Origin of the sequence: Serratia sp. H402Y, from assembly GCF_051172415.1 — a bacterium.
Taxonomy (GTDB): domain Bacteria; phylum Pseudomonadota; class Gammaproteobacteria; order Enterobacterales; family Enterobacteriaceae; genus Serratia; species Serratia ureilytica.
Window position 1 is genome coordinate 2,474,402 of sequence record NZ_JBPIYZ010000001.1, and the last position, 230,686, is coordinate 2,705,087.

Sequence of the window (230,686 nt, forward strand, 5' to 3'; positions counted from 1 at the left end):
GCCGTTTGATCTACCGCGATCGGCTGTCGCTGCTGCAAAAACTGGCGGTGGCGTGCGCCGTGGCGGGGGTGGGCAATGAGCTGTATCAGGCGGGCGGCGTATCGTGGCCGACGCTGGTGGTAGCGCTGGGGTATCCGCTCTACTTTATTTTGCGGCGGCGTTTCGGCACCGACAATCTCGGCGGCCTGTGGTGCGAGCTGACGCTGATGCTGCCGGCGGCGGCCTGGTTCGCCTTCGGCGACGGCGGCGCGGCGGCGCTGCAGATCAATGCCGAGCTGTATTGGCGCATTCCGCTGCTCGGCGTCATCAGCGCCGTGGCGCTGGTGTGTTACATCCTCGCCAGCCGCATGCTGCCGTTCAGCCTGTTCGGCCTGCTGAGCTATGTGGAACCGGTGCTGCTGGTGCTTGTCGCGCTGCTGCTCGGCGAGAGCATCAGCCAAAGCGAATGGCCAACCTATCTGGCGATCTGGCTGGCGGTGCTGCTGCTGGCGGCGGAGGGCGCGCGGCACCTGCTGCGCCGCCAGCGGGTCTGACTCAGGCGGCCAGCGTGGCGCCGCCGTCGATCACGATGTCCTGCATGGTGATGTGGCTGGCCAAATCCGAGGCCAGGAACAGCACCGCGTTGGCGATCTCGTCCGGACGCGCGATTTTACCCAGCGGGATCCCCAGCTTGAACATCTCGGGGAAGCCGGCGATGGTGCGTTGCTGCGCATCGTCGGTCTGCCACATGCCGCGCTGCATCGGCGTGTCGGTCGAGCCCGGCGACACCAGATTGCACCGCACGCCGAACGGCGCCATCTCCAACCCCACGCAGTGGTTCAGGCTGGTCAGCGCCGCCTTGGAGGCGCAGTAGGCCGCCATCTGCGCGCGCGGCACGTGCGCGGCGTTGGAGCCGATGCTGACGATCGCCCCGCTGCGCTGCGCCTTGAAGTGCGGCAGCACGGCGCGGAACAGGTAAAACGCCCCCGAGGCGTTGACGTTGATGCACTGGTGCCAGTCATCCACGCTCAGATCTTCGGTATTGCCCATGCGCAGAATGCCGGCGGCGTTGACCAACACGTCCAGTCGCGGGTTCTCCGCCAGCTGTTGGCGGCACACCGCCTCCACCTGCTCCGGCCGGCTGATGTCCAACGTCACGCAGGGGTAAGGCAGATCCGGATTGGCGAATTCTCGGTCAAACCCCACCACCTCGGCGCCCTGAGTTAAAAAGTGGCGGGCGATCTGCTCGCCGATGCCGCGCGCCGCGCCGGTCACCCACACGCGTTTGCCGGTGAAATCCATCTGAATGCTCATGCACGCACCGCCATCCGGGCGCACCGCCGGGTCATGTTGTTGTTCATCGTTGTCTCCTGCGAAAGGCTATGACGCGGCGCGGACTGCGCCGCAAAGAGGCCTACAGCGCGCCGCTGTTCAGGCCGAAAGCGTTGAGCATGGTGCCCAGTTTGGCGGTGGTTTCCATCCACTCGGACTGCGGCGTCGAGGCGGCGACGATGCCCGCGCCGGCGAACAGCCGCACCCGGTTGCCGCGCAGCAGCCCGCTGCGGATGACGATCGCCCACTCGCCGTCGCCGTTGGCGTCGCACCAGCCGACAATGCCGCTGAACAAGCCGCGATCGTGCGGTTCCAGAGCGGCGATCAGCTGGCGGGCGCTTTCGGTCGGGAAGCCGCACAGCGCCGGCGTCGGATGCAGCAGGCAGGCCAGCTGCATCACGTTGAGATCCGGATTCAGCAACTCGCCGCGAATGCGGGTGGACAGGTGCCACATGGTGCCGGTGCTGAGCAGCGACGGGCCGCTGGGCACGCTCAGGGTAGCGCACAGCGGCGTCAGATGCCGACGAATATCGTCGATCACCAGCTTGTGTTCGTATTTGTCTTTGGTCGAGCGCATCAGGCGCTCGCTGCCGAGGCGATCCTGCTGCGGATCGTCCTGCCGGCGCGCCGAGCCCGCCAGCGGATTGGTGTGGATCTCGCCGCCCTGCTTGCGGATCAGCAGTTCAGGGCTGGCGCCGATCAACACGCTGCCATCGGCCAGCGGCAGGGAGAAGTGGTAACCGGTCGGGTTCTGCACCATCAGGTTATTGAGGATCCGGTGGCCGGCCACCGGCTGCTCCAGTTCGATATCGAGGATGCGCGACAGCACCGCCTTGTCCAGCTTGCCTTGTTTAAAGCGGCTGACTGCTTCCGCGACCGCGTGTTTGAATCGCGGTTCGTCCGGAATACTGGTGCAGGCGACCAGGCGATGCGGCTGTTGCAGCATCGGGCGCGCGGCGCGGATAAAGCTGTCGTTGGCGACGAATCGGCTTTCTTCAGGTATATACAGGCAGGAAGGCCGGCGCGTGTCGAACGGAATGGCGCCCACCACCACCGGGGCCGCCTGGCCGGCGGCTTTGGCGCGCGCCAGCGCCTGGCGAATATGTTGCGCCAGCGCGCTGCCTTCCTGCTCGCCGCCGAACGCCGGCGTCTCGATACGCTCAAACACGCCGTGGGCGGAGAGGGAACGGAATTCTGACCGGTACAAAAAGGTCGATTGTTCGGCGTACTCAAACCCGGAGAAGGTTTGGTTTTCTGTCGTCAGTGTCGCCACAAGACCACTCCTTTGTTGCGCCTCACCAATGATAATGTTTATGCGAATAATTATCATTAGCTGTAAAGGGTGGGTAAATTACACCGGATCCCCACCGTCGGTCAATCTCCGATGAATGAATCTTTCCGCACGCCGCGGCAAATTCGCGTTACGCCACAACAAGAAATAACACACTGTTATTATTGTGTTTTAGCAAAAAATAAAAGTCGTGACATCGTCACCTTCGCGCCAAAACCGCCCGGCGAAACGCCGTCCGGCGCAGCAATGCGGCGTCAACGTGGTGAGCAGCGCCAATTCGAACGTCTGCCGCTGCGCATCCACCGCCACCATCCGCGCATCAAGAAAATCGAAATATCGGCGCACCTGCGGGTACAGCGCTTTGAACAGGCTCTCTTTGGCGGAAAACGTCAGCGTCAGCAGCTCGTTGAACGGCAGCGTTTCGCCCAGCAACGTCTCGCGCTCCGCCGGTGAAACGATCGCGCTCCACAGCTCCTCCGCTCGCGCCACGGACAGCAGCGTCTCCACATCCAGCCCAACGCCGCCCAGCCCGCGCTCAGGGTGTACGGCGCACAGCGCGGTATGCGAATTATGGCTCAGCGCCCCGGCGATGCCCGGCGGCCACTGCGGCGCGCGATCTTCGCCGCGCGCCAGGGTGAAGTCGGCGAAACCGAGCGGCGCCAGCAGCTGCCGCGCCAGAACACGCCCGGCCAGATACTCCGCACGGCGTTTCGGCACCGCGCGCGCCAGGTGGTCCGGCAGCGCAAAGCCCGCCTCGGGAAAACCGTCGTCGCGATACTCCGCCAGCGCAAACTGGCAGCGCGCCACCTGGCCCGGATAGCCGTCCGGCGTGAAAAATTCGATATTGCGGATAAAAGTGGGCAACGGCGGTATCCATGATAAGCAGGCAGGCTGATGATGTTAGCCCCCGAAACGGCCTGCAACAATGACCCTGGGCAAAATAAATGGCGTTAAGTCCCGCGCGGAGGCGCGTTGGGCGAAGTGGGAAAAGGCCTCTCCCCCGCATTCGGGAGAGAGGCCGGGCATTACAAGATGCCTTTCATGGTCTTCTCGAAATCGCTCCAGGCGCAGAAGCCGTCTTTATCGATCGGGCAGCCTTTCAGCGCCAGCGTCACGCGCTGCGGCGGGGTTTGCAGCGTCAGCGGCGTCGCCTTGCGCAGCTGTTCGGTGGACTGATAGACGTACTCGATCTTCAGCAATTCACGGTCGTTCTGCGCGTCGCGCCAGCGCTGGAATACCAGTTTGCCGCCGATCGGCGTTTTCTCGTACTGCTGCGGCAGCTGATACGGCTGGAACTGCATGGCCGACAGCAGCGAGGCGATATTGGAGTCGTGGCCCACCAGCACCGTCAGCTTCGGCGCGTCCGGTTTTCGCTCGCCCAGCAGCGCGTTGTTGATGTAGGTCAGCAGCGGCTTGGCGACGTTCTGCGCCACCACCGGCGAGGTGAACAGCGAATCCTGATAGCCGTCTTTCAACTGCGCCAGCTGCTGCCACTGGTGCGGCGTGGCGATTTTGCCCCAGGCCACCTCTTTCATCGGGAAACCTTCGTAGTACTGCAGCATAAAGGCGTCCACCAGCGAGTTGCCCACCCGCAGCGGGCCGGAGACGCCCGGCTCTTTGCCCGGCACCGCGCTCATCACGCTGGCTTCTTTGGTCAGGTCGCAGTGTTTGTCGGTCTTGCAGGCGGCGGAATCCTTGTAGTCGATGATCTTCGCCAGCTGCTGATAAGAGGCGTCCAGCTTCAGCGAGCCCAGCGCGGCGTTCATCGCCGTCAGCGCCTGCTGGTTGAAGGCTTCGCTGGTGTCGGTGATGATCGGGTTGAAGGTCGGATCCATCTCGCCCATCTTGTCCTGATGGTGCACGCTGACGTCACAGCCCGGGAACGCGCCATTGCTGAAGAACTGCGCGGTGGCCACCGTGCGCTGCAGGCTGTTGGCGTAGACGTACACGCTGCCGGCGGTCGGGCAGCCCTCTTGCGGCAACAGGCCGGTCTGCTTCAGCCAGGCGTTGAAATAGTGCCCCATATACACTTCCAGCACCCCGCCCTTGGTGGTCAGCTGGCCGCCCGGCGTTTCCCAGGCCGGCCAGGCCTTCGGCGTGGACTGCGCCAGCACGCTGCCGTTGTTGGCCAGCGGCGCGCGCAGGTTATGGCGGCTCATCACCAGCACCTGTTCCAGTTGATAACCGCCGGCGTCCGCCAGCGCGTTCCCGGTGAATAACAAAGGCAGGCACAGCAATAACGTTTTTTTTCTCATCCGCAGAGGCTCCCGGAAAATGATTATTTTTAAGGTGTTAGCGTTTGCCTGCGTATGATGGCGGGGTTAGTGTGACAAGTGTGTGACAGGGTTCACGGGAAAAGATCGTACCAGCGGCCACCGGGCGGCGGCCGCTGTGCGTCAACTCAGTACCACAGGCTCATGATTGGCCAGCCGATCAGCAGCAGCGCGGCGATGTACACCACGCCGAGAATGCCGCCCAGGCGCCAGTAGTCTTTCGACTTCACATAGCCGCAGCCGTAGATGATCACCCCCGGCCCGGTGGCGTACGGCGTCAGCACGCCCATGATGCCGATCGACAGCACCAACAGCATCGACAGCTGCTCCATCGGCACGCCCGGCAACCCTTTGCCGACCGCCAGGATCACCGGCAGCATGGTGGCGGTGTGCGCCGACAGGCTGGCGAACAGGTAGTGGGCGAAGTAGAACACCAGCACCAGCGCCACTACCGTCATGTTCGGCGAGAAGCCGTCCAGGTGGGTGCTCATGGTCTGGGCGAACCAATCGATAAAGCCGGAGCGCGTCAGGCCGTTGGCCATCACCACCAGCGTCGCCAGGTTAACCAGCGTATTCCAGGCGCTGGAGTATTTGGTAATGTCTTTCCACGACACCACGTGCAGCGCCAGCATCAGCGACACCGCCAACAGGCACACCGCGGTGGCGTCCAGCACCTTGCCGCCGAACACCCACAGGCACAGGCTGAGCAGCACCAGGCCGATCAGGGTGTACTCCTTGCGCGTCAGCTTGCCCATTTCCCCCAGCGCGGTATTCGCCCAGGCGGCCACTTCGCTGCTGTGGGTCACGCCCGGCTTGTAGAGGTAGTAGGAGATCAGCGGCGCGATGATCAGCAGCAGCAGGCCGACCGGCAGGAACGCCAGGAACCACTGCATCCAGCTGATGTGCACCCCGGCTATCTTGCCGACGAACTCGATGCCCAGCACGTTCGGCGCGGCGCCGGTGACGAACATCGAGGAGCTGATGCTGGTGCCGACCACCATCATCCACATCAGGTAGCCGCCGATGCGGCGCGAAGAGGGATCGTTAGGGAAGGAATCGAACAGCGGCGGCAGGTTTTTCACCACCGGGAACACCGTGCCGCCGGTGCGCGCGGTGTTGGACGGCGTGAACGGCGCCAGCAGGATATCGATGATCACCACCGCATAGCCCAGCGTCAGCGTGCGCTTGCCCATGAATTTCACCAGGAACAGCGCGATGCGCCGCCCCAGCCCGGTGGCCTCGTAGCCCAGCGCGAAGATAAAGGCGCCGAACACCAGCCAGACGGTGGTGCTGGAGAAGCCTGCCAGCCCCCATTTCAGCGCCTCTTTACCGGCCTTGAAGCCCGGCTCCGCCAGTTCCTGCGCGCCGAACAGCACCCAGTTGGCGCTCAGCACGCTGACGGTCACCGCGATAAAGCTGATGGCGGTGGCCGGGATCGGCTCCAGAATCATGCCGACGATCATCGCCACAAAGATGGCGAAATAGTGCCACGCCTGCGGCGGCATGCCGTCGGGCACCGGTATCAATAACAGGATCGCGAGCACCGCCAGCGGCGCTATCGCTTTCCAGATCTTTTCCTGGGTTTGGGACATAGGGACTCTCCTGAAGGCTTGGTTATTATTCTTGGGCACCCAGCTGCGCCAGCAGCCAGGTCACTATCAACAAGTCGGCGCTGCCGCCGGGGCTGAGGTTGCGGGCAATGCAATCGGCATCGAAGCGCCGCAGGCGCGCCAGGCCCGCCTCCCCCGCCGAGCCGCCCTGCGCCAGCAGCAAGGCCGCCCGGCGCCGCAGCCAGCGCAGCCCGCGCAGGCCGCCGCGCGAGGCGACGTTGGTGTCATCGTTGTGGGCCATCAGCCACAGCAGGCTGTCCAGCAGCGCCCGCTGTTCGTCGCCGCCGGCGGCCAGCCGTTGCCGATACAGCGGCAGCGCGCCGTCAAGCACCAACCGAAAACCGGATTCCGCCTCGCCGCGCGCGCCGCTGAGGCCATACGCAGCGAACAAGCGCTGGCCGGCGGTCTGCCCGGCGTTGTTGCATCGCAGCTCGCTGTCCACCAGCCCTCGGCACATCGCCGCCACTTCGGCGCATAACGATGCGGCGCTGATGGCCCGGCCCTGCTGCTGCAGGCGGCCGAAGGCGGCGCACAGCAACCCGAGTGAGAACACGCTGCCCTTATGGGTGTTAATGCCGCCGGTGGCGCGAAACATCTGGTTTTCACAGGCCAGGCCGAGCGGCCGCAGCCGCGCCAGCTGCCGCTCCGCCGGCCGGCAGGCGTCTTCGCGGCCGCGCTGGATAAAACGCGGCAGCCACACGCCGATGGCGCGGGCGCTGCGGTAGAAATGCCCAAGATCCATGTCGCGATGGGCGCCGGTGTTATGGCGATCCACCAGCCCCGGTTTGGGCGTGAGGTTGACCTCCACCAACAGCGCGCGAAAGGCGGCGCGGGCGAAGTCGCAGGCCGGCTCGGCTCGGCGGGCGGGTGGATTAATCGGCAGAGATCGCATCGTTGAACATCCTTTCCATTTCTTGCAGCAGCTGCTCGCTGCCATGCCGCCGCTGGCGGGCGCAGATCTTGGCCGGTTGGCCGCACAGCAGGCAGCGCCGCGCCGGCAGGCCGATGTCGCGGCGCGACAGGATTCGTCCCTGCGCATCCAGCACGTCGATATCCCACAGCCGGCCGATCGGGCGGCTCACCTCCAGCTGCATGGCGCAATCTTTTACCCGTTGGGCGTCGGCGCGCAGCGCCACAAACCCTTCGCAGCCGGTGGCGAGCGCCAGCGCCTCGGCCTGCGGGCTCGGCCAGCCCTGTTCGGCGCACAGCCGCAGCAGCGCCGCCCACCCGAGGTTGAAAATGCCGCGCGTCAACGCGCTGTCCTTCACCGGGCCGGGCACCACCAGCGTCAGCACCAGCAGCGTGCACTCGTGCTGCGCCAGCCACGCCTGCTGGCGCGCCTGACGGCATTCGCGGCTGGTGAGCAGCTCCGGCAGGCTGACCGCACGTTCGGCGGCCAGTTGAGGATCGACGGCGGCCATCGTTTACTCCGCCACCTGATGCACCACGTCGATCACCGAGCCGTCGCGGTAGCGCACCACCGCCACCACCTTGTCGGTAAACGCGATCGGCTGCGGTTCGCCGGTCAGCTGCAGCGCGCGGGCGCGCAGCCAGTCGATGCTCACCACCTCAAGCCCGGCCTCCCGCAGGCGCTGCGCCAGCTCCGGCCGCGCCGGGTTGACGGCGATGCCGTGGTCGGTCACCAGAATGTCGATGCTGGAGCCCGGCGTGACGCAGGTGGTCACCTGCTCCACCAGCGTCGGGATGCGCCCGCGCACCAACGGCGCGACGATGATCGCCAGCCGCGCTGCGGCGGCGGTGTCGCAGTGGCCGCCGGACGCGCCGCGCAGCACGCCGTCGGAGCCGGTCAGCACGTTAACGTTGAAGCCGGTGTCGATTTCCAGCGCGCTCAGCACCACCACGTCGAGCCGATCGACCGACGCGCCCTTGGAGCTGAAGTTGGCGTACTGATTGGCGCTGATTTCGATATGGCGCGGGTTGCGCGCCAGCGAGGTCGCCGCCGCCCGATCGAAGCTCTGCACGTCCAGCAGCTTGCCGATCAACCCTTTCTCGTGCAGATCCACCATGGTCGAGGTGATGCCGCCGAGGGCGAACGCGGCGCGAATGCCGCGGGCGCGCATCTTGTCCTCCAGGAAACGGGTCACCGCCAGCGAGGCGCCGCCGGTGCCGGTTTGCAGCGAGAACCCTTCGGTGAAGTAGCCGGAACCGGCGATCACCTCGGCGGCGCGGCGGGCGATCAACAGCTCGCGCGGGTTCGAGGTCATGCGCGTGGCGTCGGCGCCGATCTTGTCGGCGTCGCCCACCCGCTCCAACTGCACGATCAGATCCACCCGATCCTGCGCCAGGCTGGCGGGATGATGCGGATACGGCACCAGCTGCTCGGTCAGCAACACCACGGTGCCCGCCGCCTCGGCGTCCACCCGCGCATAGCCGAGCGAGCCGCAGCAGGCTTCACCGCTGTAGCCGTTGGCGTTGCCGAACTCATCGCAGGCCGGCACGCCGAGGAAGGCCACGTCTATCTTCAGCTCGCCGGATTCGATCAGATTGACCCGGCCGCCGTGCGAGTGAATTTGCACCGGCTCCGCCAGCAGCCCGCGCGATACGGCGTCCGCCAGCGGGCCGCGCAGCCCGGAGGTGTAAATGCGGCTCACCACGCCGTGGCGGATATGCTCAACCAACGGCGCATGGCAGTCGGTCAGCGAGCTGGAGGCCAGCGTCAGGTTGCGGAACCCCATCGCCGCCAGCGTCTCCATCACCTGATTGAGCGCCAGATCGCCGCCGCGAAACGCATGGTGGAAGGAGATGGTCATGCCGTCCTGCAGCCCGCTGCGGCGCACCGCTTCCTGCAAGGAGTCGCACAGCTTGAGATCGCGCGGTTTACGCGCCTGCAGATTGGCTTTGGACACGTCCTGATAGCCCGGCAGATCCGCCGGGTTGGCGAAGGTCATCAATCGTTGTTGGCGGTTCATCATGCTTCCTCCCCGTGCTGCGCCGGTTCTTCCCGTAAGCCGGACAGCGCGGCGCGCTCCAGCACCAGCCGGGCGCGTTCAATCACCGGGCTGTCGACCATTTTTCCGTTGAGCGACACCACGCCGCGCCCTTCCCGCTCCGCCGCTTCGGCGGCGTCCACCACCCGCTGCGCGTGCGCCACCTCTTTGGCGGTCGGCGCGTACAGGTTGTGCAGCAGCTCAATCTGGCGCGGGTTGATCAGCGATTTGCCGTCGAAGCCGAGCTGTTTGATCAGCGCCGCTTCCTGCAGGAAGCCGGCCTCGTTGTTGGCGTCGGAGTAGACGGTGTCGAACGCCTGAATGCCGGCGGCGCGCGCCGCCTGCAGCAGCGAGCAGCGGGCGAATAGCAGCTCGATGCCCTCCGGCGAGCGTTCGGTGCGCAGGTTGCGCACGTAGTCTTCCGCCCCCAGCGCGATGCCGATAAGACGCGGCGAAGCGTGCGCGATCGCCACCGCGTTGGTGATGCCCTGCGCCGATTCGATCGCCGCCAGCAGCCCGGTGCTGCCGACCGGCCGGCCGCAGGCCGCCTCGATGGCGGCGATCTCGCGCTCCATGTCGACAACGTCCTGCGCGCTGTCGGTCTTCGGCAGGCGCACGATGTCCGCGCCGCCGCGCACCACCGCCTGCAAGTCCGCCAGGCCGTAGGCGGAATCGAGCGCATTGACGCGCACGATGGTTTCCACCTCCTGGTACAGCGGATGCTGCAGCGCGTGGTACACCAGCCGGCGCGCCGCGTCTTTTTCACGCAGGATCACCGAGTCTTCCAGATCGAACATCAGCGCATCGGCCTGATAGATAAAGGCGTTGCTGACCATCGCCGCGTTAGCGCCGGGAACGAACAGCATGCTGCGGCGCAGCCGGGTTTTATTCAGCGTTTTCATCTTTCGCCTCCCACGGCAGTTGGCCGCTCTCGCAGGCGCGCATCAGCGCGGTTTCCAGCCGGGCGCGCAGCACGCAGTCCAGCGCTCCTTTGTCGTCGACGATCACCTGCACCGGCTCCACCTCATAACGCTGCAGCACCTCCAGCAGGGTGCGGCGGATCGCCGCGCCGAACTGTTTTTCCACGCTGCTGGCGATCAACAGATCGTGCTGCGGCCCCTCGGCGGGCGCGATGCGCACCATGACATCGCTGGATTCCAGCGTGCCGGCCATTGCTTCTCGGATAATTTTCATCATTCACCTGATTGTGCGGACTCAAAAGGATGCGGGGCCGCCTTGGCCCGGCGCTGCGTTTGCAGATCCTGCAGGTAGTACAGGGTGTCCGGCGGCACCAGCGGCGCGGCGGCGTGAAAGTCCCCCGCCGCCAGCAGCTTGCGCACCCAGGAGGCGGAGATCGCCGTGCCCTGATATTGCAAACGCTCGATTTCCACCAGCGCGATCGGCGGGCTGGGCAGCGCCGGCGTTTCCAGCCAGTAGCGCATGTCGCGGTTGTACTTCGCGGTCACCGCGCAGAACGGCTCGTTGCCGACGAAGCGGTGGGTGATGCCCAGCGCGGGCGCCAGATACTGGCGGAAGATCTTCAGATCGATTTCGGTGTAACAGTCGTCGGCCACGCCCTGGTCCTTGATGAAGTAACAGGGGAAGGTGGCGCGCGAGATCACGTACTGCGAGCCTTCGTGTACCGTGAGGTTGGGGATGTCGGCGGTGCCGGCCAGCACCAGCCGGCGCCGATCTTCATAGCTGAAGCGCGAGGTGTTTTCCTTCACCAGAAACAGGTGCAGCCAGTCGCAGCGTTTGGCCGCCTGACGCACCAGATACTGATGCCCGCGGGTGAAGGGGTTGGCGTTCATCACGATACTGCCGATGGTCTCGCCCGGCCGGCGCTGGCTCGCCAGCTGGGCGGCGTAGCGCTTCAGGCGGCACGGGCTGTTTTCCATCAGCACCACGATGCCCGGCACGGTGGCGATCGGGTAGAAACCGCACTGGCGGAACAGCGGCTCGTTCTGCACCTTGGTGTAGATAAACAGCTGGGTGTGATGGCGCTCGTAAGCCAGGTTCACCAGCTCGGTCGCCAGCGCCAGCGCCAACCCTTCGCCGCGCATCAGCGGGCTGATGGCGACGCATTTGATAATATTGTCGGCGATGCCGCCGCAGGCGACCAATTTGTCGTGCTGGGTAACGGTAATAAATATTTCAACCGTGGTATCGATATTCAGATCGTTACTGCGCAAGAAGGCGCTTATTTCCGAAATCGCTTTATGATCCGATCGCTTTACCCGATTAAATACGGCATCGCCTAACATAACACGCTCTCTGGGTTAACTGACAAACAACAAATGAAATACAAAAAGGCATTTTAATTAACATCAAAAATGGCAATTAAAACCTTAAAAACCATGGAGATAAAATCCCCCCCCTCGTTCGATAAACCCATGGTAAGCAGAAAAAAAACGCGGATTATTGACCTATTTCACAAACCGATCCCGGTTAATAAGTTATTTAATGTTCTTTATTTGCTTAATTAATCTTATGGTGTTTATTATTGAGATAATCTTTATTTGGCGCCGCAATTCACTTACATTCACTTAGCATTTTTATTGCAATTACGGGTCGCACTATGGAATGGCTGAACATCCTGATCGTTGAAGACGAAACGCCGCTGGCGGAGATGCACGCGGAGTTTATCCGCCAGAACGGCGGCTGCCGCCAGATTTGGCTGGCCGGCACGCTGGCGCAGGCGCGCGCCATGACCGAACGCTTCAAGCCGGATCTGATCCTGCTGGACAACTTTCTGCCGGACGGCCAGGGCATCACCCTGCTGCGCGAACTGACGCTGAGCGGTTATCGCGGCGGCATCGTGTTCATCACCGCCGCCAGCGACATGGCCACCGTGGCCGAGGCGTTGCGCTACGGCGTGTTCGACTACCTGATCAAACCGCTGGCCTATGACCGGCTGAGCCAGACGCTGCTGCGCTTCAGCCAGCGCCGCGAAGCGTTGAAGGACAAAGCGCGCCTCAACCAGCGCCGCATCGACGAGATGTTCAATACCTACGCCCGCGGCGAGCAGCAGGCGGCGCTGCCCGCCGGCATCGACGAGCTGACGCTGGGCAAGGTCCGCGCGCTGTTCGCCGAACCCGCTGCGCGGCACACCGCTGAAAGCGTTGCGCAAAAAATGGGGCTCAGCCGCACCACCGCGCGCCGTTATCTGGAGTTTTGCACCGCCGCGCAGCAGCTGCGCGCCGAGATCATTTACGGCAAGGTAGGCCGCCCACAGCGGATCTATCGCGCCGGTGAGCCGCATTAACGGTTATTTGATCGCCCTTGCAAGGTTGCGTGTAACCGCTTTACTTTTTATGCGCCGGTCAGCATCTTGGTGAGCATCACCTAGCCGACTGGACGATCGCCGATGCCTGCTGCGCCCCTAGCTTCCCTGACCGAGATCCTCGCCCGCCGTGACTGGCAAAACCCCGCCTGCACCCACTACCGCCGGCTGGACGCCCACCCGCCGTTCGCCAGCTGGCGCACGGTGGAAGACGCGCGCGACGACGCCCCCAGCGCCAGCCGCCGATCGCTGAACGGCGAGTGGCGCTTCAGCTATTTCCCGCGCCCAGAGGCCGCGCCGGAGAGCTGGCTGCAGCAGGATCTGCCGGACGCCGCCCCGCTGGCGGTGCCGGGCAACTGGCAGCTTGCCGGCTACGACGCGCCGATCTACACCAACGTGCGCTACCCGTTCCCGGTCGATCCGCCGCGCGTGCCGGAAGACAACCCGACCGGCTGCTACTCGCGCGCCTTCAGCGTCGATCCGGCCTGGCTGGCCGCCGGCCAGACGCGCGTCATCTTCGACGGCGTCAACTCGGCGTTCTATTTATGGTGCAACGGCCACTGGGTCGGCTATTCGCAGGACAGCCGCCTGCCGGCGGAGTTCGATCTCAGCCCGTGGCTGCGGCCGGGTGAAAACCGGCTGGCGGTGATGGTGCTGCGCTGGTGCGACGGCAGCTATCTGGAAGATCAGGACATGTGGCGCATGAGCGGCATCTTCCGCGACGTCAGCCTGCTGCACAAACCCGCCGCGCACCTGAGCGATGTGCGCATCACCACGCCGCTGCATGACAGCTTTACCCGCGGCGAACTGGTGGTAACGGCGCGCGCCAGCCGGCCCGGCCCGCTGCAGGTGCAGGTTCAGCTGTGGCGCGATGGCTCGCGGGTGGCCGAACGCACCCAGCCGCTCGGCAGCGAGATCGTGGACGAGCGCGGCGCCTATGACGATCGCGTCACGCTGCGGCTGCCGATGGAGCGCCCGGCGCTGTGGAGCGCCGAAACGCCCGCGCTGTATCGCGCCACCGTCGCCCTGCTCTCGCCCGAAGGGGAGATTATCGAGGTGGAGGCCTATGACGTCGGCTTCCGCCAGGTAGAGATCAGCGGCGGGCTGTTGAAGCTCAACGGGCAGCCGCTGCTGATCCGCGGCGTTAACCGCCACGAGCATCATCCGCGCCACGGCCAGGTGATGGACGAGGCGACGATGCGCCACGACATCCTGCTGATGAAGCAGCACAACTTCAACGCGGTGCGCTGTTCGCATTACCCCAACCACCCGCTGTGGTACCGGTTGTGCGACCGCTACGGGCTGTACGTGGTGGACGAAGCCAATATCGAGACCCACGGCATGCAGCCGATGAACCGCCTGGCTGACGATCCGCTGTGGCTGCCGGCGATGAGCGAGCGCGTCACCCGCATGGTGCAACGCGATCGCAACCACCCTTGCATCATTATCTGGTCGCTGGGCAACGAGTCCGGCCACGGCGCGAACCACGACGCGCTGTACCGCTGGGTGAAAAGCCAGGATCCGACCCGCCCGGTGCAATATGAAGGCGGCGGCGCCGACACCGCCGCCACCGACATCATCTGCCCGATGTATGCGCGAGTGGATCAGGATCAGCCGTTCCCGGCAGTGCCCAAATGGGCGATCGGCAAGTGGATCGGCCTGACGGAGGAGCCGCGCCCGCTGATCCTGTGCGAATACGCCCACGCGATGGGCAACAGTTTCGGCGGTTTCGAGCGCTACTGGCGCGCGTTCCACGCACATCCGCGCCTGCAGGGCGGCTTTGTCTGGGACTGGGTCGATCAGGCGCTGATCAAACGCGACGATCGCGGCGAAGAGTTCTGGGCCTACGGCGGCGACTTCGGCGACACCCCCAACGATCGCCAGTTCTGCCTGAACGGGCTGGTGTTCGCGGATCGCACCCCGCACCCGGCGCTGTTCGAAGCGCAGCGGGCGCAGCAGCTGTTCCGCTTCGCCTTCGACGCCGCCTCGCTGACGCTGACCGTCACCAGCGATTACCTGTTCCGCCACACCGACAACGAACAGCTCAACTGGCGGCTGGAGCTGGACGGCGTGGAGCGCGCCAGCGGCAGCTTCGATCTGGCGCTGCCGCCGCAGGGCAGCACTCGCTTCACCCTGCTCGACCGCCTGCCGATGCTGCATCAGCCCGGCGAGCTGTGGCTGAACGTGGAGGTGGTGCAGCCGCAGGCCACCGACTGGTCTGAAGCACACCACCGCTGTGCCTGGGATCAGTGGCGGGTGCCGCGCGCGCTGCATCCCGCGCCGCCGCCGGCGCAGGGCGTGCCGCCAATGCTGATTGAAGATGATGAAGGGCTGACCCTCACCCACGGCGACCAGCGTTGGCGCTTCGAGCGCAGCAGCGGCCACCTGACGCAGTGGTGGCAGAATGAGCAGCCGCAGCTGCTGACGCCGCTGCGCGACGGTTTTGCGCGCGCGCCGATCGATAACGACATCGGCGTCAGCGAAGCGGACCATATCGATCCCAACGCCTGGGTCGAACGCTGGAAGCTGGCGGGCCTGTACCGGCTGGAAGAGCGCTGCACGCAGTTGCAGGCCGATGCGCTGCAAAACGACGTGCGGGTGGTGAGCGAGCACCAGTTCGGCGTGGACGGGCAAATTTTGCTGATTAGCCGCAAGCAGTGGCTGTTCGACGCGCTGGGCGCGGTGAGCGTGAACGTGGAGGTCGAGGTGGCCGACGCCCTGCCGCCGCCGGCGCGCATCGGCCTGAACTGCCAACTGGCGACGGTGCAGCCGCAGGTGGAATGGCTGGGCCTGGGCCCGCACGAGAACTACCCGGATCGCCGCCTGGCCGCGCAGCACGGGCGCTGGCGCCTGCCGCTGGCGGATCTGCACACGCCGTATATTTTCCCCGGCGAGAATGGCCTGCGCTGTGACACCCGCAGCCTGCGCTACGGCGGCTGGCGCTTCGACGGCCGCTTCCACTTCTCGCTCAGCCGCTACGGCCTGCAACAGCTGATGGCCTGCAGCCACCAGCATCTGCTGCAGCCGGAAGCGGGCACCTGGCTGCACCTGGACGGTTTCCATATGGGGGTGGGCGGCGACGACTCCTGGAGCCCGAGCGTGCACCGGGATTATCTGCTCACCGCCGGCGTTTACCGCTATCAGCTACGCCTGCAGCGAGCGCCCGAGGGCTAAATCTGCCAAAAAACTCAACGGGTTGCGCATTCTGTAAGCAAACAGTCACAGAATGTGTAATCCACCTTTGACATGCCGACGGCGCCTCGCTATTATTCGCCCCGTTCACACGATTCCTCTGTAGTTCAGTCGGTAGAACGGCGGACTGTTAATCCGTATGTCACTGGTTCGAGTCCAGTCAGAGGAGCCATATTTAGAGAAGCCCGCTCAGGGAAACCTGAGCGGGCTTTTTGCTGTTGGGCGGTTATGAGCGAGGGGCGGACGTTGCGCTTGAATCAGGATGGGTCTTGCCCTCCGGGAACCTTTCGGGTTGAGATGTCCATCTCGGGATTTGGATATTGCATCTTCCGTGATACTTATACCCCAGCCGCGTAAGTGACCGGAAGTCTGGATTTAACCTCTGTCAGAATACTCTTCCAGCATGGCAAGGAGCGCCCACCGTGCCGCATCGTCTGCAATATTTTCAGGCAGAGCATCAGCTCGCAGATTGATATAGGCGTCAACGGCCATTCTGATGGCAATGCTGACAGAGTCATGGTCGTGCGTTGCCAGCGTGGATGTCAGCAGGCCATCAGGATCAATGCCGTGGAATTCAATGCGCCGAACCCCACGTTGAGGTAGATTTGCACGACGGCTCAGCATAGGTCCCAGCACTTGCTCCCGGAAAAATGACAGCATGCCAATCGCTTCAAAGAGTTCCCCCCTTCCCAGTTTAGCCCCCGCATAATGAAGCCAGATCCAGGCTCGGGACTCAAACCACTCCGGCGTCATGTTAGGCCAGTGAGCGCTAAATTTTGCCAGTTGTCTCTCCAGAGCAGTGTTATCACGGGTAAATAACACTGCTGGCTCTTCAACACGTTGAGTGAGCATTTCCATTGTGACAAATTTCAGGTCGACATGGAGGAGTTCAGGTCCATACAGGCATATAAGCAGGCGAGGCTCTCCAACATGTTCGCCTGTGAAAGCATGCAGCAGATGGCCCAGTGATCCGGCGAACACCATGCGCTGTGCCATGATTTCGTCATAATAGAGAGGTTCTACCACAACGACAAAATCCAAATCGGAGTATTTATCAAATCCGCCATGGATAATCGAGCCGCCAGCGAGAAGGGAGTGAATCCGCGAGTCAGCCTGAAATTTAAGCTTGAGTTGCTCTGCAAAACTTCTATGTAAATCGGGTAATGTACTAAGCATACTTTTTCCTGTTCACAAAAAAGACAAAGCATTACAGCCTATCGAGTTCTGTATATTCAGACTAGATATTTCTGAAGGAATAGTCATTTTCTCAGGGGGTTTTCTCGAAGCGATAAATTGTCCCGGATAGTCTGGCGCTATTGATTTTGCCGCGTGGGCAACCTCTGATTGAGGGTTTACCTATTTAGTCTTGTGCCCAATTTGGTGGATAAGCTCATCAGACATATGCCCATCAAACGGAAGGCATAAGTTTTTTCTGACAATCACCTAATAGAGAGGAGAAAATATGGGTTAGCGCACATTGAGACCCGCTTCTCTCAATAAACTGCGACCACGATTTAGGCTCACACTTACATAAGCATTTTCTAATAGACCAGACTTCCGCTTCTGGCTCAAAGCCAACCGTCAGATTACTCAGTCAACCTTTCCTACCCGTTTCGCCCCTGGGCAATCCCCTCCCTGCATCCATCACCGCAATGCCGCCAACGTTTAGCCAATCCCCCACCAGCGAAACCCACTCTTTTATCTAAGAAGATTCCTAACCGAGCTGACGGAAATGCCTTCCTGACGCCAATACGCGGATTTACCCGCCGATTTACAGCAATAATCCTGAAAAAACAATCGATAAGCCAATCTCTCTCGCTCAGCAAGTTGCGTCTATCCTTTCGCTATGGGCGCCTGCCGCCCATCGTTCGCTGCAGATCGCGGCATGCGCGTTTCTGGCTGTTCGGGTTTCGGTTTATTCCATCGCGCGCTTCCATTCATCATGTTGAATTTCACAGCAATCTCTCAGCAACAAGGAGTGTTTATATGGCTTACGTCATTACCGACCGAGAAAAACTGCAAGCGATTTGGGAGGCCGCCAAAGCCGACGACTGGCCAGCGGTATATGCCGCCTCCGTCGATGCGCTCACCGATCCCAACCATGCCAACCAACCCATTGAGGGCGTGGATATCGCGGTGTATACCTGGATCAAAGGCGCCTATGGCGTGAACTCGAATCAGGGGGCGTTTGCCCATTACATTCGCGACCAAACCAAGCTGCAGTATGAGCTGCGCACCGGGCATGTGCCCGATGACTGGGAGGCGCGCATTCAGAATGCCTCCGACAACATCGCCAAAAACTTCGCCAAAACGCTGTTTGGCGTCGATCTGAGCAGCGATCCCAACGCGCCGCTGCCGGATGCCCCGCCCACCAGCGCCAAAGTGCCGGACATTCACGAGGTCGGCCTGATCGACGCCGGCGCGGCGGCGTCCGAAGTGTTCACCGATGCCTCCTCGACCGGCGCCCCCAACTATTCCCCCTGGGCCGGCACCACGCTGTTCTCTTATTTAGGCGATACCTCGTTCTTTACCGAATGGGTGGCGACCAACGACACCTCGGCCTTTAAGGTGGAAGGCGGGACTTACGATCTGATTGCCGCGGCGCAGGTCTCCATGCAAATGAAAAACCTCAGTTACGTGGTTGAAACGCTGCTGGCGGGCGAAGTGCCCACCTATTTGACCACCCTGGGCATTGGCCACGAGACCATCCGCCTCGCCGCCGAAGCGGCGCGTGATTTCTACACCGAATCCTACGGCAGCAGCGTGACCGGCGGCGGCAGCCTCATTCCCGGCAAGCTGGATATCGGCTCGGCGATTTTCAACGACATTGCCGACGTGCTGTCCACGCCGAATCTGTACCGCGTCGGTACGCTGCATGACGACGATTTCACGCTGGCGTTCGGCAATATCGCCGTTAACACCGGCAGCGGCGACGACACCATCAGCGTGCCGCGCGGCTGGCAAAACAACGCCGGCAACTACGGCTGGACGGTGATCGACGGCGGCAGCGGCCACGATACGGTCGATTATTCCAGCCTGTCGCACGGGGTAAACCTGAAGTTTGACGCTCAGGGCAGCTACGGCGGACGCGGGGTGATCGAGAAAAACGGCATCGGGCTGTATGGCTTTAAGGACGGGCTGTACAACATCGAAGCGGTGAAACTGACCGACTTTAAGGACAACGTCACCTTTAACGATCGGGTGCTGACGCCGGCCAACGGCCTGGAGGTCAGCCTGGGCAAAGGCTCCAGCGAGATTCGTTTCGAGCACGGTTATACCACTGCGCCGGGAGGGAGCGCGCCGCAGGATTATCTCGGCGTGAACCTGAGCATGTTGTCCAACGATGTGCCTTTCCCCAACAGCCTGCTGAATATTCCCGTGAAGCAGACCCACAATATCTACATCGACGACAGCTTCGAGCTGGGCTTTTTACAGGCCTCCTCCCTGTCTATCGACAACCACCTGCTGGCCTTCGGCGCCGAAGGATCAAACAGCAGCTTCTCACTGAACTACAACGCGCAAACCCATACGCAGGATCTGTCGATATTCATGCAGGGCGAAAGCGCGCTCAATCAGCACGTCGTCAATATCTACAATTGGGATCAAGGATACTTTGGCATCAATCTGGAGCAGCCGGCCATTCAGCTTGTCGGTTTGCAAACCGTTACGCCGCAAGAACTGGCGGCCGCCTAAGCGAAGCCCGCCGGTTTACCGGCGGGTTGTTTACCTGCGGCGCGACGGCTCATGCCCCATCCCGTTCCGCCACCCGCGCCAGCAACGCCCCCAGCAACGCCAGGTCGACCAGCAACGCCAGCGCGAAACAGCTCCCCCTCACGCCCGGCGCGGCGTAGGCTTGCACCAGCGAAGCGGCAATCACTACGGCCACGATAGTCACCACCGTCGTCAACCTGCACGCCACGGTGAACGCCGCTTTCACCTCCACCGCCGTGCGGTAGGCAACACCCTGCCCCAGGCCGCCGAGGGCGAGGCCCGCCAGCAGAGCCGGCCAGTCATGGCCGCCGAACAGCATCAGCAGCGTCAATAGCCATCCCGCCGCCGCCAGCAAAAAGCCGTGGCGGAGAATCGCCAGCGCAGGCCGGTTCCGCAGCGGCTGCCAGCGGGCCAGTGCGGCGCCGCCGAGAAACGCCAGCGCCAATGCCGTCAGCAGCATCAGGGTCGAGCCGATGCCCTGCAGGCTCTCCGCCTCCAGCAGCAAAGCGCCCGCCGCGACCGGCACGCTGAGCGCCAGGGCGCTCGCCGCCGTTCCCGTGTGTGTCATGGCGCCCAGGGCGCCGTTGTTGATAGAAAGGCTCATCGCTCACTCCCGATAGGGTGGAAATGATGAAATAAATTCATTTCCCTGTTCACATGTCAGTAGCCTATCTCTTGTATAATCGGTCAGACAAACTCATAGTTTTCAGCCTTAGATGAGAATAACTCAGCCATGAGAAAACCCCGTTTGCCGCCGCTGGGCGCGCTGCGCGCTTTCCACGCCGTGGCCGGCTGCCGCAGCTTCAAACTGGCCGCCGAGGCGCTGGGCGTGAGCGCGACGGCGGTCAGCCACCAGATCAAGCTGCTGGAATCGGTGCTGGAATGCCGGGTGTGCGAGCGCAGCGCGCAGGGCGTCAGCCTGACCGAGACCGGCGAGATCCTGTATGCCGGCACCCAGCGCGCCTTTGCCGCACTGGAACAGTCCGTCGCCCAAATCACTCGCGCCCGGCAGCCGCCGGCGCTGACCGTCACCACCACCTCCAATTTTCTCACCCACTGGCTGGTGCCGCGCCTCGCGGATTTCAAGGCGGAGTTTCCCGCCATCGATCTGCGCCTGCACACCAGCGTCGAACGGGTGGATCTCAGCCAGCGCACCGTGGACGTCGCCATCCGCTACCGTGAAACGCCGGAAACCGATCTGCACTGCACCCTGCTGCATGAGGATCGCTTTATCGTGGTCGCCAGCCCGGCGCTGGCGCTGGCGCGCATCGAGGATTTGCAGCGGGTGGCGCTGTTTCACGTGGCGCATCGGCAGGTGCCCGCCGACTCGCCGACCTGGGAGAATTGGCGGCGGCGCTACGGGCCGGAAGGGTTGAACGTGGAAGCCGGGCTGACCTTCAGCGACGAAACCCATGCGCTGCAGGCGGCGGTGGCCGGCCAGGGCGTGGTGATCGCCAGCCGGCTGCTGGCGCGCGATTTGTTGCAGCGCGGCGTGCTGGCCGCGCCGTTCGAGATGGCGTTACCCGGCGCCAACTACTATCTGGTGGCCACCGAGGAGACCGCGCAGCGCCCCGATATCATTGCGCTGCGCGAGTGGCTGCTGCGGCAAATGGCGGCAGGCTAACGGCTCTCGGGGGCAATTTCGCCCAGGCGGATCGCCACGCTGATCGCCTGCGCGGTGGTGGCGGCGCCAAGGCGCCGGCGAATGCGGCGCAGGTGGTTTTCCACCGTGCGTTCAGACAGGCCGAGCATCGCGGCGATATCCGCCTGTCGTCGGCCGATGGCGGTCCAGCTCAGCACCTCACGCTCGCGCGCCGACAGCCGGCCTTCTTCTTTGCCGGCCGCCGGTTCGAACAACCGCCGCGCCGCCAAAAAGGCCGCCGTGCCCACAAGCGACAGCGCCAACCGCACCGGCGGCGAGGCGTCGATGCGCTCGCCTCCCAGGCTGACGGCGCCCTCCAGGCCGGCGGGGCCGAACACCGGGATTTGCACGCCGTGCAGGCCCGCGCCGCGCGGCGTGCGCACAATCCGGTAGCGCTCTCCCTGCTGCGCCCGGGTCTTGGTCCAGAAGAACGGCTCGCTGGCCCGCAGCATGTGGCGAGTCACCGGGCAGTGCCGCACGTAGGTCAGCGCATCGACCGCCTCCCCCTCGCCGAACCAGTCGCCTTCGACCCAATAGATATGCTCGATCCCCGCCTCCGCCGTGGCGGAAGCGGAAAACAGCACAAAGCGATCGAAGCCGAACGGCGCGGCGAAGGCGCGAACCCGCCCCTGAATGGCGGACAGGGTTCGCTCGTGGTCCATCGCCAACGCCGTCTGGAAAGCGCGCTGCGCGATCTCGTCGCTCATCGCGCGGCGACGTCGGCCAGCAGCGTCTCCGCCGCCAGTTTGCCGAGGTTGTTGGAAGCCAGCGGGCTGTCGCCGGTCAGCAGGCGCCGATCTTTATGCACCTTGCCGGTGATGTCGGCATTGACGATCTTCACGCCCAGCTCACGCAGGCGTTCGCCCACCAGCCAGGGCATCGGGCCGGGGATATAGCCGATGTCGATGTTGGCGCCGGTATCGAGAGCATCCGGGAACACGCACATCTCATAGCCGCGATAGAGGAAATCGTCTTTGCTCTCGCCAATGCCCGCCGCCAGTAAACCGGCGGGCCCGTGGCACAGCGAGATCACGTAGCGATCGTTGTCATGGGCCCAGTGCAGCGTCTTTTTCACCTCTTCACTGAACGGGATATCATTGAGCACGCCGTGGCCGCCGGGAATGAAAACGCCAAGGTAGTTGCCGCCATCCAGATCCTTCACGACTTCCGTCAGCTTTTTCGGCTGCTTGAGTTGGCTGCGGTACTTCTCATAGGTGGCCTTGACCGCTGGGTCTTCATGCGGGAACGCCCACATCTCCAGCTTCACCGGATCGCCGGACGGCGTGGCGATGTCGATCTCGAAACCGGCCAGATCCAGGTGATACATCGGCAGCAGCATCTCGACCGGATGGTTGCCGGTGGAGAAGAACTTGCCGTTTTGCATCAGCAGGTAGCGCTCCTGCGAGGCGATCATCAGCACCTTCCACTTGCCGCCGCGATAGGCGTTCGGGTAGCTGGCGCCCGTGAAGTCGGTTTTGGACGAGGTGTACTGGCTGAGGGAGTAAGGTGATGGGAAGAACGCGTTATCTTCCGCCACATCCGGGGTGGGATTACGATCGTTGGATACTGAATCAGTCATGATTATCTCCATATTCACCGTTGCATTTCTCTTTCAGCTTAAATAACCGCCGGCGGGGCCGCAATGCGGGATATCCCTCAATCACCCTCGCACTGGCGGCGCTCAAGCGGGGTGCCGTAGCGCGACAATGAACGTTTCTTCGCTGACGCCGGCATATTCGTACCGGCACTTTCTCACCGGCACCTGGAAGTAGCGCTCCAGGATATCCTCTTGCAGCAAGGCGTTTTTATCGCCAAACACGCACTGTCGCTTATTCATCAGCAGGCACTTGTCGGAGATGCGATCGGCGTAATGCAGAAAATGCGTATTCAGCACGATCGTCATCTGCCGCTCTTTGGCGAGGCGCCAGAGCATCTCGATCATTTTAGCCTGATTGTAAAAATCCAGGTTCGACTCCGGTTCGTCGAGGATCATGACGTCGGGATCCGCCGCCAGCGCCTTGGCGAAATAACACATCTGCAGTTCCCCGCCGCTGATCTGATTGATGTTTTTCTGCGCCAGCGACGCGATCTCCAGCGCGTGCAACACCGCCTGCGCCTTGGCGAAATCTTGCCGCCGCGGCCCGGCGAACCACCCCGCCTGGCGAGCGCAGCCGAAAGTGACAAAATCGAGCACGCCATACGCGAAATGCGGCGTTTTCGCCTGCGGCACATAGGCCAGTCGGGCGGGCCGATTGTCGATGCGGCCGATCTGGCACACGCCTGACAGGGGCCGGCACAGGCCCGCGATATGTCTCAGCAGCGTGGTTTTACCGGCGCCGTTCGGCCCGAGCACGCTGAGGATCTCACCGCGTTTCAGATGAAAACTGACGTTGTCGAGAATGGGCTCGCACCCTTTGAACCCCAGGGTCAACTGGCTAACGGTGATCATGTTTGCTGCTCATAATAAAAAGGAGGGCGAAAAGCGGCGCGCCGATCAGCGCGGTCAGGATGCCGATCGGGATTTCAGCGTAGGTGGCGCCTCTGGCGATATTGTCGATCACCAGCAAAAACAGCGCCCCGCTCAGCGCCGAAGCCGGGATCAGGCGACCGTGGTTATACCCCAATACGCTTCGCACCAAATGCGGGATCACCAAGCCGACCCACCCCACCACGCCGGCCAAGCTCACCGAAGCGGAAACCAGCAGAGAGGCGGCGATCAGCAACAGGATCTTCAGCCGGGGCGGATTCAGACCGGCGATACGCGCCTCGTCGTCCCCAAGAGAGAGAATGTTCATATTCCACCTGAGCCGGTAGATAGTCAGGTAACACGCCGCAAACAGCGGGATCAGCCAATAAACTTGCGCTTTCGCTACTGAAGCGAAGCTGCCCATCAGCCAGAAGACGATCGCCGGCAAGGTATCCTGCGGATCGGCGACATATTTTATGACCGAGACAAACGCGATAAACAGCGACGCGATAATCATGCCGGACAAAAGTGTGGTGAGCGCATCCTGCCGGCGTTTGAGGCGGCAGATGCCGAGCACCAGCAACAGGCTCACCACGCCGAAAAGAAACGACAGCAGCGAACTCAGGGCAAAAGGCAAACTCAATAGAATGCCCAGCGCAGCGCCAAAGGCGGAGGCGGAAGACGTACCCAGCACGTCCGGGCTGGCCAATGCGTTTTTCAGCACCGCCTGAAAGGTCGCGCCGGCGACCGCCAACCCGCCGCCCACCAGCATCACCGCCACTACCCGCGGCGCGCGCAGGTTAAAAATCACCGAATAGCGGGCCTGGTTTTCCCCCGGCATGTTCCCCTGCCATAAAATCTGCGCTACATCATGGGCCGACAAAGCGTAGCGGCCGGCAAACAGCGATGCGAAGGCGACTGCACACAGCGAAATGAACAATCCCGCCATGATCGCCGCATATTTTCCTCTGCCCGGCATCCCCAAGCTCCTCCAATGGATTAACACTATTCAACCGTGGCGCTAGCGTTGCGCCAGCACCTCATCCAGCAACCGATCCGGGATCGCGTAGGAGAACATCGTCTGATAATAACGACGCGTCTCCTGCCGCAGCGTCTTGTCGCTAATGTCTTCGGGCGCGTATCGGTTGATCATGAACAGCGGCAACAGTGACGTTTCCGCCGACAGGCCCCCCCAGTTGTGAATGCCCACCGGCGTCGAGAAAACCTTGCCGTTTTTCACCGCCCTGAGCGTCTCCCACGCCTGGCCGGGGATCCCCCCGTGCAGCAGCGCTTTTGCGCTGCCGAACACCACGAAAATCACATCCGGATCCCAGGCCATGATCTGCTCCATCGACACGTTGATGTACCTGCCGGCATCGCCCTTCACCGGCAAATCCCCGGCGACGTTATCCATGCCGGCCATTTTGAGATAGGTGTCGCCGTAGGTGTGCGGGCCGCTCACCTTCAGCTGCCTGCCGTCGCTTTCTTCCAGATATAACGCCCTGACGTGCTGCGCGCGGATGGCTGCGGCATAGGGGCGGATCTGCTTCAGGGTCCTTTCCCAGGCGTCTTTGAATTTATGCGTGCGCGGCAGGCCAAGGGTGTCGGCGAAGGTATTTTCCCAATACACCTGGGTGACCATCGGCTGGTATTTGGTCTTCCCGCCGGCGTCCAGATCGACCGTCATCACGCCCGCCCTTTCCAGCCGATCGTCCTGGCTTTTGCCGTAGTAATAAATGATGTCGGGCCGCAGATTCATTAACGACTCCATGTTGACCCGATAGTCCTTATTGATGAAATCGGACGTGATCCTGCCGATGTCAGGCTTCATGTCTTTCAACACATGCCTATCGGCATGCATGAATGCCCAGGGGCCGACGCCGACGACGTGCCGATAGGCCGCCTCGTTGGCCAGGATCACGCCGAAGGGGCAGTTGCCGGTGATGACGATCCGCGGGTAGCTGCCGGGCAGCGTTTGCGCCGCCACGCTCTGCGGCAGCGCGGTCGCTTCCGGCTGGCTGGCGCCGGCGTAAGGCAGCATCGGCAAAGCGGCTATCGCCAGCAAGGCGGTGGCGATGAATGTCAGTTTTACGGCCATGAGGCCTCCTGCGCGCACGCGCAATGGCGCGCGTCGATGAGCGGTGTCAGGCCGAGGCGGCGATGCCGGCGGCCATGATGGTGATCCCGGCAACGAAAACGATCGCCGCGGTGGCGACCGCGCCGCCGCCGACCAACGCGGCGGTTTTTCCTTCGGAAATCTCTTTTCGCTGCAGGAAAGAGAGTTGCGACAGGGGAATGATTTTTCCGCTGTCGGCAACGATGTCTTTCGGTTCAACCTTCGCAACCGTCAGCTCGCCGCCGCTGCCGTCCTTCAGGCCGTATTTCAGCCGATCGCCGACATACACCGGCGGCTGCAACAGATAATACGGGCTATTGAGCCCCGCCTCTTTTTGTTGCAGCGCCACGTCGTGGTAGGTCGAGCAGCCGCTGAGAGAAAACGCCGCCATCCCGATAATGAGCGGCACCAGGTGGATGAATCGCATGGGAAACCTCGAACGTGCTTATTTGCTGGTTTTTAACGTAACGGCGGACTTGAAGCGCATATAGCTCACGGCCAGAGAGAGAAACGAGAACGCCGCCCCCGCCATTAAGCTGATAGTCGTCGCTTGCGCGCCGCGCATATTGAAGAAAATCGCCACTAACGCCGAACCGACGATTTGCCCGATCAACCGGGAACTGCCCAACAGACCGCTGGCGATGCTGCTGTTTTCATGAGAGACCGAGGTCATGATCAGCAGGTTGTTCGGTGATTGAAACAGGCCGAAACCGATGCCGCACAGCGCCACACGCCATACGATCGCCCCATTCGACGGATCGGCCGGCAGGTTGGCCATCAGCAGCATGCCGGCCAACAAGCAGGCGAGGCCTGACAGGGCGACGAGATTGGGATCGTATTTCTTGGTCAAATCGCCGGAAATCAACGACGACACCATGGTGGCCAGCGGCCAGGCGGTCAGCAGCAGACCGATTTCCACCACGTTTCTTTGCAGGACATTGTGGAAATAAAAAGGCAGCGATACAAAAGCCAAAAGCTGGGTGCTGTAAGACAGCATCGACATCAGCAAAGACAATGACAGCGTCGGGTTATGCAGCATCGCGACCGGGATCAGCGCGGCGTTGGCCTTTCTTTTCTGATTGATGTACAGCCACCCGGCCAGTCCGGCGAATACCGCAAAGCTCAGCGCCGCCGCCGGCAGATGGCGGGTGGTCATGCTCATCGTGCTGAGCGAGAAAGCGATAAACAGCACAAACACCAACAGGGCGCCCCCGCTGTCGAAGCCAACGCTGCGCCGCTCGCGGGAGCCCAGAAATATCATGCTCAGCAGCAGCGACAGGCAGGCGATGGGAACATTGATGGTGAACAGCCAGTTCCAGCTCGTTTGAGAAAGTATCGCCGAGGCGATGGACGGCCCGGCGGCGGCGGAAACCGACACCACCATCACGTTAATCCCCAGGCCGCGCCCCAGCAGCCTTGCCGGGTAGATCTCCTTAATCAGCGCCGCATTGACGCTGAGCACCGCCGCCGCGCCGAAGCCCTGTATCACTCGGAACGCCGTCAGCATCGCCAGCGTGTCGGAAAGCGCGCAGCCCAACGAGGAGAAAGCAAACAGCACCACCCCGGCCATAAAGATTTTTTTATTGCCCACCGCTCTGCCCAGCGCCGCAAAGGGCATCAACGACGCGACGACGGCAAACTGGTAGGCATTGATAATCATGATGGAGGCCGATTCGGAAACGGCGAAATCTTTCGCGATCACCGGCAGCGCTACGTTGGCGATGGTGCTGTCGAGCATGGCGATGACCGTGCTTAACGAGACGGCGAGAACCGCGAATAGATTTAGCGTCTCTTTTTCCTGGTGTTTAAAAGTCATGTTAACGCTCCAAAAACGTGGGTGTCTTTATGCCGGCATGCCGGCGGCAAAGACGCCGTTTTTATCAATTTTTGTAATTACGTTATAACATATCATTATTGGATGGTAATAAATCTCATTTGAAATATTGGATTGCATATTGTTTCAAAATAAGAATTAACAAATACAATACAAATAAATCACAATATAAACACCCAATAAAATAACTATACTCAGTATAAAAAACCGGTTGATTTATAGAATGACATTAAAAGTAACAGGCGCTAACAGACAACGATGATGCCGGTATAAATTGTTATGTTATAACAAAACAACCTTCCCTTTATGCGGGTTAACCTTATGGCTAAGAAGGACCTTTTGAACACGCGCTTGTCCCGCCGCAGAATGATGCTGGCCGGGCTGGCGGCTCTGGCGCTCAATAGCGCCGTTTCTCCGCTGGCTAGCGCCCACGGCTTGCCACGCCCCAAAAAACAGGCGGGCCCTCAGGGTGCGCGAAAACGATTCCTGGTCATGTTGGATCCCGGCCATGGCGGCATCGACTCCGGCGCCATTGGCCACACCGGTTCGCTGGAAAAACATGTCGTTCTGGCGATCGCCAGAAACGTGCGGGCGCAGCTCGATCGACACGGCATCGATGCCCGCCTGACGCGCGACAGCGACGTTTTTATTCCGCTGTACGATCGTGTGGAGATCGCGCACCGGCATGGCGCGGATCTTTTCATGTCGATTCACGCCGACGGCTTTACCTGCCCCAGCGCCTGCGGCGCTTCGGTCTTTGCGCTTTCCACTAAGGGCGCCAGCAGCGCGATGGCGAAATATTTATCGAACAGTGAAAACGCGGCGGACGATCTCGCCGGCCCCCACGTCATCAAGAAAGATCGCTATTTGCAGAAGATACTGTTTGATTTGGAACAAACGGAAACCATCAAAGAAAGCCTGACGCTGGGCTCGCACCTGATCCAACATATTGCGCCCATCCATCATTTGCATGCCAAAAATACCGAACAGGCGGCCTTCGTGGTATTGAAATCCCCGTACATTCCTTCGGTATTGGTGGAAACCTCGTTCATCACCAACCCCGAGGAAGAAAGGCTGCTGGGCACCCCTGCATTCCGAAATAAAATCGCCACCGCCATCACGCAGGGGATCGTCAGCTACTTTAAACACGTCACGCTCGCTTAAGCTTCACCAGGACGGCAAGCCGGCCGGCTTGCCGCGCACAGGGACGGCGTCAACATGATAAAATGCAATCCTCGCGCTTTTTCGGCGAGCCTGTGGCTCCCGCTGCTGGCCCTGTTGCCGCGCAGCGCCTTCGCCGTGCCGCTGACGGTATCGCAACACAGCAGCCTGAATTTCTACGGCACGATTATCGCCAGACGCTACAGCGGCCAAAGCGAACGCGACGACGGCGACCGCAGCTATCTCTATTTCGGCCTGATCGGCAAAAAAAAGATCGCGCCGCGCTGGCGGGCCTACGCCCATTGGGAATATACCGTCAGCTTCGCCGACGCCACCCGAAACAGCACCCGGCTCGCCTACCTCGGCGTGCAGAACGCCGCCCTGGGCAGCCTCGATATCGGCCGCAACTGGGGCGTGCTCTATGATGTGACCGCCCTGACCGATCGCTCCCCGCTGTTCAGAGAAATGGCCTACAACTACATCGACAACTTTATGCGCGGCCGGGCGCACAACCTGCTCACTTACCGCAAACCTTTCAGCCTGTTTCAGCGGCACGCCGCCCTCGCGCTGCAGTATCAGTTCAAAGACGGCGACGATCGACAGGCGCTGGGCAAACAAAACGGCAACGGGTTCGGCGCCTCCTTCCGCTATGCGCTGACGCCGACGCTCAGCCTCATCGCCGCCGCTTCGGCGTCTCAAACCACGCAGCGGCAGCAACGCGCCGCCGGCTATCGTCGGCGCATCGATACGCTGGCCGAGGGGGTTCTCTATGCGTCGAAAAAAATCTATCTCGCGGCCGTGTTCACCCAAAGCGACAACGCCATCAGCCCGCAACAAACCGCTAACCGCGGCTCGGCGTCCAGTTATGAAGCGCTCGCCAAATACCGGCTGACGGACCATATTCAGCCCAACATCGGCTATACCCGTTTGATACAGGCCCGGGCAGGCCGCAACACCGACTTATTGAACTACGAGGAGTTGGGCGTGACCTGGTTGCTCAATAGCAACATGCAGGTGTTTATTAACTATGAATTCAATAACCTTTCTCGCCACGCCCCCGGCGTCGATGCGTCGGACAAACTCGATATGGGCATCAGCTATCACTGGTGACGCGCTGCCGCAGCCAATAAAAAGCCCCGCCCGGTGAAGGGCGAGGCTCGCTCGCGCCGATCGAGACGGTGCGAGAGGATCAAGAGGGCAGAGTGATGACAGGGTGCCGAATGCGCCTGCTCATGGCGCGACGGACGCCTCAGCGCGGCGCTTGCGCGTTTTTCCACTCCCGCCAAATCGTTTCCAGCCCGGCGCGATACGTCGTGACGGCGAAGTCGGGAAAACGCTGTTTGAACTTGGTCGAGTCGAACAGGTTATCGTGCTCGTAGCGCGGCAGCAGCTCGCGCATCTCTCGCGCCCCGGACGAAACCAACCCCGCGGCGATCAACGCCCATTTGCCGATAACGGAATATGAAATGTCCTTCCCAAACACCTCGCAGGCCAACGCGGCGAACTGCGCATAGGTGAGCCGCTCGTCGCAGCACGGGAGATGCCACGTCTGGTCGAACGCGTCGGGCGTATTGCCGAGCCGGGCTAACCCACGGCTGGCGTCGGGCGTCCAGATCAGCGTGCGCAGCCTGTCGTCGCGAACCGGCACGCGCGGTTTTTCCCCCGCTTTCAGCCTGTCGACGATCAGCGCATTGGTGAAGCTCTGCGTTTTTCCCGGCCCATAAAACTCGGGCGCACGGCCGATCAGCACAGGGATCTGCTTGCGCTCCATCTCGTCGAGCACCTTCTCGGTCATCAGGGCGCGCACCCGTCCCTTGCGCCCCCGAGGCGCGAACGGCGTCGATTCCGTCTGCGGCTCGCCGTTCTGCGGATACATATAGGTATTGTCGAAATAAACAAAGGGCACGCCCGCGGTACGGCTGGCGTCCAACGCATTCTGCAGCATGGTCGGAAATTGCCGCTCCCACAGCGCCGAATCCGGCGGCAGGCCGGCGGCGAAATACACCACGTCGCTGCCCTTCACCGCCGCCAGGGTCTGCTGTGCATCGAGCAGGTCGGCCGCGACCAGCGTATCGCTGTCGTTGACCTTCCTCGGGTTGCGGCTGACCAATCTTAAATCATCGGTGTACGCGCGCTTCAGTTCACGCGCCAGCTCTTGGGCGATCTGGCCACTGGCGCCCAGGATCGTTTGCATTGGCGTTCCTCATCGCAATGAAAAAAACTCCGCCCACTCAGGGCGGAGCAAAAGTGCTTGTTCGCGCTTAACTGTTCACGAACGCCAGCAGATCGGCGTTGACCTGATCGGCATGGGTGGTCGGTATGCCGTGCGGCGCGCCCTTATAGGTATGGAGCGTGCCGTTTTGCACCAGTTTGGCCGACAGCGCGCCGGAGTCCTGATAAGGCACCACCTGGTCGTCGTCGCCGTGGATCACCAGCACCGGAATGGCAATCTTCTTGAGATCTTCGGTGAAATCGGTCTGCGAGAAGGCGACGATGCCGTCATAGTGCGCCTTGGCGCCGCCCATCATGCCCTGCCGCCACCAGTTCCAGATAATGGCCTCCGACGGTTTGGCGCCCGGACGGTTATAGCCGTAGAACGGGCCGGCGGGCACGTCGTAATAGAATTGCGCCCGGTTGGCGGCCAGCTGCGCCTGGAAATCATCGAATACCGATTTTGGGGTGCCCTGCGGGTTACTGTCCGTTTTCACCATCAGCGGCGGCACCGCGCTGATCAGCACCGCTTTGGACACCTTGTCCTCGCCGTGGCGCACGATGTAGCGCACCACCTCACCGCCGCCGGTCGAGTGGCCCACGTGCATGGCGCCCTGTACGCCGAGGTGTTTTACCACCGCGGCGACATCATCGGCGTAGTGATCCATGTCGTGCCCTTCCCACACCTGGCTGGAGCGGCCATGGCCGCGGCGATCGTGCGCAACCACGCGGAACCCTTTGTTCACGAAGAACAGCATCTGGGCATCCCAGTCATCGCTGGACAGCGGCCAGCCGTGGTGGAAGTAGATAACCTTGCCGTTTTTTGGGCCCCAATCCTTGTAGAAAATCTCGACGCCATCGCTGGTCGTTACATAACCCATGTCGTTTCTCCCATTTACACTCTGGTTAAAAAAGAACGTTTATACTGCGCACGGCGCCGGGATCTCTGGCCCCCTCATCCCGGTTGGCCGACGATCTTGCGTTGATCGTTTAACGAGTATAGGTTTAAAGTTCACTTTAAGGTCAAACCCCATTCGGCAAACCGCATTCCCGCTTTCACTCGGCATCAGGAGAATTCAAGTGCAGGGAGATGACATCCTCATGACGATGGAGCCGCGGCTTGCCGCCCAGCGCCACGCCTTCCTGCGCGACGGCGCGCCGACGATGCAACAGCGCAAGGCCGCCCTGCGCCGCTTGCGGAGCGCCATTCTGGCCCAGCGCGCCGCGCTGGCGGCGGCCGTCAGCGCCGACTTCGGCCACCGTTCGCCTTACGAAACCGACATTCTGGAGATTCTGGTCACCGTTCAGGCGATCGATTACCTGCTGCGCAACCTGAAACGCTTCATGAAGCCGGAGCGCCGCCACGTCGCCCTGCCGTATCAGGCCGCACGCGCCTATGTGCAATATCAGCCCAAGGGCGTGATTGGCATCATGGCGCCGTGGAACTACCCGTTTTCGTTGACCTTCATCCCGCTGGCCACCGCCCTGGCCGCCGGCAACCGCGTGATGCTGAAACCTTCGGAGCTCACGCCGCATACCAGCCGCCTCATCGAAACGTTGCTGGCGGCGCTGTTTCCCGCCGATGAGGTCGCCGTCGTGACCGGCGGGCCGGACATCGGGGCCAGATTCAGCGAGCTGGCGTTCGACCATCTGGTGTTCACCGGCAGCACGGCGATCGGCCGTCAGGTCATGCAGGCGGCCGGCAAACATCTGGTGCCGTTAACGCTCGAACTGGGCGGCAAAAGCCCTGCCGTCATGGCGCGCGGCGCGGTTAACGCCAGAAACGTCAAGAGCGTGGCGTTCGGCAAGCTGTCGAACGCGGGCCAAACCTGTATCGCGCCCGATTACCTGCTGGTTCATCAGGACGATCTGGCAAGCTTCATGGCGCTCTATGACGCGGCGGTTAAAAGCTTTTATCCCGACGGGCCAACCGGCGACGACTACGGCGCCATCATCAACGACAGGCACTACCACCGCTTGCAAGCGCTGCTTGCCGACGCACAGGCGCGCGGCGCGCAACTCCATCCGGTCGGCCACCGCCCGGACTCGGCGTCTGAACGGCCGAACACGCTGGCCCCTACGCTTATCGTCGGCGCCCCCGATGACAGCGCGATCATGCAAGAAGAGATCTTCGGGCCGCTGCTGCCGGTGCGCACCTACGCCACCTTTGATGAAACGATCGACGTTATCAACGCCGCGCCGCGCCCGCTTGCGCTCTACTACTTCGGCCCGCCGGGCGAGGATCGGGACCGGCTGCTGGCGCGCACCACCTCCGGCAACGTCAGCATCAACGCCACCCTGCTGCACTTCGCCCAGGACGACCTGCCGTTCGGCGGCATCGGCCCCAGCGGCATGGGAGCCTGTCACGGCATCGAAGGATTTCGGGCGCTGAGCCACGCCAAAGGCGTTTTCATCCAGAGCCGCTGGCGCTTTACCGACCTGCTGCGCGCGCCGTTCGGCAAGCTGGCGGACGCGGTGCTCGCGTTCATGTTGCGGCGCCGATAACGCGGCGTGTTGACTATCAATAGCACACCCATAAATCGCCGCAAGCTATCACAATATTCACTCATTCCTATTTTATCTCTCCGCCGCCGCTGACTAAGCTTAGCCCTATGTCCCCCTTTGCCCGTTGGCGGCGAGGGTGACGTCAATCGATTGAGTTCAGTTATTTAGCGCAACACCCGACGCAAGCCTTACCCGCATGCCTTGTTAACCGCTCCACGCCCGGCGGCTGGAGCATCTTTACGGAAGCAGAGAGCGCATTATGACAACTGAAAGCAAATGCCCGTTTTCGGGCGGCAAGCAGCCCGCACCGCAGAACGGCCCCACCAATCAGGATTGGTGGCCTAATCAGCTCAGCCTGAAACCGCTGCACCAGCACTCCCCCCTGTCCGATCCGATGGATAAAGACTTCAACTACGCCGATGCCTTCAACAGCCTCGATCTGGCGGCGGTCAAACAGGATCTGCACGCCCTGATGACCGACTCGCAGGAATGGTGGCCGGCGGACTTCGGCCACTACGGCGGCCTGTTCATCCGCATGGCCTGGCACAGCGCCGGCACCTACCGCATCGGCGACGGCCGCGGCGGCGCAGGCGAAGGCCAGCAGCGCTTCGCCCCGCTCAACAGCTGGCCGGACAACGTCAGCCTCGACAAGGCGCGCCGTTTGCTGTGGCCTATCAAGCAGAAATACGGCCGCAACATCTCCTGGGCCGACCTGATTATCCTGACCGGCAACGTGGCGCTGGAATCGATGGGCTTCAAAACCTTCGGCTACGCCGGCGGCCGCGCCGACACCTGGGAGCCGGACGACGTCTACTGGGGCTCTGAGAAGATCTGGCTGGAACTGAGCGGCGGGCCGAACAGCCGCTACTCGGGCGACCGCGATCTGGAAAACCCGCTGGCGGCGGTGCAGATGGGCCTGATTTACGTCAACCCGGAAGGCCCGGACGGCAATCCCGATCCGGTGGCCGCCGCGCGCGACATCCGTGAAACCTTCGCCCGCATGGCGATGAACGACGAAGAAACCGTGGCGCTGATCGCCGGCGGCCACACCTTCGGCAAGACCCACGGCGCCGGCCCGGCGTCTCACGTCGGCGCCGATCCGGAAGCCGCCGGACTGGAAGCGCAGGGCCTCGGCTGGCACAGCACCTTCGGCACCGGCGTCGGCAAAGACGCCATCACCAGCGGCCTGGAAGTCACCTGGACCACCACCCCGACCCAGTGGAACCACGACTTCTTCCGCCACCTGTTCGAATACGAATGGGAGCTGAGCCAAAGCCCGGCCGGCGCGCACCAGTGGGTGGCGAAAGACATCGGTGAAACCATTCCCGACGCCTTCGATCCCAACAAAAAACGCCGCCCAACCATGCTGACCACCGACCTGTCGCTGCGCTTCGATCCGGCCTACGAGAAGATTTCGCGCCGCTTCTATGAGCACCCGGAGGAGCTGGCCGACGCCTTCGCCCGCGCCTGGTTCAAGCTGACCCACCGCGACATGGGGCCGCGCGCGCGCTACCTCGGCCCGGAAGTACCGCAGGAAGCGTTGATTTGGCAGGATCCGATCCCGGCGGTCGATCATCCGCTGATCGATGAGCAGGACATCGCCGCGCTGAAAAACGCCGTGCTGGCTTCCGGCCTGTCGGTGTCGGCGCTGGTCTCCACCGCCTGGGCTTCTGCTTCCAGCTTCCGCGGCTCAGACAAGCGCGGCGGCGCCAACGGCGCGCGCATTCGCCTGGCGCCGCAAAAGGACTGGGCGGTCAACCAACCTGCGCAGCTCGCCGCGACGCTGGCCAAGCTGGAGAGCATCCAACGCGCCTTCAACGATGCGCAGACCGGCGGCAAACGCGTCTCGCTGGCGGATCTGATCGTGCTGGCCGGCGCGGCGGGCGTGGAACAGGCGGCGAAGAACGCCGGTTTCACCCTGACGGTGCCGTTCGCCCCGGGCCGCATGGACGCCTCGCAGGAACAGACCGACGTGGACTCCTTCGAGGCGATGGAGCCGCTCGCCGACGGTTTCCGCAACTTCCTGAAGGGCAAATACCGCGTGCCGGCCGAAACGCTGCTGGTCGACAAGGCGCAGCTGTTGACCCTGACCGCGCCGGAAATGACGGTGCTGGTCGGCGGGCTGCGCGTGCTCGGCGCCAACGTCGGCGGCACGCAGCACGGCGTGTTCACCCATCGCCCGCAGGCGCTGACCAACGACTTCTTCGTCAACCTGCTCGACATGGGCACCACCTGGCACCCGGCGGGTGAGGACGGCCTGTTCGAAGGCCGCGATCGCCGCAGCGGCGCGGTCAAATGGACCGGCACCCGCGTCGATCTGGTGTTCGGTTCGCACGCGCAGCTGCGCGCGCTGGCCGAAGTCTACGGCAGCGCCGACGGGCAAGAGAAGTTCGCCCACGACTTCGTCGCCGCCTGGAACAAAGTGATGAACCTCGATCGCTTCGATCTGGCGTAACGCCCTCCAACGGCCTGCTTCGGCAGGCCGTTTTCTCTCCCGAGGTAAACACCGCCTCCCCCTCTCCGTCAGCCCTGTCAGGCGCCGCGATATTCTCTTTTCCCGCTTATTCGTATTTACTCAACAAGTCATATAAAAATTTGATGGGCGGCAATTCTTTTAATGCTGTATTTATATTTAGAGGGCAATGAAGAGCGTAAACTCACATCGTTAATGCGATATATCCCATCAAGGAGATGACCGTTATGGATTATCCTCGATACACCTCAACACGCGGCGAGGCGGGTCTCATCATCGCCGTCCCTTAGCAGCAGCGGGTTTGGCCGGCAAAGGCGCCCCATCGTTTTACGCCATAAAAATAGATGTTATGCACCTGCGCGATATTCGCCTGGGCGCCTGACGTTCGCCCTTCGTTAATGTTTCACGGCGCGCATTGCGCTTTTGGTTTTTATTTTTCAGCCGACGGGAAAGCTCATGGGAAATTACGCTTCACTCAGGAAAATAACCGCTACCTGGAGGTCAACATGCAACATATTATCGGCATTTCTTCTCGTCGGCTGAAAATATCGGCCCTTGCGCTGCTGCTCCCGGCGATGTCATGGGCGGCCGATACGGCGTCTGTCGCCGTAGGGCCGCAGTATGACACCACCCATGTCTACGTCGAACGCGGCAAGATGGATGCCTTTGTCGACAGCATCCTGAAAACCTTCGGCGGCACCAGCACCGAACGCGTGCTGGTCAACGTCACGCCCACGCCCAGCGAAACCTACTCCCAGCTGATACTGACGCCGGCCGGCAGCTTCTCGGTGTTCGATTTCAAAACGCCGATCCCGCATCCGTTTGGCGCTGAGCGCAACGGTTTTCTGGTCAGGGATATGGACGCCGCCATCCGGCAAGCCAAGGCCGCCGGCGCCGATGTGCAGGTCGAACCCTTCGACGATCCGATTGGCCGCGACGCAGTGATCCAGTGGCCCGGCGGCGTCAACATGCAGCTTTATTGGCACACCAAAGCGCCCAACTACAAGCCGCTGCTGAGCGTGCCGGAAAACCGCCTGTACCTCTCCGCCTATCGCGTCGACGACTTCCTTAACAGCTATCGGGCATTCTCACACGCCAAGGTGGCGAGCGACGCGCAAGTCAGCGATGCGGCGATCGGCCGTAACGGCAACGGCAAGATCCGCCAGATCGAACTGGACTCCCGCTTCGGCAAAACGCGCATTTTCGTCACCGACGGGCATCTGCCTTATCCGTTCGGCCATGAGCGCACCGGCTATGGCGTCGAGGATCTGCAGGCCACGCTGGCCAAAGCGACGGCCAGCGGCGCGCAGGTGCTGTGGCGTTCGACGGCGGCGGAACGCCGCGCCTCGGCGCTGGTGAGTTTCCCCGGCGGCTATATCGCCGAAATTCACCAGACGGCTAAATAAACCCAAGGCGCGCTGCGGCGCGCTTTTTTCTTCGGATATCCATGATGAAACGCACGCTACCCGCACTGTTGCTGTTCTCCACGCTCCCCGCGCTGGCGGCGGAGCCAGCCGCTTCCCCCTGGAAAAACATCCCGTTGGGCGATGCGGCCACGTTGTCTTTCGACGGTTCACTGCGCGAGCGCTATGAATGGACGGATCAGCGGGATCTGAACGGCGGACGCGACGACACCTTCATGCAGCGCTTGCTGGTTGGCGCGCGCCTCGACTACGGCGACTATGTCGGCGCCTATATGCAGGTGGGATCGTCGCTGGCCACGCCGCGCGACCGCGGGCGCAAGCCGACCGACGAAGATCATGCCTACCTCGGCCAGGGCTATGTGGATATGAAACTGCCCACCGCCTACGGCCTCGGCACCCTGCGGATCGGCCGCCAGGAGATTGCGCTGGGCTCGCTGCACCTGCTGGGCACCCGCGACGGCCCCAACGTGCGCCGCTCCTTCGACGCTATCCGCGCCAGTTGGGTCAAGGACAAAAACCGCCTCGACGCCTTTATCGGCCACCCCATTACGCTCAAAACCGGCAGTTTCGACGACGATACCGACAACAGCCAAAAGGTATGGGGGCTGTACGGCACCACACCGCTGACGCCGCTGGCTTCCTCGCTCGATCTTTATACCTTCGGCTTTGAAGATAACGACGCCCACTACGCGCAGCTCAGCGGGCAAGAGCGGCGCTACACCGTCGGCGCGCGCATTTTCGGCGCGGCGCAGGGCTTCGACTGGGACAATGAGGCCGCCTGGCAGTTCGGCAGCGCGGAACAGCGCGACATCCGCGCCTGGTCGGCGTCGGCGCACGCCGGCTATACGGCGAACGACTGGCGCTGGCGGCCGCGCTTCGGCGGCAAGATTGGCATCGCCAGCGGCGATAAAAACGGTCACGACGGACAGCTCAATACCTTTAACGCCATGTACCCCAAGCTGCCCTACCTGACCGAGAACGGGCTGGTGGCGCCGGCGAACCTGATCGCCATCCATCCTTCGGTCACGATCACGCCGTGGCAAACCCTGTCCATCGACTTCAGCTGGGACGCGCTATGGCGGCAACGCCGCGAGGATGCCTTCTACCTCGGGCCGATGCGCCCGGTGAAAGGCAGCGCGCAGGGCTCGCGCTTTATCGGCAACCAGTATCAGGTCGAAACAACCTGGACACCGCGCAGCGATCTTCAGTTCAAGGTGGCCTATGTTTACTTCGACGTCAGCAACAGCCTGCAGCACCATGCCGGGCTGAAAAGCATGAACTTCGTCCTGGCGCAGGGCACCTACAGTTTTTAAGCATCAGGCAAGTTAATCGGTGTACGCGGGCGCCCTCAATAATCCCGTATCCGATTAATGACGACAGCCGGCGTGCGGCCGCCTCTATGCGTTACGGCAATGGCGGCTACTCACCGCATTTCACAGATAAAAAGCTGGAAAAGCAGAAAGATAAATCAGCGACGCAAACGCCGCGCGCCGATTACAGAGAAATATTAAATAAAGATTTAATTCCAACGAGTTATTTAAACACGTCTTTTACTCATATCTTATGTAAAAGATTCATATAAGAATAACTCATTAATAAAATAATTGCGTTTATACTGCTTTAACTCAATCACAGTGCACAATTAATTCCTCACCGTGATTAATGATAAGGATATATTCCGCTTGAACGCAATATTCAAGCCGGACCAAGGAGGCAAGCCAATGATATCACTTTAATTACCCCTGATTTTCAAACCTGTGTACGAGCATATAGAGCGTTAGGTGCAATATTGTCAACGTCCAAAGGAGTTTGATATGTCATTAGCGACCGATAAGATTTCCGATTATTTAACCCGTTATGAAAGAGGCGATCACGCGGGGAGCAGTAAACCGTCATATACCACGCAAGAGGTTTCAGATCTGCTGCTGAGGAGCCATTATTCCGCCAATGGCAAAGGCGTGACCGACCATGCGGCTACCTTGACCTACTCTTTCCCCGTCTATACGGGCAGCGACAAGACGGGCGCCGCGCAGCTTACCGCCGCCCAGCAAGCCCAAACCAAGCTTTCATTGCAATCCTGGTCGGATGTGGCCAACATCACGTTCACCGAGGTTAAAGGCAACGACGCGAAAAATGCAGATATCAAGTTTGGTTTTTATAAGGCGGCCAGCGGGGGCAATTACACCTCGTATGAAAGTACGCAGAGCAATCTAAAAAGCACCATTTGGATCAGCGGCAATAACGGCTACGACGCCTCCAATCCGCAAACCAATAATTACGCCAGGGATACACTCACCCATGAAATAGGGCATGCGTTGGGGCTTTCTCATCCCGGCAATTATGATGCGTCAAATGCCACCTACCCCACCTACGCCAACTCGGCGAAGTATTATGAAGACGACCATCAATATTCTTTGATGAGCTATTTTAACGAACAATACACCAGCGCTGACTATAAAGGCGTTTGGCCATCGGGGCCGCAGCTGGATGATATTACCGCCATACAGAAGCTTTACGGCGCGAATACCACCACGCGCACCGGCGATACCACCTATGGTTTCAACTCGAATACGGACAGAGACTTTTTGAGCGTTAAGGCGTCCACGGACAAAATCGTGGCGGCTATCTGGGATGCCGGCGGCAATGACACGCTGGATTTTTCAGGCTACAGCCAGGATCAGCGCATCAACATTAACGAAGGCGCATTCTCTGATGTCGGCGGCTTGAAGGCGAATATCGCCATCGCCTACGGCGCGCAGATTGAAAATATCATCGGCGGCAGCGGCGCCGACATTCTTGTGGGCAACGCGCTGAACAATACGTTAAAAGGCGGTGCAGGCAACGACATCATTTACGGTGCCGGCGGCGCCGATCAGCTCTGGGGCAATGCAGGCGCGGACACCTTCGTCTTCCGCGAAGCCGGCGACAGCCAAGCCGCCGCGCCGGATTGGATCCGCGATTTCCAGACGGCGGTGGATAAAATCGACCTGTCGTGGCTCAACCAGACGGCTAAGGCCGAAGGGAGCGAATTGCACTTCGTGGATAGTTTAAGCGGCTCGTTGTATGAAGCGGCGCTGAATTATGACGCGCAGCAGAATGTCACCGATCTGGCCATCAATCTCTCCGGCAATCAATTGCCTGATTTCCTTGTCAAAATCGTTGGGCATGTCGACGCTTCCGCCGATATTCTCGTCTAGCCAAGGCAAACCCGCAGTCCGGCCTTCACGCCGGACTGTTTATCTCTCTCAGGCCTCACCCCGGCGTCTTTTTACATTGCCACAGCAATAAATCGCGCCGACGAGGTCACACCGCTTCCAGCTCCGCCGCTAGGGTGGCGACCAGCTCCGCCGCCGGCATCGGCCGCGCCAGGCCTACGCCCTGCCCGGCCCACAGCGACATAAACTCCGCGCGTCCGGCCTTGGCCGCCGCCTGGCGAATATCGCCGGTGAGCGCGTTCTGCACCGGATAAGGCAGGATCTGCGCCTCTTCCGCGCGCATCTGCCGCATGAAATCATTGACGATGCCGCGCGCCGGGCGGCCGCTGAAGGCGCGCGTCAGGCGCGTGCTGTCATCGCCGGCGTTGCGCAGCGCCGCTCGCCAGGCTTCGGCGATGCCCGACTCCGGGCTGCACAGGAATGCAGTGCCCAGCTGCGCCGCCTGCGCGCCCAGCAATTGTGCCGCCGCGATGCCGCGCCCGTTCATGATGCCGCCTGCGGCAATCGCCGGGATCTTCACCGCCGCCACCACCTGCGGCAGCAGGGCCATCAGGCCGACGCAGGACTGTTCGATATCGCCAAGGAAGGTCGGGCGGTGGCCGCCCGCCTCCGCGCCCGAGACGCAGACGAAGTCGGCGCCCGCCTCTTCCCAGGCGCGGGCTTCCGCCACCGTGGTGGCGGTGCCGATCACCCGCGAGCCGGCCTTCTTGAACTGCGTGACCGTGGCGCGCGGCAGCACGCCGAAGGTGAAGCTGACCACCGGCGGCGCAGCCTCCAGCAGGGCCGCGATCTGGTCGCGGTTGTTTTCGGCGAATTGGGCCGGCATGGGCGGCTCGCTCAGCCCCAGCGCTTCGCGGAACGGCCGCAGCAGGTGCTGGGCGCGCTTGAGCTCGGCGAGATCCGGGTGCTGCTCATCGAGCAGAAACAGATTGATGTTGAACGGCGCGGCGGTCTGCGCGCGGATCTGCTGCACCCGTTCGAGGATCACCGCCGGGGAAAACAGCGCCGCCGCGCACGATCCCAGCGCTCCGGCGTTGCTCACCGCCACCGCCAATGCCGGCGGCGACGCGCCGTTCATCGGCCCCTGAACGATCGGATAGCGCAGCCCAAGCTCGCGGGCAAAAGCAGAAGGTGCCGTCATCAATGTGTCTCCCTGTGCTGACTACATTCGTCTTACGGCGGCCGCGCCGCCGAACCGACCAAAAGCATAGCACCTTCTCACCGCCAGGCCGTGCAGTTAATGCTTCACCTGCCGCCTGTCCAGCGACAAGAAGTGATGCACCACCGGTTTCTCCGGGCCGATATGGAAGCGCAGCGCTTCCTGCTGCAGGTCGGCGTCGGCGTGCGACACCCGCTGGTGCTGCCGCAGGTGCTCCGCCCAGGACTCCACCAGGAACCACTCCATGATGCATTCAGGATCGCCGGTGTGCTCGGTGATGCCCCAGGCGTAAGCGCCATCGCGGCGACGCGCCCGCTCCAGCATCAGCAGCGTACGCAAGAACTGCGGCCGATCCTGCTCGCGAATGCGGTACTCCACCTGAATCATCACCGGGCCGCGATCGTTCTCGACCGGCGTGTTAACCAACGGCTCCGGCCAATGGTTCGACGGCTGCAGATCGGCCTCGCCGGTCGGCAGACGCAGGCGGTGGAACAGCAGCCCCGCCGCCAACAGGCCGACGCCGCCGACCAGCAGCGTGGCGGCCACGCCCAGCTCCTGCGCCACCAGCCCCCACAACAGGCTGCCCGCCGCCATCGCGCCGTTGAACACCATCAGATAGATGGCCAGGCCGCGGCCGCGCACCCAGTTAGGCAGCACGCCCTGCGCCGCGCCGTTGAGCGTGGTCAGCGCAATGATCCAGCCGGCGCCCAGCACCAACAGCAGCACCACCGCCAACCACTGCGGCGGCGCCAGCGACAGGGCCGCCATTACCGCCGCCGTCAGCACCGCCGCCAGCAACACCAGCCCGTCGGCGTTCAGCCGCTGGCGCAGACGCGGCAGCACAATAGCCCCAAGGATCGCCCCGGCGCCTACCGCTCCCAGCAGAACGCCGTAGAAACCGGCGCTGCCGCCCAGCATGCGGCGCGCCACCAGCGGCAGCAGCGCCCAGACCGAGCTGGAGAAGGCGAAGAACACCGCCGCCCGCAGCAGCACCACGTGCAGCTCGCGGCTGGAACGGGCATAGCGCAGCCCGGCGCGGAAGGCGCCGAAGAAGTGTTCCGACAGGCCGCTGTCCTCAACCTTCGGCCGCTTCCACCACAGCAGCGCCGCGATCACCAGCACATAGCTCATCACGTCCGCGCCGTAGGCCGCGCCGGCGCCGAAGCTGGCCAGCAGCAAACCGCCGGCCGCCGGGCCGATGGAGCGGGCGATGTTGATGCCCAGCGAGTTCAGCGCCACGGCGTTTTTCAGCTCGCCGCGCGGCACCAGCTCCGGCACGATCGCCTGCCAGGTCGGCCCCATCAGCGCCGCGCCGATGCCGCCGACGAAGGTCAGCGCCAGCAGGTATTCCACCGTCAGCGAACCGGTCTGCGACAGCACCAGCAGGCTGCCGCTGACGCAGGCCAGCAGAATTTGCACGAAGATCAAAAAGCGTCGCCGATCGAGAATGTCCGACAGCACCCCGGCCGGGATGGCCAGCAGGAACACCGGCAGCGTGGCGGCGGTTTGCATCAACGCCACCGCCGAAGGGTTGCTCGACAGGTCGGTGATCAGCCACGAGCTGGCGACGTCGCGCATGAAACTGCCGACGTTGCCGAGCACCGTGGCGCCCCACAGCACCGCAAATAATGGAATTTTCAGCGGCGCGAAGCCGCCCGCCGCCGCCTTGTTTTCCGTCTGTTCAGCCATCCGTTCGCTCCTTCAAATCGTTAAATGCCACCAGCAACAGCGCGCCGGCCAGCCCGAGGTGTTCAAAAAATCCGTTCATCATCTGGCCGCGCTCCGCCCCGTCGAACTGCCAGAACGGATTGGCCATCAGCGTCGCCATCAGGGTAAAACCGGCCAGCGCCAACGCGCCGAGCCAGCGATAAAAACCGCTCAGGATCAGCGCCGACGCCGCCAGTTCCAGCAGCGTCACCAGCACGGCGAACAGCGCCGCCGGCTGCAGGCCGAAGTGGGCCATCTCGGCGATGGCGCCCTCAACGTTCAGCGCCTTGACCAGCCCGCCCTGAATATAGGCGGCGCAGATCGCGAGCAGCAGCACCCAGCGCACCGCAGGCGCGTGCAGCCGCTGCACGCAGCGGGCGGCGATAACAGTCAGGTTCATCGCGCCCCCTTAAAACGGCGAATTCTGGATGAAGGCCAGCAGATCGGCGTTGAAGCGATCGGGATCGGCCTGCGCCAAACCGTGAGAGCCGCCGGCGTAAACATTCAGCTCCGCCTGTTGCATAAGCTTAGCGGCTTTCAGCGCCGAGGCGCCGATCGGCACGATCTGATCGGCGTCGCCGTGCACCAGCAGTGTCGGCTTGTCGATCGCCAGCAGATCGGCGGTGTAATCCACTTCGGAGAACGCGCGCACGCAGTCGTACTGCCCTTTCACGCCGCCCTGCATGCCCATCAGCCAGAAGCTGTCGATCAGCCCCGCGTTGCTCTCCACCTCGTCGCACTGGAAGCCGTAGAACGGCACCGCCAGCTCTTTGAAGAACTGCGAGCGGTTGCCCGCCACGCCGCTGCGAATGCCGTCGAACGCCGCCATCGGCGTGCCCTCTGGGTTGACCGGCGTCTGCAGCATCAGCGGCGGCACGGCGCCGACCAGCACCACCTTCGCCACCCGATCGCTGCCGTGACGGCCGATGTAGCGCGCCACTTCGCCGCCGCCGGTGGAATGGCCGACCAGGATCAGATCGCGCAGATCCAGCGTTTCGATCAGCAGGGCCAGATCGTCGGCGTATTGGTTGATGTCGTTGCCGTGCCAGGTTTGATCAGAACGGCCGTGGCCGCGGCGATCGTGGGCGATCACGCGGAACCCGCTCTGGCCGAAAAACAGCATCTGGTTGTCCCAGGCATCGGCGGACAGCGGCCAACCGTGCGAGAACAGGATCGGCTGGCCGCGGCCCCAATCCTTATAGAAAATGCGTGCGCCATCGGGCGCGGTAAGAGTGCTCATGACGTGTTCCCCGCTCGGTATCGAATTGGATTTTGGACGGGTTAACAGTACGGCAGGCGCAAAGGCAGTGATAACGGAATAATTTTCGCATGATCGCGAGTTTTTTTGCTGAAGAGGCCGGCGCAGCCGCCGGCTCAGGAAGACAGGGAAACGAGGCCGCTTAACGGCTGTGGTGGTGCTGCAGCCGTTCGCTGCGGTAGGCGCTAAGCAAGCACCAGCCGAGGGCGATCAGCGCCAGCGGCGCGGCGACGAAGCCGATGTTGCCCATGCCCAGATGCAGGCTCACCTGGTTGCCCAGCAGCGCGCCGCTGCCGATGCCGAAGTTGTACAGGCCGGAGAAGATCGCCATCGCCACGTCGGTGGCGTCCGGCGCCAGGCTCAAGACCCTGGCCTGCATCGACAGGCCGATCGCCATGATCGCCATGCCCCAGAAGATGCACAGCACCGTCAGATGGCTTTCGCTGCCGGCGGCCGGCAACAGCAGCAGCAGGCTCAGGGCCAGCAGCGTAATGGCGCCGATAAAGAAGCCGGAAGGAAAACGCTCGCTGTAGCGGCTGAACAGCAGGCTGCCGACGATGCCGGCGGCGCCGAACAGCAGCAGCATCAGCGTGGTGAAGTTCTCCGACAGCCCGGCCACGGTCTGGATAAACGGCTCGATGTAGCTGTAGGCGGTGAAGTGCGCCGTCACCACAATGATGGTCAGCATGTAAAGCGCCACCAGCGCCGGGCGCTTGAACAGCAGCGGCACGCTGGCCAGCGAACCGGAGTGCTCGCTTTTCAGCACCGGCAACAGGCGCCACAGCAGCACCAGCGCCAGGGTGGCGCACACTGCGATGCCGATAAAGGTCATGCGCCAGCCGAGCAACTGCCCGACCACCCGCCCGAGCGGCAACCCGAGCACCATCGCCAGCGCGGTGCCGCCCGCCAGCAGGCTCAGCGCCTGGGCTTTCTTGCCCGGCGGCGCCACGCGGATCGCCAGCGAGGCGGTGATCGACCAGAACACCGAGTGCGCCAGCGCCACGCCGGCGCGCGAGATAACCAGCGTGGTAAAGTTCCAGGCCACGGCGGTCAGTATGTGGCTGGCGATAAACAGCATGAACACGCCGATCAACAGTTTGCGGCGCTCGATTTTGCTGGTCAGCAGCATGCACGCCAGCGAGGCGGCGGCGACGATCCAGGCGTAAATGGTAATGATCAAGCCGACCTGTTCGGTTTGCATCGAAAAGCTGGCGGCGATATCGCTCAGCAGACCGACCGGAATAAACTCGGTGGTGTTGAATATAAAGGCCGAGACGGCGAGGATGACCACGCGCAACCAGGCGGTTGAGCGGGAAACGGGAGCGTGTTCCATGGTAAAAAAAATCCGGACAGGTGCGGGCAAGTCGCGATATTTTAACCAACCGGCCCACTAAATGCGATACGCGTCACATTTTAATTGTGTGGTTTTTTTCACCGCCCATCGACACGCTCACCGACGCACGGTTGCCAAAATGCTGTGCTAATCTATTGAAGCGTACCAATTTTTCCTGCCGCGCTTCCCCGGCCGTCCACGCGCCGCGCCGAAGACCCGCGCAGTGTCCCTTTGGCGTTTCCTGAGGCGAGGTCATTATGATGTCCGCGATTTATGATTGGTCCGTACTTGCCCTGCGCAATGTTTACGATCGCCGCATCCAGGGCCAGCCGGTGCTTGACAGCGCGGCCCTCTTCCCCGACGCCGAACGCTTTACCGCCCAATGGCGGCAGATCCGCGAAGAGGCGCTGACGGTCGCCCACGATCTGCACAATATCCCGCGCTTCCACGAGATCATGAGCCAGCAGGCGTCCATCTCCGCCAACGACGCGCGCGACTGGCGCATGTTCATCATGAAGGCCTATGGCCAGCCCATCCCCCGCAACCTGGCACGCTGTCCGACGCTGGCGGCGCTGATCGCCTCCTCGCCGGACGTGCTGTCCGCGTCGCTCTCCTTCCTGGCGCCCGGCAAACAGGTGCCGCCCCATCGCGGCCCGTTCCGCGGCATTCTGCGCGGCTATCTGGTGCTGGACATGCCCAAACGCGCCGACGGCGCGCCGGCGGCGGTGCTGAAGGTGGACGGCCGCGAATACCGGCTGCACGAGGGGGAGTTCATGCTGTGGGACGATACCTTCGAGCACGAGGTATGGAACGACAGCCCGCAGGTGCGCACCGTGCTGCTGCTGGATATTCGCCGCCGCGACATGCCCGGCGGGCTGCGGCTGCTCTCCAGCGCCATCATCGCGCTGGTGCGGCTGAACGTGCGCTGGATGCAGCGCCAGTTTTGACTGCGGCGCACAGGCGATTAACCGCCCTGAGAAGCCAGCCACTGGCCGGCGGTAGTGACGGCCATGCCCTGGCGCACATTGAAGGTGTTCGCCTTATCCCAGGCCACGCCGTCGGGTCGGGCGAAAGCCAGCCGGTATTTCGCGCCGACGTCATGCGGATGATTCCGCACCTCCGCCTGCAGCCTCTCTTTGTCCAACAGGACTCTGTTGACCTCCACGCCCCAGTGCGCCTGCATAAGATCGGCAAGCTCACGGTAGGTCAGCGTGTCCCCGGCGATATAGACCACCTGGTTGCGAAACGCGGGCCGATGGAAAAAAATCGCGGCCGTCAGCCGGCCAATGTCCTCGGGAGTGGTCAGCGTCACCGCATACTGCCAATCGCCCAGCGCGCGCACGGTTTTGCGTTCCGCATCCACCACGCCAAAACCCGAGTCAAACAGGTAGCTGGTGAAAATGCCCGTGGAAACAATCACCCACTCCGTTGCGCTCTGCGCGCGCAGCAGGTGACGCACCTCGAGCTGTTCATCCCACACCGGCTGCCCGCTGCCTTTACCGACGACATCGTAGTCCACGCCGAACTGCCACGGGAAGTAGCGCGCCACGCCGGCCTGCAAAACGGCCTGGGTGATCTTTATCTGCGTGCCCGCCCCGCCAACGAAGCCGCTGCAGTTGATTACCGCATCAAAGCCACGCAGCAGCACGCTCAGCGCATCCACCCCGCTTTGCTGCAGATCGCCTTCCACCACGGCGATCCCGAGCCGCGCCAGCTCATCCCGCCGCACCCGGAGCGGGCCGCTCACGGCGCGGGCGGCCTCCGGCCGGAGCAGTACGCTGATTTTTAAAGATGGAGATAACCGAGCCTGCCGGCTCATCGCTCGCAGTACCGGCAGCCCCAGTTCGCCGGCGCCGAGTATGAGCACGGTATTGATGGATGGATTTGTGGATTTCATGCTTGCCTCCTGTCTTGACACTGCATCATCCTGACAGCTGACAAAAACGGGTTCAATTAGGTACACGCGTGATACCGGGGAGGAATATGACGAGCGATCGGGAAGCGCTGCTGCAATTTTCGCAAGCGTTCTGTGAAGCATTGAGCAACGACGATGAAGGATTGAAGCGCGAGATCCTCGCGCATGCGGGCAACCGTTGGTCGCTGGGCGTATTGCATCTCCTGGGCACCCACGGGCCGCTGCGCCACGGCGAACTAGGCCGCCAATTAGCGGGCGTGACGCAGAGAATGCTGACGCGGACGCTGCGCCATCTCGAGCGGGATGGGTTGATATCGCGCTGCGATTATCAGGAAAAACTGCCCCGCGTGGTTTACACCATCACCGAGGCGGGGGAAGAAATGCTGCTCAACATGCTGCCGCTCTGGTCGTGGATTATCTCCTCCGCCGACGCCTTCAGGGCAGCCCGCTCGCAGTACGATGGCCAAGAGCGCGACGCCGAAAAATGAACGCGGGCTTCCCTGCCCGCAGGCGGCTGTCAGCCGCCGCCCAGATACGCCTTTCTCACCTGCGGATCGTTCAACAGTTCTTCCCCGCTGCCGGTGAGGCGGATCTGGCCGTTGACCATCACATAGCCGCGATCGGACAGTTTCAGCGCATGGTTGGCGTTCTGCTCCACCAGAAACAGCGTCATGCCGCTGCGGGTCAGTTCGCGCAGCACCCCGAAGATCTGCCGCACCACGATCGGCGCCAGCCCCAGGCTCGGCTCGTCCAGCAGCAACAGCTTCGGCCGGCTCATCAGCGCGCGGGCGATCGCCAGCATCTGCTGTTCGCCGCCGGACATGGTCATCGCCCGCTGGTTGCGCCGCTCTTTCAGGCGCGGAAACAGCTCGAACATGCGCGGCAAATCCTCTTCCAGGTAGCGATTGCCGACGGTGATGGTGCCCATCAGCAGGTTCTCCTCCACGCTCATGTCCGGAAAGATGCGCCGCCCCTCCGGCGCCTGCGCGATGCCGCTGCTGGCAACAAAGTGCGTGGAGCGGCGGCTGATGTCCTCGCCGCGAAACAGGATCTGCCCGCCGGCGATGCGCGGCTGACCGAAGATCGACATCAACAGCGTGGACTTGCCCGCGCCGTTGGCGCCGATCAGCGCCACCGTCTCCCCGGCGTTCACCTGCAGCGACACCTGGCGCAGCGCCTGGATCGGCCCGTAAAACACATCGACCTCGCGAAATTCCAACATCGCTTCGCTCATCCCGCCAGCTCCTCTTCGTCCGCGCCCAGGTAAGCGGCGATCACCGCCTCGTTGTGCTGAATCTCCTGCGGCGTGCCGCGGGCGATCACATCGCCGTGATCGAGCACGATCACCCGATCGGAGATCTCCATTACCATGCCCATGTCATGCTCGATCAGCAGCACCGTGATGCCGTGATGCTGGCGCAGGAAGCGGATGATGCGGCTCAGCGCGGCCGTCTCCACCGGGTTCAGCCCGGCGGCCGGTTCGTCGAGGCAGATCATCTCCGGCGCGGTGCACATGGCGCGCGCGATCTCCAGCCGCCGCTGCTGGCCGTAGGACATCTCCCCCGCCAGCCGGTTGGCGCAGTCCGCCAGATCCACCACCTCCAGCCAGTAGAAGGCGTGATCGAGCGCGGCGCTTTCCGCCCGGCGGTAGCCCGGCGTATTCAGCACCCCGGCGATCAGATTGCGGTTGCTCTGCATATGCTGCGCCACCAGCAGGTTTTCCACCACCGACATTTCGCGGAACAGGCGGATATTCTGGAAGGTGCGCGCCAGCCCGGCGCGGTTGACCAGGTGGGTGCCGCCGAACATCTTGTAATAGAGGCGTGAACCGAGCCGCTTCGGGCGTATCCAGTCGCCGGCGCGGAACTTCTGCCCCAGCACCTGGATCACATCGGTCGGCCGCTTGTGGGTATTGAGCAGGATCGCGCCGCCGGTGGCGCGATAGAAACCGGTCAGGCAGTTGAACACCGTGGTTTTGCCGGCGCCGTTGGGGCCGATCAGGGCGGTGATGGAACCGCGCTCCACCTCCAGATTGACGTCGTTCAGCGCCTTGATGCCGCCAAAGCGCATCATCAGGTGTTCCACCCGCAAAATGGCGTCGCTCATGGCGCCACCCCCTTGCGTTCCGCAAAGCTGGCGCGGCTGATGCGCACCAGCCCGCGCGGCCGCCAGATCATCATCGCCACCATCAGCACGCCAAACAGCAGCACCCGGTATTCAGCGAAGCTGCGCAGCAGCTCCGGCGCCACCGTCAGCACAAAGGCCGCCAGCACCACGCCGAGGGTGGAGCCCATGCCGCCCAGCACCACGATCGCCAGGATCAGGGCCGACTCGAAGAAGGTGAACGAGGTCGGGTTGACGAACCCCTGATAAGTGGCGAAAAACACCCCCGCCAGCCCGGCGGTGGAAGCGCCCAGCATAAACGCCGACAGCTTCACCAGCACGTGGTTCAGCCCGAGGGAGCGGCAGGCGATCTCGTCCTCGCGCAGCGCCTCCCAGGCGCGGCCGATCGGCATGCGCGTCAGCCGGTGCTTGATGTACAGCACCAGCAGCACCACCAAAAACAGCATCGCGTAGATGAAGATGAACTTGAGGTTGGGATTGTAATCGATGCCGAGAAACTCGTGGATCGGCACCCCGCCGTCTTTAGCGCGCCGGCCGAACTCCAGGCCGAACACCGTCGGCGCCGGCACCGAAATGCCGTTCGGCCCGCCGGTGAGCGACATCCAGTTGTTCAGCACCAGCCGGATGATCTCGCCGAACCCGAGCGTGACGATGGCGAGATAGTCGCCGTGCATGCGCAGCACCGGAAAGCCCAGCAGCGCGCCTGCCAACGCCGCCATCAGCGCCCCGAGCGGCAGCATCGCCCAAAAACCGAGCCCGAGATACTGGTAGCCCAACGCCAGCCCGTAGGCGCCGATGGCGTAAAACGCCACGTACCCCAGATCGAGCAGCCCCGCCAACCCGACCACAATGTTCAGCCCCAGTCCGAGCAGCACGTAGATCAGGCCGAGGATCGCCACCGTCAGCAGGTATTTGGTGGCGACGAACGGGAACAGCAGCGCGATCGCCGCCATCAGCGGCAGGAACCAGCGCAGATTGGATTTATAGCCCAGCGGACGCACGTACACGCCGTCGTTGCCGCCGTCGAAGCGCGCCAGCACCTTGCGGCCCGGCGCGGTTTGCAGGAACAGGCTCAGCAGCAGCCGCCCAGCCATCACCGCGACGATGATCCACACCAGCCGGTGCGGCTCGAAGTTAAAGCTGTAGCCGTTCAGCACGATGCCGACGATCGGCCCGAACACGATCAGGGCGATCAGCCCGGCCAAAACGGCATCCAGCAGGCTGCGTTTGACGTTCAGCCCGCCGTTGATTGCGGATTGCGACATGGCGTTCTCCTTAAACCTTGGCGACCAGCGGCCGGCCGAGCAGGCCCTGCGGGCGGAAGATCAGGATCGCCACCAGCAACCCGAAGGAGAACACGTCCTTGTAATCCGAATTCACCATGCCGGCGAACTGCGCCTCCGCCACGCCGAGCAGCAGCCCGCCCAGCATCGCGCCCGGCAGCGAGCCGATGCCGCCCAACACCGCGGCGGTGAAGGCCTTGATGCCGATGATAAAGCCGACGTAAAAATCGAAGGTGCCGTAGTTCATGGTGATCAGCACCCCGGCCAGCCCGGCCATGGCGGCGCCGATCACGAACACCAGCGAGATCACCCGATCGGTATTGATGCCGAGAATCGAGGCCATTTTGCGATCCTGCTGGGTGGCGCGGCAGATGCGCCCCAGCCGGGTGCGCTGAATGATGTAGGTGAGGATCGCCATGCCGAGCAGCGACGCCACCAGAATGAACACCTTGGTGTAGGTGATCTGCACCACGCCGCCGTCGAATTCCAGGCGGAACACGCCGCTCAGCAGCGTCGGGATGCCCTGCTGACGCGGCCCTTGGCTGATCTGCGCATAGTTTTGCAGGATTAACGACATGCCGATGGCGGAGATCAGCGGCGCCAGGCGGGTGGAGTTGCGCAGCGGCCTGTAGGCGATACGCTCGATCACCCAGCCGTACACCCCGGTGATGACGATGGTGAATACCAGCGTGCCGAGGATCAGCAGCGGGAACGATTGCAGCCCGAAGAACGACAGCAGCGCCAGACCGATGGCGCACAGGTAGGCGGAGATCATGTACACCTCGCCGTGGGCGAAGTTGATCATGCCGATGATGCCGTAAACCATGGTGTAGCCGATGGCGATCAGGCCATACACCGCGCCGAGGGTCAGGCCGTTGATCAGCTGTTGCAGAAAGAATACATCCATAATGAGCAGTCTCGCCTGGTAAGGCCGCCAACGCAGTCCGACGCGGCCCAAAGGTAGTCGCGGAACGGGCGCGCCAAGGCGGCGGCCCGTCGGTCATAGGGTCACACCCTCAATGTTCGGCCGTTTACAGTTGGTGATATTTGCCCTTGTCATCCCATTGATAGACCACGTAATCCGAGACCTTCAGATCGCCCTTCTGATCCCAGGCTTTTTTACCCATCACGGTGTCAACATCGTGCGACTTCAGCCATTCGGCGGCCTTGGCGCTGTCTTTGCCGCCGGTGGCGTTGAAGGCGGCGGCGATCGCCTGGATCGAAGCGTAGGAGTAAAGGGTGTACCCTTCCGGCTCAAAGCCGCTGGCGCGGAACTTGGCGATCACCGCCTTGCCTTCCGCGATCTGGCGCGGATCGTTGCCGAAGGTCATCAGCACGCCGTTGGTGTACTGCGGCCCGCCGGCGGCGGTCACCAGCTCTTCGGTCACCACGCAGTCGCCGGAGAAGAACTTGGCGGTCACGCCCTGCTCGCGCATCTGGCGCACCAGCGGCCCGGCTTCGGGATGGCAGCCGCCGAAGTAGACCACGTCCGGCTTGACCGAAGCGATCTTGGTCACCAGGGCGTTGAAGTCTTTCTCGCCGCGCGACAGCCCCTCATACAGCACCTCTTTAACCCCGCGCTTGTTCATCGCCGCCTTGGCGGCGTCCGCCAGCCCCTGGCCGTAGGTGTCTTTATCGTGGATCACCGCGATGCGTTTGGCCTTCAGGGTATCCAGCATGTAGTTGGTGGCGATCACCCCCTGCTGATCGTCGCGCCCGCACATGCGGAACATGGTCTTCATGCCGCGCTCGGTGATCTGCGGGTTGGTGGAGCCGGGGGTAATGGCGATGATGCCGGCCTCGTCATACACCTCGGAGGCGGGCATGGTGGATGAGGAACAGAAGTGGCCGACCACCGCCGACACCTTGTCCTGATCCACCAGCCGGTTAGCAACCGCGACCGCCTGTTTCGGTTCGCAGGCGTCATCCCCCTGCACCAGTTTGATTTTTTCCCCTTTGATCCCGCCGGCGGCGTTGATGTCCGCCGCCGCCTGCGAAGCCCCGCGCCAATACTGATCGCCATAGGTGGCGTTCGGCCCGGAGAACGGCCCGGCGACGCCGATGACGATATCGGCCTGCGCGGAAAACGCCGTACCTAAACAACCGATGAGCAAAGCAGCGAGCGGACTTTTTATCAATTTCGATGACATTGTTATCTTCCTCAGCACTGTTGTAGCGAAACGCCCTGGGGCGCGGATCAGTCACTTTATGTGTAGACGGGGAAAATAATTTTCTTGAGAGCGCAGTCGCATTCCCCAAAAATGGGTAAGCAAAAATCCAGCCATTGTGACGACGAATACATATTGTTTGCTTATTCATCCTACATATCAGTTACGGCGCGGCGTGTGGCGGCGTTAACCAGGGTCTGGCCAATACGGTTAGCGCGAGTGGAAGTATGGGTGGGAGAACGGCCCTGCACCATCGCCGTGCAAAGGCGTGTGCAAGCGGCGTCAAAACGATTTGGGATGCAAAAATCAACGCATAGCGATGGAAAATGCCGAAAAACAGCGCAAGGTGCTCATTCCCTCAGCAAACGCGCTTTTTTTGCAGTTTAGCGCTTTGACAAACCCCGGATGCCCCGCTATTATTCGCCCCGTTCCAACGATTCCTCTGTAGTTCAGTCGGTAGAACGGCGGACTGTTAATCCGTATGTCACTGGTTCGAGTCCAGTCAGAGGAGCCATATTTAGAGAAGCCCGCTTAAGGAAACTTAAGCGGGCTTTTTGCGTTGCGTGGCACGATCCAACTCATCCTATCGTTATTTATCTATTAATTTTCGCCCTTATTTTATTTCAGTAGCGAAGCGCTCCTCATCAACACCGCGCCATATTGGACAGAAATCCTTATTCAAGCTAGATGTATATTATACCGTCACGAACTGGTCGGCGACGCTCTGAACACCCAGTGTCTCAGCAAAATATTAAATAAAAAAATCAGTTATCTAAATAACTACGTGCTGAAATACGCTGGGTAGACTCCCGCCTCCCTCTCTCGTTTTGGTCGTCAATGCTGTCGACAACGCTACTGTCGGGGGTACGTTCATGAAAGGCTATGCGGAACTTGAGATCGTGTTTCAGCGGAATTCACTCGATGAATTTCAAGCCAGTTTTCGCCAGCGCTTTGACGAAAGCGAAAATATTACCCCTTTCATCCCGTTGGCATTAAACATCCACGATCCGACATTTTACTCCCGCAACCCGCAAAGAATGGGCCGGTTATTATCGGAATCACTGTTTATGCAGCCCGCACTGCGTGATGCATTCACGTCCGCACGGGCATTTTCCGACCATCAACAAAGCCCGCTAAAAATACGCCTGCTTATCGATTCAAATGCATCCATATTACACAGCCTCCCTTGGGAAACGATGGTTGATCCCACCGATACGGCCACACATCTCTTACGCAGCAATCAGTGCGTTTTTTCGCGCTATCTGGCGGCCCGAACTTACCGCCTCCCAATGTTGCGCCCTAAACAAGGCATTAAGGCACTATTAGCCATCGCCAATCCTCAGGACCTGTCGGAAACCTTCCCGCCCATCAACGTTCCTCATGAGCAGGAGCTCGCTGAAAATGCGCTGCGTCATGTTCCGTTAACCACGCTCACGCGGCGCGGAAGCGCGACGCTCCAGGCGATTATCGAAGGCATAGAAGAGGGAGCCGACATTCTCTATCTCATGTGTCACGGCATTGTCGGGCAGCAAGGCGCCGTGTTGTGGTTGGAGGATGAGACCGGGAATGCCGCCAGCGTCACCGGCGAAGATTTCGCCGCGCGTTTGGGCGCGCTGGAGAGAATTCCCAGCTTGGTCGTCCTATGCTCCTGCCAAAGCGCCGGTGCCGGCAATCCCGCACGCGACGCGCTGGTCGCTCTGGGCCCCCTGTTAGCCAAAGAGGGCGTGCCGGCGGTATTGGCGATGCAGGGCAAGCTTTCGATGTCTGCGGCAACGCAATTTATCCCGGAGTTTTTCAGACAGCTGGCGGAGCATGGCGAAGTCGATCGCGCTACCGCCAGTGCGCGGGCAAAAATCATGGACTCACCGGACTGGTGGATCCCGGTCGTTTTTACCCGGTTGAATAATGCACGTATTTGGTATCCACCCGGATTCGGTGTTTCCGACGAAAATAAGGATCCCTGGGCTCTGATCGTCGACAATATTACCAGCCAAGACAGCACTCCTATCCTCGGCCCGAGCATGAACGAAGCGCTGTTCGGCTCGCGGCGTGAACTGGCACGTGAATGGGGGGAAATCTACCACTATCCGTTAGGTGGGCACGACGTGGCGGGTCTGCCGCAGATTGCACAATATCTTGCCGTGATGCGGCAAGACAAATACCCCCGTCAGGAATTTTACAAGTACGTCTATGAGCGAATTCTTGAGAAATATCCTGACGATGTGCCGGACCGGCTAAAAGGTTTAGATCAAATGGAGATCTACACATCACTAGGAGAACTGGTTTCAGTGGTGGGGCAAAAAATCCGCGCCCGTACCCCTCTTGATCCGCTGCGGATCTTGGCCGGCTATAAACTCCCGGTTTACATCACCACCGATCCCAGCGATCTACTGGTCGATGCCCTCAAAGAACAGGGCGCGACGCCGACAGTCCGCCTGCTGAGGTGGAATATACACGCTGAAATTTGCGATGCCAATTATGTCAGCCGAGCCCCCGCCAGCCCGGCGGACGAAGGCACTGCGACCCATCCGATCGTGTTCAAGCTCTTCGGGGATTTATCCACGCCAAAATCGCTGGTGTTAACCGAAGATCATTTTTTTGACTACCTGACCAAAGTCTCTTCCGCCCAAGACGCCATTCCCCTTTACGTGCGCGCCAGGCTGAACAGCAGCGCGCTGCTGTTTGTCGGCCTGCAGGCTGAATCCTGGGAGTTTCGGGTACTGTTTCGCAGCCTTTTACTGTTGGAAGGCCATGACCTGCGCAAAAATATCGAACATTTCTCTGTACAAATTGATCCAAACAGCATTCTTGATCCCGGCAGCGCACGCCGCTATATCGAAAAATACCTGCAGACGAAGGCCCAATGGCGTCTGTACTGGGGAGACGTTACCACCTTTATGGCGGAATTAAATGCCCGTACGCAGGAGGACTCATGAAGGCTCCTTACGTAGGCCCCAGCCCTTTTAGCGCCGAACAAACACTCTTCGGTCGCGACGCGGACATTAAGCAACTGCAATGGCGCTTAATCTCGGATCGGATAATCGTGCTGTACTCCCCTTCCGGAGCGGGTAAAACCTCGCTTTTGATGGCAAAGAACGGCCTTTTATCCACACTGACAACGCTGTTCCATGTTTTACCCGTGCAGCGCATCGCGCAGGCCGATGATACCGATCCGGTCACCTCCCTCTTGCAGCGCCTGGACCAAGATAGTTTTGGCTCGATTCGTCCCAATGATACGCTTCTTACCTACTTCAACCGTATCACTCTGCCTGAATCTGATCCGCCGAAGCGTCTTCTGTTGGTGCTCGATCAATTTGAGGAAGTGTTAACCGGTAATGTCCCCTACGAGCAACAAAAAGTCTTTTTCCAGCAGTTGAAAGAACTGCTGTCAAACGACGAAAAAACCATCTGGCTCCTCATCAGCATGCGAGAAGAATACTTCTCCTGGCTTGATGATTTCCGAGATGATATTCCCACCCGCCTTAACAACACCTACCGTTTAAACCTGTTGTCGGTCGAGCAAGCCGTCGCCGCCATCAAGGGGCCGGCAGAAGCCATGGGCGTCGCTTTTCCAGTGCAAGACGGAACAGATGCGGCGCAGTTGCTGGTCAGCGAATTGATTAAAGCGCCGGAAGGCGCACGCCCGAGTAAGACCGTGGAACCGGTACAGCTGCAGGTTATCTGTACGGATCTGTGGAACACCTTAAGCCAAACCGAGCGGCAGGTCTGTGAGGTTCGCGTCGCCGACGTGGCGGGATATAACCCGGACAATGCCTTACTGGATTACTGCACCAAGACGCTCAATCTGGCGGCGCAAGATCCCCATCGATTCAGAACGTTGGGAGATTGGATAGACCGGTATCTGCTGACGTTAAGTGGGCGCCGCTCAGCCGTGATTTTCAGCCCGCAAAGCACGGACGGGCCATCACTTAAAGAAATTCAAAAGCTCGAGGAGCACCATCTCATCCGTCGTCAAAGCCGTGAAGACGACATGTGGTATGAATTGGCGCACGATCGTTTAGCCGGCCCCGTACGCCGCAGCATAGAAGAGTGGCGCAACAACAATCTGAAAGAATGGCAAAAACAGGCGCGGATATGGCATATGGACGGCGAAAAACCAGATTACTTTCGCGCCCTGCCATACCGTACCCAACGAAAAATGAGGCCGGCGGAAAGCGATGCTCCTGATTCAAAAGTCGAGGCGCGATTCCTCGCGGCGTATGCGTCGTATCGCCGCAGGACACGGCAGCTTTTTTGCGCTTCGGGTTTAGTCATCGCCGTTTTGGCGATAATTATTGGTTTCTTTGTTGACAAAAGCGCCGATGAACAACAGAAAACCAAGCTCGCGTTGAATTATCTCGCCATTCAAACCGGTATTCTTTCCATTCTCAACGATCACCCCAACCCAGGTTTGGAAGCCTTAGCCACCGCGGCCGGCGCGCAGTTACGGTTACCAGCCAACTCAAACAATCTGTTGACGTTCAATTTTCAAATGTTGCTCGGCGACTATCTCGGCCGCTATAGACAACTTGAGCGCATTGATACTCTCGGCGATGGCAAAACCACAGTAGTACGAATCCGCGAGAACGAATGCATTAGCGCCAAGATCGGCCGTGACCGTTTCTCGATAAAAACCTGCGGTGCGAACAGCGAATTCATCCCCCCCGAAGAGGTGCAACAGGTGCATCCCTCGGGAATTAACACCTTAACATTAGTCACACCTAAACTATTGGCGACTGGAGATGGCGATGGGACGATCCGTATCTGGGGTCTGGCGACAAGAAAAACCGTGGGAGGCCCGCTACATCTGCCCGATAGTGACAACACTAAGCATGTAAGCAACAAGGTGCGTGCCATCACGGCAGCTGGCGACAGGCTTTATGCCGGATATCAAGACGGTACGCTGGCCGTGTGGAAAATATCCGGAGCCGAATTTGAATTATTGTCACAACAATTCGATAAGAAAACCAACTCCGTGATGGCCACCGCCGTCGCCCCCCAAAATGCTCTGGATAACGTCGCCATCGCCACAAGCAGGGCAGTCAAATGGCAGACGTTTAGCCAAGGTAAACCGCAACAGTCCATCCCATTGGCGGCCATCGCGCCAGAGACCGAGTACAGCAAAACTTTTTACAGTATCGACATCAGCCCCGATGGACGATTTATCGCAGCCGGCAGCAGGGATGGCTACATTTATATCTGGGACACTTCACGCCTTTCTCCGACCAAGAATAACGTCGAAAAGGATGTTTCGCCGCGAGCCGACGCCCCCTTGCCAAAATCGTCGTTCTTTTACTGGCCAACGATTATCAACGCTCATCAGCAAACCGTCGCGCAACTCAAGTATCTGAAAAATGGCGACCTCTTGTCATTAAGCTGGGATGGGAGCCTCAAGCTGTGGCTGTTTTCGGCCAATAATGCCGCCGCTCCCACCAACCGCACCCTTTTGCAATTTCCGCGGCAGTTGGTCAGCGTCGCGACCGAGCCTGATGAGCAAACCGCCTATGTCACCAGTGAAGCCGGCGACATACTCAAAGTCAATTTGCGCGTTGACAGACATCCTTTAGGGCAATTTTTGCTTAGTCCTCAAGCTCCCGCGCTGTTTGTCGACAGTAAAGCAAACCGTCAGCTATTCACCGTACAGGCGACAGGGCTGACGCAATATCGGTTGGATGCCAATACCGGCCAACCATCGGTCATTCGGCAGTTGCCGGTATCGAACGTCGTCGCTCTCGCGTGGTCCCCCTCAGCCACGACGCTCTTTGCTGCGCAACAGCAAGGCGTTGAGGTGTTTCGCAATGTGCTGATTTCACCTTCCCAAGGCGAGCCGCTGGCGTGCCTGCTGCAACCGCCAGGCCGCCGCATCGCCGCCATTCGCGTCAATGATGCCGGCACCCTGCTGGCGGTTACCCTCGTCGGCAAGAACGGGCGAGAGCTCGCCAATAAACTGTATCGCCTCACCGCGTCAGCCCCCCATGGATTCACCTGCAAAGAAATTAAAACTCAGCGCAACGTCTACTTTCCATTGCCCTGGTTCAAACCCAACAGCGACGAAATCATGACCATAAATGACAAGAATGAAATCGTCTCATGGCGATTCAACGCTCAGTCACGTGAAGAACTTGAGATAGTCAAAACCCGCGTCATTCAGGTTGCGAGCGAACGTTCTGAATCCAGCAATATGCGTGCGCCGATCGAAACACTGGCGTTCGATTCTTCAGGCCAAACGATGCTGCTGGGCGACTTCTCGGGCAAGATATATTCCGCAACGATGAACGGGGAGGACTGGTCGTTCACACAGAAGAAAAATGATTCATTTTTTATCCCCCATCTATTGGCCGTCGCGGGTGATGGCAACACCGTCGCCATGGCTGACAACAAGGGGCAGTTGTCCGTGTTCATCGCAGGTTCAGCCATGCACATCGCACAAGACTTCCACACGACGCCAATCACCGCCCTCGCCCTTTCTCAGGATGGAGAATGGCTGGTTTCTTCATCAAGCGCCGGCACAGCCATTTGGGATCTGCGCATGAAAAGCTGGATAAAACAGGCTTGTAAATGGGCGAACCGCCCGACATTCCAGCCTGGAGACATCGACAAATACTTCCACTATGCGTCCATTAATGACCCGTGTCCCGACAATCCATCGAAATGACTTTTTAGGAGGTTGTATGCCATACCGCACGATCCCGACAACGGATACAAACTATTTCATGATTGTCACCGATAAAAACGGCGCGGAACTAGATAACGATCCCGATGCACCTAACGGCAAACTGAGCGAGTTGATGCTGTCATCCCTGGTGGACAATGGCATTACCGACGTGTTCATTCGCTGCCACGGCTGGCATCAGGATAAGGCCAAAGCCTTCGCTCAATTTGACAGTTGGATCGGCGCTTTTGCCTCGCTGGATGAAGATCGTCGGCATATGCAGCAACAAATCCCCTCGTTTCAAGAAATGCACATTGGCTTTCACTGGCCCAGTCTGGCATGGGGGGATGAAAAAGAGGCCTCAGACACCAGTTTCTCCCCTGCTAACACTCAGACATTGAGAGAAAGGATCGACTTCCATATCGAGGCGCTCGGCGGCACACCGGAAGTTCGGGCGGCGCTGTATAAAATCTTTGATGAAGTACGCACAGACTCCGCGTCAATGACGTTATCCGACACCTTGCGTGCGGCCTATTTAGAGCTCAATGCCGCACTGGATTTGGGTGCCAACGGCGCACCGGGTGAAGGCTCCGCCGATCGTCTGCCTTTCGATCCCGATCAAACCGTGGCTGAAGCCGTCAATAATGTGGCCTTCGGTAATGATGTCGGCGACAACCCGTTACTTGCGCCTCTGCGGCAATTAACTTTTTGGACGATGAAGAAAAGAGCCAAAGACGTCGGCGAAAGAGGGCTGCATCCTCTGCTGCGCGCTATGCAGCAAGCCTCACCCGCCGTACGCATCCATCTGATGGGACACAGTTTCGGTTGCATAGTCGCCAGCGCGGCCATTGCGGGCCCTGCTGGCGCTACGCCGTTGCCATTCCCGATAAACTCTTGCGTATTGGTCCAAGGCGCCATGTCTATCTGGTCCTTTACCTCATCACTCCCTACATCACATGAAACGGCAGGATTCTTCAATAACATCCTGATGGAAAAGAAAATCAGCGGGCCTTTAGTGGCTACGCGCTCGGACAGCGACATGGCCGTCGGCAAACTTTATCCCTGGGCTGCAGGGGTGGCTGGCCAGGTCGCCTACATGTTTCCTCCGCTCTATGCCGCAATTGGCGCGTTGGGCATTTGTGGCATACCCACCGCTCACAATATTACCCTATTGCCAGCCGCCGGCACCTATGCCTTCGTTCCGGCTCACATTTATAACGTGAACAGCAGCAATTTTATTTGCCATGGCAACGGCATCTCCGGCTCGCACAGCGATATTGCCGGCCCCGAAGTGGCCCATCTGCTCTGGCAAGCGGCGCTCAAAACGGCGAACGCATCATGATTGACGAAGAACAGATGCCGCTACTGGCTTTCGGCATTCACGCTGACACGGGGTTGCCATTGGAAACCGGGGGCATGGATCAGCACGAGCAGCATCAGTCTGCAGCTGAATCACTGCTCGGACAAACCGTCGGCGCGGCATTTCCCGACAGAGCGCATTTGGGTTTGCAATTCGGTTTCGATGCCGACCAACTGTCCGAAAGTGGTTGGGGGCTCCTCTTCGCCGCGAATATGGACTCGGCACCTCATTTGGCCGCACTGGCCCCTCTGGTTGAATTGCGACGGCAGCAGGCCGCCGGCACATTCCGCATCTTCGCCGGTCCGGACGGTTACCGACAGGGCGAAAGCGCCAGCGGCTGGCTTAATCGTCATGGTTCCTCATTAGATATGATTAATCCCGATCTCGGCATGCCTTATTATCTTGTCCTGATCGGTTCGCCAGAGGCCATTCCGTTTGAATTTCAATATGCGCTGGATCTCGTCGCCGGGGTTGGGCGATTGGATTTCCCCACACTTGAAGAATTTACCGCCTATGCAGACAGCATCGTGGCCCATGAAACAGATGCCTCTCGCAAAACAGCTCGGCGTATTGAACTGTTCGCTACCCGCCATGATTTCGATCGCGCCACCCAGCTGTTCATCAAGCATGTCGCCACCCCCTTTGGCGCTGGCACAGGTTCACTCGGGCCGTTGGGTGAAAAGTATCGCTTTGCGTTAAACAGTTCATTAAGCGAGCAAGCGACCAAAGCCTGCCTGAGTCACCTGCTCAGTGCCCCACATAACCCGCCTTCGCTGCTGATCACGGGCACGCACGGCATGGCCTTTCAGGCCGATGACCCTCGACTGGCGGACCATCAAGGGGCATTGGTGTGTCAGGATTGGCCCGCTTATGGCGATATTACCCATGAACACTGGTTTGCCGCACAAGATATTCCAGAGCATGCCAACGTTCATGGCATGATCCATTTGTTTTTTGCCTGCTATGGCGCCGGTACGCCGGCGTTCGATAACTTTCACTCTAAAGCGGATCGCGTCCGCATTGCACCACATGCGATGACGGCCCGCCTGCCGCAAAAGCTCATGACACTTCCCCAGGGAGGCATTCTGGCTTCTCTGGGACATATTGATCGGGTGTGGGCATCCAGCTTCGTTTCTGAAATCGGTATGGCGCAGCCCCAACGATTTCGTGACGTCATCCATCGCTTGCTTGCCGGCCAACGCGTCGGTATGGCCACCGACGCTTTCAACGGGCAGTGGGGGGTGCTAAGCACCAGGCTGTTGGAAAAACTGAATAACAAACTGAATGGACAAACCGTCCCCGCCGCTGACTTGCTGGCATTGCAAATCGCGCGCGATGATATCCGTAATTATGTCGTATTGGGCGATCCCGCGGTTAGGTTGAAGCCAGAGTAGGATGATGTGAGCGGGTAAATATCACCATCCCCAGCCGGGACAACCCTCTGGCCCAGAAACCGTTACTGCCTGATCACTACCTTCTCTCCCCGCCGCCCCTTTATGAACCCTGTCACAAAAAGCGCATAACGTTTTCGGCGTTCTGCGCAGCGGGCGATGAGCGACAAACTTGTTAACGCCACGTTACATCGGGTTAGGCAACATTGTTAACGCCAATTGATGCGTCAAACGCATCGCGCCATGAGTTTATTGCGCTTATTTACTTTATTTTCCTGAGCGAGTCTTCAGCAACAGGCGCGGCGTCAAGCGCCAATAACAAACTGGAGATAAAGATGCATTCCTCTACCTCACCCATGACCACCCGGGCCAGAACCGGCGCGATACTGCGCGTCACCTCCGGCAACTTTTTAGAGCAGTTCGATTTTTTCCTGTTCGGCTTTTACGCTACCTACATCGCACACACCTTTTTCCCAGCCAGCAGCGAGTTCGCCTCGCTGATGATGACCTTCGCGGTATTCGGCGCAGGTTTTCTGATGCGCCCGATCGGCGCCATCGTGCTGGGCGCTTACATCGATAAAGTCGGCCGCCGCAAAGGGTTGATCGTGACCCTGTCGATCATGGCCGCGGGCACCTTCCTGATCGTGCTTATCCCCTCTTACCAAAGCATCGGGCTTTGGGCGCCGCTGCTGGTGCTGTGCGGGCGTCTGTTGCAAGGCTTCTCGGCGGGCGCGGAGCTGGGCGGCGTGTCCGTCTATCTGGCCGAAATCGCCACGCCGGGCCGTAAAGGCTTCTACACCAGCTGGCAGTCCGGCAGCCAGCAGGTGGCTATCATGGTGGCGGCGGCCATGGGCTTCGCGCTCAATGCGGCGCTGGAAGAAAGCGCCATTCGCGAATGGGGCTGGCGCCTGCCTTTCCTGTTCGGCTGCCTGATCGTTCCCTTCATCTTCTTCCTGCGCCGCAAGCTGGAAGAGACGCAGGAATTTACCGCTCGCCGTCACCATCTGGCGATGCGCGACGTGTTTAAAACCCTGCTGAAGAACTGGCCGGTAGTGATCGCCGGCATGCTGATGGTCGCCATGACCACCACCGCGTTTTACCTGATCACCGTCTATGCGCCGACCTTCGGCAAAAAGGTGCTGCTGCTCAGCGCTTCCGACAGCTTGCTGGTCACCCTGCTGGTGGCGATCTCCAACTTCATCTGGCTGCCCATCGGCGGCGCGCTGTCGGACCGTTTCGGCCGCAAACCGGTGCTGGTCGCCATGACGTTGCTGACGTTGGCCACCGCCTACCCGGCGCTGAGCCTGCTCGCCGCCGCCCCCAGCTTCAGCATGATGCTGGCCGTGCTGCTGTGGCTGTCCTTCATTTACGGCCTCTACAACGGCGCCATGATCCCGGCCTTGACGGAGATCATGCCAACGGAAGTGCGGGTGGCCGGGTTCTCGCTGGCCTACAGCCTGGCGACGGCGGTGTTCGGCGGCTTTACGCCGGTAGTCTCCACCGCGTTGATCGAATACACCGGCGACAAGGCTTCACCGGGCTACTGGATGAGCTTCGCCGCGCTGTGCGCCCTGCTGGCGACGCTGTATATGTATCGCCGCATCGCCATGCCGCTGCAAACCGCGCGCTAAGCCGCCATCTCAAAAGGAATGATGCCATGCAAAAACTCACTCGTTCGATCCTCGCCGCGCTGGTGTGCGCCTCCTGCAGTACGGCGGCGCTGGCCAAAGACGTGACCGTCATGATCTCCGGCGGCTTCAAAGCCGCGCTGGAGAAGCTGGCCCCGGAATATGAAGCCCAAAGCGGCGACAAAATCATTCTGGTGTCCGGCCCCTCGATGGGCAAAACGCCGCAGGCGATCCCCGCGCGGCTGGCGCGCGGAGAGCAAGCCGATGTGCTGATCATGGTGGGCGACGCGCTCACCCAACTGGAAAAAGAGCGCTGGACCCAGCCGGGTTCGCGCGTGGAGCTGGCCGACTCGCCGATCGGCATGGTGGTCAAACAGGGCGCGCCCAAACCGGTGATAAAAACGGATGCCGACCTGCGCAATGTCTTGCTGCAGGCGGACTCTTTCGCCTATTCCGACAGCGCCAGCGGCCGCTATGTCAGCGGCCAACTGTTCAAAAAGCTGGGCATCGAGGAACAGGTGAAAGGGAAAGCGCATAAGGTTGAGCGCATCCCGGTGGCCTCTGAAGTGGCGCAGGGGAAATACGCGCTGGGCTTCCAGCAGGTCAGCGAATTGCTGCCCGTGGCGGGCGTGACCTTTATCGGCGAGCTGCCTGAAAACGTGCAGTACATCACCCGCTTCGCGGGCGCGGTAACCGCCAGGGCGGAGCACCGCCGCGAAGGCAAAGCGCTGCTGGACTTCCTCGCCTCCTCTCAGGCGCAGCCGACCATTCGCGCGACCGGCATGCGAACCGTACCGGCGCCGCAGCCGGTCAGGCAGAGTGATACTGTTCAGTAATCAGCTTTTCCAGCTCGGCGGCGACGAAAGACTGCATGCGGCCGCCGCGTCTAATGAGGCCTACGGTGCGTTTCACCACCGGATCGACCAGCGGCACCGACGTCAACACCGAGTGCTCTGAAGCGGGCATCGACATGGCGGGCACGGCGGCAATGCCGATGCCCGCCTCAACCATGCCCAGCATGGTCGTCACATGGCGAGTTTCACACACGCTGGGGCGTTCCGGCACGAGGTGTTCCAGGCGCTGATCGAGCAGATTGCGATTGCCGGAGGTTTTATCCAGCGACACGTAATCCTGCTGATAAAACTCCCGCCAGGTGAGGCTCTTTTTACCGGCGAGCGGATGGTCGCGCCGGCAGGCGGCCACGTAGACGTCCCCCACCAACGGCACAAACTCAAGATTAGGCTGCAGCCGCCCGGCGAAACAGATGCCGAAATCGGCCTGGCCGCCAGTGACCGCCTCGATGACATTGCCTGCGCTGCCGTCGATCAGTTTAACGCGCACGCGCGGATAGCGAAGCCGGAAACGGCGTATCACGTCGGGCATGAAATAGTAGGCCGCCGACGGCACCGTGGCGACGGTGACCAGCCCCACCCGCTCCTGGCTGACCTTATCGATATCAGCCATCACCGCTTCGACGTTCATCAGCAGCTGCTCCGAACGTTCGGCGAAGGCCTGCCCGTACAGCGTCAAGGTCACGCGCCGGGTGGTGCGATCGAACAGTTTGATGCCCAGCGCGTTTTCCAGCTTCTCAATCCTGCGGCTCAATGCCGACTGCGACAGGCAGATGGACTCTGCGGCCAGCCGAAAATTGCCGTACTCCACCAGCGCGCGAAACGCATAAAGATCGTTGAGATCAAAATTCACGGGCATAACGGCAACCTATCCTTACCATGGCGCCAAAGGCGTAAAGCAACGATAATAGCCGCTTATTTAGCCGCAGCAACCGGTTTAACGCCGGAGCGCGCCTCGCCGTTATCCTCCCAGCAGCACCGTCCCCCAAATAATGATGGTCATTATCACCGCCACCAGCTGCGCTGCGCCGCCCAGATCTTTGGCGCGTTTGGATAACGGATGCAACGCCAGCGAAATGCGATCGACCACGGTTTCAATCGCCGTATTAAGCAGCTCAACCACCAGCAGCAGGAAACTGCAGGCGATTAATAACAGCCGCTCCATTTTTGTAATATCCAGAGTAAATGTAACAACCAGTAAAATGGCGTTAATAACCAATAATTCACGAAACGCATTTTCGGTCAGCGCGGCGTCAATAAAGCCGGCCCAGGAGTTCCTTATGCTGTAGGTTAATCGGCTTATTCCCTTTTTCTTTTCCACAGGCATGCATTCTGCTCTCTTCAGCATCACGGCGATCGCGGTTCAATAAATCACGCGCCGTGAATTTATCTTGGGTTTATTAATTAACGGCCTTAACCGTTCCACTCTGGGGACAATGCTTTCACTCACGCTCAGTCATCCCAAACGAACGGCGCCGCACGCAATGCGCTTATTATCCTGATGGCGTTAAAAGGCGATGCGATATCAGTCGATTAAAGCGTCTTTTCGTACAAACGGTAGCGCTTATAAGGCACCGCGCCGATACGTTCTAAAATCGTCCGCATGCCGGTATTGGTTTCCAGGATCCAGGACATTTCCAGCGCGTCGATATTGCGCTTGGCGAACGGCTCGCGCAGCGCCTCAATCAACAGCAATGCAATAATCGGCCCGATGCGGCTGAATTGATATTCCTGGCGAACGCCCATCAGCGGCACGCGCGCGGTGCGAACGCCGCTGACTTTCAGCCGCCACAATAACTTCGCCCAACCGAACGGCAATAACCGCCCCTGCAGATCGGCAATCGCCTCATTAATGTTCGGCAACCCGACGATAAAGGCGCAGGGCGCGCCATCCACCTCGGCGATATGGATCATATCGTCGGGCACCAGGAACTTCAGCTGATCCCCCATGGTGGCGAACTCATGCTCGGTGAACGGAACAAACCCCCAGTTATGCTGCCACCCCGAGTTGAATACCTCGCGCAGCACCTGCATCTCCTCGCGAAAGCGCTTGCGGTTGAGGCGGCGAACGGTCACCTTTTTGCGCACCTGATCCATCATCCGGGTCAGCGACGGCGAAAAATGCAGGTCGGTTCTTTTCATCCAATAAGCAAGCAAATCAATCCCTTCGCTATACCCTTGCTGCGCTATCTGGGCCGCGTAGTAGGGTTTGGCATGGGTCATCAGGGCCGACGGCGGCGTGTCGAACCCTTCGACCAGCAGGCCGCTTTCCTGATTGATATTGAGGCTGAACGGCCCGGTGATTTTCCGCGTGCCCTTGGACCGCAACCACTCCTCCGCCGCCGTGAATAACGCGCTGAACACGGCGGGATCGTCAACGGCGTCGATCATGCCGAAGTGACCGGAATCTTCTCCGTGCAGCGCCCGGTGCAGAGAATCGATTTGCGCGGTGATGCGCCCGACGACCTTCCCCTGCTTTTTCGCCACCCACGCCTGCCATTCGATATGATCGGTGCCGGGATTCTTCTTTGACAGGTGCTCTTCGCGCTCTAAATACAGCGGCTCAATCCAGTTCGGGTCATCACGAAACAGTAACGAAGGGAAAGCAATAAATTCTTTAAGTTCGCGTTTATCCAGAACTTTCTCAATACGGATCATAAATAGCCTTACGTTTTAATAAAATAATTAAATATGAGCGCGACAACGCCTTTAGCATTTTTTATGCTGTTCTCTTTTATTGGATTGTGTATCGCCTCCGGTTCAACGATAAGAAAAACCGAATATTTCCCCCTGTGAACCAGCGCATTATTTGCCTATCACGCGCACTGAGGCAGCGTGATTAAACAAAAAAAGGAAAGCCCAAAGCGGCGCTGACATGCTACGCTATGCGTGCTCTTTTATTATTTAGTGCTATTTTGGCGAAAGAAACCCGCCGCTTTAAGTGTACCGACTTTAATCAGGAGGCGCGCCGCCATTTTTACCACTTAATGCTCTTTTTAAGAATCAACTTAAATGAGGCATTCACTTTTTGATTTCTTGCGGCATACTGTTTAGGAAGTGTTTAAGTTCGAAGATAGCCATGCATGAGGTCATAACCTATGAGCAGACAGGTATTTCCTGCCCGACAGATGCAGACTAAAGAACGGCGAACCTCGGGTATTACAATCACCTCTCGTATATCTCCAGGTCGCCGCTCAAGGCTGATAATGCAGGCCGCTCACGCGCTACCGGGTTAATAACCGGCGTGCCGCTCAAGTACGGCAATATACGCAATTCGCGGAATGAAGATGGTTGAATAACAAACTTATTCAAAACCTATTCATAGTAAAACATCAATTACCTCGCCAAGAGTGATTTAACTCTTTTGGTGATTTTTAATCTATGGCTAAGTTTGTCTATGTCTGAAACAAGTTCCGCTCATTCTCTTCCCATGCGCTATGCGGACTTCCCCACTTTAGTGGACGCGTTGGATTACGCGGCGCTCGGTAATACGGGAATGAATTTTTACGATCGGCGCAATCAACTCGTGACCGTTCTCGATTATCGCACGTTGCAGCAAAAAGCGATCTCGGGCGCGCGGCGTTTATTGTCCCTGAAGCTCAAGAAAGGCGATCGCGTGGCGCTTATCGCCGAAACCAGCGCGGGGTTCGTCGAAGCCTTTTTCGCTTGCCAATATGCCGGCCTGGTGGCGGTGCCGTTGGCGATCCCGATGGGCGTGGGCCAGCGCGACTCCTACACCGCCAAACTGAAAGGGCTGATCGCCAGCTGCAACCCGGCGGCTATCATCAGCAGCGAAGAGTGGACGCCGCTCATCGCCTCCGCCACGGAAAACGCGTCAGCGATGCACATCCTCAGCGACGCGGATTTCAACGCATTGCCGGAGCCGGAGATCGCGCTGCCGGCGCCTTCGCCCGACGATATCGCCTATCTCCAATACACTTCGGGCAGCACCCGCTTCCCGCGCGGCGTGATCATCACCCAGCGGGCGGCGATGGCGAACCTGAATGCGATCAGTCGCGACGGCATCAAGCTGCGCGCGGGCGATCGCTGCGTGTCGTGGCTGCCCTTCTATCACGATATGGGCCTGGTCGGTTTCCTGCTGACGCCGGTGGCGACCCAGCTGTCCGTCGATTATCTGCGCACGCAAGATTTCGCCATGCGCCCGATGCAGTGGCTGAAACTGATCGCCAAGAATCGCGGCACGGTGTCCGTCGCCCCGCCGTTCGGCTACGATCTGTGTCTGCGCCGCAGCAACGCCAAAGAGCTGGCCGATCTGGATCTCTCCAGTTGGCGGGTCGCCGGCGTAGGCGCCGAGCCGATCCCGGCCGAGCTGCTCAGCCAGTTTGGCGAACACTTCCGCAGCATCAACTTCGACAGCAAAGCCTTCATGCCGTGCTACGGGCTGGCCGAGAACACCCTGGCGGTGAGCTTTTCCGATCCTTGCTCCGGCCCGCAAACCAACGCGGTCGACCGCGATATTTTGGAGTACGAGGGTAAAGCGGTCGCGCCGGGCAAAAAAACCCGCGCCGTCTCGACCTTCGTCAACTGCGGCCGTGCGCTGCCTGGCCACCGCATCGAGATCCGCAGCGAAACCGGGCAACCGCTGCCGGAGCGCCAGGTCGGCCATATCACGATTTCCGGCCCCAGCCTGATGAACGGCTATTTTTGCGATGCTGAGTCCCAGCAGCAAATTCAGGTGACCGGCTGGATGGATACCGGCGATCTGGGCTACCTGCTGGACGGCTATCTGTACGTCACCGGCCGCAAGAAGGATTTGATCATCATTCGCGGCCGCAATATCTGGCCGCAGGATATCGAGTACGTCGCGGAATCCGAACCGGAAATACGTTCCGGCGATGCGATCGCCTTCGTGACCGAAGAACACGACGAAGCGGCCAGGATCATTTTGCAGATCCAATGCCGAGTCAGTTCGGAAGAGCGCCGGGAGCAGATCGTGCATTCCCTGAGCGCGCGCATTCAAAGCGAATTCGGCATCGCGGTGGACATCGAGCTGCTGCCGCCGCACAGCATTCCCCGCACGTCGTCGGGCAAACCCGCCCGCGCCGAAGCCAAGAAACGCTGGCTGAGCGCTTCGCTCTACCCGCAAATGCCGCAGTTGGCCGGTTTCGCGCAATGAGCGGCACCGTGGCGGTGACGGGCGCGACCGGCTTTATCGGCCGGCATATCGTCCGGGAACTGCTGGCGCAGGGGTTTAGCGTGCGCGCCCTGACGCGGCAAGCCGACAAAGCCGCCGCGGACAACCTGCAGTGGATCCCCGGCGCGCTGGAAGATCGGCCTTCGCTCACCGAACTGGTGCGCGGCGCCGAGTGCGTCGTGCACTGTGCGGGCCAGGTGCGCGGACATGCGGAAGCGGTGTTCACCCGCTGCAACGTGACCGGCAGCCTGAACCTGATGCAGGCGGCCAGGCAAAACGGCCGCTGCAATCGTTTCTTGTTCATGTCATCGCTGGCGGCGCGCCATCCGACGCTGTCCTGGTACGCCCATTCAAAACAGGCCGCCGAGCAGCAATTGATCGCCGCCTCGGGCGAGATCGCGCTGGGGATTTTCCGCCCGACGGCGGTCTACGGGCCGGGCGATAAAGAGCTGAAACCGCTGTTCAACGGCCTGCTGCGCGGCGTGCTGCCCCGGCTGGGCGCGCCTGACGCCAGGCTCTCTTTTCTGCACGTGAGCGATTTGGCGAAGGCGGTCGGCCAATGGTTATTGGCGCAGCCCGCGCAGTCGAATATTTACGAACTGTGCGACGGCGTGGCCGAAGGCTATGACTGGCTGCGCCTGCGGGACATCGGCGCCGCCGTGCGTCACGGGCCGGTGCGGCTGGTGGGCATTCCGCTGCCGCTGCTGAAAGCCCTGGCGGATATCAGCGTGCTGTGGAACCGCCTGATAAAACAGGAGCCGATGCTGACGCGCAGCAAAATACGCGAATTAACCCATCAAGACTGGTCCGCCAACAATCAGGCGCTGTCGCAACAGATTAATTGGTTTCCACAGGTGAGTTTGGAACGCGCGCTGCGTGAAGGGCTGTTTTAATTATTCCAAGTAGAGGTGTGTCAACGTTCTTATGCTAAATCGCGATGCTGTAATGGATTATATCCTGACGTGTTTGCAAGGTATCGTCGAAGGCGGAGTGGAAATAAAACCTGATAGCGATCTCGTCAATGATCTTGGCCTGGAATCCATCAGAGTCTTGGATCTGCTGATGATGCTGGAAGATGAATTAGATATCTCCATTCCGATCAATATATTGCTTGATGTCAGAACGCCTGAGCAACTGCTTGACGCGCTGCGCCCTTATCTGGAGAAAAACCATGGGACTGTATGATAAGTTTGTGCGGCTCGCGGGCGATCGCGAACAGTTTCAAACCTCCGGCCTGAATCCGTTCGGCACCTGCATCGACGAAGTCTATTCCGCCACTCAGGGGCGCATCGGCGATCAAAAGATTGTCCTCGCCGGCACCAATAACTACCTTGGCCTGACGTTCGATGCGCAGGCGATCGCCGCCGGCCAATCGGCCCTGGCCGCACTCGGCACCGGCACCACCGGCTCGCGCATGGCGAACGGCAGCTACGGATCGCACCTGGCGCTCGAACGGGAGCTGGCGGCATTCTTCGATCGCCCGAGCGCCATCGTGTTCTCCACCGGCTACACCGCCAACCTGGGCGTCATCAGCACGCTGGCGGGGCCGGGATCCGTGGTGTTGATCGACGCGGACAGCCACGCGAGCATTTACGACGCCTGCGCCCTCGGCGGCGCGGAGATTATTCGCTTTCGCCACAATGACGCCGCCGATCTGGAGCGCCGCATGGTGCGCCTGGGCGAACGCGCCCGCGAGGCGCTCATTATCGTGGAAGGCATCTACAGCATGCTGGGCGACGTCGCCCCGCTGGTGGAAATCGTCGATATCAAGCGGCGGCTCGGCGGGTATCTGCTGGTCGACGAAGCGCACTCCTTCGGCGTGATGGGCGAACACGGCCGCGGCCTGGCCGAAGCGCTGGGCGTCGAGCAAGACGTGGATATCATCATGGGCACCTTCAGCAAAAGCCTGGCTTCGATCGGCGGTTTCGCCGTCGGCGGCAAGGGGATGGACGTGCTGCGCTACAGCAGCCGGCCGTATATCTTTACCGCTTCGCCGTCGCCGTCCAGCATCGCGTCGGTGCGCACGGCGCTGCAAAAAATCGCGCGCCAACCCGAGCTGCGGGAAAAACTGTGGAGCAACGCGCACCGCCTGTATCACGGCCTCGCCGAGCTGGGCTATACCCTGGGGCCGCGCATCAGCCCGGTAGTGCCGGTGATGATCGGTTCGAAGGAGGACGGCCTGCGTTTCTGGCGTGAGCTGATCGCCCACGGCGTGTATGTGAATCTGGTGCTGCCGCCGGCCGCGCCGGCGGGCGTCACCCTGCTGCGCTGCAGCGTCAATGCCGCGCACAGCGATGAAGAGATAGACACCATCGTGCGCGCCTTTGCGGCGCTGAAAAAATAAAGCCTTCCCTCTCGGCCGCGGCGGCGGCGAAAACGCCATCGCCGCCCTGCCGAATCGCTGCGCACCTCAGTGCGCAGCCGGTGATGCCTCATCAGCCGAATAGCGATAACCCTGCGCCGCCATAAATTCCCCAATGGCTTTTTCCGCCGCCGAAAGCACCTCCTCGATCGGCCGATCGGCATCGAGATCCACGATGTCGGCGCCTTCGAAGGTCAATAACGGCGTGACGGCGATCTTCTTCTCCAGCGCCGCTTTGCGGTGATCGGGTTTACGGGCGCAGGCCACGTCCAGACTGACATTCAGCTTGAGCACCAGATCCGGTTTTTGCTTCGCCATCCACTGAAACGCCGCCCGCTCCCGCGCCGCCAGCCAACGGACGAAACGGCTGCCTTCGACATCGACGGGAAATACCGTGCCATCATAAGCGCCGGGGATTTGCGCCTGCGGAAAACGGTCGGTCAGCACGATGAACCCCTGCCGCCGAAACGCCAGCATGCGGCGAAACCGCAGCAGCCGCCGCCCCACGAAGGCGATGATCACCGCCGACGGCAACAGGCCGATGCGGGATTTCTTCGTTTTGACTTTTTTGGTATTGCTTTCGATAGCCTTGCCCACCGAGCGCCCGAGCAGCGGCAATTTCGCCGCCGCGCGCCCGACGTTGCCCGCCTGCTTGCCCAGATGCACCTGCACCGCCGGGCCATAATGTTTCACATATTCGATCAGATGTTCACAAACGGTGGACTTACCCGATCCGTCGCTGCCGATAACCGCAATCAGCGGCGGAAATTTTGCATTCATAATCAGACTCTCTTTCAATACACCAGAAACGGCATGCCCTATTTGAAACGAAATATCGCTCACGGCCGCGACGGCAGCGCGAAGATAATTGCCATAGCGCCGCGCCAAACCGCACAAAAGATTAAGCGAAAATGGAAAACCTCTGCTCTTTTTTCGCCGTGAGCCAGGCCGAAAGTTAACATAAAAAGCGAAACCGGCTCACGCCCGGCCAATTAGCACAAAATAACAAGAACGAACGCCATAAATATCAATTCAAATAACCAACTGGAATACCGAACCCATTATTTTATCGCGGCAAAGCACAATAAATATCTTGAACCCAAGGCGTATTGGAATACAATAGTTTTTTTCGCATTGGATTAATTATTGTGAGTCAGCAGATAAGACCTTCATCTGATCGCTCGCCCGTGCGCGTAATAGCGATAACCGGCTGTGACGGCTCGGGAAAATCCACCCTGGCCGCCAGTCTGGTCGAGGCCTTATCGGCGCAAGAACCTGCCGAACTGCTTTATCTCGGCCAGTCTTCCGGGCGTATCGGCGAATGGATCAGTTCGCTGCCGATTATTGGCGCGCCCTTCGGGCGTTATTTGCTGAAGAAATCGCAGCGCGTGCACGATCGCCCTGCTACGCCGCCGGATAATGCCACGGCGCTGGTGATCTTTTTACTTTCCTATTGGCGCGTTTTTAAATTCCGCCGCATGCTGAAGAAAAGTCGCCGCGGCGCATTGCTGATTACCGATCGTTATCCGCAGGCCGAAGTGGCGGGATTTCGTTTCGATGGCCCGCAGCTGGCGAAAACCGCCGGCGGCAATCGCTGGATACGCTGGCTGAGAAAACGCGAACAACGTCTGTACCACTGGATGGCGTCTTATCAGCCCTTATTATTAATTCGGTTGGATATTGACGAGCAAACGGCCTATTCACGCAAACCCGATCACTCGTTGGCGGCGTTGCGTGAAAAGATCGCCGTCATCCCGCACCTGACGTTTAACGGCGCTAACATATTGGATTTGGACGGCCGCGAGCCGGCCAAGCATATTTTCGATGCTTCGCTGCGCGCCGTTAAAATATCGCTGAGGGCCGCCAATGCCTAGCCGCCAAATAACCTTTTCGTACCGAAACAGATGAAAAAAAATAAACTCACTGCCGAGCAGGATACCTCTCACGGCTGCATCACCGGGCTGATTGCCGTGGTGGGCAGCGACGGCACGGGCAAGTCCACGCTGACCGCCGATCTGGTGAAAAACCTGCAGCAGCATCGCCCCACGGAGCGCCGCTATTTAGGGCTTATCTCCGGCGAAGACGGCGACAAAATCAAGAAATTGCCGTTCATCGGCGTGTGGCTGGAGCGGCGCCTGGCGGCCAAATCCGATAAAACCCAGCGCATGAGCAACAGGCCGCCGGCGCTGTGGGCGGCGCTGATCATGTACGGCTTTTCGCTGTGGCGCGCCGCCAACCTGCGCAAGGTGCGGCGGCTGGCGCAGAGCGGCGTGCTGGTGATCAGCGATCGCTACCCGCAGGCGGAAATTTCCGGTTTTTACTACGATGGGCCCGGTATCGGCGTGGAACGCGCAAAAGGCCGGCTATTGCGCCGCCTGGCGGCGCGCGAACGCCGTTTATATCAACGCATGGCCGTCTATCGGCCGGAGCTGATCATTCGCCTGGATATCGACGTCGATACGGCGTTTTCCCGCAAGCCCGATCACAGCTATGAAGAGCTGAAAGACAAGATTTCCGCCATGGTGCGCCTGCAGTACAACGGCGCGCGCATCATCGAGCTGGACGCCAGAGCCCCTTACGACGAGGTGCTGAGCAACGCGCTCAACGCCATTTCCGCCGTGGTGAACCCCGCGAAGCGCCCACAGAGCGACATCGGGCAACCCGGCGAAAACGCCGGCAAAGAAACTCAGGTTTATTAAAAAGAGACAGGGCAAGCGCATGAGTGCGGAACACAAGATGCACAAAAATAACGATGATGGCTGGTTTAAGTTATGAAACGATGGTTTTCCGATGGCGCGTTTCGTTCCATTTTACGTAATGCCGCCTATTTAGGCTCCGGCAGCGTCGCCAGCGCACTGCTTGGCCTGCTGGCGCTCTCCTGCGCCGGTAAAGGCATGTCGCCTGAAATGTTCGGCGTGCTGGTGGTGATCCAGGCCTATACCAAAGCGGTCAGCGATTTCATCAAATTCCAGACCTGGCAGTTTGTGGTGCAATTCGGCACCCCGGCGCTGGAGCATCAAAATACCGGGCGCTTCCGCGACGTCGTCGCGTTCTCCTTCGGCCTGGATATCGCCAGCGGCGTCATCGCCGTGCTGGGCGGCATGATCATGCTGCCGTTCTTGTCACACGCCCTGGGGCTGGACAGCGAAAGCTTCTGGCTCGCCATGCTGTACTGCACCCTGATCCCGTCGATGACCTCGTCCACGCCCACCGGCGTGCTGCGCGCCTTCAACCGCTTCGATCTCATCGCCATCCAGCAGGCGATCAAGCCGTTCCTGCAGGCGGTGGGCAGCGTCATCTCCTATTATTTCGATCTGGGGTTCCCCGGCTTTATCGTCACCTGGTACGCCTCTAACCTGATCGGCGGCACGCTGTTTTGGTGGTTCACCGCGCGCGAGCTGCGCCGTCGCGATATCCACGGCGCGCTGAGGCCGCGCCTGTTCAACGTCGCGCGCCGCATCGAGGGCGCCTGGAACTTCGTCTGGACCACCAACATCGCCCACACCATCTGGGCCGCGCGCAACTCCTGCACCACCGTGCTGGTGGGCGTGGTGCTCGGGCCGGCCGCCGCCGGGCTGTTCAAGATCGCCATGACCTTCTTCGATGCGACGGGCACCCCGGCCAAGCTGCTGGAGAAAAGCTTCTATCCCGAGATCATGCGTCTGGATCCGCGCACCAAGACCCCGTGGCTGCTGGGCCTGCGCTCTTCGCTGCTGGCCGGCGGCATCGGTCTGGCCGTCGCGGTGTTGATGTTGCTGGTGGGCAAGCCGCTTATTTCCGCGGTCTTCGGCCAGCAATACCTGGAAGCCTATGACCTGATTCAAATCATGCTGGGCGCGATCATCGTCTCGATGATGGGCTTCCCGCAGGAATCCTTGCTGTTTATGGCGGGCAAGCAGCGCGCTTTCCTGATCGCGCAGGCGACGGCCTCGGCGGCCTACATTGCGCTGCTGGTGTCGATGGCGTATGCCTTCGGCGTGCAGGGCGCCGCCTTCGCTTATTTACTGGGGCAATGTTTAGACGTGCTGTTATCCCTGATACCGACGATCGGCGCCTACCGCAATCGCTTTATGTTGGGGCTGAATGTGCCCAAAGAGAGTAATCAATGACCGCTAACACGAATTGGAAGAAGTTCTCCGCCGAAACCACCCAGGCGCTGTTTGTCGCCGTGGAAGAGGATGACCTGGTCGAGGCGAATATCAGCCTGCCGCAGCAGATCGATCTGAAATGCTCCCCCGAAAGCATTCGGGACAACTACGCGCTGTGCCTGCAGTTTTGGGAAGACGGCTTTTCCCGCCGCGAGCTGCTGCAACTGGTGAACGGTTTCCTGCAAGACCCGCAGTTGGCGGCGGCAACGCGCATGCGCTACAAATATATCCGCGCCCGCTATAAGCACCTGCGCTTCGCCCAGCAGCTGTACGGCGCGCCCCACCGCGCCAACCGCCTGTTCCACACCACCACCGTGGTGCTCGGCCATTTTCAGGACGCGTTTCGCAACGGCAACCAGAAGAACCTGACGCTTTACGGCAACCTGCTGCGGCTGCTGCTCAGCAAGCCGGTATGGTCTTACGTGCGCTATGCGCTGCGCCACACCCGCCTGGAAAGCGCACAGGGCTTTATCGCCTACCGCCAGGAGCAGATGCGCCAGCTGCAGACGCTGATCGCCGGCCCGGCGCTGACCGGGCATCAGTTCCACGACGTGCGCAAAATCGTCAGCCGCCAGGTATCGTTTTACGACACGCTGAGATCGATCGATCCGGACAACCGCGAGGCCCGGCAGATCTCGCGCTTCCTGGCGGCGATTAACGGCCTGATGGGCGACCGGCACGACGTGATGGTGGCGGACAAGCTGGCCGGCGGCGATATCTATGACCGGCCGGCGACGCTGGACATCGACATCCGCCAGCGCCTGGAGCTGCTGCTGGCGCGTTTTCCGCAGTCGTTTTCCCCGTCGGCCGTCGCGGCCGGCAGATAAGCGCGTTGCCCGTAGCCATGATGACGTTACCTCGCTTGCTGGCCCTTGCGCTGCTGCTGTCGCCGCTGGCGGCGCCGGCGCATAACTTCGTGCAGGGCCGGCCGGTGGCGCCGATCGCCATCGCCGATCGCGGCGAGCTGCTGCTGCGCAACGGCGATTTCAGCTACCGGCCATGGAACAGCGCAAAACTGGCGGGCAAGGTGCGGGTGATCCAGTACATCGCCGGGCGCACCTCCGCCAAAAAGAAGAACTCGCTGCTGATCAACGCCGTCAAGGACGCGAACCTGCCGGGCGACCGCTTCCAGCCCACCACCATCGTCAACACCGACGACGCGATACCGGGCTCCGGCTTCTTCGTGCGCGGCAAGATCGAGAAAAACAAGCGCCATTATCCCTGGGCGCAGTTCATCGTCGACAGCGACGGGCTGGGGCGCATGGCCTGGCGGCTGCCGGAGGAGAGCTCCACCATCGTAGTGCTGGACAAGGCCGGGCGCGTGCAGTGGGCGAAGGACGGCGCACTCACCCCGCAGGAAGTTGACCAGGTGATCGCCCTGCTGCGCGCGCTGATCGCGCAGGAGACGCCATGAAGCGCACGCCGCCGGGAGCCGATGACGCATGCCTTTGATTGAACGCTATATCACGGTTGAGATCCGCCGCCTGGTGATGATGATCGCCGGGTTTCTGATCTTCATGTTCGCCAGCTACTCCGCCCAGCGCTACCTGACCGACGCCGCCAACGGCACGCTGGCGCTGCGGGTGGTGGCCGACGTGGTTTTCTATAAGTCGCTGATTGCGCTGGAGATGATATTGCCCGTCGCGCTGTATGTCTCGGTGGCGGTGGCGCTAAGCCAGATGTACAGCGATGCGGAGATCACCGCCATGCTGGCCGCCGGCGCCAGCCCGCTGCGGCTGTACAAGGCGGTGCTGCTGCTCGCGGTGCCGCTGGCGATAGCGGTCACGCTGCTGTCGCTGTATGGCAGGCCCTGGGCGTACGCCAATATTTATCAACTGCAACAACAGTCGCAATCGGTGCTGGACGTGAGCCACCTGCAGGCCGACAAATTCAACGTCAGCGGCAACGGCCGCATGATCCTCGCCAATCACGTCGACAAAACGGCCAACCACCTGACGGACGCCCTGATTTATGTGCGCGGCGGCCATCACACCAACCTGTACCGCGCGCAGTCGGTGGAAGTGCTCGACGCCTCCCCCGCCAGCCCCGCCGTGCGGCTGAAAACCGGCACCGCCTATGTGCTGGATCGCCAGGGTGCCGACGACAACGGCCAGAATTACGACAACTTTGACATCGCGCTCAAACCGTTCGTGCCCAGCGCCGAGAGCCGGCACAAGTCGGCCTCGCCGGCGGAACTGGCGCGCTCCGCCGATCCGGGCGATGCCGCTGAACTGCAATGGCGCGAGAGCCGCGGGCTGACCACCGTGCTGATGGTGCTGCTGGCGATCCCCTTGAGCCGCATCAAGCCGCGACAGGGGCGCTACGCCGCGCTGCTGCCCCTGACGGTGCTGTTTACCGTGATTTTCTATGGCGGCAACATTTGCCGCACGCTGGTGGCCAACGGCTCTCTGCCAACGATCCCCGGCGTTTGGCTGGTGCCGATAGCGATGGCTGTCGGCATCGCCCTGCTGCTGGCGCGCGACTTATCCCTGCTGCGGAAACCCTCCCGATGACTATTTTTAGCCGCTACCTAATGCGCAACGTGTTCATCGGCTTCGCCGCCGCGGCCGGGCTGCTCATCCCGCTGTTCACCACCTTCACGCTGATCAACGAGCTGGAGGACGTCACTCCGGGCGGCTACCGCTGGCAGCAGGCGCTGCTGGTGACCGTGATGACGCTGCCGCGCAGCCTGGTCGACTTGGGGCCGTTTATCGCGCTGCTCGGCGGCATCGTCGGGCTGGGGCAGCTGTCGAAAACTCTGGAGCTGACGGCGATCCGTTCCGCCGGGATGTCGATATTCCGCATCGCGCTGGTGATGCTCGCCGCCGGGCTGCTGATGAACCTCTCGCTCGGCGCCCTCGATGAATGGGCCGCTTCGCCGCTGCAGCAACGCGCGCTGCAGATGAAGAACAACGCGCTGGCGCAGTCGAACAGTAACGACGTCACCGTTAACCCGCTGTGGGCGCGGCGCGGCAACGAGTTTGTGACGGTCAAAACCGTCGATGAGAACGACCAGCCCCACGGCATAGAGATCTTCCGTTATCAGGCCAACCGCGCGCTGGAATCTTACATTTACGCCGACAGCGCCAACACCGCCGCCGACGGCAACTGGCTGCTGCATAACGTGATGCAGAAAAGCTGGCAAGGCAGAAAGGAGACGATTGCGCGGCAAGACAGCCTGCTCTGGCGCTCGCTGTTCGCCGTGCCGAGCCTGAAAGAGCTGACCCTGCCGGCGGGCAGTTTCTCGCTCCAACAGCTGGATCGCTATATCGATTATCTGCAGGGCTCTGGGCAACCCAGCACCGAATACCGCCTGGCGCTGTGGAAAAAACTCGGCCAGCCTCTGCTGGTGCTGGCGATGATTTTGCTGGCCATCCCGTTTACCTTCACCGCCCCACGTGCGCCCGGCATGGGCAGCCGATTAGCGCTCGGCGTCATCATTGGGCTGCTGACCTACATCGCTTACCAGATCGTCCTCAATCTGGGGTTGCTGTTCGCCCTCAACGCGCCCTTCACCGCCCTCGCTCCGCCCCTGTTGCTCCTGGCGTTGGCGCTGGCGCTGGTTCATCGGTTTGATCGGCGGGGTTAGGCATTTTCCGAGGTTGATAAGGGATAAGAAGAGAATCGCAATTTCCATTCCAGAGAAAACATCACGCGCTCACCTGATCAGCGATTTTTAAGGATGTTAGTTAATGGCAAAGATAGCTGTTTGTATACTGACCTTTAACTCCTCTCGTTTATTGCACGAGGTGCTTTCTCCACTCATGGGCATTGCGGACGAGTGGATTGTGGTTGACTCCGGCAGTACGGATAAAACGCTGTCTATTTGCCAAAGCTTTGGAATAAACCCTATTTACCATCGTTTCGAAACGCATGGACGGCAAATGAACTTTGCGATTTCTCAATCTCACCATGATTGGGTACTGTGCCTGGACAGCGACGAAATCCTTGATGCGGAAACCATAGCGTCCATTTTAACATTCAAATCGCAGGCAAACCCGCCACCACAGCAAGCCTATAGAATAAAAAGGAATTGGTTTGTACTCGGACAGCCAGTCAGAACGATTTATCCCATCTCCTCACCGGACTACCCCGTTCGACTGTTCAATAGAACACAGGTCAGGTTCAATGATGCTCCGGTAGATGATGCCGCTGAAGGCTATATTCAGACGTCGGTCATTCCCGGCAATGTTAAGCACGATACTTTTTATTCTCTCCATGAAATACTCAATAAGCTCAATAGCTATACGACAAGGGTAGTAAAATACAGAGACATTAGGCCCTCAATATTTCGTGGCGTCGTTAGCGCGATCGGCGCATTTTTTAAATGGTACATACTGAGCGGGGCATGGAAGGAAGGCAAAGTCGGCGCCGTCACTGGGTTTTATGCCGTGGCCTACAGTTTCCTGAAGTATTTTAAATCCTGGTATGGCAAAGATTGATAACGTTAAGGACAGAAACAGGGGTTGAATGGCAACCGCCATCCACCCCTGCTTGCCCAGCCGACGTTAACGCAACTCCTTCGCTATCGCGCTAAACATCAGCGATGCTTCCAGCGGTTGCGCGCTGAAAGAAGGCTCCGCCTGCGGCCAGGTAGACCACTGGACGATCACCAGATTCTCCGCCTGATTGACCATGATCATCTGGCCGAAGATCCCCAGCGCCCACAGGGAATGCTTGAGGGACGCCTGCGGAGCGGGTTCTACGTTAGTCGCATTCATTGGCACTTCGTTGTTCCACCACTGGTAGCCGTAAATGCCGTTGGGATGCGCCGCCGACACCGAGCCCGCCGCCCGCGTCCAGTTGGACGACTGGGCTACCCAATCTTCCGGCAAGATCTGTTTGCCGTTCGGCAACGTCCCGTTATGCAGAATGAACTCACCGAAGCGCCCCCAGTCTTCCAGCGTGGCGTTGAAGCCGTGCGCGCCCACGTCGTGCTGGCCTTTGGCGTAGGCATGCCACACGCCGTCGCTCGCCATGCCGTACGGCTGCCAGATGCTTTGCTGCAGATAGGCCGCCAGCGGCATGCCGGTGGCGCGTTCCAATACGTCGCCCAGCAGCCACGCGCCGCCGGAGGAGTAAGACCAGTTCTGCCCGGCCGGGTGCGCGCGGTGCAAACCGGCCACCAGCTTGCGCACGCAGGCATAGGTGCCGGGTTTGGCTTCACACTCGGTCAGCTGCGCGAAGTCCGATTTCGGGTTGGTGTAATCCTCATTCCACGCCACGCCGGAGGTATGGGTGATCAGCTGCCTGAGGGTCACGCCATCCCACGCGGTGCCTTTCAGATCGGGTTCGTATTGCGTGATGAGATCGTCGAGCGAGCGGATCTTGCCCTGTTTAATCGCCACGCCCACCAGCGTGGCGACCACGGATTTGCCCACCGAGCGCGACGTCCACAGGGTGGCGTCGGTATTACCCTCCCCCAGATATTTCCAGGCGATTTTGCCGTCTTTCAATACCAGCATGCCGCTGACGTTCTGGCGCTGCAGGTAATCCTGCAGGTGGTAGGTTTTGCCATTCACCCGATAGCTGGCGTCCGTTAGCTGTTTAGCGGCAGCCGGCAGCGGCGCAGCGTTGCCGTGGTGAAACACGTCCCCGGCATAGTTGCGGTAGTCGTTACGAAAACCGATCACCCGGTCGCTCTGGCTCCAGGTGAGCATCTTGTGCGTGTCCGGCAATTGCGCATCGAAAGGCGCGGGACAGGCGCTGAGTTCGGTGCCCGCACAGGCGGCCAGCGCGGCGGGCGCCAGCAGGCCGCTGCAGAGACTGATGACAACGCCCGCCAGCAGGCTGCGGTTAAACACTTTGCTTTTCATATTTTTTCTCGCTTAGCTCAGGAAGGCGTTCAGCTTAAAAAAACGCGGCCTATAATAAAAAACGCCTGATGGGGGAAAATCCCCCGCAAAATCGACGGGAGAGCCGCGTGCCAAGCCTGATTTATTCTTTTGCCCAACTGGAAGCCTTCACCGCCGTGGCCGAGCACGGCAGCCTGGCGAAAGCCGCGCTCAAGCTGGGCAAAGACCGCACGACGCTGCGCGATTTGATTGATTTTCTCGAGGATGGCTTGAGCTATGCGCTGTTCCTGCGCGAGGGGCGCAGCCTGCACCTGACGCCGGAAGGCGAACAGCTGCAGCGCCAGGCACACCTGCTGATGCGCCAGGTGAAAGCCTTTGAGGCATTTGCCAAAGACGTGCCGAAGAGCGCGGCGCAGGAAATCTCGCTGGTCTACGATCCCTTCACGCCCCGCGCGCTGCTGCAGGCGTTGATAGCAGCGATGGCCCAGCGCAACACGCGCCTGAGCCTGATTAACGCCTCGCGCGACGAGGCAGAAAGGCTGCTGGCAAGCGGCCAGGCCGATCTGGGCATCTGCCAGGCACGCCATCGCAGCGTGGGCGACACCATGGAGTGGCGCGCCTTAGGGGCGATAGAGATGGATTTTTACGCCGCCAAAGCGCTTTTCCCCGGCGCGGAACAGCCGCTCTCGCTGCTGGAGCTCTCGCTCACGCCGCAGGTAATCATGCACCCGGATTCTGACGAACCGGTGGCGCGCCGCCTGCAAATTTCAGGGCACACTATCTTCACCAACGAACTGGAGATGCTGCGCGCCCTGCTCGAACAGGGCTGCGGCTGGGGCTTCCTGCCGACGCATATGCATGCGGAACGGTGGAAAAACGTCAACACGCTGCGCACCGAAGTGGGCAGCCAGGGGATCAGCCAAACCATGGTGACCATCTGGAAGCCGGGCAATGACCGGAGGGCGCTGATTGATGAGACGTTGGCGCTATTGCCGGGGTTGTGGCGGGAGGTTGGGGGTGAAAAATCGCTGTTAGATTAGCGGTGTTGTTACCGGTAGTCGATCGTGGGGATCATCACCTGCGTTGCTTATTCGGGCGTTCTTAAGCGGGGATTGCTGTTTTCTCCCAGTGAGTCCTTCACCGCTTTTGCCCCAGCGCTGTTGGCGCTAGTTGAGTGCTTTGACTGATGACACTTAGAGCGGCAGCTTTGAGCGAATTGCGGACATTGGACTTTCCAAACTTACAAGGTAATCTAATTTGCAAGGTTATGGCGGGATAAATGGACAGAATTGACAGATTTTACAGGAGTTATGCATCAAGAAATAATTTCCGTGTGCCGCAGGCAAAACCGCGCTTTGAGCCGGTTTTGAAATTCAGTTGTACTCTCGACCTTCTGTAAGTCCTTCCGCTTCTGAGCCAAATGGAGACTTTAGTTTATCTTGATAAACCCCGCCAATTAGTTTGAAAATGGTGCAACTTCTCAACACAGGGTTTATCCAGATGGCTATGTCACCACCTCCTATTTTTGAAAGCGACGACGATTACAGCGTCTCTGAAGAATTTTTTAACAAATTACCAGCTGATCTAAGAGCGCCTTTTGAACAGATAATGAAGAAAGCGGCGGAGATTATTAGCGGTTGCGATAAAGAGATTGAAAGTCTGATTAGACTTATAAAGGTTATACCTACTACAACAAGCCTTAGTTACATTTATCGTCGGCTTCGTACGACCAAGTTTGAAATCACTACTGAATCGATGATGGAACAGGAGATGTTAACAACCGCTTTTGTGGTCAGCTACGCACGTTTGTTCGCCAAAAGCAATGGCACTTGCGTTCTCCAGCGGAATGATCTCCCTGCCCACCTACGGGCTGTTCATGATGAGCTGTATAAAATTCGCAACGAACGTTATGCCCATAACGGAGGTCATAAATCGATTGATACTCTAGTAGAGTTTGCGTTCAGCGGCACACAATTTTATATACAGGCGCAAATGAGTTTAGGGCTCCATATAGGTGGAAGAAACGAGTGGGAAGACCTAATCAAATTCATCGACGCTTCAATGCACGAACGGCTTTATAAAATACTTGCGCGTTTGAAGGAGCAAACGGGCTACGAGTGGTTATTTCCAGACGGCCCGACACCAAGTTGGGTGGGTGATTACGGCGATTGAATAAGTCGTGCAAATTGCTCACTATCATTGGATTTCAAAGCCCTCAGTCCATAGGTGCGCTTTTAAACCTCTTTTCCGGAACACCGGAACCGGGCCATTTGCCCGGTTCAGAGCGGCACAGCTAAATTTTTCTCTTTAATTTTGTTCAGGCAGGATCAATGACGGCAAGTTTGATCCATTCCTGAAAGCCGGCTTTAATGAGATCTTCTTTTAATTCTTTAAGGCATGATTGTGGTACAGCCAGCCAGAACAAGTTCTTGGCCCGAGTTATTGCGACATACCCGATACGTCCTTCTTCATCACCTGTACCTGAAAGTAATGCTTTAATATTGGATTTCTTAGCCACATACATAACCGCACCGATAGACTCCCCTTTAACCTGATGAACCGTCTCGACTCTTAGCCCGTGCCCTTGAGCCGACACTGCACAGGTTATTGTCTGATCTGGTAATAATTTCTTAGTGAGTTTAGTACCTACCTTGCCAGCAACTTTATATCCGTAGTGCTTTTCAATCTCTGCGAGAAGCACTTTAACATTCGTTAGTAGCTTGGAGTGCCAGTCGGTCTTAGCCACAAGCGCAGACGAAGGGAGCCCCAAATCAGCGTTGCGACTGAAACACCATAGTAATCGCTTTAGTCCCTTCATCTCAGCATCATGTGATACCCCCTGAAGTCTAGAACTGAGGCCATGGGGTATATCCTCCAATAAGCTGAGAATAGCCCGGCAGACCAAGTTAAAGCATCCATGGTAGTTACTATGCTGATCCCTTAACAACGATGCTTCTGCTAACACCTTGACCATACCTTGTCCTGGAGGGGCAGTCCTACCCGCAATTACTGCGGCTCTATCTGCTCCCCGGCAGAGGAGCACAGCATCCTGGTGTTGCATGCCTAACTCATCAATACGGGCCTTGAATGCATCAATTAATTTGGGAAGTTCCGAATCCTTATATCCAATAAAATAAGCTCCACCTTGTTCCCCCTGGCGGTATGGTTCGTCTTGGCGGCCACTAAGAATGTTGGCGATATTTATGATTGGAGGCAGGGAACGATAATTGCGAGTAAGCTTATAGCTGGTCACCTCTGCACGCTCCTCGTAGCTATTCAGGAACTCACCGTCAGCACCAGCGAAGCCATAAATCCCCTGATTAACATCCCCGATAAGCGTAACCTGAACCCCTGCAGCAATGAGTAACTTTATGATCTCCTCATGCAGTGTTCCCAAATCCTGAGACTCATCGACAAGTATTTGCGGGTAGCGGGCTGCCAGCGCTCTCAATACTGCAGGTTGAGAATCCAGGGTCCTATGCACCCAGTACCGACCTATCTCATGAGTGTAAGCACCTAAACGTCCAAGGTCATGAATGATCTTTAAAACCTTAACTTTATCAAGAATTTCAAGGTTATTTCTTACATCGGAATAAAAGACAAAGTCCCCATCCAGTATTCTTATTTTTATGTCTTTTAATGGCAAAGGGGGGTGACCTTCACGCCAATATTTAAACCTGGCAAGAAAAGGCTCCGAACCTGACACCAAGTATGCAGACTGAGGTGCGGTCATAGTCCTGTATGCATGGGGACGTAAAACATGTTTGGTAAAAAAACCGTCAAGTGTATCGACTTCCACCCTTCGACGATTAGCATCGTCTGGTAGGCCAGCAGCGAGTTCCGCATATCCTGCATTGAAGGTATTGACGGCAACATTGGAGAAAGACAACAGCACAACGTGGCCGCGACTGTTTTGCATTTTCTGCCGAATGGCGATCAGGCGCCTAATGGCTGTAGCTGTCTTCCCGCTTCCTGCGCACGCAGTGATCGCAATTGGCCCTAACGGTGCATCTATGATATCTATCTGTTCCTTTGATAGTTTCAAGGCTTAACCACTCCCTGACAGACGTGTTGAATAGCTTTTTTGAGGTACTCAGGGACTTCAAAATCATTTTCTTTCGAAATCTGTTCTGCTAATGCCTGAGCGAATCGACCTTTCTGAATATTGCCGTTGCCTTTTCGTTCAAACATTCCGCAGAACAATACTTTGGTTTTTGCGGTATTGTCTGGCTGTGCATCAACTATATTACGTAGAGCTTTAGAGATTTTTGGATGTGGGTCGGCTAATGCAGTAAGCATTGGGTCGCGGTTCGCCTCAATGAGTGCCAGATCATATTCAAGGGTCTTCAATCCATGAAAAACCTTCACGAAATTATCCTCCAGATTCTTCATCTTGATGGTATTTGCCGATAACCGCACCGGATCTCCCAACGCTGGGTACACCTCTATTCTTTTAACTTTTTTCTTTTTCTCAGCATTGCCAGCAGGCTCTTCATCATCAGGAGCATCTGTTTCTTCCTGGTAGGCAGCCTCAGAAAGTAAGTCATCAATTTCCTCTTCAGCCTGTTCACCCTCTGCCACAGCTTCAACTTCTTCTTCTTCAAATGGATCTGCATCGGTTATTACAGCGACGGGGATTCGTAGCCCCTGCTCTCCAAAAAGCGGGAGGAATGAGTCAAAATTAAGTCCCTCAACGCTAATGAGACTGACCCCATATTCCTTGAGATCAAAGTTCATCTTCTTAGCAAGCGCGTCAATCAACATGAGTTCTGCTGCGCCCTCAACAAAAATCACCCGGCGTGCAAAAAATAGTTCAGCCCTTGTTACGTCCAGATATCGCTCTAACTTTTCACGTTTTCCCTTTTCAAATTTGATATCTCGTGGAAAGAAGGTCTCAACGCCAGCTTCGTTTTCGATCAAGCATACAAGAGAGTCCAGCTTTGAATTACTGGCAAAATTTGGGGAATGGCTGGTGACAAATAGTTGTACAGGCTTTTCGCCTTCACCCGTTGGAATCCCTGCAAGGTACTGCAGCAATACGCGCTGCAGCTGGGGATGCAAATGCGCTTCAGGTTCCTCAATAATCAAACTCCTGAAAGCAGAATCAGTATTTTTAGCCAATTCACTAAGTACTACCGCCATGAAGATCAGATTATTGAAGCCCAATCCATTCTTCTCAATCTCCATGGCTTCAGCCGTCAGGGTCAGTCGGGAAGAGAGTCGCTGAAAATCAGTCACGCTGAGCCCGACGGTAAGCTTCTGCGCTAGCTGAGCACCCATCATGGAATCATGTCTGGTTGATATCGCTTTATGGGTACTCTGAATGGATTTGTCTTGTTTAAGTGTTTCGTCAAGTTGCTTTAAGGCCGTATTTATTGTGTCACGACCTGCATCATCGGTAAGCAAATGAAGTAATCGAGCCAGCTGGCTGTTACGGTTAGGACGAAGGCCCTGCGCGGCATCGCGGAGAGGCTGGAGATAGACCCCCCGAAGGTTCTCCATCATATCTGAGGTAAGCGAAACTTCTGGGTGATCACCGCACCAACGCCGGACTTTGAATCGTCCCGTCTTATCCATATCGGTATACTGGACATGGATATGCGCCTCCATTGTCTTGTCCCCATTTGGCTTTAGGGCAGCAATAAAGTCCGCTTCATCTTCAAGGCTAAGATCTCGGAAGACAAAATGGAAACTTATATCACCAGTTGGGTCGCCCTCATGCGGACGGTGTCTATCAGAACCATCGAGGCGAGGATAATTCTCATCATGACCTGCAAGAAGCGTCCGGAGTGCATCGATTGCTGCACTTTTCCCTACGTTGTTTGGGCCTACCAGAACATTTAAACCGGGTTGAAATTTCAGCGTGGCTTCACGCAGTTTGCGAAAATTCTCTATCGTGAGCTCTGCAAGATACATAAAGGTTCCTATCCTATATTGCTGTTCTGATTAATAAATAACGCGAAGCGTGAAATCATTCCAGCTTGAATAACGAGCATATTACAAGCCAAATTCTGATATTTGAGTTGCTGCCATCTTATCACCATAGGCATTAGTGAATAAGCACGTATCCATTGACCTGCGTCCAATTTTTGACATGAAATCTCTATAGAAAGGTCCGCTTCTGGCACAAAACAGTCATTCTTATCTAACTTCGACCATGAAACACACCTTGCCAAACTCACCGCCAACAAAATATAGCCACATAAAAATCATTTAATCCGTAATTAATAAATAAATGAAATTATTAATTTCGTTTCCATTTCGTTATTTTCCCTTTCCCACCCCAAAGTCCCAACCATTCCTCCAACCACTCCCCCCTAGCACCGCTCCCGCCCTTTCCCTACAATAAGGGATCTGTTGAGGCATAACGCAAGGAAAGACGGTGTCGAAAGCCAATCCCAACGCCACTATCGTGGATATCGCCCGCCGCGCCAGGGTGACCAATATCACCGTTTCCCGCGCTTTCAATAAGCCCGAGTTGGTCAAGCCGGAAACCCGCGAGCGCATTCACGCCATCGCCAAAGAGCTGAACTATGTGCCCAACGCGTTCGCGCAGGGGCTGAAAAGCAGCAGCAGCCAGATTATCGGCATCGTCACCAGTAGCATGTACAACCCGTTCTATTCCGGCCTGATCAAGACCGTGTCGCGCATTGCGCGTCAGCAGGGCTACCAGATCATGCTGTTCGACACCGACGGCAGCGAAGAGGCGGAAATGCGCGCCATTCAGGCGCTGTTCGGCTACAAGGCGCGCGGCATCCTGCTCTCGGCGGTGCGCGACGACAAGCGCTACCGCCCCGCCTATCTCGAGCTGGCCGAGGTGTACGGCGTGCCGCTGATCCTGATCGACCGCGATCTCTACGATCAGCAGCTGAGCGGCGTGTTCCTCGATAACCGCGAGATCGGCGTGCTGGCCGGGCGCTATCTGGCGGAGCAGCCGGAGCAGAAGCTGCTGATTATCGGCGGCCCGGCGGATTCGGAGATTACGCTAACGCGCACCGCCGGCATCGTCGCGGCCTTGCAGGGCAGCGGCCGTGAGATTCATATCATCAACGGCGACTACGATTTCACCTCGCAAGAGAGCGAAGTGCGCGCCTATCTGGCGCTGCCGGAGAACCGCCCGGATTACATCATCGGCCTGAACGGCATCATCACGCTGGGCGCCATCGCCATCTGCCACGAGATGGGTCTCTATCAGCAGGTGAAGTTCTTCTCGATAGACGAGCCGCCGCGCGCCGGCGCTTACGGCCTGCACATTCCGGGGGTGTATCACGATACGCAGAAACTGGGGGAGATCGCCGCGGAGCTGTTGTTCAGCGCCATTAACAGCCCGCGCGGCGAACTGCCGGTGCGCAGAGAGTTCTTCACCGGCTCGCTGTTGAATCGCTGACGGGCGCTATTGCCCGTAGTAGGCGTGTTTGCCGTGCTTGCGCAGGAAATGTTTGTCCAGCAGCTCCGGCTGCATCGGGGCGATGGCCGGCGCCAGCTGGCGCGTCGCCATCGCCATGATCGCCACCTCCTCCAGCACCACCGCGTTGTGCACCGCATCCGCCGCGTCCTTGCCCCAGGCGAACGGGCCGTGGGAGTAAACCAACACTCCCGGCACCTGCTGCGGATCGCGCCCCGCCTGACTGAAGGTCTCGATAATCACCTTGCCGGTTTCCCCCTCGTAATCCCCGGCGATCTCCGCCTCGCTCATCGGCCGGGTGCAGGGAATGTCACCGTAAAAGTAGTCGGCGTGGGTGGTGCCCAGCGCCGGGATCGGCTGCCCGGCCTGCGCCCAGATGGTGGCGTTGCGGCTGTGGGTGTGCACCACGCCGCCGATATCGGCGAAGGCGCGGTACAGCGCCAGGTGGGTGGCAGTGTCGGACGAGGGTTTGCGGTGCCCCTCGCGCACCTTGCCCTCCAGATCCACCACCACCAGATCCGCCAGCGTCATCGCCTCGTAGGCGATGCCCGAAGGCTTGATCACCACCAGCCCGCTCTGGCGGTCGATCGCCGAGACGTTGCCCCAGGTAAAGGTCACCAGCCCGTATGCCGGCAGGCTGAGGTTGGCGGCCAGCACCTGCCGCTTGAGTTCGTTCAGCATACGATGCCTCCCTCATTCATCTGTTGTTCGACCCAGGCCTTGGCCTGGGCGATGCGTTGCTTATCCTGCCCGTCTTCGCGCGCCCACATCTCCAGCAGATAGGGGCCGCGATAGCCGAGCGCGTTGAGCACGGAAAAGGCGTGGGCGAAATCCACGCAGCCTTCGCCGAACGGCACGTCGCGGAACTGCCCGGCGCTGCCCGGCCCCACCGCGACGGTGTCTTTGAGGTGTATGGCGGTGATGCTGCCGATGCCCAGCGCCAGCTCGGCGGCGACGTCGTTGCCCCAGGCGCTGAGGTTGCCGAGATCGGGATACACTGTGAACCACGGGCTGTTGACGTGGCGGGCGATGTCGCGCCATTTGCTGATGCTGTTGATGAACGGCGTGTCCATCACCTCCACCGACAGCATCACCTGCGCCCTGGCGGCCTGCGTCGCCGCCCACTGCATGCCCTCGATAAAGCGTTCGCGGCTGTGGCGATCGGCGGGTTCGTAATAGACGTCGTAGCCCGCCAGCTGGATGTTACGGATGCCGAGATCCGTCGCCAGTTCCAGCGCCTTGCTCATCAGCACCCGCGCCCGCTCGCGGGTGGCGGCGTCATGGCTGCCGAACGGGTCGCGCCGGTGCGCCGACAGGCACAGGCTCGGCACCATCACCCCGCTGTCGAGCCGCGCCTGGATAAACGCCAGCCGCTGGCGGCGATCCCAATCCAGCCGCTGCTGGCGCGCCGGCTGTTCGTCGATCGACATCTCCACAAATTCAAAGCCCAGCTCGGCGGCGGTGGCCAGCCGCTGCGGCCAGCTCAGATCGGCGGGCAGCGCCTTTTCATACAGCCCCAGACAGGCGGCGTTAGTCGTTTGCATCAGTCACCTCACTCAAAGCCTGAGCGACCGCCAGATAGCGCGCCTGCTGGGCGCGCAGGCGCCGATGGGCGGCGGTCGCGGGATAATAACAGCGCAATTTGGGCGGCGCGGCGGCGATCGCTTCGGCGAACCCGGCGTACTCCCCGGCGCCGACGGCGGCGCACAGGGCGGCGGCGCGGCAGCCTCCTTGGCGGGTTTCCACCACCTCGAGCGGCAGGTTGCCGGCGTCGGCGTACATCTGCATCCACACCTCGGACTGCGTCGGCCCGCCGGTCATGCGCACCCGCTCGATGCGCGGGTTTAGCTGAACCATGCGCTCCTGATGGATCAGGTGCGAAAACACGATGCCCTGGTAGATCGCCTGCACCACGTCCGCCATCTCGTGGTGAGCGCTCAGGCCGATCAGCCCGCCCGGCGTGTTGCCGCCGAGGTTGGAGCCGTACAGATAAGGCAGGAACAGCAGCCCGCTCGGCTGCTCGCGGCGCTCGGCCACCCAGGCGTTGAACTGGGCGTAGCGCTGCCGGTCGTCGGCGCAGAACTGGCGCAGGAACCAGGCCAGGTTGCCGGCCGAGGTCGGGCTGCCTTCGTGCACGAAATAGCGGCCGTCGATGCAGTAGCGCCCCCAGGCGTAGGGATAGTCGGCGGGAATGATGCGTTCGGTCACGCAGGTGGCGATCGACCAGGTGCCCGCCACCGCGCTGAGCGTGCGATCGTCGGCCACGCCGGAGCTGAGCGCCGCGCCCACCACGTCGAACAGGCCGCCGTACACCGCGGTACCCGTTCGCAGGCCGCACTGCGCCGCCGCCGCGGCCGTCACCCGCCCGGCCAGCTGCGCCGAGCCGATCGTTGGCGCGGTCTTCTCCTGCGCCTCTTCGATGCCGAAGGCCGCCATCAGCGCCGGATCGTAAGCGCCGCTGTGCTGGTTAAACAGGTTGCTGCCGGAGATGTTGGTCACCTCGGCCGCCGCCTCGCCGGTGAGGCGAAAGCGCAGGTAGTCGTGCGCCATCAGGATGCGATCGACGGCGGCGTACTGCGCCGGTTGCCGCTGCTTCAGCCAGCGCAGCAGCAGCGCCGGGTGGCTGGGCCACAGCGGCTGCAGGCTGCGCGGGTAGGTCTGCGCGTCCACCCCGGCGCGGCGCAGCTCAGCCGCCGTGGCCGCTGCGCGGCTGTCCGAAGAGAGGATGCCGTTGCCGACCGGTTTGCCGTGGCGGTCGATGGCGTACAGCCCTTTGCCGTGCGCCGAAAAGCTGACGCCGCGCACCTGCCCGGCCGCCAGCCCCGCCGCGTGCAGCGTCTGGCGGATCGCCGCGCAAACGTCATCCCACAGCGCGTCCATATTGCGTTCGCTGAAGCCCGGCTGGGCGGCAATCGCCGCGCCGTCGCGCTCGGCGACTGCCAGCTCTTCACCGCTTGCCCGGTACAGCCCGGCCTTGATCACCGTGCCGCCGACGTCTATGCCAAGAAAGACTGCCATCGCGCCTCCTATTTGCGCCGCACGGAGCTGAGGTAGATGGCGGCCAGGATGATGCCGCCCTTCACCACGTTCTGGATATACGGCGATACGTTCATCAGATTGAGGCCGTTGTTGAGCACCCCGAGCATCATCGCCCCCACCAGCGTGCCGACGATGGCGCCGCGCCCGCCGGAGATCGCCGCCCCGCCCAGCACCACCGCGGCGATGGCGTCCAGCTCGAAGCCTTCGCCGGCGTTGGGCTGCCCGCTCATCAGGCGCGAGGTCAGCACCAGCCCGGCCAGCGCGGCGGTCAGGCCGCTGATCACGTACACCAGCATCTTGTAGCGCGGCACGCGGATGCCACTCAGGCGCGCCGCCTCTTCGTTACCGCCCATCGCGTAGACGTAGCGGCCGAACGGCAGCTGGTTGAGCAACAGCCAGGCCAGCAGGTACACGCCGATCATGATCAGGATCGGCACCTGGATGCCCAGCACCGTGCCGCGGCCAAAGAAGGAGAAGACGTCGGGCAGGCCGGAGATCGGGTAGCCGCCGGTATAGAGCAGCGCCAGGCCGCGGGCAATGCCCATCGACGCCAGGGTGACGATGATCGGCGGCATGCGCAGGTAGGCAATGCAGGCGCCGTTGGCCAGGCCGAACAGCGCGCCGAGCGCCAGCGCCGCCACCATCGCCAGCGGGATGGGCACCGCCGCCAGCATCAGCCCGGCGGCGACCGAACCGGCCAGCGCCATTACCGGCCCCACCGAGAGATCGATGCCGCCGGTCAGGATGGCGCAGGTCATGCCCACCGCGATGATGGCGTTGATCGACACCTGGCGCGCCACGTTGGTCAGGTTGTTGACGCTGAGGAAGCTGTCGTTCAGCAGGCTCATTAGCACGAACAGGACAACGAAGCCGATAAACGGCAAGACCGCCGGGTGATGCAGCAGTTTTTCCCAGCGCTTGCCGAGGCTGGGGCCGGCGGCGCGGCGCGCCACGGCGGGTTGTTCAATTCCGATCATAAGGCACTCCCGGTCGCGTGAAGCATGATGTGGTTGGATTCGATGTCGTCGCCGGTCAGTTCGGCAACGATGTGGCCGCCGCGAAACACCAGCACGCGGTCGCACACGCCGATGATCTCCGGCAGTTCGGAAGAAATCATGATGATGGAGATGCCCTGCTGGGTCAGTTGCTGCATCAGCTGGTAGATCTCGGCCTTGGCGCCCACGTCGATGCCGCGCGTCGGCTCGTCGAAGATCAGGATGTTGCAGTCATTGTTGAGCCAGCGGGCGATCACCACCTTCTGCTGGTTGCCGCCGCTCAGGGTGCTGACGGCGGTCTCGGCGTCCGGGGTTTTCACGCCCACGGCGCGGATCAGCCGCTGCACCACGTCGCGATCTTTGCGGGCGCTGACGAAGATCTTGCCGCGCCGGTGGTGCCGGTTGAGGGTGATGTTCTGCGCCACCGAAAACGACAGCACCAGGCCCTCGGTTTTGCGGCTCTCCGGCAGCAGGCCGATGCCCTGCGCCAGCGCCTGCGCCGGGGAGCGCAGCGCCGCCGGTTGGCCGCCGAGGCGGACGCGTTTCCGGTGGCAGCGGCTGGCGCCGATCAGCGCCGAGACGGTCTCGGTGCGCCCGGAGCCCACCAGCCCGGCGAAGCCGAGGATCTCGCCCTTGTGCAGGTGGAAGCGGTCGGTCGCGCCGCGCTTCTCGCGCTGGATCTCCGCCTCCAGTAGCACCGTCGCGGTATCGACCGGGTGCTGTTTCACCGGGAAGGCGTTCTCGATTTTGCGCCCGACCATCAGCCGCACCAGCTCTTCCACGTTGGTGTCGCCGGTGGCCAGCGTTTCGATGTAGGCGCCGTCGCGCAGCACGGTGATGCGATCGCAGATGGTGAAGATCTCGTCCAGGTGGTGCGAGATAAACACCATGCCGACGCCCAGCAGCCGCAGATCGTTCATCACGCTGAACAGGTGTTCAGCCTCGCCCGGCGTCAGCGTGGCGGTCGGTTCGTCCAGCACCAGCACCCGCGCCTCCAGCGACAGCGCCTTGGCAATCTCAACGAACTGCTGCTGCGCCACGCTCAGCTGCTCCACCGGGCAATCGAGATCGATAGCCACCGTCAGCCGCTTGAAGATCGCCTCGGCCTTGCGCCGCATCGCCCGCCGATCCAGCAGGCCCCAGCGGTTCCTGATCTCCCGGTTGAGGAAGATGTTGTCGATGGCGCTCATGTACGGAATCAACGAGAATTCCTGAAAAATAATGCCGACGCCGGCCTCGATCGCCTGGCGATAGTTGTTAAAGCGGCGCTGCTCGCCGTCGATAAAAATATCGCCCTCGTCCGGCTGATAGATGCCGCACATGATTTTCACCAGCGTCGATTTGCCGGCGCCGTTTTCGCCCAGCAGGGCGTGCACCTCGCCGCGTTGAATGGCCAGATCGATGCCGTCCAGCGCCTTCACGCCGGGAAAGCTTTTCTTGATTCGCTTCAGTTCCAGTAAAGGTGTCACCGCATTGCCCTCCGCGCCGAACGCCCCGCCACAGCGGGGCGAACCCGGCCGCTGTTACCAGCTAAAGCCGGCCGCATTGCTGCGGTCGATCAGCTTCACTTTGACCGGCACGGTTTTCGGCACCGTGGCGCCCCAGTAGCGGGCCAGCGCAATGCCGAGCGCGATGCGCAGCTGGTCGCGCGGGAACTGCGCCGAAGTGGCGATAAACGGCGAGTTCGGCTTGAGGATCTCTTTGATGGCTTCCGGCTGGCCGTCGACGCTCACCAGCTTGACCTTGGCGCCGTTGCTTTCGATCGCCGCCAGGGCGCCGAGCGCGCCGACGTCGTTGACACTGAAGATGCCCGCCAGATCCGGCGCCGACTGCAGCATGTTTTCGGTCACCGTCAGCGCGGTGTCGCGCTCCTGCTTGCCGTTTTGCTTGGTGACGATCTTGATGTCGGGGTATTTCTTCATCGCCGCTTCAAAGCCGCGCACGCGCTCCAGGATCGGCACCACCGGGATGCCGTCGAGGATCGCCACCTTGCCTTTGCCGCCCAGCGATTTCGCCAGGTACTCGCCCGCCTGGAAGCCGGCGTCGTAGTTTTCCGAGCCGACGAATGAATCCAGCGGCCCTTCCGCCTGCGCGTCGATCGCCACCACCACCGCGCCGGCCTTATGGGCGGAGATCACCGCCGACTGCACCCCCACCGAATCGGTCGGGTTGATCAGCAGGATATCCACCTTCTTCTGCAGCATGTCTTCCACGTCGCCGATCTGTTTGGCGACGTCATGGCGCGCATCGGCCACGTACACCTTGGCGCCGATATCCGCCGCCGCCTGATCCAGCGCCTGCTTCATGGTGACGAAGTAGTCGTTGTTCATTTCCTGGAACGACATACCGATCGTGATTTGCTTGGCCAGCGCCACCTGGCTGGCCGCCAACATTCCACCGGCGACGATAAAAGGCAGGGTCTTTTTGAATAATGAAAACATAGCCAATTCTCCTGTAGGGAAGCTTCTTGTTGTGGTTATCAGAGCAACAGCATGTCTTTACGTTTGGCCGACCGGCCGGCCCCTCCGTTGCGGAACGGGCTGGCGGTCGTGACTGCAACAGCGGTACGGCGGGAGGGTCAGGGAACCAGGATCACCTTGATGGAGTCGGTCGAGTCCGCCAGGGCGAAGGCTTCGTCCCAGTCGTTCAATGAATAGCTGTGGGTGACCACGCCGTTGGAAGTCACCAGCCCGCGCTCGAACAGATCGATGGCGATTTCGTAGCTGTAGGGCGCCAGGTGCGCGCCGCGAATGTCCAGCTCTTTGCGATCGCCGATGATGGACCAGTCGACGGTGGTTTCCTTGCCGAACACGCTGAACTCCACGAAGCGGCCCAGCTTGCGGATCATCTGCAGCCCCTGGGTGACGCCGATCGGCGCGCCGGTGGCCTCGATATACACGTCGCAGCCGTAGCCGCCGGTTAGCGATTTGACGATCTGGTCGGCGTCTTCCTTCAGCGGGTTGATCACCACGTCGGCGCCGAATTCCTTCGCCAGCGCCAGTCGCTCGTCGATGGCGTCGATCACGATCAGTTTCTTTGGCGTCTTCAGGCGCGCCACCTGCACCATGCACAGCCCGAGCGGCCCGGCGCCGGCCAGCACCACCACGTCGTCCAGCTGGATGTCGCCGCGCGCCACGGTGTGGATGGCGCAGGCCATCGGCTCGATCAGTACCGCGTCTTCATGGCTCAGGCTTTCCGGGATCTTGTGGACGATGGCGTTTTCGGAAAAGCGCATGTACTCCGCCATGCCGCCCTCCGCCACGTCTTTTTGGAAGCCGTAAATGTTATGCGTCTCACACATCCAGTAGCTGCCGGATTTGCAGTAGCGGCACTCCCAGCACGGCACGATCTGCTCGGCGATCACCCGCTCGCCGAGCCGGTATTTGCCTTCCGCGCCCTCGCCCAGCGCGGCGATGCGGCCGTAGAACTCGTGGCCCGGCACCACCGGCGGTTTAACCCACGGATTTTCTCCCCAAAACATCTGCGCGCCGTTCTTGCACTTGCAGTCGCCGGCGCAAATGCCGCAGCCTTCCACCTTGATCACCAGCTCGCGAGCCTTCGGCAGCGGCGTAGGCACCTGTTCGAAACGATAATCCTGCGGGCCATGGCAAACGACCGCGCGCATTTTTTCCGGCAACTGGCTCATCTCTTCCTCCAATACATTCGTTAAACGCTTGAATTTTATTAATGTTGACGTTGTCATTTTTATTCAACAAAAAATGAGCAACGACACAACATGTTAAATTTCAATGAATTAATCATCACACATCCCGAAAACTCAAAATGACAACGTGAACATTGATCGACATATAACCAAAGCTGCAAAAAGAATTGTTTGAGCAAAATCACAGTTCGTTAACATTGCGGCTAAAAATGCTACAAATGCGGATCGCGATCCCATTTACAGGATCGATGAGGATCGGGAGATGATCGAAACGGCGGGAAGAAAATGATTGGCAGGAATGCGGGCCAGGCATCGCGCCCGGCCCGATAACGCGGGTTACTTCACTTCGCCCATCGCTTTCAGCTTTTTGGACAGCTCGCGGCGCTCTTTGGACAGATCGGCATTTTTGATGATGTAGTCATCAACGCGATCTTCGTAGTCGCTGCGCATGTTGGCGATGATGCCCTGAATGTCTTCAATGCTCATGCCGGGCTTGATGTACTCACTCAGGTTGTCGAGCAGCAGCACGCGCTTCTGGTTATCACGAATTTTCTTTTCGTTGTCGACGATCTCGCGTTGCAGTTTGTTTTTGCGGCGGAACATACGCACAAACTCCAGCACGTCCTGGAAACTCGGCTTATTTGCATTATCCATCTTTATACCCTTGCTTTAGTAATACACAGATTCATTTGCTTACGGCCACATGGCACCAAGATACAGGTTTGTGGCGGTCCGGCACAACAGTGATTGGCTTATCTTACCCACTTTGCCCCGACGGCCAAAACCCAAAGCGCCGCCTTCATGATCTGACCCCTTATTCGCGCCCGGCGGCGGTGCAAACCTGGAGCAAATCCCCCAACTCTTCCAACTGCTGCGCCAGCTCCATACTGAGCCAAACGTAGCCGTAAATCGGCGCTTCGCCGTGTTGGCCGACGCTGACTTCCTGCATCAGCGTTTTCAGCTCGCCGGCGATTTCCGCCAGCTGCCCCGCCGCCGCCTGGCGCTGCGCCTGCGGCCCTTCGCGCATCAGCACCGCCAGCGACTCCAGCGAGCTCAGCGTCAGCAGCTGGGTGCTGCGCAGCGTGCGGGCGTTCAGCATGATGAAGTGCGTTTCGCGCGAGGCCCAGTAAGCATCCGCCATCAGTTCCAGCGTGCACACCAGATTGCGGCTGAGGGTTTGCACCGCTTCGAACACCGCTTTGGGGATGCGGGTTTCCTTGCTGGCGGGCACGATCAGGCTGCGCAACTTCACCACCTGATTCAACAGATCCTTGAGCTGCGGCTCCAGCCGCGGCCGCTCGATAACGTTCGGCGAAAAATACGCGCCGTAGAGGCGGGCGGCGGTTTGCAGGCAGTCCGCCATTTGCATGCGCCACAGAATGTAGGCGCGCTGCGGGTAGATGCTGGTGAACAGCAACGCCAACAGCGAGCCGAAGATCACGTCGCCGCTGCGCCACAGCGCGGTGTGCATGTCGCCGGCGCCCGCGCCGCACACTACCGCCAGCGTGATCCCCACCAGCAGCGCCATATACGGCCGTTTGCCGAGCGTCAGGTAACCGCAGACGAACATCACCACGCCGCACCAAACCAGCATCAGCGGCAGCGAATAGAGCTCCAGATACAGGGCGATCAGGCCGGAGGCGGCGCCGAACACCGTGCCGGCAATGCGTTGCAGCGCGCGCTGCAGCACGTTGCCCCAAAACGAGATCGGCCCCATCACCACCACCAGGGTGATCAGCGGCCAGGTGCCTTCGGGCACCGCCAGCAGGCGGATCAGCAGAAAGGTCAGGATAAACGCCAGCCCGATGCGCACGCCGTGTACGATGCGGTAGTGGCGATAGGTCAGCAGTTCAAGGGCAGAGATTTTTCGATCGAGGCGCACAGTGCCTCCGATAAAGACCAGCCAGGCCGCTATTTTAGCGGAGGAAGCCCGGCGAGGAAAAGGCGAATGAGGCGTCCCCCATTCACCTTCAGACTCAGGCGACGTACTTGTCGACCAGCGCGCGCAGAACGGCGGCGGTTTCAACATCCATCACGCCGTCATACTTCTGCTGACGGAAGTGCAGCTGGAACGCGCGCACCAGCTGGCGATAGCCTTCTGCGGTGTTCGCCGCCGAGGTGTCGTAGCCATATTGGGCGAACAGTTTCAGCAGATCGGCCTGCGCCGGCAGGCCCTGGCTGCAGTATTCCTGCTGGCGCTGCTGCTTGGTCGCTTCGTCATACCAGGCGCCGACGCCGGCCTGATACAGCTGCTGCCACGGGAACTGCGGGCCCGGATCGCTCTTGCGGCCCGGCGCGATGTCGGAGTGCGCCACCACGTTCACCGGCGAGATGTCCGGATAACGCTGCAGGATATTCTGCGCCAGCTGGGTGACGGCCTCGATCTGCTGCGGATTGAACGGCGGGAAGGTGATGTTTCCACCGTCGCCGCTCGCCAGGTTGACGATCTCGATGCCGATCGAGGTGTCGTTGATATTGCTGCGGGTGCCCCATTGGCTGCTGCCGGCATGCCAGGCGCGCTCATTCTCGTCCACCAGGTTGAAGATGCGCACGCCGCTGAAGCCGGCCGCCTGATAGGTCGCCTCGGTCGGATCCGGCACCAGATAGTGCGCACTGACCGATTTTCCGGTCAACGACTTCACCGAGTCGGCGAAGTTTTGCGCCGTGTAGTGCAGCACCAGAAAGCGCACGCGGTGGCCGAAGCTGGCGACCGATCGGTAGCTATTGTAATCAATCTTGTACATCGTAAAGTCCCTCTCTCGTTTGATTTCACTGAGCGGCCCCTCATCATGACAGACCGCCCCGCACGGGTGAACCCTTGGCTCACCCTTTTTGTTTTAGCTAATTGCTAAATCATGCGCAAGTCTTTTTTAGCAAAATCGTTATTTACCTTTTTGCTAAAGAGTGCGATCATTGCACGATGGAAACTAAAGAAATCAGGCGCAACAATCTGCGCGAATTGATGGCCCGCTACGCCCGGCAAGGCGTCAACCAGAATGAATTCGCCACGCTGGTTGAGTCTTCCGCGCCGACGCTGAGCCAAATCATCGGGGAGAAATCCTCCCGCAATCTTGGCGACAATCTGGCCAGGCGGATCGAGGCCAAGCTGAATTTGCCCAAGGGCTGGTTCGACGTGTTTCATGAAAAGCAGCTGGTGCGCCCGTTTGACAACGTGGCGGCGGAGTCGGACTTCCAACCCGCCCGCTTGAAACCGGTGGTATGGGAAGATACCGAACAAGACAAGGAAGAGTTTGTGGAGATCCCGCTGCTGGATATCGATTTTTCCGCCGGCGACGGCTGCTACGAAATCGTCGATCGCGAGGAGTTTTCGCTGATCTTTCGCCGTTACTATCTGCACAAGATGGGGGTGGCGGTCAACGCCGCGCGCATTATCCGCATCTCCGGCTCCAGCATGGAACCGCGCCTGCAGGACGGCGACGTGGTCGGCATCAACACCGACGACACGCGCATCCGCGAGGGCAAGACCTACGCCATCCGCCACGGCAATTTGCTGCGGGTGAAGGTGCTTATTGAGCAGCCGGACGGCGGCGTCATCATCCGCTCCCTCAACCGGGAAGAGTACCAGGACGAGCATCTCAGCTATCAGCAGCGCAAAGAGCAACTGGTGGTGCTCGGCCGCGTCTTCTGGTCATCTTCGTCCTGGTAACGGACCACAGCGTCGGGCGCCCAGGGCGCCCGGCGGTTATTTGAAGTCCACCACCATCTGTTGCTGAATGGACAACCCGCGGGTCGACTGCACGCAGCCGGCGATGTAGTCGGTGAAGCGCGGCGGTTTCGGCATGCCCAGCTTGAGAATTTTCTCGTTGCTGAAACGCACGTTGAGCATGGCGAACGATCCGTACAGGCGCATCGCTTTGAGCATCAGCCGCTCGTTGCACGGGCCGAAAATGTCTTTCAGCTGACGGCGCATTTTCACCAGCGCGTCATACGTCACCTGCGCATACTCATCGCCCACCGGCGCCTTTTCCAGCGCCGCCGCCATGGCGCGGTCGATTTCGGCAAAGCTGACGCTGCTCTCCTCACCGGCGGAGATATGATAAACGTCGTTCTCGAGCGTTTCGCTGTTCATCAGCATCACCAACGCATCCGCACAGTAGTCCGCCGGGATCACATCGATATTGTCCTGCAGCGAACACATGAACTTGCGCAGCATCAGCGCCATGCCGAACACCCAGAAAATGCTGCTGGAAGGCTGGCAGCCCAGGCGAGTGTGGCCAACGACGATCGACGGACGGGCGATGGTCAGCGGCATGTGCGGGCAGCGCTGGCGCATCAGCTGTTCGATGGTGGATTTGGAACGCGTATATTCCACCAGGTGCTCGGCGTCTTCCTCAAACTCGCCGCTCTCCGACACCAGCGAACCCGGCTCCGGCGAACAGGACATGGCGGTACCGACGTGCAGGAAGCGTTTTAATCCCGGCACCTGCGCCATTCTTTCGGCAAAGGCCAGTGTGCCTTCTACGTTTACCTTCCAAATGAGCGGGTTATTACCGAAAGAAGCAACGGCCGCGCAGTTAATAACGTGCGTGACTTTGTTAATGCGTGCGTCAGTTAAAAAGTCGGCCGGCTCGGAAAGGTCGCCCAACAATATATTTTCTATCGTAATTTTAGACAGCAGATTCGCGTCGATATTAAATTTTTCCATATTCGCGCGAATACGGGCCAGCCCTTGCTGCGCATCGTCGGCGCGCACCAGTAAAAGATAATTAATAGACTGATTTTCAATCAATAATTTTTCAAGAACCGCACCACCGAGAAAGCCGGTAGCGCCGGTCAACAGCAGCGTTTTCATAATTGTCACCCACATTGGCATTGAATGTGGAAGATTGTATCTGCGGATAATTAAACAATTATTAAATAGAATTACGGCGCCCTTAAACACTTTTCTTAATATTATCTTAAGGAATCTTTTGAAACATCCATCATGGGTTTAGTAACAAAAGAGTCGGGACAAGATTACGATTAATCCCTACTGTTTAAATACCATTGATGTAACCCCTGATTTAATTTAATGGTCAATGTTATTTCTCTTTTCGTCCGTGGAGGACTTATGACCTATAACCAAAGAATCTGGGTGGGGGTTTTGCTGCTATGCACCCTGTTTTGGGTGGCGGTGATCGGCGGCGCCTGTTCGCTGTATCAACGCGTGGATCGCTTCCAGGCACATCACGCAGAGAGCGAGTTCGCCGCCCGCCACGGCCAGGCGCCTTGCGCGCAACCCGGCGCTCAGGCGTCGACTGCCCCCCGGAATGGGTAGGGACAATATCCGCTAACGATCCTATTATGCCCTAAGGTTAACAGGGAGATAACGATGGCTCGAAAGCTGGATAGCTTACCGCAGGCGCAACGCGAGAAAATAGAAACCGATTTGCTGGCCATCAGCGTGATCTACAACGAACGCTACGGCATCGCCTCCACTCAGGCGGAAACAGAACAACAGGTCCCCGACCACCTGCTCCCCTACTTTCATCAACGGCTGAATTATTATCGCCGTGCGTAATTGCGCGCATTTCGCTAACCGCCGCTTGGCATCGCTCCCCACGCCGTTACAATAGAGGCATATTGTATCCGCCACTGAAGAGACGCGATTTTGAGCAGCAAGGCAACGGCCACATTTTACATTCACGATTACGAGACCTTCGGCAAGAGCCCGTCGCTGGACCGCCCGGCGCAGTTCGCCGGCGTGCGCACCGATATGGATTTCAACATTATCGAAGAGCCGCTGGTCATCTACTGCGCCCCGGCCGACGATTACCTGCCGGAACCGGAGGCGGTGATGATCACCGGCATCACGCCGCAGGTGGCGCGCGCCAAAGGCGTTAACGAAGCCGAATTCACCCGCCAAATCCATCAGGCCTTCAGCGTGGCCGGCACCTGCATTCTCGGTTACAACAACATCCGCTTCGATGACGAAGTGAGCCGCAATATCTTCTATCGCAACTTCTACGATCCCTACGCCTACAGCTGGCAAAACGGCAACTCGCGCTGGGATCTGCTGGATGTGATGCGCGCCTGCTACGCTCTGCGCCCGGACGGCATCGTTTGGCCGGAAAACGAAGACGGTTTCCCCAGCTTCCGCCTGGAACACCTGACGCGCGCCAACGGCGTCGAGCACACGCAGGCTCACGACGCGATGTCGGACGTTTACGCCACCATCGCCATGGCCAAGCTGGTCAAGCAGGCGCAGCCGCGGCTGTTCGATTTCCTGTTGCAGCACCGCAATAAACACAAGCTGAACGCCCTGATCGACGTCGCCGACATGACGCCGCTGGTGCACGTCTCCGGCATGTTCGGCGCGGCGCGCGGCAATACCAGCTGGGTATCGCCGCTGGCCTGGCACCCGGACAACAAGAACGCGGTGATCATGTGCGATCTGGCCGGCGACATGACGCCGCTGTTGACGCTGAGCGCCGAGCAGCTGCGTGAGCGGCTGTACACCCGCCGCGACGATCTGGCGCCGGATCAGGCGCCGGTGCCGATCAAGCTGGTGCACATCAACAAATGCCCGGTGCTGGCGCCGGCCAAAACCCTGCTGCCGGAGAACGCCGAGCGGCTGGGCATCGATCGTCAGGCGTGCCTGCAAAATCTGCAGCTGCTGAAACAGCATCCGGAAGTGCGCGAGAAAGTGGTCGCGCTGTTCGCCGAAGCCGAGCCGTTCAAAGGTTCCGAGGACGTCGACGCCCGCTTGTACGACGGTTTCTTCAGCGACGCCGACAAGGCGGCGATGAGGATTATCCAGCAGACCAAGCCGCAGAACCTGCCGGCGCTGGATCTGGCCTTCAGCGACGGCCGCATGAAAGAGCTGCTGTTCCGCTTCCGCGCGCGCAACTACCCGAATACGCTGGACGACGCCGAGCAGCGCCGCTGGCTGCAACATCGTCAGGAAGCCTTGAGCGCGGAGCGCGTGCAGAGCTATCTGCTGCAGCTCGAATCGCTGTATAACCTGCACGAAGGCGACAAAGAGAAAACCGCCCTGCTGAAAGCGCTGTTCGATTACGGCAAAGAGTTGGTGGGATAAAATCCGCCGCAGCAGAAAAGGAAAAGGCCGCGAAAGCGGCCTTTTTTGTGGCTGAGGAGACGGCTCGCGTTTAGGCGGCGTCTTCGCTCGCTTGCGGCACCGGCAGACGGAAGCTGCGGGTGACGAAGGCCAGGTAGATCAGGCCGATGGCAGCCCAAACCAGGCCCAGCGTCATCGAGCTGGCTTCCAGGTTGATCCACAGCGCGCCGACGGTCAGTGCGCCCATCACCGGCAGGATCAGGTAGTTGAACGTGTCCTTCACGGTGCGGTTCATCTTGTCGCGAATATAGAACTGCGAGATCACCGACAGGTTAACGAAGGTGAAGGCCACCAGCGCACCGAAGTTGATCAGCGCGGTCGCGGTCACCAGGTCAAACGACACCGCGGACAACGCGATGGCGCCTACCAGCAGCACGTTCAGCGCCGGGGTACGCCACTTCGGATGCACATAGCCGAAGAAGCGAGTCGGGAACACGCCGTCGCGGCCCATCACGTACATCAGACGCGAAACGCCCGCGTGCGCCGCCATGCCCGACGCCAATACCGTCACGCAGGAGAACACCAGGATCACCGACTGGAAGAACTTGCCCGCCACGTACAGCATGATTTCAGGCTGCGACGCGTCCGGATCCTTGAAGCGCGAAATGTCCGGGAAGTACAGCTGCACGAAGTAAGACACCACGATAAAGATGATGCCGCCGATCAGCGCCGTCAGGAAGATGGCTTTCGGGATCACTTTTTCCGCGTCTTTGGTCTCTTCGGACAGCGAGCTGATGCCGTCGAAGCCCAGGAACGAGAAGCACAGGATGGTCGCGCCGGTAATCATCGGCACCACGTGAGCGTTATCGGACCAGAACGGGCGGCTGCTGACCAGCGTACCAGCGCCTTCGCCGTGGTAAATGCCGTTGATCACCAGGCCGAGGAACACGATCATGATCGCCACCTGCACCACCACGATGATGGAGTTCAGGTTAGCCACCAGCTTGATGCCGCGCAGGTTGAAAATCGTCATCAAGCCGACCAGCACCGCCACGAAGATCCAGGACGGTACGCCCGGGAAGATCGCTTCCAGGTAAATCTTGGCCAGCAAAATGTTGATCATCGGCATGAACAGGTAGTCCAGCAGCGATGACCAGCCCACCATAAAGCCGACGTGCGGGCTGATGGCTTTCTGGGCGTAGGTGTAGGCGGAACCGGCGGAAGGGAACTTCTTCACCAGCTTGCCGTAGCTCAGGGCGGTAAACAGGATCGCCAGCAGAGCGAAGGCGTACGCGGTCGCGACGTGACCATCGGTCAGGCCGGATACGATGCCGAAGGTATCGAAAATGGTCATTGGCTGCAGGTAAGCCAAGCCCATCATCACTACCGGAACTAAAGTCAGGGTTTTACGCAGCTGAGTGCGCTGAGCCGGAGCGGCGTTGATGGTGTTATCGGACATTGTTCAGCCCCCCCTTACCTTGAGCCTTGCGGATGGCGGACACGCCAAGACTTAAGGTTGCGGGGAAACTTCGCAACGAGCGACTTAATTCTAAAAGAAGGGGGTTGTAAGCTGGATAACGGGTCGAGGTAACCTCGGCTGCTCCATAGTCGCTGCGGCCACAGCGGAAACCGGCGGGCACCGGCGCTAAAGTGAAAAATTGCCCCATCTTTCTAATCCTCATGAGTCACGACCATAAAGTTTTGTTTGATCGTGCACGAAACTATTTATCTATCCGGATCGGTGTCCGGCCTCGCTTGGTGTATGAAACGCTACGTTGGTAAAACATAATGCAAAAAAAATAACCGACGCTTTCAAAACGTCGGCTATCTGCATTTGAGATATTTTGCACCAGAATGCCTCCGAATGACAAGATCCGGAAACCCTCAAATACAAATTCTTTTTGTCGATCGCACGGAAAACCAGCCCGGCAGGCGAATTAATCCGCTGCCGGCAGGCCAGTCGCCCGCACATACCTCTTACTTTATACGCCTATTCAGGCATTTTTCAACATCCAGTCGATCTCGGTTTCCGTCACTCGCCGTTCAAACTGCAGCAGTTCGTCGGTCTTGCAGGCGTGATAAACGCGGGTGAAACGCTCGCCGAGATAGTGCGTCAGCGCGTGCTGATGTTCAAACTCGTACAGCGCGTCGCTCTGGCGGATCGGCAGCGGCAGCCCCTCTTGCTCCAGCCCGTTGCCGGTCACCGGCTCAGGCAGCGGCAGTAGGTTGTCCAGCCCGTACAGCATGCCGGTCAGGATCGCCGCCATCACCAGATACGGATTGGCGTCGGCGCCGGCCACGCGATACTCCACCCGATGGTTCTCCGGTTCGCCGCAGGGAATGCGCAGCGCCACGGTGCGGTTATTGTGGCCCCAGGCGGCCTGGATCGGCACATACATCCCCGGCTGGAAACGCCGATAGGCATTGACGTTCGGCGCCAACAGCGCCATCGACGCCGGCATCAGGGTGATCATCCCGGCCAGCGCCTGTTTCAAGAGCGGCGAATCCTCGCCTTCGCCGTCGGCGAACAGGTTGTTGCCCGCGCCATCCTGCATGCTGACGTGCACGTGCATGCCGCTGCCGGCGTACTCCTCATAGGGCTTGGCCATAAAGGTGGCGTGCATGCCGTGGTTCTCGGCCACCAGCCGCACCAGCCGCTTCAGCGCCAGCGCGTGGTCGCAGGCCTGCAAGATATCGTCGGTATGGCGCAGGTTGACCTCGAACTGCCCTGGCGAGGCCTCCGCCACCGCGCCGTCCGCCGGCAGCCCCTGCAGCTTCGCCAGCGCGTCGATATCGTTCAACACCTCGGCGAAATGGTTCAGGTTATCGACGGAGTACACCTGGCTTTGGGTGTTGCGCTCCTGCGTGCCGGGCGCACACGGCGGTTGCAAATCGCCTTCCGCGTCGCGCTGCCGATCGATGAGATAAAACTCCAGCTCTACCGCTGCCACCGGGAACAAGCCGCGCTGTCGCAGCGCCTGCCACACGCGGTTCAGCACATTGCGGGGTTCAACGTCAAAGGGAGTGCCATCTTCATCCAGCATGGTGAGCAGCACCTGGCCGATGTGCTGCGGATCGGCCGCCGACGGCGTCAGCGAACCGGGCACCGGCAGGCATACGCGATCCGGTTCGCCGAGTTCCTGCCCAAGGCCCGCCTCCTCCACCACGTTGCCGAGGATGTCCATAGCGAACACCGACGCGGGGAAGTAGCTGCCTTTTTCCAGTTTTTTCAACCCTGAGACGGGTATGCGTTTGCCGCGGAAGGAACCATTGAGATCGGTGAGAAGGATATCGATATACTGCGTGGCGGGATGGCGTTCCAAATAATGAGCGACCTCATTTTGGAACGCGCTACTTCGCCTCTCTTCATGATGCTGTGCAAAATGTTCAACTGCTGCGCTATTGGTTTGCATACGTCACCCGCCATTATGCTCTTAAGGCGCGTTGGCGCCCGTCCGCCGTTCGATTCAACACATGATTGGATTTCTCGCCAGGTCGCGCCGCCGCCGGGCGCTCAAAATAACATCCACAACATGAAACATAGTCTTAACAGAATGGGTTTGCAAATGTTACAATCCTGTTTGATTATTCGCCACCGGCTGCTAAATTGATAAAATATTGACCGAAAAGGCCTTGATGCCATTTTACGTCAACTATTTTGTCCGCCGCGCTGACGGTGAGCATGGGCAATATATTTTCCAAACCTACCCTAACTACCGATATCATGCAGCATCGTTATCGACCAGGCAGGCGCCCGATACCGATCGTCATTTCAGCCTGTCGCCCTTACCAGAAGGAAGTACCGCTATGAGCGAAGCCAGCTTGGCACCGGGCAAACGCCTGTCGCAGATCCGCCAGCAATTGGGTTTGTCGCAGCGCCGGGTCGCCGAACTGTCCGGGTTAACCCACAGTGCGATCAGCACCATCGAACAGGACAAAGTCAGCCCGGCCATCAGCACGCTGCAAAAGTTGCTTAAGGTGTATGGCCTGTCGCTGTCGGAATTCTTTGCCGAACCGGAGGCCGTCGACGAACCGCGCGTGGTGATCGACGCCGAGGATCTGATTGAGATCGGCAGCCAGGGGGTGTCGATGAAGCTGGTGCACAACGGCAGCCCGACGCGCAACCTGGCGATGATGCTGGAAACCTACCAGCCCGGCACCACCACCGGCGAAAAGATCAAGCATCAGGGCGAAGAGATAGGCACCCTGCTGGAGGGCGAGATCGTGCTGACCATCAACGGCCAGAGTTACTGCCTGACCGCCGGTCAGAGCTACGCCATCAACACCGGCATTCCGCACAGCTTCAGCAATACGTCGGCGCGCATCTGCCGCATCGTCAGCGCACACACCCCCACCACCTTCTGACCGTTTATCGCTCCGGCGCAGCCTGACGCGGGTTGCGCCCCTGTCCGCCCACGCTTTCATCGCCGTTATGCCATTTTGTTGGTTGCCAACGGCGCAATCTGTGTTACAACAGAGCAAAACAGCCATCTAAACATCTAAACGGCCTCACTACGCAATGTCAACCGCAACGCCTTCGCGCCTCGAGATGCGCAATATCTCGATCGCCTTCGCCGGCTTCAACGCGCTGCAGGACGTGGACTTCACGCTGCACGGCGGCTCAATCCACGCGCTGGTCGGCGCCAACGGCGCGGGCAAGTCGACGCTAATGGCGATCCTCTCCGGCGCCCACGATCACTACCGCGGCGAGATCCTGATCGACGGCCGGGCGGTGGAAATTCATTCCCCGCTGCAGGCGCGCCGCCACGGCATCCACGTGGTGCAGCAAGAAGTCGATGTCGCGCTGATCCCCACGCTGTCGGTGGCGGAAAACATCATGCTGGACTGGCTGAACGAACCGGGCCACTGGCTGAACTGGGCGGAACTGCACCGCCGCGCCGCACAGCTGCTGCAGCAATGGGCGCTGCCGCTCAATCCGCGCAGACGTCTGGCGGACTGCACGCTGGCGGAAAAACAGCAGGTGCTGCTGGCGCGCGCGCTGTCGCACCGCTGCCGTTTTCTGGTGCTCGATGAACCGACCGCGCCGCTCGATCGCGCCGAGAGCGAGCGCCTGTTCAACGTGGTGCGCCGCCTGCAATCCGAAGGCATCGGCATCGTATTCATTTCTCACCGCATCCACGAACTGAGCGACATTTGCGATCGGCTGACGGTGCTGCGCGACGGCCGCCGCGTCAGCGAAGACGCCATGCGCGGCCTCGGCGGCGAACAGATCGTAGAGAAAATGCTCGGCCACCGGCTGGACGACATTTTCCCGCCGCCGCGCCCGCCGCACGCGGAGCGTACGCTGCTGCAGGTGGAGGGCTTGCGCGATCGCCATAAGCTGCGCGACGTTTCGCTGCGGCTGCATGAAGGCGAGATCCTCGGCATCGCCGGTCTGGCCGGGGCCGGGAAAAGCGAGCTGTGCAAGGCATTGTTCGGCGCCGGCGCCGCGCAGCTGGAACGCGGCGAACTGCGCGGGCAGCCCTGGGCGCCGCGTGCGCCGCATCTGTCGGTCGAACAGGGGCTGGCGCTGGTGCCGGAAGAACGCCGCAAAGAAGGCATTTTTATCGATGAGGCGATCCCGATGAACCTGAGCGTCAGCGCCGATGACAGCTTCTCGCGCTGGAGCCTGTTCAGCCGGCGGCAAGAGCTGCGCTGGGCGCGCGAGATCATGCAGCGTCTGAACATTCGCGCCTCCGGCCCGCAACAGCGGCTGGCGCGCCTGTCCGGCGGCAATCAGCAAAAAGTGGCGATCGGCAAGTGGCTGCGCGGCGACGCCGACGTGCTGATCTTCGATGAGCCGACCAAGGGCGTGGACATCAAGGCCAAACAGGAACTGTTCAGCCTGATCGACGGCCTGGCCCGCGCCGGCAAAGGCGTGATTTACGCCTCCGGCGAGTTCGCCGAGCTGGTTGGCCTGTGCGATCGCATCTGCGTGCTGTGGGATGGCCGCATCGTGGCGGAGCTGAACGCCGCCGATACCGACGAAGAAACCTTATTGCTCTATTCCACCGGAGGAACCCCTGCGTGAGTAAAGAATTTGCCTTGCGGCCTGCGCTGCCCTGGCGCCAACAGCTGTTTGATTTCCTCTACAAGTGGGGCATGCTGCTGACCGTCGCGGCGCTGGTCGCCCTGTTTGGCCTGGCGTCGGACAACTTTCTCGATGCCAACAACATCATCAATATCCTGCGCTCGATCGCCATCGTGACGGTGATCGCCATCGGCGTCTCTATCTCGCTGTCGGTCGGCGGTTTCGATCTGTCGGTCGGCTCGACCGCCTCGCTGGCCAACGCGCTGGTGATTTCCCTGTTCGTCTGGCACGGATTCGGCACCACCGGCGCCATCGTGGTGACGCTGTTGCTGTGCACGCTGGTCGGCCTGTTCAACGCTCTGCTGATCGTGGTGCTCAAAATCCCCGATATGCTGGCGACGCTGGCCAGCCTGTTCGTGATCCAGGGCGTGGCGATGACCTACAGCTACGGCGGCTCCATCACCCAAAACATGGTGCTGCCGAATGGCGACATGGCGGAAGGCCTGATCCCGGAGGTGTTTTCCGCCCTCGGCCAGGTGCCGGTGATCGTGCTGATCATGCTGGCGGTCACCGTGGCGGTGCAGCTGTTCCTGTCGTTGACCAAGCACGGCCGCCGCATGTACGCCATCGGCGGCAACCCCGAGGCGGCGCGCCTGTCGGGCATTCGCACCGTGCGTTACAGGGTTGCCGCTTACGTCATTTCTTCCTGGCTGGCGGCGCTTGGCGGCATCCTGCTGGCGTCACGTATCGGCTCTTCGCAGGTCAACGCCGGCGGCGGCTATCTGATGGATGCGGTGGCGGCGGCCTACATCGGCTTCTCGCTGGCCGGCTCCGGCAAACCCAATGCGCTCGGCACCCTGATCGGCGCGGTGATCCTCGGCGTGCTGCAAAACGGCCTGGTGATGCTGTCGGTGCCCTACTACGCCATGGACATTATCAAAGGCCTGGTGCTGGCGCTGGCGCTGGCCATCACTTACATCCAGAAACGCTGATCCTCCCCGGCGCACATCCGCTGCGCCGGTTTTCCCTTTAATTCATCCGGTTACTCTTTCCCGCCAGAATAACAAGCATACAAATGATATGAATTATCATTAGCGTTTACATTAAGTAAAAAATCCTTACAATACCCTCACGCAACGCTGACGAAGCACCGGATTTCTCAGCGAACGATGAATAATTTCATTAGAAATTCAATTGGTTAATTACTTTCACTTCAATCCAGGAAAGGTTTACCTCATGGAAACGCCACGTTACAGCAAGCTCGCCGCCATGGTCATCGCCTCGCTCAGCGCCACCGCCGCGCTGGCCGCGCCGCAGACTGACGCCCAGGACACCATGGTCGTCACCGCCTCCGGCTTTCAGCAAAAAATTCAGGACTCCGCAGCTTCCATCTCAGTGATCCCGCGCCAGCAAATTGAAGATAAAGCCTATCGCGATGTGACCGATGCGCTGAAAGACGTGCCGGGCGTGGTCGTCACCGGCGGCGCCAGCAGCAGCGACATCAGCATCCGCGGCATGTCCTCCAAGTACACGCTGATTCTGGTGGACGGCAAGCGCGTTGACACCCGCGGCACCCGGCCGAACAGCGATAACGCCGGCATCGAACAGGGCTGGCTGCCGCCGATGGAAGCCATCGAGCGCATCGAAGTGGTGCGCGGGCCGATGTCTTCGCTGTACGGTTCCGACGCCATGGGCGGCGTGATCAACGTCATCACCCGCAAGACTTCCCGCACCGAGTGGAAAGGCTCGCTGCACGGCGACGCCACCCTCCAGGAAAACCGCGATTCCGGCGATCTGTTCCAGACCAATGCCTACGCCTCCGGCCCACTGATTGAAGGCCTGCTCGGCGTGCGGGTCAACGGCCTGCTGTCGCGCCGCGCCGAAGATAAAATCGCCAACGGTTACAACGAACAGCGCATGCGCAGCGGCACCGCGGTGTTCACTCTGACGCCGGACGAGAAAAACGAATTCGACTTCGAAATCGGCCGCTCGCTGCAGGATCGCAACAGCACGCCGGGCAAATCGGTGGTGGCGGAGCGCTGTAGCAAAGGCAAGTGCAAACCTACCTCTCGCAGCGAAAATCTCTACACCCGCACCAACTACGCGCTGACCCACAACGGTTATTACGACTTCGGTAACTCCACCAGCTACGTTCAGCGGGAAGAGACCAATAACCCGGGCCGCAAGATGAAGATGTACAACACCATCTTCAACACCCAGAACCAGTTCGAGCTGGGTGCCCACATGCTGAACCTCGGCGGCCAATACCGCTATGAGAAACTGGGCGACAGCGGCAACCAGCTGAGCTCGGCGCAAGACGTCAACCAGCTGACGCGCTGGAGCTGGGCGCTGTTCGCCGAAGACGAATGGGCGCTGACCAACGACTTCAGCCTGACCAGCGGCATCCGTATGGATCGCGATCAAAACTTTGGCAGCCACTGGTCGCCGCGCATGTACGGCGTCTGGCACCTGACCGAACAGTGGACGATGAAAGGCGGCGTCTCCGCCGGCTATCGTTCGCCGGATCTGCGCCAATCCTCCGCCAGCTGGGGCCAGGTCACCGGCGGCGGCGTGCGTAACGGCATCATCGTCGGCAACCCGGATCTGCAGCCGGAGAAGAGCCTGAGCGAAGAGATCGGCCTGATGTGGGATAGCCTGAAAGGCGTCAATGCCGGGGTGACGGTCTTCAACACCGACTTCAAGAACAAGATCACCGAAGTGCGCCGCTGCGAAGACACGCCGGACTGTAAGATCGGCAATGACGTCTACGACTTTATCAGCGATCGCGTCAACGTCGACAAAGCCAATATGCGCGGCGTAGAGGCCACCTTCGGCTGGCAGATCAATAAAGACTGGAAGTGGAACGCCAACTACACCTACACCGCTTCCGAGCAGAAAAGCGGCGAGTTCCAGGGCAAGGCGCTGAACCAGATGCCTAAGCACATGATCAACACCGTGCTGGACTGGCAGGCCACGCAAGACCTCAGCCTGTGGTCGCGCGTTAACTTCCGCAGCCGCACCTCAGACTACCTGAGCCGCACGTCGATGGAGACCAGCACCCCGTCCTACACCTTCGTCGATGCGGGCCTGAGCTACCAGGCGGCGAAAAACCTGCAGTTGACCGGCGGGGTCTATAACATTCTCGACAAGACCGTGGATTACGATCACTACCGCACCACGCTGGACGGCCGCCGTTACACCGTCGGCATGACCTACAACTTCTGATGCCCCCGGGCGCGCGCTGCGCGCCCTTTTCATTCCATCACCGAGAGGAAGCCCCATGAGATTACGCCGCTCCCCCCTGATGATCGCCCTGCTGGCCGCGATGGCGCTGGCGGGTTGCCACAGTAAAACCGACGCGCCGGCGGCCTCGGCCACCGTCAACGTCCAGCACCTGAACGGCAGCACCGAGGTGAAGAAGCACCCGCAGCGCATCGTGGTGCTGGATTACGCCTCGCTGGAAACGCTGCAGCTGCTGGGCGTCGAGCCGCTGGCGCTGCCCGGCAATCGCAAGAACTTGCCGGATAGCCTGAAGCGCTATCAGGATGACAAATACCTCAATGCCGGCACCCTGTTCGAACCGGATATGGCCGTGCTGCGCGCCGCCAAACCGGATCTGATCCTGATCGCCGGCCGGGCGTCCAAAGCCTATGACGAGCTGAACGCGCTGGCGCCGACGTTGAACATGTCCGTCGATCAGCAGGATCAGTTGGGCAGCCTGAAACAGCGCACCCGCCAGCTGGGCGAGCTGTTCGATAAACCGCAACAGGCGCAGGCGGCGATCGATAAGCTGGATGCGCAGATAGCGGCGGTCAAACCGCAGGCCGCCCAGGCCGGACGCGGGCTGGTGGTGCTGTTCTCCGGCGGCAAGATCAGCGCTTACGCCCCCAAGAGCCGTTTCAGCTTCGTCTATGACGCCCTCGGCTTCTCGTCCGCGCTGCACTCCGATGAAAAAGACGTGCGCGGCAATAAGCTGACGCCTGAGCAGGTCGCCAAACTGAACCCGGACTGGCTGTTCGTCATCGACAGAGACGCCGCAACCGGTCGGCCGAACGCGGTGGCGCCACAGAAAATCCTCACCGGCACCGCGCTGAAGAAAACCACGGCGGTGAAAAAAGGCCAGGTGGTTTACCTGCCGGCGGCCGAGGTCTATCTGTCCGGCGGCATCGTCACCGCCCAGCACGTCGTCGAACGCGTGAGCGAAGCACTGAACCGCGCTGCGCGATAAAAAAAGCCCGGCGATGCCGTAATGCGTGTCAGTTAGCGTTTTTTTGAAGTACTCGTGACGCTTTCGGTCGATAAATGAGAGGTGCATCATGAGACTCCCGCACCTCGACCGAGCCAGGGGCCGAAGGCGCGGCCCCTGGCAACCCGCGCCTTTGCCCTATCAGACGGTTGGCTTTGCCAACTTCCCTCCCTCCGCCATACCGCATTGAGGCCGGTTGCGACAGGCGTCCCTGCCTGTCTCACCTGAAACCGCCGTCCATGGCGGTTTCGCCTAATGCGCTATGCCTGCGTTCGGCGTCTTCAAGGGCGCCCAACACCGCGCTCATCTCCAACTTCTCTACCACAACCTCATAAGCGACAGATTTCCCGGTAGCAGCCAGCTCAGGTGTTGACCTTGGGCTCGCATCACCGGCTGCCGAGCAAGACGGCGTTGTCAGGGGCAACCGGCCAGGGAAGGCCGGTTGAGGCGAGACTAACAGGGACGTTTGTCGCAGCCGACCCGCCCGACAATGCAGACGCGGCGAGGGTATCCGCATAGCGGACAGACGGTGTTAGGCGAAGGCGCGGGTGGAGGGGCCGCGCCTTCGGCCCCTCCAATTGCCGTTCGCTACGGCATCAGAGAAATGGGAGATTTTTACGGCAATTCAGGCTGCACGAAACACACAAAGATGGGATAAAAAAATGCCAGTCAGGCTTAACTGACCGGCATTACCGGCGATGCCGGGCTTTTCTTGGACTATATCGTCGGCTGGTTCACCAGACCGTCTATCAGCACCTGCGGCGTGCCCTGCGAGCAACGCTCGATGCGCCCGCGCACGCCATAGACCCGCGCCAGGCTCTGCGGCGTAATCACCTGATCCGGCGCGCCGTCGGCGATCAGATCGCCATCCTGCAGCATCAGCACGTGGTCGCCGTGACGCAGCGCAATGTTGATGTCATGCACCACCACCACCGTCACGATATCGCGCTTGCGGGTTTCGCGGCGCACCAAATCCATCACGTGGAACTGGTAGTTGAGATCGAGCGCGCTCAGCGGCTCATCCAGCAGCAGCAGCGACGGCTGACGGATCAGCGACTGCGCCAACCCCACCAGCTGTTTCTGGCCGCCGGACAGCTGATCGAGATAACTCAGCGCCAGGTGGGCGATGCCCAGCTGTTCCAGCAAAGCCATCACTTCCGCTTCGCTGCCGGCGTTGCTGCGGCCGCCCGAGGCGCGCTGCGCCACGATGATCGACTCCAGCACGTGCAGATGCACCCCGGCGGGCAGCGACTGCGGCAGGTACACCACTTTCTCCGCCCGACGGGCGAACGGCATCTGCATCAAATCGCCGTCGTCCAGCCACAGCTTGCCCTGCGCCGGATTCAGCCCGGCCAGCGAGCGCAGCAATGTCGATTTGCCGCTGCCGTTCGGCCCCAGCAACACGGTGATTTGCCCGCGCGGCAGCATCGGCACCGAGAGATTGTCGATCACCTGGCGTTTCGGGTAACCCGCCGAGAAGTTTTCTATCCGTAAACCCTGGCTCATACGTTCCCCCGGTGGCGCAGAATAATGCTCAGGAAGAACGGCACCCCGACCAACGACGTCACGATCCCCACCGGGATGATTACCCCAGGCACCAGGTTTTTCGACGCCACCGAGGCCATCGACAGCACCAGAGCGCCAATCAGCGCACTGGCCGGCAGGTAGAAACGGTGATCTTCGCCGAAGATCATGCGGGCGATGTGCGGCGCCACCAGACCGATAAAGCCGATCGGCCCGACGAAAGCCACCGCCAGCGCCGAGAGCATGCTGATGCGCAGCAGCGTGGTCAAACGCAGCCGACGCACGTCGATGCCGAAGCTCACCGCCCGGTCTTCCCCCAGACGCAGCGCGGTCAGTTTCCACGAGCTCATCATCGACAGCGGCAGCAGCACGGCGAACACCCCGAACAGAATGCCCAGCTTGTCCCACGAGGCGCGCGCCAGGCTGCCCATGGTCCAGAACACCAGCCCCTGCAGCGTGTCCTCGCTGGCGATGAACTGCATCATCGAGACCAGCGCGTTGAAGGTAAACACCAGCGCGATGCCGAACAGCACTACGCCGGAGGTGGCGACCCGCGTCCAGCGCGTGATGCCGTCCAGCATCAGCGCGGCGAACAGCGCGAAGATAAAGGCGTTGGCGGAGATGAACCACTGATCAGGGATCCCCGGAATGCCGATGCCGAGCACGATCGCCAGCGCGGCGCCAAAGGCCGCAGCGGAAGACACCCCGAGGGTGAAGGGGCTGGCCAGCGGGTTATTCAGGATGGTCTGCATTTCCGCCCCGGCCAGGCCGAGCGCAAAGCCCACCACCACCGCCATCAACGCATAGGGCAAACGGATGTCCCAGACGATCACCCGCGTGCCGGCATCGGCCGCGGCGGGATCAAGCAGCGTTTGCCATAAGGATGACAACGACAGGCCGGACGGCCCCATGGTGAAATCCAGCAGCAGCGAGCCCAGGATCGCCAATGCCAATACGCCCATCATCAACAGGCGATGGCGAAGAATATGCTGATAACGCCCCATCACGCCGGCGTCGGGTTGCCCCTTGGCTTCAGTCATGGGATCGGTGGATACGCTCATTAGTTAAGATACCTGTTGCAACCATCATGACAGCGGCGCGAAAGCGGCCGCCGTGAACCGAAAAGTGTGCGGCAGCAGCCTGCTGCACAGCCGTTAACAATAAAACAAACGATAATACTTATCAATCATATCAATAGGTGAAAACGGCGTTGTCGAAATGTAATAATTTGTTTTTTATCGCCATTTTTCAAACCGCCACGCTTTCCCCCGCCAACGGCCAGTAGGTTAATTATTCTGAAAATTCTTCCTGATCCGACCAGACTCTGACAAATAACGGCAAAACCACATAGAATCCAAAATCACAGCACCGCGCGTGCAAAAAAACTTCAGGCCGCCGCAAGAGCGGCCTTATTGATTGACGAGGCTGTAATGAGAAGTCCATCTCCGGCGGTAACGCCCAAACGCCCGGCGCTGCTGAACTGGCTGTTATACAGCCCGCTGCACGCCGATGACGAGCCGTTTCAACGCCAGCTGCGTCTCACGCTGACGCCCTCTCCTCTCACGCCCTGGCTGAATGCCGCGGGGCCGGCCGCGCTGCTGGCGGGGTACGCCTGGCTGGTCCAGCGGCCGCTCGGCATCGGTTTGCTGCTGCTGCTGTTGTTGTTGACCGCCGGGCGAGCCTGGCTGGCGCGCCGGCGTCAACCGGCCTGGCCGAACGCCATGCTGGTGACGGTGCTGCTGTGGGCGCTGCTGGTCGGCGCCAGCGCCGCTCTGGCGATGCTCTCGGGCCGCTTCGTCTTAATGCTGTTCGCCGGCCTGACGATCACCGCCCTGGCCTGCTGGCTGATGCAGCGCCACGCCGCCGCCCCGCGCTTCGCGCTGCTTGAGGTGATCGCGCTGACGCTGCCCTACCTGCTGGCGGCGCCGCTGTCGCGCGTGCAAAACCTGTTTGTCCTGGCAGACCTCGCGCCGCTGTGGCTGGTGCTGGCCCACGGCATGATCGCGCGCTACCACCGCCAGCTGGTGCAGCACGTCACGCTGGCGTGGGAGAAGCAGCAGGCGTCGCACCGCGATCGCCTGACCGGCTTTCTCAACCGCGCAGGCGGCGAGGCGGTGATGCGCAGCATCTGCCGTCCCGGAACGGCGCAGCCGATCTCCCATCTGTTCATTCTTGAATTCGGCCCGCTGGCGGCGCTCTACCAAAGCCACGGCGTCCAGATCGGCGACGACGTGCTGCGCACCGTCGGCGAGCGTCTCAAGACGCTGATCCGCCCCAGCGACTATATCTGCCGCTATACCGGCGGCCAGTTTCTGATTCTGGTGCACGATCTGCCCTACGGCGCGGAAAGCGAGTTTCTGGCGCGCATTGTGCCGCCGCTGGAGGCGCCCTACGATTTTGGCGCGTTCGGCGAGGTGAACATGCAGCTTAACGCCGGCATTGTGGCGCTGACGCAGGATTACGCGACGGTAGAGAGTTTGATGAGCTCGGCGCAGCAGGCGCTGGCGGAAGCCAAAGGCGGGAAAAAGTAAAACAAAACGCGGCGGGAGCCCCCGCCGCGTGTCACTCACCGAAAATTACTTCACGTCCATCTTCGGGAATTCCATCTCGCTGTACTTCACGACACGGGTGCCTTGCGACAGCTTGTAACCAAACCAAATCAGCAGGAACAGCGGAATACCGATGTAGGTCGCGGTCACGCCGTACCAGTCGATCTTGTCTTGCAGGAAGGCCTGGTAGTTCTGCCCCAGGGTGATGATCAGACACAGCACGAAGGCGAAGATCGGCCCCAGCGGGAAGAAACCGGAACGGTACGGCAAATCGTTCAGATCGCGCCCCTGCAGCATGTAGCCGCGACGGAAACGGTAGTGGCTGATGGCGATGCCCAACCAGGCGATGAAACCGGTCATGCCCGAGGTATTCAGCAGCCACAGGTAAACCGACTGGTTACCGAACATCGACGTCAGGAAGCACAGGCCGGCCACCACGCAGGTCGCGTACAGCGCGTTGCGCGGCACGCCGCCTTTCGACAGCTTGGCGAAGATGCGCGGCGCCTTGCCTTCCGAAGCCAGGGTGTACAGCATTCGGGTCGACGCATACATGCCCGAGTTACCGGCCGACAGCACCGCCGTCAGGATCACCGCGTTCATCACCGCCGCCGCCGACAGCAGGCCGGCATGTTGGAACACCAGCGTGAACGGGCTGACGCTGATGTCTTTCACGTCGTTGCGCAGCAGGCTCGGATCGGTGTACGGAATGATCAGGCTGATGATCAGAATGGCGAAGATATAGAACAGCAGGATACGCCAAAATACCTGACGCACCGCGCGCGGGATGTTTTTACCCGGGTTTTCCGATTCGCCGGCCGCGATGCCGATAAGTTCGGTGCCCTGGAACGAGAAGCCGACGATCATGGCCACGCCGATCATTGCCGAGAAGCCACCGGCAAACGGCGCGTCTCCTATTGTCCAGTTCTGCCAGCCGGCATGCTCGCCGCCCTTCAGAATGCCGACGATCATCATCACGCCGACGGCGATGAAGATAATCACGGTGCTGACCTTGATCAGCGCGAACCAGTATTCCGCCTCGCCGAACCCTTTCACCGAAATGTAGTTCAGCAGGAACATCAGGCCGAGGAACAGCGCGCTCCAGATCCAACCCGGGGTGTCCGGGAACCAGTAGCTCATCACCAACTGCGAGGCCACCAGGTCAACGGCGATGGTCACCGCCCAGTTGTACCAGTAGTTCCAGCCCAGCGCGAAGCCGAAGCCTTCTTCTACGTATTTGGCGCCGTAGGTGGAGAATGAACCGGAGACCGGCATAAAGGCCGCCAGTTCGCCCAGGCTGGTCATCAGGAAGTACACCATCAAACCGATCAGAGCGTAAGACAGCAGCGCCCCGCCGGGGCCTGCCTGAGAAACCGTGGCGCCCGAGGCGACGAAGAGGCCGGTGCCGATGGAGCCGCCGATGGCGATCATGGTCAAATGCCGGGCTTTCAATTCACGGCGCAATCCGGGTGCTTGCTGCCCCGATGTTTTTATATCCTGCTGAGCCATTCGTTCCCTATCTATCTGCTCTTCGAAAAATGAGGGCGGATTGTAACAAATACCCGCCGGTGAACTAGCAACATTGCACCGATATAAGATAGCTTCATAATTCAGAGGCAATTATTAGCTGCGGCCCTTATAGCCTTACTTACTCTCATTAATGTGAGCGCGCGCAGGTTTTTATGCTTTTTCCGGCCTGCGCGGCAGCAGAGGGCTTGACGTGCCGCCGGTTACAGCACGCAATAGCTGAGAAAACGTTGCAACGCGTTGGAGACGTGCTTTTGCCGATGGCGGATCAGGTACAGGGTGCGGCGCAGCGGCGGCAACGGCACCGGCAGTTCCACCAGCGCGCCGCTGGCCAGCTGTTCCGCCACCACCCGCCGCGACAGGCAGCTGATGCCGATGCCGTGCCGCACCGCATGCTTGATCGCCTCCGAGTTGCCCAGCTCCATCACCAGCTGGAAGTGCGGCAGATGCGCCAACAGCAGATGGTCCAACACCTCACGGGTGCCGGAACCGCGCTCGCGCAGGATCCACGGCGCATTGGCCAGCGCCTCCAGCGTCGGCGGTTGACGGGTCAGCGGGTTATCCGGCGCGGCGAACACCACCAGCTCGTCCTCCAGCCACGGCTGCGTCACCAGCTCCGGCATATGGCAAGGCCCTTCGATCAGCCCCAGATCGACGCGAAAATCCGCCACCGCCACGATTACGTCCTGGCTGTTGCCGACGTTCAGCTCCAGCGGCGTGGCGGGAAAATCCCGGCGGTAGCGGGCGATCATCTCCGGCAGCATGTAGTTGCCGATGGTGCTGCTGGCGGCGATGCGCAACGCCCCGCCGTCATGGCGAAACAGCTGCTCTATCTCCCCCGCCTGTTCCAACAGCGCCAGCGCCTTGGGATACAGCAACCGGCCGTGCTCGTTAATCACCAGCCGTTTGCCGACGCGATCGAACAGCTGCACGCCCAGCTGCCCCTCCAGATCCGCCAGCGCCGCGCTGACCGCCGACTGCGACAGCGCCAGCACCACCGAGGCCTGCGTGGTCGAACCGCTTTTCAGCACTTCGGTAAAGACTTCCAGTTGACGCAACGTGATATGCATAGCTGTCCCGGTATTGAAAGAGGGTTCTGCCAGAGAACCCCAACATGGTGTGGTGGGCAGCCCGGCCAGGCGACCCTGTTTGCGGCCAGATCGGCGCGCTATTTGCCCAACGCGACCAGCTGCGCCGCCGCGGCCAGCACCGGCTCTCGCGGCGTGCCGGTTTCGTCCCGCAGTATCAATTGCAGCATCGCCGCGAGATGGTCGCGGTCGATCACCTTGTTTTCTTCAATCAACCGCCGCACCGCGCGGCCCACTTCCTGATCTACCTGCTCTCTGCGTTGATCGTCGGTATCCATCGCCTGCTCCTGTTAGCTGAAAATTGACGGCGGGCTCGCCGTTCCTCCACACCCTAGCCGCAATGCGGCGTTATGCCAATGGCTGACCCCATACCACTTATTCAGATAGGTTATAAATATATAATCAATTTCTCTTTTATTCAGCCCAAACGTACTCTTGACCGCAAGAAACAGACTGAAGGACTGACTTTATATGGCGACTGATACCACTCACACTTACCCCGAGCGACGCTTCCCGCTGTTCGGCCTGCCGCGGCTGGTGCCGGGGCTGGCGCTGACCGGCGCGCTCACCGCGCTGGCCGTCTGGGCCGGCGACATTCCCTGGGTGGCGGAGCTGGGGCTGGGGGCGCTGACGCTGGCGATCCTGCTCGGCATTCTGGTGGGCAACACGCTGTACCCCCGCTGGCAAACCGTTTGTCACAGCGGCGTACAGCTGGCCAAACAGCGCCTGCTGCGTCTGGGCATTATCCTTTACGGCTTCCGGCTGACCTTTCAGCAGATCGCCGACGTGGGCGCCAGCGGCATCATCATCGATGCGCTGACCCTGATCACCACTTTCCTGCTGGCCTGCTGGCTCGGCAAGAAAGTGTTCGGCATCGACAGCCAAACCGCGATACTGATTGGCGCCGGCAGCAGCATTTGCGGCGCGGCGGCGGTGATGGCCACCGAGCCGGTGCTGAAGGCCGACTCCAGCAAAGTGGCGGTGGCGGTTTCGACCGTGGTGGTGTTCGGCACCCTGGCGATCTTCGCCTATCCGTGGCTGTATCAGTTGAATGAACACTTCCAGTGGCTGCCGTTCAGCCAGGAAACCTTCGGCATCTACGCCGGCTCCACCATCCACGAAGTGGCTCAGGTGGTCGCCGCCGGGCACGCCATCGGGCCGGACGCCGAAAATGCGGCGGTGATCGCCAAGATGATCCGCGTGATGATGCTGGCGCCGTTCCTGCTGCTGCTGTCGGGCTACATCAGCCGCGGCAGCGCAGGCAAGGCGGAAAAATCCGCCATCACCATTCCGTGGTTTGCCGTGCTGTTTATCGCCGTCGCCGGGCTGAACTCCTTCAACCTGCTGCCGGCCACGCTGGTGCGGCACCTGATCACCGCCGACACCTGGATGCTGGCGATGGCGATGGCGGCGCTGGGGCTGACCACCCACATCAGCGCCGTGCGCCAGGCCGGGATGAAACCGATTCTGCTGGCGACGCTGCTGTTCGTCTGGTTGCTGGTCGGCGGCGGCGCGATAAACCAACTGGTGCAACACCTGCTGTAATCTCCCTCGGCGGCCCGCTTCGGCGGGCCGCCGCTTTTCGCCATTCAATCCGCTCGCCATCAATGCCATAATGTCACCGATAACACAGGAGAATGAAGATGAAGTTTGTCGGTGCACATGTCAGCGCGTCAGGCGGCGTGGATCAGGCGGTTATCCGCGCGCACGAATTGGAGGCGACCGCGTTCGCCCTGTTCACCAAAAATCAGCGTCAATGGAAGGCCGCCCCGCTGGCCGCCGACGTGATCGATAAGTTCAAGAGCGCCTGCGCCCAGTACGGTTACGGGCCGGGGCAAATCCTGCCGCACGACAGCTACCTGATCAATCTGGGGCACCCGGTAGCCGACGCGTTGGAAAAATCGCGCGAGGCGTTTATCGACGAGCTGCAGCGCTGCGAACAGCTGGGGCTGACGCTGCTGAACTTCCACCCCGGCAGCCACCTGCTGCAAATCGACGAAGATAAGTGCCTGGCGCGCATCGCCGAATCGATCAACATCGCGCTGGATAAAACCGCCGGCGTGACGGCCGTGATCGAGAACACCGCCGGCCAGGGCAGCAACCTGGGCTTCAAATTCGAGCACCTGGCGGCGATCATCGACGGCGTCGAAGACAAAAGCCGCGTCGGCGTTTGCATCGACACCTGCCACGCCTTCGCCGCCGGGTACGATCTGCGCACCGAAGAAGAATGCGAGCGCACCTTCAAGCAGTTGGGCGACATCGTCGGTTTCAACTACCTGCGCGGCATGCACCTGAACGACGCCAAGAGCGAGTTCAACAGCCGCGTCGACCGCCATCACAGCCTGGGGGAAGGCAACATCGGCAAAACGGTGTTCAGCTACATCATGCGCGATCCGCGTTTCGACAACATCCCGCTGATTCTGGAAACGGTAAATCCGGATATCTGGGCCGAAGAGATCGCCTGGCTGAAGGCGCAGCAGTAACCCCCCTGGCCGCTCGCTTAAGCGCGAGCGGTTTCCCCCACCGCGTGCTCCGCCGCCAGCATGGCGCCGAACTGACGCAGCGTTTCTTCATCCAGGCCCGCAGCCCTGAACACCGCGGTGGTAAAACTGACCGGCGCCGATCCCGGTGACGTAATGACGCGGTCATCCACAACGGCGACGGCGCTCGCAACGTAATGGCGCTGCCCGCTGTAGCCCGCAACGTTGCGCGTCAAGAACTCGGCATCGTTGGAGGTATGCGCCCTGCCGTTCAACAGGCCGGCCCGCGCCAACGCCAACGTCCCGCCGCAAATGCCCGCCAGGGTCGCGCCGCGTTGACGCTGCTCGTTGAGCAACGCGCGGATATCCGGCGCCCGTTCGGTTTCCCACAGGGTGCCGCCGACCACCACCAGCACCTCGGGGCGCCAGTCCGCCAATTCAGCCACGCCGTGAGCAACGTCCACCGTCAACCCGCCCTGTGAGCGAAGCGTTCCGGCCCGCGGCGCAAAAAACGCCACATCCAGCCCATAAAACGGGCCGCCAACGCCGGCAATCAGCGCGTATTCCCAATCGGCGAAACCGGATGTCAGTACGATCGCCACTTTTTTAGCCACTGATGAATCTCCTTGAATCATTCCTTGTTCGCAGGAACAAAGTCGCGCTATCAGCTTAGAAAGCCTTGTGGTTTCTGACCAGGGGTAAATCGTGCTAACTGCCTAAGACACAAATAAAAACGCGCAGCTCTGGGCTGCGCGTTTTGCGGTATCGGCGAGGCTTACGCCGCGGCGGCGACCGGCGTTTCAGCACGTTTCAGCAGGGCATAAGCCACCCCGGCCAACAGCGTGCCGGCGGCGATCGCCACCAGGTACAGCAACACCGGCGAAATCGCGCCCGGGATCAGCAGCACGAACAAGCCGCCGTGCGGCGCCATCAGCTTGGCGCCGAAGGCCATCGACAGCGCGCCGGTCAGCGCCCCGCCAGCGATGCAGCACGGCAACACGCGCATCGGATCGCGGGCGGCGAACGGAATCGCCCCTTCGGTGATGAAGCACAGCCCCAGCACCAACGCCGCCTTGCCGCCTTCCTGTTCAGATTTCGGGAACTTGCGGCGCGCCAGCAGCGTCGCCAGGCCCATCGCCAGCGGTGGCACCATGCCCGCCGCCATGATGGCCGCCATCGGCGCATACACCGAGGAGCTGAGCAGCGCCACGCCGAACGCGTAGGCCGCTTTGTTCACCGGGCCGCCCATGTCGGTGCACATCATGCCGCCCAGGATCGCCCCCAGCAGCACGGCGTTGGCGGTGCCCAGAGACTGCAGCCAATGGGTCAGGCCTTCCATGATTTTCGCCACCGGCGTGCCAACCACGTAAATCATGATGAGGCCGGTGATCAAGCTGGCCACCAGCGGAATGATCAAGATGGGCTTCAGCGCTTCCATACTCTGCGGCAGACGCAGCTTGCTGCTGATCGCCCTGGCGACATAACCCGCCAGGAAACCGGCGATGATGCCGCCAAGGAACCCGGCGCCGGTGCTCACCGCCAGCATGCCGCCGATCAGGCCCGGCGTCAGGCCCGGACGATCCGCGATGGAGAAGGCGATGAAACCGGCCAACACAGGCACCATCAGCGCGAAGGCGGAGCCGCCGCCGATCTGCATCAGCGCCGCCGCCAGGGTGCCCTTGACCTCAAACGCCTTGATGCCGAACACGAACGACAGCGCGATGCACAAACCGCCCGCCACCACCATCGGCAGCATGTAGGACACGCCGGTCAGCAGGTGACGATACGGGCCGTTGCCCTCTTTCTTCTTCGCCGTCGGCGCCGCGCCGCTGCGCTGCTGCGGCTGGAACACTTCGGCTTCGGCCAGCGCCTTGTCCAGTTCCTGCGCGGTTTTCTTCAGCGCCAGACCGGTGGAAGTACGATACATCGGCTTACCGGCAAACTTGTCCAGATCCACTTCGATGTCCGCCGCGACGATCACCAGATCCGCCGCCGCCACTTCTTCCGGGGTGATGGCGTTGCCGGCGCCGACGGAGCCGCGCGTTTCCACCTTTACCCACCAGCCGCGTTTCTTGGCTTCACTTTCAATGGCTTCGGCCGCCATAAAGGTGTGCGCCACGCCGGTTGGGCAAGCGGTGATCGCCACGATGCGTTTTTGTCCATCGGCTTTCACCGCAGCCGCCTGCGGCGCCTGATAGGTTTCAGCTTCGGCCTGGGCGCGCGCCAGAAACGCGTCCGGTTCACGCACCGCCTGTTCTACCTCGCCCACATAGATCAATTTGCCGTTCAGCGCGGCGTCAGCAGGAGCAGCCTGCCCCGCCACCGCCACCAGTTCGGCGTCCTGCAGCGACTCGACCAGCGTCAGGCCGGCTTTGGCCGCGGCGGCCTCCAGCATGCGTTTCGCCAGGTGGCCACGGGCCTGTCCCTGCGAACTGTCTACCATCAGCAGCGTTTTCATTCTGCCTCCTGCTATTGATTGAAAGGTTTCAGATCGACGCGCGCCATCATCGCGGCCAACTGGGGACGATCGGTCACGCCGACGTTGCTCTGGCTGACCGCCAGCGCCGCTACCGCCGTGGCCAGACGCAGGGTGTGTTCGCTGGATTCGCGCATCAGCAGGCCATAAATCAGGCCGCCGACCATCGAATCGCCGGCGCCCACGGTGCTGACCACCTCACAGGACGGCGGTTTGGCGATCCAGGCGCCGGATGCGTTAACCCACAGCGCGCCTTCCGCGCCGAGGGAGATGACCACGTGGGCGATGCCCTGTTCGCGCAGCGCATGCGCGGCCTCGACCACGTCCGCCAGCGTCGGCAGCGGGCGCCCGGCCCAGATTTCCAGCTCGCGGCGGTTCGGTTTGACCAGCCACGGCGAGGCCTTCAGCCCGGCGACCAGCGCTTCGCGGCTGCTGTCGAAAATGATGCACGGGCACTTGGCGCGCAGTTGGGTCATCCAGTCGGTAAACGCGTCAGGATCGACGCCGGCCGGCAGGCTGCCGCTCACCGCCACCATGTCAAACTGGCCCAGCCAGCTCAGCGAGTCGCTGACGAAGCGATCCCAGTCCTGCGGCGTCACTTCGAAGCCGGAGAAGTTGAAATCGGTCACTTCGCCGTCTTTTTCCGTCAGCTTGACATTGATGCGGGTGCGCCCCGGCACCACCTGAAAGCGGTTGGCGATCCCCAGATCGCTGAACAGCAGCTGGAAACCGTCCTGATTATCTTTGCCCAGGAAGCCGCCGACGGTGACGTCGATGCCTAAATCTTTCAACACTTTGGCGACGTTGATGCCCTTACCGGCGGCGTGCAGGCCGGCGGTTTTTACCCGGTTGACTTCCCCGCGTTCAATCTGCGGGCAGAAACCCACCAGATCGTACGCCGGGTTCAGGGTGATTGTTGCTACTCTTCTGCTCATGCTGCGCCCTCGCCCAGTCCTTCATTAATCGCTTCGCCAATCGCCTTCAGCGCGGCTTCAGCATCTTCTCCATTGGCGGTAAAGCGCAGGTGATGCCCTTTCTTCACGCCCAACGCCACCACCTTCATCAGGCTGCGCCCGTTGGCCGGCTTGCCGCTGCCGTCCAGGTTGGTGACGGTGATGTCACTGTTGAAACTTTTGATCACGTTGACCAGCGCCGTGCCCGGCCGCGCGTGCAGACCGTGCTCGTTGCGGATCACGAATTCGGCGCTCAGCACGCTGCTCTCTTCCGCCACGTCGCTGGTCAGCAGCGCCAGCACGCCGGCGGCATCCGCCTTCAGCAAGCGTTCAGCTTTGTTGGCCAGCAGCAGATCGCTGAGGTAGTTGAGCACCGCCAGCGGCTGCGCATCGGCGACCGACACCGTCAGCAGCAGCGCCACCGGCTCGCCGTCTTCCACGAAAGCCTGCGCCGGGCGGCTGACGGTGGCCGCGCTGGCCAGGTTGCCTTCAACGCTGTCGCTCAGCCAAATGCCCTGCCCCAGATTCAGCGGTTTGCGGGTGATGGCATCGCTGACGAACTGCGCGTTGACCGCCCCGATTTTTTGCAGACGGCCGGCGTTCAGCGCCTGCAACGTCATCAGGCTGTCGGCGGCGACGTCCAGCGCAATCAGCGAAACGTCGAACTGGAATTCGGCGCTCTGCCGTTCGCCCATCAACAGGCTGCGCAGCTCTTCCGCGGAGGTGGTTTTCGCCAGCCGCTCCGCCACGCTGTCATCGCTCAGCACGTGGGTGAGCTGACGCAGCAGCGCCAAATGCTCGTCGGAACGGGCGGCGATGCCGATCGCCACATAGGCGGTCTGGCCCTCCCCCCACGCGATGCCCTGCGGGAACTGGAACACCTGCACGCCGGTTTTCAACACCAGATCGCGGGTATCGGTGGTGCCGTGCGGAATGGCGATGCCGTTGCCCAGGTAGGTGGACGTCTGCAGTTCGCGCTGCAGCATGCCGTCCACATAACCGGCGCTGACGCAGCCGGCGTCGGTCAGCGCGGCGGCCACCTGACGGATGGCCTCCTGCTTATCGGCGGCAGCGGCGCCCAGATGAATGTCTTGCGGTGACAACTGGAACATGATTCTCCTCTCCTGCTGAATTGAATCGTTTCAGCTTCATTGAGAAAAAGGAGCGTTACCCGCTGCCCACAAGCGGTCGGATAACGCTGAAACGTTTCAAGGAGTGTGTAAGCAGCGCAAGATGAAAGCAAGCTTTCTCCCTTTCGCCATTGCAGATTTTTGAGCTTACGCACACTTTCATCGGCGCATTGGTCAGCGCCGGGGCAAAATGACATACTGTGCTGAAACTTTGCTGACGGAGAAAAGCATGAATGTAGTGACGGGCGTCGGGGTGATCATCGTGAACCCGCAAGGCGAGATTTTGCTGGGCAAACGCTGCGGCTCCCACGCGCCCTTTTGGTCGATCCCCGGCGGGCATCTGGATGCCGGTGAAACCTTCGAGCAGTGCGCCCAGCGCGAAATTGCCGAAGAAACCGGGTTGATCATCGATCCGCCGCGCTTCGTTGGCGTCAGCAACAATCTGCAAACCTGGCGCGCCGAAGGCAAACACACGGTGTCCATCTGTCTGCAGGTGGCGCATCCCGGCGGCGAAGCCGAGCTGAAAGAACCCGAAAAATGCGCCGAATGGCGCTGGTGCGCGCCAGACTCTCTGCCGGAACCCCATTTCGAAGCCAGCCGCACGGCGATCCGCCTGTGGCTGAGCGGCCAAACCTACTTGCCAACGGCCTGAGCCCTTCGCGAGCGCGCGGCGTTCGCGTTGCCTGCCTCACAGCCCATCGCTATATAAAATAGAATATAACGCTATTTTTTGCGATATACGCCATTTTTTTGACTACGGATAACCCCATGGGGTTAACCCTCTTCTATCATTACCCCTGCAATCGACGTGGCATTCTGACCTCCGGTCGGCGGCCTTTTGGCAAGATTTTATTTTAAATTCATAATTATAAGCGGGTTTACCATGAGCAAAAAACTGACTGGCTTTGAAAAAAAGCGCCGGTGGGGATGGCTATGGCTTTTGCTGCTGGGGATTATCCTCGGCGCGGCGCTGTTGGCCGGGACCGCCACCGTATTCCATAAAACCAGCGATACCGCCTTCTGCGTTTCCTGCCACACCATGCAACAACCGCTGGCCGAATATCAGGGCAGCGTCCACTTCCAAAACACCAAGGGCATCCGCGCCGAGTGCGCCGACTGCCACGTGCCGCACCAGCCGATCGATTACCTGTGGACCAAAATCCGCGCGGTAAAAGACATCTACGGCGAGATGGTCGGCACCATCGATACGCCGGAAAAATATGAAGCGCACAAGCTGGCGATGGCGCAGTCGGTCTGGAAGACGCTGAAAGAGAACGACTCGGCCACCTGCCGCTCCTGCCACAGCTACGACGCCATGGACATCACCGCCCAGCGCCCTGAGGCGCGCCTGCAGCACCCGGTGGCGATCAAACAGGGCGAAACCTGCATCGACTGCCATAAAGGCGTGGCCCACATCCTGCCGGACATGAGCGGCGAAACCCAGGCCGGCGCCGCCGAGCTGGCCAAGGCCGCGGCGCTGACCGCACCGGGCGCCACCACCCTCTACACCATCGCCACCGAACCGTTCTTCCTCAGCGCAGACGACAGCCATAATGCCGGCAACCTGATGCCGTCCACCGAAGTGCAGGTGGTGAAACAGGATGGCGACAAGGTGCTGGCCACCGTGAGCGGCTGGCAGCAAGACGGGGTCAGCGAAGTGTTCTACGCCGCGCAGGGCAAACGCATCCTCAGCGTGCTGCTGGGTGAAGACGCGCGCAAACAGCTGAAGACCGCGTCCACCCAGACCGATGCGGAAACCGGCCTGGTCTGGCATCAGGTCTCTCTGCAGGTGTGGCTGCCGCGCAAGCAGCTGATCGACGATCAGCAAAAAATCTGGCGCTACGCCGCGGACATGATGTCGGCCAACTGCACCGGCTGCCACGGGCTGACCGCGCTCGATCGCTTCAACGCCAACCAATGGATCGGCGTCATCAAAGGCATGGCGCCGCGTACCTCGCTGACGCAGGAACAGCTGCGCGTGCTGACACAATACGTACAAAAACACGCCAGCGACATGCCACCTGCCGCACCGGCCAAGCTTTAAGGGAGAAGCGCAATGAGCAACCAAAAACCGTTAACCATGAGCCGCCGCCGCTTCCTGACCGGCGCCGCCGCGCTGACCGCCGCCCCGCTGCTGGCGGGATTATGGCCCAAAGCGGCGCTGGCGCAGGCCATCAGCGAAGCGCTGCCGCAGTTCATCGTCTTGCGTCAGGCGCAGAAAGGCATCCTGACCGGCGCCCACTGGGGCGCGTTTGAAGCCATCGTGCAGGACGGCAAGATGGTCGGCGTGCAGCCGGTGCAGGACGATCCGTATCCCAATGAGCTGATCACCATGGCGCCTTATCAGGTGCACGCCGAGAACCGCATCAAATATCCGATGGTGCGCAAAAGCTGGCTGGAAGGCGGCCCCGGCAGCCGCACCGAGCTGCGCGGCCGCGACGAGTGGGTGCGCGTCAGCTGGGACAAAGCGACCGAGCTGGTGTGCAATGAGATCACCCGCCTGCAAAAAGATCACGGCCCGCAGTCGATCTACGCCGGTTCCTACGGCTGGAAAAGCGTCGGCATGCTGCACAACAGCCGCACGCTGCTGCAGCGCCTGATGAACCTGACCGGCGGCTTCCTCGGCTACGCCGGCGACTACTCCACCGGCGCGGCGCAGGTGATCATGTCGCACGTGGTCGGCTCGATGGAGGTCTACGAACAGCAGACCGCCTGGCCGAACGTGATCGAGAACAGCGAGCTGGTGATCCTGTGGGGCTGCAACCCGATGGTCACGCTGAAAAACAGCTGGAACGTGCCGGATCACGTCGGCCAGACCGGCTTCGAGGCGCTGAAGAAAAAAGGCACCCGGGTGATCAGCATCGATCCGGTACACAACGACAGCGCCAAGTTCGTCAATGCGCAGTGGATCGCCCCGCGCCCATACACCGACGGCGCCATGCTGATCGGCATCGCCCATACGCTGCTGACCGAGAAGCTGCATAACCCGGACTTCCTGAAAACCTATACCGTCGGCTTCGACAAGTTCCAGGCCTACCTGCTGGGCGAGAGCGACGGCGTGGCGAAAACCGCCGAATGGGCGGCCGACATCAGCGGCGTCGATGCCGACACGCTGCGCGCGCTGGCGCGCGAGATGGCGAAGCATCGCACCATGATCATGGGCGGCTGGGGCATTCAGCGCCAGCATCACGGCGAACAGCAACACTGGCTGCTGGTGACGGTGGCGGCGATGCTCGGCCAGATCGGCCTGCCGGGCGGCGGCTTCGGCTTCAGCTACCACTATTCGTCCGGCGGCAGCCCGACCGCCAAGGGCGGCATCATCGCCGGCATCTCCGCCGGCAACGCGCCGAAGAACTCGCCGGCGCCGATCCCGGTAGCGCGCATCGCCGAATGCCTGAGCAATCCGGGCAAAACCATCGACTTCAACGGCGCCAAGGTCACCTACCCCGAGGTGAAAATGGTGTATGTGGCGGGCGGCAACACCTTCCACCAGCATCAGGACACCAATAACCTGGTCAAAGCCTGGCAGCGGCCGGACACCATCGTGGTCAACGAGCCTTACTGGACCGCCACCGCCAAGCATGCCGATATCGTCCTGCCGGCCACCACCAGCTACGAGCGCAACGATCTGGAAATGGGCGGCGACTATTCGCAGCTCTACGTGTTCCCGATGCATCAATGCGTGCCGCCGCAGCACGAGTCGCGCAGCGACTTCGACATCTTCTCGGCGATGGCGGCCAGGCTGGGCGTGCAGGAGGCCTTTACCGAGGGCAAGGATGAAACCCAGTGGCTGAAAGGCATGTACGACGACATGAAAAACCAGGCGCGCGCCGCGCGGGTGGCGCTGCCGCCGTTCGACATGTTCTGGCAATCCAATAACTACGTGCGTTTCCCGGTACCGGAGGCCAATAAGCAGTGGGTGCGCTTCGCCGATTACCGCGACAACCCGCTGCTGAACCCACTGGGCACGCCGTCGGGCAAGATCGAAATCTACTCCGACGCCATCGCCAAAATGCATTATGAGGATTGCCCGGGCATCCCGACCTGGATGCCGCCGCACGAGTGGTATCGCGGGCCGGAAGCGGCCAAGTATCCGCTGTCGCTCAATACCGCGCACCCGACCAACCGGCTGCACTCCCAGCTCGACAATACGCCGCTGCGCAAGAAATATGCGATAGCGGATCGTGAAGCGATCCTGATCCACCCGCAGGACGCGCAGCCGCGCGGCATTACCGGCGGCGATCTGGTGCGGGCGTTTAACGATCGCGGCCAGATCCTGGTGGGGGCGGTGGTCAGCGAAGACGTGCGGCCTGGCGTGGTGCGCATCAGCGAAGGCGCCTGGTTCGATCCGGCCGATCCGGCGCAGCCCGGCTCGCTGTGCAAGAACGGCAACGTCAACTGCCTGACCTTCGACATCGGCTCCTCCAGCCTGGCGCAGGGCAACTGCGGGCAGATGGCGCAGCTGCAGATCGAGAAGTATCAGGGGCCGGCGCTGAAAAATACCGCGCACGCCGTGCCGCAAGGCGCCTGATCCCGCGATAAACAGAGGGCGCAACGCGCCCCCTGTTTTCCTCGTCGCCGCGCGACATAGCCGCTTACCCTCCGCCGAGGGATAGCGGTTTGCGTTTCTTTTCAACGGGCGTATGATGCGCGCGACCTCACTTTTTCGACGAATTCTCCATCGCCATGCCGACTTCATCCGCAGTAACGCGACGCGCGCCCGATCTCACTTCGCTGGCCTTTTTGGCGGTGGCCTTCCTGACCGGCATCGCCGGCGCGTTGCAAACCCCGACGCTGAGCCTGTTTCTGGAAACCGAAGTCAAGGTGCGGCCGGCGCTGGTTGGCCTGTTCTTTACCGGCAGCGCGGTGATCGGCATTCTGGTCAGCCAGTTTCTCGCCGGCCGCTCGGATAAAAAAGGCGACCGCAAATCGCTGATCTTCCTCTGCTGTATGCTGGGTGCGCTGGGGTTCACGCTGTTCGCCTGGAGCCGTAATTACTCCCTGTTGCTGCTCGTCGGCGTGCTGCTCACCAGCTTCGGTTCCACCGCTAACCCGCAAATGTTCGCCCTGGCGCGCGAACACGCCGATCGCACCGGGCGCGAGGCGGTGATGTTCACCTCCATCATGCGCGCGCAGGTCTCGCTCGCCTGGGTGATAGGCCCGCCGATCGCCTTCGCGCTGGCGCTGGGTTTCGGCTTCAAAACCCTGTATCTGGCGGGCGCGGCGGCCTTTGTCCTGTGCGGCCTGCTGGTGTGGAAACGGCTGCCCTCCATGCCGAAAAGCGCCGTGGCGAGCGCGCCTCTGGCCGCACCGCGGCAGCATCGCCGCGACGCGCTGCTGCTGTTTGGCGCCAGCACCCTGATGTGGACCGCCAACAGCATGTACCTGATCAACATGCCGCTGTATATGGTGCACGAACTGCGGCTGCCGGAGCGGCTGGTCGGCGTGCTGATGGGCACCGCCGCCGGGCTGGAAATCCCGATCATGCTGATCGCCGGCATGGTGGCGAAACGCTGCGGCAAACGGTGTTTGATGCTCGGCGCCGCCGTCGCCGGCGTACTGTTCTACTGCGGCCTGCTGTTTATCACCGGCAGTGGGCAACTCATCGCTCTGCAGCTATTGAATGCGGCGTTTATCGGCGTGCTGGCGGGGATCGGCATGCTCTACTTCCAGGATTTGATGCCCGGTCAGCCCGGCACGGCCACCACGCTGTTCACCAACACCATTCGAGTCGGCTGGGTTATCGCCGGCGCCATCGCCGGCGCGGTGGCGGAAATCTGGAACTACCATGCGGTGTTTTACGCCGCGCTGGCGATGGCGGCAGGCGCGACGCTGTGTCTGTGGCGGTTGAAAGACGCTTAAGGCGCGGTGTCCGCTTCCAGCCTGGCGAGATAAATCAGCGCCTGATCGCGGTGATCGTGGCACATGTCGCGGCTCGGCTGCAGGCTGCCGCACACCTTCGGCCGCAGCGGCGAATGAAACAGGCCGCAGCGCAGCTGTTCATCCAAATGAATGCAGCGGGTATTGGCGGGCTTGCCGTTCGGCATGCCGGGGATCGGGCTGGATATTGACGGCGCGATACAGCAAGCGCCGCAGTCGCTGCGACAGTCCATCAGCGCTACTCCTGGTGGGCTGGGGAAAAGAAGCGCGACAATAGCAGCCGCGTGCGGCGGCCGCCAGCAGAATCCCTGCGCCTTGGCGATCTTTACACTCGTCCCGCAACCGTCTTGCCCCGCCGGATTCGCCACCTGACGAATAAATGCCCAAAAAGCCGCAATTTAAAGACAAAAACGCGTGAAGCGTGCAATTCCCACGCTTTACATGCGCCATGCACCCATGTACCATTGAGCTAGTACAAAAGAACCTCTTCCATCAGGAGCGCACATGTCTACGGACACCATCCAGAAGCTGGCCCGCCCTTCCGTTCTCGGCGGCGCGATGATCATTGCCGGTACCGCCGTAGGCGCCGGCATGTTTTCCATTCCGATCGTCACTTCCGGTGTCTGGTTCAGCGGCTCCGTCGCGCTGCTGGTGTATACCTGGGCCTGCATGTTGCTTTCCGGCCTGATGATCCTTGAAGCCACGCTGCACTACCCGAGCGGCGCCAGCTTCAACACCATGGTCAAGGATCTGCTGGGCAAAGGCTGGAACGCCGTGAACGGCCTGTCGGTGGCGTTCGTGCTGTACATCCTGACCTACGCCTATATCTCCGCGGGCGGTTCGATCATCGCGCACACGCTGGAGGGCATCGTCGGCGTCGGCCAGACCACCGCCGGCCTGGTGTTCGCGCTGGTCGTGGCGTTTATCGTCTGGCTCTCCACCCGCGCGGTCGACCGCCTGAGCACCATTCTGATCGGCGGCATGGTGATCACCTTCGTGATGTCGGTGGGCGACATGTTCACCCACGTGCAGCCTGCGGTGCTGTTCAATACCGGCGATGACCAGGCCAGCTATCTGCCTTATGCCCTGGCGGCGTTGCCTTACCTGCTGACCTCGTTCGGCTACCACGGCAACATTCCCGGGCTGGTGAAGTACTACCACAAGGACAGCGGCTCCGTGGTGCGCAGCCTGGTGTACGGCACCCTGTTGGCATTGGCTATCTACATCCTGTGGCAGTATGTGATTCAGGGCAATATCGCGCGCGACGCCTTTAAGCAGGTGATCGCCGAGGGCGGCAATATCGGCAGCCTGCTCAAGCAAATGGGCAACGTCTCCAGCAGCCAGACCGTCAGCCAACTGCTGAACGCTTTCTCCTATATGGCGCTGGCCAGCTCGTTCCTCGGCGTGTCGCTGGGCCTGTTCGACTACCTGGCGGACTTCTGCAAATTCAAGGACGACGCCGTCGGGCGCAGCAAGACCGCGCTGGTGACCTTTGTGCCGCCGACCCTGGCCGCGCTGCTGTTCCCGAACGGTTTCCTGTACGCCATCGGCTTCGCCGGGCTGGCGGCCACCATCTGGGCGGTGATCGTGCCGGCGCTGATGGCGCGCGCCAGCCGCCGCCGCTATCCGCAGGCCGGTTATCGCGCACCGGGCGGCAACGGCGTGATCCTGTTCGTCATCCTGTTTGGACTGATCAACGCCGCCGCGCATATTCTGTCGCTGTTCGGCCTGTTGCCGGTCTTCCGGTAATCCCCGACGGGAGGGCTGCCGCCCTCCCTTTCCCGCACTGTTTTTGCGCCGGGCTATTGCCTGAAATCGGCGGCGCGAGTACCTTGTCGCAACTTCTCTAATACTCTTCATTGCGGATGAATTGAAATGGCAAGAGCTAACGAAATTAAACGCGGCATGGCGATCAGCTACAACGGCAAGCTGCTGCTGGTAAAAGATATCGACGTGCAGAGCCCGAGCGCCCGCGGCGCCAGCACCCTGTACAAAATGCGCTTCTCCGACGTGCGCACCGGCCTGAAAGTAGAAGAACGCTTCAAGGGCGACGATATCCTGGACACCATTTCCCTGTCGCGCCGCAAGGTGAACTTCTCCTATATCGACGGCGAAGAATACGTGTTTATGGATGACGAAGATTACACGCCGTACATCTTCAAGAAAGACCAGATCGAAGACGAACTGCTGTTCATTCCGGAAGGCGGCCTGCCGGGCATGCAGGTGCTGACATTGGACGGCCAGGTGCTGGCGCTGGAGCTGCCGCAGACCGTGGATATGGAAATCGTCGAGACCGCGCCGGGCATCAAAGGCGCTTCCGCCAGCGCCCGCAACAAGCCGGCCACCATGGCGACCGGTCTGGTGATCCATGTGCCGGAATACCTCAGCGCCGGCGACAAGATCCGCATTCATATCGCCGAACGCCGCTACATGAGCCGCGCCGACTAGTCGCGCCAGCGGGGCCGATATTCGGCCCCGTTTCATTTTCCGCTACGGCAATTCCGGGAAAAAGCGCCGCTTGAGCGCCAGCTCGACGCCGCGCAGCTCCGCCAGCCCTTTCAACCGCCCGATGGCCGAATAGCCCGGATTGGTTTTCTTTTTCAAATCGTCCAGCATCTGATGCCCATGATCGGGGCGCATCGGGATCGGCCGCCGATCGCCCGCCCGCTGCCGACGCAGTTCTTCGGTCAGGATCGCTTCGATCACCGCCACCATGTCCACATCGCCCTGCAGATGCGCCCCCTCGTGGAAGCTTTTCGGGTTTTCCTCGCGGCAGGTGGCGCGTAAGTGGGTAAAGTGAATGCGATCGCCGAAGGTTTCAATCATCCGCACCAGATCGTTGTCGGCGCGCACGCCGTAGGAACCGGTGCATAGGGTGAAGCCGTTATGAATGCTGTCGACGGTCTGCTTCAGCCACTGCATGTCTTCGATCGTGGAGACGATGCGCGGCAGGCCGAGGATCGGCCGCGGCGGATCGTCGGGATGCACCGCCAGCCGGATGCCGGCCTCTTCCGCCACCGGCACGATGGCGCGCAGAAAGACCGCCATGTTTTCGCGCAGCTGCGCCTTGTCGATGCCGTCGTATTCCGTCAGGCGGCGGCGGAACTGCTCCAACGTATAGCCTTCTTCCGCCCCCGGCAGCCCGGCGATGATATTGCCCGTCAGCGTGGCTTTCTCCTCCTCGCCCATGGCGGCGAAATAGGTCGCCGCCTGACTGCGCTCTTGCGCCGTATAGTCCGCCTCGGCGCCGGCGCGTTGCAGGATATGCAGCTCGAACGCGGCGAAGGCGATTTGATCGAAACGCAGCGCTTTGGCGCCGTCCGGCAGCGAATAGGCCAGATCGGTGCGCGTCCAGTCGAGGATCGGCATGAAGTTGTAGCAGACGGTGTCGATGCCGCAGGCCGCGAGGTTGCGCAGCGTCTGTTGATAGTTGGCGATATGCCGCCGCCAATCGCCGCTGTGGGTTTTGATCTCTTCATGTACCGGCACGCTCTCTACCACCGACCACACCAGCCCTTTTTCCGCCAGCAGCGCCTGCCGCGCGCGGATCTCGTCGATCGGCCAGACTTCGCCGTTCGCAATATGGTGCAGCGCCGTGACCACCCCGGTCGCCCCAGCCTGACGCACGTCATCCAAAGAGACCGGATCGTTCGGGCCATACCAACGCCATGTTTGTTCCATGTTGTGTCCTTATGCCTGTCTCGCATCGCGATGTTGTTATACCAGTTTAATTTAGATGTCAGCTAGCTTTAACTTACTCTTTCGCCGCGCGCTGTCAAAATTGAACCGTTCATTGGTTGATCCGCTTCACGATTCTGGCTTATTTTGGCCTGACCAATTCCCTTAACCTGCCGACAACTTTAGACTGGTGGCAGTTTTTTATCGCCGGGCCCCGCTGCCCATGCGTCGGCAAACTGGTCCGCTAACTTGACGCAAGTGGCCCGCCAGCTGTCTACTCGCTTTGGAGATGAGATGAATACGATCGCCAACACCCCGCTGCCGGGCGCCGTCCGGCAACCGAATTATGATCGCCGGGCCCTGCGCAGCCGCATCGTGCACCTGGGTTTCGGCGCGTTCCACCGTGCGCATCAGGCGCTGCTGACCGATCGGGTGTTGAACGCCCAGGGCGGCGACTGGGGCATTTGCGAGATCAGCCTGTCCGGCGGCGTGCCGCTGTTTCAGGCGCTGCGGCAACAGGATCATTTATACAGCGTGCTGGAGAAAGGCGCGGACGGCCATCAGGCCCTGGTGATCGGCGCAGTGCATGAGAGCGTGCACCGCAAGCTGGAGGGCATCGCCGCGGTGTTGGAGAAGCTGGCCGAGCCGCAGGTGGCGATCGTCTCGATGACCATTACCGAAAAGGGCTACTGCATCGAACCCGGCAGCGGGCGGCTGGATCGGCGGCATCCGGGGATCGTCGCCGATCTGGCGGCGCCGCATCAGCCGCAGACCGCGCCCGGCATTTTGGTGGAGGCGCTGCGGCTGCGGCGTGAACGCGAGCTGCCCGCCTTCACCCTGCTCTCCTGCGACAATATTCCGGAGAACGGCCACGTCCTGCGCCGGGCGGTGCTCGATTTGGCGCAGGCGCGGGATCCGTCGCTCGCCGACTGGATCGCCTCCGCCGCCACCTTCCCCTGCACCATGGTCGATCGCATCGTGCCGGCCGCCACGCCGGCCACGCTGGATGAGATCGCCGCCGCGCTGGGCGGCGTGCGTGACGAATGCGCCATCGCCTGCGAGCCCTTCATTCAATGGGTCGTGGAAGACAATTTCGCCGCCGGACGCCCGGCGTGGGAGCTGGCCGGCGCCCAGTTGGTCCGCGATGTGCTGCCGTTTGAGCATATGAAGCTGCGCATGCTGAACGGCAGCCACTCGTTCCTGGCATACCTCGGTTACCTGGGCGGCTACCGCTATATCAACGAGTGCATGGCGGACGAGCACTACCGCCGCGCCGCACAGCGGCTGATGCTGTGCGAGCAGGCCCCAACCCTGAGCGTCACCGGCATCAGTCTGCCCGACTACGCCGCGCAGCTTATCGCGCGCTTCAGCAATCCGGCGCTGCAACACCTCACCTGGCAGATCGCCATGGACGGCACGCAAAAGCTGCCGCAGCGCCTGCTGGACGCCGTGCGCTGGCATCTGCGGCACGGCGGCGACTATAGCGGGCTGGCGCTGGGCGTGGCGGGCTGGATGCGGTACGTCGGCGGTGTCGATGACGCCGGCCAGCCCATCGACATTCGCGATCCGCTGGCAGATGTCCTGCAACAGACGATCGCCGCCACTCCGGACGATCGGCGGCGCGTAACGGCGCTCTTGGCGCTGAAATCGGTGTTTGGCGAACAGTTGGCGACGCATGCCGCGTTTACCGAGGCGGTGACGCAAGCCTATTTGTCACTGCGCGATCGCGGTGCGCGTGAAACGGTGAAGGAGTGGGTGAAGCGGTGAAGTGCCTGCAGGCTGAGAATAACCATGCCGACGTAACGTTACGCCGGCATGGCGGAACGACTTAACGATAAACGACCGTCATAACAGCAAGTTTCTTCTGTTGGTCTACCCACTTCATTTCGGTTGTGCCAAGATTCAGCGGAAGTTCTTTGCGTGTAGTATCAAAACCTGACAACGCTTGCTGGGCCTGATAATGCTGGCCGTTGCGGTAACATTGCGTATTCGCCTTAGAATCTGCAATCTTGACCGTGCAAGGACTTTCAACGATAGAGCCGACGAAGCGAATTACCCCGCCGGCCACTCCTGCCTGACTCACTGCCGTCCATGAAAACAACATTCCTACGATCAAAAATAACCGAAAGGTATTCATGGCAACCTCATTTTTAGTTAAGCCAATTTAACCATAGAGGATCTTGTTCGGAATAATCGCAAGGAAAGGGACGAGATTTGATCGTTAATCGCGTCATTAACAATGTAAAAACAAGCTACTAACAAAAGTTAACCGTATCTAATACAGGGTTTTATCTAAGAATTTTCTTGCAAAGAAAAGTGGATTTTGCCGGTTGAAAAGCGCAGGGTGGCGTGCAAAATTTGCGAGGTAGAGCACAAATTAAATCGCGCTCGCCGCCGCGACCGCGCAGAATCGCTCATTTATTAGGCAGGTTGATTTTTGCACCCAGGAATGATTAATGACTAAAACCAATCTGATTACCGGCTTCCTCGGCAGCGGTAAAACCACCGCCATCCGCCATTTGCTGGCCCATAAGCCCGAGCATGAACGCTGGGCGGTACTGGTCAACGAATTCGGCGAAATAGGCATCGACGGCGCGCTGCTGGCGGACAGCGGCGCGGTGCTCAAAGAGATCCCCGGCGGCTGCATGTGCTGCGTCAACGGCCTGCCGATGCAGGTGGGTCTGAATATGCTGTTGCAGCAGACCAAACCGGACCGGCTGCTGATCGAGCCGACCGGGCTCGGGCATCCGAAGCAAATCCTGTCGCTGCTGACCCAGGAGAGCTATGCCGGCTGGATCGATCTGCAGGCCACGCTGTGCCTGCTGGATGCCCGTCAACTCAGTCAGCCCCGCTACCGCGACAACGAAAACTTCCGCGATCAGCTGGCCGCGGCCGACGTTATCCTGGCCAGCAAAAGCGATACCTATCGGCCGGAAGACAGACGGGCGCTGGAAGCCTGGACGGCGCAAGATCCGCTGCAGCGGCCCTGCTACGCCATCGCGCAAGGTGAGGCGGATGTCGCGTTGTTGTCGCTTCCTCGCACAAATCGTACAGAATTACCGGACGCACGACATCATCATGGTCAGGCGAAAACGCAGGGACTGGCGGCGTTGCGGCTGCCGGAGAACGCGCGTTGGCGGCGAGCGCTGAACGAAGGGCAAGGCTTCACCAGCTGCGGCTGGATTTTTGACGGCGACACCCGGTTCGACACCGTCGGCTTTATGGAATGGGTGCGGCTGGCGCCGGTCGAACGTGCCAAAGGCGTGGTGCGCATCCCCGAAGGCACGTTGCTGATCAATCGCCAGGGCCAGGATCTCAACATCGAAACCCGCCCGAACGCGCCGCTCGACAGCCGGGTTGAACTGATCCACAGCGAAAATGCCGACTGGAACGCCCTGCAATCCGCCTTGTTTAAGATTCGTTTAAGTTAAACCCCGTACCGTTGCCCCCCCCGGTTGCCGCAGGGCGGCCGGTTTTGTTTCGTTTTCATTTTTCCAACAGGTTTATGTCATGACACGCCGCAATTTACCCTTCATTCTCTTCTTCAACTTACTGGGCGTTGCGCTGTTTCTGTCCTGGTTCCTGCCGGCCAATCACGGCGGCTGGTTTACCCTGGATTCGGCGATCTTCTTCTTCTTTAACCGCCATCTGGCCACCGACCCGGCATTTTTGCACCTGGTCGCCATCACCAACAACCGCGCGTTCGATGTGATTTCGCTGCTCGCCATGGGCCTGCTGTATTTGTACTTCTACCTGAAGCAGGACGCCGCCGGCCGCCGCCGTCTGGTGATCACCGGCGTGGTGATGCTGCTGACCGCCGTGGTGCTGAATCAGCTTGGCCACCTGCTGCCGGTGAAGCATCCGAGCCCCACCCTGACCTTCGACAATATCAATCGCGTCAGCGCATTGACCGGCATCCCCACCAAGGACGCCTCCGGCGACAGCTTCCCCGGCGACCACGGCATGATGCTGATTATTTTTTCCTGCTTTATGCTGCGCTATTTCGGCCGCGGCGCCTTCGCCGTCGCCCTGCTGATTACGCTGATCTTTTCATTGCCGCGCGTGATGATTGGAGCTCACTGGTTTACCGATATCGCCGTAGGCTCGCTGTCCGTGGTCTTGGTTGGCGCCAGTTGGGTGCTGATGACGCCTTGCAGCGACTGGATTATCGAACGGTTGAATCGCCTGTTGCCCGGCAAGCACCGCCCCGGCCAACCATAACTTACGTCTATGAGTCATTCCGGGAGGCGCCCGCCTCCCGCGTTTTATCCCCTCGCGATGCGCAAAATTTCTCCGCCCCCCGTTAACGCTTTTGCAACCTGATTTCACGCCAGATTCATACATCGGACAATTGGCGTTTTTTATATGAAGATTTACATTATGTTACATCACAAATTCATATAAAAAAGACCGGAAAAAGACTCGCAATCCCCTATTTGTTCCGGTAATCTCAGATGCGTTTGTGCCTGGTTTAAGTCGAATCAGTACGGAATCCGATAAAAATGTGCGTTCCCGCACGTTTTCAACGGTAACTGATTGTCGATGCAACAGGTGCGGACTAGGCTCGTTTCGTTTGGCATTTTTCAGGTAGCGACTTTCGTCGTTAAGGACTTCAAGGGAAAACAACAACAATGGTCAAATCTCAACCGTTTCTGAGATATTTTTTGCGGGTAGTCCCTGCAATTGCCGCTGCGGTTATGCTGTCAGCGTGCAGCTCGACTCACACTTCGAACTTGAGTAACGCACAAACTGAGATGCGTGCAGTTAATGACAAAGACGGTCTTTTACTGCAAGCCTCTCAGGATGAATTCGAAGCGATGGTCCGCAACGTTGACGTCAAGTCAAAGATTATGGATCAGTACGCGGACTGGAAAGGCGTTCGCTACCGTTTAGGCGGTGACACCAAGCGCGGCATCGATTGCTCGGCGTTTGTACAGCGCACCTTCCGCGAACAGTTCGGCATGGATTTACCGCGTTCTACCTACGAACAGGAAGACCTCGGTAAGAAAATCCAGCGCACCAAACTGCGCGCCGGCGATTTGGTGCTGTTCCGCGCCGGTTCTACCGGGCGCCATGTCGGCATCTATTTAGGCAACGATCAGTTCGTTCACGCTTCTACCAGCAGTGGCGTCATGATTTCCAAGCTGACCGATAACTATTGGAATAAACGTTATCGAGAAGCGCGCCGAGTGTTGACCAACGGCTGACGGCGCAACGCCCTGAAGATCCTGAATACCAAACGAGCGATAAACGCCGCCTACGGGCGGCGTTTTTTTTGGCTGTCGAACGAGAGCCCCCGGGGCTGAGCCAGGCCTTATCGTCACCTCACACCATTATTTTGATAAACTGCCGGCCGGAAATCGCGCCGACGAGGAAAAACTCGCCTATTATCGTCAGATGACGGCAACGGCGCGCCCGGCGTTATTTAAAACGTTTCCGCTTAATAGGTGCATTATATTTCTGTCGGCGACGCCTTGTATTTAAATGCGTCGCCGGTTGGGTACGGGATAAAAGGCAAAAAATGAAAAAAAAGCCGTTGGCACAATCCATTAAATGGCTGCGCGACACGCCTGACGCCCCGTTGCAGAGGTCTCGGTTATGGGCTTGAAAAGGGCGTTCTCTCGCAGCGTGTCGCACCGACAGCGCAGTCTGGCCAAAAGCGTTGTCGCCGCCCTGCTATTTTTTACGCTATTCACCGCGGTCACACTTTCTTTGATCAACCACCAGCGCACGCAATATCAACACAAGGTTGAAGCGCGTACGCAAAAATTCGCGCTGGGTTATATCTCGCACCTGACGGATGTCATGCAAAAAATGATGCCGCTGCTGGACAAACCCTGCCTCTCAAGCCAGTCAGACATCACCTATCAGGCGGCCTTTACCAGCGGCGTACGCACCTTCCTGCTGGTGAAAGACGGTTACGCCTACTGCTCCTCCGCCACCGGCGACATGATGCTGCCGATGAAAAACCTGTATCAGGACATCGATATCCACCTGCCTCTGGATCTGAAGCTGCAGCAGGGCACGCCGATCGTGCCGGACAAGCCGGCGGTCGCGGTTTGGCTGCGGCATCCTGGCGCATCGGCGACCGGCATCCTCGCCACGCTGGACATCAATTTGATGCCCTACCTGCTGTTCACTTCGCATGACGAGCAGGCGCCGGGCATCGCCATCGTGATGGGCAACCGCGCGCTGACCACCTTCAGCCCGAACCTGATGCCGATCGCGCAGTTGCCGCAAGACAAGGCGGACACCCTGACGCTGCCCAATCTGCCGCTGAGCATCCTGTTCTACAACGAGAAACTGACGCCCAACGATATTCGCCTGACGCTGCTGGGCAGCCTGGTGCTGTCGCTGATGATCGGCGTGCTCTGCTACTACATGCTGCTGTTGCGGCAAAGCCCGGAGCGCGCGCTGCTGCGCGGCATCAAGCGCAACGAGTTCTTCATCGAATATCAGCCGGTGTTCCATACCAGCAGCAACAGCATCGGCGGGCTGGAAGCGTTGATCCGCTGGCAGCATCCTATCGAGGGCCGCATTCCCCCGGATGTCTTTATCCCGTACGCCGAAAGCAACGGGCTGATCGTGCCGCTCACCCGCCATCTGTTCAGGCTGATTGCCGAAGATGCGCCGCAGCTCGCCAAGGCGCTGCCGCGGGGAGGCAAGGTCGGCCTCAATATTTCCCCCGCCCACCTTAGCGCGCCGTCATTCCATCAGGACGTGTATGAACTGTTGGCGCAGCTGCCGGGCGATTACTTTACGCTGGTGTTTGAAATCACCGAACGCGGCATGGTGGAAGAAGAGAGCGCGCTGGCGGAGTTCGACTGGCTGCATAAACAGGGCATCGAGATCGCGGTGGACGATTTTGGCACCGGCCACAGCGCGTTGATCTATCTTGAGCGTTTCACCATGGATTACCTGAAGATTGATCGTGGCTTCGTCAACACCATCGGCCAGGACACGGTCACCGCGCCGGTGCTGGATGCGGTGATTTCGCTGGCGAAAAAGCTGAAAATGCTGACGGTGGCCGAAGGCGTGGAAACCGCCGAGCAGATGCAGTTCCTGCAAGAACGCGGCGTTAACTTCATGCAGGGCTATTACTTCAGCAAGCCGCTTAGCATCGCTAATTTCGTCGCTTACTGCAATGCTCATCAGGTCTTTGATTATCAGGAAAAAAATAGTTAATCTTTAAGCATCTTTACCCTGCGCCCGCCCGAAGAATGTTATGCTGGGCGCCGGTTGTACTTTATTCCACAGCAGGAGCTTACCGTCTGATGTCCGTGCGCATTTTCGCTGCTCTGGTGCTCTCGGCACTGAGCTTCGCCTCGCAGGCCGAAGCCCTCAACGAAAGCTACGCTTTCGCCCTTCTCGGTGAACCGAAATACGCCGCCGACTTCAGCCATTTCGACTACGTCAATCCGGCGGCGCCCAAGGGCGGCGACGTGCGTCTGGCGGCCATCGGCACCTACGATAACTTCAACCGCTTCGCTACTCGGGGCGTGCCCGGCGAGCGCACGGATCAACTTTACGACACGCTGTTCGCAACGTCCGACGACGAACCCGGCAGCTTTTATCCGCTGATTGCCGAATCGGCGCGCTTCCCGGCCGACATGCGTTGGGTGGAAGTGGATATCAACGCCCGCGCGCGTTTCCACGACGGCAGCCCGATCACCGCCGCCGACGTGGCCTTCACCTTCAGCAAATTCATGGCCGAGGGCGTGCCGCAGTTTCGCTCCTACTACAAAGGCGTCACGGTCAAAGCCATCTCTCGGTTGACAGTGCGCATTGAATTCCCGCAGCCGAACAAAGAAGCGATGCTGTCGTTATTCGGCAGCCTGCCTATTCTCCCGGCCGCCTTTTGGCAAAACCATAAGCTCAACGAGCCGCTCAACACGCCGCCGCTGGCCAGCGGCCCGTATAAAATCGGCGATTATCGCCTCGGCCAGTACATCACCTATCAACGGGTGCGCGACTACTGGGCCGCCAACCTGCCGGTGAACCGCGGCCGCTATAACTTCGACAGCATTCGCTACGATTATTATCTGGACGATAAAGTGGCGCTGGAAGCGTTCAAGGCCGGCGCTTACGATTTCCGCATCGAGCCGTCGCCCAAGAGCTGGGCCACCCAGTATCAGGGGGGCAACTTCGCGCGCAACTACATCATCAAACAGGACGAGACCAACCAGGCGGCGCAAAACACCCGCTGGCTGGCGTTCAACATCCAAAAACCGCTGTTTGCCGACCCGCGCGTGCGCGAGGCGATCACCCTGGCTTTCGACTTTAACTGGATGAACAAGGCGCTGTATTACAACGCCTATCAACGCGCCGACAGCTATTTCCAAAACACCGCCTACGCCGCCCGCGGCTATCCGGACGCCGCCGAACTGGCGCTGCTGGCGCCGCTCAAAGGCCAGGTGCCGCCTGAGGTGTTCACCAGCATCTATCAACCGCCCGCCTCCGACGGCAGCGGCAACGATCGGCAAAATCTGCTGAAGGCGACCCAACTGTTGAAAGAGGCCGGTTGGGTGGTCAAAAATCAAAAGTTGGTCAACGCCAAAACCGGCCAGCCGTTCGCCTTTGAGCTGATGCTGCTGAGCGGCAGCAACTTCCAGTACGTGTTGCCGTTCCGCCACAACCTGCAGCGGTTGGGCATCGATATGGCAATCCGCGAGATCGACGCCTCGCAATATACGCGCCGCATGCGCGAACGCGACTTCGATATGATGCCGACGGTGTACATGGCGATGCCGTTCCCCACCGCCAATTTACGCATCATTTGGGATTCGGAGTACATCAACTCCAGCTATAACACCCCCGGCGTCAAGGACCCGGCGGTCGACAGCCTGGTCAGGCAAATCGCTGAGCATCAGGGCGACGAAAAAGCGCTGCTGCCGCTCGGCCGCGCGTTGGATCGGGTGTTGACCTGGAACCGCTACATGCTGCCGATGTGGTACTCCAACCACGACCGCTACGCCTATTGGGACAAGTTCTCCACGCCGCCGATCCGCCCGGCCTACGCCATCGGCTTCGACAACTGGTGGTACGATGTCAACAAGGCGGCGCGCTTGCCGGCTCAACGTCAATAAGGAGTCGGCATGGCAGCCTATCTGATACGCAGACTGTTGCTGGTGATCCCCACGCTGTGGGCGATCATCACCATCAACTTTTTTATCGTGCAAATCGCCCCCGGCGGCCCGGTCGATCAGGCCATCGCCGCCATCGAACTGGGTCAGGGCAGCGGTTTCGGCAGCGGCGGGGTCAATGAAGGCCTGGGGCACGCCAGAGCCGGCGTCCCGGCCGCGACCGAAGGGCAATACCGCGGCTCGCGCGGCCTGGATCCGGAGGTGATCGCCGAGATCACCCAGCGTTATGGCTTCGATAAACCGCTGCACGAACGCTATTTCACCATGCTGTGGAACTACATGCGCTTTGACTTCGGCGACAGCCTGTTTCGCGGCGCTTCGGTGATGCAACTGATCGGCCAAAGCCTGCCGGTCTCCATCACGCTGGGCCTTTGGAGCACGCTGATCATCTATCTGGTGTCGATCCCGCTCGGCATCCGCAAGGCCGTCCACAACGGCAGCGCGTTCGATACCTGGAGCAGCACGCTGATCATTATCGGCTACGCCATTCCGGCGTTCCTGTTCGCCATCCTGCTGATCGTGCTGTTCGCCGGCGGCAGCTATCTCGACTGGTTCCCGCTGCGCGGCCTGGTCTCCAGCAACTTCGATACCCTCTCGTGGCCGGCGAAGATCGCCGACTATCTGTGGCACATCACGCTGCCGGTGCTGGCGACGGTGATCGGCGGTTTCGCCACCCTGACCATGCTGACCAAAAACTCGTTCCTCGACGAGATCCGCAAACAGTACGTCACCACCGCCCGCGCCAAGGGCCTGGACGAGAAAAAGATCCTGTACCGCCACGTGTTCCGCAACGCCATGCTGCTGGTGATCGCCGGTTTTCCGGCCACCTTTATCAGCATGTTTTTCACCGGCTCGCTGCTGATTGAGGTGATGTTCTCGCTCAACGGCCTGGGGCTGCTGGGTTACGACGCCACGCTGCAGCGCGACTACCCGGTGATGTTCGGCACGTTATATATCTTCACCCTGATCGGCCTGCTGTTGAACATCCTCAGCGATATCACCTATACCCTGGTCGATCCGCGCATTGACTTCGAGGCCCGCCAATGAGCCACCTTAGCCCAATCAATCAGGCGCGCTGGGCGCGTTTTCGCCGCAACCGCCGCGGTTACTGGTCACTGTGGATCTTCCTGGCACTGTTCACGCTCAGCCTGGCCGCCGATCTTATCGCCAACGACAAACCGCTGTTGGTGCGTTATGAAGGCCGGCTATACCTGCCGTTTATGATCAACTACAGCGAAACCGCGTTCGGCGGCGAACTGAACACCGAAGCCGACTATCAGGATCCGTTCGTCCAGCGCCAAATCGACCGGCATGGCTGGGCGATCTGGGCGCCGATCCGTTTCAGCTACGACACGATCAACTTCGCCACCGAGGTGCCCTTCCCCTCCCCGCCTTCGCGCCATAACCTGCTGGGCACCGACAGCAACGGCGGCGACGTGCTGGCCCGCGTGCTGTATGGTTTTCGCATTTCGATGCTGTTCGGCCTGGCGCTGACGCTGTTTTCCAGCCTGATCGGCGTGTGCGTCGGCGCGACACAGGGGTATTACGGCGGGCGTTTCGATCTGTGGGGGCAACGCTTTATCGAAGTGTGGTCGGGCATGCCGACGCTGTTTCTGATCATTCTGCTGTCGAGCATCGTCCAGCCCAATTTCTGGTGGCTGCTCGGCATCACTATTCTGTTCGGCTGGATGAGCCTGGTGGGCGTGGTGCGCGCCGAGTTCCTGCGCACCCGCAACTATGACTATATCCGCGCCGCGCGCGCCATGGGCGTGCCGGATCGCGTGATCATGTCCCGCCACATGCTGCCCAACGGCATGGTGGCGACGCTGACCTTCCTGCCGTTTATCCTCTGCGGCTCGATCACCACCCTGACGTCGCTCGATTTTCTCGGCTTCGGTCTGCCGATCGGTTCGCCGTCGCTCGGCGAACTGCTGCTGCAAGGCAAAAACAATCTGCAGGCGCCGTGGCTCGGCATCACCGCCTTCCTGGTGCTGGCAGTGCTGCTGTCGTTATTAATCTTTATCGGCGAAGCGGTACGCGACGCCTTTGACCCCAGCAAGGCGCATTGATATGGCTACACCTCTGCTCGCCATCCAGGATCTCAGCATCGCCTTCCGCCAGGGCGACGCCGTCACGCCGGTGGTCAACGAACTTTCTTTGCAAATAGCCCCGGCGGAAACGCTGGCGCTGGTAGGAGAATCCGGCTCCGGCAAAAGCGTCACCGCCCTGTCGATACTGCGACTGCTGCCCGCGCCGCCGGTGGTTTACCCTGGCGGCGATATTCTGTTCAACGGCAACTCGTTGCTGCATGCGCCGGAGGCTGAACTGCGCAAGGTGCGCGGCAATCAGATCGCGATGATCTTTCAGGAACCGATGGTGTCGCTCAATCCGCTGCACACCATTGAGAAGCAACTGGCGGAAGTGCTGATGCTGCACCGCGGCCTGCGGCGCGAAGCCGCGCGCGCAGAGATCGTCGACTGTCTGGAGCGCGTCGGCATCCGCCAGGCCAAAACCCGGTTGCAGGACTATCCGCATCAGCTCTCCGGCGGTGAACGCCAACGCGTGATGATCGCCATGGCGGTGTTAACCCGCCCGAAATTGCTGATTGCCGACGAACCCACCACCGCGCTCGACGTGACTATCCAGGCGCAGATCCTGACGCTGTTGCAAGAATTGAAACAAGAAATGGGCATGGGGTTGCTGTTCATCACCCATAACCTGAATATTGTGCGCCGTCTGGCGGACAACGTGGCGGTGATGCGTCAGGGCCGTTGCGTGGAGCAAAACGGCCGCGCACAGCTGTTCAGCCGGCCGCACCATCCCTACACACGGCAACTGCTGGCCGCCGAGGACGTCGGCGAACCGCTGCCGCTGCCGGCCGCAGCCAGCGCGCGCCCCGGCGATGAGCGGCCGCTGCTCAAGGTGGAAGATCTGCAGGTGCGATTCCCCATTCGGCGCGGCCTGCTGCGCCGCACGGTGGACTATCACTATGCGTTGAAGTCATTGAGTTTCGAACTGCGCGCCGGAGAGAGCGTGGGGCTGGTGGGGGAATCCGGATCGGGTAAAAGCACCACCGGGCTGGCGCTATTGCGTCTGCTGGCCTCGCAGGGGGCCATCTGGTTCGACGGCGAACCGCTCCACCCGCTGACAATGAAACAAATGCTGCCCTACCGCAGCCGGATGCAAATCGTCTTCCAGGATCCGTATTCCGCCCTCAACCCGCGCCTGAACGTACAGCAGATCATCGCCGAAGGGCTGGAAGTGCACCAGCGGCTGAACGCCGAGCAGCGGGAACAGCGCGTGATCGAGGTGTTGCAGGAGGTCGGCCTGGATCCGCAGCTGCGCCACCGCTACCCCACCGAGTTTTCCGGCGGCCAGCGCCAGCGCATCGCCATCGCGCGCGCGCTGATCCTGCAGCCGCAGCTGCTGATCCTCGACGAGCCGACCTCTTCGCTGGATAAATCGGTGCAGGCGCAGATCCTGACGCTGCTGAAATCGCTGCAGCAACGCCACCGGCTGGCTTATCTGTTCATCAGCCATGACCTGCAGGTGGTGCGTTCGCTGTGCCACCAGGTGATTGTGCTGCGACAGGGAGAAGTGGTTGAGCAGGGAGACTGCCGGGCGATTTTCGCGGCGCCCGCAGCCGACTATACCCGACAACTGTTGCAGTTGGCGGATTAGCGGCGAATTCAGAAGGGGTATTGCGCGCTGAGCGGTTCGGCGATCGCGGCGCCGACGTTTTTCAGGCGGCACATCGTCGCGCTCTCATCGCTGCGCTGCACGAACAGGCAAGGTTCCCCTTCCCATTCGACGATCGCGCAGTCGACCTGAATCTCCTGCAACGACAGATTAAGCTGTTGCATCACCTGCCAGGCCTCGGCCCCTTCATGGCTGAGCAGCTTCAGCCCAATCAGGTTGTTATCCTCGTCTATTCCGTTAAACGGAATCGGTTCGACCTTTACGCCAGTGAAACCGGATAGCCAACGATAACTTTGCGGCAAGCGATGCACTACCGAAAGTTGGATACTCTCCACATGAAATCCCTAGTTTGAAAAGGTGAAACACTTTTACCTGACAGGGTTACTAAGTTATAGCCGTTGACTCCCGACTCTGCCGCGCACAAATGTTATTTAAATGTAAATTTTGCCGCAAGCCATTAACCTGACCCCGTGCTTGCCGATGCCGTGCCATTTTTTGGCGCGCCGTGCGGTGTTATTTCACGGCATTTTGCGACTCAGCTCGCATTTTTGCGTTATATGTAACCCTTTCCCGCAGCGATCTCAACTCTTTTTTCTTGCAATGCGACTACTTTTTCGTCGCCATATTTTTACATTGAAGAAACATTTCACCCGTCGCGTTAGCGCACCGTCGTCCGCTAATGCCTTGATTTACATCCCCCCTATTGCAAACCGCCCGCACCGACCCGCCGGCAAAACGCCGCGCATACCGGAGGATATCGGGCAGCTCAGCGACGGTATTTTTTAACAAAAAGCACACAGAAGGGTAAATGACTCATTGATTAGCAGGCATATGTTTAGCAACAAAATTTTCATTGCCGGTTGCACCGCAAACTGGCAAGGCGCAACCCTGTGACGGCTCGGGGCAACTTCGCCCCGAACCAGGAGAACGTCAGGCTGCGCGATCGCGCGGCCGGCTGGCGTACAGATAGAACAACACCGCCACAATGCTGCACAGCGCCATCGAGGTGACCATCGGCCAGGCGCTCTTGCCCGGCGCCATCGACAGCACCGCACCTACCAGCGCGCCGATGCTGAACCGCAACGTGCCGGCCAGGGAAGACGCGGTGCCCGCCATATGCGGAAAATCATCCAGGATCACCGCCATGGCGTTGGAGGAGATCATCGCGATGCACCCCAGATAGACCGCTACGCCGATCACCAGCGCCCAGAAGCCCAGCCCGACGGCGCTCACCGCCAGCAGCCACAGCCCCATCGCCAGCTGCACCAGCAGCCCCAGTTTGAACATCTTGACCGCGCCGAATCGCCGCACGTTGCGGCTGTTGATCAGCGTCGTCAGGAACAGGAAGACGATATTCAGCGCAAAGTAGTAACCGAAGTGCTGCGGCGAAACCTGGTTCAGTTCGATGTAGACGAACGGCCCGGCGCTGAGGAACGAGAACATGCCGGCGAACGAGAAGGCGCTGGCCAGCATGTAGCTCAGCACCCGCTTGTGGCGGAACAGCGAACCGAAGTTGCCCAGCGTAGTGCGCAGGTGGAACCGCTGTCGCCGCTCTTTCGGCAACGTCTCCTTGATGAACAAGGCCACCAGCAGTGAACCGATCAGCGCTGCGGCGCCCATGGTCCAGAAGATGGCATGCCAGTTGAACCACAGCAGCAGCGCCCCGCCGATCATCGGCGCCAGCAGCGGCGCGATGGTCATCACCAGAATGACGAACGACATCATGCGCGAGAACTCGTCCTTGGTGAACATGTCGCGCATCAAGGCGTTGATCACCACGCTGGCGGCGGCGGCGGCCAGGCCGTGCAAGAAACGCAATCCGATCAGCTGATCGATCGACTGCGCCATGGCGCAGGCGCAACCGGCGATGGCGAAGATCAGCGTTCCCCACAGGATCACCGGTTTGCGGCCGATGCTGTCCGACATCGGCCCATAGAACAGCTGCCCGAAGGCGAAGCCGAGCATATAGGCGCTGAGCGTCATCTGCACGCTGCCGGACTCGACGCCAAACTGGGCGGCGATCACCGGCATGCTGGGCAGGTACATGTCGATGGCCAGCGGCATCAGCATGGACAGCAGGCCCAGAATGAAAATCAAACCGAGATGAGAGGTTCGGTTCTGTTGCACGTTCCACGACTCCTTAATCGGCCGCAATCAATGATCGGTTATCAGTCCTGCAGGTGCGGCGCGCCCACGCTGGCGATCTCTTCTTCGGTCAGTGGGCGATATTCGCCCGGCGCAAGATCGTCATCCAGCACGATGGCGCCGATGCGCTCACGGTGCAATTCGATCACCCGATTGCCGACCGCAGCGAACATCCGCTTCACCTGGTGGTAGCGCCCTTCGCTGATGGTCAGGCGCACCACATGCTCGTCAACCTGCTCCAGCGTCGCCGGCCGCGTCAGATCTTTCTCGTTGTGCAGTTGCACCCCTGCGGCGAAACGCTGCGCGGTGTCTTCCGCCAGCGGGTGCTCCAGCGTCACCAGATAGGTTTTCTCGCAGTGGTGGCGCGGCGAGGTGACGCGGTGCGACCACTGGCCGTCGTCAGTCATCAGCACCAGCCCGGTGGTGTCGATATCCAGCCGCCCGGCGGCGTGCAGTTTGTACGCGACCGGCTCATCGAGGAAGTACAGCACCGTCGGATGATCGGGATCGTCGGTGGAGCAGACGTAACCCTGCGGTTTGTTAAGCATGAAATAGCGCGGGCCGTTCTGCTGCTGCAGCGGATTGCCGTCGAACGCCACCTCTTGTTCCGGGGTCAGTTTGACAGCCCCGCTCTTCACCACCTCACCGTCTACGGTGACGCGTTTAGCCCGAAGTTCGCGCGCGACCAGCGCACGGCTGATGCCTAACTGCTGAGATAAAAACTTGTCCAATCGCATGGGATCTGCTTTGCCTGTCGTTGTTATGATCGCATTGATCGTATTGCCAAAATATGACGCCCGCCGTTGCACCGGGTGCAAATGGCAGGCTCAGGGGGGAAATCGCGTGGGGGCACAGCGATTGCTGTCACACGAGTATAGCGGCACAACGCGCTGCCCGACAGGGGTAATTTTCACGCTTCTCGCACCGCGCGCGCTCAGAAGGCATAATATAGACATTTCTCGGTCGCCCGGGGCGTAAAATGTCAGCGTTTCTGTGGCAACAGCGCTGACAAACCTAACCCCCGCGGCCCATTCCAACCTACGGCGTTCATTTATGGCCTTTACCCTACGCCCCTACCAACTGGAAGCGGTCGAAGCCACCATCAACCATTTCCGGCGGCATCCCGAGCCGGCGCTGATCGTGCTGCCGACCGGCGCCGGCAAAAGCCTGGTGATCGCCGAGCTGGCGAAGCGCGCCCGTGGGCGAGTGCTGGTGTTGGCGCACGTCAAGGAACTGGTGGCGCAAAACCACGCCAAATACTGCGCCTACGGCCTGGAGGCGGACATCTTCGCCGCCGGGTTGCAACAAAAAGAGAGCGCAGGCAAGGTGGTGTTCGGCAGCGTGCAGTCGGTGGCGCGCAACCTGCCGCTGTTCGACGGCGCCTTTTCGCTGCTGATCGTCGATGAATGCCATCGCATCAGCGACGACGACGACAGCCAGTACCAGCAAATCATCCAGCACCTGCAGAAAACCAACCCGCAATTGCGGCTGCTGGGGCTGACCGCCACGCCGTACAGGCTGGGCAAAGGCTGGATTTATCAGTACCACTACCACGGTTTCACCCGCGGCGACGGCGCCAGTCTGTTTCGCGACTGCATCTACGAGCTGCCGCTGCGCTACATGATCAAGAATGGCTTCCTGGTGCCGCCGGAGCGGCTGGATATGCCGATCGTGCAATATGACTTCAGCAGGCTGGAAGCCAGAAGCAACGGCCTGTTCAGCGAAGCGGATCTGAACCGTGAGCTGAAGCGGCAAAACCGCGTCACGCCGCACATCATCAGCCAGATTGTGGAGTACGCCGACGATCGCAAAGGCGTGATGATCTTCGCCGCCACCGTCGAGCACGCCCGTGAGATCCACGGCCTGCTGCCGAACGGCGAAGCCGCGCTGGTCAGCGCCGAAACGCCGCCCGCCGAGCGCGATGCGCTCATCGAGGCGTTCAAACAGCAGCATCTGCGCTATCTGGTCAACGTGGCGGTATTGACCACCGGTTTCGACGCGCCGCACGTCGATCTGATCGCTATCCTGCGCCCCACCGAGTCCGTCAGCCTGTATCAGCAGATCGTCGGGCGCGGGCTGCGTTTGGCGCCCGACAAAAAGGATTGCCTGATCCTCGACTACGCCGGCAACCCGCACGATCTGTTTACGCCGGAGGTCGGCGTCAGCAAGCCGCACGGCGACAGCCAGCCGGTGCAGGTGTTCTGCCCGGCCTGCGGTTTCGCCAACCTGTTCTGGGGCAAGTGCACCGAAAACGGCGACATCATCGAACACTACGGCCGCCGCTGCCAGGGCTGGCTGGAGGACGACGACGGCCACCGCGAACAGTGCGATTACCGCTTCCGGTTCAAGAGCTGCCCGCACTGCGGCGCGGAGAACGACATCGCCGCACGCCGCTGCCATCAGTGTCAGGAGGTGTTGGTCGATCCCGACGACATGCTGAAGGCGGCGCTGAAGCTGAAAGACGCGCTGGTGCTGCGCTGCGGCGGCATGGAGTTGCAAAGCGGCCGCGACGATAAGGGCGAATGGCTGAAGGCCACCTATTACGACGAGGACGGTACCAGCACCAGCGAGCGCTTCCGCCTGCAGACGCCGGCGCAGCGCAAAGCGTTCGAGATGCTGTTCCTGCGCCCGCACCAGCGCGCGCCGGGCGTGCCGTTCGCCTGGCACACCGCCGCCGACGTGCTGGCGCAACAGCAAGCGCTGCGCCATCCGGATTTCGTGGTGGCACGCAAGCGCGGGCAGTTTTGGCAGGTGCGTGAGAAAGTGTTCGATTATCAAGGCCGTTTCCGCCGCGCCAATCAGTTGGCCTGAGCGAACGGCCCTCAATCTGGGCAGGTTTTCGTTGCCCTGCGGGCGGCTTTCCGTTAAAATGCCGCGCGCTTTACCTGGGCCTGCCCAGTGTTAAAGCGGAATTCCGAACTTGCTACTTGGGTCGCCTGTAGCAGGGTAAATTTTCTTTTAAGAGAAAAAACAATGTTCACTATCAATGCAGAAGTACGTAAAGACCAGGGTAAAGGTGCGAGCCGCCGCCTGCGTGCAGCAAACAAATTCCCAGCTATCGTTTACGGTGGCAAAGAAGCTGCAGTTTCCATCGAATTGGATCATGATTCTGTCAAGAACATGGAAGCTAAACCAGAATTCTACAGCGAAGCAGTAACTCTGGTTATCGACGGTAAAGAAACCAAAGTTAAGGTTCAGGCTGTACAGCGTCACCCGTTCAAGCCAAAACTGGCTCACATCGACTTCGTTCGCGTTTAATCGCTACGTTTTCGAACCTTTCGGGACGCCGAAATAAAGAACGCCGCAATTGCGGCGTTTTTTATTGTCTGCGATTCGGCAAGCTTACTTGCCGCTGCCGGTCCGGCGCTGCAGCTGATCGCGCAGGTTCGGCGGCGTGCCTCTGATGGTCAGCGTGTCGGTGGCCGCATCCCAGAAAATGCGCTCCCCCAGCAGCATGGCGTCGAAGTTCAGACTGATACCGCCGCCGCTGCCGGCGAATTTGGTCAGCTGGCGCAGCGTGCCGCGATCCGCCGGGAAGCTGTCTTCCAGCTGATAGCCTTGCTCGCTGGAGAACTGCATAAAGTCTTTCTCACCGACCGGCGACAGCTCCTGCGACAGCGCCTGCAGTTCGATCTCTTCACCCGCCTGCAGCTGTTCGTTGCAGTAGCTGTACACCTGCTGGCGCACCGACTGGCGCTCATTCTTGTCCAGCTGCGCGTCGGCGCAGTAGTCATCCACCGCCTGCAGTAGCCCGCGGTTTTGCGCCTTGGTGTCCAACCCTTCGGACGCCGCCAGGAAGTCCATGAAGAAGTCGGCGACCTTGCGGCCCACGCGCCCGCGCAGGAAGGTCAGGTAGCGGGTCGATTCCGGGTTGGTTTCCCACTCGGTCAGATCGATGCGCGCAACGATATCGGCGTTGTTGATGTCCAGATAGTGCGTAGTGTTGATATCCAGCTCTTCGTTGACGCGCATGCTGTTACGGCTGTTCAGCACCGCGATCAGCAGGTACTCGACCGCCAGATAACGGTATTGGCCGAACAGCACCACGCCGCCTTCGGCGAAGGGATACTTCGCCAGTTCGTCGCGCAGACGGCCGGTCGCCGCGCGGCTGAAAGCCAGAAAGTCCTTATCGTCCTTGCGGCAAGTGCGCAGCGCTTCCGCCAGCTCGCTGCCCTCGTTGAACAAGCCCAGGGCCTTGCTCTTGGCGCTGTAGACGCGATGCAGTTCCGCCATCATTTCTTCCACCGCCGCGTTGGTGGGAAGCAAGGAATCGCGCAGCACCACGTCCAGCGTTTGCTCGTCGCGTTTCACCAACTGGTGCAGAGCGATCTGGTCGATATCCAGACTCATGGTAAATCCTCCTGTTCTTTAGGCGCGTATTCAAACACTGAAGGCCCCGCCCTGCAATACTAAAAAACCGCGGCAAACCGGAAAGGCGCAGCGGTGAGCGGCCCCGTCGCAGGCGAACCCTTTCCCGAATGACAGGAAGTGATAAAAGAGCGGAAAATCACTGTCCTATACGGTAAGATAGGGCACTTTGCAGATTACTAAGCGCAATTTTATGCCACAATCATCCCGTTACAGTGACGAACACGTTGAACAACTGCTCTCAGAGCTGGTCAATGTTCTGGAAAAACACCATACCCCCACCGATCTTTCCCTGATGGTGCTGGGCAATATGGTCACTAATTTGATCAACACCAGCGTTGCCCCCGCGCAGCGGAAAACCCTGGCGAGATCGTTCGCGGAAGCCCTGCAGGCTTCTGTCCGTGAAGATAAAGCGCATTAATATTTATTTATGGTGACAAACCGTCAGCGTTATCGTGAAAAAGTCTCCCAGATGATCAGCTGGGGGCACTGGTTCGCCTTATTCAACATCCTGCTCGCCCTTGGGCTGGGCAGCCGCTACCTGTTTGTCACCGACTGGCCCGCTTCCCTGCTGGGCCGGGTCTATGCCCTGGTCAGCCTGCTGGGGCATTTCAGCTTTATCGTGTTCGCCGGCTACTTGCTGGTGATCTTCCCGCTCACCTTCGTGGTGATGTCGCAGCGGCTGCTGCGATTTATTTCCGCCGCGCTGGCCACCGCCGGGCTCACGCTGTTGCTGGTCGACAGCGAGGTGTTCTCCCATTTCCACCTGCACCTCAATCCGGTGGTGTGGGATCTGGTGGTCAACCCGGATCAAAGCGAGCTGTCGCGCGACTGGCAGCTGATGTTTATCTGCGTGCCGGTGATCTTCCTGGTGGAGATGCTGTTCGGCACCTGGAGCTGGCAGAAGCTGCGCAGCCTGAACCGCCGCCGTTTCGGCAAGCCGCTGGCGGCGCTGTTCATCAGCGCCTTTTTCGCCTCGCACCTGATTTACATCTGGGCCGACGCCAACTTCTATCGCCCGATCACCATGCAGCGGGCCAACCTGCCGCTCTCGTACCCGATGACCGCGCGCAAGTTCCTCGAAAAACACGGCCTGCTCGATCAGCAGGAATATGAACGCCGCCTGGTGCAACAGGGCAATCCGGAAGCGGTGGCGGTGGAGTACCCGCTCAGCGATCTCAGCTACGGCGATAAAGGCAGCGGCTATAACCTACTGATGATCGTGGTGGACGGCATTCGCGCCAAAGACGTGGCGCAGGACATGCCGACGCTGACGCGTTTCGCCCAGGAAAACGTGCGCTTCAGCGATCACTACAGCTCGGGCAACCACGCCGACACCGGGCTGTTCGGCCTGTTCTACGGCATTTCCCCGACCTATCTGGACAGCGTGCTCGCCGGCCGCAAGCCGTCGGCGCTGATCAACGCGCTCGGCGAGCAGGGTTACCAACTGGGGCTGTTCTCGTCCGATGGCTTCAACGCCAGCCTGTACCGTCAGGCCCTGTTGACCGACTTCTCGCTGCCGACGCCGGCGCCGCAAAGCGACGCGCAAACCACGCAGCAATGGCAACGTTGGCTGACGGACCAGGGCGACAAAGAGCCGTGGTTCTCCTATATCAACTTTAGCGGCGCCGAGCCGGCCGAAGGCGCTAAAACTCCGGCGCCGGCCGATTTTATCCAACGCTATCGCACCGGCGCTCAGGACGTGGACGCCCAGATAGCCCAGGTGCTGGACACCCTGAAACAGCGCGGCCTGCTGGATAAAACCGTGGTGGTGATCACCGCCGAGCACGGCGTCGAGTTCAACGACAGCGGCAAAGGCCAATGGGGCGCCGGCACCGCCTTCAACCAGGCGCAGCTGCAGGTGCCGCTGGTGATCCACTGGCCGGGCACGCCGGCGCAGACCATCAACAAGCTGACCGGCCATAACGACGTGATGCGTACCTTGATGCAACGGTTACTGCACGTGAAAACCGCGCCGAAAGACTATTCGCAGGGCGAAGATCTGTTTACCGCCCAGCGCCGCAACAACTGGATCGCCACCGGCGATGGCAACCAGCTGGTGATCACCACGCCGACGCAGACGCTGATGCTGGACAACAGCGGCAACTATCGCGTCTATGATCAGAACGGCGATGAAATAAAAGATGAGAAACCGCAGCTTGCTCTGCTGTTGCAGGTGCTGACCGATGTAAAACGCTTTATCGCCAACTAACTGCTTAAAACTAAAGCAATCAAGTGGTAAGGCGCTTGCATAAACATCGAGAATCGGTAGTATGATTTTTCATAGCGTCGGCATGTAGCGCAGCCTGGTAGCGCACCGTCATGGGGTGTCGGGGGTCGGAGGTTCGAATCCTCTCATGCCGACCAAATTCAAAAAACCTGCTGTAACAGCAGGTTTTTTTTCGTCTGCACGTCGAGAGGATGAAAGCGCAGCCGCTGCGCCACTGTCTCCCCCAACGATCATTGCGCGCCTCGCTTTCGCGACGGCCTTTCTCTTTACCAGGCTCAGGCTGAGATTTTGTCTTGTTGGTTTTCGGGCGCTGCGGCGATGAACGCCGGGAGCTGAGTACAAGCGTCGTAAATCGCTTTACAGCGCGGGTACCCGCTCAGATCGCACCCCATCCGCAGGGCATTCGCCCACTGAGGGATCAGGCAGCAATCCGCCAACGTCGGGCTGTCGCCAACGCAGAAGGGCCCTGGCGGCCTCTGGAGCAACAGCTGTTCCACGGCGCTCAGCCCTTGCCGGATCCAGTGCGCATACCAGCGTTTTTTCTCTTCCTCACTCACCTTCAGCTCTTCACTCAGGTAGCGTAACACCCGTAGGTTATTGACCGGGTGAATATCGCAAGCGATGACATAAACGATTTCCAGTACCCGGCTGCGCGCCGGATCGGCCGTCGGCAACAGCGGCGACTGGGGGAAATGGCGATCCAGCCAGTCGGTAATCGCCAGCGACTGGCTGAGAGACTCGCCGTCGTCCGTGAGTAGCGTCGGCACCAGCCCGACCGGGTTCATACGCCGATAAGCCAGCTCATTCTGCTGCCCGATGCGAATATTGACGCCCACCGTCTGGTAATGGATACCTTTCAGCGCCAGCGCAATGCGCACGCGGTAGGACGCAGAGCTATTAAAAAAACTGTACAGCTTCATCATTCACCTCAGAATCAGCCTCAGACAATCTTCACGGCGATAGGGGTAAGCCCCTCTACATTCCCGGTAATCACATCGCCTTTCACCACCGCCCCCACCCCTTCCGGCGTGCCGGTAAAAATCAGATCGCCGGGCTGCAGCTCAAAAAAGCCGGACAGATAGCTGATGGTTTCATTCACCGACCAGATCAGATGACGGATGTCGCTGCGCTGACGATCGCTGCCATTGACCTGCAGCCAGATAGGCGCATGGTTGACGTCTGCGCTGTCGCCGGCTTTATGCAGTGGCGCGATGGGCGCAGAGAGATCGAACGACTTACCGATTTCCCATGGGCGCCCCATTTGACGCATGTCCATCTGCCGATCGCGGCGGGTCATATCCAGGCCCGTGGCATATCCCCAGATATATTCATGCGCCTTTTCCAACGGAATATCGCTCCCCCGTTTGCCAATCGCCACCACCAGTTCGATTTCGTAGTGATAGTTGTCCGTTTGCGCCGGATACGGCAGCGCCAGCGTTTCGCCGGCCGCCACCGGCACCACCGCATCGGCAGGCTTGCAGAAGAAGAACGGCGGCTCACGATCCGGATCAAAGCCCATTTCGCGAGCATGGGCGGCATAGTTGCGCCCGACGCAGTAGACACGGCGCACGGGGAACTGTTTATCACTCCCCACGACAGGAACAGTCACGGGGGCTGGCGGTGCAAATACGTATTGCGTCATTTTGTCTCTCCCAAATTAATAACGTGCTTCACGGAACAGCCCCAGGGCTTCCTGAACCGGCCGGTCCGAAAAACTGAATAACACGGTGTCTTCATCCGCCTGAAACGACACGTCGAACCAGGTCGGCGCCACAAAGATATCTTTTGCCGAAAAGTGAAGGGTTTCGTTGCCGATGCTGACCTGGCCGCGCCCTTCCACCACGTGGTAGAGGGTGCTGTCCGTGGTGCGCGCCTTTCGTGAGGAAAAGCCTTTCGGCAACAGTTGCAGAAAGGCGCCCATCGAGGGCATGGGATAGCCGCCGGTCACCGGATTGACGTAGCGCATCTTGTAGCCGTCCCACTCGTCGGCGTCCCCCATGCGGGTGAGGTCGTACAGCGTTTCGCGGCTGCGATCGTAGCGGTAGTTGAAAATGGGCGATGAGTTGCCTTTCTGATGGCGCAGCGGCAACATATTGGCCGCATAACGCGGTAAATAGTCCCCCTCCCGGCGCGTCACGGGCTGCTGTTCTTGCGGATAGTCTTCCGCGAAACCGCAGCCCAGCAGATTCACCAGCGGCAAATCCAGCCCGTCCAGCCATACCACCGGCTCAGCGCCGGGATTGCCGTGATCGTGCCAGCGCCACTGCGGCGTCAAAATGAAGTCGCCTTCATGCATTTGCGTTCGTTCGCCGTCAACGGCGGTAAACGCCCCTTTCCCTTCGACGATAAAACGCAACGCGGACTGATTATGGCGATGGCTCGGCGCAATTTCGCCCGGCATGATCAACTGCAAGCCGGCGTACAGCGTCGGGGTGATGGCGGCTTGTCCGCGCAACATCGGGTTTTCCAGCACCAGCACGCGGCGCACTGCTTCTTTGGCGCCAATCAACTCGCCGCTGGCCAGCAGGTGCGGGCGAATCTCCTGATAGTTCCAGTAAGCCGGGGCGCAGTTTGCATTCGGCGTTGACGGCACCAGATGGTGCAGCGACTCCCACAACGGGGTCAGGTTCTGCCCGGAAATCTGCCGGTAAAACTGCTGGCGGCTGGGGTTAACATCCTGATGGCGTTCAGGCATAGGGATTCTCCTTTTTCATTCACGACGCTGCGCGAGGCAACGTGTCAGGGGCTGGGGCAGACAGACGAACGACAGCCGTCAGCAGCATTAACATCACCGTACTGAGCGCCGCCGGAAGGGCAATAATGAAAAATAGCGTATCGAATGAGAAATTCATCGCCATCATCACGCCGCCGGAAAGCGAGCCGACAATCGCGCCGCAGCGGCCAATGGCATTGGACCAGCTGACGCCCGTCGCCCGGCTTTGCGTCGGATAGAGCGTGGCGGTCAAAGCATTCAGCCCGACCTGCGACCCGCTGATGCCGATGCCGGTGCCGAAGATGGCCAGCGCCATTTGCCACAGGCCGTTCTCGCTCAGGCCAATCATGACGATACACACGGCGCCCAAGGCGTAGCTCACCGCCAACACCCGGAAGGGATTGCATTTGTCCATCAACACGCCCAGCCCCAGCGCGCCCACCGTGCCGCCTATCTGGAAAGCAGCGGTCACCCAGGAGGCATGCCGCAGATCAATACCGCGGTGGTTAAGCAGCGTCGGCATCCAGCTGGAGAGCAGGTAGATGATCAGCATGCTCATGAAAAAAACCGCCCAGAGCATGAGGGTGATGCGCAACTGGCGGCCGGCGAACAGCGGGCTGATGCTGCCTTTGGCCGACGTGGCGGCTTCGTTCAGATAAAAATGGGTCTCTTCATCCCACTCGCCAGTCATGGCGCTGACCGTTTTGGCAATCACCTTTTGCGGCAGTTGGCGGCGAATCTGCCAGCGCGGGGATTCCGGCAGGGCAAACAGCAGCGCCGCAAAGAGCATCAACGGCAAGACGCCGCCAAGCACCAAAATGCCGGACCACCCCACCCTCGGCACCAGTTGGGCGCTGACGATCCCGCCCAGGGCCGAACCGAGCGTGAAACCGCAGAACATCAGCGTGACCAGCGCGCCACGGCGGCGAGCGGGCAGATATTCAGAGGTCATCGTGATGGTGTTCGGCATCGCGCCCCCCAGGCCCAGGCCGGTGAGAAAACGCAAAACGACCAGCGTTTGCAGATCGGGGGAGAAGGCCGAAATCAGGCTCAGCGCGCCAAACAGCGCCACGCAAAGTTCGATGACGCGCTTGCGGCCAAAGCGGTCAGAAAGCGGGCCGCAAAGCAGCGCGCCCGCCGTCAATCCCAGCAACCCCGCGCCAAACAGCGGGGCCAGTTCGCCGGCGGACAGTTGCCACTGGGCGCGGATGTCGGGCGCGATGAAACCAATGGCGGCGGTGTCAAAACCATCGAGCATCACCACCAAAAAGCAGCAGAGAATGACGCGCCACTGCGTCTTGCCGATAGGGGCTGCGTCGATCAGTGCTTGTAAATCACGCCGTTGAGTCATAGTGAGCGCCTCGGAGCAGGTAGGGAGATGTCTGTGTTGTTTTAGGTATGTTACGAATTTGTATCTTTAGCGATAAAATGTACAATGGCTTTTCGGGCGGAGACATAACCGGAGGGTTATAGCAAATGGCGAACTGGGCGCAGAAATTGAAGCTGCACCATCTGCAAATGTTGGTGGCATTGGGTGAACAGGGAAATCTGACCCACGTTGCGCGGATGATGAACATCTCCCAACCCGCTCTGTCAAAATGGTTGTCGCAGCTCGAAGATGAGATTGGGCTCACGCTCTTTGAGCGGCATAGCAAAGGGCTACGCCCCTCCGAGGGGGGGAAATTGCTGCTTCAGCATGCGCAGCGTTTGATCAATGATCTGGAGCGTTCGCAGTCTGAAATCGCCCGCTTTAAGCAAGGCGGGCTGGTGGGAAGCCTGAAAATCGGCTGCTCGCCGGTGGCGACCGACTGCGTTTCGCAGGCCATATTGAGCCTGCTGCAAGAAATGCCGACGCTGCATCTCAATATTGAGGAAAAGGTGATGACCCCCCTGCTGCACGATCTGCTCGCGGGCGCGGTGGATGTCGTCGTGGGCCGCGTCGGGGGGCGGGCGCTGCAACTGCCGCTCAACTATCAAGTGCTCTACACCGAACCGGTATGCTTCGTTGCCCGCCCTCACCATCCGCTGGCAAAATCCGCCTCCCTCACCTGGCACGATCTCACCCACTGGCGCTGGATAGTCTGGCCGACCGGCACGCCAATCCGCCTCAGCATCGATAATGCGTTGGCAGATAACGGCGTGATGCTGCCTGAAAACACGGTTGAATCGGCATCGATGAACGTCAGCACCAACCTGCTGCAAAGCAGCGACATGATCTCCATTCTTTCACTACGGCTGGCGCAGCGTTATGCCAGCCAGGGGCAACTGGCGATTCTGAACCTGCCGAAGATTGAGCAGAAAGGCAGCGTGGGTGTTTTCTGGCGCAACAGCGAGCCGCCTTTTGCCGCACTGAGCCGCTTTTTGCAGCTGCTGACGCAGGCCAGATAAAAACCGGCCCCCGCCCCGGTTGTGGCTACCCTTAAATTCCGTAACAACCTGCGCAGCGACTTTTCACGGCCACGGTTTGCTGTGCCCTTCGTTCTTGATTGACACTGCGTGAACCAGGCAATATATTCATTAGCAATATTAATGGATTAGGGTAAAATCCTCTCTTCCCGCCGAACAGGCCATCAGCATTCTCCGCAAAACTTGGCGTGGCGCTCTCGCCAGCCGGGCACGCAGGGGGGAAGGCGTTGTTGTCTTGCTTGAATAAAGAGACATGATGGTCATGTGACATTATTCGCGTCTCATTACGCGACTCGCGGGTTGCGTAATTTGCGCGTTAAATAAGTATGGATAATTAATAACAGAAGAACACGGACTAAATAAGGAGTAAAAATGCAAGGAAATCTCAAGCTCTATGGCCTTTTTGTTGGCCTGACGGTGACCATTATGATCACCTGCGACACGTTGGTTTATAAGGTCTTTGATATCTATGGTTTTAAAATAACGGCAAGCGGCATTGTATTCTCCTTGTGTTTCTTGATATCAACATTGCTGACTGAGGTTTACGGCTATAAATTGTCGGTAAGAGCAATATGGATCATGGTGTTCTGCCAAAGCTTATATGTCATAATACTTAATCTCTCAGCCGTTATTCAGCCAGAAAACAATGATATCGCCACGCACTATTATTCTTTATACCATGAGTTTTGGCGAGTCATGATAGGCACCTGGGTGTCCGTTCCGGTCGCTTATTTCGTCAATGGATTTATTATTTCAAAGATGAAGATTATTTTCTCAGGAAAATACTTCTTTATCCGATATATTGTTGGTTCCATGTCTACACAGGCCGCCCTGTTGCTGACAGCCTATCCGATAAGTCTTTCAGGAAAATATACCTTTATAGAGTTGGTTAACATCATAAGCACGACGTGGTCTTATAAAGTTGTCGTCTCTATTGTATTGCTACCGCTCGCTATCGCCTTAGTCGAGTGGGTGAAGAAGATAGAAAACACCGATCACTATGATTGGGGCACTTCATACAATCCATTTAAGTAATATCAACAGGGTATAGCATGAAAGTAATTCAGATTAGTGACATACATATTATGCCTAATGCAAGCGCGCTGGCTTCGAAGCATCTTGCTAATTTCGAAAGGGCGATTGACTTCATTAACGCCAATGCCGACAAAATCAATGCCGACTTAATCATTGTGACAGGTGACATCTCTCATGATGGCGATATTCCCTCTTATGAGCGCTTCTTTAAAATAATGAATCGCACTACATTACCTTTCTATCTATTCCCAGGCAATCACGACAACAAAAAAAACCTGGACGATGAAGCCCGTAAACAGGGCGGCAGCTATGATATAAACTCGTTTGAAGATGACGAATGGCGCATGCTCAGCATCGACTCGGTGGTCGATAATGAAGATTTCGGCAGGGTCTCGACGCATTCGCTCGAAACGCTTGAAAAAGCCATAGTCTCGAGCGGCAATAAAAAGATCGCCGTCTTCCTACATCATCACCCTATTCCTGTAGGCACGCCCATTGTTGATAGTTGTATGTTAAGCAATGCTGAGGAGTTTTTGAGCCTCTGCCAACGATTAAACGTTAAGTTTATCGGCTCAGGCCATGCACATACGTTATTCCAAAGAAAGCTGGGGGAAACCTTAATCTCTGTTTCCCCGGCGATTTGTTCGCAATGGAAAAACGGCACAAGCGATGTCAGTACCATAGACAATTCGGCTTTCAGCGTGATTACCTTCGATAAGCATATTCACGTCGAACCCTGGTTTATTTAATCAACGTCAGTATTGTTTTTTTATATCCGTCACTTTTCTTTGCATTTTTCAATGAGGCAGAGAGTGCTCTGCCTTCCTTTACCCCGGCATAAAAGGCTATTTTTGTCGCATCCAGGGACTCCGTTTTGTCAACAAGATCACGATCCCTTAGAAAATCCGCCCCTGATATTGATATCGAGTCAACGTCATTTTTCAACGTCCACATACAGTTTCGTTTCTCTTCATGAATCGACAGTTTGGCCGAGGCGACTTTTATCTTAGATTCGGTCTCGGCGATAAAAGCGATGTCTTTCGGGTTAACGTGCCTGAGAAAATCGCCCTCAATGAGTTGCCCCCAGTTTTTTTTCACGAAAGTATGGGTGCCAAACTCTTTGAAAAGCCAATATCCATCCGCCGTTCGGATAACGCTACGATCTAACGTGTATAGGTAACTGGGAGAGTATATCTTTCTTAACTTTCTCATTATTTTAAATAAATCCATTTATTTCAGCCTCTTTATCGTTTTCAATAGAACACCGACGATCGCATAATCGCTATAGGACTTCACACTGCTATCTGAATCTAATGAGATGTTTGTAAACAACAAGTCGTCGTCGGAAACAAAAACTCGCCTTAAACATATTGGGTAATTTTTCAGCTTAACCAAGACGATATCGCCATCGCAAAATGGCTCCTTGAGGGAGATCACACAATACGTTCCACGGTCTAATTCAGGCGACAGTGAATTATTCGTTATCTCTACCACAAACAGCGAATCGTCCGCCATGTCATCGACTTCTGTCGTATAGGTATCTGCCGTTCTGATCGTGTTGGCCAAGAAACGCTCTACATCGCTGTAGCTAATGAGCGGAAGCGATCTCGCATTGTGTTTACCCTCTCCCGCGGCGCTTAAATCCTTGTCAGTCAGCTCCCCTACTTTTACGCTGAAAAACTCACCAATTGACGCAAGCGTGGCGATCGTGGGATTCCCCACGCCTTTCCTCAGATTATTGATCGTGGCAATACCTATCCCTGTTTCGCAGCTCAACCGACTGGCGTCAATCCCGTGCATGCGCATGAGGTAAGTGAGGTTTTCACCAATCATTTTCAATGACATACCATTTTCTTCTGATATTTTAATGTTGTTTAGTTGCATTATAATGTTTTAACCCTATACTTTAGCGTCATTAAAGTGAATTTAAAAACATTAAACCACTTACAGGGTGATCATGACAATGGCTCAGGGCGAAAGGTATATGAAAAAACAGAAAAACCATTGTAATAAAACAATTTTATTAAAAACCACCGTTCTTGACGAACGCGACTGGCTGCCATTGAAATAATTCAATTTACTTATAAAAACGCTACCTTAACTCCGCAGCAATTTAACGCGCAGAAGCCAACCTGGAGAGCAAGACGCATCCCGGTTCAATAATTTTAAAGAAAATGAGATGAATGTTTTATTCAGCGCTCATAGAGCGACTATTGCCTAACACTCGGGATTTTTTCTCCTTCAGAACACGAAGGAGCAGCGTCAGGGTCCGTAACGTCGAGTTCCGGTACATACCTGCGTTAATCGATTTTATGCCAAGAACGGCGACCAGAAAGGTGGCGTCGGGCCCCCAACACCAGGGAGCACCCAGCCCGGCGCCACCGCCCTACGTACTGAGTTGTACAGGAGAAAAACACAGGCACCGGGGGGATAATCACGTCCTTTGAAGATTCAACGCGCGAAGCGAGCGGGGAAAATGCAGGCCATCGGCCAGACGTAAGAAAAGGATTCAGCGGCAGGCTTGGCTGCCCGCTGCGCAAGCAAGAATGAACGCCTCATGCAAAATTGCGCCTCCCTCTTGCCAACCCGAGCGCCTCAGGCCAGAATACTGTACATTAAATCAGTATTTAAAGGTGAGTCATGTTTGTAGAATTGGTGTACGACAAACGCAACGTCGCTGGGCTGCCCAACGCCGCCGAGATTATTCGCAACGAGCTGGAAAAACGCGTGCACGTGTTGTTCCCGGAGGCGGAAGTGCGCGTGAAACCGATGCAGGTCAACGGCCTGAACTCCGACGCCAGCAAAAGCGATCGCGAAAAGCTGAACCGGATGTTGGAAGAGATGTTCGAAGAAGCGGATCAGTGGCTGATTATGGATATATAAACCCAATCTGAACGCCGGGCTGACCCACCGGCTATTATTTCCACCAGCATATCGCACCGCTCAACCTCCGGTTCCGCAGCGAATACCCCCTTGGGTCAAAGGACTAACTGCGGCACATGCCCCCGATTATCGGTTAATCCTGGCGCACTTCGAAGCGTGTATTCCTGCGTGGGCACCTTTTCCTCGTACAAGCACCATAACAAAAAGCCCCAGCATCGCTGCTGGGGCCTCTGTCATGGTGCCGGCTACCGGAATCGAACTGGTGACCTACTGATTACAAGTCAGTTGCTCTACCTACTGAGCTAAGCCGGCTGAATTTGGCGGAAGGACAGAGATTCGAACTCTGGGAGCTGTTACACTCGACGGTTTTCAAGACCGTTGCCTTAAACCACTCGGCCATCCTTCCAATGGGCGCTGATATTAGCGATACCGTTATGAAATGTCTATCGTTTTGATGCAAAAAAATCGCATCGGCGGCGCAGTTGCCTAAACTTCAGGCCTTAAACGCTTAAAAAATGAAAAGCCCCGCAAAAGCGAGGCTTTTATGTTCGGCTGAAACGCGATTACTTCGGCTGCGAATCGTAGTCTGAACAGGTTTGATAGCCCTTGTTCATGACATGGCCCGTGTCGTTGTAGCTGACAAAATACGTTTGCACTTTGCCATCGCGCGGCGCGACCGCATAGGTGTCGCAAGTGCCCTGCGCATGGATCAGCGTGGCGGACGTCGACGGCGGACCGGCAATCGCCCGCACCTGCTGCTTGGTCATCCCTACTTTGACATCGCTGACCACCGGCTCATTGACATAACTGGTTGCACGGTCATAGGCGGTGCAGCCGGCAAGAATGGAAAATACCGCCGCAGTGCCGACGGCCAAAACCAACTTCTTCGTCATAGCTTGTCCTCTTGGAGTACGTTTGTTGTCCCCTAAGTCTAGAAGTGGAAAGGCTTTTCTACAAACTCCCCTTTGTCGATCGGTGCGCTTTTTCTCGCGATCGGCCGGCGCGGGCGCGACATCGGATTCAAAAGCCGAAATCGCTCAGCGCCGGGACATCGTCCGGGCGCCGACCGAGCGGCCAATGAAAACGCCGATCCTGTTCGCGAATCGGCATGTCGTTGATGCAGGCATGGCGGTTGATCATCAACCCTTCCTGATTGAACTCCCAGTTTTCGTTGCCGAAGCTGCGATACCAGTTGCCGGAATCGTCGCGCCACTCATAGGCGAAACGCACCGCGATGCGCGCGCCGTCAAACGCCCACAGTTCCTTAATCAGCCGATACTCCAGCTCTTTCGCCCACTTGCGTTGCAAAAATGCGACCACCGCCGCGCGGCCGTCGACAAACTCCGCGCGATTACGCCAATGGGTATCGAGGGAATAGACCTGCGACACCCGCTCAGGATCGCGGCTGTTCCAGGCATCTTCCGCCAACCGTACTTTTTCGATGGCGGATTCACGGGTAAAAGGCGGCAATGGGGGTTTAATGCTCATGATCATCTCCTGCGTATAGGCAAGTAGACATCTCTGTCTACATCATTACGCTAGCGCATGTAGACAGAGTTGTCTACAATCACTCGAAAATAGCCAGGGAGAAAAATGATGACCACCGATCGCAATACCTTGCCCGCCCGTCAGCGCATCCTGCTGACGGCCCACGATCTGTTCTATCAGGAAGGGATCCGCGCCACCGGCATCGATCGCATCATCAAGGAATCAGGCGTCACTAAGGTGACGTTTTATCGCCACTTTCCCAGCAAGAACGATTTGATTACGGCGTTTTTGGCCTATCGCCACCAGCAGTGGCTAACCTGGTTCAGTACAGCGTTGGATCGACATGTGGCGCAGAGCGGCGGGTTACTGCCGGCGCTGGCGCCCTGCCTGGCGGAATGGTTCGACGATCCGCGTTTTCGCGGCTGCGCGTTTATCAATACGGCCGTGGAGATCGCCGATCTGCTGCCGGAAAGCCTGCACCTCGCCGGCCGGCATAAGCAACAGATGACGGATGAACTGGCGCGCCACCTGCCCGCAGACCCGCAGCGGGAACAGCACGCCGCGATATTGGCGATGCTGATCGACGGCGCCATCGTCAGGGTGCAGATTGAGCGCCAGCCGCAGCCGGCGTTGCAGGTGCTGAATGCCGCGCTGGCGTTGTTGGCGCAAGGCGGGTTCGATCAGTAATTGGCCCAGATGCCCGGCGTCACCAGTTCCAACAGGTGGGCGTCGGGATCGCGAAAGTAGATGCTCTCGCCACCGTGATCCCAACGCATGCGCCCCTCAATTTCCACGCCGTTGGCCGTCAGATGCCGTTCCCAGTGCGGCAGTTGGTCTTTTGCCACCGCCAGCCCGATATGCGCCGGCCCCACGCCATCGTGCGCGGGAATAAAGCCGGTCGGATAATGCGCCCCACGCAGCGAATCGCCCTCGACAAACAGCAACAATACGCTCCGATCGCCAACGTTATAGGCGCGGAACCGCTCGTTGGCGACCATCGCCGGCAGCTTCAGCACCTCTCGGTAGAAGGCGTCCGCTCGCTCAATATCGCTGACGTACAGCACCGTTTCGATCACCTTATCGATCTTGAGTTCCATATCATCCCCCCTCTTTTTTGTACTGACAGCGTAGGCTTAGAGGAGGAAAACCACGGTGCTTCCCGTGCCGATAGCGGATCAATCCGTGCTTTTTTACCGGTTTACAGGCAAAAAAAAACGCGGCCCGAAGGCCGCGCGATGACGTTCACACCGAGGTGCTTAGAACTGGTAAACCAGGCCCACGGCAACCACGTTGTCGGTGTTGATCCCGGCTGCGTCGGTGAAGTCGTTGTTGTCCACCAGGTTGATTTTGTAATCAACATAGGTAGACATGTTTTTGTTGAAGAAGTAGGTCGCACCCAGGTCGACGAATTTGACCAGGTCTTGATCGCCGTAGTCCTTGCCGTTACCGGCGCGGCCCAAGTCTTTACCTTTGGTCTGGTTATAGCCGACGAACGGACGCAGACCGAAATCGAACTGGTAGTGCGCGTAGGCTTCGAAGCTCTGCGCCTTGTTGGCGTAGCCGTAAACGCTGCTGTCGGAGCTGCCGAAACGCGCCGCGTTGTAGGACTGGGTGAACATCACCGCCAGGTAGACGTCGTTGGCGTCATATTTCAGACCGCCGGAGTAACCTTCGGCCTTGTCGCCGCGGCCCATGATGTTCTGGTGACCGTTAGCGCCGTTCTGCTCGCTGGTGCGGCGAGAGTTAAAGAAGGCGCCCGCCGCGCTGATGCCGTAGCCCATGTCATAGCTCATGGACATACCGTAGCCTTCGCCGTTCTGGCCAAGGACGTCGCGACCGTTGTTGGTCTCTTCGCCATTGCCGTTTTTACCCTGGTACTGCAGGGCGAAGTTCAGGCCGTCAACCAGACCGAAGAAGTCGTTGTTACGGTAGGTCGCCAGGCCGCTGGAACGCTGGAACATGAACTGGTCGGCGCCGTAGGTCATACCGTCGAACTCAGGCTGCAAGTCGGTATACGCCGCGACGTCGTACAGCACGCCGGTATTACGGCCGTAGTCGAAGGAACCGTAGTCGCCGAATTTCAGACCGGCGAAGCCGTAACGGGTGAAGTTCTTGTTGTCCTGGTTTTCAGCGTGGTTCAGGTTAGCCTGATATTCCCACTGGCCGTAGCCGGTCAGCTGATCGCTGATTTGCGTTTCGCCGCGCAGGCCAAAACGCATATAAGACTGGTCACCGTCCACGCCGTTGTTGCTGGAGAAATAGTGAAGACCGTCGACTTTACCGTACAAATCCAGTTTATTACCGTCTTTGTTGTAGATTTCCGCCGCGCCTGCTGTGCCTGCAACCAGCAGTGCGGGTACCATCAGAGAGAGTACTCGAAGTTTCATCGTTATTATCCTCGTTAATTATGTCGAGCTACGGCCACTGCCCTTTTCGAGCATTATTAGCACGACTGTGCATTACCATTCTGGTAACAAGGGTTATATTAATCCAGAAAGAAAATGATACCAAGTATCCGATAGTGTTTCAGCGTGATTAATAAAGGTTTCAAAATGTAAATGTGCACGAACTTTCACAAAACATTACCGACAAACAAAATAAAGCACTTAAAGACAAAGAATAGATTAATTGATAAAAAATCATGTAGTTATACAAATCTTTAAGAAAAAAAAGCCAACCATACAATTGTGCTGGACAATAAGCACATTGTGCCAAAACGCCGCCTGCACGCAGCCGCTATAATCACCTCGCTATCATCATTATTTTCATTATTACCTTCATTATCCGAAGATAATTTCTGCATACCTTTAACCGGCTTCTGGCCGGTTTTTTATTTTCCTCCACACTGTCCTCACAATTTCAATCCGCACAAATAGCACGCAAATAAATAACCTCGCGATATAGTTTCGCCAATTTACATCCGCACTAATTGCTAATCTTTTCTCTTATTTTGGTCTACAAATTGAATTTGTTTTTCATTTCGTGCTTTATCTCGCCGAATATTGTGCGTCACAGGCAAAATTGGCCGCGGAGTTTCACTTCTGGTAGCCTGAAAAAAAGCTCACCCTCAGCGAGTAAAGTCATGATGCCATTTCACCCAGAGGCGCTATGGCGGCGGCTGCAAGGCTCCCCCTTCCGCGCCCGTTTCCGTTTGAATCCCAAAGACCAGAGCTATCTTGACGACAAAGGCTTGCCGCTGATCCTCAGCCATGCCCGCGACTTTATCGATCGCCGTCTGGCCGCCGCCCACCCCAAAAACGATGGCAAGCAGACGCCGATGCGCGGCCACCCGGTGTTCGTCGCCCAACACGCCACCGCCACCTGCTGCCGAAGCTGCCTGGAAAAATGGCACGGCATACCGCAGGGCATCGCGCTGGGCGAGCAGCAAAAAGACTATATTGTCCAGGCGATCGCCCTGTGGCTGGTGCGCCGAGGCGGCGCCAGAGAGGAATCAGGCGCGAATCTTTTCGACCCGGATCGCGGATTGTGATAAAAACTGTCAGTAACTTTCGCCACTCTTTTGACCCAAGATCCTGACGCTTACATGACAGCCACCTTGTGCAATGAACAGCAAACGCCCGGCGTTCCTCAACAGATCGCCACCCGCCTGGCCTTTTTCGTCGCCGGCCTCGGCATGGCCGCCTGGGCGCCGCTGGTGCCCTTCGCCAAAACGCGCATCGGCCTCGATGACGGCTCGCTCGGCCTGCTGTTGTTATGTATCGGCGCCGGCTCCATGTTGGCGATGCCGCTGACCGGCTTCCTGACCGGCAAACTGGGCTGCCGCGCGGTGATCCTGATGGCGGGGCTGGGGCTGTGCATCGATTTGCCGTTGCTGGCGCTGATGGACTCCCTCGGCGGCATGGCCGTGGCACTGCTGTTGTTCGGCGCGGCGATCGGCATGATAGACGTGGCGATGAACGTGCAGGCAGTGATCGTCGAGCGCAACAGCGGCAAGGCGATGATGTCCGGCTTTCACGGCTTTTTCAGTATCGGCGGCATCGCCGGCGCAGGCGGCGTCAGCGCGCTGCTGTGGCTGGGGCTGACGCCGCTGCAATCCACCCTGATCACCGTGCTGGCGGTGATCGTGCTGCTGGCGTTCGCCAGCCGCCATCTGCTGCGTGACAGCGGCGCCGACGACGGCGGACCGATGTTCGTCTTGCCGCGCGGTTGGGTGATGTTTATCGGCATTCTGTGCTTTATCATGTTCCTGGCGGAAGGCTCGATGCTCGACTGGAGCGCGCTGTTCCTCACCACGCTGCGCGGCGTCGAACACAGCCAGGCCGGGCTGGGCTATGCGCTGTTTTCCATCACCATGACGCTCGGCCGCCTCAATGGCGATCGGGTGGTGAACTCGCTGGGCCGCTACCGGGTGCTGCTGCTGGGCAGCCTGTGCGCCGCTGTCGGTCTCAGCCTGGCTATCGCCTTCAATCACGCCACCGTTTCGCTGGTCGGTTTCATGCTGGTTGGCCTGGGCGCTTCCAACGTCGTGCCGATTCTGTTCAGCGCCGCGGGCAACCAACGCGATATGCCGGCCAATTTGGCGATCGCGTCCGTTACCACCGTCGGCTATGCCGGTATTCTGGCCGGCCCGGCGCTGATCGGCTTTGTCGCTCAGTTTTCCAGCCTGACGGTGGCCTTCGCCTGCGTAGCCACTCTGCTGTTGGCGGTGACCGCCAGCGCCAGGGCCGTCACTCGCTGATTCAGGAATGCGCAGCCACTATGCAAAATAAACAACTGACCATTAGCTCCAGCAATATCACTCGCTGCTTCCTGCTGTTTATCGTGCTGCTGACGATCGGCATCGGCCTGTATGGCTACAACTACACCAACGCCTGGCTGGCGGAAAAGAAGTACACGCTGAACAGCATCGCCGGTTCGCTGCAAAAGCGCATCGATACCTATCGCTACATGACCTATCAGGTCTATGACAAATTCGGCAACGCGCCGGCGCAGAATGTCGATCCCGGTTTGCAGGAAACCCGCCTGCGCCCCGACGTCTACTATGTCGAGAAGCCGCACAAGAAAACCGACGCGGTGATCTTCGGCAGCCATGACGAGAACACGCTGGCGATGATCGCCAACATTTCGGACTACCTGGACAACCGTTGGGGCGCCAAGACCGAGAGCTACGCCATGTATTACCTCAATGGTCAGGACAACAGCCTCAGTCTGATCACCACTCAGCCGCTCAAAGAGCTGGCTTCGCGCTTTAGGGAAAGCTACCTGACCACTTCGGCGGACGAACGCCGCGCCGAGATGCTGCAACAGGCCAATATGCTCGACGAACGCGAGAGCTTTTCCGATCTGCGCAAACAGCGCTTCCAGAACGCCTATTCGTTCTCGATTCGCACCACCTTTAATCAGCCGGGGCATCTGGCGACGGTGATCGCCTTCGACTTGCCGATCAACGACATCATTCCGGCCAACCTGGCCCGCGCCAATTTCCTGCTGCAGCCGGACGATGTCGAGCTCGACGACAGCGCCATCCCGGCGGAAACCGCCCTCGGCGCCCAGGCGGCGATGAGCGGCGGCTGGGTGGAGTTCAGCGCCGCCCTGCCCAATGCGCCGCTGAAGGTGGTGTATCGCGTTTCGGCCATTAATCTGGCCATCGATCTGCTGCGCAACAACATCTGGCTGATCGCGGTCAATCTGCTGCTGTTGGCGCTCTCGATGCTGAGCATCTACTTTATCCGCCGCCAGTACATCCGCCCGAGCGAAAACATGGCGGTTGAGCTGGAGGCCGAGCGCGCGCTGAATCAGGAAATCGTCTCCAGCCTGCCCTCCGGCCTGCTGGTTTACAGCTTCGCCAACAATGCGGTGATCGCCAGCAACAAAATCGCCGAGCACCTGCTGCCGCACCTCAGCCTGCAAAAAATCGCCCATATGGCCGAACAGCACCACGGCGTCATTCAGGCAACGGTCAACAACGAGGTGTATGAAATCCGCATTTTCCGCAGCCAACTGTCGCCGGATACCTACCTGTTCCTGATGCACGATCAGGATAAAGAGGTCATGGTGAACAAGCGGCTGCAGCAGGCACGGCGTGAATACGACAAAAACGTGCAGGCGCGCAAACTGATGTTGCACAACCTGGGCATCGAACTGAATCAGCCGGTGCGCCAGATGCACGATCTGGTCGACAGCCTGCGCAACCAGCCGGATGAGGAACAACAGCAGGCGCTGCTGGGCCAACTGACGGCGGCGTCGTCGTCGGTGCTGGGATTGATCGATAACATCACTCTGCTGACGCGGCTGGAAACCCAGGACTGGCAACCGACGCGCGAGCCGTTCAACCCGGCGGCGATGATCGACGAGTTGCTGCTGGAAGCCCTGCCCGCCCTCAATCAAAAGGGGCTGGCGCTGTTCAAGCATTTCCAGCTGGACGTCGAACAGAACTACATCGGCGACGCCAACGCGCTGCGCAAAGTGATCTCGCTGCTGGTGCATTACGCCATTATCACCACCGCCTGCGGCAAGATTTCTCTGGTCATCGACCATGAGCCCGAACACCCGGATCGCCTGATTTTCCAAATCAACGACACCGGCTCCGGCATCTCCAACGAAGAGATCAGCAATCTCAATTACCCGTTCCTCAGCCAGACGCTGGTGGACCGCTTCAACCACGGTTCCGGCCTCACTTTCTTCCTGTGCAATCAGCTGTGCAAGAAGCTTAACGGCCAGTTGGACATTCGCAGTAAAGTGGATATCGGCACTCGCTATACCATTCGCGTCGCCATGGAGATGGAGAGAAAAGAGCCGCAGGAACAGGAAAAGCTGCTCGACGGCGTCACCGCCCTGCTGGACATCACGTCAGATGAAGTGCGCGGCATCGTGACCCGCCTGTTGCAGGCTTACGGCGCCGACTGCCTCGTCGCCGAAGATCGCGCGGTCAACCGCGATTATGACGTGCTGCTGACCGATAACCCGCAGCGAGCCGATGATTACACGCTGTTGCTGGCGACCGATGAACCGGGTTGGCAAGCGCTGGATAAACGCTACATTCGGGTGAACTATAACCTGAACGGCGCATTAATCGACGCCGTGCTGATGCTGATCGAACAGCAAATGGCCGCGCTGGAGCAGGAAGAAAGTCCGCTTTCATTGAGCTCAGAAGATATCCAACTCTATGAAAAACAATTGAAATCAAGTGATTACTATGGGCTGTTTGTCGATACAGTACCCGATGATGTCAAAAAACTGTATACTGAGGCGGGCAGCAGTGATTTCAATGCGCTGTCACAAACCGCACACCGCCTGAAAGGCGTGTTTGCCATGTTAAATCTGCTTCCCGGCAAGCAGCTGTGCGAATCGTTAGAACAGCGCATCGCAGAAGGTGATGCGCCCGAGATCGAGAATAACATCAGTCAGATTGATTTTTTCGTCAGCAGACTGCTGAAGCAAGGTAGCCAACAACATGAATAACCTGAACGTAATTATTGCTGATGACCATCCTATCGTACTGTTTGGCATCCGGAAGTCACTTGAGCAAATTGAATGGGTGAATGTCGTTGGGGAGTTCGAAGACTCAACCGCACTGATCAACAATCTGTCCAAGCTGGATGCCAACGTGCTGATCACCGATCTGTCGATGCCGGGTGACAAGTATGGCGACGGCATCACGCTGATTAAGTACATCAAGCGTCATTATCCGCAGTTGTCGATCATCGTGCTGACCATGAACAACAACCCGGCGATCCTGAGCGCGGTATTGGATCTGGATATCGAAGGCATCGTGCTGAAACAAGGCGCGCCGACCGATCTGCCGAAGGCGCTGGCCGCCCTGCAGAAAGGCAAGAAGTTCACGCCGGAAAGCGTCTCCAAACTGCTGGAGAAAATCAGCGCCAGCGGCTATGGCGACAAACGCCTGTCGCCGAAAGAGAGCGAAGTGCTGCGTCTGTTCGCCGAAGGTTTCCTGGTGACCGAAATCGCCAAGAAACTCAACCGCAGCATCAAAACCATCAGCAGCCAGAAGAAATCGGCGATGATGAAGCTGGGCGTAGAAAACGACATCGCCCTGCTCAACTACCTCTCGTCCGTCAGCATGACGCCGTTGGACAAAGACTAAAGCCCGCCTCACGGCAGGTTAACGCCAAACAGGCACGGCATCCGCCGTGCCTGTTTGCTTTTCAGGCCTCGCTGCGGTTGTAGCGTACCTGCTGGCTGTAATAAGCCAATGTCTGCTCCAGCGTCTCCAGCGTAACCGGTTTCGACAGGCAATTATCCATGCCCGCCTCGAGACAGCGCTGCTTCTCCTCCGCCAACGCGTTCGCCGTCACGCCGATCACCGGCGCGCTGAACTGCATCTCCCGCAGCGCCTGCGTCAGGCGATAGCCGTCCATGTTCGGCATATTGACGTCGGTCAACACAATATCGACGTGGTGCTGTTTCAGTACGGCGAGCGCGTCTACGCCGTCGTTGGCGGTCACCACCTGATACCCCAGCGACCCCAGCTGATCGGAAAGCAGACGACGGTTGATCGGATGATCGTCGACCACCAGCAGATGAATATCGCCGTTGTCCGCCGCGCTGGCCTTGGCGGGCACTGGCAGCTGCACCAGCGCCTCTGCCGCGCCGTTGCCGACGCCGAACAATCGGTTGATCAAGGTCAGCGTTTCACGCGGCGTAGAGGTGCTGTGCATCCAATAGCCTGGCCGGGTTTCCAGCGACGGGCCGATATGTTCGGTCGAGAACTGGATCTGAGCCAACAGCGGCGTGTTCAGCATCAGCGGATAATCGCTGAGCATCACCTCGTCGGCGGCGGTCTCCTGCCCGTCATAGCGCTGGATATCGGCGCCGTAGCCGCCCAGAATCGCCATCAGGTAGCTTTCCAGCCGCTGATTGCGGATATCCAGCCACAGCCGCCGGCCCTGCCAGGTATCGCTGGCCTGCGGGATCGGGAACTGGGCATTAAACAATGGAATGCGAATGCTGAACAAGCTGCCCAGCCCCGGTTCGGACTCGACGGAGACGTCGCCGTCCATCAGGTTGACCAATTTCTCGCAGATCGCCAGCCCCAAACCGGTGCCCTGGAAGTGGCGCTGCACGCCGGTGCCCACCTGGAAGAACGGATCGAACAGGCGTGAGATCTCCTTCTCCGGAATACCGACGCCGGTATCGCGCACGCTGAATTCCAGGTAGCTGCCGCGGGTGCAGACCTGCAGCACGATGCAGCCGGTATCGGTGAACTTGATGGCGTTGTTCACCAGGTTGGACAGCACCTGCTGCAGCCGCACCGGATCGCCGAAGATACGCTCCGGCACGTTTTGCTCGATAAAGCAGTACAGCCCCAAACGTTTCTTCACCACCAACGGCAAATAGTTGCCGGCGATATGGGTGATCACCTCCAGGCAGGAGAACTCACGCGGTTCAATCTTCAGCTGCTCGGACTCGATTTTGGAGAAGTCGAGGATATCGCTGATGATTTTCAGCAGCAGCCCGGAAGAGTTGTTCATCGCATTCACCAGCCGATCGACCCCTGGCGGTAACGCCTTGGTCTGCAGCAGATCGAGGTTGCCGATAATGCCGTACAGCGGCGTGCGCAGCTCATGGCTGACAGTGGCCAGGAACATCGATTTAGACTGGCTGGCCTGCTCCGCCGCCGCCGCCATCTCCTGCAGCGACTCTTCCATTTTCACGCGCGCGCTGACGTCCACCAGCACGCAGATCGCCACCTCTTCGTTGCGGTAACGCGAATGGACAAAGCTGATCTGCAGATTATTGTTGTTGCTGGTCATCACATCGACGAAGTTCGCCTGCTGTTCGCAGATGATGCGCGTAATGCGATCGCGATCTTCGTGGGTCAACAGGTTGATGTAGTTGTGCGCCAGTTCGTTACTCAGAATATTGGTGCCGTCGCTGATGCGCAGGATACAGATGCCCACCGGCGCCGAGGCGACGATCTTGCGGTTGAACTGTTCGTGTTCTTCCAGCCGGAAGGCATTGTCCTCCGCCGGCAGGAACATCTTGCGCTCAAACAGCCAAGCCAGCGTGAACAGCACGATGGCCGACAACAGGTTCAGCAACAGCGCATTGAGGATCAGCATCTTGAAGCGTTCCACCACGCTTTTCACCGGCAGCGCATAAACGATGCTCAGCGATGAAGGCGGCAGCGCTTTTTTCAGGATCAGATCGCGGTAGTTGTCGACATAACCGAAGTAAGCATGCTCTTCGGGGTAGCTGTTGAGCGCAGCGGCATAGCGATCGCCATCCGCCAGGCGCAGTATCGGATCGTTGTTTTCATCCAGCAGCGTGACGCCGATCGGCAGGTTGCCGGCGGTGACGAAATCTTCCAGCCGGACGGTTTGCTCGATGCCCAGCAGCGCCTCCAGCTTGTTGCCGATATAGAGAGGCGTCAGCACATACAGATAACCGATGTCAGGCCGCTGCGCGCTGGGACTAATCCAATACAGGTTGTTGTCTTTGTCCAGATTCTTGGCGTTGCGGTATTTCAGAATGCGCTCGTGCAGCAGCTTCAGCATGTTTTCCCGGTTGGCGACCGCGTTGCCGCCGCCGAATTCCGCCAGACACAGGCTGTCGCCGCCGATAAAGAACACCCGGTTGAGATCGTAGGCCGCCACGAAGTTTTCTTTCCAATACTGGATCAGGCCGCTCAGCGAATCGAGTGAACTGCGGTAAGTGGCGCTCAGGGCGCAGTTAGACTCTGGATACAGCGGATAGAATTGCGGTGGGCTGCCCTTGCCGGGGATCACGCCGCTGAACATGTCCAGGCCGCTGACCGAACCGTTGAGGCGGTTTTCCGCCATGTACTTGATGTCGCGTATGATGTCGGCGGAATGGCGAATATAGCCCTGCGCCTGATCGAAATTGAGGTTGTACTCCTGGCGGATGTCCGATTCTTTCTGATGCAGGATATTCAGAATATAAAAGGTGGTGAGCAGCGCTCCCAACGACCACAGCAAAATCGCCAGCACCCGGAACAGATAGCGGGATATCTTCAGCGTAGTTCGAAAAGAGGCTAAATATTTCAATCGGATACCATACGAAAGTCAGTGGCGGCGCGCGTTGTCGCCGGCGCAGCGGCCGGCGGCTCGGTGCGCCAATTAAACCATATAACTGAAAAAGGGCCTAGCATCGCTGCCAGGCCCTTTTGTCTCAGTGCATTACGGTGTCGGCATGCCGACGCCCTCACCTTGCTTAAACGTTGTCGTCGTCCATCGGCTCAGCCGCGTCGTCGCCATCGTCCAGCGGCGTAGTGTCTTCTTCCACCGCTTCCGCGCCCGGTTCCAGGCTGTCCAGCTCTTCGTCTTCCACCGGCTCGGCCACGCGCTGCAGACCGACGACGTTTTCGTCTTCCGCCGTACGGATCAGCGTCACGCCCTGGGTGTTACGACCGACCACGCTGACTTCCGAAACGCGGGTACGCACCAGCGTGCCGGCATCGGTGATCATCATGATCTGGTCGCTGGTTTCCACCTGCACGGCGCCGACCACCTGGCCATTACGCTCGCTCACCTTGATGGAGATAACCCCCTGGGTGGCGCGTGACTTGGTCGGGTACTCGGTGACTGCAGTACGTTTACCGAAGCCGTTTTGCGTGACGGTCAGAATGTCGCCCTCGCCGCGCGGCACGATCAGCGAAATCACGCTGTCGCCTTCGCCGAGGTTGATGCCACGCACGCCGGTCGCGGTGCGGCCCATCGAACGCACCTGCGTTTCCGGGAAGCGCACCACTTTACCGTTGGCGGAGAACAGCATCACTTCGTTGGTGCCATCGGTCAGATCGACGCCGATCAGCTCGTCGCCCTCGTTGAGGTTGACGGCGATAATGCCGGCGCTGCGCGGACGGCTGAACTCGGTCAGCGCGGTTTTCTTCACGGTACCGCTGGCGGTGGCCATGAACACGTGACGCCCTTCTTCATACTCGCGCACCGGCAGAATGGCGGTGATACGCTCATCGGCTTCCAGCGGCAACAGGTTGACGATTGGGCGGCCGCGCGCGCCACGGCTGGCTTCAGGCAGTTGATACACCTTCATCCAGTACAGGCGGCCACGGCTGGAGAAGCACAGGATCGTATCGTGGGTGTTGGCCACCAGCAGGCGATCGATAAAGTCTTCTTCTTTAATGCGCGCGGCGGACTTGCCTTTGCCGCCGCGGCGCTGAGCTTCATAGTCGGACAGCGGCTGATACTTCACGTAGCCCTGGTGAGACAGGGTCACCACAACATCTTCCTGGTTGATCAGGTCTTCGATGTTGATGTCGGAAGTATTGGCGGTGATCTCGGTGCGACGACCGTCGTTGTACAGCTCTTTGACCGCCACCAGCTCTTCGCGGATCACTTCCATCAGACGCTCTGGGCTTTCCAGAATAAAGATCAGTTCGGCGATGAAGTTGAGCAGCTCTTTATATTCGTCCAGCAGCTTTTCGTGCTCCAGGCCGGTCAGTTTCTGCAGACGCAGATCCAGAATCGCCTGAGCCTGCTGCTCGGTCAGGTAGTACTTGCCGTCGCGGATGCCGAACTCCGGCTCCAGCCACTCAGGGCGAGCGGCGTCGTCACCGGCGCGTTCCAGCATGGCGCTGACGTTGCCCAGATCCCACGGCTGAGCCACCAGTGCGACTTTCGCTTCCGCCGGCGTCGGCGCACGGCGAATCAGCTCGATGATCGGATCGATGTTAGCCAACGCGATAGCCAGCGCTTCCAGGATATGGGCGCGGTCACGGGCCTTGCGCAGTTCGAAGATGGTGCGGCGGGTGACCACTTCGCGGCGGTGGCGCACGAAGGCTTCGAGGATATCTTTCAGGTTCAGCAGCTTAGGCTGCCCCTGATGCAGCGCGACCATGTTGATGCCGAAGGTGACCTGCAGCTGCGTCAGCGCATACAGGTTGTTCAGCACCACTTCGCCGACCGCGTCGCGTTTGACTTCGATCACGATGCGCATGCCGTCTTTATCGGACTCGTCACGCAGCGCGCTGATGCCTTCTACGCGTTTTTCTTTCACCAGCTCGGCGATCTTTTCGATCAGACGCGCCTTGTTCACCTGATACGGGATCTCGTGAACGATGATGGTTTCGCGGCCGGTTTTGGCGTCGGCTTCCACTTCCGCGCGCGCGCGCAGGTAGACTTTGCCGCGCCCGGTGCGGTAGGCCTCTTCAATGCCGCGACGGCCGTTGATGATCGCCGCCGTCGGGAAGTCCGGCCCCGGGATGTGTTCCATCAGCCCTTCGATGCTGATGTTTTCATCATCGATATAGGCCAGGCAGCCGTTGACGACTTCAGCCAGGTTGTGCGGCGGAATATTGGTGGCCATGCCCACGGCGATGCCCGACGAGCCGTTTACCAGCAGGTTCGGGATCTTGGTCGGCATAACGGCCGGGATCTGCTCGGTGCCATCATAGTTAGGCACGAAGTCGACGGTTTCTTTTTCCAGATCCGCCAACAGTTCGTGAGCAATCTTGGACATGCGCACTTCGGTATAACGCATCGCCGCGGCGGAGTCGCCGTCGACGGAACCGAAGTTACCCTGACCGTCCACCAGCATGTAGCGCAGTGAAAACGGCTGAGCCATACGCACGATAGTGTCGTAAACCGCGCTGTCACCGTGCGGGTGATATTTACCGATCACGTCCCCGACGACACGGGCCGATTTCTTGTATGGTTTATTCCAGTCGTTACCCAATACACTCATCGCGTAAAGAACGCGGCGGTGAACCGGCTTCAGTCCATCACGAACATCTGGCAGCGCACGTCCGACAATAACGGACATCGCGTAGTCCAGATACGAGTTTTTCAACTCGTCTTCGATGTTTACCGGTGTGATTTCTCTGGCAAGGTCGCTCATGGAGCTGCTATCCCTCTACTAATGATTCATCTGCCCGCTGCCATAGTGGCAAAGGTGTAAAACTATATCACAAAGCACGCTTTACGGGAAAATAACCGCCGCTGTTTCACGGAAATTGTACAGATTAGTGCGCTAAAAACGCATCGACGCAGACGATGCCGCGCCGGAACATGTATAATCCGCACAACGAGAACAAGGAGCCAGACAAGCCCATGAACGCAGAATCATCCAGCCGAGTGCAAAACGTTGACCACCAGGAAATCGCCAAGTTCGAGGCCGTCGCCTCCCGCTGGTGGGATCTGGAAGGCGAGTTCAAACCGCTGCACCGCATCAACCCGCTGCGCCTGAACTACATCATGCAGCGCGCCGGCGGCATTTTTGACAAGCAGGTGCTCGACGTGGGCTGCGGCGGCGGCATTCTGGCGGAAAGCATGGCGCGCGAAGGCGCCGAAGTGACCGGTCTGGACATGGGCGGGGAGCCGCTGCAGGTCGCCCGGCTGCACGCGCTGGAAAGCGGCGTGAACGTGACTTACGTGCAGGAGACGGTGGAAAGCCACGCTCAGGCCAACCCCCAGCGCTACGACGTGGTCACCTGCATGGAAATGCTGGAGCACGTGCCCGATCCGGCCTCAGTGGTGCGCGCCTGCGCCCAACTGGTGAAACCGGGCGGCCACGTGTTCTTTTCCACCATCAACCGCAACACCAAAGCCTGGCTGATGGCGGTGATCGGCGCGGAGTACGTGCTGAAGATGGTGCCGCAGGGCACCCACGATCATAAGAAGTTTATTCGCCCTTCCGAACTGATCGGCTGGGTCGACGGCACGCCGCTGCGCGAAAAGCACATGATCGGCCTGCATTACAACCCGATCACCGATCATTTCAAGCTTGGGCGCAACGTTGACGTGAACTACATGGTGCACACCCAGCACGAAGGCTGAGCGCTGTAAACCGCGCCGGCCCTGCGTTATCGGGGTTCGGCGCCAACGTGGTGTTAGGAAAAATACCTAATTTCCGCGACTTCGATCAAAATCGTGGTTGTAGACAGTTTTTTAGAATATTAAATCAGATCAATATGCCGTTTTTTTCTAACGTTTAATAAAACGCCAAACGATCGGTTTTTTCAGTTTTTCAGTAAAATCTGATCTCGCTTATTGACAAGCTTGTCGCGCCAGTCACGGCGCGCACTGCGAACGGCAAGTTACATTTCACCCCCAAGTTATCCACAAATCAGGCCGGTTTTGTTCACTTGCAAACGCCGTTTTTTCTCACTATCTTGTTACCTCACCGACATACAACCCCTATATATAGTGTTTACATACTGAGCAGAGCGACTACACTTCTGCTTAGGGGCACCATACGGACAGGTAAAACACCACATGAACCAAAGTCTGCTTGTAACTAAACGCGATGGCCGTAAAGAGCGCATCAACCTCGACAAAATCCACCGGGTCATCGATTGGGCCGCAGAAGGATTGCACAACGTCTCGGTTTCTCAAGTAGAGTTGCGTTCCCACATTCAGTTTTATGACGGCATCAAAACCGCCGACATTCACGAAACCATCATCAAAGCCGCTGCCGATCTGATCTCCCGCGATGCGCCGGACTATCAGTACCTGGCCGCTCGCCTGGCGATCTTCCACCTGCGTAAAAAGGCTTACGGCCAGTTCGAACCGCCGAAGCTGCACGCTCACGTGACCCGCATGGTCGAGATGGGCAAATACGATAAACATCTGCTGGAAGACTACAGCGCTGAAGAGTTCGAGCAGATGGACTCCTTTATCGATCACTGGCGCGACATGAACTTCTCTTATGCCGCCGTCAAGCAGCTGGAAGGCAAGTATCTGGTGCAGAACCGCGTCAGCGGCGAGATCTACGAAAGCGCCCAGTTCCTGTACATGCTGGTGTCCGCGTGCCTGTTCTCCAACTACCCGCGTGAAACTCGTCTGGATTACGTCAAACGTTTCTACGACGCGATTTCCACCTTCAAGATTTCGCTGCCTACGCCGATCATGTCCGGCGTGCGCACCCCAACCCGCCAGTTCAGCTCCTGCGTGCTGATCGAGTGCGGCGACAGCCTGGACTCCATCAACGCCACCTCCAGCGCCATTGTGAAATACGTTTCGCAACGCGCCGGCATCGGCATCAACGCCGGCCGCATCCGCGCGCTGGGCAGCCCGATCCGTGGCGGTGAAGCCTTCCATACCGGCTGCATCCCGTTCTACAAACACTTCCAGACCGCCGTCAAATCCTGCTCGCAGGGCGGCGTGCGCGGTGGCGCGGCAACGCTGTTCTACCCGATGTGGCACCTGGAAGTGGAAAGCCTGCTGGTGCTGAAAAACAACCGCGGCGTTGAAGGCAACCGCGTGCGCCACATGGACTACGGCGTGCAGTTGAACCGCCTGATGTACCAGCGCCTGATCAAGGGCGAAGACATCACTCTGTTCAGCCCGTCCGACGTGCCGGGGCTGTATGACGCGTTCTTCGCCGATCAGGACGAATTCGAGCGCCTGTACACCCAGTACGAGAAAGACGACAGCATTCGCCAGAAGCGCGTGAAAGCGGTTGAGCTGTTCTCGCTGATGATGCAAGAACGCGCCTCTACCGGCCGTATCTACATCCAGAACGTCGACCACTGCAACACCCACAGCCCGTTCGATCCGCAGATCGCGCCGGTGCGCCAGTCCAACCTGTGTCTGGAAATCGCCCTGCCGACCAAGCCGCTGGAAGACGTCAACGACGAAAACGGCGAGATCGCGCTGTGCACCCTGTCCGCCTTCAACCTGGGCGCGATCGACAGCCTGGACGATCTGGAAGAGCTGGCGACCCTGGCGGTGCGTTCGCTGGACGCCCTGCTGGATTATCAGGATTATCCGATCAAGGCCGCGCACCGTGGCGCAATGGGTCGCCGCACCCTGGGCATCGGCGTCATCAACTTCGCCTATTATCTGGCGAAGAACGGCGTGCGCTACTCCGACGGCAGCGCCAACAACCTGACCCACAAGACGTTCGAAGCCATTCAGTACTACCTGCTGAAAGCCTCCAACCGTCTGGCGCAGGAACAAGGCGCTTGCCCGTGGTTCAACGAAACCACCTATTCGCAGGGCATCCTGCCGATCGACACCTACAAGAAAGACCTGGATGCGATCTGCAGCGAGCCGCTGCACTACGACTGGGAAACCCTGCGTAAAGAGATCCAGGAAACCGGTCTGCGCAACTCGACGCTGTCCGCCCTGATGCCGTCGGAAACCTCTTCGCAGATTTCCAACGCCACCAACGGCATCGAGCCGCCGCGCGGCCACATCAGCATCAAGGCGTCGAAAGACGGCATCCTGCGCCAGGTGGTGCCGGAGTATGAGCGTCTGAAAGACAACTACGAGCTGCTGTGGGAAATGCCGAGCAACGACGGCTATCTGCAGCTGGTGGGGCTGATGCAGAAATTCATCGACCAGTCGATTTCGGCCAACACCAACTACGATCCGACCCGCTTCCCGGGCGGCAAGGTGCCGATGAAGCAGCTGTTGAAAGACCTGCTCACCACCTACAAGTTCGGCGTGAAAACGCTGTACTACCAAAACACCCGCGACGGTGCGGAAGACGCCCAGGAAGATTTGCAGCCTGCCAAGGCCGGCGATGACGACTGCGAAAGCGGCGCCTGCAAGATCTAAAGTTTGACCTAGCGGGCCGGAATTTTCCGGCCCCTTCATTTAGCCACGTTACGATGGATTCAGGCTTATGGCTTACACCACTTTTTCTCAGACCAAAAACGACCAGCTGCAAGAGCCGATGTTCTTCGGCCAGTCGGTAAACGTTGCGCGTTTCGACCAGCAAAAGCATGAAATCTTCGAAAAACTGATCGAAAAACAGCTCTCCTTCTTCTGGCGCCCGGAAGAGGTTGACGTTTCCCGCGATCGCATCGATTACCAGGCGCTGCCGGAGCATGAGAAGCACATCTTCATCAGCAACCTGAAGTATCAGACCCTGCTGGACTCCATCCAGGGCCGCAGCCCGAACGTCGCCCTGCTGCCGCTGATCTCGATCCCTGAGCTGGAAACCTGGGTGGAAACCTGGTCGTTCTCCGAGACTATCCACTCCCGTTCCTACACCCACATCATCCGCAACATCGTCAACGATCCGGCGCTGGTGTTCGACGACATCGTCACCAACGAAGAGATCAAGAAGCGCGCGAAAGACATTTCCGGCTATTACGACGATCTGATCGAGATGACCAGCTACTATCACCTGCTGGGTGAAGGCACCCACCAGGTGAACGGTAAAACCGTCACCGTCAATCTGCGTGCGCTGAAGAAGCAGCTGTACCTGTGCCTGATGAGCGTGAACGCGCTGGAAGCGATCCGCTTCTACGTCAGCTTTGCCTGCTCCTTCGCTTTCGCCGAGCGCGAATTGATGGAAGGCAACGCCAAAATCATCAAACTGATCGCCCGCGACGAAGCGCTGCACCTGACCGGCACCCAGCACATGCTGAACCTGATGCGTTCCGGCGCCGACGATCCTGAAATGGCGGAGATCGCCGAGGAATGTCAGCAGCAGTGCTACGATCTGTTCGTGCTGGCCGCCCAGCAGGAGAAAGAGTGGGCGGAATACCTGTTCCGCGACGGCTCGATGATTGGCCTGAACAAAGACATCCTGTGCCAGTATGTGGAGTACATCACCAATATCCGCATGCAGGCGGTCGGCCTCGGTCTGCCGTTCGAAACCCGCTCCAACCCGATCCCGTGGATCAATGCCTGGTTGGTGTCCGACAACGTGCAGGTAGCGCCGCAGGAAGTGGAAGTGAGCTCTTACCTGGTTGGCCAGATCGACTCGGAGATCAACGCCGACGACCTGAGCGACTTCGAACTGTAAGCGATGGCGACGCCTACCGTAACGCTGCGCGCCGCCGGCACGCAGCTCTCTTGCCCTAACAGTGAAAACTGCCTGCTCGACGTGCTGGAACTGCACGATGTGCAGGTAGAGTACCAATGCCGCTCCGGCTATTGCGGCGCCTGCCGTCTGAAGCTGGTGAAAGGCGAAGTGGCCTACCGCCAACAGCCGCTGGCGTTTATCAACGCCGGTGAAATCCTGCCCTGCTGCTGCATGCCGCTGACGGATATCGAGCTGGAAATGTAAAGTCGGGTGCCGGAAACCGCGCCTGGAGACCAGAAGGCGGGGTTGCCCCCGCCCTAGGATTACCGCTTCACCTCACACGCCAACCTGATCAGGATAGTGATATTTTCCTGGTAGATTTTCAGCTCGCACAGCGAGTCTCTTATCATCCAGATAAATAACAAAACCGTAATACATACAACGGTTAGCGAGTGAAACACATGCCTTAAGCGCATGCTTGCCTCCTTGCTGTGAAGGGGCTACCATACCGGTGTCTAGGCGGTATGTGCAGCCCCATTCTGATTGAGAGTCAGTCTGGGGCTTTCATCTATCCGCCTTGTCACACAATGCCCAAGACGAACAGTCTCAAGCACCCGTCAAGAGAGTAACAGCATTCCCTCACCGCGAATATCCCCTATAAGATTATGATTAATCAGGGATATATAACTATCCTCAAAGTATTTCCCTTAGCGCCCCTTTCCCGCCGATGTGGAAAAATAACGCGCCGGGGAATCGCCGAAGGCTTTACGAAACATGGCGATAAAATTGCTCGGCGAGGCATACCCCAGCGCCTCCGCAATCTGCAGCACCGTTTCGCCTTCGGCCAGCTTCGCCAACGCATATGACAACCGAGCCTGCTGACGCCACTGGGCAAAACTCAACCCCGTCTCGCCGATCATCAGCCGCCGCAGGGTACGCGGCGACATCGCCCCCCATTCAGCCCACGCCTCCAGTGAACGTTCGCTCCCCGGTTGCGCCAGCAAGGCCTGCAGAACGCCGGCCAGGCGCGGATGAGACGACATCGGTAAATACAGCGGCTCCGTCGGCGCCAGCCGTATCTCGTCACGCATCACCTGCGCCATACGCTCCTGCTCCAGGGTAAGTGCGCTGCGTTTGTCCCAACCTTCCGCACGCTGAGCCAGCGCCTGTAGCACTGCGCTGATGCCGATAACGCAAGGTGTATTCGACAGATCGTGGCAGGCCTCCGGCGCCAGCAGTAAACTCCAGCCGCTCAGCGCGCCGCAAACCTGCACCCGGTGCTCCGTCGCCGGCGGGATCCAACCCGCCCGCTGAGGCGGCAGCACCCAATCACCCTGCGCCGTGCTTACATGCAGCAAACCGCTTTCAACGCACAGCAACTGCCCGCGCACATGCTGATGCCAGTCGTATTCGCGCGTGCCCAACCGATACTCCCGGCCTGCCGCGTCACGGCCGCCAAGGGCGATCAACCAGGGGCCCGCCGACCATTCGCTGCAGTCAGCGTCGGGGGCGTGAAGGTTCGCATTCATATTGGCCACTAATCACTATTTTTAGTCCAGATACCGTTATACCAACCTTTTCCTGCACCGACATAATGAAATGCTTCCGGCCGCGACCGTCTGCGGCCACTGACTCACGAGGGAACATGATGACAACACTCAGCATTGGCATTATCGGTGCAGGGCCCGGCGGCCTGTGTCTGGCTCAGGGACTGCGCCGCTTTGGCATCCACGCCACGGTGTTTGAACGCGACACCACACCGCAAGCACGCGATCAGGGCTACCGGCTGCGCATCGATCCGTCGGGCCAGCAGGCGCTGGCCGCCTGCCTGCCGCCGGCGCACTACCGCTTGCTCTGCGCCGGCAGCGCGCAAAACAGCGGCGAGAGTAATCTATGGGATCCGCAGCTTGCCCCGCTCACCGGCCGGCGCCCCGAGCACTGGTTGCCCTCCAGCCAGCGCCAAACGCAAGAACCGAGCGGCGATCTCGGCATCCATCGCCAAACGCTGCGCGAGATCCTGCTTGCCGGCCTGCAAGACCGGGTGCGTTTCGGCCATACCTTGCGTGAATTTGCACAAACGCCGCAGGGTGTGGAGCTTCAGTTCGCCAACGGCGAACACGTGCGGGTCGATGTGCTGATCGCCGCCGACGGCGTCAACTCGCTGGTGCGGCGGCGCTGCCTGCCCGAGGCTGGGCCAGAAGACAGCGGTGCGGTCACCCTCTACGGCAAAACGCCGCTCGATGCGGCGACCCGGGCCCAATTGGCCCCTGAACTGCTGAACGGCGTATCGGTGATCTTCGCCGACGGCGTGTCGCTGGTGGTTGAACCGATGCGCTTTCAGGCCCCCATGGCGCAACTGGCGGCCGACTACGCGCCCGATTGCCGCCTCTCGCCGGTCGACGACTATCTCTATTGGGCCTGTATCGGATCGGCTGAACGTCTCGGCGGAGCCCCGGGACTGGAGGAGAACACCGCGTTGCAGGCGCGCGTACGGCATATCTCGCAAGGATGGGCGCCCGCCTTGCAAACGGCGTTAGCGCTGGCGGATCCCCTGTCGCTCAGCGTGCGGACGGTGCAGGTTACGGCGACGATGCCGGAATGGCACAGCGAACGCATCGCCTTTCTCGGCGACGCCGTGCACGCCATGAGCCCGGCAGGTGGGCTCGGCGCCAACACCGCGCTGGTAGACGCCGCCAGCCTGGCGGCGCATCTGGCGCACTCAGACAGCGCCGCGCAGGCGCTCAGGAACTACGGTACAGAGCTGCAAACGCGAGGCGCGGCGGCAATACGTCTTTCACGCCTGGCGTCCGAACGGCTACAACAAAACAGTGAGGCAGACAACTCAGCACCATGAGCGTCACTCGATAATTTCCACCACCTCCAGCCAGGCGTTTTTACCGCACGCCTGGCCCCCATTCAGCCAACGGCGCAGCATATCCAGCGCCAGCATCGCCACCGACTCCTGCCGCAGCCGCAGCCCGTGGCGCGACGCGCGATAACGCACGGTCTGGCCAATCCCGCCGCGCGGCGTGTGCAGCGCAATGCTCACCTGCTCATCGCGCATGGCGCTGACCGCCAACGCCAACGGGGCGCCGGTCAATTCCGCCAGCGAGCGGGCGCGCGCCAGCGTCGTTTCCAGCGTTTCGATGCAGTGGGCCGGCAGCAGCTCTCCCCCCGCCAGCGGCGCGCCTTCGCTCTGCAGCTGCAGGTTGATCAAGCCGCCGCTGAATTGCTCGCTCAACGCCAGCTTCAGCCCTTGCTGATTCAGGCGCTGCGTCAGCGTCGCCGGCAACCCGACGGTGCCTTCGAAGATGCAGTTGTCCCCCGCTACCTCGCGCACGCGTCGCCAGGCCAGCTCCATCTCCGCGCGCCGGCTTTCCGGCCCGGTCAGCTTCAGCTCAATGATCGGGCTGGACGAGCGGTAACCCAGCACCACGTCCGGCGGCAGCGGCAGGCTGTCCAGTTCGGCGGCCAGATCGCTCTCGGAGGTACCGAACGTCGTCAGGCGCAGGCACAGCGGCGGCGCCGGCAAAGTGAAGCGCTGGCGCAGACGCGGCACGATCTGCTGTTCGACCATAACTTTGAATTCCGAAGGCACGCCGGGGGTGAAGAACATCAGGCATTGGTTCAGCTGCAACGCGAAACCGCAGGCGGTGCCCACCGGGTTATCCAGCATTTCCGCATTGGCCGGGATCTGCGCCTGCTTTCGATTCGAAGGTGCCATCGGCCGCCCGCGCTCGGCGAAATAGGCTTCCATACGCGCCAGCCAGTCAGCCCGTTCAATCAGCTCTACGCCGCAGGCTTTCGCGGCGGCCAGCGCGCTCAAATCGTCGCTGGTCGGCCCCAGGCCGCCGTTGACGATCAGCACATCGGCGATATGGCTGCGTTCCTGCAGGATCTCGATCAAAGCAGAGAGGCTGTCCCCTACCGTTTCCCGCCCACTCATCGGCACGCCCTGCTGGAACAGGTAGTCCGCCAGCCAGGCGGCGTTGGTATCAATAATTTGCCCGTGCAGCACCTCATCGCCGGTGCTGAGCATCTCCACCCTTAACATTGATCTCTCCCACATTTTTTGGTCATTCCACTATAGAAGCCCGTAAATAACTTTTCACTAGCCGCCGTCGGATTATTTCCGCCATCGCGTCGTTCATCATGCGCCATGCCGCCCGCAATGTTGTAAACTTTAATTTACAATGCGCGTAACGCCGGTTTGACACAAGTTAGGGCTTCCACTATCCTGCCATCCTCATAAATCGTTACCTATAATTTTCAAAATCTTTCGGCTGGTAGAGAAAAAACGTGAAGAATCGCACTCTTGGCAGTGTTTTTATCGTGGCGGGCACCACCATTGGCGCCGGGATGCTGGCGATGCCGCTGGCGGCGGCCGGCGTCGGTTTCGGCGTCACGCTGGCCTTACTGGTCGGGCTGTGGCTGTTGATGTGTTACACCGCGCTGTTACTGGTGGAGGTTTACCAGCATGAGCAGGCGGATACCGGTCTGGGCACGCTCGCCAAACGTTATCTCGGCGGCGGCGGCCAGTGGCTGACCAGCTTTAGCATGATGTTCCTGATGTATGCCCTCACCGCCGCCTACATTAGCGGCGCCGGCGAACTGCTCGCCACCAGCATCAGCCAATGGACATCACAGGACTTCCCGGTGTCGCTCGGCGTCCTGCTGTTCACCCTGGTGGCCGGCGGCGTGGTGTGCATCGGCACCCACTCGGTCGACTTGTTCAACCGCATCCTGTTCAGCGCGAAAGTGGTGTTTCTGGTGGTGATGCTCGGCCTGATGTTGCCGAATATCCACCAGACCAATCTGATGACGTTGCCGCTGGAGCAAGGCCTGGCGTTATCGGCCATTCCGGTGATCTTCACCTCATTCGGCTTCCACGGCAGCGTGCCGAGCATCGTCAACTACATGGGCGGCAACATTCGCAAACTGCGTTGGGTGTTCATCATCGGCAGCGCCATCCCGCTGATCGCCTATATCTTCTGGCAGCTGGCGACGTTGGGCAGTATCAGCTCCGACACCTTCGTCGGCATTCTGGCGCAGCAGGCCGGGCTGAATGGCCTGTTGCAGGCGGTGCGTGATGCAGTAGCTTCGCCGCACGTTGAACTGGCGGTGCACCTGTTCGCCGATCTGGCGCTGGCGACCTCGTTCCTCGGCGTTGCGCTTGGGCTGTTCGATTTCCTGGCCGACCTGTTCAAGCGGCAAGATAACGTGCGTGGCCGCCTGCAAACCGGCGCCATCACCTTCTTGCCGCCGCTGGCCTTCGCGCTGTTTTATCCGCGTGGTTTCGTGCTGGCGTTGGGTTTCGCCGCCATCGCCCTGTCGGTGCTGGCGCTGCTGCTGCCTTCGCTGCTGGTGTGGAAAACTCGCCAAAAGCATCAGGCGCAGTACCGCGTCTGGGGCGGCACCCCTGCGCTGGCGCTGGTGTTTGTCTGTGGGGTAACGGTGATCGCCATCCAACTGGGCATCGCCAGCGGCATGCTGCCGGCGGTCGGGTAAGCGACGAAAGACAAGGAATGATAAAGAGAAAGGGGCCGCAATGGCCCCTTTTTGCTGAGCGTCAGAAGCTCAGACCGACACCGACATAAGGGCCATCGGCCAGGGTGTTGTCGCGACGCCCGTCTTTGCCTTCCATCTGCATGTAACGGTAGCCCACGTCCACGCTCAGCGGACGGAACTTCCAGCGCAGGCCGCCGCTGGCTTCGTTATAGGCCTTCACGCCGCTGGTGAAAGACTCAGGGGCAAAGTAACCTTCGCCGTGCAAGCTGAAGTAGCGGTTAATTTCCCACTCCAGGCCGCCGCCCAGCGCCACCGCCCCGCCGCTTTTCCCGTCTTTCGGGCTGAGGTACAGCGCTTTGGCGCCCACGGTCGCCGTCAACGGCCCCAGCGGCACGCCGAAGTTCAACCCCACGCTGCCGACGTTGCCGTCATGGTCGCTGCGCGCCCAGTTGCCGGTCAGGCCCAGACCTGAAGAGCCGGTGCTCATGCCAACGCCCAGGTTGGTGTAGTGTTGCCCGGCTTCGCCCGACACGCTGATGGCGTTCGCCGCGCCGGTCACAAACAGCAATCCTGCCGCGCACGCGACCCAAGTCTTTTTCATCATCTTTCCCTCTGGTTTGTCATCCGTACCGAATGATCGAATCAACGCAAAATAATAACGTCATGAGTCTATACCAAAGCGCAATGAGTATTTAAGGGATAAAAGCGAAAAAATTCTTCAATAATCAAATAAATGTAAAAATTTGCAAACAAAAATCCATATTCGTCAAGGCGATGCCAACGATAACCGAGACCTATTTGCCGTCGCTCGGCAATAGGGCTACAACTAGTAGTGGCTTTGACCAAGGTCAGGGGAAGAAGCCCCGCCAAAGGACTATGCTGATGAACGCTTAAACCGCCCGAGTCTTTACTTAACTGCACTACGATAAGGAGCAAGTGATGAGCAAGAAAGGACTGACCACCGCAGCCGGCGCCCCGGTTGTCGATAACAATAACGTGATCACCGCGGGCAAACGCGGCCCGATGCTGTTGCAGGACGTGTGGTTCCTGGAAAAACTGGCCCACTTCGACCGCGAGGTCATCCCCGAGCGCCGCATGCACGCCAAAGGATCCGGCGCCTACGGCACCTTTACCGTCACCCATGACATCACCCGCTACACGCGCGCCAAGATCTTCTCCGAAATCGGTAAGCAGACCGACATGTTTATCCGCTTCTCCACCGTCGCCGGTGAGCGCGGCGCGGCCGACGCCGAACGCGACATTCGCGGTTTCGCCATGAAGTTCTATACCGAAGAAGGCAACTGGGATTTGGTGGGCAACGATACGCCGGTGTTCTATCTGCGCGATCCGCTGAAATTCCCCGATCTCAATCACGTGGTGAAACGCGATCCGCATACCAACCTGCGTAATCCGGTGTACAAGTGGGATTTCTTCTCTCACCTGCCGGAATCGCTGCACCAGCTGACCATCGACTTCAGCGATCGCGGCATTCCCAAGTCCTACCGCCACATGCACGGTTTCGGCAGCCACACCTTCAGCTTTATCAATGCCGCCAACGAGCGCTTCTGGGTGAAATTCCACTTCCGCTGCGAACAAGGCATTGAAAACCTGATGGATGAAGAAGCGGAAGCGATCATCGCCAAGGATCGCGAAAGCTCACAGCGCGATTTGTTCGATGCGATCAAACGCGGCGACTTCCCGCGCTGGAAACTGCAGATCCAGATCATGCCGGAACACGAAGCCTCGCAGACGCCGTATAACCCGTTCGATCTGACCAAGGTCTGGCCGCACGGCGACTACCCGCTGATCGACGTCGGCTTTTTCGAGCTGAACCGCAACCCCGACAACTACTTCTCCGAGGTTGAGCAGGTGGCGATGAACCCCGCTAACGTGGTGCCGGGCATCAGTTTCTCGCCGGATAAAATGCTGCAGGGCCGCCTGTTCTCCTATGGCGATGCGCACCGCTACCGCCTGGGCGTCAACCACCACCAGATCCCGGTGAACGGCGCCAAATGCCCGTTCCACAATTATCATCGCGACGGCGCGATGCGCGTGGACGGCAACAGCGGCAACGGCGCAACCTACGAACCGAACAGCTTTGGCCTGTTCCAAGAGCAGCCGGACTTCAGCGAACCGCCGCTGAGCATTGAAGGCGCGGCCGACCACTGGAATCATCGTGAAGACGACGATTACTACAGCCAGCCGCGCGCGCTGTTCAACCTGCTGAGCGCCGAAGAGCACCAGCGCATGTTCACCCGCATCGCCGGCGAACTGTCGCAGGTGCCGGAACACATCCAGCGCCGTCAGGTCGAGCTGTTCACCAAGGTGCACCCGGACTACGGCGCCGGCGTCGCCAAGGCGTTGGGACTGAAATAACCCGCCGTCATCCTTCGCTCAGCCGCCCTTTCGGGCGGCTTTTTTTATGCCTGACGCAGGCGCTCCGCCACCCACGCCTGCAACCGGCGGCGCGAAATCTTGATGCCGCCGTTTTTCAGCTCGTCAGGCAGCGGAAGCAATGCCGTCGGGCGTTGGAAATTGGCGAGCTTATCCTGCGACCAGGCGAGCAGCGTCGCCAGCGACAGCGACGGATCGCCGTCGATCACCGCCACCGGCCGCTGGCCGAATTCGGCGTCCGCCACCGGCACCACAAACGCCTGCGTGATCTGCGGATGCGCCGCCAGCACGCGTTCGATATCTTCCGGCTGCACCCCTTCGCCGCCGCTGAAAAACAGGTTGTCCAGCCGGCCGAGAATTCGCAGTTCCCCCTCGATCATCGCGCCGCGATCGCGGGTCGGGAACCAGCCCTGCTCATCGGCCAACGGCTGCAGATGCCCATGGCGCCAGTAGCCGAGCGCCAGGCTGTCGGCGCGGATCCAGACCTCTTCATCCACCAGTTTTACTTCGCGGCCATCGAGCGGCAGGCCGACGCCCGGCCGCGCATCGGCGCGCTTGGCGCACACCGTGGAGGCCAGTTCGGTCAGCCCGTAGCCGCACCAGCAGCGGATCCCCGCCGCCTCCGCCCGCTCGGTCAGTTCCACCGGGATCATCGCGCCGCCGAGCAGCACCGCCTTCAGCGTCATGCCCGCCAGCGGTTGCGCCAGCAGCCGCCACAGCTGGGTCGGCACCAACGAGGCATGCGTGCATCCCGCCAACGCCTCGTTCAGCGGGTGCATCTCGCGCACCGCCAACCGGGCGCCCGCAGCCAGCCAGCGCCAGACAATGCCCTGTCCGGAGACGTGAAACAGCGGCAATGACAGCAGCCAGCAATCCTCGCGCTGAAACGCCATCAGCCCCAACACCCCGGCGGCGCTGGCCAGATGGTTGGCATAGCTGTGCGCGGCCGCTTTCGGCATGCCGCTGGAACCGGAAGTCAACGTCAGCGTCGCCAGACGCTGCGCATCCCACGTCGGCAGGTTTGGCCAACGCGGCTCGGTCGACGGCGGGGTCAATCGAATCACGTCTTCCGGCAGCGCCGGCAACGAGTCCGGGCCGAAGACAAAGGTCATATCCAATTCCGGCAACAGCTGCGCCAGCAGCGGCGTCGGCAAGGCGGGATTGAGCGGCAACAGGCGTGCGCCGCACTGCAACAGCGCCAGATAGGCCAGCAGCAGTGGATAGCTGTTTTTACCGCACAGCGCCACACCGCAGCCCGGTTCAACGCCCTGATGCTGGAAATCCGCCGCCAGCTCATCCACCTGGCTCTGCAACGCCAGCCAGCTCAGCGGTTGTTCGCCGAGCATCAGCGCCGTCGCCTGCGGCTGAGTGCGCGCCCAGTGCCGCCACGGCCAATCGTTCAACGGCGCCATAGGCACTCCAGCGCCGAGACATCCAGCAGCGGCAACGCGCTGCCCGGCCACGGGCGCAGCACCTGCGCCTGCATCAACCCCAGCGTGTCCAGGCCCGGCACGGTATCCGGCGTCAGCCAATGGGCAATGCGCGCCAGCTGGGTCAACCCCAGGCTGGATTCGAGGCTGGAACTGATCACCGCCGTCAGGCCCGCCGCGTGCGCCTGCGCCACCAGCGTCTGGCAACGCGCCAGGCTGCCGACCAGCGTCGGCTTGATCACGATGGCCGCCACGCCCGGCTCGGCCTGCACCACAAAGTCCGCCTCCCGTACGCTCTCATCCCAGGCGATGGCGATACCGGTCGCCCGGGCGAAGTCGCGCGATTCATCACGGGTCTTGCAGGGCTCTTCCAGGAAGGCGATGCGATCGCGCCACGCCGGGTTAACGTACCTGGCGAAGCCGTCGGCCTTGGCGCGGGTCCAGCTGCGGTTGGCGTCCAGCCGCAGCCGCAGATCCGGCAGCGCCTCCAGCAACACGTTGACGATCATGCCGTCCCGCACCGCCTCATACAGCCCCACCTTCACCTTGGCGACTTTCTCGCCCGGCAAAGCGCTCAATGTCTCGAACAGCTCATCCGGATCGCCGGTGCACAGCGGCGCCTTGCGAAAATCCGCCTGCATCGGCAAACGCTGCTCCAGCTCGGCCTGCGCACAGCTGAGCCCAAAGGCCACCGAGGGCAGCGCGCTGTGCTCCGGTTCGTTGCCCGCCAACCACGCCTGCAGCCAGCCCAACGCGGCCTGTTCGGCCTGCGCCGGCGTTTCCCGGCTGAATTCCGGCAGCGGCGCGATCTCGCCCCAACCTTCACGCTCGCCCTGACACAGCTGCACCACCCATCCGTCACGCATTTTCAACCGGTGATTGCGCAGCACCACGCCCGCCTCCATCGGCAGGCTGTAACGGTATAGCGCCGCGCTGCGGTTTGCCCCGCTCATTACGGGTTACGCTTGAATTTGCTGAAGTCCGGTTGGCGCTTCTCGTTGAACGCGTTGCGCCCTTCCTGCCCTTCGTCGGTCATGTAGAACAGCATGGTGGCGTTACCCGCCAGCTCCTGCAAACCGGCCTGGCCGTCGCAGTCGGCATTCAGCGCCGCCTTCAGGCAGCGCAGCGCCATCGGGCTGTTCTGCAGCATTTCGCGGCACCAGCGCACCGTCTCTTTTTCCAGATCGGCCAGCGGCACGACGGTATTGACCAGGCCCATGTCCAGCGCGGCGGCGGCGTCGTACTGGCGGCACAGGAACCAGATTTCGCGCGCCTTCTTCTGGCCGACGATGCGCGCCATGTAAGACGCGCCCCAGCCGCCGTCGAACGAGCCCACTTTCGGGCCGGTCTGGCCGAAGATGGCGTTATCCGCCGCGATGGTCAGATCGCACATCATGTGCAGCACGTGGCCGCCGCCGATCGAATAGCCGGCCACCATCGCCACCACCGGCTTCGGGCAGGTGCGGATCTGGCGCTGGAAGTCCAGCACGTTGAGGTGATGTACGCCGCTGTCGTCGCGATAGCCGCCGTAGTCGCCGCGCACTTTCTGATCGCCGCCGGAGCAGAAGGCCTTATCGCCGGCGCCGGTCAGAATAATGACGCCGATGCCGTCGTCGTAACGGGCGTTGGCCAGCGCGTCGATCATCTCTTTGACCGTTTGCGGACGAAACGCGTTGCGCACCTGCGGCCGGTTGATGGTGATTTTGGCGATGCCGTCGGCGGACTTGTGATACAGAATGTCTTCGAAATCGCCGGTGCAATCCTGCCAGGCGATGGCGGCATACAGGTGTTCTTCATTCGGATAAAGCATGTTCGGTTCCTTTAACCAGGGTTAACGAGAAAGGTCTGCAGCTCGGCGACGAAATCCTGCGGATTGGCCAGATGCGCGTTGTGGCCGGCCTGCGGCACGATGCGCAACGGCAACCCGGCGTCGCGCGCCAGCCGTTGAAATTTGGGGTCGTTCTCACCGCACAGCACCCGCAGCGGCACGGTCAGTTGGCGCAGCTGCGGCGCCAGATAAGGCTGTCTGCCGAGCGAGGTGGCTTCGAGCATGTCGGCAATCGCCGGGCCGCTGTTGACCGAACGCGCGGCGATCAGCGCCTGGCGGTGCACATGGCTAAGCTCTTTGAACACCGGCTGCTGATACCAGTCCGCCAGGACTTCGGCAATCGGCTCACTGCGAAAACGCGCCGCCCATCGCGCATCCTGCTCGCAACGATCGCGGCGCTGTTGTTCGTCCTCAAGCCCCGGATTGCCGCCCTCGACGATCACGCCTTGCAGGCCGTCATGGCGGCCGTGGCAAGCGTGATACATGGCGATGCGTCCGCCGAGCGAGTAACCCACCAGCCAATAACGTTCAATATTGCGCAGTTGCAGGGTCGCGGCGATTTGCGCGCTGATGTCGTCGAAGCCGCGGCAGCTCACCGCCACGGAATCGCCGTGGCCGGGCAGATCGATGGCCAGCGACGGCCATTCCGGGCAACGCGCGGCGATCACCCGCCATTCATTGTTGTTGCCCAGCAGGCCGTGCAGCCAGACCAGCCACGGACGCCCCGCTTCGCCCTGTTGCAAAATTCGCGTCGCCAGCATCATTGCACCGCCATCTGTTGCACCAGGTATTGCAGGCTTTCGGCCCCTGCGCTCGGCGACACCTGCAGTTCTATCAGCGTGGCGCCGCCGCGCCGCCAGCCTTGCTCAACCGCCTGTTGCAGTTGGCGCCAGTTTTCCGGCCGCGCGTAGTCAAGCTGGAACATCGCCGCCGCGTGGCTGAACTCGACGTTCTGCGGCATGCAGTAAAAGCGTTGGCGCTCCTCGTCCGGCGTCGGCAACAGCGAGAAAATTTGGCCGCCGTTGTTATTGACGACGATCAGCACCGTCGGCGCCGAACAGTGGCGCAACAACGCCAGCGCATTGAGGTCATACAACGCGGAAAGGTCGCCCACCACCGCCAACGTCGGCCTGGCGGTGGCGCGCTGTACGCCGGCGGCAGTGGAAATCAGACCGTCGATGCCGCTGGCGCCGCGGTTGCTGAATACCGGGTAAGCGACAGGCAGCGTGGTTAACGCGTCGATCAGTCGCACCACCAGGCTGTTGCCGAGAAACAGCTGGCCGTTCTCCGGCAGCAGTTCCGGCAGGCGGTGCGCCAGCTGCGCTTCGCCAAAGTTATCGTGCAGATGCGTGGACGCCGCCGTCAGCGCCTTATCCGCCAAGGCCGCCAGCCCGGCGGCCCACGGCGCGCGCGGTTGCGCCGGATGCTGCGCCAACCACTGCGCCACCCCGGCACGCAGACGCCGCCCCCGGTGCTGGGCTGGATCGAGCCGCCCCGGCAGCTCGTCGATGACCCAATACTCTTCCGGCCGACACTGCGCCTGCCACTGCAGCAAGCGTTTACCGGTCAGACTGCCGCCGAACTGCACCACCAGCTGCGCGTCTTGCAACACGCGCTGCGCCTGCGGATGAGCGAGCCATAAATCGGCGCAGGGCAGCGGTTGCCCGGTCTGCGACAGCACATCGCCGATCAGCGGCCAGCCCAGCGTCTCGGCCCAGTCGGCCACCTGTGCGCCCTCTTCCGCGCTCATGCGGCCAGCCAGCACCACGCCGCGTTTTTGCCGCCAGAAGAACCAGTCCGGCTGCGGCGACGGCGCCGCACGCGTCTCGCTTTCCTGCAGCCAAGGCCGATCGCTCTGCCACCAGTCGCCCAGCGCGGCGGACCAATCGGCATACTGACGTTCATCGCCGCCGTACAGCGGTTCGGCGAACGGGCAGTTGATATGCAACGCGCCGTGCTGCAGGCGCGCCATCGCGCTGTCGACGCTGGAGGCCAGCCACGCGGCCGGAATATCCGGCGTAGGACGCGGCAGATCGATCGCCAACGTCGGGTGGCTGCTGTAGAGGCCGTTTTGACGGATCGCCTGATTGGCGCCGCAGTCGATCAGTTCCGGCGGCCGATCGGCGGTGAGAAACACCAGCCGCTCACCGGTCAGGCCGGCCTCGATTAAAGCCGGGTAAAGGTTCGCCGCCGCGGTGCCGGACGTGACAATCACCGCTACCGGCTCACGCGCCGCCTTCGCCAGCCCAAGCGCCAAATGGCCGAGCCCGCGTTCATCAAAGTGGGTATGACAGATAAAAGATCGGTTGGCCGCAGCGGCCAGCGTCAACGGCGTGGAGCGCGATCCCGGAGCGATACAAACATGCCGCACCCCATGGCGGGCCAGCGCCTCGAGCAGCACAGCCGCCCACCGGCGATTAAAAACACTTGTCGACATAGTTCGCTCACAAGTCAGTTAGCAGAGATCGTCCCCGGCGCAGCCGACGGACGCCGCGCCTGTAGTTACGCTCTGTATTATATGAGGTGTTATTTTCACGGCTTTTGCGCCAGCGCAAAAACGCCGTATATCCCTGGGTGTTTACACCAGATAATTATTTGATTTATAACAAAAAATAAACAATAAATACACAAACACTTTACACCTGCGGCGACATGGCCTCAATCCGTCCGCACAAAAAACAGGGGAATAGCGCCCCGCCTGCGGCGGCTAGCGGAAAGTATAGGCGGGATATGGAAGAACTATCGGAGAAACAGCGGGATGAAGAACACAGTCTGCAGAAAAGAACGAGGCGGCTTGCGCCGCCCCTGGGGCGTAATTTATTTGCGGGCCAGCAGCAGCCCCAGCACCAGCCCGACGGTGGCGCCGATGCCCACGCTGTGCCAGGGTTTATCCCGCACATAGTCGTCGGTGCGGTGCACCGCTTCTTTGGCGCGGGCATAGTAGGATTCGCCGGTGTTCACCCAGCGCGCCTTGACCTCACTCAGCGCCTGCTCGGCGTGCGACTTGATGTCGATGTAGGCCTGATCCGCGCGATCGCCGCTGTATTGCAACACTTCTTCCAGCGTTTCGGTCAGCATTCTCAGATCGTCATCCAGCGTAGTTTGCTCAGCATCCGTATGTCTTGCCATCGTGAGATCTCCGTGGTTGAAAAATTAAGCGTTCCTACACTATAGACAACGATCGTCACCTGCGGCCATCGGACTTTTACCCTAAAACACTAATTGCACCTTGGCGGCCTGGCGCTTGTCGCCGGCAAACTCCAGCGCCTGCGCCAGTTGGTCCCCGGCGAACTCCGCCGACAGCAGCGGCAGCGGATCGACCACATCGCCGGCCAGCCAGGCCACCGCCAGCGCGAATTCCTCCACGAAGCGGAAGGAGCCGAGCAGATTCAACTCCTTGGCGATCAACAGCATCAGCGGGAAATCAGGGAAGCTGCCGCCCATCCCGACCTGCACGACGGTGCCCTTGGCGCGCGTGACTTCCAGGCAGCGCTGCAGCGACGTCGGATGCCCTGCTGCCTCGAAAGCGATGTCGAAATAGCCTTTGTGTTGCTGATATACGCTGAAATCGTCGTCTGCGGCATGCAGACAGCGGTCCGCCCCCATCTGGCCGGCGAGCGCCAGACAGCGCGGGCTGAGATCGGCGCAGACGATCTCGGCGGCGCCCAGCGCTTTCAGCGCCGCCACCAGCAAACAACCGATCGGGCCGACGCCGGACACGAAAACCGTTTTACCCTTCACCGCGCCGGGCTGTTTCGCCGCGTGGATCGCCACCGCCAGCGGTTCGGCGAATACCATCACCCTGTCGTCGCGATCGGCGGCGTAAGGAATGCACTGCGCACTATCCACCACCTTGTATTGGGTGAAAGCGCCGTCGACGTGCGGGAAATACATCGCGCTGCCGAAAAAGCGCATTTCAACGCACTGATTGCTTTGCTGCGCCAGACAATATTTGCACTGCCCGCAGGGTTTGCTGGGATTGAGCGCCACCTTCTGCCCGATCGCCAGCTGCGGCGAATCGCTGGCGACCACCTCGCCGATCGCCTCGTGGCCCAGCACCATCGGCTGGCGTACCTGAAAATTGCCGACCTTCCCTTCCTGAAAGTAATGCAGGTCCGAGCCGCAGATGCCGCCGCGGCGGATTTTCACCAGCGTGCCCTGCCCCTGATAATTCACTTCTTGCGCGATCACCGCCACGTCTCGTTTGCCGTTGACCATGCAGGACTGGGTTTGAATTTTCATCTCAACACTCCACGAAAGAGGGATTACACCGCGGCGGACATGCCGCCATCGACAAACAGCAGTTGCCCGTTGACGAAGCTGGAAGCGTCGGCGGCCAGGAACACCGCCGCGCCGATCAGCTCCTGCGGATCCCCCCAACGCGCGGCGGGCGTGCGCTGGGTTAGCCAGGCGGTAAAGGCCGGGTCGTCGGCCAACGCCTGCGTCATCTCGGTTTTGAAATAGCCGGGGGCGATGCCATTGACCTGAATGTTGTAACGCGCCAACTCCACGCACATGCCGCGCGTCAGCATTTTCACCGCCCCTTTGGACGCCGCGTAAGGGGTGATGGTGTCCCGCCCCAGCTCGCTTTGCATCGAGCCGATATTGACTATCTTGCCGCGCCGGCGCGGCACCATGTAACGGGCCACGGTCTGCGACACAATGAAGACCGCCTTCTGGTTGACGGCGATGATGTCGTCCCAGTCTTGCTCCGGGAACTCGGTGAAGGGATGACGGCGCTGGATGCCGGCGTTGTTGATCAACACGTCTATCGCGCCGATGTCCGTTTCGATACGGCCGATGGCGGCATGCACCGCCTGAGAGTCGGTGACGTCGAACGCCGCCGCGTCGGCGCGCAGCCCCTCTTCGCGCAAGCGATCGGCGGCGTGCCGGGCATGTTCTTCGGTGGTGGCGTTGACCAGAATATGCGCGCCTTGCTGCGCCAGGCCGCGCGCCAGCAGAAAACCGATGCCGCGCGAAGCGCCGGTGATCAAGACGGTTTTGTTATCCAGAGAAAACAGGTTGTTCATGGTAATTCCCGGCCTTCAGGCCTCCAATCGGACAGGCCTCTATCTCAGCCGATTGTTACCGGTAAAAACGTGATGGAAATCACTGAAAATAATGTTACGAAACCCTGTTACCCTTAACGTGAACTCACGCAGACAGTGAGAGAACAAAACCAATCTATCCAATTGAAAAATAGCCACTTTCAATAAAATCGCATGCATTGTTATCACCAAATCGATTTGTTAACATACCGCTATCCACCCTTGCCGCGCCGCCCGTTAAGGCTACCGAATGAAACACCCCCGCGTAACGCTACAGGACATCGCGCAATTGGCCGGCGTGACCAAAATGACCGTCAGCCGTTTTCTGCGCACGCCGGACAAAGTGGCGGCCGACACCGCCGAACGCATTGCGCAGGTCATGCGGGAGCTGAACATCACTGACGCCGATACCGCACAGGCCGGCAGAAAACCGCGCATCGGCGTGTTGATCCCCTCTTTCAATAACCAGATTTTCGCCGATCTGCTGGCCGGCATCGAATCCGTCACCCAGGCGCGGGGTTACCAAACGCTGGTGGTGAACTACGATTACAGCCCGCAGCGGGAAGAAGAGCAGATTGCACAGCTGCTGGCTTATCCAATCGCCGGGCTAATCCTCACCGATTCGGCGCACACCTTGCGCGCTGAGACCTATCTCGCCGCCGCGAAAATTCCCATCGCGCAGGTGATGGATCTCGACGCGCCGCCGGGGCGGATCGCGGTGGGATTCGACAATGAACAGGCGGGGTATGACATGACCGCCGCGCTGCTGGCCAGCGGCAAACGCCATATCGTTTACTTTGGCGCCATGTCCGACGCCCGCGACATTAAACGTTACCAGGGTTACTGCCGCGCCATGGCGGCTCAGGGGCAAACGCCGCGCCAGATCACGCCGCATCGGGTCTCATCGGTTTCGATCGGCGCCGACATGCTGACGATGGCGCGCGAACGCTACCCGCAGTTGGACGGTATCCTGTGCACCAACGACGATTTGGCGGTAGGCGTGTTGCAGGCCTGCCTGCGTCTCGTCGTGCGCGTGCCGCAGGAGGTTGCGCTATCGGGTTTTCACGGTCTGGATATCGGCCAGGCGACCACGCCGGGCATCGCCAGCGTGATCACGCCGCGCTTTGAGATGGGTAAGGCCGCCAGTGAACTGTTGCTGCAGCGGATCGCGGGCGAGCCCTGCGCCGAGCGTCTCGATCTGCACTACCGCCTCTCACTCGGCGGCACCGTTTGAGCCGGCATGCCGGCTGACCGGCTGTGCGGCGCGGGCTTTTTCGCTGCGCGCCGCCCACCACAGCCCGCTGTTTTTCATCGCATAGCCGAATAGCAGGCCCACCAGCAAAGAGAGCGTCACCAGCGGCCAGTCGCCGCCGCCGGCGAAGGTCGCACAGGCTCCGATAAAGGTGCCGGGCACGAACCCCAGCCATTGCTGTTTGGCCTGTATGCACATCAAGAACGCCACGGCGCCGGTCAGCAGATACCCCAGCAAATTCCATTGCGGCGCCAGTTCGCTGCCGTGGATGATGACCATTGCCCAGAAAACGCCGCTGCAGCAGGTCAACGCGCCGATCAACAGCCCTTTCAGGCCGCCCTGCGGGCAGGCGAAATAGGCCGTGCAGCCGAGAAAACCGGCCCAACCGATCAGGCCCAGACTGACGGCAACCCATCCCCAAACGCCGGACAGGATCCCGGTGGTGACGGCAATGGCGAAAAGAACGTTCATAAAGTGACCTGCAGCAAAAAGAAAGCGCGCAGTTTACCCGAAAACAGGCCAATTTATGCGATACAAATCACATCATAAATGTAATTAAAGAATAATTAATTATAAAAAATAGATATTCATCACAAAATAATTAGCAAGGGAACCCCACCCGGGACGTTTTCCATGCCAGCAACAGGCACACTGCGCTGCTGCTCAAGAACAGCAAATGGGTCGCCTGCTGCAGATCGACGCGATCGACCACCACGCCCAGCAAGATCGGCACCCAGTTGGCGATATAAGCGATAACGTAAAACAGAGAAAGCAAACGCGCATGGCTGGTCGGCGGCGAAATCAAGTTCACCAGGGTCGCGCTGCCGACGAAAATGGCGCCGTAAGCATAGCCGGCCACCACCAGCCCCACCGCCGCCAGCCCCAGAGAATGCCACTGGATCGCCATGGCGAACACCACTGCCGCCAGCACCTGCGCCAGGCAACCGAACAACAGCGAATGACGGGCGTTAACGCGGCGGCTCAGGATCTGGCTGATGCCGGCGATCAGCAGATACACCGCAATCGCATAGCCAAAGACGCCACGCTGGTGCATGCCTAACAGCGTTTCCGCCACACCGGGGCCGATTGCCAAAATACTGGCGGCCAGCGCCCAACAGACAAACAGCGCGCCGGCGCACACAAAGAATTTACCGCCGGTAGCGCGCAGGCCATCGAGCAGCGTGCTTTTTTCCTGTTCGGCCGGCGCAGCGCGGGCCGGCGACGCAACCTGGCCACGCGGCCACAGCAGCATGACGCCCAACGCCGCCATGGCGGCAATGGCCATGATGAAAACGAACGGCAGCGTCGTGGGATGAAAACCGGTCTGCAAAGCGATGCCGCTGAAGATCGGCCCCAGCGCTAATCCGGTGGTGAATGACAGCGTTGCGATTAACGCCGCGCTTTTACCGCCGTCGCGCGGCCCAAACCGCACCAACGCGATGTTCGCCGCGCCGGTCAGCGCCCCGGTGCCTACCCCGGCCAGCAGCCGCGCCATCAGCATCATGGCAAAGGTATCAGCCAGCGCGAACAGCAGCGCGCCGCTCAACACCACCAGCAACGCCGGCACGATCATGCTGCGTAAATCCTTTACTTTGCCGGCCAGATTGCCGACGCCGAACAAAGAGATCAGCACGCCGGCGGCATAGGCGCCGTAGATGACGGTCAGACTGACCGAGCTTAGCGCAAGCTGCTGCTGATACAGCGGATAAAGCGGCGTCGGCGCGCTGCTGTTCAGCAATGCCGACATCAAAGCCAGCGCCAGGAACAGTAAAATGGCCGTGCGCGACGCCCGTGCGTTTGCTGGCGCCGCGTCCTGGATGGCGGTATTTTCTGACATGCTTCCACTCCCAAAGTCGGCAGGCGGCGGCCTGCCATCGTCGTCTTTCCTCACCCGGTCTGCCGGGAACGGCGCTTATCATAGCGTTACGGCGACGGGCGAAGTATCGTCAAGAATGAATCACCCTGATGCATTCTTGCATCACCGGAGAAATAACCGCCGATGTGCGTGCCGTTGACCGTCTTTCTCTCCCTTCAGGCGGAACAACGCTTTATGATAGATACCGGTATCATTCGCCCGGCCCGCACTGCTCCCCTGGCGCCGACAAATCTGCAGAGAGGAAATGGCATGATGAATTGGGATGACGCGCGCTTCTTTCTGGCCGTCGCACGCTGCGGCACGTTACGTAAAGCCGCCAACCAGCTGCAGGTTGATCAAGCGACCGTCGGCCGACGTCTCACCGCCCTGGAAAACTCGCTGGGTTCGAAATTGTTTATCCGCACGCCAAAATCCTTCTCCCTCAGCCCGCTGGGCGAATCCATGCTGGCGGACATGATGAAGATGGAAAATGCCGTGCAGGCGATCGCTCGCAAAGCCGCCGGCGGCGACGAAAGTCTGTGCGGCAACGTGCGCATCGCCACCACCGATACCCTGGCCGAAGCCTTCGTGATACCGGCGCTGCAAGATCTGCGGCAACGCTATCCGGCCATCACCGTCACGCTGTTGACGGCGCTGAACATCACCGATATCGCTTACCACAGCGCGGATCTGGCGATCCGCGGCGCCCGCCCCGATAACGATGAGCTGATCATCAAACGCTTAGCCACTATCGAAATGGGCCTGTACGCCAGCCCGCACTATCTGGCGCAACGCGGCATGCCGGTCAAAGGCGAGCAGCTGCGCGGCCACGATCTTCTGATGTTCCCGCGCGAACTGGTGCCGCGCCACTGGAACAATTTCTGCGGCGAGACCCTGTACGAGCCCAACGCCGTGCTGCAATGCAATTCGCAGCTGTTGTTACGTTCGGCCACCCGCAGCGGGCTGGGCATCGGGCTGCTCTTGTCGTGCCTGGCCGACCACGACCCGGAACTGGTGCGCCTCCTTCCCGAGAGCAAAGACTGGGTGGATATCTGGCTGGTGCTGCACCCCGATTTGCAACGCGCCGCCCGCGTGCGCGCGGTGGTGCAGGCGCTGGAAACGTCGTTTAGCGCCCATTACGGCTGAGTGCCGTTTCTCCATAAAAAAAGGCCGCCGAAGCGACCTTTTTACCCGTCTGAAGCGTTATCAGAACGTCGGCTGAGCCATCTGCACCAGCGAAATCAGCGGCTGAGGATAAACCCCCAACAGCAGCACCAGCGCGGCTGAGATCAGCACCACGACGCCACCGGCGGTCAACGCCCAGTTGTTCGGGGTGTCGCGCTGCAGCGATTCCGGCGCGCTGAGGAACAGGCTGACGGTCACGCGCAGGTAGTAGTACAGGCCGATGGCGCTGCCTACCACGACTGCGCCGGTCAGCCACCACAGATGCGCGCTGACGCCCATCGCGATCACGAAGAACTTACCGATAAAGCCCAGCGTCATCGGGATACCGGCCAGCGACAGCATCATCACCGTCATTACCGCGGACAAGATTGGCTTATGCCAGAACAGACCACGGTAAGAGAACAGCGAATCCGCATCCGGGCCGCGGTATGGGCTGGACATCAGGCTGACCACGCCGAAGGCGCCCAGGCTGCTGAACAGGTAACCGGCCAGATAAACGCCGGCGGTTTCCAGCGACAGCTGATGGGTTTGCACCGCAATCAGCGCCACCAGCAGGTAGCCCAGGTGAGCGATCGACGAGTAGCCCAGCAGACGCTTGATGTTGGTCTGGCTGATGGCCATCAGGTTACCGAACAAGATGGAGCAGAACGCGATGATCGACAACACCATGCGCAGCGCTTCGTTGTCGGCGGCCGGGGCATACAGGAACAGACGCATCACGACCGCAAAGATCGCGATCTTGCTGGCGGTCGCCAGGAAGGTCGAGACCGGCGCAGGCGCGCCCTGATAAACGTCCGGCGTCCACAGTTGGAACGGCACCAGCGACAGCTTGAAGCCCAGACCGACGATCATCATGCCCATGCCGGCCAGGATCAGCGGCTGGTGCATCATGTTTTCCTGCAGGCTCTTGCCGAGGCCGGCCAGCGACAGATCGCCGGATTCGGCATACAGCAGCGCCATGCCGAACAGCAGGAACGACGACGCGGCGGCGGACAGCAGCATGTACTTGATGGCGGCTTCCAGCGGGCGCTTCTGGCGGTAGGCATAGCCCACCAGGCCGAACAGCGGCAGCGAGATCAGCTCGATACCGATGAACAGCGAAGCCAGATGGTTGGCGCTCGCCAGCAGGATGCCGCCCATGGCGGCGATCAGCACCAGCAGGTAGAACTCTTCGCGGTTATCCGGATAGCCGACCAGCCACGGATACGCGAAGGTGCAGGTCGCCAGACTCGCCAGCAGCACCAGCCCGGTGTAGAACATCGAGTAGCCGTCAACCCGCAGCAGCGGGGTGACGTCCAATGGGCCTGCCTGGCCGACAAAGTACAGCGAAAGCAGCGCCAGGTTGAGACCGATCACGGTCAGGGTGGCGTTGATAAAGTGGTCGCGTCGCCACGCAATGCCTAGCATCACAACCACCACCGTCAATCCGACGATCAACAGCGGCAGCAGTGCGATCAGTTGTTGAGGAGTTATTGTCATGGCGAATTACGGCCTTGTTGTTGAAATTGCTGAAACTGACGAACCAAACCAGTGTTGCACGTTGCTCATCGCCGCGTTGGAAGTATCCAGAATCGGCTGCGGGTAAACCCCCAGCAGAACCAGCAACACCACCAGCAGCAGAATGATGAACAGTTCGCGCGCGGTCATGCCCTGCAGCGGCTGGTCGGATTTAGGCGCACCGTAGTAAGCGCGCTGCATCATGATCAGCGAGTAAACAGAAGCGAACACCAGACCGAAGGTGGAGATCACGGTGATCACCGGCACCACCTGGTAGCTGCCGAACAGAATCATGAATTCGCCGACGAAGTTACCGGTACCCGGCATCCCCAGCGTAGCCACGGCGAAGAACAGCGACAGCGCAGGGATGAACTTGATGCGCCCCCACAGGCCGCCCATCTGGCGCATGTCGCGCGTATGCAGACGTTCATACAGCTGGCCGCAGATGATAAACATGCCGGCGGCGGACAGGCCGTGCGCGATCATCTGGATAACCGCGCCCTGGTAAGCCAGCTGGCTGCCGGTGTAGATGGCGATCAGCACGAAGCCCATGTGCGATACCGAGGTGTAAGCGATAAGGCGCTTGATGTCGGTTTGCGCGAACGCCATCCAGGCGCCGTAGAAGATGCCGATCACCCCCAGCCACATGGCGATTGGCGCGAACTCGTGCGAAGCCTCAGGGAACAGCGGCAGGCTGAAACGCAGCAGGCCGTAGGCCGCGGTTTTCAGCAAGATGCCCGCCAGGTCAACGGAACCTGCGGTTGGCGCCTGGCTGTGCGCATCCGGCAACCAGCCGTGCAGTGGCACCACCGGCATTTTCACCGCGAAGGCGATGAAGAAGCCCAGCATCAGCATATATTGCACGTTGTGGGACATCGGCGTTTGCAGCAGGTCTTCGTAATCGAAGGTCCACACGCCGGTGGCGTTGTAGTGCACGAACACCAGGCCCAGGATCGCAATCAGCATCACCAGACCGCTGGCCTGGGTGTAGATGAAGAACTTGGTCGCCGCGGTGATGCGGGTTTTACCGTCCGACGCCTTGTGACCCCACAGCGCGATCAGGAAGTACATCGGCACCAACATCATTTCCCAGAAGAAGAAGAACAGGAACATGTCGATGGCGAGGAACACGCCGATAACGCCGCCCAGGATCCACAGCAGGTTGAGGTGGAAGAAGCCCTGATACTTCTGGATTTCACGCCAGGAACAGAGGATCGCCAGCACGCCCAGCAGACCGGTCAACACCACCATCAGCAGCGACAGACCGTCCAGCGCCAGGTGGATGGAGATGCCGAAGCGCGGGATCCACGGCAGCAGGAATTCGCTCTGCCACTGCGGAATGCCTTTCGGCGTGGTCAATGTATAGCCGCCCTGCATCCACAGCTGCAGAGAGAGCGCCAACGTCAGCCCCATTGCGATCAGCGCTATCCAGCGCGGCACCTTAGTACCGAAGCGCTCAAGCTGCCAGCACAGCAGACCGCCGATAAAGGGGATAAGAATTAGCCAAGGTAATAGCATGGCGTTTTGTGTCCCTTATACGAATAATTTCAAACTTTGTACGTAGCGCCTGCCCGGCGCTACGCCCGAAAAATGCGTCTGTTTAAATTATTCAATTAAACCAAAATCAACAGAGCCAATACGACCACTGCACCCACACCCATAGACGCTATATACCAACGCACCTGACCGTTCTCGCTCACCGTCAGACCGCGGTTCCCCCAGCGGGAGAAGACGGCCGGCAGATTCATCAGCGAGTTCAGCGGATCGCGTTGCAGCAGCTTCGCAATGCCCAGGTACGGCTTGACGAACACTTTGTCATACAGCCAGTCGAAGCCCCAGGCATGGAACCACCAGGTCGAGAAGAAACGACCCGGCGCGCTGTTGGCGATGCTGTTGACCAGGCTGCGTTTGCCCAGCCACAGCGCGGCCGCCAGCAGAATGCCGACGATAGCCACCACGCCGGAGGTGATTTCAAGCCGCAGCACGCTGCCGTGCGCCAGCTCGGTGGTCTCCGGCAGCACGCCCTGCAACGGCGGCACGATCATCGCGCCGACGAAGGTGGACAGCACCAGCAGAACCAGCAGTGGCAAGTGGTGAGTGATGCCTTTACCGGCATGCGCTTTGATTTTCTCTTCGCCATGGAACACGATGAAAATCATACGGAAGGTGTACAGCGAGGTCATGAACGCACCGACCAGGCCGGCAACCATCAGGTTGATGTGGCCGTTGGCCATCGCGCCCGCCAGGATCTCGTCCTTACTGAAGAAGCCGGCCGTGACCAGCGGCAACGCAGACAGCGCCGCGCCGCCCACCAGGAAGCAGACGTACACCAGCGGGATGCTCTTGCGCAGACCGCCCATCTTGAAGATGTTTTGCTCGTGGTGGCAAGCCAGGATCACCGAACCGGACGACAGGAACAGCAGCGCCTTGAAGAACGCGTGGGTCATCAGGTGGAAGATCGCCGCGTCCCATGCCTGCACGCCCAGCGCCAGGAACATGTAACCGATCTGGCTCATGGTGGAGTAAGCGAGCACGCGCTTGATGTCGGTCTGCACCAGCGCGGCGAAGCCGGCCAGCAGCAGAGTGACCGCACCGACGATGCCCACCAGGTGCAGCACTTCCGGCGCCATCAGGAACAGGCCGTGCGTGCGGGCGATCAGATAGACGCCCGCGGTCACCATGGTCGCAGCGTGGATCAGTGCGGAAACCGGGGTTGGGCCCGCCATCGCGTCCGCCAACCAGGTTTGCAACGGCAGCTGCGCCGATTTACCGACCGCGCCGCCCAGCAGCATCAGGGTCGCCCAGGTGATGGCCGTGTCGCCCACCGCCAGTTTCTGCGGCGCCAGGATCATCAGCTCGCGGATGTTCAGCGTGCCCAGCTCGTTGTAGAGGATGAACAGCGCGAACGCCAGGAACACGTCGCCCACGCGGGTCACGATAAAGGCTTTCATCGCCGCCGCGCCGTTGGCCGGATCTTTGTAGTAGAAACCGATCAACAGGTAGCTGCACAGGCCCACGCCTTCCCAACCCAGGTACATCAACAGCAGGTTGTCCGCCAGCACCAATACCACCATGCTGGCGATAAACAGGTTGGTGTAAGCGAAGAAGCGCGAATAGCCCTCTTCACCGCGCATGTACCAGGAAGCGAACATGTGGATGAAGAAGCCGACGCCGGTGACCACCGACAGCATGGTCAGCGACAGGCCGTCCAGCACCAGGGTCACGCCGATATTGAAGTTGCCGACGGCCATCCAGGTCCACAGGCTTTGCTCGAATAGCTGCACGCCGGCGGCTTTCTGGGCGAAGAAATCCATCGCCACATAGACCGTGACCAGCGCAGCCAGGCCGATAGAACCCACGCCGACGGTGGCCGCCGTGTTTTCAGACCAACGACCGCGGGAAAATGCCAACAGCAGGAACCCGATCAGCGGTAGCAGAATTGTTAAATATAATAGGTTCATCCGCGCATCTCACTGACAGTATCAATATTCAGGGTATGACGACGACGGTAGAGCTGCAGCAGCAGCGCCAGGCCGATACTGGCCTCGGCTGCCGCCAGGCTGATTGCCAGGATGTACATCACCTGTCCGTCCGCCTGGCCCCAGTAGCTTCCCGCCACGATAAACGCCAACGCCGCAGCGTTGATCATCACTTCCAGGCTGATCAGCATAAACAGCAGGTTGCGGCGCACCAGCAGCCCGGTCAGCCCGAGCACAAACAGGATAGCCGCCAGGATCAGGCCGTGTTGAAGAGGGATCATGCTTGCTCCTCCGATTTTCTTCTCGCCATTTCGCCACTCGCCGGCGCGTTGCTCAGCACCTCGCCAGGCTTGTGTTCGCGGCCGATATGGAAGGCGACAACCAAACCCGCCAACAGCAGCATTGAAGCCAGCTCAACCGCCAGTACGTAAGGCCCGAACAGGCTGATGCCCACCGCCTTCGCGTCGACCATCTCACCGCTGATACCCTGATCGGATACGCTGCGGATCGCGACGATCAATACCACCAGCAGCGCCAGCGACAGCAGGCCAGGCCCGATCCACACCGTCGGCTTCATCCAGTCGCGCTCTTGCTGCTGCACGTTGCCGAGGTTCAGCATCATCACCACGAACACGAACAGCACCATGATGGCGCCCGCATAAACGATGATTTCCAACGCGGCGGCAAAGTAGGCGCCGAGAGAGAAGAAGACTGCCGAGATCGCCAATAACGAGACGATCAGATACAGCAGCGCATGCACAGGGTTGGTATGGGTGATCACGCGAATCGTCGCGGCCACCGCAATCAAACCTGCCAGATAAAATGCAATTTCCATGCTTGCTGGCTCCTTAGGGCAACAGACCTTTGACGTCGATCGGTTTGGCTTCGTTTTCGGCTTCGCCTTTGGCTTTGCCGTCAATCGCCATACCGGCCATCCGGTAGAAGTTATATTCCGGATATTTACCCGGCCCCGAGATCAACAGATCTTCTTTTTCGTACACCAGATCCTGACGCTTGTACTCACCCAGTTCGAAATCCGGCGTCAGCTGGATAGCGGTAGTCGGGCAAGCCTCTTCGCACAGGCCACAGAAAATGCAGCGCGAGAAGTTGATGCGGAAGAACTCCGGATACCAACGGCCGTCTTTCTGTTCCGCTTTTTGCAGCGAGATACAGCCGACCGGGCAGGCAACCGCACACAGGTTACAGGCGACGCAGCGCTCTTCGCCGTCCGGATCGCGCGTCAGCACGATGCGGCCGCGGTAGCGCGGCGGCAGGTAAACCGGTTCTTCCGGGTACATCTGGGTTTCACGCTTGGCGAAGGCATGCATGCCAATCATCCAAATGCTGCGCACCTGGGTGCCGAAACCAACCACTAACTCTTTCAATGTCATGGTTTATTCACCCCTTATTGAGCGTTGTACAAAATGACCGCGGCGGTTGCCAGCAGGTTCAGCAGCGTCAGCGGCAGGCACACTTTCCAGCCGAAAGACATCACCTGGTCATAACGCGGACGCGGCAGCGCGGCGCGGATCAGGATGAACATCATCATGAAGAAGGCCGTTTTCAACGCGAACCAGATGAATGGCGGCAGGAACGGACCCTGCCAGCCGCCGAAGAACAACGTCACAATCAGGGCGGACACGGTGACGATACCGATGTATTCCCCCACGAAGAACAGACCGAACTTCATGCCGGAATATTCGATGTGGTAACCGTCAGCCAGTTCCTGTTCGGCTTCCGGCTGGTCAAACGGGTGACGGTGACACACCGCCACGCCGGCGATCGCGAAGGTCACGAAGCCGAAGAACTGCGGAATGACGTTCCAGACGTGCGCCTGCGATTCAACGATAGCCTGCATGTTGAACGAACCCGCCTGCATCACCACGCCCATCAGCGACAGGCCGATGAACACTTCGTAGCTCAGGGTTTGCGCGGAGGCACGCATCGCGCCCAACAGCGAGTATTTGTTGTTGCTCGACCAGCCGGCGAACAGCACGGCGTACACCGCCAGGCCGGCCATCATCAGGAAGAACAGAATACCGATGTTGAGATCGGACACCGCCCAGGTCGGGCTGACCGGTACGATGGCAAATGCCAGCAACAGGGAAGTAAAGGCGATCATCGGCGCCAGGGTGAAGATCACCCGGTCGGAGAATCTCGGCACCCAGTCTTCCTTGAAGAACATTTTGATCATGTCGGCGACCAGCTGCAGCGAGCCGCCCCAGCCTACGCGGTTCGGTCCGTAACGGTTCTGGAACAGGCCGAGCAGGCGGCGTTCGCCGAAGCTCATGAACGCCCCGCACGCCACGACCACCAACAGGATCACGACCGCTTTAAGAACGGCGATCAGAATGTCGATCACCTCAGGGGTAAACCAGCTCATCGTGCCGCCTCCCGCAGATTGTCTACCTTAGCACCCACCAGAATCGGCGGGATCCCTGGCAAGCCGAGCGGCAAACCAACCTGGCCCTGGGTCAGGGTTTCACTCAGACGCACCGGCAGACGCAAGGTCTGGCCCGCACAGCTGAACTCCACCAGGCTGCCCGCGTTGACGCCAAGCGTCGCCGCGTCGGCCGGGTTGACCATCACGTAGGCTTCCGGCATGCGCTGCTGGATCACGTGAGAGCGCTGCGACATTTCATCGCTGCCGAACAGGTGGTAGTAAGGCGCGACACGCCAGCCGTCGTTCGGATTGAAGGCGGCTGGCACGCGGTCGAAGTAACCGAGGCTGCCCTCCCCCGCTTCGATCAGGCGCACGCCCGGATCGCCGTGGCGCAGTTTGCCGCCCACTTCAGCCTGGAACTTGTTCCATGCCTGCGGTGAGTTCCAGCCTGGCGCCCAGGCGAACGGGATCTGCTGACGATCGGCCAGCGGGCTGTTGTTCCCTTCCATCGAGAAGGCGAACATGGTGTCTTTATCCTGCGGCTGACGCGGCTCGTGCACGCTGATATTGGCGCGCATGGCGGTACGGCCGCTGGAACGGTGCGGCGAACGCGCCAGCTTCTGACCGCGAATGCGGAAAGTCGCGTCCGGCGCGGCATCGACGATGCCCTGCAGCTGCGGCAACGCGGCGACGCAAGCGGCGATCACGTCATCGAGCTGAGTCCAATCCACATGGCGGCTGGTGTAGGTGGAGTGCAGCGAGTGCATCCAGCGCCAGCTTTCCAGCATCACGGTGAACTGATTCTTCTTGGCGTCGTCGTAGTAAGCCGGATCGTATACCTGGAAGAAGCGCTGCGCGCGGCCTTCCTGGTTGATCAGCGTACCGTCGCTCTCGGCAAAGCTGGCCGAGGAGAGGATCAGATTGGCTTTGTCCATGATCGCGGTGCGCTGGTGATCGGCGACGATCAGGTTGCTGACCTTGGCCAACGCTGCGTCCACCTGCGCCGCCGGCGCATGGCGATAGAGATCGTTTTCCATCACGATGGCGGTATCGGCTGCGCCGCTCGCCAGCTGTTCCAGCGCCTGATCGAGCGAACCGCCGCCGATCATCGCCAGGCCCATGCTGTTGGCGGCGCCCGCCACGAAGGTGATGCCGACGTCGGAACCGCGGCCCTTCAACGCTTTGGCGATGTTGGCCGCCGCTTCGATGATGGCTTCGCTGCCGGCGTTGCTGCCGGTAATGATCAGCGGTTTGCGTGCGCCGGTCAGCGCCTGCACGATGATGTCGACTTTCTTGTTCAGGCCTTCGGCCAGATCGTTCACCGCCGGCGCCGCGCTATCCAGCGCGTGCGCGATGGCGAAGCCGAAGCGCGCCTGCTCGTCAACCGGCGCGCGGTAGTTCCAGGCGGCGATGTCGTCCAGGCGGGTGTTGTCGACGTTGGTGGTGAACAGCGGGTACTTGGCGTGCTGGCCGATGTTCTGCACCGCCGCGATCTGCCAGTCGGCAACGCGCTGCGCCGCCGCCATCGCGCGGGCTTTACCCTTGACGGCCTGACGCACGGACAGCGCGATGCGCGCGCCGGTTTGCGTCAGGTCTTCGCCCAGCACCAGCACCGCGTCGTAATCTTCGATCTCACGCAGCGCCGGCGTATGAACGCCGCCGTTCTTCAGCACGTTCAGCATCAGCGCCAGGCGTGATTGCTCCGCCTGAGCGATACCGGTGTAGTAGTTCTCGGCGCCGACCAGCTCGCGCAGTGCGAAGTTGCTTTCCAGGCTGGCGCGCGGGGAGCCGATGCCGATGGTTTTCTTCGCCTGACGCAGGATGTCCGCCGCGCCCTGCATCGCCTGCTCGGCGTTCAGGGTGATCCAGTCGTCGCCGCGCAGCTGCTGCGGTTGACGCGGACGATCTTTCTGGTTGACGTAGCCGTAACCGAAACGGCCGCGGTCGCACAGGAAGTAGTGGTTCACGCTGCCGTTGTAACGGTTTTCGATACGGCGCAGCTCGCCATAGCGCTCGCCCGGGCTGGTGTTACAGCCGATGCTGCACTGCTGGCAAATGCTCGGCGCGAACTGCATGTCCCATTTACGGTTGTAGCGTTCGGAATGCGTTTTGTCGGTGAAGACGCCGGTCGGACACACTTCCACCAGGTTGCCGGAGAACTCGCTTTCCAGCGTGCCGCTTTCCGGGCGACCGAAGTAGACGTTGTCGTGCGCGCCGTACACGCCGAAGTCGGTGCCGTCCGCATAGTCTTTGTAGTAACGCACGCAGCGGTAGCAGGCGATGCAGCGGTTCATCTCGTGCGAGATAAACGGCCCCAGCTCCTGGTTGTTGTGGGTGCGCTTGGTGAAGCGGTAGCGACGGAAGCTGTGGCCGGTCATTACCGTCATATCCTGCAGGTGACAGTTACCGCCTTCCTCACAGACCGGGCAATCGTGCGGGTGGTTGGTCATCAACCACTCGACCACGCTTTCACGGAACTGCTTCGCTTCGCCGTCATCGATGGAGATGAAGGTGCCATCGGATGCCGGGGTCATACAGGACATCACCAAACGGCCGCGCGTATCTTCCGCGTTTTGGTATTGCTTTACCGCACATTGGCGGCAAGCGCCGACGCTTCCCAGCGCCGGATGCCAGCAAAAGTAAGGAATATCAAGGCCGAGGGAGAGACAAGCCTGCAGCAGGTTGTCCGCTCCGTCTACCTCATACTCTTTGCCGTCTACATGAATCGTAGCCATAGTCAGCATGCTTCCAAGTGGCCTGCCTTGCGGCAGGCGTTAATCAAAAATTCTGGCCGTGTTCGGGCGAGTCGGCTTACCAGCGTTGCTTCAGCAGATTGTTCGGCTGAATGCCGCCAATCGCATGCGCGTTGCCGAAGTGCTGCACGGCGATACCCGCCTCGAACTCTTCACGGAAATATTTAATCGCGCTTTGCAGTGGCTCTACGGCACCTGGCGCGTGGGCGCAGAAGGTTTTGCCCGGGCCGAGGGAACGGCACAGCTGTTCGAGGGTTTCGATATCCCCCGGCTGCCCTTCGCCGTTTTCCAACGCACGCAGGATCTTCACGCTCCACGGCAGGCCATCTCGGCAAGGCGTACACCAGCCGCAGGACTCGCGGGCGAAGAACTCTTCCAGGTTACGCACCAGCGGCACCATGCCGATCTCGTGGTCTACCGCCATCGCCAACGCGGTGCCGAGACGGCTGCCGGCTTTGCCGATCGCGCCGTATTCCATCGGCAGATCGAGGTGATCGGCGGTCAGGAAGTCGGTGCCCGCGCCGCCCGGCTGCCAGGCTTTGAAACGCAGACCGTCGCGCATGCCGCCGGCGTAATCTTCCAGGATTTCGCGCGCGGTGGTGCCGAACGGCAGCTCCCAGACGCCCGGATTTTTCACCCGGCCGGAGAAGCCCATCAGCTTGGTGCCTTTGTCTTCACTGCCGGAGATGCCGGTGTACCACTCCACGCCGTTCGCCAAAATGGCCGGCACGTTGCACAACGTTTCGACGTTGTTGACGCAGGTCGGCTTGCCCCAGACGCCGGCGCTGGCCGGGAATGGCGGCTTGGAACGCGGGTTGGCGCGGCGGCCTTCCAGCGAGTTGATCAGCGCGGTTTCTTCGCCGCAGATGTAACGGCCGGCGCCGGTGTGCACGATCAGCTCGAAATCAAACCCGGTGCCGAGAATGTTCTTGCCCAGATAGCCGGCTTCGGTGGCTTCCGCGATGGCGCGACGCAGGTGCGCCGCCGCTTCGATGTACTCGCCGCGCAGGAAGATGTACCCGCGGTAGGCTTTCAGCGCGAACGCGGAGATCAGCATGCCTTCCACCAGCAGGTGCGGCAGCTGCTCCATCAGCAGGCGGTCTTTATAGGTGCCCGGCTCCATCTCATCGGCGTTACACAGCAGGTAACGGATGTTCATGGATTCGTCCTTCGGCATCAGGCTCCACTTCAAACCGGTGGAGAAGCCCGCGCCGCCGCGGCCCTTCAGCCCGGAATCTTTCACCAGGCCGACGATCTCGTCCGGGGCCAGGCCTTTGAGGGCCTTCTCTGCGCCGGCATAGCCGTTTTTGCTGCGGTATTCGTCCAGCCACAGCGGCTGCTTGTCATCACGCAGACGCCAGGTCAGCGGATGCGTTTCGGGAGTGCGTACAATGTGCTTGGTCATTGATACTGCTCCAGTAGCGTCTCGATATCTTCAGGCTTCAGCTGACTGTGCGTGTCGTCATCAATCATCATGGTCGGCCCTTTATCGCAGTTGCCCAGACAGCAGGTCGGCAGCAGCGTGAAGCGGCCATCAAAGGTGGTTTGACCCGGTTTGATGTTCAGCTTCTTCTCGATAGCGGCCTGAATGCCCTGGTAACCGGTGATGTGACAAACAACGCTGTCACAATAACGGATCACGTGACGTCCTACTGGCTGACGGAAAATCTGGCTGTAGAACGTGGCCACGCCTTCTACGTCGCTGGCGGGGATGCCCAGCACTTCCGCGATGGCGTAAATCGCACCGTCCGGAACCCAGCCGCGCTGCTTCTGCACAATTTTCAGTGCTTCGATGGAAGCGGCGCGCGGATCCTCGTAATGGTGCTTTTCGTGCTCGATCGCATCACGTTCTTCCGCGCTCAGTACAAATGCATCAACGCCGCTCTGAGGAGCGGCTGCATTGATGGGCTCGAGCGCATCGTTGACTGCGTGATTGTCTTTTTGATCATGCATAGTTAGCGGTCCACATCTGACATTACAAAATCGATACTACCCAGATAGACGATCAGGTCGGAAACCAGGCTGCCTCGGATGACCGATGGGATCTGCTGCAGGTGCGCAAAGCTCGGCGTACGTACCCGGGTGCGGTAGCTCATGGTGCTGCCGTCGCTGGTCAGGTAGTAGCTGTTGATCCCTTTGGTGGCTTCAATCATCTGGAATGATTCGTTGGCTGGCATCACCGGGCCCCAGGAAACCTGCAGGAAGTGGGTGATCAGCGTTTCAATGTGCTGCAGCGTGCGCTCTTTCGGCGGCGGCGTGGTCAGCGGGTGATCGGCCTTGAACGGGCCTTCCGGCATATTGTTCAGGCACTGTTCGAGGATGCGCAGGCTCTGGCGCAGCTCTTCCACCTTCAGCATCACGCGGGTGTAGCAATCGCTGTTGCCGTCGCCGACCGGCACTTCGAAGTCGAAGTTCTCGTAGCCGGAGTACGGGCGCCATTTACGCACGTCGAACTCGACGCCGGTGGCGCGCAGACCGGCACCGGTCACGCCCCATTCCAGCGCTTCTTTGGCGTTGTAAGACGCGACGCCGATGGAACGGCCTTTCAGAATGCTGTTCTTCAGCGCCGCTTTCACGTAGGAATCCAGACGCTTCGGCATCCATTCGAGGAATTCACGCAGCAGGCGATCCCAGCCGCGCGGCAGATCGTGCGCGACGCCGCCGATACGGAACCAGGCCGGGTGCATACGGAAGCCGGTGATAGCTTCCACCAGATCGTAGATCTTCTGGCGGTCGGTAAAGGCGAAGAACACCGGGGTCATCGCGCCGACGTCCTGAATGAAGGTGGAGATGTACAGCAGGTGGCTGTTGATGCGGAACAGTTCGGACAGCATCACGCGAATGGTGTCAACGCGCTCCGGCACCTTGATGCCGGCCAGCTTTTCAACCGCCAGCACGTAAGGCATTTCGTTCACGCAGCCGCCGAGGTATTCGATGCGGTCGGTGTACGGAATGTAGCTGTGCCAGGATTGACGCTCGCCCATCTTCTCAGCGCCGCGGTGGTGATAACCGATATCCGGCACGCAGTCGACGATCTCTTCGCCGTCCAGCTGCAGAATGATGCGGAACGCACCGTGCGCAGACGGGTGGTTCGGGCCGAGGTTGAGGAACATGAAGTCTTCGTTCTCGGTGCCGCGCTTCATGCCCCAGTCTTCCGGCTTGAAGGTCAGCGCTTCCATCTCCAGATCTTCTTTCTGCTTGGTCAACACGAAAGGATCGAATTCGGTGGCGCGCGCCGGGTAGTCCTTGCGCAGCGGGTGCCCTTCCCAGGTCTGCGGCATCATGATGCGCGACAGGTGCGGGTGGCCGTCGAAGGTGATGCCGAACATTTCCCAGGTCTCGCGCTCATACCAGTTGGCGTTTGGGAACACCTTGGTGGCCGTCGGCACGTGCAGGTCTTTTTCAGACAGCGCCACCTTCAGCATGATGTCGCGGTTGCGCTCGATGGAAATCAGATGGTAGAAAACGGAGAAATCCGCAGCGGGCAGGCCGTCGCGGTGGGTGCGAAGACGTTCGTCCACGCCATGCAGATCGAACAGCATGACATACGGCTTCGGCTGTTTTCTCAGGAACGTCATTACTTCCAGTAACTGGTCAGGTTTAACCCATACCACGGGCATGCCGGTGCGGGTGGCCTGAACAGTAAAGGCTTCCGGCCCAAAACGGTTGCGCAGTTCGCCGATCACCGGGTCGTCAAGGTGATCTCGGGTCTGCCAGGCAGGCAAGGCGTCGTGCGTCGTCAAATCTGTCATAATTTTTTTTCACCACACTAAAGGGTTATTCGCCGCAAGTTTCACTTTTCGCTGTGTTAACCAATAGCGCACTAAGATGGACGTTAAATGAACGTCTTAAATCTCGTCAGGCGTCCGGAGGTTGGTCACCGCGATGCGCTCGCCGTGTTTACGCTCTCTTTCAGACTGCATATTGGCGCGGTAAACGCCCTGATCGCCGACAACCCACGACAGTGGGCGACGTTCTTTGCCGATGGATTCCTGCAGCAGCATCAGCGCTTGCATGTAGGCTTCCGGACGCGGTGGGCAGCCGGGAATGTACACGTCGACCGGCAGGAACTTGTCCACGCCCTGCACCACGGAATAGATGTCGTACATGCCGCCGGAGTTGGCGCAAGCGCCCATCGAGATCACCCACTTGGGTTCCAGCATCTGCTCGTACAGACGTTGGATGACCGGGGCCATCTTGGTGAAGCAGGTGCCGGCCACCACCATCAGGTCAGCCTGACGCGGGGAGGCGCGCAACACTTCCGCACCGAAACGCGCCACGTCGTGAACGGCGGTAAACGACGTCACCATCTCCACGTAACAGCACGAAAGGCCGAAGTTATACGGCCAAATAGAGTTTTTACGCCCCCAGTTCACCATGTCATGCAGCGCATGCTCGAGTTTACCCATGTAAACCGTGCGGTGGACCTGTTGTTCCAGGGGATCGGCGACGATCTCCTGTTTTTGCAGGGGATAACGGTCGTTCTCACCGTTCGGGTCTATGCGGGTGAGCGTATAGTCCATCTTAATGCCTCGCTGTTACTGCGGATGACTGTTGGTGTTAGTGATCGTGCTCGGTTTGCTGCGGCGTTGGGAACGCGCCGGAGTCCAATCCAACGCGCCGATGCGCACCAGATAAACCAGACCGGCCAATAGCACCAAAATGAAAATGGCGGCTTCGATAAAGCCTACCCAGCCGCTCTCGCGAATCGAGACCGACCAGGCATACAGGTATAAGGCTTCAACGTCGAAAATAACGAAGAACATGGCCACCAGGTAGAACTTGGCGGACAAACGCATGCGCGCCGTGCCGACCGAGTCGATGCCTGATTCAAACGGGGTGTGTTTGGCGCGCGCCCGGGCTCTCCCGCCCAAGAAGAACGCGCCCAGCAACATTAAGCCGCAGAGCCCGATAGCCACAACGAGAAATACGGCGAGCGCCCAGTGATGAGCGATAACTTCAGTGGTTGTTGACATACTCTATGCTTACTCATCAAAAGTGGCGTCGATCGCACTGCTCTTGTCACCGGCAGTTAGTGCGCCACATCGATTTAAGGGAAGGATAAATAACCACACAAACAAACTGCTTTTACAGCGAGTTAGGCAGCGTTTTTCTGTGGGCTTTTTACTCCTTTCTATAACCTTTTGTCAACTTTGACAAAAGTATCTACACACTAGTTTACATACGTATCATTTGATTAACATTTGATGCGCCAGGGACAGGCTAAATCGTGTCAGTTAATTTTTGTGTAGAAACAGATAGATATAAACCAACATGCACATTTCAGTTTTACTATACCATTGTCTCAGGAATTCCCTGTTCTTCCACTCACTACCTAGGGGTATTTTTTTGATCCAGGACACGTTTTCAGCATAAATCCTCAAAAAAAGTGTGGCCCTTTAACAATTTTCCTCAAATTGAGCCGCAAAAACGGCCGCTATAAGCTAACAAAATAACCCTGTTATTACCATGCCTTTAACCCATTCAATCTTATTGCTCAAAAAACGAACTTAGCGTATTAAACCCGGCCAAACTCTCTTTTCAGTAACGCTTAAAAGTTAAAAAACAGCCAACTCAACTAAAAAAACAAACCAAACACATATAAATACAATTTTAGGTAAAAAAAGGACAAAAAAAACCTCCGCCGAAGCAGAGGTTTTCATCAGATATCGCGCCGCAGCGTTATTCTTCTTCGTCCACCAGGCTGGCGTCATCCTGATCGCTCTGGAGACCGCCTTCCGCGCCGTTGAAGCCATAGCCGCCATTGCCGCCCTGCATCGCGCTGAAGATGGCCATCGCCAGCTCGTTGCTGCACTGCGCGTTTGTGCACAGCGCATACTGGGTATCCGGCAACGGCGGCAAACCTTCCGCCGCGCCCAGCACCCGCAGGTCAGGGCTCATCATCTCGATCGGCCGCGCGGTCACGCCCAGGCCGGCCTTGCAAGCCGCCCGCACCGCGGACAGCGTGGAAGCGACGTAGGCGATGCGCCACGGGATGCCGGCTTCGTCCAACTGCTTGATCGCCAGCGAACGGAACGGGCTTGGCTCGTCCATCACCACCAGCGGGATCGGCTCGCCGGCCTGGTAATGATAATCGGCGGCGCAGTACCACAACGTCGGCGACGTGCGCAGCACGATGTGCGGATGCCCTTCGGGATCGGCCGTGGTCACCGCCAGATCGATCTCGCCCTCCTCCAGCAGATCGACCATCGTCGTGCTGCGCTTCACGCGCACGTCAATAGCCAGCTTCGGATAGATGGCGGTTACGCGGTTCAGCAGGAAAGGCAGAATGGTATCGGCGGTGTCGTCGGAAGCGCCGATGGTCAGAACACCTTTAATATTGTTGTACATCAGAGAGGTACAGGCTTCATCGTTAAAGCGCAGGATTTTTCTGGCATAACCGAGAAGCTGAATACCATGCTCAGTCAGAAGTTTGTTGCGCCCATGGCGGGCAAACAGTTCTTTGCCGACCAGTTGCTCTAATCGCTGCATTTGTTGGCTGACGGCTGATTGAGTACGGCAAACGGCGACAGCCGCCGCTGCGAAAGTATTCAAATCAGCAACCGCAACAAAGGTTCTTAGCAGATCGAGGTCGAGATTAAGTATCGGACGATTTGCAGTTGTCATAGTGTATTCTTCACTTTTTTAAATTCTAATTTACGAACTACTACCCTGGTGTGTTTCTCAGACGCCGTTGAAAAAGGACGGAGCCTGTTATGACAGTACCCCACTCATAAGTGGAGGGCAAAAAAATTACTTATGATTCGTTACCTCTATCGCTTTTTGAAATGCGATCTATCGATGCTGCTTATAGAACGCGGGGGACTAAATGCCGGCATACGGGGAAAACCCCCACCGGGCCTGAGATTTTACTCATTCATACTGCCTAATTTCCACTCCATTCGTGCTACTGATAACCCTTATCAACTGGCGTTCAGACTGCATTTACGAGCAAGAAATATAAATAATTAACGGCACCGACTTCGTATCACCACGCAATGAATTTAATAAATTCAATCAGTAAGATTTTTACTTTAAATAATATTCTCATAACCACATAAACAATGCTTAAGATAAAATATAAAGTAAAGCTTATGTAAATATGCCATTTTTCTTAGTGTGGTGTGTCATCTGACAACCCGCTATCAGACAACTCCGGTATTATCGTTCCTTTACAGTTACTGAAAACCATTCTCCCTTATGGCTTATCAGTTCTCCACACCCAGGCGCTGACGCCAGCGCGTCGCGTTGAACGACGCTCGATTTCACAGAACAAAACCCTAGTAAAATTATAGTTCATGAAATTATGAACCACAAAATAACTTTACCTTTGCTTATCATAACTAAAATCCCCCGTTACGACATGCATTTGCACCAAAGGCGTGCAAAACCCTTCAAAAGCAACTACGCCAGGAGTACATTGGGCGGGTTGCGGCGTCCCACGGTAGGAGCGCCCCTATCCCAGCAAAAGGCTCAACTTTTTATGTCCCCCATTGAGAAATCCAGCAAACTGGACAACGTCTGCTATGACATTCGCGGCCCGGTGCTTAAAGAAGCTAAACGTCTTGAAGAAGAAGGCAATAAAGTCCTGAAACTGAACATCGGCAACCCTGCCCCGTTCGGCTTCGACGCCCCGGACGAAATCCTGGTCGACGTGATCCGCAATCTGCCCACGGCGCAAGGCTACTCCGATTCCAAAGGCCTCTTCTCGGCGCGTAAAGCGATCATGCAGCACTATCAGGCGCGCAACATGCGTGACGTGACCGTTGAGGATATCTACATTGGCAACGGCGTCTCCGAGCTGATCGTTCAGTCCATGCAGGCGCTGCTCAACAGCGGCGACGAAATGCTGGTGCCGGCGCCGGACTATCCGCTGTGGACCGCCGCAGTATCGCTGTCCGGCGGCAAGGCCGTACATTACCTGTGCGATGAGCAGGCCGGCTGGTTCCCGGATCTGGACGACATCATCAGCAAGATCACCCCGCGCACCCGCGGCATCGTGATCATCAACCCGAACAACCCGACCGGTGCGGTCTACAGCAAAGCGCTGCTTGAGCAGATCGTCGAGATCGCCCGTCAACACAACCTGATCATCTTCGCCGACGAGATCTACGACAAGATCCTGTACGACGAAGCAGAGCACCACTCTATCGCCGCGCTGGCGCCGGATCTGCTGACCGTGACCTTCAACGGCCTGTCGAAGACCTACCGCGTGGCGGGTTTCCGCCAGGGCTGGATGGTGCTGAACGGGCCGAAAAAGCACGCCAAAGGCTATATCGAAGGGCTGGAGATGCTGGCTTCGATGCGCCTGTGCGCCAACGTGCCGATGCAGCACGCGATTCAGACCGCGCTGGGCGGTTATCAGAGCATCAGCGAATTCATTCAGCCCGGCGGCCGCCTGTACGAACAGCGCAACCGCACCTGGGAATTGCTCAACGACATCCCGGGTGTCTCTTGCGTGAAGCCGCAGGGCGCGTTGTACATGTTCCCGCGCATCGATGCCAAACGCTTCAACATCCATGACGACCAGAAGCTGGTGCTGGATCTGTTGCTGCAGGAAAAAGTGCTGCTGGTGCAGGGCTCCGCGTTCAACTGGCCTTACCCCGATCACGTGCGCATCGTCACCCTGCCGCGCGTAGACGAACTGGAAATGGCGGTCGGCAAGCTGGGCCGCTTCCTGGAAGGCTATCATCAATAATCATCAGGGGCGCAGCGCCTCGCTGCGCCCTTCCCTCACAGCCCGGTTGCAAAATTCGCCGACACTGCTTCACAATGGGGCCCTCACTTGCCGTTAAAGAGAGCACCATGAGTCAGAGCCATTTCTTCGCCCATCTGTCCCGCCTGAAACTGATCAACCGCTGGCCGCTGATGCGCAACGTGCGCACCGAGAACGTCTCCGAACACAGTCTGCAGGTGGCCTTTGTCGCCCACGCGTTGGCGGTGATCAAGAACCGCAAATTCAACGGCAACCTCAACGCCGACCGCGTTGCGCTGTTGGCGATGTACCATGACGCCAGCGAAGTGATCACCGGCGACATGCCGACGCCGATCAAATACTACAATCCGCAGATCGCCCATGAGTACAAGAAGATCGAAAAGATCGCCCAGCAAAAGCTGCTGGACATGATCCCGGCGGAGCTGCGCAACGATTTTCGCACCATTCTCGATGAGCATTATTACAGCGAAGATGAAAAGCAGGTGGTGAAGCAGGCTGACGCGCTGTGCGCCTACCTGAAATGCCTGGAAGAGCTGTCTGCCGGCAACAACGAATTCACCCTGGCCAAGGCGAGGCTGGATAAAACCCTGGAACAGCGCCGCAGCCCGGAGATGGACTACTTCATGGAAGTGTTCATTCCCAGCTTCAGCCTGTCGCTGGACGAAATCAGCCTCGACAGTTCGCTGTAACCCCGCCGGCGCAGCCTCGCTGCGCCGTTAAAAACCGTAGAGCCACGGCACCACAATCACGCTGACCGCCATCACCAGCAGGGTGAACGGCACGCCGAGACGCACGAAATCGCCGAACTTGTAATTGCCCGGCCCCAGCACCAGCGTGTTGACCGGTGAAGAGACCGGCGTCATAAAGGCGGCGGACGCGGCGATGGCGATAATCATCGCGAACGGGTATGGCGAGACGCCCATTTCGCGCGCGGCGGCGATGGCGATCGGCGCCATCAGCACCGCCGTCGCGGTGTTGGAAATAAACAGCCCGATAGTCGCGCACAAGACGAACAGGCACAGCAGCATCACGCGCGGCCCCGCCCCGCCGGCGACATCCATCAGCCCGCTGACGATCAGACTGACCCCGCCGGTCTTTTGCAGCGCCTGCGCGAACGGCATCATGCCGACGATCAAAATGATGCTCGGCCAATGGATCGATTTATAAGCGCTCTCCATGTCGATACAGCGGAATTTGCCCATCAGCAAACAGGCGATCAGCGCCGCGATCGGGTTGGGGATTTCGTCGGTCAGCATCATCGCCACCATCAACGCCAGGCAAAACAGCGCGTGCGGCGCCTGCGTGATGGCCGGCGCCACTTCGTCCACTTCGGCCGGCAAGTTGAGCACGATAAAGTCATGGGTTTTGGCCTGCAGTTGACGGATCGCCTTCCAGTCGCCGATCACCAGCAAAATGTCGCCCAGCTCCAGCGGCTCGTCCACCAGTTTGCCGCCGAGCGTCTCGCCGTGGCGGCGGATGCCCACCACGTTCAGATCGTAGCGGCTGCGGAACGCCGCTTCGCGCAGGCTTTTGCCCAGCAGCGCCGAGTCAGGGATCAGCGAGACCTCCGCCATGCCGACGTTGCGCGACTGTTCCGAGAAGTAATCGCCGCGCAGCACCATCGGCTCCAGCCGCTGTTCGCCGCAGAATTCGCGCAGATCGATCTGGCTGTCCGACATGTCGATCAAGAGAACGTCACCCTCGCGCAGCTCGGTGCTGCCGGAGGCGCTGACCATCACCCGCCGAAAGCGTTTCCAGCGTTCGATGCCCACCACGTTGGCGCCGTAGCGCGCACGCAGGTGCAGTTCATCCAGCGAACGCCCAATCAGCGGCGAAGCGCTGCGGACAGCCAGCCGCCGCGCGCGGCCGGTCAGTCTGTAATCGCGGATCAGATCGCGGAAGGTGCGGCGCTGCCAGCCGTCGCCGGCTTTGCCCGTGTCACCGCTGCCCAG

General features: G+C 59.9%; 196 protein-coding genes and 5 tRNA genes (2 of these 201 cut by a window edge). 89 read left to right on the plus strand and 112 right to left on the minus strand.

Features of this window, described 5'->3' with window-relative positions; all coding sequences use genetic code 11:
- Positions 1-533, plus strand: partial view of an EamA family transporter RarD gene (rarD, locus tag ACSBQS_RS12030; protein WP_033643705.1) — the 3' portion only. 346 nt of this gene lie to the left of the window's left edge; the window shows 533 of its 879 coding nt (coding positions 347-879); its start codon lies beyond the left edge, outside the window; its stop codon occupies positions 531-533.
- A 1-nt stretch (position 534) separates the two neighbouring features.
- Here rarD and dhbA read toward each other — a convergent pair whose 3' ends face one another.
- The 11 genes from dhbA to citC all read right to left on the minus strand — a co-directional run bounded on the left by dhbA (position 535) and on the right by citC (position 11,697).
- Entirely contained in the window at positions 535-1,293 is a 759-nt protein-coding gene (gene dhbA, locus ACSBQS_RS12035; protein ID WP_039565253.1) for a 2,3-dihydro-2,3-dihydroxybenzoate dehydrogenase, read from the minus strand.
- 100 nt (positions 1,294-1,393) lie between these two features.
- Positions 1,394-2,584 carry an isochorismate synthase gene (locus ACSBQS_RS12040; protein WP_047025376.1) on the minus strand — a complete coding sequence of 397 codons (1,191 nt, stop codon included), beginning with the start codon at positions 2,582-2,584 and terminating at the stop codon, positions 1,394-1,396.
- A gap of 189 nt (positions 2,585-2,773) precedes the next feature.
- Positions 2,774-3,466 (minus strand): 4'-phosphopantetheinyl transferase family protein, encoded by a 693-nt coding sequence (locus ACSBQS_RS12045; protein WP_342163514.1) that lies wholly within the window; start codon positions 3,464-3,466, stop codon positions 2,774-2,776.
- A gap of 161 nt (positions 3,467-3,627) precedes the next feature.
- The gene (agp, locus tag ACSBQS_RS12050) at positions 3,628-4,857 is read right to left on the minus strand and encodes a bifunctional glucose-1-phosphatase/inositol phosphatase (protein WP_434990620.1); all 1,230 of its coding nucleotides are present in this window, start codon (positions 4,855-4,857) and stop codon (positions 3,628-3,630) included.
- Between the two features lie 146 nt (positions 4,858-5,003).
- On the minus strand, positions 5,004-6,467 hold the full coding sequence (locus tag ACSBQS_RS12055; RefSeq protein ID WP_033643712.1) for an anion permease: 1,464 nt from the start codon (positions 6,465-6,467) through the stop codon (positions 5,004-5,006).
- 25 nt (positions 6,468-6,492) lie between these two features.
- The gene (citG, locus tag ACSBQS_RS12060) at positions 6,493-7,377 is read right to left on the minus strand and encodes a triphosphoribosyl-dephospho-CoA synthase CitG (RefSeq protein WP_033651844.1); all 885 of its coding nucleotides are present in this window, start codon (positions 7,375-7,377) and stop codon (positions 6,493-6,495) included.
- Positions 7,358-7,906: a citrate lyase holo-[acyl-carrier protein] synthase gene (citX, locus tag ACSBQS_RS12065; RefSeq protein WP_033651845.1), complete on the minus strand. Its 549-nt coding sequence runs from the start codon at positions 7,904-7,906 to the stop codon at positions 7,358-7,360. Before citX ends, citG begins: the two co-directional genes overlap by 20 nt.
- 3 nt (positions 7,907-7,909) lie before the next feature.
- On the minus strand, positions 7,910-9,415 hold the full coding sequence (gene citF / locus ACSBQS_RS12070; protein WP_028130661.1) for a citrate lyase subunit alpha: 1,506 nt from the start codon (positions 9,413-9,415) through the stop codon (positions 7,910-7,912).
- Entirely contained in the window at positions 9,415-10,335 is a 921-nt protein-coding gene (citE, locus tag ACSBQS_RS12075; protein WP_016927085.1) for a citrate (pro-3S)-lyase subunit beta, read from the minus strand. Before citE ends, citF begins: the two co-directional genes overlap by 1 nt.
- Positions 10,319-10,627, minus strand: a complete 309-nt coding sequence (gene citD / locus ACSBQS_RS12080; protein WP_046687418.1) for a citrate lyase acyl carrier protein — start codon at positions 10,625-10,627, stop codon at positions 10,319-10,321. The genes citE and citD overlap by 17 nt, the downstream gene beginning before the upstream one ends.
- Positions 10,627-11,697: a [citrate (pro-3S)-lyase] ligase gene (gene citC / locus ACSBQS_RS12085; protein ID WP_028127715.1), complete on the minus strand. Its 1,071-nt coding sequence runs from the start codon at positions 11,695-11,697 to the stop codon at positions 10,627-10,629. The genes citD and citC overlap by 1 nt, the downstream gene beginning before the upstream one ends.
- Before the next feature lie 314 nt (positions 11,698-12,011).
- Between citC and dpiA the strand changes: the two genes are divergently transcribed.
- From dpiA to ACSBQS_RS12100, 3 genes are all read left to right on the plus strand, one after another.
- On the plus strand, positions 12,012-12,698 hold the full coding sequence (dpiA, locus tag ACSBQS_RS12090; protein WP_033654924.1) for a two-component response regulator DpiA: 687 nt from the start codon (positions 12,012-12,014) through the stop codon (positions 12,696-12,698).
- 102 nt (positions 12,699-12,800) lie between these two features.
- Complete coding sequence (locus tag ACSBQS_RS12095) at positions 12,801-15,890, plus strand: beta-galactosidase (RefSeq protein ID WP_342163521.1); 3,090 nt, start codon at positions 12,801-12,803, stop codon at positions 15,888-15,890.
- A gap of 114 nt (positions 15,891-16,004) precedes the next feature.
- Positions 16,005-16,080, plus strand: a tRNA-Asn gene (locus ACSBQS_RS12100).
- 203 nt (positions 16,081-16,283) lie between these two features.
- Here the strand turns inward: ACSBQS_RS12100 and ACSBQS_RS12105 are convergent.
- Positions 16,284-17,084, minus strand: a complete 801-nt coding sequence (locus tag ACSBQS_RS12105; protein ID WP_047025371.1) for a hypothetical protein — start codon at positions 17,082-17,084, stop codon at positions 16,284-16,286.
- Positions 17,085-17,894: 810 nt separating this feature from the next.
- Between ACSBQS_RS12105 and ACSBQS_RS12110 the strand changes: the two genes are divergently transcribed.
- Positions 17,895-19,601, plus strand: a complete 1,707-nt coding sequence (locus tag ACSBQS_RS12110) for a hemolysin (protein WP_197665995.1) — start codon at positions 17,895-17,897, stop codon at positions 19,599-19,601.
- A 49-nt stretch (positions 19,602-19,650) separates the two neighbouring features.
- Here the strand turns inward: ACSBQS_RS12110 and ACSBQS_RS12115 are convergent, their stop codons facing one another.
- Positions 19,651-20,223, minus strand: coding sequence for a hypothetical protein (locus tag ACSBQS_RS12115; RefSeq protein ID WP_206358364.1), 573 nt, complete (start codon positions 20,221-20,223; stop codon positions 19,651-19,653).
- Between the two features lie 129 nt (positions 20,224-20,352).
- Between ACSBQS_RS12115 and ACSBQS_RS12120 the strand changes: the two genes are divergently transcribed.
- Positions 20,353-21,243: a LysR substrate-binding domain-containing protein gene (locus ACSBQS_RS12120; protein ID WP_342163526.1), complete on the plus strand. Its 891-nt coding sequence runs from the start codon at positions 20,353-20,355 to the stop codon at positions 21,241-21,243.
- On the opposite strand, the gene ACSBQS_RS12125 is transcribed toward ACSBQS_RS12120, so the two are convergent.
- From ACSBQS_RS12125 to ACSBQS_RS12155, 7 genes are all read right to left on the minus strand, one after another.
- Complete coding sequence (locus tag ACSBQS_RS12125) at positions 21,240-21,968, minus strand: PA1136 family autoinducer-binding transcriptional regulator (protein WP_042784996.1); 729 nt, start codon at positions 21,966-21,968, stop codon at positions 21,240-21,242. The two genes, ACSBQS_RS12120 and ACSBQS_RS12125, sit on opposite strands and share 4 nt — an antisense overlap.
- Positions 21,965-22,840, minus strand: coding sequence for a glyoxalase III HchA (gene hchA, locus ACSBQS_RS12130; RefSeq protein ID WP_033643728.1), 876 nt, complete (start codon positions 22,838-22,840; stop codon positions 21,965-21,967). Before hchA ends, ACSBQS_RS12125 begins: the two co-directional genes overlap by 4 nt.
- A gap of 102 nt (positions 22,841-22,942) precedes the next feature.
- Entirely contained in the window at positions 22,943-23,710 is a 768-nt protein-coding gene (locus tag ACSBQS_RS12135; protein WP_342163529.1) for an ABC transporter ATP-binding protein, read from the minus strand.
- The gene (locus ACSBQS_RS12140) at positions 23,697-24,707 is read right to left on the minus strand and encodes a FecCD family ABC transporter permease (protein ID WP_033643730.1); all 1,011 of its coding nucleotides are present in this window, start codon (positions 24,705-24,707) and stop codon (positions 23,697-23,699) included. The genes ACSBQS_RS12135 and ACSBQS_RS12140 overlap by 14 nt, the downstream gene beginning before the upstream one ends.
- Positions 24,708-24,749: 42 nt before the next feature.
- Positions 24,750-25,826, minus strand: a complete 1,077-nt coding sequence (locus ACSBQS_RS12145) for an ABC transporter substrate-binding protein (protein WP_236689819.1) — start codon at positions 25,824-25,826, stop codon at positions 24,750-24,752.
- A gap of 46 nt (positions 25,827-25,872) precedes the next feature.
- Positions 25,873-26,271 carry a hypothetical protein gene (locus tag ACSBQS_RS12150; RefSeq protein ID WP_223524788.1) on the minus strand — a complete coding sequence of 133 codons (399 nt, stop codon included), beginning with the start codon at positions 26,269-26,271 and terminating at the stop codon, positions 25,873-25,875.
- 18 nt (positions 26,272-26,289) lie between these two features.
- A complete protein-coding gene (locus ACSBQS_RS12155) occupies positions 26,290-27,660 on the minus strand; it encodes an MFS transporter (protein ID WP_042785000.1) in 1,371 nt (456 codons plus the stop codon).
- A gap of 339 nt (positions 27,661-27,999) precedes the next feature.
- Between ACSBQS_RS12155 and amiA the strand changes: the two genes are divergently transcribed.
- Entirely contained in the window at positions 28,000-28,842 is an 843-nt protein-coding gene (amiA, locus tag ACSBQS_RS12160; RefSeq protein ID WP_033651858.1) for an N-acetylmuramoyl-L-alanine amidase AmiA, read from the plus strand.
- 54 nt (positions 28,843-28,896) lie between these two features.
- On the plus strand, positions 28,897-29,949 hold the full coding sequence (locus ACSBQS_RS12165) for a porin (protein ID WP_033651859.1): 1,053 nt from the start codon (positions 28,897-28,899) through the stop codon (positions 29,947-29,949).
- Between the two features lie 139 nt (positions 29,950-30,088).
- Here ACSBQS_RS12165 and ACSBQS_RS12170 read toward each other — a convergent pair whose 3' ends face one another.
- Both ACSBQS_RS12170 and ACSBQS_RS12175 read right to left on the minus strand, forming a co-directional pair.
- Positions 30,089-31,033 (minus strand): NAD-dependent epimerase/dehydratase family protein, encoded by a 945-nt coding sequence (locus ACSBQS_RS12170; protein ID WP_047025366.1) that lies wholly within the window; start codon positions 31,031-31,033, stop codon positions 30,089-30,091.
- Positions 31,034-31,100: 67 nt separating this feature from the next.
- On the minus strand, positions 31,101-31,931 hold the full coding sequence (locus ACSBQS_RS12175; RefSeq protein ID WP_033643735.1) for an alpha/beta fold hydrolase: 831 nt from the start codon (positions 31,929-31,931) through the stop codon (positions 31,101-31,103).
- Positions 31,932-32,151: 220 nt separating this feature from the next.
- On the opposite strand from ACSBQS_RS12175, the gene ACSBQS_RS12180 reads away from it, so the two are divergent.
- The 5 genes from ACSBQS_RS12180 to ACSBQS_RS12200 all read left to right on the plus strand — a co-directional run bounded on the left by ACSBQS_RS12180 (position 32,152) and on the right by ACSBQS_RS12200 (position 40,649).
- On the plus strand, positions 32,152-33,555 hold the full coding sequence (locus ACSBQS_RS12180; RefSeq protein ID WP_232092522.1) for a coniferyl aldehyde dehydrogenase: 1,404 nt from the start codon (positions 32,152-32,154) through the stop codon (positions 33,553-33,555).
- A 259-nt stretch (positions 33,556-33,814) separates the two neighbouring features.
- Entirely contained in the window at positions 33,815-36,010 is a 2,196-nt protein-coding gene (gene katG, locus ACSBQS_RS12185) for a catalase/peroxidase HPI (protein WP_069100327.1), read from the plus strand.
- Positions 36,011-36,534: 524 nt separating this feature from the next.
- Positions 36,535-37,434: a VOC family protein gene (locus tag ACSBQS_RS12190; RefSeq protein WP_353440262.1), complete on the plus strand. Its 900-nt coding sequence runs from the start codon at positions 36,535-36,537 to the stop codon at positions 37,432-37,434.
- A gap of 41 nt (positions 37,435-37,475) precedes the next feature.
- Complete coding sequence (locus ACSBQS_RS12195; protein WP_434990625.1) at positions 37,476-38,765, plus strand: alginate export family protein; 1,290 nt, start codon at positions 37,476-37,478, stop codon at positions 38,763-38,765.
- 501 nt (positions 38,766-39,266) lie between these two features.
- Positions 39,267-40,649 (plus strand): serralysin family metalloprotease, encoded by a 1,383-nt coding sequence (locus ACSBQS_RS12200; RefSeq protein ID WP_033643741.1) that lies wholly within the window; start codon positions 39,267-39,269, stop codon positions 40,647-40,649.
- A 106-nt stretch (positions 40,650-40,755) separates the two neighbouring features.
- On the opposite strand, the gene ACSBQS_RS12205 is transcribed toward ACSBQS_RS12200, so the two are convergent.
- The 5 genes from ACSBQS_RS12205 to ACSBQS_RS12225 all read right to left on the minus strand — a co-directional run bounded on the left by ACSBQS_RS12205 (position 40,756) and on the right by ACSBQS_RS12225 (position 46,124).
- Positions 40,756-41,808 (minus strand): NAD(P)H-dependent flavin oxidoreductase, encoded by a 1,053-nt coding sequence (locus ACSBQS_RS12205; protein WP_042785008.1) that lies wholly within the window; start codon positions 41,806-41,808, stop codon positions 40,756-40,758.
- 96 nt (positions 41,809-41,904) lie between these two features.
- Positions 41,905-43,515: an MFS transporter gene (locus ACSBQS_RS12210; RefSeq protein WP_434990628.1), complete on the minus strand. Its 1,611-nt coding sequence runs from the start codon at positions 43,513-43,515 to the stop codon at positions 41,905-41,907.
- Complete coding sequence (locus ACSBQS_RS12215; RefSeq protein ID WP_434990629.1) at positions 43,508-43,933, minus strand: DoxX family protein; 426 nt, start codon at positions 43,931-43,933, stop codon at positions 43,508-43,510. Before ACSBQS_RS12215 ends, ACSBQS_RS12210 begins: the two co-directional genes overlap by 8 nt.
- A 9-nt stretch (positions 43,934-43,942) precedes the next feature.
- The gene (locus ACSBQS_RS12220; RefSeq protein WP_033651868.1) at positions 43,943-44,773 is read right to left on the minus strand and encodes an alpha/beta fold hydrolase; all 831 of its coding nucleotides are present in this window, start codon (positions 44,771-44,773) and stop codon (positions 43,943-43,945) included.
- Between the two features lie 160 nt (positions 44,774-44,933).
- Positions 44,934-46,124, minus strand: coding sequence for a sugar transporter (locus ACSBQS_RS12225; RefSeq protein WP_042785012.1), 1,191 nt, complete (start codon positions 46,122-46,124; stop codon positions 44,934-44,936).
- 260 nt (positions 46,125-46,384) lie between these two features.
- Between ACSBQS_RS12225 and ACSBQS_RS12230 the strand changes: the two genes are divergently transcribed.
- Positions 46,385-47,071, plus strand: coding sequence for an aspartyl/asparaginyl beta-hydroxylase domain-containing protein (locus ACSBQS_RS12230; protein ID WP_028127723.1), 687 nt, complete (start codon positions 46,385-46,387; stop codon positions 47,069-47,071).
- Between the two features lie 17 nt (positions 47,072-47,088).
- Here the strand turns inward: ACSBQS_RS12230 and ACSBQS_RS12235 are convergent, their stop codons facing one another.
- The gene (locus ACSBQS_RS12235) at positions 47,089-48,021 is read right to left on the minus strand and encodes an aromatic alcohol reductase (protein WP_103100968.1); all 933 of its coding nucleotides are present in this window, start codon (positions 48,019-48,021) and stop codon (positions 47,089-47,091) included.
- A gap of 86 nt (positions 48,022-48,107) precedes the next feature.
- Between ACSBQS_RS12235 and ACSBQS_RS12240 the strand changes: the two genes are divergently transcribed.
- A complete protein-coding gene (locus ACSBQS_RS12240; RefSeq protein WP_033651871.1) occupies positions 48,108-48,527 on the plus strand; it encodes a winged helix-turn-helix transcriptional regulator in 420 nt (139 codons plus the stop codon).
- Between the two features lie 29 nt (positions 48,528-48,556).
- Here ACSBQS_RS12240 and ACSBQS_RS12245 read toward each other — a convergent pair whose 3' ends face one another.
- From ACSBQS_RS12245 to ACSBQS_RS12265, 5 genes are all read right to left on the minus strand, one after another.
- A complete protein-coding gene (locus ACSBQS_RS12245) occupies positions 48,557-49,273 on the minus strand; it encodes an ABC transporter ATP-binding protein (RefSeq protein ID WP_033651872.1) in 717 nt (238 codons plus the stop codon).
- Positions 49,270-50,145: an ABC transporter ATP-binding protein gene (locus ACSBQS_RS12250; RefSeq protein ID WP_033643750.1), complete on the minus strand. Its 876-nt coding sequence runs from the start codon at positions 50,143-50,145 to the stop codon at positions 49,270-49,272. Before ACSBQS_RS12250 ends, ACSBQS_RS12245 begins: the two co-directional genes overlap by 4 nt.
- Positions 50,142-51,428, minus strand: coding sequence for a high-affinity branched-chain amino acid ABC transporter permease LivM (livM, locus tag ACSBQS_RS12255; protein WP_042785016.1), 1,287 nt, complete (start codon positions 51,426-51,428; stop codon positions 50,142-50,144). Before livM ends, ACSBQS_RS12250 begins: the two co-directional genes overlap by 4 nt.
- A 10-nt stretch (positions 51,429-51,438) precedes the next feature.
- Positions 51,439-52,353, minus strand: a complete 915-nt coding sequence (locus ACSBQS_RS12260; protein ID WP_033643752.1) for an ABC transporter permease subunit — start codon at positions 52,351-52,353, stop codon at positions 51,439-51,441.
- Positions 52,354-52,477: 124 nt separating this feature from the next.
- Complete coding sequence (locus ACSBQS_RS12265; protein ID WP_016927040.1) at positions 52,478-53,596, minus strand: branched-chain amino acid ABC transporter substrate-binding protein; 1,119 nt, start codon at positions 53,594-53,596, stop codon at positions 52,478-52,480.
- A 456-nt stretch (positions 53,597-54,052) separates the two neighbouring features.
- Here ACSBQS_RS12265 and ACSBQS_RS12270 point away from each other — a divergent pair.
- The 7 genes from ACSBQS_RS12270 (at position 54,053) to ACSBQS_RS12300 (ending at position 65,481) form a co-directional block, all read left to right on the plus strand.
- Positions 54,053-54,128: transfer RNA gene (locus ACSBQS_RS12270), tRNA-Asn, on the plus strand.
- A gap of 358 nt (positions 54,129-54,486) precedes the next feature.
- Positions 54,487-56,550, plus strand: coding sequence for a CHAT domain-containing protein (locus ACSBQS_RS12275; RefSeq protein WP_197749459.1), 2,064 nt, complete (start codon positions 54,487-54,489; stop codon positions 56,548-56,550).
- Positions 56,547-60,269 carry an nSTAND1 domain-containing NTPase gene (locus ACSBQS_RS12280; RefSeq protein ID WP_434990635.1) on the plus strand — a complete coding sequence of 1,241 codons (3,723 nt, stop codon included), beginning with the start codon at positions 56,547-56,549 and terminating at the stop codon, positions 60,267-60,269. Before ACSBQS_RS12275 ends, ACSBQS_RS12280 begins: the two co-directional genes overlap by 4 nt.
- A 16-nt stretch (positions 60,270-60,285) precedes the next feature.
- A complete protein-coding gene (locus tag ACSBQS_RS12285) occupies positions 60,286-61,608 on the plus strand; it encodes a hypothetical protein (protein WP_116286346.1) in 1,323 nt (440 codons plus the stop codon).
- Positions 61,605-63,020 carry a C25 family cysteine peptidase gene (locus ACSBQS_RS12290; protein ID WP_197665988.1) on the plus strand — a complete coding sequence of 472 codons (1,416 nt, stop codon included), beginning with the start codon at positions 61,605-61,607 and terminating at the stop codon, positions 63,018-63,020. Before ACSBQS_RS12285 ends, ACSBQS_RS12290 begins: the two co-directional genes overlap by 4 nt.
- Before the next feature lie 332 nt (positions 63,021-63,352).
- Positions 63,353-64,648 (plus strand): MFS transporter, encoded by a 1,296-nt coding sequence (locus tag ACSBQS_RS12295; protein WP_033643756.1) that lies wholly within the window; start codon positions 63,353-63,355, stop codon positions 64,646-64,648.
- 26 nt (positions 64,649-64,674) lie between these two features.
- Positions 64,675-65,481: a substrate-binding domain-containing protein gene (locus ACSBQS_RS12300; RefSeq protein WP_197749458.1), complete on the plus strand. Its 807-nt coding sequence runs from the start codon at positions 64,675-64,677 to the stop codon at positions 65,479-65,481.
- Here the strand turns inward: ACSBQS_RS12300 and ACSBQS_RS12305 are convergent.
- The 3 genes from ACSBQS_RS12305 to ACSBQS_RS12315 form a co-directional block, all read right to left on the minus strand.
- Entirely contained in the window at positions 65,456-66,355 is a 900-nt protein-coding gene (locus tag ACSBQS_RS12305; RefSeq protein WP_046896395.1) for a LysR family transcriptional regulator, read from the minus strand. The two genes, ACSBQS_RS12300 and ACSBQS_RS12305, sit on opposite strands and share 26 nt — an antisense overlap.
- A gap of 102 nt (positions 66,356-66,457) precedes the next feature.
- Positions 66,458-66,823, minus strand: a complete 366-nt coding sequence (locus ACSBQS_RS12310) for a diacylglycerol kinase (protein WP_033643759.1) — start codon at positions 66,821-66,823, stop codon at positions 66,458-66,460.
- A 206-nt stretch (positions 66,824-67,029) separates the two neighbouring features.
- Positions 67,030-68,154: a DNA-binding protein gene (locus ACSBQS_RS12315; RefSeq protein ID WP_033643760.1), complete on the minus strand. Its 1,125-nt coding sequence runs from the start codon at positions 68,152-68,154 to the stop codon at positions 67,030-67,032.
- A gap of 739 nt (positions 68,155-68,893) precedes the next feature.
- Here ACSBQS_RS12315 and ACSBQS_RS12320 point away from each other — a divergent pair.
- From ACSBQS_RS12320 to spt, 4 genes are read left to right on the plus strand one after another with little or no spacing between them, the layout of a single operon-like run.
- Complete coding sequence (locus tag ACSBQS_RS12320; protein ID WP_434990640.1) at positions 68,894-70,633, plus strand: fatty acyl-AMP ligase; 1,740 nt, start codon at positions 68,894-68,896, stop codon at positions 70,631-70,633.
- On the plus strand, positions 70,630-71,544 hold the full coding sequence (locus tag ACSBQS_RS12325) for an NAD-dependent epimerase/dehydratase family protein (RefSeq protein ID WP_089197230.1): 915 nt from the start codon (positions 70,630-70,632) through the stop codon (positions 71,542-71,544). The genes ACSBQS_RS12320 and ACSBQS_RS12325 overlap by 4 nt, the downstream gene beginning before the upstream one ends.
- A 31-nt stretch (positions 71,545-71,575) precedes the next feature.
- Entirely contained in the window at positions 71,576-71,836 is a 261-nt protein-coding gene (locus tag ACSBQS_RS12330) for an acyl carrier protein (protein WP_015378483.1), read from the plus strand.
- Complete coding sequence (gene spt, locus ACSBQS_RS12335; RefSeq protein WP_197665985.1) at positions 71,823-72,995, plus strand: serine palmitoyltransferase; 1,173 nt, start codon at positions 71,823-71,825, stop codon at positions 72,993-72,995. Before ACSBQS_RS12330 ends, spt begins: the two co-directional genes overlap by 14 nt.
- 66 nt (positions 72,996-73,061) lie before the next feature.
- Here the strand turns inward: spt and ACSBQS_RS12340 are convergent, their stop codons facing one another.
- Entirely contained in the window at positions 73,062-73,793 is a 732-nt protein-coding gene (locus ACSBQS_RS12340; protein WP_096242419.1) for an ATP-binding protein, read from the minus strand.
- A 368-nt stretch (positions 73,794-74,161) separates the two neighbouring features.
- On the opposite strand from ACSBQS_RS12340, the gene ACSBQS_RS12345 reads away from it, so the two are divergent.
- The 8 genes from ACSBQS_RS12345 (at position 74,162) to ACSBQS_RS12380 (ending at position 81,603) form a co-directional block, all read left to right on the plus strand.
- The gene (locus ACSBQS_RS12345; protein ID WP_033643765.1) at positions 74,162-74,887 is read left to right on the plus strand and encodes a lipoprotein; all 726 of its coding nucleotides are present in this window, start codon (positions 74,162-74,164) and stop codon (positions 74,885-74,887) included.
- Between the two features lie 30 nt (positions 74,888-74,917).
- Positions 74,918-75,712, plus strand: a complete 795-nt coding sequence (locus ACSBQS_RS12350) for a hypothetical protein (RefSeq protein WP_206359639.1) — start codon at positions 74,918-74,920, stop codon at positions 75,710-75,712.
- 72 nt (positions 75,713-75,784) lie between these two features.
- The gene (locus ACSBQS_RS12355; protein WP_004935553.1) at positions 75,785-77,122 is read left to right on the plus strand and encodes a lipopolysaccharide biosynthesis protein; all 1,338 of its coding nucleotides are present in this window, start codon (positions 75,785-75,787) and stop codon (positions 77,120-77,122) included.
- On the plus strand, positions 77,119-77,988 hold the full coding sequence (locus ACSBQS_RS12360; protein ID WP_342163558.1) for a hypothetical protein: 870 nt from the start codon (positions 77,119-77,121) through the stop codon (positions 77,986-77,988). The genes ACSBQS_RS12355 and ACSBQS_RS12360 overlap by 4 nt, the downstream gene beginning before the upstream one ends.
- A gap of 20 nt (positions 77,989-78,008) precedes the next feature.
- Complete coding sequence (locus ACSBQS_RS12365) at positions 78,009-78,575, plus strand: YtfJ family protein (protein ID WP_033651912.1); 567 nt, start codon at positions 78,009-78,011, stop codon at positions 78,573-78,575.
- A gap of 28 nt (positions 78,576-78,603) precedes the next feature.
- A complete protein-coding gene (lptF, locus tag ACSBQS_RS12370; RefSeq protein WP_069100312.1) occupies positions 78,604-79,674 on the plus strand; it encodes an LPS export ABC transporter permease LptF in 1,071 nt (356 codons plus the stop codon).
- Positions 79,671-80,750: an LPS export ABC transporter permease LptG gene (gene lptG, locus ACSBQS_RS12375; protein ID WP_342163561.1), complete on the plus strand. Its 1,080-nt coding sequence runs from the start codon at positions 79,671-79,673 to the stop codon at positions 80,748-80,750. The genes lptF and lptG overlap by 4 nt, the downstream gene beginning before the upstream one ends.
- A 103-nt stretch (positions 80,751-80,853) precedes the next feature.
- A complete protein-coding gene (locus ACSBQS_RS12380; RefSeq protein ID WP_096242424.1) occupies positions 80,854-81,603 on the plus strand; it encodes a glycosyltransferase family 2 protein in 750 nt (249 codons plus the stop codon).
- 66 nt (positions 81,604-81,669) lie between these two features.
- On the opposite strand, the gene ACSBQS_RS12385 is transcribed toward ACSBQS_RS12380, so the two are convergent.
- Positions 81,670-82,977: a serine hydrolase domain-containing protein gene (locus ACSBQS_RS12385; protein ID WP_434990647.1), complete on the minus strand. Its 1,308-nt coding sequence runs from the start codon at positions 82,975-82,977 to the stop codon at positions 81,670-81,672.
- Between the two features lie 107 nt (positions 82,978-83,084).
- Between ACSBQS_RS12385 and ACSBQS_RS12390 the strand changes: the two genes are divergently transcribed.
- Positions 83,085-83,996, plus strand: a complete 912-nt coding sequence (locus ACSBQS_RS12390; protein ID WP_434990649.1) for a LysR family transcriptional regulator — start codon at positions 83,085-83,087, stop codon at positions 83,994-83,996.
- Between the two features lie 460 nt (positions 83,997-84,456).
- A complete protein-coding gene (locus ACSBQS_RS12395; RefSeq protein WP_434990651.1) occupies positions 84,457-85,128 on the plus strand; it encodes a hypothetical protein in 672 nt (223 codons plus the stop codon).
- Between the two features lie 145 nt (positions 85,129-85,273).
- On the opposite strand, the gene ACSBQS_RS12400 is transcribed toward ACSBQS_RS12395, so the two are convergent.
- Together ACSBQS_RS12400 and ACSBQS_RS12405 are read right to left on the minus strand one after the other, a co-directional pair.
- Entirely contained in the window at positions 85,274-87,001 is a 1,728-nt protein-coding gene (locus ACSBQS_RS12400; RefSeq protein ID WP_434990652.1) for a UvrD-helicase domain-containing protein, read from the minus strand.
- Positions 86,998-88,872, minus strand: a complete 1,875-nt coding sequence (locus tag ACSBQS_RS12405) for an ATP-dependent nuclease (protein WP_434990653.1) — start codon at positions 88,870-88,872, stop codon at positions 86,998-87,000. Before ACSBQS_RS12405 ends, ACSBQS_RS12400 begins: the two co-directional genes overlap by 4 nt.
- 466 nt (positions 88,873-89,338) lie before the next feature.
- Between ACSBQS_RS12405 and ACSBQS_RS12410 the strand changes: the two genes are divergently transcribed.
- Complete coding sequence (locus tag ACSBQS_RS12410; RefSeq protein WP_434990655.1) at positions 89,339-90,343, plus strand: LacI family DNA-binding transcriptional regulator; 1,005 nt, start codon at positions 89,339-89,341, stop codon at positions 90,341-90,343.
- Positions 90,344-90,349: 6 nt separating this feature from the next.
- Here the strand turns inward: ACSBQS_RS12410 and araD are convergent, their stop codons facing one another.
- The 10 genes from araD to ACSBQS_RS12460 all read right to left on the minus strand — a co-directional run bounded on the left by araD (position 90,350) and on the right by ACSBQS_RS12460 (position 100,803).
- Entirely contained in the window at positions 90,350-91,042 is a 693-nt protein-coding gene (araD, locus tag ACSBQS_RS12415; protein ID WP_016927015.1) for an L-ribulose-5-phosphate 4-epimerase, read from the minus strand.
- Positions 91,036-91,905: an L-ribulose-5-phosphate 3-epimerase gene (locus ACSBQS_RS12420; protein WP_434990657.1), complete on the minus strand. Its 870-nt coding sequence runs from the start codon at positions 91,903-91,905 to the stop codon at positions 91,036-91,038. Before ACSBQS_RS12420 ends, araD begins: the two co-directional genes overlap by 7 nt.
- A complete protein-coding gene (locus tag ACSBQS_RS12425) occupies positions 91,892-93,379 on the minus strand; it encodes an FGGY-family carbohydrate kinase (RefSeq protein ID WP_434990658.1) in 1,488 nt (495 codons plus the stop codon). Before ACSBQS_RS12425 ends, ACSBQS_RS12420 begins: the two co-directional genes overlap by 14 nt.
- Positions 93,380-93,387: 8 nt before the next feature.
- Positions 93,388-94,377, minus strand: coding sequence for an ABC transporter permease (locus tag ACSBQS_RS12430; RefSeq protein WP_195880446.1), 990 nt, complete (start codon positions 94,375-94,377; stop codon positions 93,388-93,390).
- Positions 94,374-95,864 (minus strand): sugar ABC transporter ATP-binding protein, encoded by a 1,491-nt coding sequence (locus tag ACSBQS_RS12435; RefSeq protein WP_434990662.1) that lies wholly within the window; start codon positions 95,862-95,864, stop codon positions 94,374-94,376. The genes ACSBQS_RS12430 and ACSBQS_RS12435 overlap by 4 nt, the downstream gene beginning before the upstream one ends.
- A 54-nt stretch (positions 95,865-95,918) precedes the next feature.
- Positions 95,919-96,836 carry an ABC transporter substrate-binding protein gene (locus ACSBQS_RS12440; RefSeq protein WP_033651899.1) on the minus strand — a complete coding sequence of 306 codons (918 nt, stop codon included), beginning with the start codon at positions 96,834-96,836 and terminating at the stop codon, positions 95,919-95,921.
- 137 nt (positions 96,837-96,973) lie between these two features.
- Entirely contained in the window at positions 96,974-98,041 is a 1,068-nt protein-coding gene (locus ACSBQS_RS12445; RefSeq protein ID WP_033643780.1) for a zinc-binding dehydrogenase, read from the minus strand.
- A gap of 354 nt (positions 98,042-98,395) precedes the next feature.
- Positions 98,396-98,713 (minus strand): PTS system regulator TmaR, encoded by a 318-nt coding sequence (gene tmaR / locus ACSBQS_RS12450; protein ID WP_004935612.1) that lies wholly within the window; start codon positions 98,711-98,713, stop codon positions 98,396-98,398.
- A gap of 160 nt (positions 98,714-98,873) precedes the next feature.
- Positions 98,874-99,941 carry an FUSC family protein gene (locus ACSBQS_RS12455; RefSeq protein WP_434990673.1) on the minus strand — a complete coding sequence of 356 codons (1,068 nt, stop codon included), beginning with the start codon at positions 99,939-99,941 and terminating at the stop codon, positions 98,874-98,876.
- A gap of 94 nt (positions 99,942-100,035) precedes the next feature.
- Complete coding sequence (locus ACSBQS_RS12460; RefSeq protein ID WP_033651900.1) at positions 100,036-100,803, minus strand: N-acetylmuramoyl-L-alanine amidase; 768 nt, start codon at positions 100,801-100,803, stop codon at positions 100,036-100,038.
- 176 nt (positions 100,804-100,979) lie between these two features.
- Between ACSBQS_RS12460 and ACSBQS_RS12465 the strand changes: the two genes are divergently transcribed.
- Entirely contained in the window at positions 100,980-101,726 is a 747-nt protein-coding gene (locus tag ACSBQS_RS12465) for a S24 family peptidase (RefSeq protein WP_033643785.1), read from the plus strand.
- 36 nt (positions 101,727-101,762) lie between these two features.
- On the opposite strand, the gene ACSBQS_RS12470 is transcribed toward ACSBQS_RS12465, so the two are convergent.
- A complete protein-coding gene (locus ACSBQS_RS12470; protein ID WP_033644325.1) occupies positions 101,763-102,872 on the minus strand; it encodes an SDR family oxidoreductase in 1,110 nt (369 codons plus the stop codon).
- A 258-nt stretch (positions 102,873-103,130) separates the two neighbouring features.
- Between ACSBQS_RS12470 and ACSBQS_RS12475 the strand changes: the two genes are divergently transcribed.
- From ACSBQS_RS12475 to sbcB, 3 genes are all read left to right on the plus strand, one after another.
- Complete coding sequence (locus tag ACSBQS_RS12475; protein WP_103100951.1) at positions 103,131-103,337, plus strand: hypothetical protein; 207 nt, start codon at positions 103,131-103,133, stop codon at positions 103,335-103,337.
- Positions 103,338-103,391: 54 nt separating this feature from the next.
- On the plus strand, positions 103,392-103,580 hold the full coding sequence (locus ACSBQS_RS12480) for a DNA polymerase III subunit theta (RefSeq protein WP_033643787.1): 189 nt from the start codon (positions 103,392-103,394) through the stop codon (positions 103,578-103,580).
- Positions 103,581-103,670: 90 nt separating this feature from the next.
- A complete protein-coding gene (sbcB, locus tag ACSBQS_RS12485; protein WP_033643788.1) occupies positions 103,671-105,098 on the plus strand; it encodes an exodeoxyribonuclease I in 1,428 nt (475 codons plus the stop codon).
- A 70-nt stretch (positions 105,099-105,168) separates the two neighbouring features.
- Here the strand turns inward: sbcB and ACSBQS_RS12490 are convergent, their stop codons facing one another.
- Together ACSBQS_RS12490 and ACSBQS_RS12495 are read right to left on the minus strand one after the other, a co-directional pair.
- Positions 105,169-106,536 (minus strand): APC family permease, encoded by a 1,368-nt coding sequence (locus ACSBQS_RS12490; RefSeq protein ID WP_025303526.1) that lies wholly within the window; start codon positions 106,534-106,536, stop codon positions 105,169-105,171.
- A 535-nt stretch (positions 106,537-107,071) separates the two neighbouring features.
- Positions 107,072-108,490, minus strand: coding sequence for a glutamine synthetase family protein (locus ACSBQS_RS12495; RefSeq protein WP_197749450.1), 1,419 nt, complete (start codon positions 108,488-108,490; stop codon positions 107,072-107,074).
- Positions 108,491-108,884: 394 nt separating this feature from the next.
- On the opposite strand from ACSBQS_RS12495, the gene puuR reads away from it, so the two are divergent.
- The 5 genes from puuR (at position 108,885) to ACSBQS_RS12520 (ending at position 115,336) form a co-directional block, all read left to right on the plus strand.
- Positions 108,885-109,442, plus strand: coding sequence for an HTH-type transcriptional regulator PuuR (gene puuR / locus ACSBQS_RS12500; RefSeq protein WP_016927000.1), 558 nt, complete (start codon positions 108,885-108,887; stop codon positions 109,440-109,442).
- Between the two features lie 154 nt (positions 109,443-109,596).
- Positions 109,597-111,108: a sugar ABC transporter ATP-binding protein gene (locus tag ACSBQS_RS12505; RefSeq protein ID WP_047025339.1), complete on the plus strand. Its 1,512-nt coding sequence runs from the start codon at positions 109,597-109,599 to the stop codon at positions 111,106-111,108.
- Positions 111,105-112,100, plus strand: coding sequence for an ABC transporter permease (locus ACSBQS_RS12510; RefSeq protein WP_047574337.1), 996 nt, complete (start codon positions 111,105-111,107; stop codon positions 112,098-112,100). The genes ACSBQS_RS12505 and ACSBQS_RS12510 overlap by 4 nt, the downstream gene beginning before the upstream one ends.
- A gap of 244 nt (positions 112,101-112,344) precedes the next feature.
- Positions 112,345-114,333 (plus strand): ligand-gated channel protein, encoded by a 1,989-nt coding sequence (locus ACSBQS_RS12515; protein WP_047025337.1) that lies wholly within the window; start codon positions 112,345-112,347, stop codon positions 114,331-114,333.
- A 55-nt stretch (positions 114,334-114,388) separates the two neighbouring features.
- Positions 114,389-115,336, plus strand: coding sequence for a siderophore ABC transporter substrate-binding protein (locus tag ACSBQS_RS12520; RefSeq protein ID WP_108681568.1), 948 nt, complete (start codon positions 114,389-114,391; stop codon positions 115,334-115,336).
- Between the two features lie 735 nt (positions 115,337-116,071).
- Here ACSBQS_RS12520 and ACSBQS_RS12525 read toward each other — a convergent pair.
- On the minus strand, positions 116,072-116,860 hold the full coding sequence (locus ACSBQS_RS12525) for an ABC transporter ATP-binding protein (RefSeq protein ID WP_033643795.1): 789 nt from the start codon (positions 116,858-116,860) through the stop codon (positions 116,072-116,074).
- On the minus strand, positions 116,857-117,939 hold the full coding sequence (locus ACSBQS_RS12530) for a FecCD family ABC transporter permease (RefSeq protein WP_033643796.1): 1,083 nt from the start codon (positions 117,937-117,939) through the stop codon (positions 116,857-116,859). The genes ACSBQS_RS12525 and ACSBQS_RS12530 overlap by 4 nt, the downstream gene beginning before the upstream one ends.
- A gap of 369 nt (positions 117,940-118,308) precedes the next feature.
- Here ACSBQS_RS12530 and ACSBQS_RS12535 point away from each other — a divergent pair, with 369 nt between their 5' ends.
- Positions 118,309-119,409 (plus strand): GGDEF domain-containing protein, encoded by a 1,101-nt coding sequence (locus tag ACSBQS_RS12535; RefSeq protein ID WP_033652543.1) that lies wholly within the window; start codon positions 118,309-118,311, stop codon positions 119,407-119,409.
- A gap of 45 nt (positions 119,410-119,454) precedes the next feature.
- Here ACSBQS_RS12535 and ACSBQS_RS12540 read toward each other — a convergent pair whose 3' ends face one another.
- The 3 genes from ACSBQS_RS12540 to ACSBQS_RS12550 all read right to left on the minus strand — a co-directional run bounded on the left by ACSBQS_RS12540 (position 119,455) and on the right by ACSBQS_RS12550 (position 122,317).
- Entirely contained in the window at positions 119,455-120,933 is a 1,479-nt protein-coding gene (locus tag ACSBQS_RS12540; protein ID WP_033643798.1) for an amino acid permease, read from the minus strand.
- A gap of 221 nt (positions 120,934-121,154) precedes the next feature.
- Positions 121,155-122,021 carry a DNA-binding transcriptional regulator YeiE gene (gene yieE, locus ACSBQS_RS12545; RefSeq protein ID WP_021505917.1) on the minus strand — a complete coding sequence of 289 codons (867 nt, stop codon included), beginning with the start codon at positions 122,019-122,021 and terminating at the stop codon, positions 121,155-121,157.
- 98 nt (positions 122,022-122,119) lie between these two features.
- Entirely contained in the window at positions 122,120-122,317 is a 198-nt protein-coding gene (locus ACSBQS_RS12550) for a hypothetical protein (protein ID WP_089197247.1), read from the minus strand.
- 193 nt (positions 122,318-122,510) lie between these two features.
- Between ACSBQS_RS12550 and ACSBQS_RS12555 the strand changes: the two genes are divergently transcribed.
- Positions 122,511-123,584, plus strand: coding sequence for a YeiH family putative sulfate export transporter (locus ACSBQS_RS12555; protein WP_033652542.1), 1,074 nt, complete (start codon positions 122,511-122,513; stop codon positions 123,582-123,584).
- Positions 123,585-123,682: 98 nt separating this feature from the next.
- Positions 123,683-124,522 (plus strand): deoxyribonuclease IV, encoded by an 840-nt coding sequence (nfo, locus tag ACSBQS_RS12560; protein WP_033643802.1) that lies wholly within the window; start codon positions 123,683-123,685, stop codon positions 124,520-124,522.
- Between the two features lie 17 nt (positions 124,523-124,539).
- Here the strand turns inward: nfo and ACSBQS_RS12565 are convergent, their stop codons facing one another.
- From ACSBQS_RS12565 to fruB, 4 genes are all read right to left on the minus strand, one after another.
- The gene (locus ACSBQS_RS12565; protein ID WP_197749448.1) at positions 124,540-125,133 is read right to left on the minus strand and encodes a DJ-1/PfpI family protein; all 594 of its coding nucleotides are present in this window, start codon (positions 125,131-125,133) and stop codon (positions 124,540-124,542) included.
- A gap of 161 nt (positions 125,134-125,294) precedes the next feature.
- Complete coding sequence (fruA, locus tag ACSBQS_RS12570; RefSeq protein ID WP_047025332.1) at positions 125,295-126,977, minus strand: PTS fructose transporter subunit IIBC; 1,683 nt, start codon at positions 126,975-126,977, stop codon at positions 125,295-125,297.
- An 11-nt stretch (positions 126,978-126,988) separates the two neighbouring features.
- Complete coding sequence (gene fruK, locus ACSBQS_RS12575; protein ID WP_015378523.1) at positions 126,989-127,930, minus strand: 1-phosphofructokinase; 942 nt, start codon at positions 127,928-127,930, stop codon at positions 126,989-126,991.
- Entirely contained in the window at positions 127,927-129,060 is a 1,134-nt protein-coding gene (gene fruB, locus ACSBQS_RS12580; RefSeq protein ID WP_033643805.1) for a fused PTS fructose transporter subunit IIA/HPr protein, read from the minus strand. The genes fruK and fruB overlap by 4 nt, the downstream gene beginning before the upstream one ends.
- Positions 129,061-129,307: 247 nt before the next feature.
- Here fruB and ACSBQS_RS12585 point away from each other — a divergent pair, with 247 nt between their 5' ends.
- From ACSBQS_RS12585 to ACSBQS_RS12600, 4 genes are all read left to right on the plus strand, one after another.
- Entirely contained in the window at positions 129,308-129,730 is a 423-nt protein-coding gene (locus ACSBQS_RS12585; protein WP_033652539.1) for a nucleotide triphosphate diphosphatase NUDT15, read from the plus strand.
- Positions 129,731-129,961: 231 nt separating this feature from the next.
- Positions 129,962-131,122, plus strand: coding sequence for a NapC/NirT family cytochrome c (locus ACSBQS_RS12590; protein WP_033652538.1), 1,161 nt, complete (start codon positions 129,962-129,964; stop codon positions 131,120-131,122).
- Positions 131,123-131,134: 12 nt separating this feature from the next.
- Positions 131,135-133,609: a trimethylamine-N-oxide reductase TorA gene (gene torA / locus ACSBQS_RS12595; protein WP_197665964.1), complete on the plus strand. Its 2,475-nt coding sequence runs from the start codon at positions 131,135-131,137 to the stop codon at positions 133,607-133,609.
- Between the two features lie 155 nt (positions 133,610-133,764).
- The gene (locus ACSBQS_RS12600) at positions 133,765-134,940 is read left to right on the plus strand and encodes a sugar efflux transporter (protein ID WP_197665963.1); all 1,176 of its coding nucleotides are present in this window, start codon (positions 133,765-133,767) and stop codon (positions 134,938-134,940) included.
- Here ACSBQS_RS12600 and ACSBQS_RS12605 read toward each other — a convergent pair.
- Complete coding sequence (locus ACSBQS_RS12605; protein ID WP_019453627.1) at positions 134,937-135,191, minus strand: YkgJ family cysteine cluster protein; 255 nt, start codon at positions 135,189-135,191, stop codon at positions 134,937-134,939. The two genes, ACSBQS_RS12600 and ACSBQS_RS12605, sit on opposite strands and share 4 nt — an antisense overlap.
- Positions 135,192-135,462: 271 nt before the next feature.
- Between ACSBQS_RS12605 and mtr the strand changes: the two genes are divergently transcribed.
- Both mtr and yeiP read left to right on the plus strand, forming a co-directional pair.
- A complete protein-coding gene (mtr, locus tag ACSBQS_RS12610) occupies positions 135,463-136,707 on the plus strand; it encodes a tryptophan permease (protein WP_047025330.1) in 1,245 nt (414 codons plus the stop codon).
- Between the two features lie 126 nt (positions 136,708-136,833).
- A complete protein-coding gene (gene yeiP, locus ACSBQS_RS12615) occupies positions 136,834-137,406 on the plus strand; it encodes an elongation factor P-like protein YeiP (RefSeq protein WP_004935725.1) in 573 nt (190 codons plus the stop codon).
- Positions 137,407-137,448: 42 nt separating this feature from the next.
- On the opposite strand, the gene uxuA is transcribed toward yeiP, so the two are convergent.
- Positions 137,449-138,639 carry a mannonate dehydratase gene (uxuA, locus tag ACSBQS_RS12620; RefSeq protein ID WP_197665962.1) on the minus strand — a complete coding sequence of 397 codons (1,191 nt, stop codon included), beginning with the start codon at positions 138,637-138,639 and terminating at the stop codon, positions 137,449-137,451.
- Between the two features lie 291 nt (positions 138,640-138,930).
- Between uxuA and ACSBQS_RS12625 the strand changes: the two genes are divergently transcribed.
- The gene (locus tag ACSBQS_RS12625; RefSeq protein ID WP_033652533.1) at positions 138,931-140,403 is read left to right on the plus strand and encodes a mannitol dehydrogenase family protein; all 1,473 of its coding nucleotides are present in this window, start codon (positions 138,931-138,933) and stop codon (positions 140,401-140,403) included.
- A 61-nt stretch (positions 140,404-140,464) separates the two neighbouring features.
- Here ACSBQS_RS12625 and ACSBQS_RS12630 read toward each other — a convergent pair whose 3' ends face one another.
- On the minus strand, positions 140,465-140,773 hold the full coding sequence (locus tag ACSBQS_RS12630) for a type 1 fimbrial protein (RefSeq protein WP_004935734.1): 309 nt from the start codon (positions 140,771-140,773) through the stop codon (positions 140,465-140,467).
- A gap of 319 nt (positions 140,774-141,092) precedes the next feature.
- Here ACSBQS_RS12630 and ACSBQS_RS12635 point away from each other — a divergent pair, with 319 nt between their 5' ends.
- From ACSBQS_RS12635 to yejF, 8 genes are all read left to right on the plus strand, one after another.
- Complete coding sequence (locus ACSBQS_RS12635; RefSeq protein WP_033652532.1) at positions 141,093-142,067, plus strand: CobW family GTP-binding protein; 975 nt, start codon at positions 141,093-141,095, stop codon at positions 142,065-142,067.
- 79 nt (positions 142,068-142,146) lie between these two features.
- On the plus strand, positions 142,147-142,857 hold the full coding sequence (locus ACSBQS_RS12640; protein ID WP_033643814.1) for a phosphatase PAP2 family protein: 711 nt from the start codon (positions 142,147-142,149) through the stop codon (positions 142,855-142,857).
- A 410-nt stretch (positions 142,858-143,267) separates the two neighbouring features.
- A complete protein-coding gene (gene mepS, locus ACSBQS_RS12645) occupies positions 143,268-143,843 on the plus strand; it encodes a bifunctional murein DD-endopeptidase/murein LD-carboxypeptidase (RefSeq protein WP_033643815.1) in 576 nt (191 codons plus the stop codon).
- A 391-nt stretch (positions 143,844-144,234) separates the two neighbouring features.
- Complete coding sequence (locus ACSBQS_RS12650; RefSeq protein WP_197665961.1) at positions 144,235-145,821, plus strand: cyclic di-GMP phosphodiesterase; 1,587 nt, start codon at positions 144,235-144,237, stop codon at positions 145,819-145,821.
- A gap of 89 nt (positions 145,822-145,910) precedes the next feature.
- Entirely contained in the window at positions 145,911-147,722 is a 1,812-nt protein-coding gene (locus ACSBQS_RS12655; protein WP_042785061.1) for an extracellular solute-binding protein, read from the plus strand.
- Between the two features lie 9 nt (positions 147,723-147,731).
- On the plus strand, positions 147,732-148,826 hold the full coding sequence (locus ACSBQS_RS12660) for a microcin C ABC transporter permease YejB (RefSeq protein WP_033643818.1): 1,095 nt from the start codon (positions 147,732-147,734) through the stop codon (positions 148,824-148,826).
- Positions 148,823-149,848 carry an ABC transporter permease gene (locus ACSBQS_RS12665; RefSeq protein WP_434990697.1) on the plus strand — a complete coding sequence of 342 codons (1,026 nt, stop codon included), beginning with the start codon at positions 148,823-148,825 and terminating at the stop codon, positions 149,846-149,848. The genes ACSBQS_RS12660 and ACSBQS_RS12665 overlap by 4 nt, the downstream gene beginning before the upstream one ends.
- Position 149,849: 1 nt before the next feature.
- On the plus strand, positions 149,850-151,460 hold the full coding sequence (yejF, locus tag ACSBQS_RS12670; RefSeq protein ID WP_434990700.1) for a microcin C ABC transporter ATP-binding protein YejF: 1,611 nt from the start codon (positions 149,850-149,852) through the stop codon (positions 151,458-151,460).
- Between the two features lie 8 nt (positions 151,461-151,468).
- Here the strand turns inward: yejF and ACSBQS_RS12675 are convergent, their stop codons facing one another.
- The 3 genes from ACSBQS_RS12675 to rsuA form a co-directional block, all read right to left on the minus strand.
- The gene (locus ACSBQS_RS12675) at positions 151,469-151,813 is read right to left on the minus strand and encodes a YejG family protein (protein ID WP_004935763.1); all 345 of its coding nucleotides are present in this window, start codon (positions 151,811-151,813) and stop codon (positions 151,469-151,471) included.
- 595 nt (positions 151,814-152,408) lie between these two features.
- Positions 152,409-153,605, minus strand: coding sequence for a Bcr/CflA family multidrug efflux MFS transporter (locus ACSBQS_RS12680; protein WP_033652528.1), 1,197 nt, complete (start codon positions 153,603-153,605; stop codon positions 152,409-152,411).
- 41 nt (positions 153,606-153,646) lie between these two features.
- Complete coding sequence (gene rsuA / locus ACSBQS_RS12685) at positions 153,647-154,360, minus strand: 16S rRNA pseudouridine(516) synthase RsuA (RefSeq protein WP_033652527.1); 714 nt, start codon at positions 154,358-154,360, stop codon at positions 153,647-153,649.
- A 316-nt stretch (positions 154,361-154,676) separates the two neighbouring features.
- Between rsuA and ACSBQS_RS12690 the strand changes: the two genes are divergently transcribed.
- The gene (locus tag ACSBQS_RS12690) at positions 154,677-156,434 is read left to right on the plus strand and encodes a DEAD/DEAH box helicase (protein WP_434990704.1); all 1,758 of its coding nucleotides are present in this window, start codon (positions 154,677-154,679) and stop codon (positions 156,432-156,434) included.
- Between the two features lie 162 nt (positions 156,435-156,596).
- Positions 156,597-156,881, plus strand: coding sequence for a 50S ribosomal protein L25 (gene rplY, locus ACSBQS_RS12695; protein ID WP_004935776.1), 285 nt, complete (start codon positions 156,597-156,599; stop codon positions 156,879-156,881).
- A gap of 84 nt (positions 156,882-156,965) precedes the next feature.
- On the opposite strand, the gene yejK is transcribed toward rplY, so the two are convergent.
- Positions 156,966-157,973 (minus strand): nucleoid-associated protein YejK, encoded by a 1,008-nt coding sequence (yejK, locus tag ACSBQS_RS12700; protein WP_042785067.1) that lies wholly within the window; start codon positions 157,971-157,973, stop codon positions 156,966-156,968.
- 211 nt (positions 157,974-158,184) lie between these two features.
- Here yejK and ACSBQS_RS12705 point away from each other — a divergent pair, with 211 nt between their 5' ends.
- The 3 genes from ACSBQS_RS12705 (at position 158,185) to ACSBQS_RS12715 (ending at position 160,358) form a co-directional block, all read left to right on the plus strand.
- A complete protein-coding gene (locus ACSBQS_RS12705) occupies positions 158,185-158,412 on the plus strand; it encodes a YejL family protein (RefSeq protein WP_004935782.1) in 228 nt (75 codons plus the stop codon).
- 9 nt (positions 158,413-158,421) lie between these two features.
- The gene (gene yejM / locus ACSBQS_RS12710) at positions 158,422-160,203 is read left to right on the plus strand and encodes an LPS biosynthesis-modulating metalloenzyme YejM (RefSeq protein WP_033652524.1); all 1,782 of its coding nucleotides are present in this window, start codon (positions 158,422-158,424) and stop codon (positions 160,201-160,203) included.
- A 78-nt stretch (positions 160,204-160,281) separates the two neighbouring features.
- A tRNA-Pro gene (locus ACSBQS_RS12715) sits at positions 160,282-160,358 on the plus strand.
- Positions 160,359-160,496: 138 nt separating this feature from the next.
- Here ACSBQS_RS12715 and maiA read toward each other — a convergent pair.
- The 4 genes from maiA to mhbT are packed head-to-tail and all read right to left on the minus strand — an operon-like array spanning position 160,497 to position 164,285.
- A complete protein-coding gene (maiA, locus tag ACSBQS_RS12720; protein ID WP_033643826.1) occupies positions 160,497-161,141 on the minus strand; it encodes a maleylacetoacetate isomerase in 645 nt (214 codons plus the stop codon).
- 20 nt (positions 161,142-161,161) lie between these two features.
- Positions 161,162-161,863, minus strand: coding sequence for a fumarylacetoacetate hydrolase family protein (locus ACSBQS_RS12725; RefSeq protein ID WP_047025322.1), 702 nt, complete (start codon positions 161,861-161,863; stop codon positions 161,162-161,164).
- 15 nt (positions 161,864-161,878) lie between these two features.
- On the minus strand, positions 161,879-162,916 hold the full coding sequence (gene gtdA, locus ACSBQS_RS12730; RefSeq protein WP_089192036.1) for a gentisate 1,2-dioxygenase: 1,038 nt from the start codon (positions 162,914-162,916) through the stop codon (positions 161,879-161,881).
- A 19-nt stretch (positions 162,917-162,935) separates the two neighbouring features.
- Positions 162,936-164,285, minus strand: coding sequence for a 3-hydroxybenzoate transporter MhbT (mhbT, locus tag ACSBQS_RS12735; RefSeq protein WP_047025320.1), 1,350 nt, complete (start codon positions 164,283-164,285; stop codon positions 162,936-162,938).
- Positions 164,286-164,410: 125 nt separating this feature from the next.
- Between mhbT and ACSBQS_RS12740 the strand changes: the two genes are divergently transcribed.
- The 3 genes from ACSBQS_RS12740 (at position 164,411) to ACSBQS_RS12750 (ending at position 167,124) form a co-directional block, all read left to right on the plus strand.
- Complete coding sequence (locus ACSBQS_RS12740; protein ID WP_033643831.1) at positions 164,411-165,322, plus strand: LysR family transcriptional regulator; 912 nt, start codon at positions 164,411-164,413, stop codon at positions 165,320-165,322.
- A 390-nt stretch (positions 165,323-165,712) separates the two neighbouring features.
- Positions 165,713-166,375, plus strand: a complete 663-nt coding sequence (locus ACSBQS_RS12745) for a VUT family protein (RefSeq protein WP_046896345.1) — start codon at positions 165,713-165,715, stop codon at positions 166,373-166,375.
- 17 nt (positions 166,376-166,392) lie between these two features.
- Positions 166,393-167,124: a metallophosphoesterase family protein gene (locus tag ACSBQS_RS12750; protein ID WP_197665958.1), complete on the plus strand. Its 732-nt coding sequence runs from the start codon at positions 166,393-166,395 to the stop codon at positions 167,122-167,124.
- Here ACSBQS_RS12750 and ACSBQS_RS12755 read toward each other — a convergent pair.
- On the minus strand, positions 167,117-167,605 hold the full coding sequence (locus ACSBQS_RS12755; RefSeq protein WP_089194996.1) for a hypothetical protein: 489 nt from the start codon (positions 167,603-167,605) through the stop codon (positions 167,117-167,119). The genes ACSBQS_RS12750 and ACSBQS_RS12755 overlap by 8 nt on opposite strands.
- Entirely contained in the window at positions 167,606-168,259 is a 654-nt protein-coding gene (locus tag ACSBQS_RS12760; protein ID WP_197665957.1) for a helix-turn-helix domain-containing protein, read from the minus strand.
- Between the two features lie 756 nt (positions 168,260-169,015).
- On the opposite strand from ACSBQS_RS12760, the gene ACSBQS_RS12765 reads away from it, so the two are divergent.
- A complete protein-coding gene (locus ACSBQS_RS12765) occupies positions 169,016-169,258 on the plus strand; it encodes a DinI family protein (protein WP_434990711.1) in 243 nt (80 codons plus the stop codon).
- 236 nt (positions 169,259-169,494) lie between these two features.
- Here the strand turns inward: ACSBQS_RS12765 and ACSBQS_RS12770 are convergent.
- The 4 genes from ACSBQS_RS12770 to ACSBQS_RS12785 all read right to left on the minus strand — a co-directional run bounded on the left by ACSBQS_RS12770 (position 169,495) and on the right by ACSBQS_RS12785 (position 170,746).
- A tRNA-Thr gene (locus ACSBQS_RS12770) sits at positions 169,495-169,570 on the minus strand.
- Between the two features lie 6 nt (positions 169,571-169,576).
- Positions 169,577-169,664: transfer RNA gene (locus ACSBQS_RS12775), tRNA-Ser, on the minus strand.
- A 157-nt stretch (positions 169,665-169,821) separates the two neighbouring features.
- Complete coding sequence (gene osmE, locus ACSBQS_RS12780; protein ID WP_004935874.1) at positions 169,822-170,151, minus strand: osmotically-inducible lipoprotein OsmE; 330 nt, start codon at positions 170,149-170,151, stop codon at positions 169,822-169,824.
- 127 nt (positions 170,152-170,278) lie between these two features.
- Positions 170,279-170,746 (minus strand): DUF1348 family protein, encoded by a 468-nt coding sequence (locus ACSBQS_RS12785; RefSeq protein ID WP_033643833.1) that lies wholly within the window; start codon positions 170,744-170,746, stop codon positions 170,279-170,281.
- A gap of 108 nt (positions 170,747-170,854) precedes the next feature.
- Between ACSBQS_RS12785 and ACSBQS_RS12790 the strand changes: the two genes are divergently transcribed.
- The gene (locus tag ACSBQS_RS12790) at positions 170,855-171,433 is read left to right on the plus strand and encodes a TetR/AcrR family transcriptional regulator (protein WP_103100937.1); all 579 of its coding nucleotides are present in this window, start codon (positions 170,855-170,857) and stop codon (positions 171,431-171,433) included.
- On the opposite strand, the gene ACSBQS_RS12795 is transcribed toward ACSBQS_RS12790, so the two are convergent.
- Entirely contained in the window at positions 171,427-171,843 is a 417-nt protein-coding gene (locus ACSBQS_RS12795; RefSeq protein ID WP_033643835.1) for a VOC family protein, read from the minus strand. The genes ACSBQS_RS12790 and ACSBQS_RS12795 overlap by 7 nt on opposite strands.
- 159 nt (positions 171,844-172,002) lie before the next feature.
- Entirely contained in the window at positions 172,003-173,133 is a 1,131-nt protein-coding gene (gene ompC / locus ACSBQS_RS12800; RefSeq protein ID WP_033643836.1) for a porin OmpC, read from the minus strand.
- A gap of 695 nt (positions 173,134-173,828) precedes the next feature.
- Between ompC and ACSBQS_RS12805 the strand changes: the two genes are divergently transcribed.
- Genes ACSBQS_RS12805 through rcsB form a run of 4 tightly spaced genes read left to right on the plus strand, consistent with a single transcriptional unit; the run spans position 173,829 to position 178,811 of the window.
- Positions 173,829-174,236, plus strand: coding sequence for a DUF4186 domain-containing protein (locus ACSBQS_RS12805; RefSeq protein WP_071845124.1), 408 nt, complete (start codon positions 173,829-173,831; stop codon positions 174,234-174,236).
- A gap of 54 nt (positions 174,237-174,290) precedes the next feature.
- A complete protein-coding gene (locus tag ACSBQS_RS12810; protein WP_197665956.1) occupies positions 174,291-175,445 on the plus strand; it encodes an MFS transporter in 1,155 nt (384 codons plus the stop codon).
- 20 nt (positions 175,446-175,465) lie between these two features.
- Positions 175,466-178,168, plus strand: coding sequence for a phosphotransferase RcsD (gene rcsD, locus ACSBQS_RS12815; protein ID WP_033643838.1), 2,703 nt, complete (start codon positions 175,466-175,468; stop codon positions 178,166-178,168).
- On the plus strand, positions 178,161-178,811 hold the full coding sequence (gene rcsB, locus ACSBQS_RS12820; RefSeq protein ID WP_004935900.1) for a response regulator transcription factor RcsB: 651 nt from the start codon (positions 178,161-178,163) through the stop codon (positions 178,809-178,811). Before rcsD ends, rcsB begins: the two co-directional genes overlap by 8 nt.
- Positions 178,812-178,872: 61 nt before the next feature.
- Here the strand turns inward: rcsB and rcsC are convergent, their stop codons facing one another.
- Positions 178,873-181,734 (minus strand): two-component system sensor histidine kinase RcsC, encoded by a 2,862-nt coding sequence (rcsC, locus tag ACSBQS_RS12825; protein WP_033643839.1) that lies wholly within the window; start codon positions 181,732-181,734, stop codon positions 178,873-178,875.
- A gap of 166 nt (positions 181,735-181,900) precedes the next feature.
- Positions 181,901-184,543 carry a DNA topoisomerase (ATP-hydrolyzing) subunit A gene (gyrA, locus tag ACSBQS_RS12830; RefSeq protein ID WP_033643840.1) on the minus strand — a complete coding sequence of 881 codons (2,643 nt, stop codon included), beginning with the start codon at positions 184,541-184,543 and terminating at the stop codon, positions 181,901-181,903.
- 212 nt (positions 184,544-184,755) lie between these two features.
- Between gyrA and ubiG the strand changes: the two genes are divergently transcribed.
- From ubiG to yfaE, 4 genes are all read left to right on the plus strand, one after another.
- A complete protein-coding gene (ubiG, locus tag ACSBQS_RS12835; protein ID WP_033644327.1) occupies positions 184,756-185,481 on the plus strand; it encodes a bifunctional 2-polyprenyl-6-hydroxyphenol methylase/3-demethylubiquinol 3-O-methyltransferase UbiG in 726 nt (241 codons plus the stop codon).
- A 438-nt stretch (positions 185,482-185,919) separates the two neighbouring features.
- Entirely contained in the window at positions 185,920-188,208 is a 2,289-nt protein-coding gene (nrdA, locus tag ACSBQS_RS12840) for a class 1a ribonucleoside-diphosphate reductase subunit alpha (RefSeq protein ID WP_033632525.1), read from the plus strand.
- A 67-nt stretch (positions 188,209-188,275) separates the two neighbouring features.
- Positions 188,276-189,406 carry a class Ia ribonucleoside-diphosphate reductase subunit beta gene (nrdB, locus tag ACSBQS_RS12845; protein ID WP_019453694.1) on the plus strand — a complete coding sequence of 377 codons (1,131 nt, stop codon included), beginning with the start codon at positions 188,276-188,278 and terminating at the stop codon, positions 189,404-189,406.
- Between the two features lie 3 nt (positions 189,407-189,409).
- Positions 189,410-189,670: a class I ribonucleotide reductase maintenance protein YfaE gene (yfaE, locus tag ACSBQS_RS12850; protein ID WP_015378558.1), complete on the plus strand. Its 261-nt coding sequence runs from the start codon at positions 189,410-189,412 to the stop codon at positions 189,668-189,670.
- Positions 189,671-189,729: 59 nt separating this feature from the next.
- On the opposite strand, the gene ACSBQS_RS12855 is transcribed toward yfaE, so the two are convergent.
- Together ACSBQS_RS12855 and ACSBQS_RS12860 are read right to left on the minus strand one after the other, a co-directional pair.
- A complete protein-coding gene (locus ACSBQS_RS12855) occupies positions 189,730-189,882 on the minus strand; it encodes a Hok/Gef family protein (RefSeq protein WP_004935921.1) in 153 nt (50 codons plus the stop codon).
- Between the two features lie 231 nt (positions 189,883-190,113).
- Entirely contained in the window at positions 190,114-190,935 is an 822-nt protein-coding gene (locus ACSBQS_RS12860; protein ID WP_163965842.1) for an AraC family transcriptional regulator, read from the minus strand.
- Between the two features lie 116 nt (positions 190,936-191,051).
- Between ACSBQS_RS12860 and ACSBQS_RS12865 the strand changes: the two genes are divergently transcribed.
- A complete protein-coding gene (locus ACSBQS_RS12865; RefSeq protein ID WP_239058498.1) occupies positions 191,052-192,260 on the plus strand; it encodes an FAD-dependent oxidoreductase in 1,209 nt (402 codons plus the stop codon).
- 3 nt (positions 192,261-192,263) lie between these two features.
- Here ACSBQS_RS12865 and ACSBQS_RS12870 read toward each other — a convergent pair whose 3' ends face one another.
- Complete coding sequence (locus ACSBQS_RS12870; protein ID WP_033651929.1) at positions 192,264-193,460, minus strand: nicotinamide mononucleotide deamidase-related protein YfaY; 1,197 nt, start codon at positions 193,458-193,460, stop codon at positions 192,264-192,266.
- A gap of 245 nt (positions 193,461-193,705) precedes the next feature.
- Between ACSBQS_RS12870 and tyrP the strand changes: the two genes are divergently transcribed.
- The gene (tyrP, locus tag ACSBQS_RS12875) at positions 193,706-194,914 is read left to right on the plus strand and encodes a tyrosine transporter TyrP (RefSeq protein WP_004935940.1); all 1,209 of its coding nucleotides are present in this window, start codon (positions 193,706-193,708) and stop codon (positions 194,912-194,914) included.
- A 61-nt stretch (positions 194,915-194,975) separates the two neighbouring features.
- Here the strand turns inward: tyrP and ACSBQS_RS12880 are convergent, their stop codons facing one another.
- Positions 194,976-195,515 carry a YfaZ family outer membrane protein gene (locus tag ACSBQS_RS12880; protein ID WP_033643844.1) on the minus strand — a complete coding sequence of 180 codons (540 nt, stop codon included), beginning with the start codon at positions 195,513-195,515 and terminating at the stop codon, positions 194,976-194,978.
- Positions 195,516-195,853: 338 nt separating this feature from the next.
- On the opposite strand from ACSBQS_RS12880, the gene katA reads away from it, so the two are divergent.
- Complete coding sequence (gene katA / locus ACSBQS_RS12885; RefSeq protein WP_033651930.1) at positions 195,854-197,290, plus strand: catalase KatA; 1,437 nt, start codon at positions 195,854-195,856, stop codon at positions 197,288-197,290.
- 44 nt (positions 197,291-197,334) lie between these two features.
- On the opposite strand, the gene menE is transcribed toward katA, so the two are convergent.
- The 8 genes from menE to idnO all read right to left on the minus strand — a co-directional run bounded on the left by menE (position 197,335) and on the right by idnO (position 205,596).
- Positions 197,335-198,720 carry an o-succinylbenzoate--CoA ligase gene (gene menE, locus ACSBQS_RS12890; RefSeq protein WP_072627284.1) on the minus strand — a complete coding sequence of 462 codons (1,386 nt, stop codon included), beginning with the start codon at positions 198,718-198,720 and terminating at the stop codon, positions 197,335-197,337.
- A complete protein-coding gene (gene menC, locus ACSBQS_RS12895; protein ID WP_197749440.1) occupies positions 198,708-199,691 on the minus strand; it encodes an o-succinylbenzoate synthase in 984 nt (327 codons plus the stop codon). Before menC ends, menE begins: the two co-directional genes overlap by 13 nt.
- Positions 199,691-200,548 carry a 1,4-dihydroxy-2-naphthoyl-CoA synthase gene (menB, locus tag ACSBQS_RS12900; protein WP_033639797.1) on the minus strand — a complete coding sequence of 286 codons (858 nt, stop codon included), beginning with the start codon at positions 200,546-200,548 and terminating at the stop codon, positions 199,691-199,693. Before menB ends, menC begins: the two co-directional genes overlap by 1 nt.
- A gap of 11 nt (positions 200,549-200,559) precedes the next feature.
- On the minus strand, positions 200,560-201,330 hold the full coding sequence (gene menH, locus ACSBQS_RS12905; protein ID WP_033643848.1) for a 2-succinyl-6-hydroxy-2,4-cyclohexadiene-1-carboxylate synthase: 771 nt from the start codon (positions 201,328-201,330) through the stop codon (positions 200,560-200,562).
- Positions 201,327-203,003 carry a 2-succinyl-5-enolpyruvyl-6-hydroxy-3-cyclohexene-1-carboxylic-acid synthase gene (menD, locus tag ACSBQS_RS12910; RefSeq protein ID WP_197665952.1) on the minus strand — a complete coding sequence of 559 codons (1,677 nt, stop codon included), beginning with the start codon at positions 203,001-203,003 and terminating at the stop codon, positions 201,327-201,329. The genes menH and menD overlap by 4 nt, the downstream gene beginning before the upstream one ends.
- A gap of 380 nt (positions 203,004-203,383) precedes the next feature.
- Positions 203,384-203,695 carry a stress response protein ElaB gene (gene elaB, locus ACSBQS_RS12915; RefSeq protein ID WP_033643850.1) on the minus strand — a complete coding sequence of 104 codons (312 nt, stop codon included), beginning with the start codon at positions 203,693-203,695 and terminating at the stop codon, positions 203,384-203,386.
- Positions 203,696-203,776: 81 nt separating this feature from the next.
- A complete protein-coding gene (gene idnD, locus ACSBQS_RS12920; RefSeq protein ID WP_033643851.1) occupies positions 203,777-204,808 on the minus strand; it encodes an L-idonate 5-dehydrogenase in 1,032 nt (343 codons plus the stop codon).
- A gap of 23 nt (positions 204,809-204,831) precedes the next feature.
- Positions 204,832-205,596 (minus strand): gluconate 5-dehydrogenase, encoded by a 765-nt coding sequence (idnO, locus tag ACSBQS_RS12925; RefSeq protein ID WP_033643852.1) that lies wholly within the window; start codon positions 205,594-205,596, stop codon positions 204,832-204,834.
- Between the two features lie 268 nt (positions 205,597-205,864).
- Between idnO and ACSBQS_RS12930 the strand changes: the two genes are divergently transcribed.
- The gene (locus ACSBQS_RS12930; protein WP_197749439.1) at positions 205,865-206,848 is read left to right on the plus strand and encodes a LacI family DNA-binding transcriptional regulator; all 984 of its coding nucleotides are present in this window, start codon (positions 205,865-205,867) and stop codon (positions 206,846-206,848) included.
- Here ACSBQS_RS12930 and ACSBQS_RS12935 read toward each other — a convergent pair.
- Both ACSBQS_RS12935 and ACSBQS_RS12940 read right to left on the minus strand, forming a co-directional pair.
- The gene (locus ACSBQS_RS12935; protein WP_033643854.1) at positions 206,828-207,337 is read right to left on the minus strand and encodes a DUF1097 domain-containing protein; all 510 of its coding nucleotides are present in this window, start codon (positions 207,335-207,337) and stop codon (positions 206,828-206,830) included. The genes ACSBQS_RS12930 and ACSBQS_RS12935 overlap by 21 nt on opposite strands.
- Before the next feature lie 130 nt (positions 207,338-207,467).
- A complete protein-coding gene (locus ACSBQS_RS12940) occupies positions 207,468-208,703 on the minus strand; it encodes an MFS transporter (protein ID WP_033651937.1) in 1,236 nt (411 codons plus the stop codon).
- Between the two features lie 288 nt (positions 208,704-208,991).
- Between ACSBQS_RS12940 and ACSBQS_RS12945 the strand changes: the two genes are divergently transcribed.
- Positions 208,992-209,867: a LysR family transcriptional regulator gene (locus ACSBQS_RS12945; RefSeq protein ID WP_197749438.1), complete on the plus strand. Its 876-nt coding sequence runs from the start codon at positions 208,992-208,994 to the stop codon at positions 209,865-209,867.
- Positions 209,868-209,927: 60 nt separating this feature from the next.
- Here ACSBQS_RS12945 and nuoN read toward each other — a convergent pair whose 3' ends face one another.
- From nuoN to lrhA, 14 genes are all read right to left on the minus strand, one after another.
- Positions 209,928-211,385: an NADH-quinone oxidoreductase subunit NuoN gene (gene nuoN / locus ACSBQS_RS12950; protein ID WP_197749437.1), complete on the minus strand. Its 1,458-nt coding sequence runs from the start codon at positions 211,383-211,385 to the stop codon at positions 209,928-209,930.
- 6 nt (positions 211,386-211,391) lie between these two features.
- Positions 211,392-212,921: an NADH-quinone oxidoreductase subunit M gene (gene nuoM / locus ACSBQS_RS12955; protein WP_033643857.1), complete on the minus strand. Its 1,530-nt coding sequence runs from the start codon at positions 212,919-212,921 to the stop codon at positions 211,392-211,394.
- Positions 212,922-213,016: 95 nt separating this feature from the next.
- Complete coding sequence (nuoL, locus tag ACSBQS_RS12960; protein WP_004936005.1) at positions 213,017-214,864, minus strand: NADH-quinone oxidoreductase subunit L; 1,848 nt, start codon at positions 214,862-214,864, stop codon at positions 213,017-213,019.
- Positions 214,861-215,163 (minus strand): NADH-quinone oxidoreductase subunit NuoK, encoded by a 303-nt coding sequence (gene nuoK, locus ACSBQS_RS12965; protein WP_004936014.1) that lies wholly within the window; start codon positions 215,161-215,163, stop codon positions 214,861-214,863. The genes nuoL and nuoK overlap by 4 nt, the downstream gene beginning before the upstream one ends.
- Positions 215,160-215,717 (minus strand): NADH-quinone oxidoreductase subunit J, encoded by a 558-nt coding sequence (gene nuoJ / locus ACSBQS_RS12970; protein ID WP_019453717.1) that lies wholly within the window; start codon positions 215,715-215,717, stop codon positions 215,160-215,162. The genes nuoK and nuoJ overlap by 4 nt, the downstream gene beginning before the upstream one ends.
- A gap of 13 nt (positions 215,718-215,730) precedes the next feature.
- Complete coding sequence (gene nuoI, locus ACSBQS_RS12975) at positions 215,731-216,273, minus strand: NADH-quinone oxidoreductase subunit NuoI (protein WP_025160170.1); 543 nt, start codon at positions 216,271-216,273, stop codon at positions 215,731-215,733.
- Between the two features lie 14 nt (positions 216,274-216,287).
- Entirely contained in the window at positions 216,288-217,265 is a 978-nt protein-coding gene (gene nuoH / locus ACSBQS_RS12980) for an NADH-quinone oxidoreductase subunit NuoH (RefSeq protein ID WP_033643858.1), read from the minus strand.
- Entirely contained in the window at positions 217,262-220,000 is a 2,739-nt protein-coding gene (gene nuoG / locus ACSBQS_RS12985; protein WP_080301931.1) for an NADH-quinone oxidoreductase subunit NuoG, read from the minus strand. The genes nuoH and nuoG overlap by 4 nt, the downstream gene beginning before the upstream one ends.
- Before the next feature lie 76 nt (positions 220,001-220,076).
- Positions 220,077-221,423: an NADH-quinone oxidoreductase subunit NuoF gene (nuoF, locus tag ACSBQS_RS12990; RefSeq protein ID WP_015378579.1), complete on the minus strand. Its 1,347-nt coding sequence runs from the start codon at positions 221,421-221,423 to the stop codon at positions 220,077-220,079.
- Positions 221,420-221,971: an NADH-quinone oxidoreductase subunit NuoE gene (gene nuoE, locus ACSBQS_RS12995; protein WP_015378580.1), complete on the minus strand. Its 552-nt coding sequence runs from the start codon at positions 221,969-221,971 to the stop codon at positions 221,420-221,422. Before nuoE ends, nuoF begins: the two co-directional genes overlap by 4 nt.
- 2 nt (positions 221,972-221,973) lie before the next feature.
- Positions 221,974-223,770 carry an NADH-quinone oxidoreductase subunit C/D gene (gene nuoC / locus ACSBQS_RS13000; protein WP_033651942.1) on the minus strand — a complete coding sequence of 599 codons (1,797 nt, stop codon included), beginning with the start codon at positions 223,768-223,770 and terminating at the stop codon, positions 221,974-221,976.
- A 96-nt stretch (positions 223,771-223,866) separates the two neighbouring features.
- Entirely contained in the window at positions 223,867-224,541 is a 675-nt protein-coding gene (locus tag ACSBQS_RS13005) for a NuoB/complex I 20 kDa subunit family protein (RefSeq protein WP_004936039.1), read from the minus strand.
- 15 nt (positions 224,542-224,556) lie between these two features.
- On the minus strand, positions 224,557-224,994 hold the full coding sequence (gene nuoA, locus ACSBQS_RS13010; protein ID WP_004936040.1) for an NADH-quinone oxidoreductase subunit NuoA: 438 nt from the start codon (positions 224,992-224,994) through the stop codon (positions 224,557-224,559).
- Positions 224,995-225,700: 706 nt separating this feature from the next.
- Positions 225,701-226,645: a transcriptional regulator LrhA gene (lrhA, locus tag ACSBQS_RS13015; RefSeq protein ID WP_047025302.1), complete on the minus strand. Its 945-nt coding sequence runs from the start codon at positions 226,643-226,645 to the stop codon at positions 225,701-225,703.
- Between the two features lie 856 nt (positions 226,646-227,501).
- Here lrhA and ACSBQS_RS13020 point away from each other — a divergent pair.
- Together ACSBQS_RS13020 and yfbR are read left to right on the plus strand one after the other, a co-directional pair.
- A complete protein-coding gene (locus ACSBQS_RS13020; protein ID WP_019453720.1) occupies positions 227,502-228,716 on the plus strand; it encodes a pyridoxal phosphate-dependent aminotransferase in 1,215 nt (404 codons plus the stop codon).
- Between the two features lie 107 nt (positions 228,717-228,823).
- Positions 228,824-229,423, plus strand: coding sequence for a 5'-deoxynucleotidase (yfbR, locus tag ACSBQS_RS13025; protein WP_015378582.1), 600 nt, complete (start codon positions 228,824-228,826; stop codon positions 229,421-229,423).
- A 27-nt stretch (positions 229,424-229,450) separates the two neighbouring features.
- On the opposite strand, the gene ACSBQS_RS13030 is transcribed toward yfbR, so the two are convergent.
- On the minus strand, positions 229,451-230,686 hold the 3' portion of the coding sequence (locus tag ACSBQS_RS13030; protein ID WP_033643862.1) for an SLC13 family permease. The gene runs 597 nt beyond the window's last position; 1,236 of the gene's 1,833 nt are visible here — the last part of the coding sequence; its start codon lies off the right edge, out of view; the stop codon is at positions 229,451-229,453.

Bases quoted from the DNA above. Each gene is read 5' to 3' on its own strand.
- dhbA (WP_039565253.1), bottom strand. From the start codon at position 1,293: ATGAGCATTCAGATGGATTTCACCGGCAAACGCGTGTGGGTGACCGGC.
- agp (WP_434990620.1), bottom strand. From the start codon at position 4,857: ATGAGAAAAAAAACGTTATTGCTGTGCCTGCCTTTGTTATTCACCGGG.
- ACSBQS_RS12055 (WP_033643712.1), bottom strand. From the start codon at position 6,467: ATGTCCCAAACCCAGGAAAAGATCTGGAAAGCGATAGCGCCGCTGGCG.
- citG (WP_033651844.1), bottom strand. From the start codon at position 7,377: ATGCGATCTCTGCCGATTAATCCACCCGCCCGCCGAGCCGAGCCGGCC.
- citX (WP_033651845.1), bottom strand. From the start codon at position 7,906: ATGGCCGCCGTCGATCCTCAACTGGCCGCCGAACGTGCGGTCAGCCTG.
- citF (WP_028130661.1), bottom strand. From the start codon at position 9,415: ATGAACCGCCAACAACGATTGATGACCTTCGCCAACCCGGCGGATCTG.
- citE (WP_016927085.1), bottom strand. From the start codon at position 10,335: ATGAAAACGCTGAATAAAACCCGGCTGCGCCGCAGCATGCTGTTCGTT.
- citD (WP_046687418.1), bottom strand. From the start codon at position 10,627: ATGAAAATTATCCGAGAAGCAATGGCCGGCACGCTGGAATCCAGCGAT.
- citC (WP_028127715.1), bottom strand. From the start codon at position 11,697: ATGTTAGGCGATGCCGTATTTAATCGGGTAAAGCGATCGGATCATAAA.
- dpiA (WP_033654924.1), top strand. From the start codon at position 12,012: ATGGAATGGCTGAACATCCTGATCGTTGAAGACGAAACGCCGCTGGCG.
- ACSBQS_RS12095 (WP_342163521.1), top strand. From the start codon at position 12,801: ATGCCTGCTGCGCCCCTAGCTTCCCTGACCGAGATCCTCGCCCGCCGT.
- ACSBQS_RS12105 (WP_047025371.1), bottom strand. From the start codon at position 17,084: ATGCTTAGTACATTACCCGATTTACATAGAAGTTTTGCAGAGCAACTC.
- ACSBQS_RS12110 (WP_197665995.1), top strand. From the start codon at position 17,895: ATGGCTTACGTCATTACCGACCGAGAAAAACTGCAAGCGATTTGGGAG.
- ACSBQS_RS12115 (WP_206358364.1), bottom strand. From the start codon at position 20,223: ATGAGCCTTTCTATCAACAACGGCGCCCTGGGCGCCATGACACACACG.
- ACSBQS_RS12120 (WP_342163526.1), top strand. From the start codon at position 20,353: ATGAGAAAACCCCGTTTGCCGCCGCTGGGCGCGCTGCGCGCTTTCCAC.
- ACSBQS_RS12125 (WP_042784996.1), bottom strand. From the start codon at position 21,968: ATGAGCGACGAGATCGCGCAGCGCGCTTTCCAGACGGCGTTGGCGATG.
- hchA (WP_033643728.1), bottom strand. From the start codon at position 22,840: ATGACTGATTCAGTATCCAACGATCGTAATCCCACCCCGGATGTGGCG.
- ACSBQS_RS12135 (WP_342163529.1), bottom strand. From the start codon at position 23,710: ATGATCACCGTTAGCCAGTTGACCCTGGGGTTCAAAGGGTGCGAGCCC.
- ACSBQS_RS12140 (WP_033643730.1), bottom strand. From the start codon at position 24,707: ATGCCGGGCAGAGGAAAATATGCGGCGATCATGGCGGGATTGTTCATT.
- ACSBQS_RS12145 (WP_236689819.1), bottom strand. From the start codon at position 25,826: ATGGCCGTAAAACTGACATTCATCGCCACCGCCTTGCTGGCGATAGCC.
- ACSBQS_RS12150 (WP_223524788.1), bottom strand. From the start codon at position 26,271: ATGCGATTCATCCACCTGGTGCCGCTCATTATCGGGATGGCGGCGTTT.
- ACSBQS_RS12155 (WP_042785000.1), bottom strand. From the start codon at position 27,660: ATGACTTTTAAACACCAGGAAAAAGAGACGCTAAATCTATTCGCGGTT.
- amiA (WP_033651858.1), top strand. From the start codon at position 28,000: ATGGCTAAGAAGGACCTTTTGAACACGCGCTTGTCCCGCCGCAGAATG.
- ACSBQS_RS12165 (WP_033651859.1), top strand. From the start codon at position 28,897: ATGATAAAATGCAATCCTCGCGCTTTTTCGGCGAGCCTGTGGCTCCCG.
- ACSBQS_RS12170 (WP_047025366.1), bottom strand. From the start codon at position 31,033: ATGCAAACGATCCTGGGCGCCAGTGGCCAGATCGCCCAAGAGCTGGCG.
- ACSBQS_RS12175 (WP_033643735.1), bottom strand. From the start codon at position 31,931: ATGGGTTATGTAACGACCAGCGATGGCGTCGAGATTTTCTACAAGGAT.
- ACSBQS_RS12180 (WP_232092522.1), top strand. From the start codon at position 32,152: ATGACGATGGAGCCGCGGCTTGCCGCCCAGCGCCACGCCTTCCTGCGC.
- katG (WP_069100327.1), top strand. From the start codon at position 33,815: ATGACAACTGAAAGCAAATGCCCGTTTTCGGGCGGCAAGCAGCCCGCA.
- ACSBQS_RS12190 (WP_353440262.1), top strand. From the start codon at position 36,535: ATGCAACATATTATCGGCATTTCTTCTCGTCGGCTGAAAATATCGGCC.
- ACSBQS_RS12195 (WP_434990625.1), top strand. From the start codon at position 37,476: ATGATGAAACGCACGCTACCCGCACTGTTGCTGTTCTCCACGCTCCCC.
- ACSBQS_RS12200 (WP_033643741.1), top strand. From the start codon at position 39,267: ATGTCATTAGCGACCGATAAGATTTCCGATTATTTAACCCGTTATGAA.
- ACSBQS_RS12205 (WP_042785008.1), bottom strand. From the start codon at position 41,808: ATGACGGCACCTTCTGCTTTTGCCCGCGAGCTTGGGCTGCGCTATCCG.
- ACSBQS_RS12210 (WP_434990628.1), bottom strand. From the start codon at position 43,515: ATGGCTGAACAGACGGAAAACAAGGCGGCGGCGGGCGGCTTCGCGCCG.
- ACSBQS_RS12215 (WP_434990629.1), bottom strand. From the start codon at position 43,933: ATGAACCTGACTGTTATCGCCGCCCGCTGCGTGCAGCGGCTGCACGCG.
- ACSBQS_RS12220 (WP_033651868.1), bottom strand. From the start codon at position 44,773: ATGAGCACTCTTACCGCGCCCGATGGCGCACGCATTTTCTATAAGGAT.
- ACSBQS_RS12225 (WP_042785012.1), bottom strand. From the start codon at position 46,124: ATGGAACACGCTCCCGTTTCCCGCTCAACCGCCTGGTTGCGCGTGGTC.
- ACSBQS_RS12230 (WP_028127723.1), top strand. From the start codon at position 46,385: ATGTCCGCGATTTATGATTGGTCCGTACTTGCCCTGCGCAATGTTTAC.
- ACSBQS_RS12235 (WP_103100968.1), bottom strand. From the start codon at position 48,021: ATGAAATCCACAAATCCATCCATCAATACCGTGCTCATACTCGGCGCC.
- ACSBQS_RS12240 (WP_033651871.1), top strand. From the start codon at position 48,108: ATGACGAGCGATCGGGAAGCGCTGCTGCAATTTTCGCAAGCGTTCTGT.
- ACSBQS_RS12245 (WP_033651872.1), bottom strand. From the start codon at position 49,273: ATGAGCGAAGCGATGTTGGAATTTCGCGAGGTCGATGTGTTTTACGGG.
- ACSBQS_RS12250 (WP_033643750.1), bottom strand. From the start codon at position 50,145: ATGAGCGACGCCATTTTGCGGGTGGAACACCTGATGATGCGCTTTGGC.
- livM (WP_042785016.1), bottom strand. From the start codon at position 51,428: ATGTCGCAATCCGCAATCAACGGCGGGCTGAACGTCAAACGCAGCCTG.
- ACSBQS_RS12260 (WP_033643752.1), bottom strand. From the start codon at position 52,353: ATGGATGTATTCTTTCTGCAACAGCTGATCAACGGCCTGACCCTCGGC.
- ACSBQS_RS12265 (WP_016927040.1), bottom strand. From the start codon at position 53,596: ATGTCATCGAAATTGATAAAAAGTCCGCTCGCTGCTTTGCTCATCGGT.
- ACSBQS_RS12275 (WP_197749459.1), top strand. From the start codon at position 54,487: ATGAAAGGCTATGCGGAACTTGAGATCGTGTTTCAGCGGAATTCACTC.
- ACSBQS_RS12280 (WP_434990635.1), top strand. From the start codon at position 56,547: ATGAAGGCTCCTTACGTAGGCCCCAGCCCTTTTAGCGCCGAACAAACA.
- ACSBQS_RS12285 (WP_116286346.1), top strand. From the start codon at position 60,286: ATGCCATACCGCACGATCCCGACAACGGATACAAACTATTTCATGATT.
- ACSBQS_RS12290 (WP_197665988.1), top strand. From the start codon at position 61,605: ATGATTGACGAAGAACAGATGCCGCTACTGGCTTTCGGCATTCACGCT.
- ACSBQS_RS12295 (WP_033643756.1), top strand. From the start codon at position 63,353: ATGCATTCCTCTACCTCACCCATGACCACCCGGGCCAGAACCGGCGCG.
- ACSBQS_RS12300 (WP_197749458.1), top strand. From the start codon at position 64,675: ATGCAAAAACTCACTCGTTCGATCCTCGCCGCGCTGGTGTGCGCCTCC.
- ACSBQS_RS12305 (WP_046896395.1), bottom strand. From the start codon at position 66,355: ATGCCCGTGAATTTTGATCTCAACGATCTTTATGCGTTTCGCGCGCTG.
- ACSBQS_RS12310 (WP_033643759.1), bottom strand. From the start codon at position 66,823: ATGCCTGTGGAAAAGAAAAAGGGAATAAGCCGATTAACCTACAGCATA.
- ACSBQS_RS12315 (WP_033643760.1), bottom strand. From the start codon at position 68,154: ATGATCCGTATTGAGAAAGTTCTGGATAAACGCGAACTTAAAGAATTT.
- ACSBQS_RS12320 (WP_434990640.1), top strand. From the start codon at position 68,894: ATGTCTGAAACAAGTTCCGCTCATTCTCTTCCCATGCGCTATGCGGAC.
- ACSBQS_RS12325 (WP_089197230.1), top strand. From the start codon at position 70,630: ATGAGCGGCACCGTGGCGGTGACGGGCGCGACCGGCTTTATCGGCCGG.
- ACSBQS_RS12330 (WP_015378483.1), top strand. From the start codon at position 71,576: ATGCTAAATCGCGATGCTGTAATGGATTATATCCTGACGTGTTTGCAA.
- spt (WP_197665985.1), top strand. From the start codon at position 71,823: ATGGGACTGTATGATAAGTTTGTGCGGCTCGCGGGCGATCGCGAACAG.
- ACSBQS_RS12340 (WP_096242419.1), bottom strand. From the start codon at position 73,793: ATGAATGCAAAATTTCCGCCGCTGATTGCGGTTATCGGCAGCGACGGA.
- ACSBQS_RS12350 (WP_206359639.1), top strand. From the start codon at position 74,918: ATGAAAAAAAATAAACTCACTGCCGAGCAGGATACCTCTCACGGCTGC.
- ACSBQS_RS12355 (WP_004935553.1), top strand. From the start codon at position 75,785: ATGAAACGATGGTTTTCCGATGGCGCGTTTCGTTCCATTTTACGTAAT.
- ACSBQS_RS12360 (WP_342163558.1), top strand. From the start codon at position 77,119: ATGACCGCTAACACGAATTGGAAGAAGTTCTCCGCCGAAACCACCCAG.
- ACSBQS_RS12365 (WP_033651912.1), top strand. From the start codon at position 78,009: ATGACGTTACCTCGCTTGCTGGCCCTTGCGCTGCTGCTGTCGCCGCTG.
- lptF (WP_069100312.1), top strand. From the start codon at position 78,604: ATGCCTTTGATTGAACGCTATATCACGGTTGAGATCCGCCGCCTGGTG.
- lptG (WP_342163561.1), top strand. From the start codon at position 79,671: ATGACTATTTTTAGCCGCTACCTAATGCGCAACGTGTTCATCGGCTTC.
- ACSBQS_RS12380 (WP_096242424.1), top strand. From the start codon at position 80,854: ATGGCAAAGATAGCTGTTTGTATACTGACCTTTAACTCCTCTCGTTTA.
- ACSBQS_RS12385 (WP_434990647.1), bottom strand. From the start codon at position 82,977: ATGAAAAGCAAAGTGTTTAACCGCAGCCTGCTGGCGGGCGTTGTCATC.
- ACSBQS_RS12395 (WP_434990651.1), top strand. From the start codon at position 84,457: ATGGCTATGTCACCACCTCCTATTTTTGAAAGCGACGACGATTACAGC.
- ACSBQS_RS12405 (WP_434990653.1), bottom strand. From the start codon at position 88,872: ATGTATCTTGCAGAGCTCACGATAGAGAATTTTCGCAAACTGCGTGAA.
- araD (WP_016927015.1), bottom strand. From the start codon at position 91,042: ATGCTGAACGAACTCAAGCGGCAGGTGCTGGCCGCCAACCTCAGCCTG.
- ACSBQS_RS12420 (WP_434990657.1), bottom strand. From the start codon at position 91,905: ATGCAAACGACTAACGCCGCCTGTCTGGGGCTGTATGAAAAGGCGCTG.
- ACSBQS_RS12425 (WP_434990658.1), bottom strand. From the start codon at position 93,379: ATGGCAGTCTTTCTTGGCATAGACGTCGGCGGCACGGTGATCAAGGCC.
- ACSBQS_RS12430 (WP_195880446.1), bottom strand. From the start codon at position 94,377: ATGATCGGAATTGAACAACCCGCCGTGGCGCGCCGCGCCGCCGGCCCC.
- ACSBQS_RS12440 (WP_033651899.1), bottom strand. From the start codon at position 96,836: ATGTTTTCATTATTCAAAAAGACCCTGCCTTTTATCGTCGCCGGTGGA.
- ACSBQS_RS12445 (WP_033643780.1), bottom strand. From the start codon at position 98,041: ATGAGCCAGTTGCCGGAAAAAATGCGCGCGGTCGTTTGCCATGGCCCG.
- tmaR (WP_004935612.1), bottom strand. From the start codon at position 98,713: ATGGATAATGCAAATAAGCCGAGTTTCCAGGACGTGCTGGAGTTTGTG.
- ACSBQS_RS12460 (WP_033651900.1), bottom strand. From the start codon at position 100,803: ATGTACAAGATTGATTACAATAGCTACCGATCGGTCGCCAGCTTCGGC.
- ACSBQS_RS12465 (WP_033643785.1), top strand. From the start codon at position 100,980: ATGGAAACTAAAGAAATCAGGCGCAACAATCTGCGCGAATTGATGGCC.
- ACSBQS_RS12470 (WP_033644325.1), bottom strand. From the start codon at position 102,872: ATGAAAACGCTGCTGTTGACCGGCGCTACCGGCTTTCTCGGTGGTGCG.
- ACSBQS_RS12475 (WP_103100951.1), top strand. From the start codon at position 103,131: ATGACCTATAACCAAAGAATCTGGGTGGGGGTTTTGCTGCTATGCACC.
- ACSBQS_RS12480 (WP_033643787.1), top strand. From the start codon at position 103,392: ATGGCTCGAAAGCTGGATAGCTTACCGCAGGCGCAACGCGAGAAAATA.
- ACSBQS_RS12490 (WP_025303526.1), bottom strand. From the start codon at position 106,536: ATGTCCGATAACACCATCAACGCCGCTCCGGCTCAGCGCACTCAGCTG.
- ACSBQS_RS12495 (WP_197749450.1), bottom strand. From the start codon at position 108,490: ATGCAAACCAATAGCGCAGCAGTTGAACATTTTGCACAGCATCATGAA.
- puuR (WP_016927000.1), top strand. From the start codon at position 108,885: ATGAGCGAAGCCAGCTTGGCACCGGGCAAACGCCTGTCGCAGATCCGC.
- ACSBQS_RS12505 (WP_047025339.1), top strand. From the start codon at position 109,597: ATGTCAACCGCAACGCCTTCGCGCCTCGAGATGCGCAATATCTCGATC.
- ACSBQS_RS12515 (WP_047025337.1), top strand. From the start codon at position 112,345: ATGGAAACGCCACGTTACAGCAAGCTCGCCGCCATGGTCATCGCCTCG.
- ACSBQS_RS12520 (WP_108681568.1), top strand. From the start codon at position 114,389: ATGAGATTACGCCGCTCCCCCCTGATGATCGCCCTGCTGGCCGCGATG.
- ACSBQS_RS12525 (WP_033643795.1), bottom strand. From the start codon at position 116,860: ATGAGCCAGGGTTTACGGATAGAAAACTTCTCGGCGGGTTACCCGAAA.
- ACSBQS_RS12530 (WP_033643796.1), bottom strand. From the start codon at position 117,939: ATGAGCGTATCCACCGATCCCATGACTGAAGCCAAGGGGCAACCCGAC.
- ACSBQS_RS12535 (WP_033652543.1), top strand. From the start codon at position 118,309: ATGAGAAGTCCATCTCCGGCGGTAACGCCCAAACGCCCGGCGCTGCTG.
- ACSBQS_RS12540 (WP_033643798.1), bottom strand. From the start codon at position 120,933: ATGGCTCAGCAGGATATAAAAACATCGGGGCAGCAAGCACCCGGATTG.
- yieE (WP_021505917.1), bottom strand. From the start codon at position 122,021: ATGCATATCACGTTGCGTCAACTGGAAGTCTTTACCGAAGTGCTGAAA.
- ACSBQS_RS12550 (WP_089197247.1), bottom strand. From the start codon at position 122,317: ATGGATACCGACGATCAACGCAGAGAGCAGGTAGATCAGGAAGTGGGC.
- ACSBQS_RS12555 (WP_033652542.1), top strand. From the start codon at position 122,511: ATGGCGACTGATACCACTCACACTTACCCCGAGCGACGCTTCCCGCTG.
- nfo (WP_033643802.1), top strand. From the start codon at position 123,683: ATGAAGTTTGTCGGTGCACATGTCAGCGCGTCAGGCGGCGTGGATCAG.
- fruA (WP_047025332.1), bottom strand. From the start codon at position 126,977: ATGAAAACGCTGCTGATGGTAGACAGTTCGCAGGGACAGGCCCGTGGC.
- fruK (WP_015378523.1), bottom strand. From the start codon at position 127,930: ATGAGCAGAAGAGTAGCAACAATCACCCTGAACCCGGCGTACGATCTG.
- fruB (WP_033643805.1), bottom strand. From the start codon at position 129,060: ATGTTCCAGTTGTCACCGCAAGACATTCATCTGGGCGCCGCTGCCGCC.
- ACSBQS_RS12585 (WP_033652539.1), top strand. From the start codon at position 129,308: ATGAATGTAGTGACGGGCGTCGGGGTGATCATCGTGAACCCGCAAGGC.
- ACSBQS_RS12590 (WP_033652538.1), top strand. From the start codon at position 129,962: ATGAGCAAAAAACTGACTGGCTTTGAAAAAAAGCGCCGGTGGGGATGG.
- torA (WP_197665964.1), top strand. From the start codon at position 131,135: ATGAGCAACCAAAAACCGTTAACCATGAGCCGCCGCCGCTTCCTGACC.
- ACSBQS_RS12600 (WP_197665963.1), top strand. From the start codon at position 133,765: ATGCCGACTTCATCCGCAGTAACGCGACGCGCGCCCGATCTCACTTCG.
- ACSBQS_RS12605 (WP_019453627.1), bottom strand. From the start codon at position 135,191: ATGGACTGTCGCAGCGACTGCGGCGCTTGCTGTATCGCGCCGTCAATA.
- mtr (WP_047025330.1), top strand. From the start codon at position 135,463: ATGTCTACGGACACCATCCAGAAGCTGGCCCGCCCTTCCGTTCTCGGC.
- yeiP (WP_004935725.1), top strand. From the start codon at position 136,834: ATGGCAAGAGCTAACGAAATTAAACGCGGCATGGCGATCAGCTACAAC.
- uxuA (WP_197665962.1), bottom strand. From the start codon at position 138,639: ATGGAACAAACATGGCGTTGGTATGGCCCGAACGATCCGGTCTCTTTG.
- ACSBQS_RS12625 (WP_033652533.1), top strand. From the start codon at position 138,931: ATGAATACGATCGCCAACACCCCGCTGCCGGGCGCCGTCCGGCAACCG.
- ACSBQS_RS12630 (WP_004935734.1), bottom strand. From the start codon at position 140,773: ATGAATACCTTTCGGTTATTTTTGATCGTAGGAATGTTGTTTTCATGG.
- ACSBQS_RS12635 (WP_033652532.1), top strand. From the start codon at position 141,093: ATGACTAAAACCAATCTGATTACCGGCTTCCTCGGCAGCGGTAAAACC.
- ACSBQS_RS12640 (WP_033643814.1), top strand. From the start codon at position 142,147: ATGACACGCCGCAATTTACCCTTCATTCTCTTCTTCAACTTACTGGGC.
- mepS (WP_033643815.1), top strand. From the start codon at position 143,268: ATGGTCAAATCTCAACCGTTTCTGAGATATTTTTTGCGGGTAGTCCCT.
- ACSBQS_RS12650 (WP_197665961.1), top strand. From the start codon at position 144,235: ATGGGCTTGAAAAGGGCGTTCTCTCGCAGCGTGTCGCACCGACAGCGC.
- ACSBQS_RS12655 (WP_042785061.1), top strand. From the start codon at position 145,911: ATGTCCGTGCGCATTTTCGCTGCTCTGGTGCTCTCGGCACTGAGCTTC.
- ACSBQS_RS12660 (WP_033643818.1), top strand. From the start codon at position 147,732: ATGGCAGCCTATCTGATACGCAGACTGTTGCTGGTGATCCCCACGCTG.
- ACSBQS_RS12665 (WP_434990697.1), top strand. From the start codon at position 148,823: ATGAGCCACCTTAGCCCAATCAATCAGGCGCGCTGGGCGCGTTTTCGC.
- yejF (WP_434990700.1), top strand. From the start codon at position 149,850: ATGGCTACACCTCTGCTCGCCATCCAGGATCTCAGCATCGCCTTCCGC.
- rsuA (WP_033652527.1), bottom strand. From the start codon at position 154,360: ATGCGATTGGACAAGTTTTTATCTCAGCAGTTAGGCATCAGCCGTGCG.
- ACSBQS_RS12690 (WP_434990704.1), top strand. From the start codon at position 154,677: ATGGCCTTTACCCTACGCCCCTACCAACTGGAAGCGGTCGAAGCCACC.
- rplY (WP_004935776.1), top strand. From the start codon at position 156,597: ATGTTCACTATCAATGCAGAAGTACGTAAAGACCAGGGTAAAGGTGCG.
- yejK (WP_042785067.1), bottom strand. From the start codon at position 157,973: ATGAGTCTGGATATCGACCAGATCGCTCTGCACCAGTTGGTGAAACGC.
- ACSBQS_RS12705 (WP_004935782.1), top strand. From the start codon at position 158,185: ATGCCACAATCATCCCGTTACAGTGACGAACACGTTGAACAACTGCTC.
- yejM (WP_033652524.1), top strand. From the start codon at position 158,422: ATGGTGACAAACCGTCAGCGTTATCGTGAAAAAGTCTCCCAGATGATC.
- maiA (WP_033643826.1), bottom strand. From the start codon at position 161,141: ATGAAGCTGTACAGTTTTTTTAATAGCTCTGCGTCCTACCGCGTGCGC.
- ACSBQS_RS12725 (WP_047025322.1), bottom strand. From the start codon at position 161,863: ATGACGCAATACGTATTTGCACCGCCAGCCCCCGTGACTGTTCCTGTC.
- gtdA (WP_089192036.1), bottom strand. From the start codon at position 162,916: ATGCCTGAACGCCATCAGGATGTTAACCCCAGCCGCCAGCAGTTTTAC.
- mhbT (WP_047025320.1), bottom strand. From the start codon at position 164,285: ATGACTCAACGGCGTGATTTACAAGCACTGATCGACGCAGCCCCTATC.
- ACSBQS_RS12740 (WP_033643831.1), top strand. From the start codon at position 164,411: ATGGCGAACTGGGCGCAGAAATTGAAGCTGCACCATCTGCAAATGTTG.
- ACSBQS_RS12745 (WP_046896345.1), top strand. From the start codon at position 165,713: ATGCAAGGAAATCTCAAGCTCTATGGCCTTTTTGTTGGCCTGACGGTG.
- ACSBQS_RS12750 (WP_197665958.1), top strand. From the start codon at position 166,393: ATGAAAGTAATTCAGATTAGTGACATACATATTATGCCTAATGCAAGC.
- ACSBQS_RS12755 (WP_089194996.1), bottom strand. From the start codon at position 167,605: ATGGATTTATTTAAAATAATGAGAAAGTTAAGAAAGATATACTCTCCC.
- ACSBQS_RS12760 (WP_197665957.1), bottom strand. From the start codon at position 168,259: ATGCAACTAAACAACATTAAAATATCAGAAGAAAATGGTATGTCATTG.
- ACSBQS_RS12765 (WP_434990711.1), top strand. From the start codon at position 169,016: ATGTTTGTAGAATTGGTGTACGACAAACGCAACGTCGCTGGGCTGCCC.
- osmE (WP_004935874.1), bottom strand. From the start codon at position 170,151: ATGACGAAGAAGTTGGTTTTGGCCGTCGGCACTGCGGCGGTATTTTCC.
- ACSBQS_RS12785 (WP_033643833.1), bottom strand. From the start codon at position 170,746: ATGAGCATTAAACCCCCATTGCCGCCTTTTACCCGTGAATCCGCCATC.
- ACSBQS_RS12790 (WP_103100937.1), top strand. From the start codon at position 170,855: ATGACCACCGATCGCAATACCTTGCCCGCCCGTCAGCGCATCCTGCTG.
- ACSBQS_RS12795 (WP_033643835.1), bottom strand. From the start codon at position 171,843: ATGGAACTCAAGATCGATAAGGTGATCGAAACGGTGCTGTACGTCAGC.
- ompC (WP_033643836.1), bottom strand. From the start codon at position 173,133: ATGAAACTTCGAGTACTCTCTCTGATGGTACCCGCACTGCTGGTTGCA.
- ACSBQS_RS12805 (WP_071845124.1), top strand. From the start codon at position 173,829: ATGATGCCATTTCACCCAGAGGCGCTATGGCGGCGGCTGCAAGGCTCC.
- ACSBQS_RS12810 (WP_197665956.1), top strand. From the start codon at position 174,291: ATGACAGCCACCTTGTGCAATGAACAGCAAACGCCCGGCGTTCCTCAA.
- rcsD (WP_033643838.1), top strand. From the start codon at position 175,466: ATGCAAAATAAACAACTGACCATTAGCTCCAGCAATATCACTCGCTGC.
- rcsB (WP_004935900.1), top strand. From the start codon at position 178,161: ATGAATAACCTGAACGTAATTATTGCTGATGACCATCCTATCGTACTG.
- gyrA (WP_033643840.1), bottom strand. From the start codon at position 184,543: ATGAGCGACCTTGCCAGAGAAATCACACCGGTAAACATCGAAGACGAG.
- ubiG (WP_033644327.1), top strand. From the start codon at position 184,756: ATGAACGCAGAATCATCCAGCCGAGTGCAAAACGTTGACCACCAGGAA.
- nrdA (WP_033632525.1), top strand. From the start codon at position 185,920: ATGAACCAAAGTCTGCTTGTAACTAAACGCGATGGCCGTAAAGAGCGC.
- nrdB (WP_019453694.1), top strand. From the start codon at position 188,276: ATGGCTTACACCACTTTTTCTCAGACCAAAAACGACCAGCTGCAAGAG.
- yfaE (WP_015378558.1), top strand. From the start codon at position 189,410: ATGGCGACGCCTACCGTAACGCTGCGCGCCGCCGGCACGCAGCTCTCT.
- ACSBQS_RS12855 (WP_004935921.1), bottom strand. From the start codon at position 189,882: ATGCGCTTAAGGCATGTGTTTCACTCGCTAACCGTTGTATGTATTACG.
- ACSBQS_RS12860 (WP_163965842.1), bottom strand. From the start codon at position 190,935: ATGAATGCGAACCTTCACGCCCCCGACGCTGACTGCAGCGAATGGTCG.
- ACSBQS_RS12865 (WP_239058498.1), top strand. From the start codon at position 191,052: ATGATGACAACACTCAGCATTGGCATTATCGGTGCAGGGCCCGGCGGC.
- ACSBQS_RS12870 (WP_033651929.1), bottom strand. From the start codon at position 193,460: ATGTTAAGGGTGGAGATGCTCAGCACCGGCGATGAGGTGCTGCACGGG.
- ACSBQS_RS12880 (WP_033643844.1), bottom strand. From the start codon at position 195,515: ATGAAAAAGACTTGGGTCGCGTGCGCGGCAGGATTGCTGTTTGTGACC.
- katA (WP_033651930.1), top strand. From the start codon at position 195,854: ATGAGCAAGAAAGGACTGACCACCGCAGCCGGCGCCCCGGTTGTCGAT.
- menE (WP_072627284.1), bottom strand. From the start codon at position 198,720: ATGGCGCCGTTGAACGATTGGCCGTGGCGGCACTGGGCGCGCACTCAG.
- menC (WP_197749440.1), bottom strand. From the start codon at position 199,691: ATGAGCGGGGCAAACCGCAGCGCGGCGCTATACCGTTACAGCCTGCCG.
- menB (WP_033639797.1), bottom strand. From the start codon at position 200,548: ATGCTTTATCCGAATGAAGAACACCTGTATGCCGCCATCGCCTGGCAG.
- menH (WP_033643848.1), bottom strand. From the start codon at position 201,330: ATGATGCTGGCGACGCGAATTTTGCAACAGGGCGAAGCGGGGCGTCCG.
- menD (WP_197665952.1), bottom strand. From the start codon at position 203,003: ATGTCGACAAGTGTTTTTAATCGCCGGTGGGCGGCTGTGCTGCTCGAG.
- elaB (WP_033643850.1), bottom strand. From the start codon at position 203,695: ATGGCAAGACATACGGATGCTGAGCAAACTACGCTGGATGACGATCTG.
- idnD (WP_033643851.1), bottom strand. From the start codon at position 204,808: ATGAAAATTCAAACCCAGTCCTGCATGGTCAACGGCAAACGAGACGTG.
- idnO (WP_033643852.1), bottom strand. From the start codon at position 205,596: ATGAACAACCTGTTTTCTCTGGATAACAAAACCGTCTTGATCACCGGC.
- ACSBQS_RS12930 (WP_197749439.1), top strand. From the start codon at position 205,865: ATGAAACACCCCCGCGTAACGCTACAGGACATCGCGCAATTGGCCGGC.
- ACSBQS_RS12935 (WP_033643854.1), bottom strand. From the start codon at position 207,337: ATGAACGTTCTTTTCGCCATTGCCGTCACCACCGGGATCCTGTCCGGC.
- ACSBQS_RS12940 (WP_033651937.1), bottom strand. From the start codon at position 208,703: ATGTCAGAAAATACCGCCATCCAGGACGCGGCGCCAGCAAACGCACGG.
- ACSBQS_RS12945 (WP_197749438.1), top strand. From the start codon at position 208,992: ATGATGAATTGGGATGACGCGCGCTTCTTTCTGGCCGTCGCACGCTGC.
- nuoN (WP_197749437.1), bottom strand. From the start codon at position 211,385: ATGACAATAACTCCTCAACAACTGATCGCACTGCTGCCGCTGTTGATC.
- nuoM (WP_033643857.1), bottom strand. From the start codon at position 212,921: ATGCTATTACCTTGGCTAATTCTTATCCCCTTTATCGGCGGTCTGCTG.
- nuoL (WP_004936005.1), bottom strand. From the start codon at position 214,864: ATGAACCTATTATATTTAACAATTCTGCTACCGCTGATCGGGTTCCTG.
- nuoK (WP_004936014.1), bottom strand. From the start codon at position 215,163: ATGATCCCTCTTCAACACGGCCTGATCCTGGCGGCTATCCTGTTTGTG.
- nuoJ (WP_019453717.1), bottom strand. From the start codon at position 215,717: ATGGAAATTGCATTTTATCTGGCAGGTTTGATTGCGGTGGCCGCGACG.
- nuoI (WP_025160170.1), bottom strand. From the start codon at position 216,273: ATGACATTGAAAGAGTTAGTGGTTGGTTTCGGCACCCAGGTGCGCAGC.
- nuoH (WP_033643858.1), bottom strand. From the start codon at position 217,265: ATGAGCTGGTTTACCCCTGAGGTGATCGACATTCTGATCGCCGTTCTT.
- nuoG (WP_080301931.1), bottom strand. From the start codon at position 220,000: ATGGCTACGATTCATGTAGACGGCAAAGAGTATGAGGTAGACGGAGCG.
- nuoF (WP_015378579.1), bottom strand. From the start codon at position 221,423: ATGACCAAGCACATTGTACGCACTCCCGAAACGCATCCGCTGACCTGG.
- nuoE (WP_015378580.1), bottom strand. From the start codon at position 221,971: ATGCATGATCAAAAAGACAATCACGCAGTCAACGATGCGCTCGAGCCC.
- nuoC (WP_033651942.1), bottom strand. From the start codon at position 223,770: ATGACAGATTTGACGACGCACGACGCCTTGCCTGCCTGGCAGACCCGA.
- ACSBQS_RS13005 (WP_004936039.1), bottom strand. From the start codon at position 224,541: ATGGACTATACGCTCACCCGCATAGACCCGAACGGTGAGAACGACCGT.
- nuoA (WP_004936040.1), bottom strand. From the start codon at position 224,994: ATGTCAACAACCACTGAAGTTATCGCTCATCACTGGGCGCTCGCCGTA.
- lrhA (WP_047025302.1), bottom strand. From the start codon at position 226,645: ATGACAACTGCAAATCGTCCGATACTTAATCTCGACCTCGATCTGCTA.
- ACSBQS_RS13020 (WP_019453720.1), top strand. From the start codon at position 227,502: ATGTCCCCCATTGAGAAATCCAGCAAACTGGACAACGTCTGCTATGAC.
- yfbR (WP_015378582.1), top strand. From the start codon at position 228,824: ATGAGTCAGAGCCATTTCTTCGCCCATCTGTCCCGCCTGAAACTGATC.